At 72.0% G+C, this 230,686-nt stretch carries 180 protein-coding genes, 5 tRNA genes, 4 pseudogenes and 1 riboswitch (2 of these 190 running past the window's edge); of the genes and pseudogenes, 140 read left to right on the top strand and 49 right to left on the bottom strand.

Annotated elements, in window-relative coordinates:
- Both ACQUSR_RS08950 and ACQUSR_RS08945 read left to right on the top strand, forming a co-directional pair.
- Window positions 1-935 carry the 3' portion of an AAA family ATPase gene (locus ACQUSR_RS08950; RefSeq protein ID WP_431042020.1) on the top strand. It extends 412 nt beyond the left edge of the window, so the window shows 935 of its 1,347 coding nt (coding positions 413-1,347); the start codon falls outside the window, past its left edge; the stop codon is at window positions 933-935.
- Window positions 935-1,594 (top strand): hypothetical protein, encoded by a 660-nt coding sequence (locus ACQUSR_RS08945; protein WP_431042019.1) that lies wholly within the window; start codon window positions 935-937, stop codon window positions 1,592-1,594. The genes ACQUSR_RS08950 and ACQUSR_RS08945 overlap by 1 nt, the downstream gene beginning before the upstream one ends.
- Before the next feature lie 86 nt (window positions 1,595-1,680).
- Here the strand turns inward: ACQUSR_RS08945 and ACQUSR_RS08940 are convergent, their stop codons facing one another.
- Complete coding sequence (locus ACQUSR_RS08940) at window positions 1,681-3,228, bottom strand: PQQ-binding-like beta-propeller repeat protein (RefSeq protein WP_431042018.1); 1,548 nt, start codon at window positions 3,226-3,228, stop codon at window positions 1,681-1,683.
- A gap of 375 nt (window positions 3,229-3,603) precedes the next feature.
- Here ACQUSR_RS08940 and ACQUSR_RS08935 point away from each other — a divergent pair, with 375 nt between their 5' ends.
- The 3 genes from ACQUSR_RS08935 to ACQUSR_RS08925 all read left to right on the top strand — a co-directional run bounded on the left by ACQUSR_RS08935 (window position 3,604) and on the right by ACQUSR_RS08925 (window position 9,490).
- The gene (locus ACQUSR_RS08935) at window positions 3,604-5,715 is read left to right on the top strand and encodes a phosphocholine-specific phospholipase C (protein WP_431042017.1); all 2,112 of its coding nucleotides are present in this window, start codon (window positions 3,604-3,606) and stop codon (window positions 5,713-5,715) included.
- Between the two features lie 143 nt (window positions 5,716-5,858).
- Window positions 5,859-8,102, top strand: a complete 2,244-nt coding sequence (locus ACQUSR_RS08930) for an MMPL family transporter (RefSeq protein ID WP_431042016.1) — start codon at window positions 5,859-5,861, stop codon at window positions 8,100-8,102.
- 83 nt (window positions 8,103-8,185) lie between these two features.
- Window positions 8,186-9,490, top strand: coding sequence for a PQQ-binding-like beta-propeller repeat protein (locus ACQUSR_RS08925; protein WP_431042015.1), 1,305 nt, complete (start codon window positions 8,186-8,188; stop codon window positions 9,488-9,490).
- Here the strand turns inward: ACQUSR_RS08925 and ACQUSR_RS08920 are convergent.
- Together ACQUSR_RS08920 and ACQUSR_RS08915 are read right to left on the bottom strand one after the other, a co-directional pair.
- Window positions 9,465-9,698 carry a hypothetical protein gene (locus ACQUSR_RS08920; protein WP_431047455.1) on the bottom strand — a complete coding sequence of 78 codons (234 nt, stop codon included), beginning with the start codon at window positions 9,696-9,698 and terminating at the stop codon, window positions 9,465-9,467. The two genes, ACQUSR_RS08925 and ACQUSR_RS08920, sit on opposite strands and share 26 nt — an antisense overlap.
- Window positions 9,699-9,707: 9 nt before the next feature.
- Window positions 9,708-10,538, bottom strand: coding sequence for an SDR family NAD(P)-dependent oxidoreductase (locus tag ACQUSR_RS08915; protein WP_431042014.1), 831 nt, complete (start codon window positions 10,536-10,538; stop codon window positions 9,708-9,710).
- Window positions 10,539-10,787: 249 nt separating this feature from the next.
- Here ACQUSR_RS08915 and ACQUSR_RS08910 point away from each other — a divergent pair, with 249 nt between their 5' ends.
- Together ACQUSR_RS08910 and ACQUSR_RS08905 are read left to right on the top strand one after the other, a co-directional pair.
- A complete protein-coding gene (locus tag ACQUSR_RS08910) occupies window positions 10,788-10,958 on the top strand; it encodes a hypothetical protein (RefSeq protein ID WP_431042013.1) in 171 nt (56 codons plus the stop codon).
- 21 nt (window positions 10,959-10,979) lie between these two features.
- The gene (locus tag ACQUSR_RS08905; protein ID WP_431042012.1) at window positions 10,980-14,123 is read left to right on the top strand and encodes a helix-turn-helix transcriptional regulator; all 3,144 of its coding nucleotides are present in this window, start codon (window positions 10,980-10,982) and stop codon (window positions 14,121-14,123) included.
- Here the strand turns inward: ACQUSR_RS08905 and ACQUSR_RS08900 are convergent.
- From ACQUSR_RS08900 to ACQUSR_RS08890, 3 genes are all read right to left on the bottom strand, one after another.
- Window positions 14,101-14,286, bottom strand: a complete 186-nt coding sequence (locus ACQUSR_RS08900) for a DUF6191 domain-containing protein (protein ID WP_431042011.1) — start codon at window positions 14,284-14,286, stop codon at window positions 14,101-14,103. The two genes, ACQUSR_RS08905 and ACQUSR_RS08900, sit on opposite strands and share 23 nt — an antisense overlap.
- 54 nt (window positions 14,287-14,340) lie before the next feature.
- A complete protein-coding gene (locus tag ACQUSR_RS08895) occupies window positions 14,341-15,501 on the bottom strand; it encodes a PQQ-dependent sugar dehydrogenase (RefSeq protein WP_431042010.1) in 1,161 nt (386 codons plus the stop codon).
- 113 nt (window positions 15,502-15,614) lie between these two features.
- Window positions 15,615-16,667, bottom strand: coding sequence for an aldo/keto reductase (locus tag ACQUSR_RS08890; RefSeq protein WP_431042009.1), 1,053 nt, complete (start codon window positions 16,665-16,667; stop codon window positions 15,615-15,617).
- A gap of 75 nt (window positions 16,668-16,742) precedes the next feature.
- On the opposite strand from ACQUSR_RS08890, the gene ACQUSR_RS08885 reads away from it, so the two are divergent.
- From ACQUSR_RS08885 to ACQUSR_RS08850, 8 genes are all read left to right on the top strand, one after another.
- The gene (locus ACQUSR_RS08885; RefSeq protein WP_431042008.1) at window positions 16,743-17,711 is read left to right on the top strand and encodes a 2-hydroxyacid dehydrogenase; all 969 of its coding nucleotides are present in this window, start codon (window positions 16,743-16,745) and stop codon (window positions 17,709-17,711) included.
- Window positions 17,712-18,099: 388 nt separating this feature from the next.
- Window positions 18,100-21,099, top strand: a complete 3,000-nt coding sequence (locus tag ACQUSR_RS08880) for a putative bifunctional diguanylate cyclase/phosphodiesterase (protein ID WP_431042007.1) — start codon at window positions 18,100-18,102, stop codon at window positions 21,097-21,099.
- Between the two features lie 244 nt (window positions 21,100-21,343).
- Window positions 21,344-23,224: an acetolactate synthase large subunit gene (locus tag ACQUSR_RS08875; RefSeq protein WP_431042006.1), complete on the top strand. Its 1,881-nt coding sequence runs from the start codon at window positions 21,344-21,346 to the stop codon at window positions 23,222-23,224.
- A 29-nt stretch (window positions 23,225-23,253) separates the two neighbouring features.
- On the top strand, window positions 23,254-23,778 hold the full coding sequence (gene ilvN, locus ACQUSR_RS08870; protein WP_304464123.1) for an acetolactate synthase small subunit: 525 nt from the start codon (window positions 23,254-23,256) through the stop codon (window positions 23,776-23,778).
- A 142-nt stretch (window positions 23,779-23,920) separates the two neighbouring features.
- The gene (gene ilvC / locus ACQUSR_RS08865) at window positions 23,921-24,919 is read left to right on the top strand and encodes a ketol-acid reductoisomerase (protein ID WP_431042005.1); all 999 of its coding nucleotides are present in this window, start codon (window positions 23,921-23,923) and stop codon (window positions 24,917-24,919) included.
- 521 nt (window positions 24,920-25,440) lie between these two features.
- Entirely contained in the window at window positions 25,441-27,045 is a 1,605-nt protein-coding gene (gene serA, locus ACQUSR_RS08860; RefSeq protein WP_431042004.1) for a phosphoglycerate dehydrogenase, read from the top strand.
- A 196-nt stretch (window positions 27,046-27,241) separates the two neighbouring features.
- Entirely contained in the window at window positions 27,242-27,904 is a 663-nt protein-coding gene (locus tag ACQUSR_RS08855; protein WP_431042003.1) for a TetR/AcrR family transcriptional regulator, read from the top strand.
- 91 nt (window positions 27,905-27,995) lie between these two features.
- Window positions 27,996-29,501 carry an MFS transporter gene (locus ACQUSR_RS08850; protein WP_431042002.1) on the top strand — a complete coding sequence of 502 codons (1,506 nt, stop codon included), beginning with the start codon at window positions 27,996-27,998 and terminating at the stop codon, window positions 29,499-29,501.
- Window positions 29,502-29,558: 57 nt separating this feature from the next.
- Here the strand turns inward: ACQUSR_RS08850 and ACQUSR_RS08845 are convergent, their stop codons facing one another.
- On the bottom strand, window positions 29,559-30,770 hold the full coding sequence (locus ACQUSR_RS08845; protein ID WP_431042001.1) for a serine hydrolase domain-containing protein: 1,212 nt from the start codon (window positions 30,768-30,770) through the stop codon (window positions 29,559-29,561).
- Window positions 30,771-30,968: 198 nt separating this feature from the next.
- Between ACQUSR_RS08845 and ACQUSR_RS08840 the strand changes: the two genes are divergently transcribed.
- The gene (locus tag ACQUSR_RS08840) at window positions 30,969-31,796 is read left to right on the top strand and encodes a MerR family transcriptional regulator (protein ID WP_431042000.1); all 828 of its coding nucleotides are present in this window, start codon (window positions 30,969-30,971) and stop codon (window positions 31,794-31,796) included.
- Between the two features lie 282 nt (window positions 31,797-32,078).
- Here the strand turns inward: ACQUSR_RS08840 and ACQUSR_RS08835 are convergent, their stop codons facing one another.
- On the bottom strand, window positions 32,079-33,461 hold the full coding sequence (locus ACQUSR_RS08835; RefSeq protein WP_431041999.1) for a PucR family transcriptional regulator: 1,383 nt from the start codon (window positions 33,459-33,461) through the stop codon (window positions 32,079-32,081).
- Window positions 33,462-33,685: 224 nt separating this feature from the next.
- Between ACQUSR_RS08835 and ACQUSR_RS08830 the strand changes: the two genes are divergently transcribed.
- The 3 genes from ACQUSR_RS08830 (at window position 33,686) to ACQUSR_RS08820 (ending at window position 36,802) form a co-directional block, all read left to right on the top strand.
- Entirely contained in the window at window positions 33,686-34,612 is a 927-nt protein-coding gene (locus ACQUSR_RS08830) for a proline dehydrogenase family protein (RefSeq protein ID WP_431041998.1), read from the top strand.
- Window positions 34,613-34,745: 133 nt separating this feature from the next.
- Entirely contained in the window at window positions 34,746-36,377 is a 1,632-nt protein-coding gene (gene pruA / locus ACQUSR_RS08825; RefSeq protein WP_431041997.1) for an L-glutamate gamma-semialdehyde dehydrogenase, read from the top strand.
- A gap of 290 nt (window positions 36,378-36,667) precedes the next feature.
- Window positions 36,668-36,802, top strand: coding sequence for a hypothetical protein (locus ACQUSR_RS08820; RefSeq protein ID WP_431041996.1), 135 nt, complete (start codon window positions 36,668-36,670; stop codon window positions 36,800-36,802).
- A 9-nt stretch (window positions 36,803-36,811) separates the two neighbouring features.
- Here ACQUSR_RS08820 and ACQUSR_RS08815 read toward each other — a convergent pair whose 3' ends face one another.
- On the bottom strand, window positions 36,812-38,398 hold the full coding sequence (locus ACQUSR_RS08815) for a purple acid phosphatase family protein (RefSeq protein ID WP_431041995.1): 1,587 nt from the start codon (window positions 38,396-38,398) through the stop codon (window positions 36,812-36,814).
- Window positions 38,399-38,528: 130 nt separating this feature from the next.
- Between ACQUSR_RS08815 and ACQUSR_RS08810 the strand changes: the two genes are divergently transcribed.
- Window positions 38,529-39,572 carry a 3-isopropylmalate dehydrogenase gene (locus ACQUSR_RS08810; protein WP_431041994.1) on the top strand — a complete coding sequence of 348 codons (1,044 nt, stop codon included), beginning with the start codon at window positions 38,529-38,531 and terminating at the stop codon, window positions 39,570-39,572.
- A gap of 205 nt (window positions 39,573-39,777) precedes the next feature.
- The gene (locus ACQUSR_RS08805; protein ID WP_431041993.1) at window positions 39,778-40,863 is read left to right on the top strand and encodes a branched-chain amino acid aminotransferase; all 1,086 of its coding nucleotides are present in this window, start codon (window positions 39,778-39,780) and stop codon (window positions 40,861-40,863) included.
- Between the two features lie 80 nt (window positions 40,864-40,943).
- Here ACQUSR_RS08805 and ACQUSR_RS08800 read toward each other — a convergent pair whose 3' ends face one another.
- Complete coding sequence (locus tag ACQUSR_RS08800) at window positions 40,944-42,383, bottom strand: cytosine permease (RefSeq protein WP_431041992.1); 1,440 nt, start codon at window positions 42,381-42,383, stop codon at window positions 40,944-40,946.
- Between the two features lie 159 nt (window positions 42,384-42,542).
- Here ACQUSR_RS08800 and ureA point away from each other — a divergent pair, with 159 nt between their 5' ends.
- The 9 genes from ureA (at window position 42,543) to ACQUSR_RS08755 (ending at window position 54,790) form a co-directional block, all read left to right on the top strand.
- A complete protein-coding gene (gene ureA, locus ACQUSR_RS08795) occupies window positions 42,543-43,241 on the top strand; it encodes an urease subunit gamma (RefSeq protein WP_431041991.1) in 699 nt (232 codons plus the stop codon).
- Window positions 43,238-44,929, top strand: coding sequence for an urease subunit alpha (locus tag ACQUSR_RS08790; RefSeq protein WP_431041990.1), 1,692 nt, complete (start codon window positions 43,238-43,240; stop codon window positions 44,927-44,929). The genes ureA and ACQUSR_RS08790 overlap by 4 nt, the downstream gene beginning before the upstream one ends.
- A 41-nt stretch (window positions 44,930-44,970) precedes the next feature.
- Entirely contained in the window at window positions 44,971-46,014 is a 1,044-nt protein-coding gene (locus ACQUSR_RS08785; protein WP_431041989.1) for an agmatine deiminase family protein, read from the top strand.
- 22 nt (window positions 46,015-46,036) lie between these two features.
- Window positions 46,037-46,642, top strand: a complete 606-nt coding sequence (locus ACQUSR_RS08780; protein WP_431041988.1) for a TetR/AcrR family transcriptional regulator — start codon at window positions 46,037-46,039, stop codon at window positions 46,640-46,642.
- A 309-nt stretch (window positions 46,643-46,951) separates the two neighbouring features.
- Window positions 46,952-48,565, top strand: a complete 1,614-nt coding sequence (cimA, locus tag ACQUSR_RS08775) for a citramalate synthase (RefSeq protein ID WP_431041987.1) — start codon at window positions 46,952-46,954, stop codon at window positions 48,563-48,565.
- Between the two features lie 199 nt (window positions 48,566-48,764).
- Window positions 48,765-50,105: a hypothetical protein gene (locus ACQUSR_RS08770; protein WP_431041986.1), complete on the top strand. Its 1,341-nt coding sequence runs from the start codon at window positions 48,765-48,767 to the stop codon at window positions 50,103-50,105.
- A 259-nt stretch (window positions 50,106-50,364) separates the two neighbouring features.
- Window positions 50,365-52,749 (top strand): polysaccharide lyase 8 family protein, encoded by a 2,385-nt coding sequence (locus ACQUSR_RS08765; RefSeq protein ID WP_431041985.1) that lies wholly within the window; start codon window positions 50,365-50,367, stop codon window positions 52,747-52,749.
- Between the two features lie 209 nt (window positions 52,750-52,958).
- Window positions 52,959-54,542 carry an acyl-CoA carboxylase subunit beta gene (locus ACQUSR_RS08760; protein ID WP_431041984.1) on the top strand — a complete coding sequence of 528 codons (1,584 nt, stop codon included), beginning with the start codon at window positions 52,959-52,961 and terminating at the stop codon, window positions 54,540-54,542.
- A 26-nt stretch (window positions 54,543-54,568) separates the two neighbouring features.
- On the top strand, window positions 54,569-54,790 hold the full coding sequence (locus ACQUSR_RS08755; protein ID WP_431041983.1) for an acyl-CoA carboxylase subunit epsilon: 222 nt from the start codon (window positions 54,569-54,571) through the stop codon (window positions 54,788-54,790).
- Window positions 54,791-54,863: 73 nt separating this feature from the next.
- Here the strand turns inward: ACQUSR_RS08755 and ACQUSR_RS08750 are convergent, their stop codons facing one another.
- From ACQUSR_RS08750 to ACQUSR_RS08715, 8 genes are all read right to left on the bottom strand, one after another.
- The gene (locus tag ACQUSR_RS08750) at window positions 54,864-55,442 is read right to left on the bottom strand and encodes a GTP-binding protein (protein ID WP_197990503.1); all 579 of its coding nucleotides are present in this window, start codon (window positions 55,440-55,442) and stop codon (window positions 54,864-54,866) included.
- Complete coding sequence (locus ACQUSR_RS08745; protein WP_431041982.1) at window positions 55,423-56,004, bottom strand: DUF742 domain-containing protein; 582 nt, start codon at window positions 56,002-56,004, stop codon at window positions 55,423-55,425. Before ACQUSR_RS08745 ends, ACQUSR_RS08750 begins: the two co-directional genes overlap by 20 nt.
- 81 nt (window positions 56,005-56,085) lie before the next feature.
- Window positions 56,086-56,499, bottom strand: coding sequence for a roadblock/LC7 domain-containing protein (locus ACQUSR_RS08740; RefSeq protein WP_135337964.1), 414 nt, complete (start codon window positions 56,497-56,499; stop codon window positions 56,086-56,088).
- A gap of 10 nt (window positions 56,500-56,509) precedes the next feature.
- A complete protein-coding gene (locus ACQUSR_RS08735) occupies window positions 56,510-59,575 on the bottom strand; it encodes a nitrate- and nitrite sensing domain-containing protein (protein WP_431041981.1) in 3,066 nt (1,021 codons plus the stop codon).
- 316 nt (window positions 59,576-59,891) lie between these two features.
- Window positions 59,892-60,473, bottom strand: coding sequence for a GTP-binding protein (locus ACQUSR_RS08730; RefSeq protein ID WP_304464149.1), 582 nt, complete (start codon window positions 60,471-60,473; stop codon window positions 59,892-59,894).
- Entirely contained in the window at window positions 60,454-60,864 is a 411-nt protein-coding gene (locus ACQUSR_RS08725) for a DUF742 domain-containing protein (protein ID WP_431041980.1), read from the bottom strand. The genes ACQUSR_RS08730 and ACQUSR_RS08725 overlap by 20 nt, the downstream gene beginning before the upstream one ends.
- Window positions 60,865-60,976: 112 nt before the next feature.
- Window positions 60,977-61,390 (bottom strand): roadblock/LC7 domain-containing protein, encoded by a 414-nt coding sequence (locus tag ACQUSR_RS08720; protein ID WP_431047453.1) that lies wholly within the window; start codon window positions 61,388-61,390, stop codon window positions 60,977-60,979.
- A gap of 9 nt (window positions 61,391-61,399) precedes the next feature.
- Entirely contained in the window at window positions 61,400-65,317 is a 3,918-nt protein-coding gene (locus ACQUSR_RS08715; RefSeq protein ID WP_431041979.1) for a nitrate- and nitrite sensing domain-containing protein, read from the bottom strand.
- 566 nt (window positions 65,318-65,883) lie between these two features.
- Between ACQUSR_RS08715 and ACQUSR_RS08710 the strand changes: the two genes are divergently transcribed.
- The 8 genes from ACQUSR_RS08710 to ACQUSR_RS08675 all read left to right on the top strand — a co-directional run bounded on the left by ACQUSR_RS08710 (window position 65,884) and on the right by ACQUSR_RS08675 (window position 69,077).
- Window positions 65,884-66,063, top strand: a complete 180-nt coding sequence (locus ACQUSR_RS08710; protein WP_431041978.1) for a hypothetical protein — start codon at window positions 65,884-65,886, stop codon at window positions 66,061-66,063.
- Window positions 66,064-66,184: 121 nt separating this feature from the next.
- Entirely contained in the window at window positions 66,185-66,967 is a 783-nt protein-coding gene (locus ACQUSR_RS08705) for a fumarylacetoacetate hydrolase family protein (protein ID WP_431041977.1), read from the top strand.
- Window positions 66,960-68,468: a glutamate--tRNA ligase gene (gltX, locus tag ACQUSR_RS08700; RefSeq protein WP_431041976.1), complete on the top strand. Its 1,509-nt coding sequence runs from the start codon at window positions 66,960-66,962 to the stop codon at window positions 68,466-68,468. The genes ACQUSR_RS08705 and gltX overlap by 8 nt, the downstream gene beginning before the upstream one ends.
- A gap of 132 nt (window positions 68,469-68,600) precedes the next feature.
- Window positions 68,601-68,672: transfer RNA gene (locus tag ACQUSR_RS08695), tRNA-Gln, on the top strand.
- Between the two features lie 42 nt (window positions 68,673-68,714).
- A tRNA-Glu gene (locus ACQUSR_RS08690) sits at window positions 68,715-68,787 on the top strand.
- A gap of 35 nt (window positions 68,788-68,822) precedes the next feature.
- Window positions 68,823-68,895, top strand: a tRNA-Glu gene (locus ACQUSR_RS08685).
- Between the two features lie 16 nt (window positions 68,896-68,911).
- Window positions 68,912-68,983 (top strand) — tRNA-Gln (locus ACQUSR_RS08680).
- 21 nt (window positions 68,984-69,004) lie between these two features.
- Window positions 69,005-69,077 (top strand) — tRNA-Glu (locus ACQUSR_RS08675).
- Between the two features lie 46 nt (window positions 69,078-69,123).
- Here ACQUSR_RS08675 and ACQUSR_RS08670 read toward each other — a convergent pair.
- Window positions 69,124-69,768: a MerR family transcriptional regulator gene (locus ACQUSR_RS08670; protein ID WP_431041975.1), complete on the bottom strand. Its 645-nt coding sequence runs from the start codon at window positions 69,766-69,768 to the stop codon at window positions 69,124-69,126.
- Window positions 69,769-69,852: 84 nt separating this feature from the next.
- Here ACQUSR_RS08670 and ACQUSR_RS08665 point away from each other — a divergent pair, with 84 nt between their 5' ends.
- Window positions 69,853-70,335, top strand: a complete 483-nt coding sequence (locus tag ACQUSR_RS08665; protein WP_431041974.1) for a DUF4188 domain-containing protein — start codon at window positions 69,853-69,855, stop codon at window positions 70,333-70,335.
- 82 nt (window positions 70,336-70,417) lie between these two features.
- On the opposite strand, the gene ndgR is transcribed toward ACQUSR_RS08665, so the two are convergent.
- Complete coding sequence (gene ndgR, locus ACQUSR_RS08660; RefSeq protein WP_431041973.1) at window positions 70,418-71,134, bottom strand: IclR family transcriptional regulator NdgR; 717 nt, start codon at window positions 71,132-71,134, stop codon at window positions 70,418-70,420.
- Between the two features lie 139 nt (window positions 71,135-71,273).
- Here ndgR and leuC point away from each other — a divergent pair, with 139 nt between their 5' ends.
- From leuC to ACQUSR_RS08640, 4 genes are all read left to right on the top strand, one after another.
- Window positions 71,274-72,707 (top strand): 3-isopropylmalate dehydratase large subunit, encoded by a 1,434-nt coding sequence (gene leuC / locus ACQUSR_RS08655; protein WP_431041972.1) that lies wholly within the window; start codon window positions 71,274-71,276, stop codon window positions 72,705-72,707.
- Window positions 72,708-72,712: 5 nt separating this feature from the next.
- Window positions 72,713-73,306, top strand: a complete 594-nt coding sequence (gene leuD, locus ACQUSR_RS08650) for a 3-isopropylmalate dehydratase small subunit (protein ID WP_431041971.1) — start codon at window positions 72,713-72,715, stop codon at window positions 73,304-73,306.
- 126 nt (window positions 73,307-73,432) lie between these two features.
- Window positions 73,433-73,678 carry a hypothetical protein gene (locus ACQUSR_RS08645; RefSeq protein ID WP_431041970.1) on the top strand — a complete coding sequence of 82 codons (246 nt, stop codon included), beginning with the start codon at window positions 73,433-73,435 and terminating at the stop codon, window positions 73,676-73,678.
- 125 nt (window positions 73,679-73,803) lie between these two features.
- Window positions 73,804-74,394: an HU family DNA-binding protein gene (locus tag ACQUSR_RS08640; protein WP_431041969.1), complete on the top strand. Its 591-nt coding sequence runs from the start codon at window positions 73,804-73,806 to the stop codon at window positions 74,392-74,394.
- An 85-nt stretch (window positions 74,395-74,479) separates the two neighbouring features.
- Here the strand turns inward: ACQUSR_RS08640 and ACQUSR_RS08635 are convergent, their stop codons facing one another.
- Both ACQUSR_RS08635 and cofC read right to left on the bottom strand, forming a co-directional pair.
- Window positions 74,480-74,683 (bottom strand): hypothetical protein, encoded by a 204-nt coding sequence (locus ACQUSR_RS08635; protein ID WP_431041968.1) that lies wholly within the window; start codon window positions 74,681-74,683, stop codon window positions 74,480-74,482.
- A gap of 75 nt (window positions 74,684-74,758) precedes the next feature.
- Window positions 74,759-75,415: a 2-phospho-L-lactate guanylyltransferase gene (cofC, locus tag ACQUSR_RS08630; RefSeq protein WP_431041967.1), complete on the bottom strand. Its 657-nt coding sequence runs from the start codon at window positions 75,413-75,415 to the stop codon at window positions 74,759-74,761.
- Window positions 75,416-75,597: 182 nt separating this feature from the next.
- Between cofC and ACQUSR_RS08625 the strand changes: the two genes are divergently transcribed.
- Genes ACQUSR_RS08625 through ACQUSR_RS08615 form a run of 3 tightly spaced genes read left to right on the top strand, consistent with a single transcriptional unit; the run spans window position 75,598 to window position 78,534 of the window.
- On the top strand, window positions 75,598-76,332 hold the full coding sequence (locus ACQUSR_RS08625) for a lysophospholipid acyltransferase family protein (protein WP_431041966.1): 735 nt from the start codon (window positions 75,598-75,600) through the stop codon (window positions 76,330-76,332).
- On the top strand, window positions 76,329-77,330 hold the full coding sequence (locus ACQUSR_RS08620; protein WP_431041965.1) for an NAD(P)H-dependent glycerol-3-phosphate dehydrogenase: 1,002 nt from the start codon (window positions 76,329-76,331) through the stop codon (window positions 77,328-77,330). Before ACQUSR_RS08625 ends, ACQUSR_RS08620 begins: the two co-directional genes overlap by 4 nt.
- Before the next feature lie 58 nt (window positions 77,331-77,388).
- On the top strand, window positions 77,389-78,534 hold the full coding sequence (locus tag ACQUSR_RS08615; RefSeq protein ID WP_431041964.1) for a D-alanine--D-alanine ligase family protein: 1,146 nt from the start codon (window positions 77,389-77,391) through the stop codon (window positions 78,532-78,534).
- A gap of 77 nt (window positions 78,535-78,611) precedes the next feature.
- Here the strand turns inward: ACQUSR_RS08615 and ACQUSR_RS08610 are convergent, their stop codons facing one another.
- Together ACQUSR_RS08610 and ACQUSR_RS08605 are read right to left on the bottom strand one after the other, a co-directional pair.
- Complete coding sequence (locus tag ACQUSR_RS08610) at window positions 78,612-79,112, bottom strand: DUF3515 domain-containing protein (RefSeq protein WP_431041963.1); 501 nt, start codon at window positions 79,110-79,112, stop codon at window positions 78,612-78,614.
- A 44-nt stretch (window positions 79,113-79,156) separates the two neighbouring features.
- Window positions 79,157-79,390, bottom strand: coding sequence for an Lrp/AsnC family transcriptional regulator (locus ACQUSR_RS08605; RefSeq protein WP_304464163.1), 234 nt, complete (start codon window positions 79,388-79,390; stop codon window positions 79,157-79,159).
- Between the two features lie 134 nt (window positions 79,391-79,524).
- Here ACQUSR_RS08605 and ACQUSR_RS08600 point away from each other — a divergent pair, with 134 nt between their 5' ends.
- Window positions 79,525-80,493, top strand: coding sequence for a thiamine-phosphate kinase (locus tag ACQUSR_RS08600; RefSeq protein ID WP_431041962.1), 969 nt, complete (start codon window positions 79,525-79,527; stop codon window positions 80,491-80,493).
- A 34-nt stretch (window positions 80,494-80,527) separates the two neighbouring features.
- A complete protein-coding gene (gene thiD / locus ACQUSR_RS08595) occupies window positions 80,528-81,364 on the top strand; it encodes a bifunctional hydroxymethylpyrimidine kinase/phosphomethylpyrimidine kinase (protein ID WP_431041961.1) in 837 nt (278 codons plus the stop codon).
- 172 nt (window positions 81,365-81,536) lie between these two features.
- On the opposite strand, the pseudogene rpmB reads toward thiD, so the two are convergent.
- Window positions 81,537-81,647: pseudogene (rpmB, locus tag ACQUSR_RS08590) on the bottom strand (50S ribosomal protein L28); the annotation flags it as partial.
- 238 nt (window positions 81,648-81,885) lie between these two features.
- Between rpmB and ACQUSR_RS08585 the strand changes: the two are divergent.
- From ACQUSR_RS08585 to mutM, 9 genes are all read left to right on the top strand, one after another.
- A complete protein-coding gene (locus tag ACQUSR_RS08585; protein ID WP_431041960.1) occupies window positions 81,886-83,748 on the top strand; it encodes a DAK2 domain-containing protein in 1,863 nt (620 codons plus the stop codon).
- A 37-nt stretch (window positions 83,749-83,785) separates the two neighbouring features.
- Complete coding sequence (gene recG / locus ACQUSR_RS08580) at window positions 83,786-85,969, top strand: ATP-dependent DNA helicase RecG (RefSeq protein WP_431041959.1); 2,184 nt, start codon at window positions 83,786-83,788, stop codon at window positions 85,967-85,969.
- Window positions 85,970-86,155: 186 nt separating this feature from the next.
- The gene (rsmD, locus tag ACQUSR_RS08575; RefSeq protein WP_431041958.1) at window positions 86,156-86,740 is read left to right on the top strand and encodes a 16S rRNA (guanine(966)-N(2))-methyltransferase RsmD; all 585 of its coding nucleotides are present in this window, start codon (window positions 86,156-86,158) and stop codon (window positions 86,738-86,740) included.
- Between the two features lie 26 nt (window positions 86,741-86,766).
- Window positions 86,767-87,246, top strand: coding sequence for a pantetheine-phosphate adenylyltransferase (gene coaD, locus ACQUSR_RS08570; RefSeq protein ID WP_304464169.1), 480 nt, complete (start codon window positions 86,767-86,769; stop codon window positions 87,244-87,246).
- 99 nt (window positions 87,247-87,345) lie between these two features.
- Window positions 87,346-88,503, top strand: a complete 1,158-nt coding sequence (locus ACQUSR_RS08565; RefSeq protein ID WP_431047451.1) for an ATP synthase F0 subunit B — start codon at window positions 87,346-87,348, stop codon at window positions 88,501-88,503.
- Window positions 88,504-88,679: 176 nt separating this feature from the next.
- Window positions 88,680-89,276: a YceD family protein gene (locus ACQUSR_RS08560; RefSeq protein WP_431041957.1), complete on the top strand. Its 597-nt coding sequence runs from the start codon at window positions 88,680-88,682 to the stop codon at window positions 89,274-89,276.
- A gap of 2 nt (window positions 89,277-89,278) precedes the next feature.
- Window positions 89,279-89,452, top strand: coding sequence for a 50S ribosomal protein L32 (rpmF, locus tag ACQUSR_RS08555; RefSeq protein WP_431041956.1), 174 nt, complete (start codon window positions 89,279-89,281; stop codon window positions 89,450-89,452).
- Between the two features lie 19 nt (window positions 89,453-89,471).
- On the top strand, window positions 89,472-90,293 hold the full coding sequence (gene rnc, locus ACQUSR_RS08550) for a ribonuclease III (RefSeq protein WP_431041955.1): 822 nt from the start codon (window positions 89,472-89,474) through the stop codon (window positions 90,291-90,293).
- 153 nt (window positions 90,294-90,446) lie between these two features.
- The gene (gene mutM / locus ACQUSR_RS08545; protein WP_431041954.1) at window positions 90,447-91,403 is read left to right on the top strand and encodes a bifunctional DNA-formamidopyrimidine glycosylase/DNA-(apurinic or apyrimidinic site) lyase; all 957 of its coding nucleotides are present in this window, start codon (window positions 90,447-90,449) and stop codon (window positions 91,401-91,403) included.
- 110 nt (window positions 91,404-91,513) lie between these two features.
- Here mutM and ACQUSR_RS08540 read toward each other — a convergent pair whose 3' ends face one another.
- The gene (locus ACQUSR_RS08540; protein ID WP_431041953.1) at window positions 91,514-92,425 is read right to left on the bottom strand and encodes a CAP domain-containing protein; all 912 of its coding nucleotides are present in this window, start codon (window positions 92,423-92,425) and stop codon (window positions 91,514-91,516) included.
- A 131-nt stretch (window positions 92,426-92,556) separates the two neighbouring features.
- Here ACQUSR_RS08540 and ACQUSR_RS08535 point away from each other — a divergent pair, with 131 nt between their 5' ends.
- From ACQUSR_RS08535 to ACQUSR_RS08520, 4 genes are all read left to right on the top strand, one after another.
- Window positions 92,557-92,838 carry an acylphosphatase gene (locus ACQUSR_RS08535; protein WP_431041952.1) on the top strand — a complete coding sequence of 94 codons (282 nt, stop codon included), beginning with the start codon at window positions 92,557-92,559 and terminating at the stop codon, window positions 92,836-92,838.
- 374 nt (window positions 92,839-93,212) lie between these two features.
- Window positions 93,213-93,419: a hypothetical protein gene (locus tag ACQUSR_RS08530; RefSeq protein ID WP_431041951.1), complete on the top strand. Its 207-nt coding sequence runs from the start codon at window positions 93,213-93,215 to the stop codon at window positions 93,417-93,419.
- Between the two features lie 222 nt (window positions 93,420-93,641).
- Window positions 93,642-97,880 carry an AAA family ATPase gene (locus tag ACQUSR_RS08525; protein ID WP_431041950.1) on the top strand — a complete coding sequence of 1,413 codons (4,239 nt, stop codon included), beginning with the start codon at window positions 93,642-93,644 and terminating at the stop codon, window positions 97,878-97,880.
- A gap of 176 nt (window positions 97,881-98,056) precedes the next feature.
- Window positions 98,057-99,475: a sugar porter family MFS transporter gene (locus ACQUSR_RS08520; protein ID WP_431041949.1), complete on the top strand. Its 1,419-nt coding sequence runs from the start codon at window positions 98,057-98,059 to the stop codon at window positions 99,473-99,475.
- A 295-nt stretch (window positions 99,476-99,770) separates the two neighbouring features.
- Here the strand turns inward: ACQUSR_RS08520 and ACQUSR_RS08515 are convergent, their stop codons facing one another.
- The gene (locus tag ACQUSR_RS08515; RefSeq protein ID WP_431041948.1) at window positions 99,771-101,273 is read right to left on the bottom strand and encodes a purine-cytosine permease family protein; all 1,503 of its coding nucleotides are present in this window, start codon (window positions 101,271-101,273) and stop codon (window positions 99,771-99,773) included.
- 202 nt (window positions 101,274-101,475) lie between these two features.
- Here ACQUSR_RS08515 and ftsY point away from each other — a divergent pair, with 202 nt between their 5' ends.
- On the top strand, window positions 101,476-102,711 hold the full coding sequence (gene ftsY, locus ACQUSR_RS08510; RefSeq protein ID WP_431041947.1) for a signal recognition particle-docking protein FtsY: 1,236 nt from the start codon (window positions 101,476-101,478) through the stop codon (window positions 102,709-102,711).
- Between the two features lie 101 nt (window positions 102,712-102,812).
- Here the strand turns inward: ftsY and ACQUSR_RS08505 are convergent, their stop codons facing one another.
- Entirely contained in the window at window positions 102,813-103,484 is a 672-nt protein-coding gene (locus ACQUSR_RS08505; RefSeq protein ID WP_431041946.1) for a bifunctional DNA primase/polymerase, read from the bottom strand.
- 410 nt (window positions 103,485-103,894) lie between these two features.
- Here ACQUSR_RS08505 and nsdA point away from each other — a divergent pair, with 410 nt between their 5' ends.
- The 5 genes from nsdA (at window position 103,895) to ffh (ending at window position 111,658) form a co-directional block, all read left to right on the top strand.
- A complete protein-coding gene (nsdA, locus tag ACQUSR_RS08500; protein WP_431041945.1) occupies window positions 103,895-105,421 on the top strand; it encodes a transcriptional repressor NsdA in 1,527 nt (508 codons plus the stop codon).
- Between the two features lie 250 nt (window positions 105,422-105,671).
- Entirely contained in the window at window positions 105,672-106,964 is a 1,293-nt protein-coding gene (locus ACQUSR_RS08495; RefSeq protein ID WP_431041944.1) for an ammonium transporter, read from the top strand.
- Complete coding sequence (locus ACQUSR_RS08490; protein WP_431041943.1) at window positions 106,961-107,299, top strand: P-II family nitrogen regulator; 339 nt, start codon at window positions 106,961-106,963, stop codon at window positions 107,297-107,299. The genes ACQUSR_RS08495 and ACQUSR_RS08490 overlap by 4 nt, the downstream gene beginning before the upstream one ends.
- Before the next feature lie 46 nt (window positions 107,300-107,345).
- Window positions 107,346-109,901 (top strand): [protein-PII] uridylyltransferase, encoded by a 2,556-nt coding sequence (locus ACQUSR_RS08485; RefSeq protein WP_431041942.1) that lies wholly within the window; start codon window positions 107,346-107,348, stop codon window positions 109,899-109,901.
- 191 nt (window positions 109,902-110,092) lie between these two features.
- Complete coding sequence (gene ffh, locus ACQUSR_RS08480; RefSeq protein ID WP_431041941.1) at window positions 110,093-111,658, top strand: signal recognition particle protein; 1,566 nt, start codon at window positions 110,093-110,095, stop codon at window positions 111,656-111,658.
- Between the two features lie 133 nt (window positions 111,659-111,791).
- Here the strand turns inward: ffh and ACQUSR_RS08475 are convergent, their stop codons facing one another.
- Window positions 111,792-112,910: a methyltransferase domain-containing protein gene (locus ACQUSR_RS08475; RefSeq protein WP_431041940.1), complete on the bottom strand. Its 1,119-nt coding sequence runs from the start codon at window positions 112,908-112,910 to the stop codon at window positions 111,792-111,794.
- A 186-nt stretch (window positions 112,911-113,096) separates the two neighbouring features.
- Between ACQUSR_RS08475 and proS the strand changes: the two genes are divergently transcribed.
- From proS to ACQUSR_RS08340, 27 genes are all read left to right on the top strand, one after another.
- Window positions 113,097-114,512, top strand: coding sequence for a proline--tRNA ligase (proS, locus tag ACQUSR_RS08470; RefSeq protein WP_431041939.1), 1,416 nt, complete (start codon window positions 113,097-113,099; stop codon window positions 114,510-114,512).
- Window positions 114,513-114,673: 161 nt separating this feature from the next.
- Entirely contained in the window at window positions 114,674-115,264 is a 591-nt protein-coding gene (locus tag ACQUSR_RS08465) for a hypothetical protein (protein ID WP_431041938.1), read from the top strand.
- Between the two features lie 178 nt (window positions 115,265-115,442).
- Window positions 115,443-115,883: a 30S ribosomal protein S16 gene (rpsP, locus tag ACQUSR_RS08460; RefSeq protein WP_431041937.1), complete on the top strand. Its 441-nt coding sequence runs from the start codon at window positions 115,443-115,445 to the stop codon at window positions 115,881-115,883.
- A gap of 2 nt (window positions 115,884-115,885) precedes the next feature.
- Window positions 115,886-116,125 carry an RNA-binding protein gene (locus ACQUSR_RS08455; protein ID WP_201880709.1) on the top strand — a complete coding sequence of 80 codons (240 nt, stop codon included), beginning with the start codon at window positions 115,886-115,888 and terminating at the stop codon, window positions 116,123-116,125.
- Window positions 116,126-116,207: 82 nt separating this feature from the next.
- On the top strand, window positions 116,208-116,753 hold the full coding sequence (gene rimM / locus ACQUSR_RS08450) for a ribosome maturation factor RimM (RefSeq protein ID WP_431041936.1): 546 nt from the start codon (window positions 116,208-116,210) through the stop codon (window positions 116,751-116,753).
- Window positions 116,753-117,568, top strand: a complete 816-nt coding sequence (gene trmD / locus ACQUSR_RS08445) for a tRNA (guanosine(37)-N1)-methyltransferase TrmD (protein ID WP_431041935.1) — start codon at window positions 116,753-116,755, stop codon at window positions 117,566-117,568. The genes rimM and trmD overlap by 1 nt, the downstream gene beginning before the upstream one ends.
- Window positions 117,569-117,699: 131 nt before the next feature.
- Complete coding sequence (rplS, locus tag ACQUSR_RS08440) at window positions 117,700-118,050, top strand: 50S ribosomal protein L19 (protein ID WP_304464196.1); 351 nt, start codon at window positions 117,700-117,702, stop codon at window positions 118,048-118,050.
- 44 nt (window positions 118,051-118,094) lie between these two features.
- The gene (gene lepB, locus ACQUSR_RS08435; RefSeq protein WP_431041934.1) at window positions 118,095-118,892 is read left to right on the top strand and encodes a signal peptidase I; all 798 of its coding nucleotides are present in this window, start codon (window positions 118,095-118,097) and stop codon (window positions 118,890-118,892) included.
- Window positions 118,885-120,060 (top strand): signal peptidase I, encoded by a 1,176-nt coding sequence (lepB, locus tag ACQUSR_RS08430; protein WP_431041933.1) that lies wholly within the window; start codon window positions 118,885-118,887, stop codon window positions 120,058-120,060. Before lepB (ACQUSR_RS08435) ends, lepB (ACQUSR_RS08430) begins: the two co-directional genes overlap by 8 nt.
- Entirely contained in the window at window positions 119,987-120,913 is a 927-nt protein-coding gene (gene lepB, locus ACQUSR_RS08425; protein ID WP_431041932.1) for a signal peptidase I, read from the top strand. The genes lepB (ACQUSR_RS08430) and lepB (ACQUSR_RS08425) overlap by 74 nt, the downstream gene beginning before the upstream one ends.
- A gap of 216 nt (window positions 120,914-121,129) precedes the next feature.
- Window positions 121,130-121,879, top strand: coding sequence for a signal peptidase I (lepB, locus tag ACQUSR_RS08420; protein ID WP_431041931.1), 750 nt, complete (start codon window positions 121,130-121,132; stop codon window positions 121,877-121,879).
- On the top strand, window positions 121,872-122,372 hold the full coding sequence (locus tag ACQUSR_RS08415) for an NUDIX hydrolase (protein ID WP_431041930.1): 501 nt from the start codon (window positions 121,872-121,874) through the stop codon (window positions 122,370-122,372). The genes lepB (ACQUSR_RS08420) and ACQUSR_RS08415 overlap by 8 nt, the downstream gene beginning before the upstream one ends.
- A gap of 39 nt (window positions 122,373-122,411) precedes the next feature.
- A complete protein-coding gene (locus tag ACQUSR_RS08410) occupies window positions 122,412-122,720 on the top strand; it encodes a DUF2469 domain-containing protein (RefSeq protein ID WP_009714730.1) in 309 nt (102 codons plus the stop codon).
- Window positions 122,721-122,812: 92 nt separating this feature from the next.
- On the top strand, window positions 122,813-123,214 hold the full coding sequence (locus ACQUSR_RS08405) for a YraN family protein (protein ID WP_431041929.1): 402 nt from the start codon (window positions 122,813-122,815) through the stop codon (window positions 123,212-123,214).
- Window positions 123,214-124,836, top strand: a complete 1,623-nt coding sequence (locus tag ACQUSR_RS08400) for a YifB family Mg chelatase-like AAA ATPase (protein ID WP_431041928.1) — start codon at window positions 123,214-123,216, stop codon at window positions 124,834-124,836. The genes ACQUSR_RS08405 and ACQUSR_RS08400 overlap by 1 nt, the downstream gene beginning before the upstream one ends.
- Window positions 124,836-126,005 (top strand): DNA-processing protein DprA, encoded by a 1,170-nt coding sequence (gene dprA / locus ACQUSR_RS08395; RefSeq protein WP_431041927.1) that lies wholly within the window; start codon window positions 124,836-124,838, stop codon window positions 126,003-126,005. The genes ACQUSR_RS08400 and dprA overlap by 1 nt, the downstream gene beginning before the upstream one ends.
- Before the next feature lie 174 nt (window positions 126,006-126,179).
- Window positions 126,180-127,022 carry an RNA polymerase sigma factor WhiG gene (gene whiG / locus ACQUSR_RS08390; protein ID WP_431041926.1) on the top strand — a complete coding sequence of 281 codons (843 nt, stop codon included), beginning with the start codon at window positions 126,180-126,182 and terminating at the stop codon, window positions 127,020-127,022.
- 93 nt (window positions 127,023-127,115) lie between these two features.
- Complete coding sequence (locus ACQUSR_RS08385; protein ID WP_431047449.1) at window positions 127,116-127,655, top strand: TetR/AcrR family transcriptional regulator; 540 nt, start codon at window positions 127,116-127,118, stop codon at window positions 127,653-127,655.
- Between the two features lie 1,096 nt (window positions 127,656-128,751).
- The gene (gene rpsB, locus ACQUSR_RS08380) at window positions 128,752-129,624 is read left to right on the top strand and encodes a 30S ribosomal protein S2 (protein WP_431041925.1); all 873 of its coding nucleotides are present in this window, start codon (window positions 128,752-128,754) and stop codon (window positions 129,622-129,624) included.
- A gap of 108 nt (window positions 129,625-129,732) precedes the next feature.
- Window positions 129,733-130,569, top strand: coding sequence for a translation elongation factor Ts (gene tsf / locus ACQUSR_RS08375; protein WP_431041924.1), 837 nt, complete (start codon window positions 129,733-129,735; stop codon window positions 130,567-130,569).
- A 157-nt stretch (window positions 130,570-130,726) separates the two neighbouring features.
- Window positions 130,727-131,509 carry a UMP kinase gene (gene pyrH, locus ACQUSR_RS08370; protein WP_431041923.1) on the top strand — a complete coding sequence of 261 codons (783 nt, stop codon included), beginning with the start codon at window positions 130,727-130,729 and terminating at the stop codon, window positions 131,507-131,509.
- A gap of 123 nt (window positions 131,510-131,632) precedes the next feature.
- On the top strand, window positions 131,633-132,190 hold the full coding sequence (gene frr, locus ACQUSR_RS08365) for a ribosome recycling factor (RefSeq protein ID WP_431041922.1): 558 nt from the start codon (window positions 131,633-131,635) through the stop codon (window positions 132,188-132,190).
- On the top strand, window positions 132,190-133,323 hold the full coding sequence (locus tag ACQUSR_RS08360; RefSeq protein WP_431041921.1) for a phosphatidate cytidylyltransferase: 1,134 nt from the start codon (window positions 132,190-132,192) through the stop codon (window positions 133,321-133,323). Before frr ends, ACQUSR_RS08360 begins: the two co-directional genes overlap by 1 nt.
- Window positions 133,324-133,414: 91 nt before the next feature.
- A complete protein-coding gene (gene rlmN, locus ACQUSR_RS08355) occupies window positions 133,415-134,521 on the top strand; it encodes a 23S rRNA (adenine(2503)-C(2))-methyltransferase RlmN (RefSeq protein WP_304464209.1) in 1,107 nt (368 codons plus the stop codon).
- 65 nt (window positions 134,522-134,586) lie between these two features.
- Window positions 134,587-134,691, top strand: a riboswitch (TPP riboswitch).
- Complete coding sequence (locus ACQUSR_RS08350; protein ID WP_431041920.1) at window positions 134,688-135,770, top strand: thiamine ABC transporter substrate-binding protein; 1,083 nt, start codon at window positions 134,688-134,690, stop codon at window positions 135,768-135,770. (Overlaps the previous riboswitch by 4 nt.)
- Window positions 135,771-135,940: 170 nt before the next feature.
- Complete coding sequence (locus ACQUSR_RS08345; RefSeq protein ID WP_431047447.1) at window positions 135,941-137,554, top strand: ABC transporter permease; 1,614 nt, start codon at window positions 135,941-135,943, stop codon at window positions 137,552-137,554.
- A complete protein-coding gene (locus tag ACQUSR_RS08340) occupies window positions 137,555-138,586 on the top strand; it encodes an ABC transporter ATP-binding protein (RefSeq protein WP_431041919.1) in 1,032 nt (343 codons plus the stop codon).
- Between the two features lie 274 nt (window positions 138,587-138,860).
- On the opposite strand, the gene ACQUSR_RS08335 is transcribed toward ACQUSR_RS08340, so the two are convergent.
- The 4 genes and pseudogenes from ACQUSR_RS08335 to ACQUSR_RS08320 all read right to left on the bottom strand — a co-directional run bounded on the left by ACQUSR_RS08335 (window position 138,861) and on the right by ACQUSR_RS08320 (window position 143,050).
- Window positions 138,861-140,210: a hypothetical protein gene (locus tag ACQUSR_RS08335; RefSeq protein ID WP_431041918.1), complete on the bottom strand. Its 1,350-nt coding sequence runs from the start codon at window positions 140,208-140,210 to the stop codon at window positions 138,861-138,863.
- Window positions 140,192-140,839, bottom strand: a pseudogene (locus tag ACQUSR_RS08330) (ABC transporter ATP-binding protein); the annotation flags it as partial. The gene ACQUSR_RS08335 and the pseudogene ACQUSR_RS08330, both read right to left, overlap by 19 nt.
- Window positions 140,840-141,212: 373 nt before the next feature.
- Window positions 141,213-142,574, bottom strand: a complete 1,362-nt coding sequence (locus tag ACQUSR_RS08325) for an aspartate aminotransferase family protein (protein ID WP_431041917.1) — start codon at window positions 142,572-142,574, stop codon at window positions 141,213-141,215.
- Between the two features lie 2 nt (window positions 142,575-142,576).
- Entirely contained in the window at window positions 142,577-143,050 is a 474-nt protein-coding gene (locus ACQUSR_RS08320) for an Lrp/AsnC family transcriptional regulator (protein ID WP_304464215.1), read from the bottom strand.
- A gap of 182 nt (window positions 143,051-143,232) precedes the next feature.
- Between ACQUSR_RS08320 and ACQUSR_RS08315 the strand changes: the two genes are divergently transcribed.
- Together ACQUSR_RS08315 and ACQUSR_RS08310 are read left to right on the top strand one after the other, a co-directional pair.
- On the top strand, window positions 143,233-144,687 hold the full coding sequence (locus tag ACQUSR_RS08315; protein ID WP_431041916.1) for a gamma-aminobutyraldehyde dehydrogenase: 1,455 nt from the start codon (window positions 143,233-143,235) through the stop codon (window positions 144,685-144,687).
- A 150-nt stretch (window positions 144,688-144,837) separates the two neighbouring features.
- Window positions 144,838-145,395, top strand: a complete 558-nt coding sequence (locus ACQUSR_RS08310; protein WP_431047446.1) for a Uma2 family endonuclease — start codon at window positions 144,838-144,840, stop codon at window positions 145,393-145,395.
- Here the strand turns inward: ACQUSR_RS08310 and ACQUSR_RS08305 are convergent.
- Both ACQUSR_RS08305 and ACQUSR_RS08300 read right to left on the bottom strand, forming a co-directional pair.
- On the bottom strand, window positions 145,352-146,077 hold the full coding sequence (locus tag ACQUSR_RS08305) for a glycerophosphodiester phosphodiesterase (protein WP_431041915.1): 726 nt from the start codon (window positions 146,075-146,077) through the stop codon (window positions 145,352-145,354). The genes ACQUSR_RS08310 and ACQUSR_RS08305 overlap by 44 nt on opposite strands.
- Window positions 146,078-146,103: 26 nt before the next feature.
- Entirely contained in the window at window positions 146,104-147,126 is a 1,023-nt protein-coding gene (locus ACQUSR_RS08300) for an adenosine deaminase (protein WP_431041914.1), read from the bottom strand.
- 634 nt (window positions 147,127-147,760) lie between these two features.
- Here ACQUSR_RS08300 and ACQUSR_RS08295 point away from each other — a divergent pair.
- Window positions 147,761-148,474, top strand: a complete 714-nt coding sequence (locus ACQUSR_RS08295; RefSeq protein WP_431041913.1) for a DUF4190 domain-containing protein — start codon at window positions 147,761-147,763, stop codon at window positions 148,472-148,474.
- A gap of 5 nt (window positions 148,475-148,479) precedes the next feature.
- On the opposite strand, the pseudogene ACQUSR_RS08290 reads toward ACQUSR_RS08295, so the two are convergent.
- Window positions 148,480-149,037 (bottom strand): annotated as a pseudogene (locus ACQUSR_RS08290) (NADAR family protein); the annotation flags it as partial.
- Between the two features lie 227 nt (window positions 149,038-149,264).
- Between ACQUSR_RS08290 and ACQUSR_RS08285 the strand changes: the two are divergent.
- From ACQUSR_RS08285 to ACQUSR_RS08255, 7 genes are all read left to right on the top strand, one after another.
- Window positions 149,265-150,779, top strand: coding sequence for a gamma-aminobutyraldehyde dehydrogenase (locus ACQUSR_RS08285; RefSeq protein ID WP_431041912.1), 1,515 nt, complete (start codon window positions 149,265-149,267; stop codon window positions 150,777-150,779).
- Between the two features lie 126 nt (window positions 150,780-150,905).
- The gene (locus ACQUSR_RS08280; RefSeq protein WP_431041911.1) at window positions 150,906-152,150 is read left to right on the top strand and encodes a polyamine ABC transporter substrate-binding protein; all 1,245 of its coding nucleotides are present in this window, start codon (window positions 150,906-150,908) and stop codon (window positions 152,148-152,150) included.
- A gap of 67 nt (window positions 152,151-152,217) precedes the next feature.
- Window positions 152,218-153,399 (top strand): ABC transporter ATP-binding protein, encoded by a 1,182-nt coding sequence (locus ACQUSR_RS08275; RefSeq protein ID WP_431041910.1) that lies wholly within the window; start codon window positions 152,218-152,220, stop codon window positions 153,397-153,399.
- Complete coding sequence (locus ACQUSR_RS08270; RefSeq protein WP_431041909.1) at window positions 153,396-154,319, top strand: ABC transporter permease; 924 nt, start codon at window positions 153,396-153,398, stop codon at window positions 154,317-154,319. Before ACQUSR_RS08275 ends, ACQUSR_RS08270 begins: the two co-directional genes overlap by 4 nt.
- Window positions 154,319-155,197, top strand: coding sequence for an ABC transporter permease (locus tag ACQUSR_RS08265; protein WP_431041908.1), 879 nt, complete (start codon window positions 154,319-154,321; stop codon window positions 155,195-155,197). Before ACQUSR_RS08270 ends, ACQUSR_RS08265 begins: the two co-directional genes overlap by 1 nt.
- 5 nt (window positions 155,198-155,202) lie before the next feature.
- Window positions 155,203-156,615: an NAD(P)/FAD-dependent oxidoreductase gene (locus ACQUSR_RS08260; protein WP_431041907.1), complete on the top strand. Its 1,413-nt coding sequence runs from the start codon at window positions 155,203-155,205 to the stop codon at window positions 156,613-156,615.
- A gap of 207 nt (window positions 156,616-156,822) precedes the next feature.
- A complete protein-coding gene (locus ACQUSR_RS08255; RefSeq protein WP_431041906.1) occupies window positions 156,823-157,293 on the top strand; it encodes a hypothetical protein in 471 nt (156 codons plus the stop codon).
- Here the strand turns inward: ACQUSR_RS08255 and ACQUSR_RS08250 are convergent.
- The 3 genes and pseudogenes from ACQUSR_RS08250 to gabT all read right to left on the bottom strand — a co-directional run bounded on the left by ACQUSR_RS08250 (window position 157,226) and on the right by gabT (window position 159,991).
- Window positions 157,226-158,095, bottom strand: a complete 870-nt coding sequence (locus ACQUSR_RS08250) for a phosphatase PAP2 family protein (RefSeq protein ID WP_431041905.1) — start codon at window positions 158,093-158,095, stop codon at window positions 157,226-157,228. The two genes, ACQUSR_RS08255 and ACQUSR_RS08250, sit on opposite strands and share 68 nt — an antisense overlap.
- Window positions 158,096-158,200: 105 nt before the next feature.
- Window positions 158,201-158,428 (bottom strand): annotated as a pseudogene (locus ACQUSR_RS08245) (phosphatase PAP2 family protein); the annotation flags it as partial.
- Between the two features lie 210 nt (window positions 158,429-158,638).
- On the bottom strand, window positions 158,639-159,991 hold the full coding sequence (gene gabT / locus ACQUSR_RS08240) for a 4-aminobutyrate--2-oxoglutarate transaminase (protein WP_431041904.1): 1,353 nt from the start codon (window positions 159,989-159,991) through the stop codon (window positions 158,639-158,641).
- Between the two features lie 302 nt (window positions 159,992-160,293).
- Between gabT and ACQUSR_RS08235 the strand changes: the two genes are divergently transcribed.
- The 3 genes from ACQUSR_RS08235 to ACQUSR_RS08225 all read left to right on the top strand — a co-directional run bounded on the left by ACQUSR_RS08235 (window position 160,294) and on the right by ACQUSR_RS08225 (window position 166,712).
- A complete protein-coding gene (locus ACQUSR_RS08235; protein ID WP_431041903.1) occupies window positions 160,294-162,495 on the top strand; it encodes an ATP-binding protein in 2,202 nt (733 codons plus the stop codon).
- Between the two features lie 155 nt (window positions 162,496-162,650).
- Window positions 162,651-164,681: a PucR family transcriptional regulator gene (locus ACQUSR_RS08230; protein ID WP_431041902.1), complete on the top strand. Its 2,031-nt coding sequence runs from the start codon at window positions 162,651-162,653 to the stop codon at window positions 164,679-164,681.
- A gap of 585 nt (window positions 164,682-165,266) precedes the next feature.
- On the top strand, window positions 165,267-166,712 hold the full coding sequence (locus ACQUSR_RS08225; protein WP_431041901.1) for an aldehyde dehydrogenase family protein: 1,446 nt from the start codon (window positions 165,267-165,269) through the stop codon (window positions 166,710-166,712).
- Between the two features lie 117 nt (window positions 166,713-166,829).
- On the opposite strand, the gene ACQUSR_RS08220 is transcribed toward ACQUSR_RS08225, so the two are convergent.
- Window positions 166,830-172,625: a CHAT domain-containing protein gene (locus tag ACQUSR_RS08220; protein ID WP_431041900.1), complete on the bottom strand. Its 5,796-nt coding sequence runs from the start codon at window positions 172,623-172,625 to the stop codon at window positions 166,830-166,832.
- A 553-nt stretch (window positions 172,626-173,178) separates the two neighbouring features.
- Here ACQUSR_RS08220 and ACQUSR_RS08215 point away from each other — a divergent pair.
- From ACQUSR_RS08215 to ACQUSR_RS08185, 7 genes are all read left to right on the top strand, one after another.
- Entirely contained in the window at window positions 173,179-175,134 is a 1,956-nt protein-coding gene (locus tag ACQUSR_RS08215) for an acyl-CoA dehydrogenase family protein (RefSeq protein ID WP_431041899.1), read from the top strand.
- Between the two features lie 128 nt (window positions 175,135-175,262).
- On the top strand, window positions 175,263-176,534 hold the full coding sequence (gene dxr, locus ACQUSR_RS08210; RefSeq protein WP_431041898.1) for a 1-deoxy-D-xylulose-5-phosphate reductoisomerase: 1,272 nt from the start codon (window positions 175,263-175,265) through the stop codon (window positions 176,532-176,534).
- Window positions 176,531-177,835, top strand: a complete 1,305-nt coding sequence (locus ACQUSR_RS08205) for a M50 family metallopeptidase (protein WP_431041897.1) — start codon at window positions 176,531-176,533, stop codon at window positions 177,833-177,835. The genes dxr and ACQUSR_RS08205 overlap by 4 nt, the downstream gene beginning before the upstream one ends.
- Before the next feature lie 133 nt (window positions 177,836-177,968).
- On the top strand, window positions 177,969-179,123 hold the full coding sequence (gene ispG, locus ACQUSR_RS08200; protein WP_431041896.1) for a flavodoxin-dependent (E)-4-hydroxy-3-methylbut-2-enyl-diphosphate synthase: 1,155 nt from the start codon (window positions 177,969-177,971) through the stop codon (window positions 179,121-179,123).
- A 195-nt stretch (window positions 179,124-179,318) separates the two neighbouring features.
- Window positions 179,319-180,164, top strand: coding sequence for a GNAT family N-acetyltransferase (locus tag ACQUSR_RS08195; RefSeq protein ID WP_431041895.1), 846 nt, complete (start codon window positions 179,319-179,321; stop codon window positions 180,162-180,164).
- Between the two features lie 62 nt (window positions 180,165-180,226).
- A complete protein-coding gene (locus tag ACQUSR_RS08190; RefSeq protein ID WP_431041894.1) occupies window positions 180,227-180,763 on the top strand; it encodes a GNAT family N-acetyltransferase in 537 nt (178 codons plus the stop codon).
- A gap of 96 nt (window positions 180,764-180,859) precedes the next feature.
- Window positions 180,860-182,578: a proline--tRNA ligase gene (locus ACQUSR_RS08185; RefSeq protein ID WP_431041893.1), complete on the top strand. Its 1,719-nt coding sequence runs from the start codon at window positions 180,860-180,862 to the stop codon at window positions 182,576-182,578.
- An 806-nt stretch (window positions 182,579-183,384) separates the two neighbouring features.
- Here ACQUSR_RS08185 and ACQUSR_RS08180 read toward each other — a convergent pair.
- The 3 genes from ACQUSR_RS08180 to ACQUSR_RS08170 all read right to left on the bottom strand — a co-directional run bounded on the left by ACQUSR_RS08180 (window position 183,385) and on the right by ACQUSR_RS08170 (window position 185,556).
- Window positions 183,385-184,329, bottom strand: a complete 945-nt coding sequence (locus ACQUSR_RS08180) for an aminoglycoside phosphotransferase family protein (RefSeq protein ID WP_431041892.1) — start codon at window positions 184,327-184,329, stop codon at window positions 183,385-183,387.
- A gap of 130 nt (window positions 184,330-184,459) precedes the next feature.
- Window positions 184,460-184,975 carry a ferritin-like domain-containing protein gene (locus ACQUSR_RS08175; RefSeq protein WP_431041891.1) on the bottom strand — a complete coding sequence of 172 codons (516 nt, stop codon included), beginning with the start codon at window positions 184,973-184,975 and terminating at the stop codon, window positions 184,460-184,462.
- Window positions 184,972-185,556, bottom strand: a complete 585-nt coding sequence (locus ACQUSR_RS08170; RefSeq protein ID WP_431041890.1) for a hypothetical protein — start codon at window positions 185,554-185,556, stop codon at window positions 184,972-184,974. The genes ACQUSR_RS08175 and ACQUSR_RS08170 overlap by 4 nt, the downstream gene beginning before the upstream one ends.
- Before the next feature lie 257 nt (window positions 185,557-185,813).
- On the opposite strand from ACQUSR_RS08170, the gene rimP reads away from it, so the two are divergent.
- The 9 genes from rimP (at window position 185,814) to ACQUSR_RS08125 (ending at window position 198,982) form a co-directional block, all read left to right on the top strand.
- Window positions 185,814-186,356, top strand: a complete 543-nt coding sequence (gene rimP, locus ACQUSR_RS08165) for a ribosome maturation factor RimP (RefSeq protein WP_431041889.1) — start codon at window positions 185,814-185,816, stop codon at window positions 186,354-186,356.
- Between the two features lie 2 nt (window positions 186,357-186,358).
- Window positions 186,359-187,351: a transcription termination factor NusA gene (gene nusA, locus ACQUSR_RS08160; protein WP_431041888.1), complete on the top strand. Its 993-nt coding sequence runs from the start codon at window positions 186,359-186,361 to the stop codon at window positions 187,349-187,351.
- Between the two features lie 117 nt (window positions 187,352-187,468).
- Entirely contained in the window at window positions 187,469-187,747 is a 279-nt protein-coding gene (locus ACQUSR_RS08155) for a YlxR family protein (RefSeq protein ID WP_431041887.1), read from the top strand.
- Window positions 187,748-187,893: 146 nt separating this feature from the next.
- Complete coding sequence (infB, locus tag ACQUSR_RS08150; RefSeq protein WP_431041886.1) at window positions 187,894-191,040, top strand: translation initiation factor IF-2; 3,147 nt, start codon at window positions 187,894-187,896, stop codon at window positions 191,038-191,040.
- 144 nt (window positions 191,041-191,184) lie between these two features.
- Window positions 191,185-191,481: a DUF503 domain-containing protein gene (locus ACQUSR_RS08145; protein WP_304464245.1), complete on the top strand. Its 297-nt coding sequence runs from the start codon at window positions 191,185-191,187 to the stop codon at window positions 191,479-191,481.
- A gap of 97 nt (window positions 191,482-191,578) precedes the next feature.
- On the top strand, window positions 191,579-192,028 hold the full coding sequence (rbfA, locus tag ACQUSR_RS08140) for a 30S ribosome-binding factor RbfA (RefSeq protein ID WP_431041885.1): 450 nt from the start codon (window positions 191,579-191,581) through the stop codon (window positions 192,026-192,028).
- Complete coding sequence (gene truB / locus ACQUSR_RS08135; RefSeq protein WP_431041884.1) at window positions 192,025-192,957, top strand: tRNA pseudouridine(55) synthase TruB; 933 nt, start codon at window positions 192,025-192,027, stop codon at window positions 192,955-192,957. Before rbfA ends, truB begins: the two co-directional genes overlap by 4 nt.
- 312 nt (window positions 192,958-193,269) lie before the next feature.
- Window positions 193,270-197,781: a hypothetical protein gene (locus ACQUSR_RS08130; RefSeq protein WP_431041883.1), complete on the top strand. Its 4,512-nt coding sequence runs from the start codon at window positions 193,270-193,272 to the stop codon at window positions 197,779-197,781.
- A gap of 217 nt (window positions 197,782-197,998) precedes the next feature.
- Window positions 197,999-198,982, top strand: coding sequence for a bifunctional riboflavin kinase/FAD synthetase (locus tag ACQUSR_RS08125; RefSeq protein WP_431041882.1), 984 nt, complete (start codon window positions 197,999-198,001; stop codon window positions 198,980-198,982).
- Between the two features lie 112 nt (window positions 198,983-199,094).
- On the opposite strand, the gene ACQUSR_RS08120 is transcribed toward ACQUSR_RS08125, so the two are convergent.
- The 3 genes from ACQUSR_RS08120 to eccE all read right to left on the bottom strand — a co-directional run bounded on the left by ACQUSR_RS08120 (window position 199,095) and on the right by eccE (window position 205,312).
- Window positions 199,095-202,997, bottom strand: coding sequence for an SCO5717 family growth-regulating ATPase (locus tag ACQUSR_RS08120; RefSeq protein ID WP_431041881.1), 3,903 nt, complete (start codon window positions 202,995-202,997; stop codon window positions 199,095-199,097).
- Window positions 202,998-203,276: 279 nt separating this feature from the next.
- On the bottom strand, window positions 203,277-204,056 hold the full coding sequence (locus tag ACQUSR_RS08115) for a hypothetical protein (protein WP_431041880.1): 780 nt from the start codon (window positions 204,054-204,056) through the stop codon (window positions 203,277-203,279).
- A complete protein-coding gene (eccE, locus tag ACQUSR_RS08110; RefSeq protein WP_431041879.1) occupies window positions 204,056-205,312 on the bottom strand; it encodes a type VII secretion protein EccE in 1,257 nt (418 codons plus the stop codon). The genes ACQUSR_RS08115 and eccE overlap by 1 nt, the downstream gene beginning before the upstream one ends.
- Window positions 205,313-205,589: 277 nt before the next feature.
- Between eccE and eccB the strand changes: the two genes are divergently transcribed.
- The 6 genes from eccB to ACQUSR_RS08080 all read left to right on the top strand — a co-directional run bounded on the left by eccB (window position 205,590) and on the right by ACQUSR_RS08080 (window position 213,142).
- Window positions 205,590-207,158 carry a type VII secretion protein EccB gene (gene eccB, locus ACQUSR_RS08105; protein ID WP_431041878.1) on the top strand — a complete coding sequence of 523 codons (1,569 nt, stop codon included), beginning with the start codon at window positions 205,590-205,592 and terminating at the stop codon, window positions 207,156-207,158.
- Window positions 207,159-207,198: 40 nt separating this feature from the next.
- On the top strand, window positions 207,199-208,602 hold the full coding sequence (gene mycP / locus ACQUSR_RS08100) for a type VII secretion-associated serine protease mycosin (RefSeq protein WP_431041877.1): 1,404 nt from the start codon (window positions 207,199-207,201) through the stop codon (window positions 208,600-208,602).
- Between the two features lie 115 nt (window positions 208,603-208,717).
- Entirely contained in the window at window positions 208,718-209,212 is a 495-nt protein-coding gene (locus ACQUSR_RS08095) for a hypothetical protein (RefSeq protein ID WP_431041876.1), read from the top strand.
- A gap of 1,728 nt (window positions 209,213-210,940) precedes the next feature.
- Window positions 210,941-212,179 (top strand): S8 family serine peptidase, encoded by a 1,239-nt coding sequence (locus ACQUSR_RS08090; protein WP_431041875.1) that lies wholly within the window; start codon window positions 210,941-210,943, stop codon window positions 212,177-212,179.
- A 142-nt stretch (window positions 212,180-212,321) separates the two neighbouring features.
- Window positions 212,322-212,750 carry a WXG100 family type VII secretion target gene (locus tag ACQUSR_RS08085; RefSeq protein ID WP_431041874.1) on the top strand — a complete coding sequence of 143 codons (429 nt, stop codon included), beginning with the start codon at window positions 212,322-212,324 and terminating at the stop codon, window positions 212,748-212,750.
- A gap of 77 nt (window positions 212,751-212,827) precedes the next feature.
- The gene (locus tag ACQUSR_RS08080; protein ID WP_431041873.1) at window positions 212,828-213,142 is read left to right on the top strand and encodes a WXG100 family type VII secretion target; all 315 of its coding nucleotides are present in this window, start codon (window positions 212,828-212,830) and stop codon (window positions 213,140-213,142) included.
- Window positions 213,143-213,336: 194 nt separating this feature from the next.
- On the opposite strand, the gene eccCa is transcribed toward ACQUSR_RS08080, so the two are convergent.
- Entirely contained in the window at window positions 213,337-217,293 is a 3,957-nt protein-coding gene (gene eccCa / locus ACQUSR_RS08075; RefSeq protein ID WP_431041872.1) for a type VII secretion protein EccCa, read from the bottom strand.
- A 178-nt stretch (window positions 217,294-217,471) separates the two neighbouring features.
- On the opposite strand from eccCa, the gene eccD reads away from it, so the two are divergent.
- The 8 genes from eccD (at window position 217,472) to ACQUSR_RS08035 (ending at window position 227,007) form a co-directional block, all read left to right on the top strand.
- Window positions 217,472-218,929, top strand: a complete 1,458-nt coding sequence (gene eccD, locus ACQUSR_RS08070) for a type VII secretion integral membrane protein EccD (protein WP_431041871.1) — start codon at window positions 217,472-217,474, stop codon at window positions 218,927-218,929.
- Window positions 218,930-219,027: 98 nt separating this feature from the next.
- A complete protein-coding gene (locus tag ACQUSR_RS08065) occupies window positions 219,028-219,948 on the top strand; it encodes a hypothetical protein (protein WP_431041870.1) in 921 nt (306 codons plus the stop codon).
- Window positions 219,906-221,060 carry a PQQ-binding-like beta-propeller repeat protein gene (locus ACQUSR_RS08060; protein WP_431047444.1) on the top strand — a complete coding sequence of 385 codons (1,155 nt, stop codon included), beginning with the start codon at window positions 219,906-219,908 and terminating at the stop codon, window positions 221,058-221,060. The genes ACQUSR_RS08065 and ACQUSR_RS08060 overlap by 43 nt, the downstream gene beginning before the upstream one ends.
- 227 nt (window positions 221,061-221,287) lie before the next feature.
- On the top strand, window positions 221,288-221,575 hold the full coding sequence (gene rpsO / locus ACQUSR_RS08055; RefSeq protein ID WP_431041869.1) for a 30S ribosomal protein S15: 288 nt from the start codon (window positions 221,288-221,290) through the stop codon (window positions 221,573-221,575).
- Window positions 221,576-222,032: 457 nt separating this feature from the next.
- Complete coding sequence (locus ACQUSR_RS08050) at window positions 222,033-224,261, top strand: polyribonucleotide nucleotidyltransferase (protein ID WP_431041868.1); 2,229 nt, start codon at window positions 222,033-222,035, stop codon at window positions 224,259-224,261.
- Window positions 224,258-225,637, top strand: a complete 1,380-nt coding sequence (locus ACQUSR_RS08045) for a M16 family metallopeptidase (protein ID WP_431041867.1) — start codon at window positions 224,258-224,260, stop codon at window positions 225,635-225,637. Before ACQUSR_RS08050 ends, ACQUSR_RS08045 begins: the two co-directional genes overlap by 4 nt.
- A gap of 81 nt (window positions 225,638-225,718) precedes the next feature.
- Entirely contained in the window at window positions 225,719-226,471 is a 753-nt protein-coding gene (dapB, locus tag ACQUSR_RS08040) for a 4-hydroxy-tetrahydrodipicolinate reductase (protein ID WP_431041866.1), read from the top strand.
- Between the two features lie 5 nt (window positions 226,472-226,476).
- Complete coding sequence (locus ACQUSR_RS08035) at window positions 226,477-227,007, top strand: hypothetical protein (RefSeq protein ID WP_431041865.1); 531 nt, start codon at window positions 226,477-226,479, stop codon at window positions 227,005-227,007.
- Here ACQUSR_RS08035 and ACQUSR_RS08030 read toward each other — a convergent pair.
- A complete protein-coding gene (locus ACQUSR_RS08030; protein ID WP_431041864.1) occupies window positions 226,996-227,577 on the bottom strand; it encodes a hypothetical protein in 582 nt (193 codons plus the stop codon). The genes ACQUSR_RS08035 and ACQUSR_RS08030 overlap by 12 nt on opposite strands.
- A 66-nt stretch (window positions 227,578-227,643) precedes the next feature.
- Window positions 227,644-227,886: a hypothetical protein gene (locus ACQUSR_RS08025; protein ID WP_431041863.1), complete on the bottom strand. Its 243-nt coding sequence runs from the start codon at window positions 227,884-227,886 to the stop codon at window positions 227,644-227,646.
- Window positions 227,887-228,068: 182 nt separating this feature from the next.
- Here ACQUSR_RS08025 and thyX point away from each other — a divergent pair, with 182 nt between their 5' ends.
- From thyX to ACQUSR_RS08010, 3 genes are all read left to right on the top strand, one after another.
- Window positions 228,069-228,809: an FAD-dependent thymidylate synthase gene (gene thyX, locus ACQUSR_RS08020; protein ID WP_431041862.1), complete on the top strand. Its 741-nt coding sequence runs from the start codon at window positions 228,069-228,071 to the stop codon at window positions 228,807-228,809.
- 174 nt (window positions 228,810-228,983) lie between these two features.
- Window positions 228,984-229,883: a 4-hydroxy-tetrahydrodipicolinate synthase gene (dapA, locus tag ACQUSR_RS08015; RefSeq protein ID WP_304464276.1), complete on the top strand. Its 900-nt coding sequence runs from the start codon at window positions 228,984-228,986 to the stop codon at window positions 229,881-229,883.
- 105 nt (window positions 229,884-229,988) lie between these two features.
- A protein-coding gene (locus tag ACQUSR_RS08010) for a ribonuclease J (RefSeq protein WP_431041861.1) crosses the window boundary here: on the top strand, window positions 229,989-230,686 show its 5' end (the start). 988 nt of this gene lie beyond the right edge of the window; 698 of the gene's 1,686 nt are visible here — the first part of the coding sequence; the start codon lies at window positions 229,989-229,991; the stop codon falls past the right edge of the window.

The raw sequence follows: 230,686 nt of genomic DNA, 5'->3' as shown, positions 1-230,686 counted from the left end.
GGGACCGGCTGGGCCTCGACGAGGAGCTGCGCTTGGCGATCGGACGGGCGAGAGACGCATTCGTGGCACGCACCGGCGCGAAGCGCCTCGCCCTGCCCGATGGCGTCGTGGACTACGAGGCAGTGGATTTGGAGGCCGGGTCCGAGCCGGGAGGGGTCAATTCCGTCGAGGTGGTAGCCTTCCGTGCTTTTGCCTACGGGATCACCGGTGACTCTGAGCTGTTCCGCCTCGTCGCACGCGAGACAGCCTCCTGGCAGCCGATGCTTCTCGACCCCGAGGCCATGCGCGGCCTCGTCCCCGTCGGACCGGACGCCCCGCTGGAGCACGACGGCCGCAACCTTCCCCTCGTACTTGACCGGATCGAGAGCCGGGACCCCACCGCGTGGCGGCGGCTGGTCGCCGACCTCGCCGGGCTCGTCGAGGGCGTACGCGACATCCGCCCCCGCTACCTGGAAAACCGCCAGGAGTTCGACTATGAGGTTGAGTTCGAGCACTCCGGCTGGACGGCTCCGCCGCTGCTCTCCGACGGTACGGTCCGCATGCTCGCCCTCCTCGCCGCCTCCGCTGACCCACTGCGCCGCGGCACCCTCTGCGTGGAGGAGATCGAGAACGGCATGCACCCCACACGGGTGGCCGACCTCGTACGACGCCTGCGCCGGGGCTGTGGCGCGGACGTCGAGCCGACCGGGCCGCCGTTCAAACAGCTGATCGCCAGCACCCACTCCCCGGCCCTGCTGGCGGCTCTGCGTACGGACCTCACCGGCAGCCTGGTCTTCATGGAGCAGGCCGACCGGGTCGACCCGGAACGGCAGGCGGTGTCACGCGTCTCCCTCGCGCGCCCGCTGCGTGAGCGAGACCTGGAAGCGGAGCCGGGCGAGACGACGACACCGCAGCAGGTGGCACGGCTGCTGCGCCGACTGGGACAGGGGGCCTAGTGGGGGAGCGACCGCTTTGGCCGGGGCTGATCGCCGAGGGCAACAGTGATGAGCCGTATCTGAGCAAGCTGATCAAGAAGCAGCTGGACGCGTTGCTGTTGGAGAAGGGTCGGCAGAGCGTCGCGGTGGCGGACTGCGAGATCGCCCCCGTGCACACCACCGGATCCGGTGGAACGGCGGCTGTCATCGATGTGGCCTGGGACCTGGCCCAGGACTGTCATCTGCTGTTCGTGCACTGTGACCAGGACGAGCGCGACAAGGCGGAGAAGATCGCCGCCGAGCTGGCACAGCGTCGCCGATCAGCCAAACGCGCGGCCGTGCCCGTCCGGCTGATCCCCGTGATGATGACGGAATCCTGGATGCTGGCCGACCGGAAGGCTTTGGAAGCCGTCGTCCCCGGCATCAGGTTGACTGACTACCCCTACGCGAAGCCCGCGGGCGTGGAGAAGCAGACTGCGCTTTCCTCGGACAAGAAGACGAAGCTCGGCCCCAAGCAGGTATGGAAGGCGCTGCTTGGCGCAGACGCCCACGACACACTGATGGACGCTGCCGAGGTGCTGGTGCAGAGGACGGACCTCGAGGTGCTGACACAGGTCCCGTCGTACCGGGAGTGGGTGGAGGAGACCGAGTCCGCGCTCAGCGGCATGGGCTACATCTGAGTTGGCGGCCGACCGGAGGGGCCGGATACGCATCTCCCCCTGCCGGACAGGTCCGGCAGGGGGCTCCCAGCGGTGTGCCGGTCGCGTCAGCTCGTGCCGATGACGATGGCGAGCGAGGTCTTGGCACCCCCGTCGGAGCCGGACGCGTCGGGCTCGCTGACCAGGTGCTCGCCCAGGTACAGCCGCTTGTTCGCGTAGCGGATGTCGCCGCCTATCGTGGCGAGGTCCTCCGTATGTCCGTCCTCGGCGCGGTTCTGGAGCAGCTTGGTCTTCTTGTAGGACTTGGGGTCGATGCTCCAGATGGCGCCGCCGTCGCCCGCGAGCTCAGGGTCCTGGTACGCGATCACCGAGCCGTCCGTGTCGATCCCGAGCACCCGCACGGTGGCGCTCTCGGCACCGGGGATCCTCTTGGCCTCCTTGCCGGTCTTCAGGTCGAAGGCGACGACCTCGTTGTATGTCTCGGCGTCGACGTTCTGGGCGGTCGACAGGAAGACGGCGTCGGCGGTCTTGCTGACCGTGATCTTGTCGCAGCCGTCCACATGGGCACCGCCCCCCGAGCACGGCACGTCGTACGTCTTGCCCGGGATGCTGATCGTGCTGCGGAGTTCGCCCTGGGCCGCGCTGTCGTCGATCGCCAGGACATCCGTGATGCCGCCGCCCGGGGCCTGCTTCTTCTCGTCCTCGATGCCGATGACGAGCGGGTCGGTGGAGATCACGTGCGCGCCCTCGACACCCGCCGGCAGCTTGTAGGTCGACTTCGCCTTCCGCGTCTTCGGGTCGATGGTCTGCACGTCCATGGCCGCGGGATCGGCGTCACCGCACTCCCGCACCGCGACGAGCTTGTCGGCGCCGCCGCCGTAGCCGATGTCCTGGCACTCCTCGTCCTCCTGGAGCTGCCACAGCGGCTTGCCGTCCAGCGACCAGGCCGCGCCACCGTCGCCGACGCTCGCGCCCGCGGCGACCGTTCCGCCGCCGATGGTCACCTCGTCGAAGTTGGCCGCCGATCCGTACTCGTTCTTCGCCTGCCGCTGCCAGACGAGCTTGTGCTTCTTCAGGTCGACCAGGCCGACCTGGGTGCAGGTGGAGTTGTCCTTGGCCTCCTCGAAGAGGATCGCGGTCAGGCCGTCATCGGTGACATGCGGCGACGCGTAGCAGACCTGACCGGCGAGCGGTATCTCCCACTCGGCGGCGCCGCCGCTCAGCGGATAGCCGACGATCTTCTTGACGTCGCCCTTGACGAAGTTCTTGTCGGTCGTCCACAGGCCCGCGACCTTGACCGGATCCTTGGTGAGCCCCTTCGGCATGGGGACCTTGTTGAGGATGCGTGCCTGGGGGACCTCCTGCTCGCCGGATCCGCCCTTGTCACCGTCGTCGCCGTCCTTGGTGGCGAACCAGACTCCACCGACGAGGAGCAGCGCGACCGCGACCACGCCGCCGACGACGGGCCCTCGGCGCGAGGACCGCCGGCGACGGTCGGCGCGCCGTCCGCCGCCACCACCGGGGTGCGGACCGCCAGGCTGGGGGGCGGGCGGCGGGTAGCCGCTCGGGGCTCCTGGGCCGACACCCGGGGGACCGGCCTGCGGCGTGCCCGAGCCGGGGTACGGCTGGTGAGGCGGCGGAGGCGGTTGCGACATCGGGACAACTCCTTCTCACGGGCCGCGGGGACCGCCACCACGTGATCAGTACGTCGTCCGACGCCGACACCGTACGGGCCGATCCGGCCCGTGCCGGTTCATAAAAGCTTTGCCGTCGATCCTTCCTCCCGGGTATCGGGTTGACAACCCGATCTCCCCTGCTCCGTAGGACAGTTGAACTGATCCCGAGGCCAGGGGGGGCATGGGCCCGGGCAGCGGTACCGGCGCGGGGTCCAGCTTCCCGGAGTCCGCCCGCGTACGGAAGGGCCGCGGCCCCACGGACGTTTACCGGCGGGCCGTCGCGCGGTGTTCCCCGGGCCACCTGTCCTCACTAGCTTCCGGTCCGCGACCCCACCCGGACCAACGGAGGCTCACGTGGCAAAGGACATCTCACGACGGCGGCTGTTCGCGATCGGCGCGGGCGCGACGGGGGCGGCCGCGGCCACCTCGCTGCTGCCGCCGTCGCTGCAGGCCGCGCTCGCCGCGCAGCCCACGCCGCCCGAGGGCGGCCTCGACGCGATCGAGCACGTCGTCCTGCTGATGCAGGAGAACCGTTCCTTCGACCATTACTTCGGCATGCTGCGCGGGGTACGCGGCTTCGCCGACCCCGGTGCCGTCCGGCTGCCCGGCGGCGGCACCGTCTTCCAGCAGCCCAAGCCCGGCGGCGGCACGGTGCTGCCGTTCGCCGCCCGCGACGCCGCCGAGGCGCAGAAGAAGGACCTCCAGTACGTCGGCCAGCTCGACCACTCCTGGTCCGGCGGGGCCCGCGCGTGGAACAACGGCTGGATGGACAACTGGATCGCGGCCAAGTCGTCCGCGACCATGGTCCACTTCCAGCGCGAGGACATCCCGTTCCACTACGAGCTGGCGGACACCTTCACCATCTGCGACGCGTACCACTCGGCCATCCACAGCTCCACCAGCCCCAACCGCAACTTCTGGGTCAGCGGCACCACCGGCTACGAGGCGGACGGAAAGCGGGCCGTCGGCAACGACGCGTACGCAGAGGACACCCACCCCGGCTACTCCTGGACCAGCACCCCCGAGATCCTCCAGCGCACGGGCGTGAGCTGGAAGGTCTACCAGGAGTGGGACAACTTCCAGGACAACAACGTCGAGTTCTACAAGCCCTTCAAGGACGTCGCCCGCAAGGCGCTCGCCGACCTCGGCTTCAAGAGCACCAACACCTTCTACACGGAGGTCCTCAAGGCGTCCGGGGCCAAACGGCAGCAGCTCCTGGACGGCCTGGAGGCCGGGCTGAAGAAGCTCACCGACGCCGAGCGGCAGCTGTTCGAGCGCGGGCTGCGGAGGGTCGAGGAAGGCGGCTTCGAGGCCGCGTTCCGGGCCGACGTCGAGGCCGGGAAGCTGCCGAAGGTCTCGTACCTCGTTCCGTCGGCGCTCGACTCCGAGCACCCCGGCCCGTCCACCCCCGCCCACAGCGCCACCGTCACGTACAAGATCCTCGACGCGCTGGCGTCCCGGCCCGAGGTGTGGCGGAAGACCGCCGTCTTCATCACCTACGACGAGAACGACGGCTTCTTCGACCACGTCGTACCGCCGGCCCCGCCCACCGGCACCGCCGACGAGTGGTGGGAGGGCAAGCCGGTGGGGCTGGGCATCCGGGTGCCCATGCTGATCGTCTCCCCGTGGACCGTCGGCGGCTACGTCAGCTCCGAGATCTTCGACCACACCTCGATCAACCGTTTCATGGAGCGCTGGCTGGGCATCGAGGTGCCGAACATCTCCGCCTGGCGCAGGACCGTCTGCGGCGACCTGACCGGCGCCTTCGACTTCAGCGGCACCGCCGCCCCGCAGCCGCTGCGCCGGCCCGGCCCGATCCCGCCGGACAAGGGCCACTGGACCCCGCTGCCCCCGGCCGACCAGCGGATGCCGCGCCAGGAGTCCGGCAGCCGCCCGGCCAGGCCGCTGCCGTACCAGCCGGAGGTCTCCGGGGCGTACGAGCCGGCCGAGGGCCTGGTGCGCCTGGCACTGGCCAACAGCGGCAGCCGCAGCGCGCACGCGATCCTCTTCCCGTACGCGGGCGAGTACGTCACCCCGCAGCACCGGGACATCGCCGCGGGGAAGATCAGCACCTGGGACGTGCCGGTCAAGGACGGCCGCTACGACTTCACCGTCACCGGCCCGAACGGCTTCCGCCGTGAGTTCAAGGGCACCGCCGAAGGCGCGGCCGCCGGGGTGCGGGTGCGCGGCTCCATCGACGCCCGGCGGCTGCTGCTGACGCTCACTGTCACCAACAAGGGGAAGAAGACGCTGCGGCTCACCCTGCGGCCGCAGGACTATGTGGCGGACGCCGCCGCCCGGTCACGGACCGTGAGCGTACGCGGCGGCTCCACCCGCGCCGTGGAGTTCTCCGCCCGCGAGGGGCGCGGCTGGTACGACCTGGTGCTCACCGCCGAGGGCGACCCGGGCTTCCACCGCCGTCTGGCAGGTCACATCGAGTGCGGGAACCCCTCGGTCAGCGGCTGAGGGGCCCCGCGTCCCCATGTGGGGCTAGCCACAAAAGGGACAAAGGATCTTTTCCGGGTGTCACAGTGCTGCGGATGGGACTCGCCGCCTCCAACGGCGGAAGGCGGCGGGCCCCAGCCAACCCCGATCCCGGAAAGCAGGCTATGGCTGCTCTCGCCCGGTGGTGCCTCAGGCACCGCGTCGTCGTCATCGTGCTGTGGCTCGCCACCCTCCTGGGCACCGGCGCCGCGGCGGCCGCCGTCGGCTCCGCGTACTCCAACGACTACGACGTCCCCGGCACCGAGTCCGCCCGCGCCACCGCGCTGCTGGCGAAGACCAACCCGGCGGAGGCGGGCGACAGCGACAGCATCGTCTGGCACACCGACCAGGGCACGGTCCGCGCCGCCGCCGTCGAGCAGCGCATGACGCAGACGCTGCGCGACATCGAGCAGCTGCCCGGCGTCGCCTCCGTGACCAGCCCGTACGGCACCGAGAGCGGCCAGCGCATCAGCCAGGACGGGCACACCGCCTACGCCACCGTCGCCTTCGACAAGCCCGCGTCCGGGCTCGACAAGGCCGATGTGCGACGGGTGGTCGACACCGCCCGCGACGCCGCCGACGACCATCTCGAGGTCGCGCTCGGCGGCGCCGGGATCGCGCTGACCGAATCGACGAGCGCCGGGCACCTCAGCGAGATCATCGGGATTGCCGCGGCCGCTGTGGTGCTCTTCCTCGCCTTCGGCTCCCTCGCCGCGACGCTGCTGCCGATCGCCACCGCCGTCGTCGGCGTCGGCACCGCCTACGCGGGCATCGGGCTGCTCGGCCACGCGATGACCGTCGCCGACTTCGCGCCCATGCTCGGCATGCTCATCGGCCTGGGCGTCGGCATCGACTACGCGCTGTTCATCGTGACCCGGCACCGGCGGGGCCTGCGGCAGGGACTGCCCGTCGCGGAGGCCGCCCAGCGGGCGGTGGCCACCTCGGGCCGGGCCGTGGTGTTCGCGGGCGTCACGGTCTGCATCGCGCTGCTGGGCATGCTCGTCCTGCGGCTGAACTTCCTCAACGGCGTGGCACTCGCCGCGTCCCTCACCGTGGTGCTCACCGTGGCCGCCTCGGTCACGCTGCTGCCCGCGCTCCTCGGCGTGATCGGGGACAAGGCGCTCAGCCGCCGCGAGCGCAGGGCGCTGGCCGTGCACGGCCCGGAGCCCAGCGTCCCCACCGGCTTCGCCGCCCGCTGGTCCGCGTTCGTCGAACGCCACCCCAAGCTGCTGGGCGCCGTCGCGGCCGTGATGATGCTGGTCCTCGCGCTGCCCACGCTCGGCCTGCACCTCGGCAGCAGCGACCAGGGCAACAACGCGGCCACGAGCACCACCCGCCAGGCGTACGACATGATCGCCGAAGGTTTCGGCCCCGGCGTCAACGGTCCGCTCACCCTCGCCGCCGACATCGACAGCGCCGCCGACAAGGTCGCCTTCTCCGACCTCGCCGAGACCCTGCGCGGCACCGAGGGCGTCGCCTCCGTCAGCGCGCCGCAGGGCGGCAGCACCGGCACCGGCGTGCTCACCGTGATCCCGGAGTCCGCCCCGCAGTCCCAGGCCACCTCCGACCTGGTGGAGCGGCTGCGCGACGACGTCATCCCGCGGGCCGAGCAGGGCACCTCCCTCGACGTCTACGTAGGGGGCCTCACGGCGAGCTACGACGACTTCGCCTCCGTGATCATCGGCAAGCTGCCGCTGTTCGTCGGGGTCGTGGTCGCCCTGGGCTGCCTCCTGCTGCTGCTGGCCTTCCGCAGCATCGGCATCCCGCTCAAGGCCGCCCTGATGAACATCGCCGCCGTCGCCGCCTCCTTCGGCGTCGTCGTCGCGATCTTCCAATGGGGCTGGGGCCTCGGCACGCTGGGGCTGGGCAGCGCGGGCCCGATCGAGCCCTTCCTGCCCGTGATCATGGTCTCGGTGCTCTTCGGGCTCTCCATGGACTACCAGGTCTTCCTGGTCAGCCGGATGTACGAGGAGTGGCGCCAGACCCGCGACAACCGCGTCGCGGTACGCGTCGGCCTCGCCGAGACCAGCCGGGTGATCAACTCCGCGGCCGTCATCATGATCGCGGTCTTCTCCGCCTTCGTACTGAGCGGTGACCGGATCATCGCGATGTTCGGCATCGGCCTGGCGGCTGCGGTCGCCCTGGACGCCTTCGTCCTCCGCACGCTGCTGGTCCCCGCGCTGATGCACATGCTGGGCGGCGCGAACTGGTGGCTGCCGAAGTGGCTGGACCGGTGGCTGCCGCGGATCAGCATCGAGCCGGCGGAGGAGGACGTGCCGACGGTGCAGCCGGTCGTGGCCCTGCCGGGCCAGCGCGAGGAGCTGCGCGGCGAGCGCGACGAGGAGCTGACGTCCACGGCGACCGGGTGAGATCTGGGACCGCCCCGCCGTAACGCCCCCAACACGAGGTGATCTACGCTCCTTTCGCCGGTTGACCGACCAGAAGGGCGCGCATGAGACTCCGGGGGATCACCTGCGCCGCCGTGGCGGCGATGCTCGTCACGCTGACGGCGTGCGGGGGCGGGGGTGGCGGCGGGGTGAAGCCCAGCGGCCCCGGCAGGACGGAGCACGGCGCGTCCCCCGCCCCGCAGAGCTTCACCGCACCGACGAGGTTCTCGCTGCGACACGGCAAGCCGGTCCCTGAGTCCGCGGCAGCGGACAAGGTCAGAGTGGTCGGTGGGTTGTCGCATCCGCTGCCGGTGGCGCTGCACGACGGGGTGCTCTTCATCGCGCGGCCGGATGGACTCGACGTGGTCAGCGGCTATGGGCCGGGCGACCCGGTCACCATCACCCCGGATCGCGATCCCGCCGTGACGCTGGATCACGTGATGTCGATCAGCGGTCACAACCCCGCCGAGGCACCCCTGATCACGTCCAGTGGCGGTAGGACACTCGCCCTCAGCGCACTGGTGACCAAGGTGACCGGCTCCGGGACGACCAAGCCCCACGACGTGGTGGAGCTCATGGCCACGGACACCGTGAGCCTCACCAAGCGGTGGTTCACGGAGATCCGGCTGGCGGCGGGCGACGAGTACTCCGGCGACCGGGCCGACGCCAATGTGGTCGGCCGGGCCGGGGACATCGTCGTCGTCTTCGGACGCGGCCGGCTCTTCGGCGTGGACCTCAAGAGCCACCGGCGGGTGTGGACGGCCAAGGGGACGTACGAGAAGGGCGCGGTCGTCGCCGGGGACCGCGTCGTCGCGCTGCGCGACAAGCCGGCGGGCGACAACCAGGTCGTGGGGCTGCGCGCGGCGGACGGCAAGGACGTATGGACCTCGCCGCGCTCGGGGCTGGAACTCTCCGCCGCGGCGCCGGAAGCCGTGATGACGTACGAGTACCCGACGACGGACATCCGTGACCGGCGGCACCATCTGCTCGACGCCGCCACCGGCGGTACGCGCCGGACGCTCCCGGAGGACGCTCCGGGATCGGACTGCGCGTATGACGGCGCCGCCGTCACCGTGTGCAAGGGCCGTGACGGGTTCGATGAGACGGCGGCCGCGTACGACCCCAAGAGCGGCAAGGAGATCTGGCGGCTGCCCGACGCGGCCGGTACGCGGGTTGCGCCGGAGGTGACGCTGGTCCGCGCGGGGCTGATCTACGGAAAGGCCAACGGCAAGCCCGTCGTCCTGGACGCCGCCAGCGGGAAGGACAAGGAGACTCGACCGGGGATCGCCCCGTACGTCGCGGACGGATACGTGGGCATCTCCGAAACCGAGGACACCACTGGCCTCACCGCGTACCGGGCGGTGGGCTGACCTCGGGCGCGGGCAGCCGCCCGCCCCGGCTTTCCGCGATCCGTAGGGCGTCGCGCAGGGACTCGCGCAGGCGGTTGCCCAGAAAGCGCAGTTCGTTCCCCATGCGCAGTTGTACGGCTTCCATGTCGTCGGCCAGCCGCGAGACGTAGCCGGTGCATCGGGGCGCCACCTCGATGCCGTGGATCGCCAGAACCCGTTCTGGTGGAATTCCGTGTGATCACGACCCCGGACCCGATCCGCCGATCAGGGAGCGGGTCAGCTCCATGAGGCGACGGCGGGCCTCCGCGTCGTACGCCTGCTCGTGCGCGCGGCTGTCCGTGAAACGGTCGAAGTAGCGGCCGGTCGTGGACGCCAGCTCCGGATCGGTGATCAGCCGTACGGTCGGCCGCACGCCCTCGTCGATGCTCACCGCCGGCGTGAGGCCGTACTCGCGCACGCCGTTGGTGTCCATCAGGTGGGCCGGGTGGAGGGCGTTCACGGTGACGCCGGTGCCGTCGAGTTCGGCGGCCAGCTCGAAGGTCGCCATGATCAGCGCGAGCTTGCTCCGGCAGTAGGCGCGCAGTCCCTCATAGCCCCGGTCCAGCATGACGTCGTCGAAGTCGACGGTCTCCTGCCCGAGCGAGGCGACGTTCACCACCCGGGCGGGCGCGGACGCGGTGAGCAGCCGCAGCAGGGCACGGGTGAGGGCGTACGGGGCGAGGTGGTTCACGGCGAACCGCAGCTCGTGCCCCTGCCGGCTCAGCTCCCGCCGCAGGGGCTCGGCGCCGCCGCCGGCGACCGCGTTGTTGACCAGCACGTCGAGCCGGGGCTCCGCGGCACGCACCTCGGTGGCCATCGCGTGCACCTGGTCGAGGTCGGACAGATCCGCGAGGTAGGTGCGGACCACCGCGTGCGGGGCGGCGGCGCGGGCCTCGGCCGCGACCGCGTCGAGGCGGGCCCGGTCGCGGCCGTGGAGCAGGACGGTGTCGCCGCGTGCGGCGAGGTCGAGCGCGATGCCACGGCCCAGCCCCTGGGTCGCGCCGGTGATCAAGGTGGTGCGTCGGTTCATGGCCACGATCCTGGCGGCGCGGCGCGGCACTCGGGGAGTATGTACTGAGCCTGGTGTCGCCACCACCAGCCGGGTGTTACCACCATCAGCCGGGTTCCCCGAGGCGCCTAAGGAGTCCCGCACGGCAGGCCGTCCGCCGCCTAAGGCCCTCATGCCCGCGAAGATCGGTCACTCTCCCCATGTGCCGCACCCGCCTGGGAGACGAAGGTAGGAGCACGTCAACGACCCTTCGTCACCAGGGAGAACACGATGCTCCATCTCGAACTGCACAAGACCCGTGAGGCCGAGCTGATCCGCGAGGCCGACCGGCAGCGGCTGGTCCGCAGAGTGCGTCGGGCGGAACGCGAACACGCTGGCTTGGGGCGGGTGAGTCAACGGATCGCGCGGCAGGCCGCGGAGCGGTTCGGAACCGCCGCCTGACCGGCGGGACACGGTGCCGACATGCCGGACCCCTGTGCGATCCTCGACGGCGTGCAGACCACCTCCGTCAGCCCGGTGTTCATCGGCCGCGACGACGAACTGACCGAGCTCACCGACGCGCTCGCCCGCGCCGCGGCGGGTGAGACCACGGCGTTCCTCGTCGGCGGTGAGGCGGGCGTCGGCAAGACCCGGCTCATCGAGGAGTTCCTGTGCGCCGCGACGGCCGCCGGGGCCGTCACCGCCGTCGGCGGCTGCGTCGAGATCGGCGCCGACGGCCTGCCGTTCGCGCCGGTCTCCGCCGTGCTGCGCGCCCTGCACCGCGAGCTCGGCGGCGACGTGCTCGCGCAGGCCGCCGCGGGCCAGGAGGGCGAGTTGGCCCGGCTGCTGCCCGAACTCGGCGAGACCACCCGCGAGTCCTACGACGAGGACAGCCGGGCCCGGCTCTTCGAGCTCACCACCCGGCTGCTGGAGCGGCTGGCCGCCGACCGCACGCTCGTCGTCGCCATCGAGGACCTGCACTGGGCCGACCGCTCCACCCGCGAACTCCTTGGGTACCTGTTCCGGTCGCTGCACCCCGCCCGGTCACCGCACCGCGCCCGGCTCGTCCTCGTGGCCACCTACCGCAGTGACGACATCCACCGCCGCCACCCGCTGCGGCCCTTCCTCGCCGAGACCGACCGCGCCCGCACCGTACGCCGGATCGAACTGGCACGGTTCACCCGCGGCGAGGTCCGGGCGCAGATCGCCGGGATCAACGGCACCGAGCCCGACGAGACCCTGGTGGACAAGGTCTTCCGGCGCAGCGACGGCAACGCCTTCTTCGTCGAGGAGATCGCCCGCAGCATCAGCGAGGGCTGCTCCAGCGGGCTCAGCGAATCCCTCCGGGACCTGCTGCTCGTCCGCGTCGAGGCACTGCCCGAGGACGCCCAGCGTGTGGTGCGGATCCTCGCCGAGGGCGGCTCGACCGTCGAGTACGGGCTGCTGCGGGCCGTCGCCCGGCTCGGCGAGGACGAGCTGATCGAGGCACTGCGCACCGCCGTCGGCGCCAACATCCTGCAGCCCACCGGCGACGACGACGGATACCGCTTCCGGCACGCCCTGGTCCGCGAGGCCGTCACCGACGACCTGCTGCCCGGCGAGCGGGCACGGCTCCACCGCCGCTACGCCCAGGCGCTGGAAGCCGACCCCGGACTGGTCCGGGCCGACCAGCGGGCCGCCCGGCTGGCCAGCTACTGGTACCACGCGCACGATCCGGCCAAGGCACTGCCCGCCGTCCTCGGCGCCGCCGTCCAAGCCCGCCGCCGCTACGCCTACGCCGAGCAACTGTGGCTGCTGGAGCGCGCCATGGAGCTGTGGGAGGACGTCCCCTGCGAGATCCGCGAGGCCCAGCGCCCCTTCGACTACGCCGAGGTCTACCCCGCCCGCGGCTGTGACGACGAGGCCCTGCGCCACCTGGACCTGATGGCCGAAGTGGTGGTCGCCGCCTACATGTCGGGGCAGGGCGAGCGGGCCCTGGCCATCATCAAACGCGCGCTGCGCAAGCTGAAGTGCGGGGACGATCCGCTGCGGGCGGCGTGGTTCTGGCTCCAGCGCGCCAAGCTCATGGAGGTGCTGGGGCGCGGCGACGGCTCGGCCGAGCTGAGCCGGGCCCAGGAGCTCGTCCGCGGGCTGCCGCCGTCCGCCGTCCACGCCGAGGTCCTGGCGTACGCGGCCATCTGGGGCACCATGCACCAGCCGGGTCCCGACAGTTGCACCGCCGCCGAACGCGCCGTGGAACTGGCCCGGCTCGTCGGCGCGGAGAGCACCGAACTCAACGCCCGGGTCACCCTCGGCTGGCTGACCGTCGACGCCGGGGACGAGGCTGGCGGCCTCGCCGAGATGCGCGCCGTGTGCGAACGCGCCGTGGAGCGCGGCGACATCACCGTCCTGGGACGCGCCTACACCAACCTCACCTCCATCCTGGAGGCCCTGGGCCGGTCCGCCGAGGCCCTGGAGGTCGCCGAGGCCGGCATCCAGGTCCTGGGGCGCTTCGGTATGCCGGACGCCCAGGCGTGGGTCCGCGGCAACCAGGCCGAAGCGCTGTTGTCCCTGGGCCGCTGGGCCGAGGCGGAAGCCGCAGCCGCCGACGCCCGCCGACTGGCCGTGGGGCTCAAACCACTGGGCACCGCCGCCAGTCGCCTAGCTCACCTGGCGCTGCTCCGCGGCGACTGGGAGACCGCCGAACGCGAACGGGCGATTGCCGCCGAGCACTACGGCACGCACGACCCCCAACCGCAGTTCGTGCTCCTCCTCCTGCGGTACGCGTTGCAGCTGGCCGCCGCCCGCGGCCGGATCCTCGACGCCCGCGCGGCCCTGGACGAGGTGCTGCGCACCGGCTTCGCGCCCGGCACCCAGCGGTACGCCTGGCCGCTGCTGCTGGCCGCCGCCACGGCCGAGGCGGACGCCCGCGGCCTGCCCGCCGCCGACGACGGCCGGGAGGGCGTGCTGCGCCGGATACGCGCCACGGCGAGGGGCATCCCGCAGTCCGTTCCGGTCTGGACGGCGCACGCGCTGATGCTGGAGGCCGAAATCCTGCGCGCCGAGGGCCGCGACAGCGCCGACGCCTGGGCACGCGCGGCCGCCGCCCTCGCCCCGCTGTACCGCCCGTACCAGCTCGCACAGGTCCGTCACCGCTGGGCGGAGGCGCTGCTGGCCAGGGCCTCCGTCGGCACGGAGGCGAGGGCGGCGCGCGACCAGGCGAGCCGGCTGCTCGCCCAGGCGCACGTCGTCGCCGAGCGGCTGGGCGCGCGTCCGCTGAGTGAGGGCGTCGTCCTGCTCGCCCGCCGCGCGCGGCTCCCGCTGGACGCCGCCATGCCGGCCCCGGGCCGTGCCGGGACCAGCGCCGATGCCCCAGCCCCGGCCGCGGCCCCCGACCCGGCCGACGCGCTCGGGCTCACTCCGCGCGAACGCGACGTACTGGCGCTGGTCGCCGCGGGCCGCACCAACCGGCAGATCGCCGAGGCGCTGTTCATCTCCCCGAAGACGGCCAGCGTGCACGTGTCGAACATCCTGGCCAAGCTGGAGGTGTCGAGCCGGGGCGAGGCGGGCGCGGTGGCGCACCGCCTGCGGCTGGTGGACGGCCTGGCCGACGACCCGGCAGGGCTCAGCTCGCCTCGCGCGGTCTGATCACCACGCACCCCGAGTCCAGGTCCACCGGGCCCCGGCCCGGATCCCCGTCACCCTGGTCCTCGCGGGTGAGTTCCAGGCGGTTGCGTTCGTCGTCGGTGTGCTTGCGACCGGGTGCGAACAGTTCCTCGATGGGGTTGAACATCAGGCCCCCGTCTCCCATGCGGTTACCGGCCAGTGTAGGCACAGGGGCACGAAAAGGACCGGGGAAAAGAAGTCAGGAGATCTCGACCCGCAGGATCCGGTCGTCCTTGTCCCCGGGGTCGCCGCGCCCGTCGGTGTTGCTCGTCGTCAGCCACAGTCCGCCGTCGTCGGTGGCCACCACGGTGCGCAGCCGTCCGTACTTCCCCTCCAGGAAGGCCTGCGGCTCGGCCACCGGCTTCTTCCCGCGCAGCGGGATGCGCCACAGCCGCTCCCCGCGCAGCCCGGCCATCCAGATCGAGCCCTTGGCGTACGCGATGCCGCTGGGCGAGGCCTCGGCGGGCTTCCATTGCTCGACCGGGTCGATCAGGCCTTCCTTGCCGGCCCTGCCCTCGGCCTCGGGCCAGCCGTAATTGCCGTTCGGCTCGATCAGGTTCAGCTCGTCCCAGGTGTCCTGGCCGAACTCGCCGGCCCACAGCCGCTTGTCGCCGTCCCAGGCCAGGCCCTGGACATTGCGGTGCCCGTACGAGTAGACGACCGAGTCGGCGTCCGGGTTGCCGTGCACCGGCTCGCCGTCCGGCGTCATCCGCAGGATCTTGCCGCCGAAGGACTCCTTGTCCTGGGCCAGTCCGCGGTCGCCGCCCTCGCCGGTGCCCACGTACAGCATCTTGTCCGGGCCGAAGGCGATCCGCCCGCCGTTGTGGACCGTGCCCTTGGGGATGCCCCGGAAGATCGTGTCGGGGGCGCCCAGCTGATCGCCCGCGGGGCGGTCGGGGTCGTACAGCAGCCGCGCGACGCGGTTGTCGGACGCGGTGGTGAAGTAGGCGTAGATCATGCGGCCGGTGGCGAAGTCCGGCGGGACCGCCAGGCCCAGCAGCCCGCCCTCGCCGCCGGGGGAGACCCCCGGCACCGAGCCCACCTCGGTGGTCTTGCCGCTGTCGGCCGCGACCCGGTAGATCTTCCCGGAGTCGCGCGAGGACACCAGCAGATCGCCCTCGGGCAGCGGGGCGATCCCCCACGGCGACTCGATGCCCGTGGCGACCGTGCGGACCACCTTGGCCGACCCGCGGTCGGGCGCCGCGGACTCCGTCGGGGACGGGCGGCCCGAGGCCGAGGACGTCGCGCTGGTGGGGGATCCGCTGCGGCGCCGGTCGCCGAGGCCCTCGCCGTCGGACGAGCAGCCCGCCGCGAGCAACGCGGCAGCGGCGAGCACAGCGGTCACACCAGGACGTCGCACGATCGGATCCTCTCGGTGGCATCGGCTGCGGCCAGACTAGCCCGCGGCACCGCCCCGTCCCGGGTTATCCACAGGACCGTCCACCGAAGGGACGGGCGTGGTGGAGCCCCGGCTCAGTCCCACGAGCCCTGTGCGCGAGGCAGCGCGGCGATCTCCGTGAAGTCCTGCTCGGTCAGGCGCAGTTCCGCCGCGGCGCAGTTCTCCACCGCCCACCGCTCCCGCTTGGTGCCCGGCACCGGCACCACGTGCCGGCCCTGTGCGAGCAGCCACGCCAGCGCCACCTGAGCCGCCGTCGTACCCGGGCCGTGCCGCCGGGCGACCCGCCGCAGTCCGGCCACGATCGGCTGGTTCGCGGCCATCATCTCGGCCGTGAACCGGGGGTGCCGGGCCCGTAGGTCATCCGGCTCGAAGCCCTGACCCGGTGTCAGCGTGCCGCTGAGGAAGCCGTTGCCCAGCGGCATCGCTGCCAGGAACCCCACCCCGCGTGCCGCGCACCACGGCACCAGCGCCGCAAGCGCCTCCGGTGACCACACCGACAGCTCCGCCTGCACGCAGCTGACCGGGAACACCTGCTGCACCCGCTCCAGTTGGCGGATCGTCCCGTCGTGCATCCCGGCGCCGCGTCGGCCGGCCCCCGCCCCCGACCTGCCCTGGACGCGCTTCGCCCGCTGGTCCGCCTCGCGCTGGGCCCGCGCGCCCACCGCGCACAACCCCAGGGCCCGCACCTTCCCGGCGGCGACCAGTTCCGCCATGGCGCCCCAGGTCTCCTCGATCGGCACCTCGGGGTCGGCCCGGTGCAGCTGGTACAGGTCGATCACGTCGGTCTGCAGCCGGCGCAGCGAGGCGTCACAGGCCCGTTTGACGTAACCGGGGCGCCCGTTGGCCACGATGTGGCTCTCGCCCACCAGCAGGCCGCACTTGGTGGACACGAAGGCGTCCCCGCGCCGCTCCCTGAGCACCCGGCCCACCAGCAGCTCATTGAGGTACGGCCCGTACATGTCCGCGGTGTCGAGCAGGCTCGCCCCCTGGTCGAGCGCGGCGTGCACGGCGCGTACCGAGCCCTCACCGCTGCGCTGGGACGCGGTGTACGCCCAGCTCATGGGCATGCACCCGAGGCCGATCGCCCCCACCCCCAGCGCCGCCGCACCGATCGTCCTGCGCTCCACCTGCTCTGGCCCTCCCCGTTCCTCGGCCCCCAAACTAACGTCTGCCTCCCGCGCGCATTCGCCTAGCCTCCACGTATGAGCGCAGATCACAGCGATGCCCCCGCCTCCCGCCCCCTTGCGTGGCTGCCCATCCCACCGGACGAGATCGACGGCCTGCCCGGTGGGCTGGAGTACGCGCACTGGGACGGCGGGCCCGACTTCCCCACCGATCCGGCGCGTTGCGCCTTCTACTGCGTGCCGTACATGAAGGGCGTCGAGGTGTCGGTGCGTCCCCTGTCCGGCATGACCGGGCTGCGCGTCGTCCAGACCCTCACCGCGGGCGTCGACCACGTGGAGCCGGCGCTCCCCGCACTGCCGCCGGGGGTGCGGCTGTGCAACGCCGGTGGGGTGCACGACGCGTCCACCGCCGAACTCGCCCTCACCCTGACCCTCGCCGCCCTGCGCGACATCCCCGGCTTCGTCCGCGCCCAGGACGCCCAGGAGTGGGCCCCCGGCTTCCGCCCGGCCCTCGCCGACAAGTCCGTACTCATCGTGGGGTACGGTGCGATCGGCAGTGCGATCGAAGACCGGCTCATGCCCTTCGAGTGTGAGCGGGTGGTGCGCGTCGCGCGCTCCGGACGTGCCACTGAGCGCGGCCCCGTGCACCCGGTCGATGAAATCCCGCGGCTGCTGCCCGAGGCGGATGTGGTGATTGTGTGCACTCCGCTCACCCCGGCCACGCGTGGGCTGGTCAACGCGGGTTTCCTGGCGCGGATGAAGGACGGCGCGCTGCTGGTGAATGTCGCCCGAGGGCAGGTTGTGACCACCGAGGCTCTAGTGGCGGAGCTGCGGAGCGGTCGGCTGCGCGCCGCGCTGGACGTCACCGACCCTGAACCCCTGCCCCCCGGCCATCCGCTGTGGCACGCTCCTGGAGTGCTCATCACCCCGCATGTGGGAGGTCCCTCATCGGCCTTCCTGCCGCGCGCCAAGCGGCTGTTGCGCGCCCAGCTGCACCGGTTCGCGGCGGGCGAGCCACTGCATCACGTGGTGGCCGTGACCGGCTGAGGGTTCCCCCTCGCGCCCCCAGGGCGCAGGGGGAGAAGGCCCGTTTCGCCGCTCCACATGCCGCTGGCACCACGCACAGACACCGAGCGTATGCGTTCCGTGTCCATCTGGCTCCCTGTGCTTACGCTACGTACATGGCCTATGTCCCTGAGTGACCGTCTGGTGTATCGTCCCGAGCGGGGGCTGCGCCAGTGTCCGAACGGCGGCAGCGAAGGACCAGAACGTGAGGGGGGCGACGGGCGATGTACAGCCGATGGATCAACGACCCGACGCGACTCAGGTGTCGAGGGCGGCTATCCCACCCCCTCGCGCGACGTGCGGCACACCGGTCGCGGTGCGCCGCGCACCGACCCGGCACCCGCCGCCCGACGTGGCGGACGGCAGTCCGATGAGCACCACAGGAGCGGTCCTGGCCCGGCCGTCGGTGACCTCCCGCGGCCGTGGCGGGCTGCTGCGGCAGGTCGTGCTCGCGCTGGTGTGCGGCGGCTACGCGACCGGCGCCATGCTCGGCTGGGGATCGCCGCGCATCGCCGTCATCATGGGCGACTTCGGGTTGAGCGCCGCCGCCTTCACCGCCGCCGCGTCCTGCTTCTGGTTCGGCTGGACGCGCTCCGGCCGGTTCCGCCCCGCCTGGATACTGTTCGCCGTCTCGTCCGCCATGGCGGGGCTGGGCAACGCCGTCTGGGGATGGTACGAGGTCGTGCTCGGCATTCCCGTGCCGACCCTCTCGCTGGCGGACTTCTGCTTCCTGCTCTTCGCCCCGCCCGCCATCGTCGGACTGCTGGTGCTGGCCAAGCGCCCGGTCACCAAGGCCGGCTGGATCTGCCTCGCCCTGGACGCGTGGCTGATCGCCGGATCGCTGCTGACCCTCTCCTGGAGCCTCGCCCTCGCGCACAGCGCGCAACTGAGCGGCGAGGGCGCCAGCGTGGCGCGTGCCGCGCTCTCCCTCGCCTACCCGCTGCTGGACATCGTCCTGGTCTCCATAGTGCTGGCACTGCATCTGAAGCGATCGCCGGCCCAGCGCTCCGCGATCAACACCGCCATCGCGGCGCTCGCCCTGACCGTGCTGTGCGACGCCCTGTTCACGCTGCCCGTACTGCGCCAGCACTACCGCTCCGGGCAGATCCTGGACGCCGGTTGGTTCGCGGGCTCGATCCTGCTGGCGTACGCCCCGTGGATCACCCGCCCCGTGTCCGCCTCCGGCGCCGACCGGTCGTCCGCCCAGCCCCGCCGCGGCGCGCCGCCCACCCGGCCCATCGCCGGCTCGCTCGCCGCGCTCGCGCCGTACCTGGCCGCCGCCGTGTGCACCCTGGGCGTGCTCTACAACGTCATGGACGGCAGTCCTGTCGACGGTACAGTGATCTTCACCGCCTGCGGTGTGGTGCTCGCCCTGGTCGTCCGGCAGGCGATCATGCTGCTCGACAACATCACCCTCACCCAGGAACTGGCGCAGAAGGAGAACCACTTCCGCTCGCTGGTGCAGAGCTCCAGCGACGTGATCATGATCGCCGCCCCGACCGGCATCCTGCGCTACGTCAGCCCGGCCGCCTCCGGGGTCTACGGCCGGGACGCCGACGAACTCGTCGGCTCCGAACTGGCCTCGCTCATCCACCCGGAGGACCTCGGCGCGGTCGTCCACGAGGTCCGCAGATTCCTGGCCGCCCCGGCCGGTGAGGAGCCGACCACCCGGATCGAGTGCCGGTTCCGCTCCGGCTCCGGCGACTGGCTCAACGTCGAGTCCACCATCAACCGCCACCACGGTGGGCTGATCTTCAACAGCCGCGATGTGACCGAACGGGTCCGTCTTCAGGCGCAGCTCCAGCACAACGCCGAGCACGACCCGCTGACCGATCTGCCCAACCGGGCCCTGTTCACCAAGCGCGTCCGGCACGCGCTGGGCGGCCGCCGCCGTACCGACGCGGGCACCGCCGTGCTCTTCATCGACCTCGACGGCTTCAAGGCGGTCAACGACACCGTCGGCCACCAGGCGGGCGACGAACTGCTGGTGCAGGCCGCCCGCCGGCTGCAGGAATCGGTCCGGTCCGGCTCCGGGGACTGCGCCGCCCGGCTCGGCGGCGACGAGTTCGCCGCCCTCATCGTCGGCGACGGCGATGACGACCACGCCGCCCGCGAATGCCACATCCTGGAGATCGCCGACCGGCTGCGGCTCGCGCTCTCCCAGCCCTACCGCGTGGAGGGCGGCACCGAGGTCCGGGTCGCGGCCAGCATCGGCGTCGCCTTCGCCGAGCCCGGCATCGGTTCCGGCGCCCTGATGCGCAACGCCGACCTGGCGATGTACCGCGCCAAGTCCGCCGGCAAGAACCGCGTCGAGCTGTACGCGCCGCAGATGCAGGCCGAGGTCGCGCGCCGCGCCGAGCTCGCCACCCGGCTGCGGGCCGCCCTGCACGAAGGCGAGTTCGTGCTGCTGCACCAGCCCGTCGCCGAGCTGGGCACCGGCCGGATCACCGCCGTCGCCGCCCAGCCGCGCTGGCGTTCGGCACAGGGCATCCTCTTCACCCCGGCCGAGTTCCTCCGCGTGGCATCCGGGGGTCCAGCCCGGACTGAGTTCGGGGGAGGCCGCGGCGGCAGCGGCGCCCAGGAGGCGGCCCGCATGGCCGAGCTGGGCCGCTGGACGCTGGAGGCGGCCGTCGAGCAGGCGGCCCGGCGACGGGCCGCGGGTCATGTGACCGCGGTCTCCGTCCGGCTCCCGGCCGGGCGCCTGGTGGACCGGGCCATGCCGCCGCGCGCCGTGGAGACCCTGCTGGCCAAGCACGGCCTGCCGTCCGGCGCGCTGATCCTGGAGCTGACCGACAGCGATCCGCGGGTGCCGTTGGACGAGTTGGAGCACCGTCTCGGCGCGCTGCGGCGGCTGGGCGTGCGGATCGCGCTGGACGGCTTCGGCGGCGGGTACGCGGCCCTGCGGGCCCTGAGGCGGCTGCCCGTCGATATCCTCAAGCTGGACCGCGGCCTGGTCGAGGGCGTGGTGGAGTCGTCCCGGCTGCACAAGATCACCTCGGGCCTGCTGCGGATCGCGGGCGATCTGGGGATGCAGTCCGTCGCGGAAGGGGTGGACCTGCCCGAGCAGATCGTGGCCCTGCGGGCCATGGGCTGCACCCACGCCCAGGGCCCGGCGTTCTCCGGGCCGCTGGACGAGAGCCGGCTGCGCCGGGCGCTGACCCGCGGGGCCTACGCGGTGCCGCGTACGGACGCGCCCGTGCTGGCCGCCGCGGCGCTCCCGGTGCGGCACGGCGGGGGGCACAGCGCGGCACTGAGCGCCGGCCCGGGCGGCGTTCCGCACGGGGGAATCCCGCACGGCAGCAGGCGCCCGGAGCCGCACACCCATCCCCCGTTGCGCTCAAATAATGAGACCCCCGTCCCACCCACTTGACACTTACCAGGTGTCGGGGAGAGGGTCGGAGCCATGCGCACCCGAATTCTCGTACTTGGAAAGCGCGTCGGCTGAGCAGGGCCGCCCATGAAGCCCTGCGGACCACTCCGACGCGCTCCCCTCGCTTGCCTCACGGCACGAGGGGTTTTTTCTTGCACAAGAACCTGACATACCCCCGCAAACTCAATCGGGGGGGCGCTCCACCGGCCCCCGCACACACCCTCATCCTCGAGAAGAGAACGCGATGACCGAGCAGGCCTCCGGGTCCCACCATCCGCAGCCGCGGACCCGTAGCGGCGGGCAGCAACAGCCCGCCACCGTCGAGCACGACGTCACGGGTGCGCAGTCCCTCATCCGCTCGCTGGAGGAGGTCGGGGCCGACACCGTGTTCGGGATCCCCGGCGGCGCCATCCTGCCCGCGTACGACCCGATGATGGACTCCTCGAAGGTCCGGCACGTCCTGGTCCGCCACGAGCAGGGCGCGGGCCACGCCGCCACCGGGTACGCCCAGGCGACCGGCAAGGTCGGGGTCTGCATGGCGACCTCGGGTCCGGGAGCCACCAACCTGGTCACCCCGATCGCCGACGCCCACATGGACTCCGTCCCGATCGTCGCCATCACCGGCCAGGTCTCCTCCAAGGCGATTGGCACGGACGCCTTCCAGGAGGCGGACATCTGCGGCATCACCATGCCGATCACCAAGCACAACTTCCTGGTCACCAAGGCCGAGGACATCCCGCGCACCATCGCCGAGGCGTTCCACATCGCCGCCACCGGCCGCCCCGGCCCGGTGCTCGTCGACATCGCCAAGGACGCCCTCCAGGCCCGCACCACCTTCGTCTGGCCCCCGCAGACCGATCTGCCCGGCTACCGCCCGGTGACCAAGCCGCACGCCAAGCAGATCCGTGAGGCCGCCCGGCTGATCACCCAGGCCAAGCGCCCGGTGCTGTACGTCGGCGGCGGCGTGATGAAGGCCGGTGCCACGGCGGAGCTGAAGGTGCTGGCGGAGCTGACCGGGGCGCCCGTCACCACCACGCTGATGGCGCTCGGCTCCTTCCCCGACACCCATCCGCAGCACCTGGGCATGCCGGGCATGCACGGCACGGTCGCCGCCGTCACCGCCCTGCAGAAGGCCGATCTGCTGGTGGCGCTCGGCGCCCGGTTCGACGACCGCGTCACCGGCAAGCTCGACTCCTTCGCCCCCCACGCCAAGGTGGTGCACGCCGACATCGACCCGGCGGAGATCGGCAAGAACCGCGTCGCCGACGTGCCGATCGTCGGCGACGCCCGCGAGGTCATCGCGGACCTGGTCGTCGCCGTCCAGGCCGAGCTGGACTCCTCCGGGCAGGCGGGGGCGCCGGCGCGGGATCGGTACGCCGAGTGGTGGCAGGACCTGAACCGCTGGCGCGAGACGTACCCGCTGGGCTACGACCTGCCCGAGGACGGCAGCCTCTCGCCCCAGCAGGTCATCCAGCGGATCGGCCAGCTCGCCCCCGAGGACACCATCTACGCGGCGGGCGTCGGCCAGCACCAGATGTGGGCCGCCCACTTCATCGACTACGACAAGCCCGCCACCTGGCTGAACTCCGGCGGCGCCGGGACGATGGGCTACGCGGTCCCGGCCGCGATGGGCGCCAAGGCCGGGCAGCCGGACCGCACGGTCTGGGCGATCGACGGCGACGGCTGCTTCCAGATGACCAATCAGGAGCTGGTCACCTGCGCGCTCAACAACATCCCGATCAAGGTCGCGATCATCAACAACGGCGCGCTGGGCATGGTCCGCCAGTGGCAGACGCTCTTCTACAACCAGCGCTACTCCAACACGGTGCTGCACTCGGGACCCGAGGCAGACGGCACACAGCCCAGCGCCGGCACCCGCGTCCCGGACTTCGTGAAGCTGTCCGAGGCCATGGGCTGCGTCGCACTGCGCTGCGAGAGCCCGGCCGAGCTGGACAAGGTCATCACCGAGGCCAACGCGATCAACGACCGCCCCGTGGTCATCGACTTCATCGTCCACGAGGACGCGATGGTCTGGCCGATGGTGGCCGCGGGCACCTCCAACGACGAGATCCAGGCGGCGCGCGGCGTCCGCCCGGACTTCGGCGACTACAGCGAAGACGACTGAGCGAAGACGACCGAGGAAGACACGAGCCCATGTCAAAGCACACGCTCTCCGTCCTGGTGGAGAACACTCCCGGCATCCTCGCCCGGATCGCCGCCCTCTTCTCCCGCCGGGGCTTCAACATCGACTCCCTCGCCGTCGGCGTCACCGAGCACCCCGACATCTCCCGGATCACCATCGTGGTGAACGTCGAGGAACTGCCGCTGGAACAGGTGACCAAGCAGCTCAACAAGCTCGTCAACGTGCTGAAGATCGTCGAGCTGGAGGACAGCTCCGCGATCCAGCGCGAACTCGTTCTGGTGAAGGTGCGCGCCGACAACGAGACGCGCTCCCAGATCGTCGAGATCGTCCAGCTGTTCCGCGCCAAGACCGTGGACGTCTCGCCGGAGGCCGTGACCATCGAGGCCACCGGCGGCGCCGACAAACTCGAAGCCATGCTGAAGATGCTGGAACCGTACGGCATCAAGGAGTTGGTGCAGTCCGGCACCATCGCCATAGGGCGTGGCGCGCGCTCCATCACCGACCGGAGCCTGCGCGCGCTCGACCGGTCCGCGTAGGCCCGCGGCCGAAACGGTCCACATCCGGACCGTAGGTCGAAACGGTCCGCACCTCGGACCGGATAGCGAGACCCCGCCCCGTTTCCCCACCCGCCCGTCATACGGTGGGACGCACAACCCGAAACTTTAGGAGATACCCGAAGTGGCCGAGCTGTTCTACGACGCCGACGCCGACCTGTCCATCATCCAGGGCCGCAAGGTCGCGGTTCTCGGATACGGCAGCCAGGGCCACGCCCACGCGCTGTCGCTGCGCGACTCGGGGGTCGACGTGCGGGTCGGCCTGCACGAGGGCTCCAAGTCCAAGGCCAAGGCCGAGGAGCAGGGCCTGCGCGTGGTCACCCCGGCCGAGGCGGCCGCCGAGGCCGACGTCATCATGATCCTGGTCCCGGACCCGATCCAGGCCAAGGTCTACGAGGAGTCCGTGAAGGACAACCTCAAGGACGGCGACGCGCTGTTCTTCGGCCACGGCTTCAACATCCGCTTCGGCTTCATCAAGCCGCCGGCCGGCGTCGACGTCTGCATGGTCGCCCCCAAGGGCCCGGGCCACCTGGTCCGCCGCCAGTACGAGGAGGGCCGCGGCGTGCCGTGCATCGCGGCCGTCGAGCAGGACGCCTCCGGCAGCGCGTTCCCGCTGGCCCTGTCCTACGCCAAGGCGATCGGCGGCACCCGCGCGGGCGTCATCAAGACCACCTTCACCGAGGAGACCGAGACCGACCTGTTCGGCGAGCAGGCCGTCCTGTGCGGTGGCACGGCGGCGCTGGTCAAGGCGGGCTTCGAGACGCTGACCGAGGCCGGCTACCAGCCGGAGATCGCGTACTTCGAGTGCCTCCACGAGCTGAAGCTGATCGTCGACCTCATGTACGAGGGCGGCCTGGAGAAGATGCGCTGGTCGATCTCCGAGACCGCCGAGTGGGGCGACTACGTCACCGGCCCGCGGATCATCACGGACGCCACCAAGGCGGAGATGAAGAAGGTGCTCGGCGAGATCCAGGACGGCACCTTCGCCAAGAAGTGGATGGACGAGTACCACTCGGGTCTGCCGAAGTACAACGAGTACAAGAAGGCGGACGGCGGCCACCTGCTGGAGACCACCGGCAAGGAGCTGCGCAAGCTGATGAGCTGGGTCGACGAGGAGGCGTAACGCCTCCCGGCGAGGGGCCGTGGTTCCGGGTACGCCCGGCCGCGGCCCCTCCGCTCGCCCCCGGCACGGCTGTGGGACCGGCTCGCCCGCCCGGCGCGGGCCGCGAAACCGGTGCACCCGGACCGCGCGGCGCCCCCCGCCTGCCCGCTTGGCGGGCAGGGCGGAGTCCCGCGCGCGGGGCTAGGCCGCGGGCGTGTGCCGCGCGGCGGAGCCGCTGCGGGGCGGCGGGGGCTTGAGGGCGCCGCCCTGGAGCCCCCGCCGCCCCGGTCGGGGGCCCGGGGAACGGCTCCGCCTGGGTGCGGGGTGCGCTGTTCCCGGTGTCAGGGCGGGTGGGTGGGGAAGGCCACGACCGGGTGATACTTCCGCCACGGCGCAAGACTCCCGCCCGTCCGCCACTACACTGCACTCCACAAGCGCGTTCAGGCTCACAGCGTCGTGCGTCTTCCGCGCGGCTGCCCCCTTCACCGCCTTCGGCCGTCGGGACGGTCGTCCGCGAAGGACTAGTGAGGACTGAGGACCCCGTGAGCACTGCTTCGTCCAGCAAACCCGTTGTACTGATCGCCGAGGAGCTGTCGCCCGCCACGGTCGACGCCCTGGGGCCGGACTTCGAGATCAGGCACTGCAACGGCGCGGACCGCGCCGAGCTGATCCCCGCCGTCGCCGACGTCGACGCCATCCTGGTGCGCAGCGCGACCAAGGTCGACGCCGAGGCCATCTCCGCCGCGAAGCGGCTGAAGGTCATCGCCCGCGCGGGCGTCGGTCTGGACAACGTCGACGTCGCGGCCGCAACCAAGGCCGGCGTGATGGTCGTCAACGCGCCGACCTCCAACATCGTCACCGCCGCCGAGCTGGCCTGCGGCCTGCTGGTCGCCACCGCGCGCAACATCCCGCAGGCCAATGCCGCGCTCAAGAACGGCGAGTGGAAGCGCAGCAAGTACACCGGTGTGGAGCTGAGCGAGAAGACGCTCGGCGTCGTGGGCCTCGGCCGGATCGGCGTGCTGGTCGCCCAGCGGATGTCCGCCTTCGGAATGAAGATCGTCGCGTACGACCCGTACGTGCAGCCGGCGCGAGCCGCGCAGATGGGGGTCAAGCTGCTCTCCCTGGACGAGCTCCTGGAGACGGCCGACTTCATCACGGTGCACCTGCCCAGGACGCCCGAGACGCTCGGCCTGATCGGCGACGAGGCGCTGCACAAGGTCAAGCCCGAGGTGCGGATCGTCAACGCCGCCCGTGGCGGGATCGTGGACGAGGAGGCGCTGGCCAGTGCCCTGAAGGAGGGCCGGGTCGCGGCCGCGGGTCTGGACGTGTTCTCCAAGGAACCGTGCACCGAGTCCCCGCTGTTCGAGTTCGACAACGTGGTCGTCACCCCGCACCTGGGCGCCTCCACCGGCGAGGCCCAGGAGAAGGCGGGTATCGCCGTCGCCCGGTCCGTCCGGCTGGCGCTGGCCGGCGAGCTGGTCCCGGACGCGGTCAACGTCCAGGGCGGGGTCATCGCCGAGGACGTCAAGCCGGGGCTGCCGCTGGCGGAGAAGCTCGGCCGGATCTTCACCGCGCTGGCCGGCGAGGTCGCGGTCCGGCTCGATGTCGAGGTGTACGGCGAGATCACCCAGCACGACGTCAAGGTGCTCGAACTCTCCGCGCTCAAGGGTGTGTTCGAGGACGTCGTCGACGAGACCGTGTCCTACGTCAACGCGCCGCTGTTCGCGCAGGAGCGCGGCGTGGAGGTCCGGCTCACCACCAGCTCCGAGTCGTCCGAGCACCGCAACGTGGTGACCGTGCGCGGCACCCTGGCGGGCGGCGGCGAGATCGCGATCTCCGGCACGCTGGCCGGGCCGAAGCACGTGCAGAAGATCGTCGCGGTCGGCGACCACGACGTGGACCTCGCGCTCGCGGACCACATGGCGTTCTTCCACTACACCGACCGCCCCGGCGTGGTCGGCACCCTCGGCCGCATCCTGGGCGAGGCGGGCATCAACATCGCCGGTATGCAGGTCTCGCGGGCGACGGCGGGCGGTGCCGCGATGGTGGCGCTGACCGTGGACGACACCATCCCGGCGGCCGTCCTCGGCGAGATCGCCGAGGAGATCGGCGCCACGAGCGCACGCTCGGTCAACCTGGTCGACTGACCGGCCGGCACAACGCACCCCACGGGGCCCGGCACTCGCACCGCGCGAGGGCCGGGCCCCGTCGCGTTCCCCGCTTGCCCTCACATTTTTTTCATCACGTGTTGAATAGTGCGCGCGCCGTCGTTACGCTGGGCGCTAAGTGGAGAAAATTCATCCACCTGATGGGTTGTTTCCTACCGGCCACCGGAGGTCCGCCATGCGCGCCGACGCCCAGCGAAACCGCGAGAAGCTGCTGCGAGCCGCCCGTGAGGTCTTCGTGGACCTGGGCCCGGACGCCCCACTGGAGGAGATCGCGCAACGCGCGGGCGTCGGCATCGCCACGCTCTACCGGCGGTTCCCCGAGCGCGCCGCCCTGATCGAGGCGGTCGCCGCCGATGTGCTCACCGCGCTCGGCCGTGCCGCGTGGTCGGCGCTGTCAGAGGAGGCCGACCCCGCCGAGGGCCTGCGCCGGTACGCCCACGCCGCGCTCGATCTCAAGGTCGGTGCCGTGATGCCCGTCCTGTCCGGCCGGTTCGACCTGGACGAGGTGCTGGGCGGGGTCCACACGGACGCGGTCGACGCGGTCCAGGAGATGCTCACCCGCGCCCAGCGGGCGGGCCTGATCCGCGACGACGCGGCCTTCGGCGACTTCGCCCTGATGATCGTCCGGCTGAGCCGGCCACTGCCCGGTGGCGTCGTCCCGTACGACGACGCCCTCGCGCACCGCCAGCTGGATCTCTACCTCGACGGTCTGCGCGCGCCCGGCGCCCCCCGGCCCGAGGGCGGCCCGCCCGGGCCCGCGATCGACGCCGACGCCTTCAAGCGGCTCCGGTCCCGCATCGCCGGTGGCTCCTCGGTCGACCCGGCCTCCCCGGCGTAACCCGCCACGCCCCGCGACATCCCCACGGCCTCCCCACACCCCACGGCCTCCCACGCCTGACGACATGTTCCGCCTGACGAAAGGCAGCGTCATGAGCACGGACACCGGCACCACCTCCGCCGCCGCGGCCGCCAAACGCCGCTGGTCGGCCCTGATCTTCATCGGCCTCGCCCAGCTGATGATCGTCCTCGACATCACCATCGTGAACATCGCCCTGCCCTCCGCGCAGCGGGACCTGGGCGTCTCCGACGGCGACCGGCAGTGGGTCATCACCGCGTACACCCTGGCCTTCGGCAGTCTGCTGCTGCTCGGCGGCCGGATAGCCGACTACACCGGACGCCGCCGCGCCTTCCTCGTCGGACTGCTCGGCTTCGCCGCGGCCTCGGCGCTCGGCGGCGCCGCCCCCGGGTTCGGGGTGCTGCTCGCCGCCCGCGCGCTCCAGGGCGCGTTCGCCGCGCTGCTCGCCCCCTCGGCGCTGTCGCTGCTCGCGGTGAGCTTCACCGAACCGCGCGAACGCGCCAAGGCGTTCGGCATCTTCGGCGCCATCGCGGCCGGCGGCAGCGCGATCGGCCTGGTGCTGGGCGGCCTGCTGACCGAGTACCTCGACTGGCGCTGGTGCCTGTACGTGAACGTTCCGATCGCCGTCATCGCGGCCTTCGGCCGGTATGTGCTCCCCGCCGACTCGCCCGCCGGCGGCGGGACCCGCCTGGACGTCCCCGGCGTCCTGCTGGCCGTCTCCGGCCTGGTGGCCGTGGTGTACGGGTGCAGTGAGGCCGAATCGGAGGGCTGGGACTCCGCCGCCGTCATCGGTCTGCTCGTCCTGGGCGCGGCCCTGCTCGCCGCCTTCGTCCTCGTGGAGCGCCGGGTGGCCCAGCCGCTGCTGCCGCTGCGGGTGGTGCTGGACCGCACCCGTGGCGCCGCCTACCTCGCCGTCGGGCTGTCGGTGGTCGGGATGTTCGCGCTGTTCCTCTTCCTCACGTACTACATGCAGCTGGTCAAGGGCTACTCGGCGATGCTCACCGGCGCCGCCTTCCTGCCCATGACCGCCGCCGTACTGGCCGGTGCGGGCGGTGTCGCCGCCCGGCTCATCCCCAGGGTGCCGCCGCGGGTGCTGATCGCCCCCGGACTGCTGCTCGCCGCCGCCGGTGTGGCGCTGCTGATACCTCTGGAGCCCGACAGCTCGTACGCCGCGGGGGTACTGCCCGCCGAGCTGCTGGTCGGCTTCGGCATGGGCCTGGTGATGGCTCCCTCGATGAACTACGCGACCCACGGCGTACAGCCCGAGGACGCCGGCATCGCCTCCGCGAGCGTCAACACCGCCCAGCAGATCGGCGGTTCGATCGGCACCGCGCTGCTGAACACCCTCGCGACCAGCGCCACCACCGACTACGTGACCGACAAGCTCGCCCAGCGGCAGCCGATGACCCCGGAGCTGCGGAAGGCGGGTCTGGTCGAGGGTTTCACCCACGCGTTCGGGTACGCCTCGGCGATCCTCGTCGTGGCCGCGGCGGCGGTGGCGGTGCTGATGAACACCCCGCGCCCGAAGGGGGGTTCCGGCGCCACCGACGCCGAGCCGCTGGCCGTCCACATGGGCTGACCGCCCGCGCCGCACCCGCACCCGCGTCGCCGCCCCGCGCCGGAGGAGCCTGCCCGCTCAGGCCCCTCCGGTGGCCGCGTTCGCGACCCGCAGACTCATCTGTTCCTGGCTGCGGTCCCGCTGGGTCGGGTTGAACGACATCACCATGCACCGCCGCTGGTCCCGGGTGGCGAAGGCGAACGACGCGTAGCCGTACTGCTCACCGGTCTTGCCCCAGAAAGTGATCCCGTTGACGGTCACCGTCTGCAGCCCGGTGCTGTACCGCGCCGGGCCGCCGTCGACCATGCGCACGTCGTCGGGCGGCATCGTGAACATCACCCGCAGCACGTGCGGCGGCAGCAGCGCGCCGGAGAACAGCGCGTGCGTGAACCGCGTCAGGTCGTCGGTGGTGGAGATCATCTCGCCCTCGCCCCAGGAACCCGAGGGGTTGATCTCGGTGATGTCCCGCAGCCCGCCGTCGGACATCCGCAGATAGCCGTGCACACGCGGGCCGTGGATACGGCGCTCGTCGCCGGGCACCGAGGTGTCGCACAGGCCCAGCGGGCGCAGGATCCGGTGGGCGATCTCCTCGCCGTACGGGCGGCCGGTCAGCTCCTGGATGACCAGCGCGGCCAGGACGTAGTTGATGCCGCGGTACTCCTGCTTCGTACCGGGAGCGAACTTCAGCTCCCTGCCGCCGTCGGTCACCAGGGCCACGAGCTGTTCGGGCGTCCACTGGTCGAAGCGGTGCGCGAAGACCTTCTCCGGAGTGTCGCGTGCCGGCACGCCGCGCTCGTTCGGCAGCCCGCTGCTGTGGCTGAGCAGATGGGCCAGGGTGATGGTGCCGTATCCGGCGGGGAGCAGACCGGGCAGACAGCGCCGGACGGGTGTGTCGAGGCAGACGCGGCGTTCGGCGACCAGTTGCAGCGCGACCGTGGCGACGAACATCTTGGTGATGCTGCCGATCCGGACCTTGTCGCCGGCCCTGACGGGACGTCCGGACCTCAGGTCGGCCACCCCTGACGTGCCGTACCAGCGGCCCGCGGAGCCACTGACCTGTAACTGGGCGGCGGTGGCCGGCGGATGCTCCAGATCGCCGATCGCGGCCCGCAGCGCCGCAGGGTTCAGCGGCGGCAGGGCGGCGGGGGAGCCGGGGGCGGACGCAGGGGTGGAGGCGCCGGCCGCGGTCGCGCGCCCGGCCGGAAGGCCGACGGCGGCCAGGGCGGTACCGGCCGCGGCCGCCCCCAGCAGGGCGCGCCGCGATGCGGGGGAGTGGTGTGTCGTCGTCATGCCCCCACCCTGGCGGCCGCGCACGCCCGCGGCCATGGGGGATCTCCCCGACCAGCCCCTGAGGGGCACAGTAAGGGTGGGCGGGCGCCCTGCGTTGCCAGGTTGCCGGGGCGGCGCCCGGCCCCGATTGACCTTGCCCCAGCGTCAACCCCCATCGTGCGGGGCACCGGGCGCGGTGCCCGGGACGGAGGAAGACCTGTGGAGCATCTCAGCATCGGCGCGTTCGGCCGCGAGGCGCGGCTGTCCGCCAGGGCGTTGCGGCTGTACGACCGGCTGGGCCTGCTGGCCCCGCACCGGGTCGACGAGGACACCGGCTACCGCTGGTACCGCGCCGACCAGGTGGAGCGGGCCCGGCTGCTGGCGCTGCTGCGCCGGCTCGACATGCCGCTCGCACGGATCGCGACGGTGCTGGAGCTGCCGGGGCCCGAGGCGGCGGACGAGATCGCCGCGTACTGGGCCGAGGTCGAGGAGCGCGTCGCGGGCCGCCGGGCCCTGGCCGTCCACCTCCGTGACCGACTGTCAGGCAGGAGGCCCTACATGTACGACATCGTCACCCGCGATGTGGCGGAGCAGACCGTTCTCGCCGTCCGCAGGCATCTGCTCAACCCCGAGCTGCCCGCTTGGATCGACGCGACGCTCCACCGGCTGGAGAACGCGGCACGCGACGAGTGCGGCGGCGTCGCCGGTGACCCGTTCGTCGTCTACTACGCGGACGTGAGCGAGGACAGCGACGGGCCGGCCGAGGCGTGTGTGCCGGTGGCCGACCCGGATGCGGCGCGCGCGTACGCGGCAGCCCACCCGGCCGTCGAGGTGCGGCGGGAACCGGCTCGCCGTGAGGCGTACACCCGGCTGACCAAGGCGCAGGTCGACTACCCGCAGATCAACTCGGCCTACGAGGGGGTCGAGCGCTGGATCGCCGAACAGGGGCTGACGGCCGGCGGGCCCTGCCGCGAGGTGTACTTCGCGGACTGGGACGCCGCGGAACCCACCGACGAGGTGTGCGACGTGGCCTACCCGCTGGGCTGACCCGGCGACGTCCCGGCCCCCTCGCGCAGTCGCACGACGGCGGGAGGGGCGCCGGGTGCTCCCGCGGAAGGCGAATCGGGTTCCGGCCCGCCCCGCGCCTTCGGTGCGACGCCGACCGCACCTGGGCGCACCTCCTGGGGGCACCTCTGGGGGTACCACCCAGCGGCCGCGCTGGGGGAGGAGTCCGAAGGGAGGCAGCGCCGGGGGAGCGACGGCCCCGGCGCGCACCCGACCGGCCACGCCCGCCCCCCTCACACGCAACGGCCGCGGCGCGGAACCGGGTTACCCCAGCCGGGCCGCCTTCAGCGCCATGTGCAGCAGCAGCCGGTCCTCGCCCGCGTCGAGGTCGAGTCCGGTCAGCTGCTCCACCCGCGACAGCCGGTAGTACAGCGTCTGCCGGTGGATGCCGAGGGTCTGCGCTGCGCGCCCCGCCTGCCCGGCGCAGTCCAGGAACACCTCGGCGGTGCGCGCCAGTTCGGCGTGCGCTCGCTCCAGCAGCGGCCGGACGGCCGGGTCCGGGCCGGTGCCCGACAACCCGGTCAGCAGGCGGTACGGCCCCACCTCCGTCCACGCCGCCACCGGGCCCAGCCGTGGCTCCGCCCGCGCCGCCCGGGCGGCGGCCCGCGCCTCCCGCCACGCGGCGGGCAGCTCCTCCAGCCCGCGCCGCGGATCGCTGACGCCCGCCGCGGCGGGCCGTCCGGCCACCGTCTCGGCGGCGCCGGTCCGCAGGTCAGAGGCTCCGGCGGCCCCGGTCATCGCGGCACCCCCCGGCCCGGTCCCCGCCCCCGCGGCCCCCGGCGTCCCGGCCCCGGCCGCGGCAGCCGCCGCGGTCCCGTTGCCCGCCGCTCGCGGGGCCCGCAGCAGCTGCTCACCCGCCGTACGCGCCGGATCCAGCGCCCCGGCCGTCCGCAACCGCACCAGCGCGGCCAGGTCGCGCCCGGTGGCCTCCGGCGGTCCGCCGCCGCTCTCCCCGGCGCGACCGGCCGCCGCGGCGGACGGCACCGCGCACACCGCCGCCACCCCCGGCACGTTCGGCGCGGGCGAGGTCTCGCCGTCGCCGTCGTCCGGGCTCCACGGGGTCACCGCCACCACCGCCAGCGGACCGTCCGCCACCTGGCGCAGGGCCTCCCGCAGTCCGGCGCGCGCCGCCTCCCGGCCGCCCGGCGGGCCCGCCAGCAGGGCCCGCAGGAGTTCGCCGAGCTCCACGTCCGCCCGCGCCTCCGCCGCGAGCAGCTTGCCGATCCGGGCCGCCGTCTCCATGGCCTGCGCGAGCCGCGGGTCCGGCGGGACGCCGGGCCCGCCCAGCTCCAGATCCGACAGATGCCCGTCGTCCAGCAGCCACACATAGCCGCGCACGATGCCCCGGTGCAGCGCGGGCAGGCAGAGCCGGCCCATGAAGACGCCCGCCGCCGGGTCCGGCGGGATGCGCAGCGGAGCCTGGGCCCGCGCGATGCCGAAGCCCTCGAACCAGGCGCGCACCGCCGCCGTCGACCGCCGCTGGAGGATCGACCGGGTACGCACCGGGTCCAGCGCGAGCTCGCCGATGCCGCCCTCGCTGTCGTGCGCGCCGAACGCGATCAGCGCGAAGTCGCGGTCCTCCAGCGTCGCGGGCGCGCCGAGCGTGGCGGAGACCTCGTCCACGAGCTGCTGATAGTCGCCGCGCATCGGCCGCGCCGCCCCTTCCTGACACTCCCGGGCCGGGGGTGTCGCCCGAACGAACAGAACCCTCACTGCCATTGTCATACATCTGTATGAGATCTCGGCCACGAACGCGTGACAGCTGTCGATGGCCCGGGCCCGGAGAGATCCTTAGGTTTCACGGTGGCTCGATTTGCTCGCGCGGCCCCGTCGCCGCGGTCACCCGAAGAACACCACAACGGAGGTGCCCCGTGCTGGGTCCCGTGTTGCTCGCCGCATCGCGCAGCGACGCCATCCGCCGTATCGTCTCGGCCACGCCGGTCACCCGCCCGGTGGTGGACCGCTTCGTGGCCGGCGAGCGGCTGGACGAGTCCATGTCGGCCGTGCGGGCGCTGTCCGGCCGCGGCATGGAGGTCACCCTGGACCACCTCGGTGAGGACATCACCGACCCGGCCGAGGCGCTGCGCAACCGCGACGCGTACCTCGCGCTGACCGAGGCGCTCAAGGGCGAGGGCCTGGGCGAGCGCGCCGAGATGTCGGTGAAGCTGTCCGCCTTCGGGCAGGCGCTGCCCGGCGGCCACGACCTGGCGCTGGCCAATGTCACCCCGGTCGTGGAGGCCGCCGCGGAAGCCGGCACCACCGTCACCCTCGACATGGAGGACCACACCACGGTCGACTCCACGCTGGCGATCCTGGCCGAGCTGCGCAAGCGCTTCCCGCAGACCGGCGCCGTCGTCCAGTCCTATCTGTTCCGCACCGAGGACGACTGCCACGCGCTGGCCGGGGAAGGCTCCCGGGTGCGGCTGGTGAAGGGCGCGTACAAGGAGCCCGCGAGCGTCGCGTTCCAGGACAAGCGCGAGGTGGACAGGGCGTATGTGCGCTGCCTGAAGATCCTGATGGCGGGCGAGGGCTACCCCATGATCGGGTCGCACGACCCCCGGCTGATCGCCATCACCCAGGAACTGGCCCGCTCCTACGGGCGCAAGCTGGACGAGTACGAGTTCCAGATGCTGTACGGCATCCGCGAGGCCGAGCAGGAGCGGCTCGTAGCGGAAGGTCACCGTATGAGGGTTTACGTCCCGTATGGCACAGACTGGTATGGGTACTTCATGCGGCGGCTCGCCGAGCGCCCCGCCAACCTCACGTTCTTCCTGCGGTCGCTCGTCAGCCGCGGCTGATCTGCTGACCCGCGGCTGATCTGCGTGACCCGCGGTTGATCCGCTGACCCGCGGCCCACCCGCCGCCGATCCGCCGCCCCAGAACCTCCGTACGCCCCGTACGACCCGACGATCGAAGGAGACAACGGCCACCATGGACGCTGTGACCCAGGTCCCCGTGCCGGTGAACGAGCCGGTCCACACCTACGCCCCCGGTAGCCCCGAGCGGCAGCGGCTCGAAGCCAAGCTCAAGGAGCTGGCCGACAACCCGATCGAGCTGCCGATGACCATTGGCGGCGAGAGGCGGATGGGCGGCGGCGAGCGCTTCGACGTGGTGCAGCCGCACAACCACTCCGCCGTTCTCGGTACGTACGCCAACGCCACGCAGGCGGACGCGCAGGACGCCGTCGACGCCGCCCTGGCCGCCGCCCCGGCCTGGCGCGCGCTGAGCTTCGACGACCGCGCCGCGATCATCCTCAAGGCCGCGGACCTGCTGGCCGGCCCGTGGCGCGAGACGCTGGCCGCCTCCACCATGCTCGGCCAGTCCAAGACCGCCCAGCAGGCCGAGATCGACACGCCCTGCGAGCTGGTCGACTTCTGGCGCTTCAACGTCCACTTCGCCCGCCAGATCATGGCCGAGCAGCCGATGGCCAACGCCCCGGGCGTGTGGAACCGCAGCGACCACCGGCCGCTGGAGGGCTTCGTCTACGCGATCACGCCCTTCAACTTCACCGCCATCGCCGGCAACCTGCCGACCGCGCCCGCCCTGATGGGCAACGTGGTGGTCTGGAAGCCGTCCCCGACCCAGACCCACGCCGCCGTGCTGCTGATGCAGCTGCTGGAGGAGGCCGGTCTGCCGAAGGGCGTCATCAACCTGGTGACCGGCGACGGCAAGGACGTCTCCGAGGTGGCGCTGAACCACCCCGACCTCGCGGGCATCCACTTCACCGGCTCGACCAGGACCTTCCAGTACCTGTGGAAGACCGTCGGCACCAACATCGAGAAGTACAAGACCTACCCGCGGCTGGTCGGCGAGACCGGCGGCAAGGACTTCATCGTCGCCCACCCGTCCGCCGACCCGGCGGTGCTCAAGACGGCGATGACCCGCGGCGCCTTCGAGTTCCAGGGCCAGAAGTGCTCCGCCGCCTCCCGCGCCTACGTGCCGCGCTCCATCTGGGAGAACGGCTTCAAGGAGGAGTTCGCGGCCGAGGTCGACTCGCTCACCATGGGTGACGTCGCCGACCTGTCGAACTTCATGTCCGCGGTCATCGACGAGCGCTCGTTCGCCAAGAACAAGGCCGCCATCGACCGGGCCAAGGCCGACCCGACCATCGAGGTCGTCGCCGGCGGCACGTACGACGACAGCGAGGGCTACTTCGTCCGCCCGACGGTCCTGGTCTCCACCGACCCGGAGAACGAGATCTTCAAGGACGAGTACTTCGGCCCGATCCTGGGCGTGTACGTCTACGAGGACGCCGAGTACGACGCGATGCTCCAGCAGATGGAGTCCGCCTCCGCCTACGGTCTCACCGGCTGCGTCATCGCCCAGGACCGCGCCGCCGCCGCGGCCACCTGCGAGGCGCTGCGCTTCGCCGCGGGCAACTTCTACATCAACGACAAGCCCACCGGTGCCGTCGTCGGCCAGCAGCCGTTCGGCGGTGGCCGCGCCTCCGGCACCAACGACAAGGCGGGCGCCAAGCAGAACCTGATGCGCTGGACCTCCACGCGCTCCATCAAGGAGACCCTGGTTCCGCCGACCGACTACCGCTACCCCCACATGGGCTAACGGTCCCGCGTTCCACCGATGACGACCGCCCCCGGGCCGGCCACCGCGCCGCCCGGGGGCGGTCGTCATGTCGGCGCCCGCGGCGATGCCGTCTCAGATAGTAGGAAGTCCGAATAACTGTGCAGACAGCACGGCCCGACTGCCTTACTTTTGTGGAAGCCGAACGTCTCGCTCCATCCAGCGATGGCGGCGCGGCCCGGTGCCCGCGCAGGTGATCCCTGCCGCACCCTGGCCCCCGCCCTTTCCGGCGTCCACCTTCTCGGGTTCGACCGCAAGAGGAGACGTGACCCATGGCCGAGACCGCTGTCCGCAAGATCCGCGCCGTTCGCCGCCGTGCCACCGACGAAGCCGACCGCAAGAACGCCGCCGCGGCGCTCCAGCGCGCGCTCGACCGCCGTGACAACGGTGGTGCCACAGGGCACTGACCGCACCGGTCAGCGGCCGCGCCGCACGGTGAAGTGGTCCACCCGCTCGCCCGACTCGGCGAGCGCGGTGACCCGCAGCGCCGGCCGGCCGCCCGGCTCGGCCTCGACCGCCAGGAACGAGAAGCCCGTGTAGCGCACGCGCGACCACTCCACCGCCTCCGGCGCCTTCTCCCGGTCCTTCGTCCAGTGGTACGTGTCCACTTGGCCGAGTTCCTTCTCGTGCCCCTCGTAACTGTCGGGGACGGGGAAGGAGTAGAGCTTGGCCCCGGCGCCGCCCGCGGTGACGTACACCGTGCCGTCGCGCGTCGGATCGGTGGTCTCGCCGATGGACACCCGCCGGCCCACCGCGCCGTGCCGGATGGCGTCGGTCCGCTCGTAGATGTGGTTGTGGCCGTTGACCACCAGGTCCACCCGGTGCTTGTCGAACAACGGCACCCACGCGTCGCGTACCCCGCCGTCCGAGGCGTGCGCGGAGGTGGTGGAGAACGCGCAGTGGTGGAAGAAGACGACGATGAAGTCGATGCCGTCGTCGCCGCGCAGCCGCCCCAGCGTCCGGTCCAGCCAGCGCGTCTGACGGCCGCCGGTGCAGCCGCGGTTGGCGGGGATCTCGTGGCTGACGTCGTTGGCGTCCAGCGCGACGACGCCCACGTTGCCGTAGGTGAAGGAGTACACGCCGGGCGCCTTGCGGGGGTCGGGGCCGGACTCGGGCAGCGACCAGCGGGCGAGTTGGCCGCCGTAGCCGTCGGGGGAGTACCACGCCTCCATGTCGTGGTTGCCGGTCGTCACCATCCACGGCACCCGCGAGGCCACCGACTCGGTCTGGGCGAGGAACTGGTCCCACACGCGGGCGTCGTAGGTGTCCGCGTCCGTGCCGTGCCCGGAGGAGTCGGCGTAGCAGATGTCTCCGGCGTGCAGGTGGAACGACGGGTTCTGCCCCAGGATCAACTGGTCGTTGGCGAGCGCGTCGTAGCTGACGCCCTGGTCGCCGAAGGCCGTGAAGACGAACCTCTCCGCCTTCGCCGGCGCGGTGCGGAACGTACCCAGGGTGCCGAAGCGGCGCGGGTCCGCCGGGTCGAAGCCGTCGTGGCCGGCGCCGTAGTAGTAGGTGGTGCCCGGCCGCAGCCCGTCCAGTGCGGCGTGCAGATACAACTGGTCGACGCTCGGCAGCTTTTCGCTGAGCGGCGGGGTGTGCAGCGGGCGGACCTCCGCCTCGATCTTGCGGCTGAGCTCCCACGGCCTGAGCCCGACTCGTACGTACGGCCTGCGCACCGCGAACGGCACCTGCCAGGAGATCCGCATCTGCGTCCGCGGATCGGCGCCGAACGCCAGATGGCGGCCGAACGGCGCCACCAGCGAGCCGTCCACGCGGGTCGCCGCCGTCGAGGGCACCAGGGTGGGCGCCGGGGACGCGGACGGCGACGGGGCGTCGCACGCGGCGCCGCTCAGCAGTCCCGCGCCCGCCACGCCGCCCGCCCCCGCCGCACCGGTCCGCAGCAGCCGTCTGCGGGAGAACCGCTCGCGCAGATACGCGTGCTGCTCGGCCATCGACATACGGCTGGCGAGGTGGTCGGGGATGCCGGTCCGTGGCGTGTCCATGGATCGTGACGGTGCCAGGCCGCGGCGACAGCGCGCGGTATTCCGGGTGAACGCGGCGCGTACGGCGCCCCATGAGTCCGAATGGCGGACGTCGAGTGTCATGCAATGGGACGCGGAGTAGGGTCCCGGTATGTCTCGCAGCATTCGCCTCGCAGTGATCCCCGGTGACGGTATCGGCCGGGAAGTCGTGGCCCAGGGCCTGAAGGTGCTCTCCGCCGTCCTTCCTCAGGACGTGAAGCTGGAGACCCGGGAGTACGATCTCGGCGCCAAGCGCTGGCACGCCACCGGCGAGACCCTGCCGGACGCGGAGCTGGAGTCGCTCAAGCAGCACGACGCCATCCTGCTGGGCGCCATCGGCGACCCGTCCGTACCGTCGGGCGTCCTGGAGCGCGGGCTGCTGCTCAAACTGCGCTTCGCCTTCGACCACTACGTCAACCTGCGCCCCTCGAAGCTGTTCCCGAACACGGCCACCCCGCTGGCCGGACGCCCCGACATCGACTTCGTCGTGGTCCGTGAGGGCACCGAGGGCCCGTACACCGGCAACGGCGGGTCCTTGCGCACCGGCACCCCGGCCGAGGTCGCCACCGAGGTCAGCGTCAACACCGCCTACGGTGTGGAGCGCGTGGTGCGCGACGCCTACGAGCGGGCCCAGGCCCGCCCGCGCAAGAAGCTGACGCTGGTCCACAAGAACAACGTCCTGGTCTACGCCGGCCACATGTGGAAGAAGATCTTCGACAAGGTGGGCGAGGAGTACCCCGACGTCGCCACCGACTACCTGCACGTGGACGCGGCGACGATCTTCTTCGTCACCCAGCCCGAGCGGTTCGACGTGATCGTCACCGACAACCTCTTCGGCGACATCCTCACCGACCTGGCCGCCGCCGTGACCGGCGGCATCGGGCTCGCCGCGAGCGGCAACGTCAACCCCACCGGCGCCTTCCCGTCGATGTTCGAGCCGGTCCACGGCTCCGCGCCGGACATCGCGGGCACCGGAAAGGCCGACCCCACCGCGGCGGTCCTGTCGGTGGCCCTGCTGCTGAGGCACCTGGGGTACGAGGGCGAGGCGGACCGGATCGAGGCGGCCGTCGCGGCCGACCTCGCCGAGCGCGACCCGGCGGCGCCGCGCACCACCGACCAGATCGGCGACGCGCTCGCCACCGCCGTCACGAACTGAGTCGCTGTGGTGGGCTACCGCGCGGTTGGGTGCGACCATCGACCCATTCCGCGCGGTGGCGTTCCCATGCCGCTCCCGCGCGGGCGATAATCGAACGTGGAGCCGCGCCACTCAGGCTGGGGGGAAACTCGGACGTCCTAGTATCTTGACGGGACGTACCAGGCGAGCGCGGTTCGCGACGACGAAGGTGAAGGACACGTAACACATGACGACGACCACGATCGCGCTCAAGCCCTCCCCGCATCCGCTGTCCGACGCGGAGCGGGAGCAGATCCTGGCGAACCCCGGCTTCGGCCGGCACTTCACCGACCACATGGTCACGATCCGGTGGACGGAGGGCTTGGGCTGGCACGACGCCCAGCTCGTTCCGTACGCGCCGCTGTCGATCGACCCGGCCAACATGACCCTGCACTACGCGCAGACCATCTTCGAGGGGCTCAAGGCCTACCGCCAGCCCGACGGCGGCGTCGCGACCTTCCGCCCCGAGGAGAACGCCAGGCGCTTCCAGGACTCCGCCCGCCGGATGGCCATGCCCGAGCTGCCCGTGAAGACCTTCGTGGCGGCGTGCGACGCGCTCATCACCCAGGACAAGGCGTGGGTTCCGGGCCACGGTGAGCAGTCGCTGTACCTGCGGCCGTTCATGTTCGCCACCGAGGTCGGGCTCGGCGTCCGGCCGTCGAACGAGTACCTGTTCATCGTGATCGCCTCGCCCGCCGGGGCGTACTTCCCCGGCGGTGTGAAGCCGGTCTCGGTCTGGCTCTCCGAGGAGTACGTGCGCGCCTGCCCCGGCGGCACCGGCGCGGCCAAGGCCGGCGGCAACTACGCCGCCTCCCTCGTCGCCCAGGCGCAGGCCGCCGACCACGGCTGCGACCAGGTGGTCTGGCTCGACGCGATCGAGCGCCGCTGGATCGAGGAGATGGGCGGCATGAACCTGTACTTCGTGTACGGGGACCGCATCGTGACCCCCGAGCTCACTGGTTCGCTGCTGCCGGGCATCACCCGCGCCTCGCTGCTCCGGATCGCCGCGGACCTGGGATACGAGGTCTCCGAGGGCCGGATCTCGGTGGAGGACTGGCGGAACGGCAACGCCGACGGCTCGCTGACGGAGGTGTTCGCCTGCGGTACGGCCGCGGTGATCACGCCGGTCGGCTCGGTGAAGTCCGCCCGCGGCGACTGGACGGTCGCGGACGGGCAGCCGGGCGAGGTGACGATGAAGCTGCGCAAGGCGCTGCTGGACATCCAGACGGGCGCGGCGCCGGACACGCACGGCTGGATGCACGAGATCCGCTGATCGCGGTCGACCACGGCTGAGGCCCGTACCGATGGTGCGGGCCTCAGCCGTGCCTGGGGCTCCGTCCCGAACCCCGGTCCTCAAACCCCGGACGGATGGGAAACCGAGGACTTCGCGCGGACCGGGGCCGCCGGGTGCGGGTCACGGGCCGTCAGGGCCGCGTACGCGACCGCCGTCACCGCCGCCGACAGCAGGAAGCTGACGTCGATACCGCCGGTGTGCGCGAGCAGCGGGCCGCTGTAGAGCGGGGTGGCCACCGCCGCCAGGCCCACCGCCGCGCCCAGCGCCCAGGCCGCCGTGGCGCGCACGTGCCAGCCCGCCCTGTACCAGTAAGCCCCGCCGCGCGCCCGCCGGTTGTACACCTGGAGCGCCTCCGCGTCGTACCTGCCGCCGCAGCGGAAGTAGCCGATCACGGTGACGACCGCCCACGGCGTGCCGACGGCGGTCAGGATCAGGACGAACGACGTCATCGCGTCCTGGGCGTCCCACGCGAAGTGGCCTGCGTACACGAGCACCGTGGAGACGGCGGCCACGGCGTAGGTGGCCTGGGCGCGGGTGGCGCGGGGCACGATGGCGTCGAGGTCCAGCCCCATGCTGTAGAGCATCAGGCCGGCGTTGCCGATCGAGCCGGCCGAGGCGGCGAGCAGCAGCGGCGGCAGGTACCAGGCCGGGGAACCGGCCACCAGCGGGCCCGCGTAGTCCGTGGCCGCGCCGACCGCCAGCGCGGTGAACGTACCGAAGAGCTGCGGCACCAGCAGGCCGATCACCAGGCCCAGCGAGGCGCCCCAGAAGACCTTGCGCGAGGTGTGCCGGCGGGGCGAGACGTAGCGGGTGTAGTCGCCCAGCAGCGTGATGAAGGCGATCGGGCCGCTGAGTCCGGCGGACACGGCGGCCAGCAGCCAGGTCTGCCAGAAGCCGCCGAGGAGGTAGGCGCTCCCGGCGGGGGCGGCCGTGGTGAACTCGCCCGCGTACGCGATCAGTCCGACGGCCAGCAGCAGGCTCATGCCGACGGCCAGCAGGCGGCTGAGCCGCAGCAGCACGCGGTAGCCGTACACGGCGCCCACGACCGTGCACCCGGCGAGCAGCGCGTAGACGGCCGCGTAGGCGAGGCCGCTGTCCGGCATCCCGAACATCCGGGTCAGACAGCCGACCATCGCGTCGCCGCCGACCCACAGCGTCAGGGCGGTGTAGCCGAGCGAGAGCAGCAGGCCGATCACCGAGCCGACGAGGCGGCCGCGGACGCCGAAGTGGGCGCCGCTGGAGGTGGACAGGTTGGTCCCGGTGCGCAGGGAGACCAGCGCGAGCGGTGCGGTCAGCAGGGTGCCGACGAGCGTGCCCGCGACCAGTGAGGTAACCGAGGGCCAGAAGCCGAGCCCGAAGGAGACCGGCAGCCAGCCGAAGATGACGACGCCCAGCGCGAGGTTGGAGCCGAGCAGGATGCTGACGAGGTCGCGCGGTGAACTGGTGCGTTCCTCGTCGGGGATGGTGTCGACTCCGCGTTGTTCTCTCGCTGTCGCCATGGCGATCTCCCTGGGGGACGGGGGTGGTGAAGGGGGCGAGCCGGGACGGCGGCACTTAGAGTGGCGTTCAATGTGAAGGATGCTGTGGCTCCCGTCAACCCCTTCTCAAGATGTGTTTCTCTGTTTAGAGTGACGCTCTAAATCGAGGAGGTGTGCGGAGTGCGGCTGACCCCTACGGAGCGCGACCGGCTGCTGCTGTTCGGCGCCGCGGAGCTGGCGCGGGCGCGCCGGGCGCGGGGCCTGCGGCTCAACGTGCCGGAGGCGACCGCCCTCATCGCGGACACGGTCTGCGAGGCCGCCCGCGACGGCCGGCGGCTGGCCGAGGCGATCGACGCGGCCCGCAAGGTGCTGGGGCCCGGCGACGTCCTTCCGGGCGTCGCGGATGTGGTCACCGAGGTGCATGTGGAGGCGGTCTTCGACGACGGCTCCCGGCTCGCCGTGGTGTCCGACCCGATCGCGTCCGACTCGCCCAGGGACCAGGCCCCCGGCGCGGTCATACCCGGACCGGCGCACCCCGAGCCCGAGCCCGCCGTGCGGCTGGCCGTCACCAACACCGCGACCGTGCCGATCAGCGTCACCTCGCACTTCCACTTCTTCGAGGCCAACCCGCGGCTGGACTTCGACCGGTCGGCGGCGTACGGGACGCGGCTGGCCATCCCGGCGGGCTCGTCGTTCCGCTTCGACCCGGGCGCCGAGGCCGAGGTCGGCCTCGTCCCCATCGGCGGCGCCCGGATCGCCATCGGCTTCGCCGGGCTGGTCGACGGTCCGCTGGACGCGCCCGGCGCCCGCGAGGAGGCCCTGCGCCGCGCCGCCGCCTGCGGCTATCTGGGCGCCGACGTGCAGGAGGAGAACCCATGACCACCGTCGACCCCCGCGACTACGCGGCCGTCCACGGCCCCCGCGCCGGCGACCGCGTCGTCCTCGGCGACTCCGGCCTCGTCGTCCGCGTCGAGTCCGACTCCCAGAAGCCCGGTGACGAGTTCCTCGCCGGCTTCGGCAAGACCGCCCGCGACGGGCTGCACCTGAAGGCCGCCGCCGTCCGCGACACCTGCGACGTCGTCATCAGCAACGTCCTGGTCATCGACGCGCTGCTGGGCATCCGCAAGGTGTCCATCGGGATCCGCGAGGGCCGCATCCACGCCATCGGCCGCGCGGGCAACCCCGACACCCTCGACGGCGTGGACGTGGTCGTCGGCACCGGCACCGCCATCGTCTCCGGCGAAGGCCTGATCGCCACCGCGGGCGCCGTCGACACCCATGTCCACCTGCTGTCGCCGCGCGTGATGGAGGCGTCCCTCGCCTCCGGCGTGACGACGATCATCGGGCAGGAGTTCGGCCCGGTGTGGGGCGTGGGCGTCAACTCGCCCTGGGCGCTGCGCCACGCCTTCAACGCCTTCGACGCCTGGCCGGTCAACATCGGCTTCCTGGGCCGCGGCTCCTCCTCCGACCCGGCCCCGCTGGTCGAGGCCCTCGCCGAAGGCGGCGCCTGCGGCTTCAAGGTGCACGAGGACATGGGCGCGCACCACCGCGCCCTGGACACCGCGCTGCGCGTCGCCGAGGACCACGACGTCCAGGTCGCCCTGCACAGCGACGGCCTCAACGAGTGCCTGGCGGTCGAGGACACCCTCGCCGTCCTCGAAGGCCGCACCGTCCACGCGTTCCACATCGAGGGCTGCGGCGGCGGACACGTACCGAACGTGCTGAAGATGGCGGGCGTGCCGAACGTCATCGGCTCCTCCACCAACCCCACCCTGCCGTTCGGCCGGGACGCGGTCGCCGAGCACTACGGCATGATCGTCTCCGTCCACGACCTGAAGACCGACCTGCCGGGCGACGCGGCCATGGCCCGGGACCGGATCCGCTCCGGGACCATGGGCGCCGAGGACGTCCTGCACGACCTCGGCGCGATCGGCATCACCTCCTCCGACGCCCAGGGCATGGGACGCGCGGGTGAGACCGTGCGCCGCACCTTCGCCCTGGCCGGGAAGATGAAGGCCGAGCTGGGCCCCATGGCCGACGACGGGGCGTACGACGACAACGCGCGCGTCCTGCGCTACGTGGCCAAGCTGACCATCAACCCGGCGCTCGCCCACGGCCTCGCGCACGAGGTCGGATCGATCTCCGTCGGCAAGCTGGCCGACATCGTGCTGTGGCGGCCGGAGTTCTTCGGCGCCAAGCCGCAGCTCGTGCTCAAGGCCGGCTTCCCGGCGTACGGCGTGACCGGCGACCCCAACGCGGCCACCGACACCTGCGAACCACTGGTGCTCGGCCCGCAGTTCGGCGCGTACGGCGCCACCCCCGCCGACATCTCGGTAGCCTTCACCGCCCTGGCCGCCGTCGACCGGGAGCACGACACCATGCCCACCCGGCGGCGCCGGGTCGCCGTCCGCGGCACCCGGGGCATCGGCCCGGCCGACCTCGTCCGCAACTCCCGGCTCGGCGACGTACGGGTGGAGAGCCGCAGCGGCCTGGTCACCCTCGACGGCGACCCGCTCCGCTCCGACCCCGCCGACCAGGTCTCCCTCTCCCGCCTGTACTTCCTCTGACGCCAGCCCCGGCCTCCCCTCCGAACCCGCCAAGGACCCCCATGACCAGCACCCCGGCCGCCGACGGATTCCGCATGCCCGCCGAGTGGGCGCCGCACGACCGCACCTGGATGGCGTGGCCCGGCCCCAACTTCACCTTCGGGGAGGAGGGCGGCGAGGCGCTGGCACGGGCCCGGCACGCCTGGTCCGCCGTCGCGCGCGCGGTGCGCCGCTTCGAGCCGGTCTCCGTCGTCGCGGGCCCCGGCCAGGGCCGGCCCGCCCGCAGGTACCTCGGCCCCGGCATCGACGTCTTCGAAGCGCCGCTGAACGACGCCTGGATGCGGGACATCGGCCCGACCTTCCTCACCTCCGACGACGGCCGGCTCGCCGCGGCCGACTGGGTGTTCAACGGCTGGGGCGCGCAGGACTGGGCGGTGTGGGAACTCGACCGGGAGATCGGCGGGTTCGTCTCCCGCGAGGCCGGTGCCCGACGCTACGCCTCCGAGCTGGTCAACGAGGGCGGCGGCATCCATGTGGACGGCGAGGGCACGGTGCTGCTCACCGAGACCGTCCAGCTCGACCCGGGCCGCAACCCCGGCTGGAGCCATGAGCGGGTCGAGGCCGAACTCCACGCCCACCTCGGCACAAGCAAGGCCATCTGGCTGCCGCGCGGGCTGACCCGCGACTACGACCGGTTCGGCACCCGCGGGCACGTGGACATCGTCGCCGCCTTCGCCGCGCCCGGCGTGGTCGTGGCGCACACCCAGCCCGACCCGGACCACCCCGACCACGAGGTGTGCCAGGAGATCGTCAAGCTGCTCCGCCACTCCACCGACGCGCGCGGCCGCGCCCTGGAGGTCGTGGAGCTGCCCGCCCCGACCGTGACGGAGGTGGACGGCGAGCCGGTGGACTACTCGTACGTCAACCACTACCTCTGCAACGGCGGTGTGGTGCTGTGCGCCTTCGGCGACCCGCGGGACGAGCACGCGGCCGGGATCTTCCGGCGGCTGTTCCCCTCGCGGACGGTGACACTCGTCGACGCCCGGGAGATCTTCGCCAGCGGCGGCGGCATACACTGCATCACCCAGCAGCAGCCGCGGGTGTGACCAGGTGACACAAGGGGGACCGGTGGCCGGTACCGGCCGGACGAAGCGGCGGGCCAGCCCGCCGCGCGAGGAGGTGCTGGCCGCCGCCATGCGCACCATCGCCGCGGACGGCCTGGCCGCGCTCACCATGGCGGGCCTCGGCCGCCAGGTCGGCATGAGCAGCGGCCACCTCCTGTACCACTTCCACAGCAAGGACGCCCTGCTGCTGGAGACCCTGATGTGGAGTGAGGACCAGCTCGGCGCGGAGCGGCGGGCGGCACTGTCCCGCCCGGTGCCCGTCCGCGAGCGCCTCGACGCCTTCGTGGAGCTCTATCTCCCCGACGCCGTGCGCGACCCGCGCTGGACGCTGTGGCTGGAGGTGTGGAACCGCTCGCAGGCCGCCGACGACACCACCCGCGCCCGCCAGCTGGAACTTGAGCTGGCCTGGCACCGCGATCTGGTGGCGCTGCTGGTGGAGGGCGCCTCGCGCGGCGAGTTCCGCGCGGTGGACGCCGAGCGCTTCGCGGTCCGTACGCGGGCGATGCTCGACGGCTTCGGTACCCACCTGGTGGTCGGGCTGCCGGGCGTGGACCGGGGACTGGCGCTGGGGCACATGCGGGAGTTCCTGGACGAGGCGCTGCTGCCCTGAGCCGCGCGGCGGCTCGCATCCTGAGACGGCGCACCGCGTGAAGCAGCGCTGTGCAAGACTGCCCCCGTGCTCTCGTTCGCCATGATTATTGGCAGCAGGCGCGCCGGTCCGCAGTGACCGCCCCGTACGACCCGGTACGGCGCGGACACCGTGTCCCCAGACCCGCGCGCAGACCTCTCGCACCCGCGAGGGGTCTTTTCGTTTCCCGGCCCACCCCCGCCGGGGACGCGGAGCGCGAGGGATCATAGGAGGGCGCGGAACCGGTCCTTCCGGTAGACCGAGATCGATCCCAGATGGAGTCAGATCAGCATGACGGACGCAAGCAAAACCGTCCCGGACGACAGCTTCCACGTCTTCGACACCACCCTGCGCGACGGCGCGCAGCGCGAAGGCATCAACCTGACGGTCGCGGACAAGCTGGCGATCGCCCGGCACCTGGACGACTTCGGCGTGGGCTTCATCGAGGGCGGCTGGCCCGGCGCCAACCCGCGGGACACCGAGTTCTTCGCCCGCGCCCGCGCCGAGATCGACTTCAGGCACGCCCGGCTGGTGGCCTTCGGTGCGACCCGCAAGCCCGGCGTCCGGGCCGCCGACGACCCCCAGGTCGCCGCGCTGCTGGCGTCCGAGGCCCCGGTGATCACGCTGGTCGCCAAGTCCCATGACCGCCATGTGGAACTGGCGCTGCGCACCACCTTGGACGAGAACCTGGAGATGGTCCGCGACACCGTCGCCCACCTGGTCTCCCAGGGCCGCCGGGTCTTCGTCGACTGCGAGCACTTCTTCGACGGCTACCGCGCCAACCCCGAGTACGCCAAGTCCGTGGTGCGCGCCGCGCACGAGGCCGGCGCCGATGTGGTGATCCTGTGCGACACCAACGGCGGCATGCTCCCGGCCCAGGTGCAGGCGGTGGTCGGCACCGTCCTGGCCGACACCGGAGCCCGGCTGGGCATCCACGCCCAGGACGACACCGGCTGCGCGGTCGCCAACACCCTCGCCGCCGTGGACGCGGGCGCCACCCACGTCCAGTGCACCGCCAACGGCTACGGCGAGCGGGTCGGCAACGCCAACCTCTTCCCGGTCGTCGCGGCCCTGGAGCTGAAGTACGGCCGCCGGGTGCTGCCGCCCGGTGCGCTGGCCGAGATGACCCGGATCTCGCACGCCATCGCCGAACTGGTCAATCTCACCCCCTCCACCCACCAGCCGTACGTGGGCCTGTCCGCCTTCGCCCACAAGGCCGGGCTGCACGCCTCGGCCATCAAGGTCGACCCCGACCTCTACCAGCACATCGACCCCGAGCAGGTCGGCAACACCATGCGGATGCTCGTCTCCGACATGGCCGGGCGCGCCTCGGTGGAGCTCAAGGGCAAGGAACTCGGCGTCGACCTGGGCGGCGACCGCGAGTTGATCGGCCGGGTGGTGGAGCGCGTCAAGGAGCGCGAACTGGCCGGGTACACCTACGAGGCCGCCGACGCCTCCTTCGAACTGCTGCTCCGCGAGGAGGTCGAGGGGCGGGGGCGCCGGTATTTCCGTACCGAGTCCTGGCGTGCGATCGTCGAGGGCCGCCCCTCCGGCGACCAGGCGAGCGGCGAGGCCACGGTGAAGCTGTGGGTCAAGGGCGAGCGCATCGTCGCCACGGCCGAGGGCAACGGCGGTGTCAACGCCCTGGACAACGCCCTGCGCGTCGCCCTGGGACCCTTCTATCCGCAGCTGGCCAAGCTGGAGCTGGTCGACTACAAGGTCCGCACGCTGGAGGGCTCGCACGGCACCGCCTCCACCACCCGCGTGCTGATCACCACCACGGACGGATCCGCCGAGTGGTCCACGGTCGGCGTCGGCGACAACGTCATCGCCGCGTCGTGGCAGGCGCTGGACGACGCGTACGCGTACGGGTTGCGGCGGGCCGGGGTGGAACCGCAGGAGTAGCGCGGCGATGGCTCGCGACGCCGCCCCCCCTAGCCGGTGGGCTCGGGCCGCCCCGGGCGAATGCCGCTCCGGGCGGGTGCTGCCCCAGGCGAATGCCGCCCCAGGCGCCTGCCGCTCCGATGTGTGCCCGGTGGCGGGTCCGCGAGCCGCCACCCCGCGCGCTATGTCGCTTATTACCCCATTCAGGTAGCGTCAAGGTATGCGGACGAGGCCGTTCCTGCTTCTCGCCGGGCTGCTGCTCACGCTGTGCGCCGCCGTTCTTCTCGCGGTGGCCGCGCCCGGCGCACGGGCGCAGACGGGCCTGGACGAGGCGGCCAAGGCCCTGCGGCAAGGGCCGGTCTACGTCGACCCCGGAGCCAGGGACCAGCTGTCCGCCGCCGAGGCCGACGACTTGGCGCGGAAGATCGAGGACGCCGACCGGGCCGTCTTCGTCGCCGTACTGCCCGAGAGCGACCGGTTCCCGCCCGAGAACCTGCTGCCCGACCTGCGCGCCAGGACCGGGATCACCGGCGTCTACGCGGTCCGCCTGGGCGACGGGTTCGACGCGGGCGCCGACGCCGCCGTCATGTCCAACCAGGCGGTGCGCAACCTCACGGCCTCCGTCGAACGGTCCGGCGGCACCGACGCGGCCGCCCAGCTCGACGACTTCGTCGACGGCGCGCTGGCACAGGCCAGGGGGCAGGCCCCCGCCTCCTGGGACGGCGACCGGCAGTCCGGTTCCGGCGTCACCGGCCTGGTCGTCCTCGGCCTGCTCGCCGTCCTGATCGGCGGCACGATGTACGTCACCACGCGACGCCGCCGCAGCCGGCGGGCCGAGCGCGAGCGGCTGGCGCTGAACAAGCTGCGCGTGGTGGTCGACGAGGACATCACGGCCTTCGGCGAGGAGCTGGAGCGCCTCGACTTCCACCCCGCGGACCCGGCCGCCGACGACGCGATGCGCGGCGACTACGAACGCGCCCTCGACGCCTACGAGACCGCCAAGGCGCGCATGGCCGCCGCCACCAAGCCGGACGACGTCCGCGGGGTCACCGAGGCGCTGGGGGACGGCCGCTACGCGCTGGTGGTGCTGGCCGCGCGACGCGCGGGCGACCCGCCGCCCGAGCGCCGCCCACCGTGCTTCTTCGACCCCCGGCACGGCCCCTCGACCACCGACGCCTCCTGGACCCCGGCCGGCGGCACGCCCCGCGACGTCCCGGTCTGCGCGGCGGACGCCGCCCGGCTGGCGGACGGGCTGGACCCCATGGCCCGCACCGTCGAGACCGCCTCCGGGCCCCGCCCGTACTGGGAGGCGGGACCGCTGTACGGACCCTGGGCAGGCGGGTACTTCGGCGGCGGCCTGCTCCCCGGGCTGCTGATGGGCACCATGCTCGGCTCGCTGCTGTCCACCCCCGCCTACGCCGACACCGAGACTCTCGGCGGCTACGAGGGCGGTGACGTCTCCGGCACGGACTTCGACGGCGGTGACTTCGGCGGCGGAGGCGATTTCGGGGGCGGCGGCGGGTTCGGCGGCTTCGGCGGTGGCGACGGCGGCGGTTTCTGACCCCTACGGCGCGCGAAGGCTGGCCGAGCCTGTCCTGACTGGGCATTATCGGGGCTGTGCGTTCCGCGCCGCGGTCCAGCAGGAGGTCCCCGTGAGGCTCCGCCGGTTCCTTCCCACGTCGTTCCATAGCGGCTCCGCCGCGGGCGCCCCTTCCCGCTGCATCCGATTTGCGGCTCCGCCGCGTGGGGAGGGCAAGCCCCCGGCCCCCCAAGCGCCCTTCGGGCGAGGACAAGATCGGGAAGGGGCGGGGTGGGGAACGGTGACGCCCCCCGCCTGGTCCCGGCGCGGCTTCGTGGCCGCCACCGGCGCGCTCGGGCTCGGCCTCACCGGGCGCCCCGCGCAGGCCCACGCGCACGCGGCGGCCGAGCCCTACGACACCCTCCGCCACCGCTGGCTCACCCTCGCCCTCGGCGCCGCCTTCGACCCCGCCGCCGAGCCGTACGCAACCCGCCTCGCCCAGACCGGACAGCTGGCCACCGTGTACCGCGCGGAGATGCGGCCTGCCGCCGGTTCGCTCTGGCCCGACCTGCCCTACGACCCGCCCAGCGGGATCACCCGCGCCTACGGCCGCCTCGCCACCATGGCGGAGGCGTACGCCCAGCCCGGCACCGGCCACACCGGCGATGCCGCGCTCGCCGCCGACGTCGCGCTCGGCCTGGACCACCTCGACCGCACCGTTTACCACCCCGGCACCACCCGCTACGGCAACTGGTGGGAATGGCAGATAGGCAGCCCGCGGCTGCTGCTGGACACCCTCGCGGCTCTGTACGACCTGCTCGACCCCCGGCTGCTCGCCCGCGCCCTCGCCGCAGTCGACCACTTCGTACCCGACAGCATGCTCGGCGACTACACCGGCACCTCCACCGGCGCCAATCGCGTCGACCTGTGCCGCGTCGTCGCCCTGCGCGGCATACTCGGCGCGTCCCCCGCCAAGATCGCGCTCGCCCGCGACGCGCTCTCACCCGTCTTCCCGTACGTCACCGAAGGCGACGGCCTCTACGCCGACGGGTCGTTCATCCAGCACACCTGGGTCGCCTACTCCGGCACCTACGGGTATGTGCTGCTGGACGGACTGGGGCGACTGTTCTCGCTGCTGGCCGGCTCGCCCTGGGAGATCACCGACCCCGGTCGGCGGATCATCCACGACAGCGTCGAGCGGGCCTACGCACCCCTGCTGCACGACGGGCTGATGATGGACTGCGTCTCCGGGCGCGCCATCAGCCGCGGGCTCCAGCGCGGCGACGCGCGCCGCATCGCGCAGAGCGACCACCAGCGCGGACACCAGCTCATCGCGGCCGTCGCGCTGCTCGCCGACAGCGCGAGCGAGGCCGAACGCCGACGCTGGCACGGCATGGTCAAGGGCTGGATCGCCCGCGACACCACCAGGCCCGTGCTCACCGACCCGCAGTTCGGCGTGGCCGACCTCGCCCGGCTGCACACCGTCGCCGCCGGCCCCGAGCCGCCCGCCGCCGAACCCGTCGGCCACCGGCTGTTCGCCGCCATGGACCGGGCCGTGCACCGGCGTCCCGGCTGGACCGCCGCGCTCGCCATGGCCTCGGACCGGATCGCGTACTACGAGAACGGCAACGGCGAGAACCCGCACGGCTGGCACACCGGCGCCGGAATGCTCTCCTGGTGGGCGGGCCCCGCCACCCTGGGCCAGTACACCGACGCCTACTGGCCGACCGCCGACCCCTACCGGCTGCCCGGCACCACCGTCTCCGCCATGCGCCTCGCCGACAACGCGGGCGGCGGCTGGGGCGAGCCGAAGCCCGCCGTGCGCTGGGTCGGCGGGACGACGGACGGCGAGTTCGCCGCCTTGGGGCAGCACCTCAAGGGACTCGACAGCACCCTTGAGGCGAGGAAGTCGTGGTTCTTCCTGGCCGACGCCGTCGTCTGCCTGGGCGCCGGGATCACCGCCCGGGACGGCGGCCCCGTGGAGACCGTCGTCGACCACCGCGGCCTCGGCGCGGACGGCACCCACACCCTGACCGTCGACGGCGCCGTCCAGCCCTCCGACCTCGGCTGGAGCCGCGGCTTCCGCCGGGCGCGCTGGGCCCATCTGGAGGGGCACGGGGGCTACGTCTTCCCCAGCGGCGCCCCGCTGCGCGCGCTGCGCGAAGCCCGTACCGGAGCATGGCGGGACATCAACACCGGCGGTTCCGCCGACCCCCTCACCCGCCGCTACCTGACCCTGTGGCACGACCACGGCACCGACCCGGACGGTGCCGCCTACGCCTACCTGCTGATGCCCGGCGCGAGCCGGGCGCTGGTGGCCGCCCGCGCCGCCGACCACGGCTGGCTGCGGATCCTCGCCAACACCGCCGACCAGCAGGGCGTACGGATCGCCGCACTCGGCTGCACGGCGGTGAACTTCTGGCGCGCGGGCACCGTGGGCACGCTCACCGCCGACGGCCCGGTGAGCGTGCTGGTGCGCCGCGGCGGCCGGACCGCCTCCCTCTGCGTCGCCGACCCGGCCCGTACCGGCAGACCGCTGGAGCTGACCTGGAACCACCCGGTGCGCGCGGCGACCGCCGTCGACCCCGCCGTGGAGGTGCTGGGCACCGGGCGGGCCCTGCGACTGCGGATCACCGCGGGCACGGCCGGGGCCACCCACCGCTGCGCCATCACCCTGGGGCACTAGGCTGGGCCACCCGTTCGGGTGGTCTGGTGGGGCATATGACGGGGGGCGGTAGGGGCTTTGTGGGGTGCCGACAGAGCTCGAACCCCCTCGGCCCGCCGGTTCCCGGGGAACTCACTGTTCGGTTCTGTTCCGCCTGCCCACGAAAAGCGCCCCGACGTTGTATGGAATCGACATGAGGTTCCCGGCCCCCCGCCACGTACCGTCAATGCATGACCAATCTCGAAGGTGCGCCCGAAGAGGCGAGTGACGTCCGCGGGCGCGTCGCCGAGCTGCACGCCATCCGCGAGCAGGTACGGCGTGGTCCCAGCGAGCGGGCTACCGAGGCTCAGAAGGCCAAGGGCAAGCTGACGGCTCGGGAGCGGATCGATCTGCTGCTTGACGAGGGATCCTTCAACGAGGTGGAGCCGCTCCGACGGCACCGGGCCACCGGGTTCGGGCTGGAGGAGAAGCGGCCGTACACCGACGGTGTGATCACCGGCTGGGGGACGGTGCACGGACGGACCGTGTTCGTGTACGCACACGACTTCCGGATCTTCGGCGGCGCGCTGGGCGAGGCCCACGCCACCAAGATCCACAAGATCATGGACATGGCCATCGCGGCCGGGGCGCCGCTGGTCTCGCTGAACGACGGTGCGGGCGCCCGGATCCAGGAGGGCGTCTCCGCGCTCGCCGGATACGGCGGCATCTTCCAGCGCAACACCAGGGCCTCGGGTGTCATCCCGCAGATCTCGGTGATGCTGGGCCCGTGCGCGGGCGGCGCGGCCTACTCCCCGGCGCTCACGGACTTCGTCTTCATGGTCCGTGAGACCTCGCAGATGTTCATCACCGGACCCGACGTGGTCCAGGCCGTCACGGGTGAGAAGGTCACCCAGAACGGCCTCGGCGGCGCCGACGTGCACGCCGAGACCTCCGGCGTCTGCCACTTCGCGTACGACGACGAGGAGTCGTGCCTGGAAGAGGTGCGCTACCTGCTGTCGATGCTGCCGCAGAACAACCGGGAGAACCCCCCGGTGGTGGAGTCCGAGGACCCGGCGGACCGCAGGGGCGAGGCCCTGCTGGACCTGGTCCCGGCCGACGGCAACCGCCCGTACGACATGCGCAAGGTCATCGAGGAGATCGTCGACGACGGCGACTACCTGGAGATCCACGAGCGCTGGGCGACCAACATCATCTGCGCTCTGGCCCGGCTCGACGGCCAGGTCGTCGGCGTGATCGCCAACCAGCCCCAGTCGCTGGCCGGGGTGCTGGACATCGAGGCGTCGGAGAAGTCCGCCCGCTTCATCCAGATGTGCGACGCCTTCAACATCCCGCTGATCACCTTGCTGGACGTGCCCGGCTTCCTGCCCGGCGTGGACCAGGAGCACGGCGGGATCATCCGGCACGGCGCCAAGATGCTGTACGCGTACTGCAACGCCACCGTGCCCCGGATCTCCGTCATCCTCCGCAAGGCCTACGGCGGCGCGTACATCGTCATGGACTCCCAGTCCATCGGCGCCGACCTGACCTACGCCTGGCCGACCAACGAGATCGCGGTGATGGGTGCCGAGGGCGCCGCCAACGTCATCTTCCGCCGCCAGATCGCCGGTGCGGACGACCCGGAGGCCATGCGCGCCCGCATGGTCAAGGAGTACAAGTCCGAGCTGATGCACCCGTACTACGCGGCCGAGCGCGGCCTCGTCGACGACGTCATCGACCCCGTCGAGACCCGCACGGTCCTCATCCGATCCCTGGCGATGCTGCGCACGAAGCACGCCGACCTTCCGTCGCGCAAGCACGGCAACCCGCCGCAGTGACGCGAGCATTGGAGACGAACACCACCGTGAGCACTCTCAGCGATCCCGCCACAGGCACCCTCGTCCGCGTCGAGAAGGGCCACGCCGACGCGGAGGAACTCGCCGCCGTCACCGCGGTCCTCCTCGCCCGTGCCGCCAGTGCGCGCCACGGCGCGCATGGTACGCGTCCGGTGGGCCGGAACACCGCCGGCTGGCGGCGCCTGGAGCGCCAGTCGGGCTTCCGCGCCCCGCACAGCTGGCAGGGCTGAACGAAGCAGAAGGCCCGCTCTCCTTTCGGAGAGCGGGCCTTCTGCTGTATCGGGGGCGGGCCCCGGAGACCACCTAGCGCAGGCGCGCCATCAGCGCGTGCTCGACGAGCGTGATCAGGGCGCTCTTGGCTTCGCTGCGGTGCCGGGCGTCGGTGGTGATGATCGGCGCGTCGGGGCCGATCTGGAGCGCCTCGCGGACCTCTTCGGGGGTGTACGGCTGGTGGCCGTCGAAACCGTTGAGCGCGATGACGAAGGGCAGCCCGCTGTTCTCGAAGTAGTCCACGGCGGGGAAGCAGTCGGCCAGGCGGCGGGTGTCGACCAGGACGACCGCGCCGATGGCACCGCGGACCAGGTCGTCCCACATGAACCAGAACCGGTCCTGGCCCGGCGTACCGAACAGGTACAGGATCAGATCCTGGTCGAGCGTGATGCGGCCGAAGTCCATCGCCACGGTCGTCGTGGTCTTGTCGGGCGCGTGCGTCAGGTCGTCGATTCCCGCCGAGGCCGAGGTCATCACGGCTTCGGTGCGCAGCGGATTGATCTCCGAGACCGCGCCGACGAACGTGGTCTTGCCCACGCCGAAGCCGCCCGCCACCACGATCTTCGCGGAGGTGGTGGAGCGAGCTGCATCGCTAGAGCTTGCGAAGTCCACTGAGCACCCTTTCGAGCAGTGTCACGTCAGGCTGGCCGCCGGCGGACTCGTCGCCGCCGGGCTGATGGATGGCGACGAGTCCGGCCTCCGCCAAGTCGGCGACGAGGATCCGGGCGACGCCCAGGGGAATCGCCAAGAGCGCGGAGATCTCGGCGACCGACTTGATCTCCCGGCACAGCTGGCAGATCCGCTGGTGCTCGGGCAACTGGCCCTGCAACCGGGAGGGATCGGCCGTGGTGTGCACCAGTGCCTCGATGGCGAGCTGGTAGCGGGGCCGGGTCCGGCCCCCCGTCATGGCGTACGGACGCACCAGCGGATTGTTGGCGCCGGTGGGGGCCGGCTCGGGGTTCTGCCTCCGGGGCTGCACCGGCTGGATGCGCGGCGCCCGCGGAGGCTGGTACTGCGGGTCGTAGCCGGGCTGCGGCCGCCCCTGGGGCGGTGTCTGCTGCGGCTGCCGCTGGCTTGGTGTGGAGGGGAAGTTGAACCGCTTCAGCGGAGCGTCGTGCTGCGGCTCGGGCCGCGGCCCGCGCTCGTACGGGTAACCGCCATGGGGCGTTTCCACGGTTCCTCCTCCAACTCGCCTGTTTGCCTGTCGCGCCATCGCACCCTATGGCGCGATGGCGCGAATTGCATCGTTTCTCTGCTAGTTGAGAAGGCTGCCTTGCAGTTCCGCGCGCAGGTCGGGGGTGAGGACTCCGCCTGCGCGGTCGACGAGGAGGGCCATCTCGTAGCCGACGAGGCCGATGTCGCACTCGGGGTGAGCGAGGACGGCGAGGGAGGATCCGTCGGAGATGGACATGATGAAGAGGAAGCCTCGTTCCATCTCCACGACGGTCTGGTTGACCGATCCGCCTTCGAAGATGCGGGAGGCTCCGGCGGTCAGCGAGGTCAGGCCGGAGGCGACGGCCGCCAGCTGATCGGCGCGGTCGCGGGGGAAGCCTTCGGACATCGCGAGGAGGAGTCCGTCGGCGGAGACCACGACCGTGTGGGACACCCCGGGGGTGTTGTCCACGAAGTTCGTGATCAACCAGTTCAGGTTCTGCGCCGCCTGGCTCATCGGGCTCACACTAACGCTCCTGATCGTAGGTGCTGCCGGGGCCGAAGCCCTGTTGGTCATGCTGGTCTTGCGAGGTGCTGCTGTCGGTCCCCGTGTTCCGCGCCTGCTGGAGGCCGCGGCGCAGGTTGCTCAACCTGCCGCGGACATCCTCCGGAGCCCGGGAGACCTGCGGGCCGCCCTGCGGGGACTGTGCGGCCGAACCCTCCACGAGGTTGGCCTTGGGCACCCGTCGGGGCAGACCGGAGGAGGTGACCCCGCCGGCCTTCGGCTCACGGAGCTGCTCGGCACGCTGCCAGCGCTCGTCGTTCGCCGAGACCCAGCCGGGACCGTCCTCGCGTGCAGTCCGCGGGCCCGGCGAAGCCTGCGGCCGGGGCTGCTGCTCCGGCGCCTGCTCCGGGACCGCGCCCGCCGCGTCCGGCGTCCCCTCCTCCGGCGACCACTGCTTGGCACGCCGCGGCAGACCCGCGTCGGTCACCGAGGCAGCGCTGCTCGGAGTGGGGCCCGGACGGTGGAACTCTACGCGCTCCGAAGCGACTTCGGGAACGCTGGGCGAGGATTCCGCTTCCGTTCCGTACGAGGCCTCATACGGGGCCTGGTACGAACCGGACTCATCCCACCCACCCTGCTCCATGGGGGAGTTGTAGTCGGCGTACGGCTGCGCCTGGTGCTGCTGCGGCTCCTGGTACTCCGCTTCCGGATAGCCCGTCTGGCGGTACGTCTGGGCCTCCAGGGCGGCACGCCGCCCGCCACGTGCCAGCGACCGCTGCACCGGGTCCATACCGCCCGTGCGGCCGGCGTCCTGGGCGGGCGCCTGCCCGGACGGCTCGCCGTACCCGGAGTCGCCGTAGGGGGACCCGTCGAAGGGCGATTCCTCGAAGCCCAGCTCGGCGGCGGTCCGCAGACCGGGACCGGCCTGCGCGACCTGATGCTGTTCCGGAACGATCCGGGAGACCGTGAAGTCGTCCTCGGGCAGCTCGTCACCGCCACCACCGTGGGTGATCGCGTCCGGCAGCATGACCAGCGACGTGGTGCCCGCCTGCTCGCCCGACGGGCGCAGCTGGACCCGGATGCCGTGTCTGTCGGCCAGCCGGCCGACCACGAACAGGCCCATGCGCTGGGAGACCGCGGCGTCCACGGTCGGCGGATTGGCCAGCTTGTGGTTGATGTCCGCGAAGTCCTCGGCGGTCAGGCCGATGCCCTTGTCGTGGATCTCGACCATCACGCGGCCGTCGGGCAGCCGGGTCGCGGCGACCCGCACCTTGGTCTGCGGCGAGGAGAACGTGGTGGCGTTCTCCAGCAGCTCGGAGAGCAGGTGCACGAGGTCGGTGACGGCCCGGCCGTGGATCTCGCTCTCCGGGACCCCGGTCATCTCGATGCGCTCGTAGTTCTCCACCTCGGAGGAGGCGGCGCGCAGCACGTCGACCAGCGGCACCGGCTGGTTCCAGCGGCGGCCCGGCTCCTCGCCCGCGAGAATCAGCAGGTTCTCGCCGTTGCGCCGCATACGGGTCGCCAGGTGGTCCAGCCTGAAGAGGTTCTCCAGCTGGTCCGGGTCGGCCTCGTTGTTCTCCAGGTGCGTGATGAGCTCCAGCTGGCGCTCGATGAGTCCCTGGTTGCGGCTGGAGAGGTTGGTGAAGATCGCGTTGACGTTGCCCCGGAGCAGCGCCTGCTCGGCGGCCAGCCGGATCGCCTCGCGGTGCACCTGGTCGAAGGCGCGGGCCACCTCGCCGATCTCGTCCCGAGTGGTGATCGGGATCGGCTGGACCCGGGTGTCGATCCGGCCCGGGTCGGTCCGCGACAGCTGGTCGACCAGGGTCGGCAGCCGCTGCTCGGCCACCTCGAAGGCGGCGGTGCGCAGCTGCCGCATGCTGCGGCTCATGGAGCGGGCCATCATGCCCGCGATGATGAACGCCGTGAGCAGCGCGACCAGCACGATCGCGGAGTTGACGATGGCGTCCCGCTTGGCGTCGGCGGAGATCTGCGCGGCCTCGGCCACGGCCTTGTCCGTCATCTCCTGCTCTACCTGGCGGTAGGCGTCGAACTTGGCCGACGCCGCGTCGAACCAGGTGTCGGGCGTGATGCCCTTGGCCTTGAGCTGGCTCGGCGTCTGGCCGGAGGCGATCTCCTGGAGCATCCGCTCCATGGACGGCGGGGTGGTGAACTTCTTGCCCTGGCCCTCGACCACCCGCTTGCGCTCGCCGACCAGTCGCGCGCCCTCCTTCTTGGCGTCGGCCACGGCGTCGTCCAGCCGGGCGACGTCCTGCGGCAGACCGCCGGAGGTGAACTCGTCCAGCGCGATGCGCTCCAGGTACGCGTACGAGGCGAGGGCGGTCAGCTGCGCCCTGCGGTCCAGGGCGGACGGGCCGGGCTTCACCAGTAGGTGGGTGCCGATGGAGCGCTGAAGCGATTCAGCGGCCTTGGCCAGCGAGATCGCGTACACCGTCCGGCCATAGGAGGTGATGTTGCCGGTGCCCAGACCGAGCTCGTTGGCGAACTCCATCAGCGGGTGCTGGATCGCGACGTAGCTCTCTTCCGTCTTCACACCGGTCAGACGGGGGGTGTACGCGTTCCGGCGCAGCGCGTCCAGCTGCGGCTCGGCCGCCTGGAACGCCTTGAGGCGGCGCTTGAGGCCGTCGCTGTCCGGCATGTCGGCGACGCGCTTGTCGAACTCCTCGGCGGCGGCGTCGGTGGCGGCCCGCGCCTTCTTCACCTCGGCGTCGTCACCGCCGGACAGCAGCGGCTGGGCGGACAGGTCACGCTCGTTGACCAGCGCCAGACCGTAGGCGCCCGCGGCCCGCACCAGCCGGGCGGTGCGCTCGGCGTCCTGGGCCTCGCTCCACGTGGTGATGGAGGACTCGACCCGGAAGCCGCCGAAGACGAGGGCGACGAGTACCGGGATGAGCAGAATCGCGTTCAGCCGCGTGGGCACCCGCCAGTTGCGGGGCGAGAGCCTGCCAGGGCTCCCGGCGGGAGCGGCGGGCGTCTCGGGGACATCGGCAGGCGCCTCCGCCGCACGCGGCGGCGGGGTGAAGTTCCCCCGCGCCTGCTGCTGCGCGGAGTCGGGTTTGCTTCGCCTCACTCGACCAACAACCTCTCGGCGTCGGCACCTGGTGTCGTGCCGTTCTCAACTGAGCCCTTACTGCCCAGTTCACGAATTGCAGCACGTCAGGCGGGCGCATTCCAAACACTGCGCAAAGTGTGACAACGACTGCGGGGCGCACAGAAAAAGGGGACATTAAGAGCGAGCCGCAGCAAATGCAAGACCCCAAAAACGCGCACCGAAGTCGAATGTGCGCGCAGCGTGTCCGGCGCGGGAATTTTCTCTGTCGAAACGTTATGAACCCCCGGGCGGGCAAGTGTCCGATGACACAGCCCGCCCGGGAGCGCGTCGACGGCTACTTCAAGCGGGCCATGAGCGCGTGCTCGACCAGGGTGATCAGAGCGCTCTTGGCTTCGCTGCGGGCCCGGGCGTCCGTGGTGATGATCGGGGTGTCCGGACCGATCTGGAGCGCCTCACGGACCTCTTCGGGGGTGTACGGCTGGTGCCCCTCGAAACCGTTGAGCGCGATGACGAAGGGCAGCCCGCTGTTCTCGAAGTAGTCCACGGCCGGGAAGCAGTCGGCCAGGCGGCGGGTGTCGACGAGAACGACGGCGCCGATGGCACCGCGGACCAGGTCGTCCCACATGAACCAGAACCGGTCCTGGCCCGGCGTACCGAACAGGTACAGGATCAGGTCGTCGTCCAGCGTGATGCGGCCGAAGTCCATCGCCACGGTCGTCGTGGTCTTGTCCTGGACGTGGCTGAGATCGTCGATCCCTGCCGACGCCGAGGTCATCACGGCTTCGGTGCGCAGCGGATTGATCTCCGAGACCGCGCCGACGAACGTGGTCTTGCCGACGCCGAAGCCGCCCGCCACCACGATCTTCGCGGAGGTGGTGGAGCGGGCCGTTGCGCCGTTAGAGCTTGCGAAGTCCACTGAGCACCCTTTCCAGCAGTGTCACGTCCGGAGTGCCGCCCGCTTCCGAGCTGCCACCGGGCTGATGGATCGCCACCATGCCGGCCTCCGCGAGGTCGGCCACCAGGATCCGCGCCACACCGAGCGGAATGCTCAGCAGCGCGGAGACCTCCGCGACCGACTTGACCTCCCGGCACAGATGGCAGATGCGCTGGTGCTCGGGAAGCAGCCCCTGCAGGTGGACGGGGTCGGCCGTGGTGCTCACCAGCGCCTCGATGGCGAGCTGGTACCGCGGCCGGGTCCGGCCTCCGGTCATGGCGTACGGACGTACCAGGGGCTGGTCGCCTTCGCCCCCGTACGGCGAGTGGTGATGGCCGCCGTACGGGCCGGGCGAGGCGGGGGGCGGGGTCATGGATCCTCCGGTCGGGACAGCAGATGACGGTGGTGCCGTCGGTCGGTGCCGGTGGGGGGCATCCGGCCGGATGGCCGGACGCGACGGACAGGGCAGATTTCGGATCGGGCGGTCAGCCGAGAAGGCTGCCTTGCAGTTCCGCGCGCAGGTCGGGGGTGAGGACTCCGCCTGCGCGGTCGACGAGGAGGGCCATCTCGTAGCCGACGAGGCCGATGTCGCACTCGGGGTGGGAGAGGACGGCGAGGGAGGATCCGTCGGAGATGGACATGATGAAGAGGAAGCCTCGTTCCATCTCCACGACGGTCTGGTTGACCGATCCGCCTTCGAAGATGCGGGAGGCTCCGGCGGTCAGCGAGGTCAGGCCGGAGGCGACGGCCGCCAGCTGATCGGCGCGGTCGCGGGGGAAGCCTTCGGACATCGCGAGGAGGAGTCCGTCGGCGGAGACCACGACCGTGTGGGACACCCCGGGGGTGTTGTCCACGAAGTTCGTGATCAACCAGTTCAGATTCTGCGCCGCCTGGCTCATCGGGCTCAACTAACGCTCCTGCTGGTAAGTCGGGCCAATGCCGCGATCGTGGTTGCCGTCGGGACCATTACCGGGACCGGTGGCCTGACGGCCCTGCTGGATGCCCCGGCGCAGGTTGGTCAGGCGACCGCGCACCTCGTCGGGCGCGCGCGACACCTGGGGACCGGACTGCTGGGGCTGCTGCTGGGCGGTGCCCTCCACGAGATTCGCGCGGGGGACACGGCGGGGCAAGCCGGATGACGTCACGCCGCCGGCGGCGGGCTCGCGCACCTGCTCGGCACGGCGCCACCGCTCGTCGTTCGGCGACGTACGCCAAGAGGGCGCGGCACCTGCGGAGCCGTTGCCGCCGGGCCCCTGGGGCGCCGGCCGCGGCGCGCGGCCCTGGGCCGGCGGCACGCTCGGGGCGGACGGCCCGGACGCGGTGTCCCGGCGGCCCTGACCCCCGGCTCCGCCGCTCTGCGGGCCGCTGAACCAGTTGGACTCGATGGTGTCGAAGATCGGCGTACGGCCGTCACCCGGACCTGCCGGGGGCAGCGAGGACGGATCGTCGGCGGGCAGGCCGTTCGGCACGGCGGACGGCCGCGGGAACTCGCCGGTGTCACCGGGACCGCGCCCGGCACCACCCTGCGGCCCGCCGACGCCCACACCCGGACCACCCTGCGGAAGGTACCCGCCGGAGCCCGCGCCGGGACGCGGACCGCCGCGGTGCGGCTGCGGGAACTGCCCGGTGTCACCGGGGCCCTGGCCGAGCTCGGGGCGGGCGAACTGCCCGGTGTCACCCGGGCCCTGACCGAGCTGCGGCTGGGGGAACTGCCCCGTGTCGGAGGGCCCTGCCGGCATGCGGTGGTTGCCGGTGGTCTCACTCTCACCGAACCGGGGCTGCGGGAACTGTCCGGTGTCGCCGGGACCCCGGCCGAGCTGCGGCTGCGGGAACTGCCCGGTGTCACCGGGGCCCTGGCCGAGCTCCGGGCGGGCGAACTGCCCGGTGTCGCTGGGACCGCCCTGCCGGGAGTCGCCGAACTGGGGCTGCGGGAACTGTCCGGTGTCACCGGGGCCCTGGCCGAGGTCGGGGCGGGCGAACTGGCCCGTGTCGCCCGGGCCCTGGCCGAGCTCGGAGCGGTTGAACTGGCCGGTGCTGTTCAGGTCGCGGTCGCGACCGGTCTCCGGCCGGGAGAACGGGGACGGGGCGTCGGCCTCGTCGTGGCCGCGCGGCGAGTCCGCCGCGTCACGCTGCGGCGTGGGCCAGTCGTCCTCGCCCGCCGCGGCGCGCCTCGCGCCCCAGCTGGTGCCGGGCTGCTGCGTACCGGGCTGCTGCGTGCCCGGCAGTTCCGGCGCGGGACCGCGCTGCGGAAGCTGCGGACGGCCGGTCCGGTCGGCAGGCGGCTCCGTACGGGCCGGGGTACCGGTCGGCGGGGCCACGGGCGCGGCATCGCCGCCACGGACGGGGAGCGCGGGGCGGCCACCGGCGGCACCGGCGCCCCTCGGGGCGCCCGGGGCGTCACCGGGGGGTCGGCCCGACTCGAACAGGCTCGCACCGGTCGACGTACCGGTCCGGCCGCCGTTCGGCGCACCCGATCCGCCGCCCACCGGGCGCTGGGGGAGTCCGCTGCCGGGCAGCGCGGGCCGCGCCCCGGAACCCGGGACCTGGCGCCGCGACGGGGCGGAGCCGAGCAGTCCGGCGCCGCCGCCCGTACCGCCCGCGACGGGCGCGCCGGGGCCCGAGGGCGCCCCGGACTTGCCGCCCGCGGCGGCACCCGGCTTCTTGCCGCCCTGGGCGACGTCCACCGGGAGCATGACCAGGGCCGTGGTGCCGCCCGAGTCGGACGGCCGCAGCTGGATCCGGATGCCGTGGCGCAGGGACAGGCGGCCGACCACGAACAGACCCATGCGGCGGGACACCGAGACGTCCACGGTGGGCGGGCTGGCCAGCCGCTCGTTGATCGCGGCCAGGTCCTCGGGGGACAGGCCGATACCCGTGTCGTGGATCTCCACCAGCACGCGGCCGTCGGGCAGCGCGTGGCCGGTGACCTTGACCTTGGTCTGCGGGGAGGAGAACGAGGTGGCGTTCTCCAGCAGCTCGGCGAGCAGGTGCACGAGGTCGTTGACCACGCGGCCGGCGACCTCGGTGGACGGGACCGCGCTGAGTTCGATGCGCTCGTACTGCTCCACCTCGGACGCGGCGGCACGCAGCACGTCGACCAGCGGCACCGGTCGCGTCCAGCGGCGCCCCGGCTCCTCACCCGCGAGAACCAGCAGGTTCTCGCCGTTCCGGCGCATACGGGTCGCCAGGTGGTCCAGCTTGAACAGCGACGAGAGCTGGTCGGGGTCCGCCTCGCGGGACTCCAGTTCGGAGATCAGCGACAGCTGGCGCTGGATGAGGCCCTGGCTGCGGCGCGAGAGGTTGGTGAACATCGCGTTGACGTTGCCCCGCAGCAGCGCCTGCTCGGCGGCCAGCCGGACCGCCTCGCGGTGGACGTCGTCGAAGGCCGCGGCCACCTTTCCGATCTCGTCCCGGCTGTGCACACCGACGGACTCCACGGAGGTGTCGACGTCCTGCGGGTCGGACTCGGACAGCTGCTTGACCAGCTCGGGCAGCCGCTTCTGGGCGACCTCCTGCGCGGTGTCCTGCAGTCGGCGCAGCGAGCGCACCATGGAGCGGGCCACGACGAACGCGCCGACCAGCGAGACGCCGAGCACCAGCAGGATCAGCGCACCGTTGAGCCACGCCTCCTGCTCCGCCTCGTCGCGCAGCTCACGCGCCTTCTGCTCCATCTCCGTGAGCAGCGTCCGCTCGATCTTCGACATCTCCGCGAGCTTGATCGAGTCCTGGTCGTACCAGTCCATGTAGCTGCGGTCTTCGGAGGTGATGCCGTTGGGGTCGCGCATCACGCGCTCGGCGTACTTGTTCGCGGCGGTGATGTCGGGCCGGCCGCCGTCCAGCGGAGCCAGCAGGGTGGAGGCGGACTCCGGGCCGCGGATCTGGGTGAACCGCCCCAGCGCGTCGTCCTCCTTCTCCAGCGCGGACTTGCCGAACCGGAGGTCGTTGGAGGACAGTCGCGGGCCCTTGGGGTTGGCGAGCCCGGCGCTGATGATCGCGCGCTGCATGGACGCGTACTCCTTGGCGGAGGAGAACGTGGCCAGCGCACGCGTCTTCTGGATCATGTCGCGGTTGCTGGTGGCCTGCGCCATGTCCTGGGAGAGCGCCAGCAGCGAGGTGATGAGTTCGTTGTAGCTCTGGACGGTCTGGGCGACGTACTCACGGTCGCCGTACGCGTCGTCCCGGAGCGTACGGATCTTGTCCAGCTGCTGGTTGATGTCGACCAGCGTGGACTGCACGCCGATCATCGTGGAGTCGCTCTGGTCGACGTCCTCGATGGCGCGCTTGAACGCCGAGATGGCGCGGGTGGTCTTCTCCCGCGTGGAGACGACGCGGTCGTCCTTCTCCTTGCCGGTCCCGGCCAGCGGGCCCGCCGACTTGTCGCGCTCCTCCTGGAGCGCGTCGGCGAGCTGGGTGGCCTGCTGCGTCATCTCGGTGAGCAGCTTCATGTGGTCCAGCTGCTCGATGTTGTCCAGCGAGGAGTCGATACGCAGCGCACCCAGGGTCGTCGCGGCGACCACCGGGAGTGCGAGCAGCGAGACGAGCCGGGTGCTGATGCGCCAGTTGCGCAGGGCTATTCGGCGGCCGGGCCCGGTGGGACCCTTCGGCCGCGGACGGTCGGTGCCGTCGGCGCCGCCCGAGACGCTCGGCTGGGAGCCGGAGCCGAGCTCGGAACCATGGTCGCCCGGCGTCTGACCGGAGCTCTGGACGCGCTGGGGCGAGGAGCCGCGGTCAGTCACCCCGCGCGGCTCCGGTTCCGCCGAAGCTTCCCCTATGCCCCGGGGGGCCTGGGGAGACCCCTTGTCATCCCTCTTGAAACGTCCCTGCACTAGCGTCGCAACCTCTGGACCAGGCGTCCCGCCGGTGGTTCGGCGGAACGGTGTCGTCGATGGGAACCGCGGCCCCCCGTAGCGGTCGTGAGTGACCGGCGCGCACACCTTTCGTGTCGAGAGGAGCCCCCGCCGCGTGGCACCTCGTCGTGCTGCGCCCCCTGCGCGCCGGCTGATTCTTACGGCGGTTCGAGGAATTCCAGCACAGGGCCGGAGGCTCCAACAAGGGCGTCGTGTCACGTAGTGAGACGGTTAACCCTGCGTGGGGGTTGCATTACGGGACGTAGAAAGCCGCATCGGTGATAACGGACTTATGCAGGCGAAATCCGTGTGGGCACCCGGTGTCCCGGTAGTCATGGTCGAGAGCGGAACGTCGGGTTCCGTTACGTAATGTCCGTTTCGGATGCGAGGGTTGAGTTTCCCTTTTGAGGCATTTGACCGTGTGCTCGTGAGCAAAATCACATGGTGATCGCGACTTCTTGCCCCGATTGGTGGGCATGGGCGCGTCTAGCCTGGCGCTTGACAGAAGCAGCCGAAATGACAAGACGCACCGGGAGTCGACGCACGTGAAGACGACGATGATGTTCCGCACCATAGCCAACCCGCGGCGCACCACGCTGGCGCACCTGAAGGACGCCGACGAACTGCAGGTGGCCGTGTCCGAGCAGCCGGAGCACCCCGTCGACCTCCCCACCGCGACCGCCAACCCCAGGCGCACGGTCCTGATGACGGCGCCCACCGCCTGACACCGCCCCTGCGAGTGCCGCGGGGGGCACGCCCATCCACAGGCGGGCGCGCGCTGTCAAGGGGAGCGATAGCCTTCAGGCATCAGTCTCCTGTCAGCTCAGTGAAGGGCGCGAGCTTCCCGTGCGCATCGCCAGATTCTCCCTGGACGGCACCGTCGGCTACGGCGTCGTCGAAGGGGACGCCGACACCCAAGGCGGCCCCGTCATCGACATCATCAAGGGCATTCCCTACGGCGATTTCGAACGCTCGGGCACGAAGATCCCGCTGGACAAGGTCCGGCTGCTCTCGCCGGTCCTGCCCAACAAGATCGTCGCGATCGGCCGGAACTACGCCGAGCACGCCGCCGAGCTGGGCAACGACGTCCCCGACGTCCCCGTCGCCTTCTTCAAGCCGGCCACCTCGGTGATCGGCCCCGGCGACCCCATCGCGTACCCCTCGTTCTCCCAAGAGGTGCACCACGAGGCCGAGCTGGCCGTGGTCATCGGCCGGATGTGCCGGGAAGTGCCGCGCGAGCGCGTCAAGGACGTGATCCTCGGCTACACCTGCGCCAACGACGTCACCGCTCGCGACGTGCAGCGCCGCGAGCAGCAGTGGGCCCGGGCCAAGGGCTTCGACACCTCCTGCCCGCTGGGCCCCTGGGTGGAGACCGACCTCGACCCGCACAACCTCGGCATCATGTGCACCGTCAACGGCCAGCAGCGCCAGCTGGGCCGTACGAGCGACATGGTGCGCTCGGTCGAGGACCTGATCGTGCACATCACCGAGGCGATGACGCTGCTTCCCGGCGACGTCGTCCTCACCGGCACCCCGGCGGGCGTCGGACCCCTGGTCGTCGGCGACGAGGTCGCCGTCACCATCGAAGGCATCGGCACTCTCACCAACAAGGTGATCAAGCGTGGCTAACGGACCCTCCCCCAAGCTCTCGGCTTCGGGGGTACCCCCTCGCGTACGTTTCTGTCCCTCACCGACCGGCAACCCGCACGTGGGTCTGGTCCGCACCGCCCTGTTCAACTGGGCGTACGCCCGCCACACCGGCGGCACCCTGGTCTTCCGCATCGAGGACACCGACGCGGCCCGCGACTCCGAGGAGTCCTACAACCAGCTCCTGGACTCGTTCCGCTGGCTGGGCTTCGACTGGGACGAGGGCCCGGAGGTCGGGGGCCCGCACGCCCCGTACCGCCAGTCGCAGCGCATGGACATCTACAAGGACATCGCGGCCAGGCTCCTGGACGGCGGTTACGCCTACCGCTGCTACTGCACCTCCGAGGAGCTCGACGCCCGCCGCGAGGCCGCCCGCGCCGCCGGGAAGCCCTCGGGGTACGACGGCCAGTGCCGCACCCTGAGCGCCGAGCAGGCGGCCGTGTACGAGGCCGAGGGCCGGCCCGCGATCGTCCGCTTCCGGATGCCCGACGAGGCGATCACCTTCACGGACCTGGTCCGCGGCGAGGTGACCGTCACGCCGGAGAACGTCTCGGACTACGGCATCATCCGCGCCAGCGGCGCGCCGCTCTACACGCTCGTCAACCCGATCGACGACGCCCTGATGGAGATCACCCATGTCCTGCGCGGCGAGGACCTGCTCTCCTCGACCCCGCGCCAGATCGCGCTCTACCGGGCGCTGATCGAGCTGGGCGTGGCGAAGCGGGTCCCGGAGTTCGGCCACCTCCCGTACGTGATGGGCGAGGGCAACAAGAAGCTCTCCAAGCGCGACCCGCAGGCCTCGCTCAACCTCTACCGCGAGCGCGGGTTCCTCCCCGAGGGCCTGCTCAACTACCTGTCGCTGCTCGGCTGGTCGTTCTCCGCGGACCGGGACATCTTCACGGTCGCCGAGCTGGTCGAGAAGTTCGACATCGCGGACGTGAACGCCAACCCGGCCCGCTTCGACCTGAAGAAGGCCGAGGCGATCAACGCCGACCACATCCGCATGCTGGATGTGAAGGCGTTCATCGAGGCCTGCGAGCCCTGGCTGCGGGCCCCGCACGCCAACTGGGCCCCGGAGGACTTCGACCAGGCCGCGTGGGAGGCCATCGCCCCGCACGCCCAGACCCGCCTGACCGTCCTCTCGGACATCACGGCCAACGTCGACTTCCTGTTCCGCAAGGAGCCGGTCGAGGACGAGGCGTCGTGGAACAAGGCCATGAAGGGCGACCCGGCCGCTCTGCTGACCACCGCCCGCGCCAAGCTGGAGGCGGCGGACTGGTCGAGCGCGGAGTCCCTCAAGGAGGCCGTCCTGGCCGCCGGAGAGGAGCACGGCCTCAAGCTCGGCAAGGCACAGGCCCCGGTCCGTGTCGCCGTCACCGGCCGCACGGTGGGCCTGCCGCTGTTCGAGTCCCTGGAGGTCCTCGGCCGCGAGCGCACGCTGGCCCGGATCGACGCGGCGCTGGCCAAGCTGGCCGGCTCCTGACGCGGCCAGCGGTTACCCGTTTTGGTGGCCCGTCCACCATCGGGTAATGTTCTTCCTGCGCCGCCCGGGCGGGCCGAAAGGCCGGAACGGGAAGCGCAGCCAAACAAAACCCCACAGGGGGTTGCGTTTTGGTGGGGTATGGTGTAATTGGCAGCACGAGTGATTCTGGTTCACTTAGTCTAGGTTCGAGTCCTGGTACCCCAGCAGGAAATCTTCTTCGCAAGATTTCCTGCCCAGCAGGACCAAGCCCCCGTTGTGTAGCGGCCTAGCACGCTGCCCTCTCAAGGCAGTAGCGCCGGTTCGAATCCGGTCGGGGGTACGGATCTCGGAACGTATGTATACGAGATCGCTAGGGCCCCCGTTGTGTAGCGGCCTAGCACGCCGCCCTCTCAAGGCGGTAGCGCCGGTTCGAATCCGGTCGGGGGTACTGGTCTAAACCACCATGGGCTATGGTGTAATTGGCAGCACGAGTGATTCTGGTTCATTTAGTCTAGGTTCGAGTCCTGGTAGCCCAGCTGGATCACTTCCTGATCCACGCCCCCGTTGTGTAGCGGCCTAGCACGCCGCCCTCTCAAGGCGGTAGCGCCGGTTCGAATCCGGTCGGGGGTACGCATAAGGAAAGGCCCTCCACTTCGCGTGGAGGGCCTTTCCCGTTTCATTCCCGGCCGTAGCGCCGGTTCGACTCCTCCGTCTGCGCCAGCCGCCGCAGGCTCTGGAAGACCGGTTCGTACAGCACGGTCAGCGCCACCGCCGCCTCGATCCGCTCCGAAGGCGTCTCGTACGTCTCCACCAGGTCCAGGTCCGCGACCGACAGTTCGGACGCGAGGCGGGCGTGCAGCAGCAGGTGGTCGGTCTCGTGCGGGTAGCCGAGCCGGGCCAGCGAGGCCACGGCGGCGATCAGCATCCCGTAGGCCGGGGACGTGGCGCCGTACCGGCGGCAGTGGTGCCACTCCAGGCGCTCCAGCAGCGCGTCGACCTGGCGCCGGGCCGCCGCGGTCGCCGGATCGTCCTCGTCCGGCTCCGGGCCGTGCGGCAGGGCCCACACGGCGGCCCCCAGCCGGGTGTTCTGGTCCAGCGTCTCGTCGTCCGTCGCGGCGAGCACCTCGCGGGCCGTGGCGACCGGCATCCGGCCCACCTGGATCAGCGCCCGCACCAGCCGCAGCCGGCGCAGATGCTCCTCGCCGTACTCGGACTGGGTCGCGGTGACCCGGGTGCCCGGCGGTAGCAGCCGCTCCCGCAGGTAGTACTTGATCGTCGCGGTGGGTACGCCGCTGCGCTCACTCAACTCCGCCAGCCGCATCTCTCTTGCGCCTTTCATTGGACAGTGGCACTATCCAAGCATGGATAGCAGCACTATCCAACCTACCCACGAAAGGTGCGGATCATGGGCAGCACTGTGCTCGAAGGCCGGAACACCGCCGCGGCCGAGGGCGACGTCACCGTCTTCACCGTCGGCATGCGCATCAACAACTTCCGCGCGCTGCGCAGCTGGTGGCCGGTGTTCACCGCGATGCCGCGGATGCTCAAGGAGCTCTCACAGGACAAGGAGAGCGGCCTGCTGGGCTATCAGATGCTGCTGGGGCTGCCGCGGGTGATCTACGTCGTCCAGTACTGGGAGTCCCCCGAGAAGCTGCTGGCGTACGCGTCCGACCAGGACGGGCAGCACCGGCCCGCCTGGGCGGCGTTCAACCGCCGGCTGCGGGCCGGGAGGGGCAAGGTCGGCTTCTGGCACGAGACGTACGTGGTCCCGGCCGGGGGGCACGAGTCGGTCTACCTCAACATGCCGGAATTCGGGCTCGGCAAGGCCACGGGCGTCGTCCCGGTCGGCCGCCGCGGCGAGCGCGCCGCCGAGCGCCTTTCCCGCTAGCCCGCACCGGACGGGCCGTACGGGGGCGCGGGGCGCGCTCGCGGCGTCCCTCGCGTCACCTCGGCCGATCCGGGGTCAAGGGTCACCCGGTGCGGCGCAGCGCCTCGCTCAGGCGGCCGGCCGCGTCGATGACCGCCTGGGCGTGCATCCGGCCCGGGTGGCGGGTCAGCCGCTCGATCGGCCCGGAGACCGAGACCGCGGCGACCACGCGGTTGGACGGGCCGCGTACGGGCGCGGAGACCGATGCCACGCCCGGCTCCCGCTCGCCGATCGACTGGGCCCAGCCCCGCCGCCGTACGCCCGACAGGGCCGTGGCCGTGAAACGGGCGCCCTGCAGGCCGCGGTGCAGCCGCTCCGGCTCCTCCCAGGCCATGAGCACCTGCGCCGCCGAGCCGGCCTTCATCGGCAGCGTGGAGCCGACGGGCACGGTGTCCCGCAGTCCGGACAGCCGCTCGGCCGCCGCCACGCAGATGCGCATGTCGCCCTGGCGCCGGTAGAGCTGGGCGCTCTCCCCGGTCACGTCGCGCAGGTGTGTGAGTACGGGGCCGGCCGTGGCGAGCAGCCGGTCCTCGCCGGCCGCCGCGGCCAGTTCCGCCAGCCGCGGGCCGAGTATGAAGCGGCCCTGCATGTCGCGCGCCACCATCCGGTGGTGTTCGAGCGCGACCGCGAGCCGGTGCGCCGTGGGGCGCGCGAGTCCGGTGGCCCCGACCAGCCCCGCGAGGGTGGCCGGACCGGACTCCAGAGCGCTCAGCACCAGTGCTGCCTTGTCGAGAACGCCGACGCCGCTAGAGTTGTCCATGCAACGATACTTGCGTCTCACACTGTGAAACGCAAGTTCAATTTTCCGGTGGAACCGCCACTCTGTAATTGCGGCCCGGGACCAGGGCGCGCAGTCCACACGAGTTGGGCCGGCGACGTTGCCGGCCGGAGGGAAAGCGATGGGACGGACACTCGCGGAGAAGGTCTGGGACGACCATGTCGTCCGGCGCGCCGAAGGCGAGCCCGACCTGCTCTTCATCGATCTGCACCTGCTGCACGAGGTGACCAGCCCGCAGGCTTTCGACGGCCTCCGCAAGGCCGGGCGGCCGGTGCGGCGCACCGACCTCACCATCGCGACCGAGGACCACAACACCCCGACCCTCGACATCGACAAGCCCATCGCGGACCCCGTCTCGCGGGCCCAGTTGGAGACGCTGCGCAGGAACTGCGCTGAGTTCGGTGTCCGTCTGCATCCGCTCGGTGACGTAGAGCAGGGTGTCGTCCACGTGGTGGGGCCGCAGCTGGGCCTGACCCAGCCGGGCACCACCGTGGTCTGCGGCGACAGCCACACCTCCACGCACGGCGCCTTCGGCGCGCTGGCGTTCGGCATCGGCACCAGCCAGGTCGAGCACGTGCTGGCCACCCAGACGCTCCCGCTGGCGCCGTTCAGGACCATGGCGATCACCGTCGAGGGCGAGCTGCCCGAGGGCGTCACGGCCAAGGACCTGATCCTGGCGATCATCGCGAAGATCGGCACCGGCGGCGGCCAGGGCTACGTCATCGAGTACCGCGGGTCCGCCATCGAGAAGCTGTCGATGGAAGCCCGGATGACCGTGTGCAACATGTCCATCGAGGCGGGCGCGCGGGCGGGCATGATCGCCCCCGACGAGACCACCTTCGCCTATCTCAAGGGCCGCCCGCACGCCCCCGAAGGCGCCGACTGGGACGCGGCCGTCGAGTACTGGCGCACCCTGCGCACCGACGACGACGCCGTCTTCGACCACGAGGTCGTCATCGACGCCGCCGCGCTGTCGCCGTTCGTCACCTGGGGCACCAACCCCGGGCAGGGCGCCCCGCTGTCGGCGTCGGTCCCCGACCCCGACTCGTACGCTGACCCCAGTGAGCGGCACGCCGCCGAGAAGGCCCTGGAATACATGGGCCTGACGGCGGGTCAACCGCTGCGGGAGATCGGTGTGGACACGGTCTTCGTGGGCTCGTGCACCAATGGCCGGATCGAGGACCTGCGCTCCGCCGCCGAGGTGCTGCGGGGCCGTTCCGTCGCCGACGGGGTGCGGATGCTGGTCGTACCCGGCTCGGTACGGGTCGCGCTCCAGGCCGTCGAGGAGGGGCTGGACAAGGTGTTCACCGCGGCCGGCGCCGAGTGGCGGCACGCGGGCTGCTCGATGTGCCTGGGCATGAACCCCGACCAGCTGGCGCCCGGCGAGCGGTCGGCGTCCACCTCCAACCGCAACTTCGAAGGCCGGCAGGGCAAGGGCGGCCGGACCCATCTGGTCTCGCCGCAGGTCGCCGCCGCCACCGCGGTCCTCGGCCACCTGGCCTCGCCCGCCGATCTGCCCAACCCCTCTGCCGTCCCCACGCCCGCCGGAGTCTGAACACGATGGAAGCTTTCACCACGCACACCGGCCGGGCCGTACCGCTGCGGCGCAGCAACGTCGACACCGACCAGATCATCCCCGCGCACTGGCTCAAGAAGGTCACCCGCGACGGCTTCGAGGACGGTCTGTTCGAGGCGTGGCGCAAGAACCCGGACTTCGTGCTGAACCAGAGCGCGCACCAGGGCGCGACCGTCCTGGTCGCCGGGCCCGACTTCGGCACCGGCTCCTCGCGCGAGCACGCGGTGTGGGCGCTGCAGAACTACGGCTTCAAGGCCGTCATCTCCGCGCGCTTCGCCGATATCTTCCGGGGGAACTCGCTCAAGAACGGTCTGCTGACCGTCGTGCTGCCGCAGGAGACCGTGGACCGGCTGTGGGAGCTGGTCGAGGCCGACCCGACCGCCGAGGTCACCGTCGACCTCGTCGACCGCCAGGTTCGAGCCGAGGGGATCACGGCTGATTTCGACCTTGACGAGAACGCCCGATGGAGGCTGCTGGAAGGGTTGGACGACATCAGCCTGACCCTCAGGCAGGAGGCCGACATCGCCGCCTACGAGGCCCGCCGACCCGCCTTCAAGCCCAGCACGGTTGGGGTCTGAGCACCCCCGGTTCTCCCTGCGCAGAGCGCGTTTGACACGATGCGTCGCCGGTCCACCGACCGGCGGCGCATCGGCGTGTTGAGGCCCCATGAGGCGACAACTCGCCGCAGATGGCACAATCAGCGCATGGAACGCGACGCCCAACTCAAGCTCTACGGGGTCGTCGCCGACCGGCTGAAGGAAGCGCACGCAAGGGTGCGCGCACTGCAAGTCCCGGAGGGCGTACGGATGGCGCTGTCCCGGAAGCTGCTGGTCATCACGGCTGCGGCGAAGCACGATCTCGCGGACGCGGCGCGGCGTCTGGACCGGTTGATGGATGACCTCGACGCGGGTCGTCTCCCCGAAGACCCCGACAGCGACGGAAGTCCGTGACGGTCGAGTTCGTTGCGGCACAAGGGTGATTAGCCCGTTTCGTGTTTGATTTGCGGTATATATCTGCCTAACGTGCGAAAAAGCTTGAACACATTCGTTCCGGCTATGTCTCCGAAGGGGAAGACGTGAACAAGGCGCAGCTCGTAGAAGCGATTGCCGACAAGCTCGGCGGTCGGCAGAACGCCGCCGAAGCAGTCGACGCGGTCCTGGACGCCATCGTCCGCGCGGTCGTCGCGGGGGATCGGGTTTCGGTCACCGGTTTCGGCTCGTTCGAGAAGGTCGACCGTCCGGCTCGTTACGCCCGCAACCCGCAGACGGGTGAGCGGGTCCGGGTCAAGAAGACCTCGGTGCCCCGCTTCCGCGCCGGGCAGGGCTTCAAGGACCTGGTGAGCGGCTCGAAGAAGCTGCCCAAGGGTGGCGAGGTCGCCGTGAAGAAGGCGCCCAAGGGCAGCCTCCAGGCCGCCGCGAAGAAGGCCGCGGCCAAGAAGGCGGTCGCGAAGAAGGCGGCGCCCGCGAAGAAGGCGGCGGTGAAGAAGGCGGTCGCGAAGAAGGCGGCGCCCGCGAAGGCCGCGGCGAAGAAGGCGGCGCCGGCGAAGAAGGCGGCGGTCGCGAAGAAGGCGGCGACCGCCAAGAAGGCCGTGGCGAAGAAGGCCCCGGCGAAGAAGGCCACCACCCGCAAGACCACCGCCAAGAAGGCCACGGCCCGGAAGAAGTAACCGCGGTCGACGGCACCTCACGCGCCGGGCCGGACTCCCTCGGGAGTCCGGCCCGCGGTGTGTTCGGTGGCCTTCCGGGGGCCGCTCAGAACGTCTGCAGGGTGATGAAGACGACCCGGCGGTCCGCCTCCTCGCCCGCGACCTCGATCCGCACCCGCTGCCCGGGGCGCAGCATGCGCAGGCCGCCCGCGTCGAACGCCGCCGCGTCGAAGGGGAGCGGGGTGCCGTCGTCCAGCAGCACGCTGCCGGCGCGGGTCTCGGGGTCGTACGTGAACGCGGTTGCCTGCATGTCCAGCAGCGTAGCCCGCACCGCGTGGGCCGCCCGTAGGGGTGCCCCTCGCGCCCCGCGGGCCGTACCCGGACGTCAGCCGGGGGCGACGTACGCCGGTGGAGGCGGGCAGCCGGGCGCCTCCACCAGGAGGGCCGTCGTGTGCGGGCCCACGCCCAGGCACAGCGCCGCCCGCAGATCCTCGCCCGTGTCCACGTCCTGCCGCACGCTGGCCACGTCCGGCAGTTCGATCTCCCACGCCCCCGAGGCCCGGTGCCGGGCGCGGGACGGGCCCCCGAACGCCGGGGCCAGCTCCACTCCGGCCGCGGCCGCCAGCAGCGTGGTGCCGATGCCCGCCGCGTCGGCGAGGAAGGCCCGCGGCCCGGCGGCCGCGGCGTCCAGCACCCGGCCCAGCTCCTCGGTCCGCAGCGCGGGCAGATCGGCGTTGAGCGCCGCCACGGCCGCCCCCGGCAGCTGCGTACGGACCATGCGCGCCCCGTGGGCCAGGGCCGCGTTCAAGCCCGGTGCGTCCGGCACCACGTGCGCGCCCAGGACGCGCAGCGCACGCCCGGCGCACGGATCATCCGTGACGACCACCACACCCCGTACGCTCTCGCATGCCAGCGCCGCGGCCACCGTGTCCTGCGCGAATGCGAGTGCGAGCGCCGGGCGCCGCGCGTCCGGCACGGTGGCGGCGAGCCTGCTCTTCGCCCGTGACAAGGGCTTCAGCGGCACCACCACGGTCCATGCCACACGCGTTCCCTTTCGTCCCACGACGCACATTCTCACCCGCCGCCGCACCCGCCCGGCACTTACGCCCGCAACCCGCGGGGTTACGGTGTCCTCGACAGACCGGGTACCTGGGGCGACACTTGTGCGGCTGCCCGGACGGCAGCAAGGCAGCAGGTCAGCAGGGTCCGAGAGAGGTGTTCCGAGTGTCCGGCCGCAGAATCGGCATCTGGTACCGCACGGCGGCGGTCCTGGTAAAACCACCGCTGGTGGTTCTGTTCAAGCGGGACTGGCGCGGAATGGAGCACATTCCGGCTGAGGGCGGATTTATCACCGCGATCAATCACAACTCGTATCTCGACCCGCTCTCGTACGCGCACTATCAGTACAACACCGGGCGGGTCCCGCGCTTCCTCGCCAAAGCGGGGCTCTTCAAGGGCAGCTTTGTCGGAACCTTCCTGCGCGGTCTGAAGCAGATCCCGGTCTACCGTGAGTCCACCGACGCGGCCAACGCCTTCCGGGCCGCCGTCGACGCCATCAACAACGGCGAGTGCGTGGCGTTCTACCCCGAGGGAACCCTCACCCGCGACCCGGACATGTGGCCGATGCGCGGCAAGACCGGCGCGGCGCGCGTCGCGCTGCTCACCAAGGCCCCGGTGATCCCGGTCGCCCAGTGGGGCGCCAACGAGGCGATGCCGCCGTACGCCAAGCACAAGAAGCTGCGGCTCTTCCCGCGCAAGACCCTGCGGGTGCAGGCCGGACCGCCGGTGGACCTGTCCGAGTTCTACGGGCAGGAGCCGACCGCCGAGGTGCTGCGAGCCGCCACCGACACCATCATGGCCGCGATCACCGAACAGCTCGCCGAACTGCGCGGCGAACCCGCGCCCGCGCGGCCGTACGACCACAAGAAGGCCCGCGGGGCCGAGGAGGCAGGCAAGTGACCCGCTGCGCGGTCTACGGCACCGGATCCTGGGGCACCGCCTTCGCGATGGTGCTCGCCGACGCCGGCTGCGAGGTGACGATGTGGGGCCGCCGCGCCGGCCTCGTCGAGGCGATCAACACCGGACGCACCAACCCCGACTACTTTCCGGGCGTGGAGCTGCCCCGGTCGGTGCGGGCCACCACCGACCCCGCCGAGGCGGCGGACGGTGCCGAGTTCGCCGTCCTCGCCATCCCCTCCCAGACGCTCCGCGAGAACCTCGCCGCGTGGGCGCCGCTGCTGCCCGCCGACACCGTGCTCGTCTCCCTGATGAAGGGCATCGAACTCGGCACCGCCAAGCGCATGAGCGAGGTCGTCGAGGAGGTCGCCAAGGTCTCCCCGGACCGGGTCGCGGTGCTGACCGGCCCCAACCTCGCCAAGGAGATCGTCGCGCGGCAGCCCGCGGCCGCCGTCGTCGCCTGCCGTGACGAGGGCGTGGCCCGGCGTCTCCAGGCCGCATGCCACACCCCGTACTTCCGCCCGTACACCAACACCGACGTGGTGGGCTGCGAGCTCGGCGGCGCGGTCAAGAACGTCATCGCACTGGCCGTCGGGATCGCCGACGGCATGGGGCTCGGCGACAACGCCAAGGCGTCCCTGATCACCCGGGGCCTGGCCGAGACCACCCGGCTCGGGCTGGCGATGGGCGCCGACGCGCGCACCTTCGCGGGCCTGGCGGGCATGGGCGACCTGGTCGCCACCTGCTCCTCGCCGCTCTCCCGCAACCACACCTTCGGCACCAACCTCGGCCGCGGCATGACGCTGGAGGAGACCATCGCGGTCACCCGGCAGACCGCCGAGGGCGTCAAGTCCTGCCAGTCCGTGCTGGATCTGGCCCGGCGCCACGACGTCGACATGCCGATCACCGAGACCGTGGTGGAGATCGTCCACGAGGGCAAGCCGCCGCTGGTCGCGCTCAAGGAACTGATGTCGCGCAGCGCCAAGTCCGAGCGTCACTGACGCCCCAGCCCCAGCGTCACTGACGCCGAAGCGACCGCAAGGTAACCTCAATCGCGATATGAGCAGCGAGACCTCCACCCCCAGCACTGGCAAGCCGCGTGTCGCCGTCGTCTTCGGCGGCCGCAGCTCCGAGCACGCCATCTCCGTGGTCACCGCGGGTGCCGTGCTGCGCGCCATCGACCGGACCAAGTACGACGTGCTGCCGATCGGCATCACCGCCGACGGCCGGTGGGCGCTGACCTCCGCCGACCCCGAGCGGATGGCCATCGCCGACCGCAGGCTGCCGAGCGTCGAAGATCTCGCGGAGTCGGCCGACGGCTCCGTCCTGCTGCCGGTCGACCCGGGCAGCCGTGAGGTCGTCTACACCGAGCCGGGGAACGTGCCCAAGGCGCTGGGCGACGTGGACGTCGTCTTCCCGATGCTGCACGGCCCGTACGGCGAGGACGGCACCCTCCAGGGCCTGCTGGAGCTCTCCGGCGTGCCCTACGTCGGCTCCGGTGTGCTGGCGTCCGCCGTCGGCATGGACAAGGAGTACATGAAGCGGGTGTTCACCTCCTTCGGGCTGCCGGTCGGCCCGTACGAGGTGATCCGGCCGCACGAGTGGGACCGCGACCCGGCCGCCGCCCGCAAGAAGATCGTGGACTTCGCCGCCGACCACGGCTGGCCGGTCTTCGTCAAGCCCGCCCGCGCCGGTTCCTCCTTCGGCATCACCAAGGTCGACGACCTGGCCGGTCTTGACGAGGCCGTCGAGGAGGCCCGGAGCCACGACCCGAAGATCATCGTGGAGTCGCTGCTGCGCGGCCGCGAGATCGAGTGCGGGGTGCTGGAGTTCGAGGACGGGCCGCGTGCCAGCGTCCCGGCCGAGATCCCGCCGGTCACCGCCCACGACTTCTACGACTTCGAGGCGAAGTACATCGACTCGGCCAGCGGGATGGTGCCCGCGCCGCTCACCGAGGAGCAGACCGCGCGCGTCCAGGAGCTCGCGGTGCGGGCCTTCGAGGCGGTGTCCTGCGAGGGGCTGGTGCGCGCGGACTTCTTCCTGCTCGACAGCGGCGAGTTCGTGATCAACGAGATCAACACGATGCCCGGCTTCACGCCCATCTCCATGTACCCGCGGATGTGGCAGGAGAGCGGCGTCAGCTACCCGGAGCTGGTGGACCGCCTGCTCCAGGCCGCGCTGCGCCGCTCCACCGGACTGCGCTGAACGACCGGCGGGCCCCGCCAGGGGCGACCGGCCGCCGGGCGGCGGCCGGTCCCGGCCGTCCGCCCGGGCTCCCGGGCTCAGATGCCGAACGGGATCGTCTTCTTGATGGCGTCCGCGAGGTCGATGAGCACGTTGAGCTCGGGGGCGTACTTCCCCGGCACGCGCACCTCGACATACGCCTTGCGCAGGGCGGTCGTGAAGCGGTAGCCGTCGTCCTGCTTCTCAAACACCCACTCGACGCCGTTGAGCTCGGCGGAGTCGGGGTGCGGGTTGTAGTCTGGGTCGCCGGGCGTGAGCACGTCAGGTGCGGGCACTCCGCAGCGCAGCTGCACGGCGGGATCGCCCCACGCCGCCGTGAAGTCGGACGCCGGGGCGACGGCACGTCGCTCAAGGCCTTCCACGCGGCGCGGCAGCTCCTTGTGCAATGACCGGCACATGCCGACCGCGGGCCCGGACGGCGTGGGAACCGGGGGTGCCGCGGCACTGTCGGACTCGCCGCCCGACGCGCAGCCGCCGACCGCTGCCAGCAGCAGCACGGTGGTGGACAGGAGGATCGATCGGCGGGGTGCGCACTTCACCGGGCGAGCATACGAGGAGCCGGAGACGGACGGCCGGGCGGGAGCTAGAGATGGACGACCGGGCAGGTCAGGGTGCGGGTGATGCCGTCCACCTGCTGGACCTTGGCGACCACCATGCGACCGAGCTCATCGACCGTCTCGGCCTGGGCGCGCACGATGACGTCGTACGGTCCGGTGACGTCCTCGGCCTGGATGACCCCCGGGATCTCCGCGATGACTTCGGCCACGGTCGACGCCTTGCCGACCTCGGTCTGGATCAGGATGTACGCCTGTACCACGGAACCTCCAGGGCGGCTACGAGGATCATGTGGGGAGAAGAGACGCCACGGTACCGCGTCACCGCGCGGTGCGGGGAGACCCTCGCGGCATGCGTGGCGAGGCCGCGGATATCGACAGCATAAGGAGAAGCGCAGTGAAAGGTACCGTGGGGGAACTCGGGGAGTTCGGGCTCATCAGGGAACTCACATCCCGGCTCACCACGACCCCGGCGGTACGGCTGGGGCCGGGGGACGACGCCGCGGTGGTCGCCGCGCCGGACCGGCGCGTCGTGGCCAGCACCGACGTCCTGCTGGAGGGACGGCACTTCCGCCGCGACTGGTCCACCGCGTACGACGTGGGCCGCAAGGCCGCCGCACAGAACCTGGCCGACATCGCCGCGATGGGCGCGGTGCCCACCGCCCTGCTGCTCGGCCTCGTGGTCCCCGCGGACCTGCCGGTGACCTGGGCCAGCGAGCTGATGGACGGGCTGCGGGACGAGTGCCAGGTCGCCGGGGCCGCCGTCGTCGGCGGTGACGTGGTGCGCGGCGACACGATCACGGTCGCGATCACCGCACTGGGCGACCTGCGCAACAGCGACCCGGTCACCCGATCCGGTGCTCAGCCGGGCGACGTCGTCGCGGTCACCGGCTGGCTGGGCTGGTCGGCAGCCGGGCACGCGGTGCTCTCCCGCGGCTTCCGCTCGCCGCGCGCCTTCGTCGAGGCCCACCGGCGGCCCGAGCCCCCGTACCACGCGGGGCCGGCGGCGGCCGGGCTCGGCGCCACCGCGATGACGGACGTCAGCGACGGGCTCGTGGCCGATCTGGGCCACATCGCGGAGGCCAGCAAGGTCCGCATCGACCTGCGCTCGGGCGACATCGACATCCCGACGCAGATGTCCGACATCGGGCAGGCGGTCGGCGTGGACCCGCTCCAGTGGGTGCTCAACGGGGGAGAGGACCACGCGATCGTCGCGACCTTCCCGCCCGACGTGAAGCTCCCGGCCCGCTGGAAGGTCATCGGCGAGGTGCTCAACCCGTCGGCACTGCCCCAGGTGACCGTGGACGGGGCGCCGTGGGCGCACGCGGGCTGGGACCACTTCGGGGACGAGGCCGACGCCGAGTAGCTGGGCACGGGCATACGCCGAGTAGATTCGGCGTATGCCGCACATACCCGCGCCCGAGCCCGCCCCGCGCGGTGAGCTCCCGCCGCACCCGCCCTGCGTGCTCACCGTCGCCGGATCCGACTCCGGCGGCGGTGCGGGCATCCAGGCCGACCTGAAGACGATGCTGGCGCTGGGCGTGCACGGCATGAGCGTCCTCACGGCGGTGACCGCCCAGAACTCCCGGGGTGTACAGGGGGCCTGGGAACTGCCCGCGGACGCCGTGCGCGCCCAGTTCCGTGCCGTCGTCGACGACATCGGCGTCGATGCGGTGAAGACCGGCATGCTGGCCTCCACCGAACTGGTCGAGACGGTCGCCGCGCTGCTCGGCGGCGTCACGGCGCCGGTGGTGGTGGATCCGGTCGGCGTCTCCAAGCACGGCGATCCGCTGCTGGCCGCCGAAGCCCTCGGCGCGGTCCGCGCCAGGCTGCTGCCCACCGCCACCGTCGCGACCCCCAATCTGGACGAGGTCGCCCAGCTCACGGGCGTACGGGTCGAGAGTGAGGCCGACATGCGGCGGGCGGCGGACGCCGTGCTGGAATTCGGCCCCCGGTGGGCTCTGATCAAGGGCGGGCACCTGGCCGGCGCCGCCACCGACCTGCTGACCGACGGCACCGAGCTGCACTGGCTGCGCGCCCCCCGGCACGACAACCGGCACACCCACGGCACCGGCTGCACGCTGGCCAGCGCCATCGCCTCGTACCTGGCCCGGGGGCTGGAGGTCCCGGAGGCGGTCGCGGCGGCCAAGACGTACGTCACCGGCGCCATCGCGGCGGGCTTCGCGCTGGGGGAGGGCATCGGGCCGGTCGACCACGGGTGGCGCCTGCGCCGCTAGCGGTTTATGGGCCCGCTGGCGGTCTGTGGGGCCGAACGCCAAAAAACCGGCCCACCACGAGGTGGACCGGCTCCGGCAACCGGCGAGGCTCGCTACGTCAGCGCGAGACCTTGCCGGCCTTGATGCACGAGGTGCAGACATTCATGCGCTTCGGGGTCCGACCGACCACAGCGCGCACCGTCTGGATGTTGGGGTTCCAACGACGGCGGGTGCGGCGGTGCGAGTGCGAGATGTTGTTGCCGAAGCCCGGCCCCTTGCCGCAGACGTCGCAGTTGGCAGCCACGGGTTACTCCAAAGACGGGTCAACCCCGCGTACGCGAGGAGACAGACACTTACGGTGAGCCCCGGCGAGAGTGCCAGGGGAAAGCCCGATTCACATCGGGCAACCGGAGCAGCATACAACGACCGCTCCCGACATACGAAAACTACCATGGCCGCCCCGGCCCCCGCCGGTCCGGGCCCCCTGACCGGACCCGCGGCGCGACTACCCTGCCAGGAGCCCCACCCGAGGAGGACGCAAGGTGCCGCACACTCCCCCAGACTCCGTCCGGGGGTACCCCCTTGACGCCGATGCGGTACGCACCTGGTGCCGGCTGGCGCTGGACGCGCTCGGCCGGGCCCGCGAGGACATCGACGCCATCAACGTCTACCCGGTGGCCGACGGGGACACCGGCACCAACCTGTACCTGACCGCCGAGTCCGCTGCCCGGGCCGTCGACGCGGCCTTCGACGGCCACGCCGCCTCCGGCGCCCCGTCGCGTCCCACCAGGGCGGACGCGATGCGGGCCATGGCGCACGGCGCGCTCATCGGGGCACGGGGCAACTCCGGCACCATCCTGGCCCAGCTGCTGCGCGGGATGGCCGACGTGCTCGCCGCCGAAGACGCGGGGCCCGCCCATACAGGGGCCGGGGACGCGAGGCCCGGCGGCGTGGCGTCCGGGGACGCCGGCGCCCTCAAACAGGCGCTGCGGCACGCCGCCGAGTCCGCCTACCAGGCCGTCGCCCACCCGGTGGAGGGCACGGTGCTGACCGTCGCCGCGGCGGCGGCCGACGCCGCGGAACAGGTGGCCGACGCCGCCGCGGAGCGCGCCGGTGACGACATCGCACGGGTCGCGCGCGCCGCGTACGAGGGGGCACGCACCGCCCTCGCGGCGACCCCCGGCCAGCTCGACGTCCTCGGCCGCGCCGGAGTGGTGGACGCGGGCGGCTACGGCCTGGTCGCGGTGCTCGGAGCGCTCTCCCAGGCGCTGTCCGGCGAGGCCCCGGCCCAGCCGCCCGCGGCCGACCACGGCCGCCGACCCCGCCCGGCCGCGCCGGCCGGCGGAACCTCCGCCGTACCGGCCACCCCACCGGCGATGGCACCCTCCGCGTCCGCCGGAGCGGGCGGCTGCGCCCCCGGCGGGGCCGGACCGCACAGCGAGGGGCCCGCCTTCGAGGTCATCTATCTGCTGGAGGCGGACGACGCGGCCGTCGGCCGGCTGCGCGCCCGGCTCGACGCGCTCGGCGACTCCCTCGTCGTGGTCGGCGGGGAGGGCCTGTGGAACGTCCACGTCCACGTGGACGACGCGGGCGCGGCGGTGGAGGCCGGCATCCAGGCGGGACGCCCGTACCGCATCCGCATCACGCACTTCGCCGCCGCCGGGCTACCGCGCGGCCCTTACGAGGACCCGTGCGACGCGCCGCGGGACCGGCCCGAGCGCCAGGACGCGGGCCGGGAGCGGGCACCGCGCGCCGTCGTCGCGGTCGTCCCCGGCGACGGCCTCGCCGCCCTCTACGCGGAAGCCGGCGCCGCGGTGGTGGCCGCACGCCCCGGAGAGCCGCCCGCAAGCGGCGAGCTGGTCGAGGCCGTCCGCCGCGCCCACGCCCGCGAGGTCGTGCTGCTGCCCAACGACGCCGAGCTGCGGCACACCGCCGCGGCCGCCGCCGAGCAGGCCCGTACCGCAGGGGTGCGCGTCGCCCTCATCCCGACCCGCTCCGCGGTCCAGGGCATCGCCGCGCTCGCCGTACACGAGCCCGGCCGCCGCTTCGACGAGGACGTCGTGGCCATGACCGCGGCCGCCGGCGCCACCCGCTGCGCGGAACTCGTCGTCGCCGAGCACCAGTCGTGGACCATGGCCGGGATCTGCCAGGCCGGGGACGTGCTGGGCCTGATAGACGGCGACGTGGCGGTCATCGGCCCGGACCTCGCCGGCGCGGCGGAGACGGTCCTGGACCGGATGCTCGCCGCCGGCGGCGAGATGGTCACCCTCGTCCTCGGCGCGGGCGTCCCCGAGGGCGTCGCCGAGCGCCTGGAACGGCACGTACAGCAGGGGCATCTGGCCGTCGACACGGTCGTCTACGACGGCGGGCAGCAGACCGTTCCGCTGATCATCGGCGTCGAATGAACCCGCCTGGCCCCGCTTGTCACACCCGTGGTGTGCAATGGACAACGTGCCCGCGCTCGACGAACCCCTGAAGAAGACCCTCGGCGGCACCACCGCGAAGGTGCTGGCCGACCACCTCGACCTGCACACGGTCGGCGACCTGCTGCACCACTACCCCAGGCGGTACGCCGAGCGGGGCGAGCTGACCCGGCTGTCCGACCTGCCGCTGGACGAGCACGTCACGGTCGTCGCCCAGGTCGCCGACGCCCGCGTCCTGAAGTTCAACGCGGGCCGCGGCCAGCGGCTGGAGGTCACCCTCACCGACGGCAGCGGACGGCTCCAGCTGGTCTTCTTCGGCAAGGGCATCCACAAGCCGCACAAGGACCTGCCGCCCGGCCGCCGGGCGATGTTCGCGGGCAAGGTCTCCGTCTTCAACCGCAAGCTCCAGCTCGCCCACCCCGAGTACCAGCTGCTGGACGCCGACAGCGGCGAGGAAGCCGTCGACGCCTTCGCGGGCCGGCTCATGCCGATCTACCCGGCCTGCCAGCAGATGGCGTCCTGGAAGATCGCCAAGGCGGTCGACGCGGTGCTGCCCAGCGCCCGGGAGGCCGTGGATCCGCTGCCGCCGGCGCTGCGCCTCGGGCGCGGGCTGAGCACGCTGCCGGAAGCCCTGCTCAAGATCCACCGGCCGGGTACGAAAGCGGACATCGCCGACGCCCGCGACCGGCTGAAGTGGGACGAGGCGTTCGTCCTCCAGGTGGCCCTCGCCCGGCGCCGGTTCGCCGACGCCCAGCTGCCCGCCGTACCGCGCCGCCACGCACCGGGCGGCCTGCTGGACGCCTTCGACGCCAAGCTGCCCTTCGAGCTCACCGAAGGCCAGCGGAAGGTCAGCCAGGAGGTCTTCGACGACCTGGCCACCGAACACCCCATGCACCGGCTCCTGCAAGGCGAGGTCGGCTCGGGCAAGACCATGGTGGCGCTGCGCGCCATGCTCCGCGTCGTGGACGCCGGCGGCCAGACCGCGATGCTCGCGCCGACCGAGGTCCTCGCCCAGCAGCACCACCGCTCCATCGTGGAGATGATGGGCGAGTTGGCCGAGGCCGGGATGCTGGGCGGGTCCGACCTGGGCACCAAGGTCGTGCTGCTCACCGGCTCGATGGGCGCCGCCGCCCGGCGGCAGGCGCTGCTGGACCTGGTCACCGGAGAGGCCGGGATCGTGATCGGCACCCACGCGCTGATCGAGGACAAGGTGAAGTTCCATGATCTTGGCCTGGTCGTGGTCGACGAGCAGCACCGCTTCGGCGTCGAGCAGCGCGACGCCCTGCGCGGCAAGGGGAAGCAGCCGCCGCACCTGCTGGTGATGACCGCCACCCCGATCCCGCGGACCGTCGCCATGACCGTCTTCGGCGACCTGGAGACCTCCGTTCTCGACCAGCTGCCCGCGGGCCGGTCCCCGATCGCCAGCCATGTGGTGCCGGTTCAGGACAAGCCGCACTTCCTGGCCCGCGCCTGGGAGCGGGTTCGGGAGGAGGTGGCCGCCGGCCACCAGGCGTACGTGGTCTGCCCGCGCATCGGCGACGACGAGGACGAGCCGAAGAAGAAGTCCGCCGAGGACCAGGCGGAGAAGCGCCCGCCACTGGCCGTTCTGGACATCGCGGAACAGCTCGCGGCGGGTCCGCTGCAGGGCCTGCGCGTCGCGGTGCTGCACGGGCGGATGCAGCCCGATGCCAAGGACCAGGTGATGCGGCGCTTCGCGGCGGGCGAGGTGGACGTGCTCGTCGCCACCACCGTCATCGAGGTCGGGGTCAATGTCCCCAACGCCACCGCCATGGTCATCATGGACGCGGACCGGTTCGGCGTCTCCCAGCTGCACCAGCTGCGCGGCCGCGTCGGGCGCGGCTCCGCTCCCGGCCTGTGCCTGCTGGTCAGCGAGATGCCGCAGGCCAGCCCCGCGCGCGCCCGGCTGGACGCGGTGGCCGGCACCCTCGACGGCTTCGAGCTGTCCCGGATCGACCTGGAGCAGCGGCGCGAGGGCGACGTGCTCGGGCAGGCCCAGTCAGGCGTCCGCTCGTCCTTGCGGATGCTCGCCGTCATCGACGACGAGGAGGTCATCGCCGCGGCCCGCGAAGAGGCGACCGCGACCGTCTCCGCCGACCCCGACCTCACGGCACACCCCGAGCTGCGCACCGCGCTCGACGCCCTCGTCGACGCGGAGCGCGAAAGCTACCTCGACAAGGGCTGAGCCAAGGGCTGGGCTCAAGGACTTGGCCCAAGGGCTGGGCAAGGCCGCCGGGGCCGCACGGCGGCCGCCGCCGGACGGGGCCTCGCCGCCCGCCGCGGGACCTGACCTCGTCGCCCGCCCCCGGGGAGGCGAATAATGGACCCGCAGCGAGCGCAGAGCGAAACGACCCGAAGGGCGGCCCCTCACATGACCCGCGTTATCGCCGGTGCGGCAGGAGGACGCCGCCTGGCCGTGCCGCCCGGCACCGGCACCCGCCCGACCTCGGACCGGGCGCGAGAGGGCCTGTTCTCCACCTGGGAGTCGCTCCTCGGCTCACTGCACGGCATCCGCGTCCTGGATCTGTACGGCGGGTCGGGCGCGGTCGGCCTCGAGGCGCTGTCCCGCGGCGCCGAGCACGTGCTGCTGGTGGAGGCCGACGCCCGGGCCGCGCGGGTCATCCGCGAGAACATCAGGACCATCGGACTGCCCGGCGCCGAGATCCGGACCGCCAAGGCCGAGCAGATCACCGTGCGGCCCGCCCCCGAGCGGCCGTACGACGTGGCCTTCCTCGACCCCCCGTACGCCGTCAGCGACGATGATCTCCGCGAGATCCTGCTCACACTCGGCCGTAACGGCTGGCTCGCGCCGGACGCACTGGTCACCGTGGAGCGCAGCACCAGAGGCGGAGAATTCGGCTGGCCGCCCGGCTTCGACGGGCTGCGGGCCCGCCGCTACGGCGAGGGCACGCTTTGGTACGGTCGCGCCGCTTCGACGTGCGACAGCACGTCATGACCGGACTTGAGAGCGAGGAACCACTGTTGCGCCGCGCAGTCTGTCCGGGGTCCTTCGACCCCGTCACCAACGGACACCTCGACATCATCGCCCGAGCGTCCAAGCTCTACGACGTCGTGCACGTCGCCGTGATGATCAACAAGTCCAAGCAGGGCCTGTTCACCGTGGAGGAGCGGATCGATCTCCTCCGCCAGGTCACCGCGGAGTACGGCAACGTCGAGGTGGAGGCCTTCCATGGCCTGCTCGTCGACTTCTGCAAGCAGCGCGACATCCCCGCCATCGTCAAGGGACTGCGCGCCGTCAGCGACTTCGACTACGAGCTCCAGATGGCCCAGATGAACAACGGCCTGTCCGGGGTGGAGACCCTGTTCGTCCCCACCAACCCGACCTACAGCTTCCTCTCCTCCAGCCTGGTCAAGGAGGTCGCGGCCTGGGGCGGCGACGTCTCCCATCTGGTGCCCCCGGTGGTGCTGGAGGCGCTGCGGGAGCGGCTGCCGAAACGATGAGCCGCTGACGGGACGTCATCGGCTGTCGGGCGGGGGCCCACTGGCCGTACAGTCGTGCCCGTTCGTTCCCATCGGTCATAGAGAGTGGCGAGCACCCAGGTGGACGTATCGAAGAAGCTCGACGAGATCGTCGACGCCGTCGGCAGCGCCCGGTCCATGCCCATGTCGGCCTCCTGCGTGGTCAACCGCGCCGAGCTGCTCGCCAGGCTCGAAGAGCTGCGGGCCGCGCTGCCCGGTTCCCTCGCCCAGGCCCAGGAGGTGCTCGGCGGGCGCGAGCAGGTCGTCGAGGACGCCCGCCGGGAGGCCGAGCGGATCATCGAGTCCGCCCACGCCGAGCGCGGTTCGCTGATCTCCGGCACCGAGATCGCCCGGCAGTCGCAGGAGGAGGCCGACCGCATCCTGGCCGAGGCCCGCCGCGAGGCCGAGGAGATCCGCGCCGAGGCCGACGACTACGTCGACAGCAAGCTCGCCAACTTCGAGGTCGTCCTCACCAAGACCATCGGCGCCGTCGACCGCGGCCGCGACAAGCTGCTGGGCCGCGCGCCCGCCGCCGCGCCCGGCGCGGACGGACTGGCGGACGAGGGGCCGGAGCGCAGCGCCGACCCCGCGACCCTGCGGCAGCGCGCCGACGAGTACGTGGACACCAAGCTGGGCGCCGTGGCCGCCGTCCTCGCCAAGACCCTGGAGGCGGTCGGCCGCGGGCGGCAGAAGCTGCTCGGGGCGCGCCCGACCGACGAGCTGGGCGCGCACATGGCGGCCCAGGACGCCCAGGAGGGCGGCTACGCGCACGGCACGAGCGACGCCGAGTACCTGGCGGACCTCGCCCAGGTCCACACGCCGCCGCACGGCGTGCCTGCCCCGCCCGCCCAGCAGCCCGTGCAGGCCCAGCAGGCCGTGCCCGCTCCGCCTACCGAGGCACCCCGCGTCCCGGAGCAGCAGGCGTACTACGCCGACGGCTACCAGCAGCAGGACCCATACGGGTACGGGCAGCAGCAGTACGAGCAGCCCGCGGCCGACCCGTACGCCACCGCGCAGGCGGCCGGCTACCCGCAGCAGGACGGCGGCTACGGCTGGCAGCAGCAGGGCTACGACACCTACGGCGGCCAGGACGGCTACGCGCCGCACGAGGCCCACGCCGGGTATCCGCAGCAGCCGCCGCAGACCGCCCAGCAGGGGGCGGCGCTGGACGAGACCAGCTTCTTCGACACCAGCGTGATCAACCTGGACCAGCTGCGCCAGTACGAGCAGGGCCGCTGACCGTCCGGTCGCGACGGTGCCGATTGGGTCTACGGCAAGGTCTCAAGTATCCTGGCTGTTCGGTCGCGCTACGTCCGCGATCCGGGCTGCCCGTTTCGCATCCGCGTGGGGCCGCCCATCCGCAGCGTAGAAAGCAGGAAGCTCTGAACGCCCGCCTTGACCACCGTGCCCCGCTCGTGTTCGACACACGCGAGCTGGGTCGGCGTCCCGGTGCGCTCAAGCGCCTCTCCCGCTCGATCGCCGCGCCCAAGGACCTCGGTATCGAGGTCATCGGTGTGCGCGAGGGCGCGACCGTGGAGCTCGACCTCCGCCTGGAGTCGGTCATGGAGGGTGTGCTGGTCACCGGCACCGCCCGTGCGCCGCTCACAGGGGAGTGCGTAAGGTGTCTGGAGCCGCTCGAGCGAGAGCTCGAAGTGGACTACCAGGAGATGTACTCCTACCCCGACGCCGACGCCTGGGGCCGCACCGCGGACTCGGACGACGACGCCGAGGAGGAGGACACGCTCTTCCTCGAGGACGACTTGCTCGACCTCGAACCCGTGCTGCGGGACGCGGTGGTGCTGGCACTGCCGCTGCAGCCGGTGTGCCGGGAGGACTGTCTCGGCCTGTGCCCCGACTGCGGGGTACGGCTGACGGACAACCCGGACCACCACCATGACGCCGTCGACATCCGTTGGGCGGCACTGCAGGGACTCGCCGAGACCATCCAGGGCGGCGAGAAGGACGATATGGGCGGCGCCGATGCGGGCGTCGACAAGAAGCAGGAGAAGTAGCCGTGGCTGTTCCGAAGCGGAAGATGTCGCGCAGCAACACGCGCCACCGCCGGTCGCAGTGGAAGGCTGCGGTCCCCACCCTGGTGGCTTGCAGCAGCTGCCAGGAGCCGAAGCAGCAGCACATCGCGTGCCCGAGCTGCGGCACCTACAACAAGCGTCAGGTCCTCGCGGTCTGATCGGCGGGTGACAGGCTCTATGTCAGACGGCAACTCGTCGAAGAAGGCGCCGGCGGACACAGCCTCGTCCCACACGATTCTGGAAGGGCGGCTCGGGTATCAGCTTGAGTCCGCCCTTCTGGTACGTGCGCTGACCCACCGCTCCTTCGCGTACGAGAACGGCGGGCTGCCCACCAACGAGCGTCTGGAATTCCTCGGGGATTCGGTGCTCGGCCTGGTGGTCACCGACACGCTGTACCGCATCCACCCGGATCTGCCAGAAGGCCAGCTGGCCAAGCTGCGGGCCGCGGTGGTCAACTCGCGCGCGCTGGCGGAGGTGGGCCGCGGCCTCGACCTCGGCGCCTTCATCCGGCTCGGCCGGGGCGAAGAGGGCACCGGGGGCAGGGACAAGGCGTCCATCCTGGCCGACACCCTGGAGGCGGTGATCGGCGCGGTCTATCTGGACCAGGGCCTCGACGCCGCCGCCGAACTGGTGCACCGGCTCTTCGACCCGCTCATCGAGAAGTCCTCCAACCTCGGCGCCGGCCTGGACTGGAAGACCAGTCTCCAGGAGCTGACCGCCACCGAGGGTCTTGGCGTTCCGGAGTACCTGGTCTCGGAAGAGGGTCCCGACCACGAGAAGACCTTCACGGCTGCTGCCCGCGTCGGTGGTGTCGCGTACGGCACCGGCACCGGCCGCAGCAAGAAGGAAGCGGAGCAGCAGGCGGCGGAGTCCGCCTGGCGCGCGATCCGCACGGCCGCCGACGAGGCGAAGGCGGCTGCCGCCGCCTCGGACGGCCAGAACCCGGACGGCGCCGCGCCGTCCGACAGCACCGACGCGTCCGAGAGCGCCGCACGCTGAACCCCTGAGAGGGCGGCGGGCCATGTGCCCGCCGCCCTCTCACGCGTTCACCGGTCCGGAGGGCCATGGGTTCCCGGCCTGGGCGCGCGGCGCCGCGAGGGCTCGCGTGGGGGCACACTCGTACCTGTCACCGGCACCCCCGAGGAGTCCACCTTGCCCGAGTTGCCCGAGGTCGAAGTGGTCAGGCGCGGACTGGAGCGCTGGGTCAGCGGCCGCACGGTCGAGGCCGTCGACGTCCTGCACCCCCGCGCGACGCGCCGCCATGTCGCGGGTGCCGAGGACTTCGCCCTGCGGCTCAAGGGGCGTCGCATCGGCCCGGCCCGTCGCCGCGGCAAGTACCTGTGGCTGCCGCTCGACGGCGCGCCCGAGGCCGTCCTCGCCCACCTCGGGATGAGCGGCCAGTTGCTCGTACAGCCCGCCGACGCGCCCGACGAGAAGCACCTCCGCATCCGGCTGCGCTTCACGGAGTCTGACAGCGGCTCCGCCGCGGGTTCGACGGATACCGAGCTGCGCTTCGTCGACCAGCGCACCTTCGGCGGGCTGTCCCTGCACGGTGTGGCGCCCGGCGCGGCCGACGGGCTGCCGGACGTCATCGCCCACATCGCCCTCGACCCGCTCGACCCGGCGTTCGACGCGGAACTCTTCCACACCGCGCTGCGTCGGCGCCGTACCACCATCAAGCGGGCGCTGCTCGACCAGTCGCTGATCAGCGGCGTCGGCAACATCTACGCGGACGAGGCGCTGTGGCGGTCCCGGCTGCACTACGACCGGCCGACGGCCACCCTCACCCGGCCGCGCACCACCGAACTGCTCGGCCACATCCGCGACGTCATGAACGACGCACTGGCGGCCGGCGGCACCAGCTTCGACAGCCTCTACGTCAACGTCAACGGCGAGTCCGGCTACTTCTCCCGGTCCCTGGACGCGTACGGGCGCGAGGAGGAGCCGTGCCGCCGCTGCGGCGCTCCGATCCGCCGCAGGCCGTGGATGAACCGGTCCAGCTACTTCTGCCCGCGCTGCCAGCGCCCGCCCGTCACCCGCCGCGCCGCTGGTCGTAGCGCTCCCGCGCGTCCAGCACCCGCGGCATCTGATCCTCGACGAAGTGGATGAGGCCCAGCGGCGGCCCCGCAGCCCTCAGTCGAAGGCTGCGGGGCCGATGCGCATGGCGTCCGTCCCCGTGCGGCGTCCGTTCCTCCGCGGCGGCTGAGCCGCCGTACGGCTCAGTAACCGAACTCCTGCGTCCACCACGGGCCACCGTCGCCGTGGTGCGCGCCCACGCCCAGGGTCTTGAACTCGCAGTTGAGGATGTTCGCGCGGTGGCCGGGGCTGTTCATCCACGAATCCATGACCGCCCGCGCGTCCGCCTGGCCGCGGGCTATGTTCTCGCCGCCCAGGTTGCTGACCCCGGCCTGCTTCGCCCGGTCCCAGGGCGTGTCGCCGTCGGGGTCGGTGTGGTCGAAGAAGTTCCGCGCGTCCATGTCCTCGCTGAAGGCCCCGGCGAGCTCGGCGAGTTCCGGGTCGGCGGCCAGCGGGGAGCAGCCGGCCTGCGCCCGCTCCTGGTTGACCAGGGCCAGCACCTCCCGCTCGGACGCCGAATGCGGTCCCCCGGTGGTGGGCGTCGCGGTCCGCGTCGGGGTGGCGGGGGCGGTGGTACGGGTCGGGCTCGGGCGCCCGTCGCCGGTGCCGTCCCCGCCCTGGCCGCCGGGCTTCGCCGACCGCGAGGGCGACGGCTTCTTCGACGGGCTCGCGGACGGCTTGGCCGACGCCTTCTTCGAAGGGGAGGCGGACGGCGCCTGAGAACGGCCGTCGCCGCGGCTCGCCGGCGTCGTGCCGCGCTCCGGGGTCGGCGCCGAGGAGGAGCCCTGCGCGCCGAGCTCTTCGTCCGGGAGGTGGTCGGCGCGCACCGTCGCGCCGGAGTCCTCGCCCGAGCCGGGCGAGAATCCCGGCACCAGGCCGGAGGCCACCGCCACCGCGCCCAGCGCGACGGCGGCGGACGCGCCCAGCAGTCCGGTGCGCACCGGTACCCGGCCCTTGCGGCGCGCTCCCCGGTGGCGGGTGGCGTCCGGGGCGGTCCCGGTGGAGGAGGGGGGTGCTGCCGTGGGTACGGGGGCAGATCGTCGATGGCGACCCATCCGCTGCCTTCCTTACGTGCTCGGCGTCAACGTCGTTCACCCATATGGGTGAAGCTATTGAGCCGGGACTGTACGCCATAAGGGGTGGGGCGGATGTGTCCAGGGGGGAAATGGCCGGTTAGCTTGCACGCATGAACGAGAACGTCCGCCTCACCGTCTGGGTCCGTGGCCGCGTCCAGGGCGTGGGTTTCCGCTGGTACACGCGGGCCAACGCGCTGCGGATCGGCGGCCTCGTCGGTTTCGCGTCGAATCTGGCCGACGGCCGGGTCCAAGTGGTGGCCGAGGGGCCGCGCGACGAGTGCGAGCAGTTGCTCGACTGGCTGCGGGCCGGCGACACGCCCGGCCGCGTCGACGGCGTCACTGAGATCTGGGACACCCCGCGAGGCGGCTACGACACCTTCGAGACCCGCTGACCCGGTCCGCCCCGAACGTCCTCGGGGGCCGCTCCCGCCGGGTGTCGGCAATGGCCGGCAGGAGCGAGAATGGGCTGGTGGTTGCCAATCGCGCGACTCCATGGAAGGCTGCGGACCAAGGATGATCGCTGCGCTCCTGCGGGGACCTCGCAGAGGCGGTGCCGCCAGAGTTTGCGGCCTTTCCGCCCTAGGCCCGACAGGCGATGTGGGCTGTGATCGTGTTGACCGTCAAACTTTTTGGTGAGACGCTGGAAGCCCCGCGCACCTTCATTGTTTGGCATTGAGCACGTCGGTGATGGCAGACATCGCGGGTGCGAATCCCTCACGACCCACCATCGCTTCGGTCGGTCACTCAGTGTGGAGGACCATCCATCATGGCAAAGGCGCTTCTCGGATACGTCGGCGGCTCCGACCCCCGAGTCCTCGCCGAGATGCGACGGCTTCAGCAGCGCGTCCAGGACCTCGAATCCGAGATCATCCGGATCCAGGCCGAAAACGACGCCCTCTCGGCTGCCGCACATCGTAGCGACTCGCTGCTCGACAGCATCGACGTACCCCAGGCGGAGCCTGCGCTCGCCTGACCCCAGCCTCCGGGCCGGTCAGGACGCAATCGTCAGCCGCTTGAGAATCTGCAAGGGACGCCTTGGCGTCCCTTCGTCGTGTCCTCTGCCCCCCGTGCTCATCAGCCGCGTTCGTCGCCGTTCGTCCCGGCGCCGCTCCAGCGTCCCCTGAGTTTTCCTTAACCCTGATGTGCCCGGCGCCTTCCCCGGCGAAACCGAACACGAACGGTAGAGTCCCACGGCGTGCACCTGAAGAGCCTGACCCTGAGAGGCTTCAAGTCCTTCGCCTCGGCCACGACGCTGCGCTTCGAACCCGGCATCACCTGCGTCGTCGGTCCCAACGGGTCGGGCAAGTCCAATGTGGTGGACGCACTCTCCTGGGTCATGGGTGAGCAGGGAGCCAAGTCCCTGCGCGGCGGGAAGATGGAGGACGTCATCTTCGCCGGGACCACCGGCCGCCCCCCGCTGGGCCGTGCCGAGGTCTCCCTCACCATCGACAACTCCGACGGCGCGCTGCCCATCGAGTACGCCGAAGTCACCATCACGCGGATCATGTTCCGCAACGGCGGCAGCGAATACCAGATCAACGGCGACACCTGCCGGCTGCTGGACATCCAGGAACTGCTCTCCGACTCCGGCATCGGCCGCGAGATGCACGTCATCGTCGGCCAGGGCCAACTCGACTCCGTACTGCACGCCGATCCGATGGGCCGCCGCGCCTTCATCGAGGAGGCGGCCGGCGTCCTCAAGCACCGCAAGCGCAAGGAGAAGGCGCTGCGCAAACTGGACGCCATGCAGGCCAACCTGGCCCGCGTCCAGGACCTCACCGACGAGCTGCGCCGCCAGCTCAAACCGCTGGGCCGGCAGGCCGCAGTGGCACGGCGCGCCGCCGTCATCCAGGCCGATCTCCGGGACGTGCGGCTGCGGCTGCTCGCCGACGACCTGGTCACCCTGCGCGAGGCGCTGAGCTCCGAGATCGCCGACGAGGCGGCGCTCAAGGAGCGCAAGGAGGAGGCCGAGGGCCGGCTCAAGGCCGCGCTCCAGCGTGAGGCCGCGCTGGAGGAGCAGGTGCGCGTGCTGGCGCCGCGGCTCCAGCGCGCCCAGCAGACCTGGCACGAGCTCTCGCAGCTCGCCGAGCGGGTCCGCGGCACCGTCAGCCTCGCGGACGCGCGGGTCAAGAGCGCCACCTCCGCCCCCGCCGAGGAGCGGCGCGGCCGCGACCCGGAGGACATGGAACGCGAGGCGGCCCGGATCCGCGAGCAGGAGGCGGAGCTGGAGGCCGCGCTGGAGGCCGCGAGCCGCGCGCTGGAGGACACCATCGCCCACCGGGCCGAGCTGGAGCGCCGGTTGGCCGAGGAGGAACGCCGGCTCAAGGACGCGGCCCGGGCCATCGCCGACCGCCGTGAGGGACTCGCCCGGCTGCACGGCCAGGTGACCGCCGCGCGCGGCCGGGCCGGCTCCGCCCAGGCCGAGATCGACCGGCTGGCGACGGCCCGGGACGAGGCGCACCGCCGGGCGGCCACCGCCCAGGAGGAGTACGAGCAACTGCGCGAGGAGGTCGACGGGCTCGACGCGGACGACGTGGAGTTGGCCGAACGGCACGAGACGGCCAAGCGCGAGCTGGCCGAGGCCGAGGCCGCGCTGGGCGCGGCGCGCGAGGCCGCCACCGCCGCCGAGCGCCAACGCGCGGCCACCGCCGCCCGGCACGACGCCCTCGCCCTGGGCCTGCGCAGAAAGGACGGCACGGGCGCCCTGCTCGCCGCCGCCGACCAGCTGAGCGGACTGCTCGGCCCCGCCGCGGAACTGCTGACGGTCACCCCCGGCTACGAGGTCCCGCTGGCGGCCGCACTGGGCGCCGCGGCCGACGCGATCGCGGTCAGCGACCCGGCCACGGCCGCAGACGCGCTGCGCCTGCTGCGCAAACAGGACGCGGGCCGGGCGGCGCTGCTGCTGGGCGTGCCTGCGGCCCGCACCCCTGCTTCACCGGGCACCGCCCCGTATCCCCAGGACCCGCCAGGCTCGGGTCCCGCCCCGTACCCTCAGGGCTCCGCCCTGTCCGCGCCCGCGTCGGCCGACCCGGACGCGGGCCCGGCCGTACCCGCCGCCCGTCCCGGGGGCGCGTCGAGAGACGGTGCGCCCGTGCCCGCGGCCGCCGGTGACGCGTCGCCGCCGGACCAGGCCGCCCCGGGCCCAGCCCCGGCGATGCCGCATCCCCCCACCTCGGCAGCGCCGGGCGCGGGCAGCGGCCACGCCCCGGGCGCCGGAAACTCCGGCGGTGCGTCGACGGACGGGGCGCCCGCGCCCGCGGCGGACGGTCACGCGGCGGTTCCGGATCAGCCGGTCCCCTCGGACGGAGGGTCGGCCGAGGCTCCGCTCGTACACCCCGGCCCTTCCTCGTCGGACCCGGACGCGGGCCGGGCCGTCCCGGCCGCCCGTACCGGCGGCGCGCCGCAGGGCGGCACCGAGCAGATCCCCGCCCCCGGCGCGGCGCCCTTCGCCACCGGCGGCGGGACGCGCGAGCCGCATGCTCGCGCCGGGGTCGGCGGCGGCACGGTGCGCCCGTCCGGTCCGGACGGCACGGTGTCCGCCCCCGGTGACGAGGCCGGACGGGCGGCGGGGGAACCGGCGGCGACAGGCGCGCGGGACGCGTCCGGCCCGGCCGCCCGGTACGGCGGGCCGGTGGACGCCACCGGCTGTCCGCGCGCCGCGGACCTGGTGCGCGGGCCCGCCGAGCTGCTCCCCGCCGTGCGCCGGCTGCTGGACCGGGTGGTCGTGGTCGGCACCTTGGAGGAGGCCGAGGAACTCGTCGCCGCCCGCCCGGAGCTGATCGCCGTGACCGCCGAAGGCGATCTGCTCGGCACGCACTTCGCGCACGGCGGCTCCGCCGGGGCGCCCAGTCTGCTGGAGGTGCAGGCGTCGGTCGACGAGGCCGCGGCGGAGCTGGCGGAGCTCGCCGTACGGTGCGCGGAACTGGCCGAGACACAGCGCCTGGCGGGGGAGCGGCGTACCGCGTGCGCCGCCCTCGTCGAGGAGCTGGCCGGGCGGCGCAGCGCCGCCGACCGGGAGAAGTCGCAGGTCGCGCAGGCGCTGGGGCGGCTCGCCGGGCAGGCCCGGGCGGCCGCCGGAGAGGCCGAGCGGATGGCCGCGGCCGCCGACAAGGCCCAGGAGGCGCTGGAGCGGGCTACGGAGGAGGCCGAGGTACTGGCCGAGCGGCTGGCCGTGGCGCAGGAGGCGCCAGGCGACGAGGAGCCGGACACCTCGGTACGGGACCGGCTCGCCGCCGACGGGGCCAACGCCCGCCAGACGGAGATGGAGGCCCGGCTCCAGGTCCGTACCCACGAGGAGCGCGTCAAGGGGCTCGCGGGGCGCGCCGACTCCCTCGACCGCGCCGCGCGCGCGGAGCGCGAGGCGCGGACCCGCACCGAGCAGCGGCGCGCCCGGCTGCGGCATGAGGCGGAGGTGGCGGCCGCGGTGGCCTCCGGAGCCCGGCAGCTGCTCGCCCACGTGGAGGTGTCGCTGGTCAGGGCCGAGGCCGAGCGGGACACCGCGGAGCGGGCCAGGGCCGAGCGGGAGCAGGAGCTGATCGCCGAGCGCAACCAGGGCCGGGAGCTGAAGGACGAGCTGGACAAGCTGACGAACTCGGTGCACCGCGGTGAGGTGCTGGGCGCGGAGAAGCGGCTGCGTATCGAGCAGCTGGAGACCAAGGCGCTGGAGGAGCTGGGCGTCGAACCGGCCGGGCTGATCGCGGAGTACGGTCCCGACCAGCTCGTACCGGCGTCGCCGTCTGCCGAGGGCGAGGAGCCGCCCGACGCCGCGGGGCGGCCGCGGCCCTTCGTACGGGCCGAGCAGGAGAAGCGGCTCAAGGCCGCCGAGCGTGCCTACCAGCAGCTCGGCAAGGTCAATCCGCTGGCGCTGGAGGAGTTCGCGGCCTTGGAGGAACGGCACAAGTTCCTCACTGAGCAGCTCGAGGACCTGAAGAAGACCCGGGCCGACCTGCTCCAGGTGGTCAAGGAGGTCGACGAGCGGGTCGAGCAGGTCTTCACGGAGGCGTACCACGACACGGCGCGGGAGTTCGAGGGGGTCTTCTCCCGGCTCTTCCCCGGCGGCGAGGGCCGGCTGGTCCTGACCGACCCCGAGAACATGCTGGCCACCGGCGTGGAGGTGGAGGCACGGCCGCCGGGCAAGAAGGTCAAGCGGCTGTCGCTGCTGTCGGGCGGCGAGCGGTCGCTGACCGCCGTGGCACTGCTGGTGTCGATCTTCAAGGCCCGGCCGAGCCCGTTCTATGTGATGGACGAGGTCGAGGCGGCGCTGGACGACACCAACCTCCAGCGGCTGATCCGGATCATGGAGGAGCTCCAGGAGAGCTCGCAGCTGATCGTGATCACTCACCAGAAGCGGACCATGGAGGTCGCCGACGCGCTGTACGGCGTCTCCATGCAGGGCGACGGGGTCTCGAAGGTCATCAGCCAGCGGCTGCGCTGACCTCCCTCGCGTCACTCCCGGGGCTTACCCCTTCACCTTTTGAAGTCAAGTCGACGGGCCCTGCGGCGTAACTTCTTAGCCACATCCTATTGACTTCGAAACTTGAAGACATAGTCTCGGCAGCGTCGTTTTTACTTTCAAGGTTCGGCGACGGTGCCGGGCCAGAGGAGTACACGTTGACCACCACCGCGACGGCGCAGGCGTCCACGGGCCGCAAGGCCCCGACGGAACACCTCGGCCATGTCATCTTCATCACCGCCGCCGCCGCGATGGGCGGCTTCCTCTTCGGATACGACAGTGCCGTGATCAACGGCGCGGTCGAGGCCATCCGTGGCAAGTACGAGATCGGGTCGGCCGCCCTCGCCCAGGTCATCGCCGTCGCGCTGATCGGCTGCGCGGCCGGCGCGGCCACCGCGGGCCGGCTCGCCGACCGCATCGGCCGGATCCGAGTCATGCAGATCGCCGCCGTGCTCTTCACCGTCAGCGCGGTCGGCTCGGCGCTGCCGTTCTCGCTGTGGGACCTGGCCATGTGGCGCGTGCTCGGCGGCATCGGCATCGGCATGGCCTCCGTGATCGGCCCCGCCTACATCGCCGAGGTCGCCCCGCCCGCGTACCGCGGCCGGCTCGCCTCCTTCCAGCAGGCCGCGATCGTCATCGGCATCGCGATCTCCCAGCTGGTCAACTGGGGCATCCTCAACCTCGCCGACGGCGACCAGCGCGGTGAGATCGCCGGGATCGAGGCCTGGCAGTGGATGCTCGGCGTCATGGTCGTCCCCGCGGCGCTCTACGGACTGCTGTCCTTCGCCATCCCCGAGTCGCCCCGCTTCCTGATCTCCGTCGGCCGCACCGACAAGGCCAAGGAGGTCCTCGCCGAGGTCGAGGGCGCCGGCACCGACCTCGACGCCCGGGTGGCCGAGATCGAGCAGGCCATGGACAGCGAGCACAAGTCGACCTTCCGCGACCTGATGGGCGGCCGCTCCGGACTGCTGCCGATCGTCTGGATCGGTATCGGCCTCTCGGTCTTCCAGCAGCTCGTCGGCATCAACGTCGCCTTCTACTACTCCTCGACGCTGTGGCAGTCGGTCGGCGTCGACCCGAGCGGCTCGTTCTTCTACTCCTTCACCACGTCGATCATCAACATCCTCGGCACCATCATCGCGATGATCTTCGTCGACAGGGTCGGCCGCAAGCCGCTCGCGCTGATCGGCTCGGTGGGCATGGCGGTCTCGCTGGGCCTGCTGGCCTGGGCCTTCTCGGCAGACCTCGTCGGCGGCAAGCTCCCGCACACCCAGGGCGTCCTGGCCCTGATCGCGGCCCACGCCTTCGTGCTCTTCTTCGCCCTCTCGTGGGGTGTGGTGGTCTGGGTCCTGCTCGGCGAGATGTTCCCCAACCGCATCCGCGCCGCCGCGCTGGGCGTCGCCGCCTCCGCGCAGTGGATCGCCAACTGGGCCATCACCGCCAGCTTCCCGAGCCTGTCGGACTGGAACCTGTCGGCCACGTACGTCATGTACACCGCCTTCGCCGCGCTCTCGGTCCCGTTCATCCTCAAGTGGGTGCCGGAGACCAAGGGCAAGGCGTTGGAGGAGATGGGCTAACCCCCCGCCAGCTTCATCTCCTCATACGAAACCGCCCCGGCTCACACGGAGAGCCGGGGCGGTTTCGCGTACGCGGGGGATTCCTACGCGGGGGATTCGCGTACGCGGGGGACCGGGGCCCCTTGAGGGCTCCGATCTCCCGCCGCGTGGGGCAGCCGCCCCGTTCCCGGAGACTTGGGGGCGGAGCCTCCTAGGGACACCTCCGAGGGCACAGACTCGGACGTCCCCCGCACCCTGGCCAGGGTGCGGGGACGTCCGAGTCAGCGGGGCAGGGCGCGCACGCGCGCACTGCGCGTCAGGCGGGGGAGACCGGCTCCCGGTCGGCGGCGGAACCCGCAGACCCCTGGCGCGCGTTCTCGCGCGGCTGCGGCAGCGCCGCGAAGACCGCCGCGGCGATCACGATCGTCACCGCCCAGCCCAGGCCGTTGCGCCCCAGCCAGGTGTCGGCCAGCGGACCGGCGAACCATTCGACCTTCGTGAAGCACAGCCCGGTGGCCAGTGCCACCAGCCACGCGGTCATCGCCTGCCAGCAGAAGCCGCCCACGTACCAGTAGCGGCCGCCGCGCCCGGTGTCGGTCAGGGCGTCCGCGTCGTACTTCACCGCGCGTCCGCGCCGCCGCGCCATGTCAATCAGGAAGACGCCGATCCAGGCCGAGAAGGAGACCGCGAGCAGCGTGAGGAAGGTGATGAAGGAGGACAGGAAGCTCTCGGCGACGAGCATCAGGATCAGTCCGCCGACGAGGCTGATGATCGCGTTGATGCTGACCGCCATCGCGCGCGGCAGCTTCACGCCCATCGTCTGGGCGGTGAAACCGGCCGAGTACATCGACAGGCTGTTGATCAGCAGCATGCCGACCAGCGCGGTGATCAGGTACGGCACGGCCAGCCAGGTCGGCAGGACGTCGCCGAGGAAGGAGACCGGGTCCGGCGCCGACGCCAGGTCCGGGGTGACCGCGGCCATCACCGCGCCCATCAGCACCATCGGGACCACCACGACCGCCGCGCCCGAGACCGTCGTACCGACGATGGCGCGGCTGCTGGTGCGGCCGGGCAGGTAGCGGGTGAAGTCCGGGCCCGACGGGATCCAGCTGATGCCGCCCGCCGCGATCGTGCCGATGCCCGCGATCAGCATCGACGTGCTGCCGGACGGGCGGGAGAAGACCTTGTCCCAGTCGACGTTGGCGATCAGGTAGCCGAGCACCAGCACGCTGAACGCGCCGAACAGATACGTCGACCACTTGTTGCACACGGCGAGCACCTTGCGGCCCATGCCGCTGACCAGGAAGGTGCAGGCGACGAAGGCAAAGAGGGTGACGACGATCAGCGGCGTGCTGCTCTGGATGCCGAAGAGCAGATCCAGCACGGTCAGCATGGCGTACGCGCCGGTGACCGCGTTGATCGTCTCCCAGCCGAACCGGGCGATCCACAGGATCATGCCGGGGAAGTAGTTGCCGCGGACGCCGAAGGTCGCGCGCGACAGCATCAGACCGGGCGCGCCACCCCACTTTCCGGCCAACGACACCACGCCGACCATGCCGTACGAGACGGCGGAGGCGCAGACGCCGACCAGCAGGATCTGCCACAGGCTCAGCCCGTTGAACACCACGAGGCCGGCACCCATGGTGAGCAGCAGCACACTGATGTTGGCGGCGACCCAGGTGGGGAAGAGCTCGCGGGCTCTGCCGTGTCGCTCGTGCTCCGGAACCGGCTCGATGCCTCTGGTCTCGATGGCGCCTTCGTCGGAGGGAGAGGCGGTTGCGGTGGCGTCCGCGGAGGCGGGAGCGGTGGCGTGATCCATGAAGGCAGGCTCCGTGCGTGGGCATGCTGGGGCGCAAGGCCGGGGTACAGGGGAACGCGAGGGACTCTACGCGCGTCGCATGGTGGCACACCATCGTACTTTGCTCCAACTTTGGCCCATTGGAGGCTTTGGTCCTGGGTACCAAAGGTGGGATCGAAGGCGGGATCGCCTTTCCGGACGAGTGGCTGATACTGAGAGGGTTATGGAATTCGTCATCCTTGCCGCAGTCATCGCTGTGGTCGCGCTCGCCGCGATCAGCGGGCTCGTGGTCAGCAGCCGCAAGAAGAAGCAGCTGCCCACGGCCCCGCCGAGCAGCCCGTCCGTCACCGCGCCGCCCGCCGAGCCGCACGTCGGCGAGGAGGCCGAAACCCCGCGTGAGGAGCCACGCCGGACCATCGAGGAGGTGGACCTCCCGGCGACCGAGGCACCGGAGGCTCCGCCCGTAGCCGTCGTCGAAGAGCCCGAGGCGCCGGCGATCGAGGTGCCCGAGCCGACGGCCGGCCGGCTGGTCCGGCTCCGCGCCCGGCTCTCCCGCTCCCAGAACTCCCTCGGCAAGGGCCTCCTCACGCTGCTGTCCCGTGAGCACCTGGACGAGGAGACCTGGGAGGAGATCGAGGACACCCTGCTCACCGCCGACGTCGGCGTCGCGCCGACCCAGGAGCTGGTCGAGCGGTTGCGCGAGCGGGTCAAGGTGCTGGGCACCCGTACTCCCGAGGACCTGCGCGGCCTGCTGCGCGAGGAGCTGCTCCACCTCATCGGCACCGACGCCGACCGCCTGGTCCACACCGAGCCCGGCGTGGGGACGAACGGCGAGGAGAAGCCGGGCGTCGTCATGGTCGTCGGGGTCAACGGCACCGGTAAGACCACCACTACGGGCAAGCTCGCCCGGGTGCTGGTCGCCGACGGCAAGTCCGTCGTCCTGGGCGCGGCCGACACCTTCCGGGCCGCCGCCACCGACCAGCTCCAGACCTGGGGCGAGCGGGTCGGCGCCCGCACCGTCCGGGGCCCCGAGAACGGTGACCCCGCCTCCGTCGCGTTCGACGCGGTGAAGGAGGGCATCGCGGAGGGCGCGGATGTCGTCCTCATCGACACCGCCGGCCGGCTGCACACCAAGACCGGCCTGATGGACGAGCTGGGCAAGGTCAAGCGCGTCGTGGAGAAGCACGGCGCGGTCGACGAGGTGCTGCTGGTCCTCGACGCCACGACCGGCCAGAACGGCCTGGTGCAGGCGAGGGTGTTCGCCGAGGTGGTCGACATCACCGGCATCGTCCTCACCAAGCTCGACGGCACGGCCAAGGGCGGCATCGTGGTCGCGGTCCAGCGTGATCTGGGCGTACCGGTGAAGCTGGTCGGCCTGGGGGAGGGCGCGGACGACCTCGCGCCGTTCGAGCCGGAGGCGTTCGTCGACGCCCTCATCGGCAACGGAAACGGAAGCTGATTCTCCTGGGGCTCCGCCCCAGACCTCCGGTCCTCAGGCGCCGGAGTCCCCAATCGCCGGACAGGCTCTCAGCCTGTCCGGCGATTGAGGTATGGCGTGGCTCAGCCGCAGAATCCCCGGCAGACATACGCCAACGTGCCCAGCAGCAGCCGGGCCTGCGGCGGCCGCCCCGCCGTGTCCAGCGTCGGCGGGCGCAGCCAGCGCACCGGCCCCAGGCCGCCCAGGTCGGACGGCGGGGCCGTGAGATGGTCGCCGGGGCCCAGGCAGCGCAGGTCCAGATCGGCGTCGTCCCAGCCCATGCGGTACAGCAGCTGGGGCAGCTCGGCGGCGGCTCCGGGGGCGACGAAGAACTGCGCCCGCCCCCGCGGGGTCACGGTCACCGGGCCCAGCGGCAGGCCCATGCGCTCCAGCCGTAGCAGGGCCCGCCGTCCCGCCCGCTCGGCCACCTCCAGTACGTCGAAGAAGCGGCCCACCGGCAGCAGCACGGCCGCGCCGGGGACCTCGGCCCAGGCGGCGACGGCATCGTCGAGCGTGGCCCCGGCGGGGACCGGCGAAGCGAAGGCCAGCGGATGCGCTCCCGGTGCGGAACACCGCACGTCACCACATGAGCATTCGTTTCTGCCCGAGCCCAGGCCGCGCGCGGCCCGGGCTCCCGGCATCACGTCCCAGCCCCACAGCCCGGTGTACTCCGCCACCGTCGTGCAGTCGGACGGACGGCCGCGGCGCCGCGGGCCGGACCGCTTGTCCCGGATGCCGCCGATCGTGAAGCCCATGCCCCCTCCAACGGGTCCCGCTTGCCGATGGTTACGACCTGGAGTGCCACGCTCACGAGGTGTCGTCATCGTGTCGCCCTCGAATGGCGGCGGCGCGTTGCGGCGTAGCGGGTGGTGAAGTGCGGCCCGTGCGCCCCCGTACGCGCCGCCGCAACCGGTTCCTGATCGCCCAGCGCCCAGTGAATCGCGGGAAGCGGGACAGTAGTTCCTCCGCAGGGGTGGCGAATGGTGGCGTTTAAGGGAAGCCCCTCACGGTGGCCGTGATCGTAAGATTACTTTCGGTGCACGAACCTGGGGTGTCATCCTCCGTCTACGGGTATGCCGGAGGCACGGCCTTGAGGCCCAGGGGGTCGTCCGGTGGCGCGAAGCGGCTCTCCGGAACGACAAGTGGCCGAGCCACAGGCATTCTGATGGCGATTCAGATCGAGATACGCGGGAATGGGGGCCTTCCAGTGGGCGGCAACGGCGGAAGTGCTGACAAGCGCCCCAATGAGCAATTGGGTTCGTGGTTCGTGCGCAGCGGCTGGTCCAAGGGCGAGCTGGCGCGCCAGGTCAACCGCCGAGCCCGGCAATTGGGTGCCCACCACGTCAGCACCGACACCTCCCGGGTGCGTCGCTGGCTGGACGGCGAGCAGCCGCGCGAGCCCATTCCGCGCATCCTCTCCGAGCTGTTCTCGGAGCGCTTCGGATGCGTCGTCGGCGTCGAGGACCTCGGTCTGCGCCCCGCCCACCCCTCGCCCTCCACGTCCGGCGTGGACCTGCCCTGGGCCGGTCCCCAGACGGTCTCGCTGCTGAGCGAGTTCTCCCGCAGCGACCTGATGCTCGCCCGGCGCGGCTTCCTCGGCACCTCGCTCGCGCTCGCCGCGGGCCCCGCCCTGGTCGAGCCGATGCAGCGCTGGCTGGCCCCCGCGCCCACCGGCCAGGTGCCGCTGCCCCAGCAGGCCGATGGCGAGCGTTTACGCCGCGGGTCCCGGCTCTCCAAGCCGGAACTGGAGCTGCTGGAGGCCACCGCCGTGATGTTCCGGCAGTGGGACGCCCAGTGCGGCGGCGGGCTCCGCCGCAAGGCGGTTGTCGGCCAGCTTCACGAAGTCACCGACCTGCTCCAGGAGGCACAGGGCGGCCCCGCCGCCAAGCGGCTGTTCACCGTCGCCGCCGAGCTCGCCGAGCTCGCCGGGTGGATGAGCTACGACATCGGCATGCAGCCCACCGCCCAGAAGTACTTCGTGCTCGCCCTGCACGCCGCGAAGGAGGCCGGCGACCGCCCCCTGGGCTCGTACATCCTCTCCAGCATGAGCCGCCAGATGATCCACCTGGGGCGGCCGGACGACGCGCTGGAGCTGATCCACCTCGCCCAGTACGGCAGCCGGGAGAGCTCCACCGCCCGTACGCAGGCGATGCTGCATGCGATGGAGGCGCGCGCCTACGCCAACATGGGCCAGCCCAACAAGTGCCACCGAGCGGTGCGGATGGCCGAGGACGCCTTCGGCGACTGCGACGCGCACGACGGGGATCCGGACTGGATCCGGTTCTTCTCCGAGGCCGAGCTGAACGCCGAGAACGCCCACTCCTTCCGCGACCTGGCCTACGTGGCCGGGCGCAGCCCCACGTACGCCAACCTCGCCACCCCGTACATGGAGCGGGCCGTCGAGCTGTTCCGCGTAGAGTCCCAGCACCAGGACGGCCACCACCGATCGTATGCGCTCAACCTGATCGGCATGGCCACCGTCCACCTGCTCCACAAGGAGCCGGAAGCGTGCGCGGCCGTCGCCCACGAGGCGCTGCCGCTGGCCAAGCGGGTCCGCTCCGAGCGGGTCAACAACCGGTTGCGCAAGACCGTGGACACCGCCGTACGGGACTACGGCGACGTGCCCGCCGTCGCCCACCTCGGCGAGGCGCTCGCCGAGCAGATGCCCGACTGCGTCCCGGAAGCCGTCTGACCGTCGCCCCGGCCCGGCCGAACCGCCCGCGCCCCGGGCCTCGGCCGGGGTGTCCGGCACGATACGGGACGCGTCCGCGCGTACCCCGGCGGTTCATCCGCGCGTAACACGGCACCGTCCTTCGTCACTGCGGTGAAACACCGAGGGGCGTCGACTGAAACCGCCCTGCGCCAGTCTCATGGCGAAAACCGGCCCACACCCCCCGCACCCCCTTCCCGCACGGGCCGAAGGTTTCGAGGAGACGTCGACATTGAATGGCGCAGATACCGCTTTCGTACTGATCAGTGCCGCGCTCGTGATGCTCATGACACCGGGCCTGGCCTTCTTCTACGGCGGCATGGTGCGGGTCAAGAGCGCCCTCAACATGCTCATGATGTCCTTCATCTCGCTCGGCATCGTCAGCGTGCTGTGGGTGCTGTACGGCTACTCGCTCACGTTCGGTGACGACATCGGCGGCGGACTGCTGGGCAACTTCGACCACATCGGCTTCAAGGGCATCGACGCCGAGACCCTGACCGGGGGCAAGGAAGGCATCCCCGTCCTGGCCTTCGCGCTCTTCCAGCTGATGTTCGCGATCATCACCCCGGCGCTGATGAGCGGCGCCCTGGCGGACCGGGTGAAGTTCAGCGCCTGGGCCCTGTTCATCACCCTGTGGGTCAGCCTCGTCTACTTCCCCGTCGCGCACTGGGTGTGGCAGGCCGACGGCTGGCTGTTCAAGCTCGAGGTCATCGACTTCGCGGGCGGTACGGCGGTCCACATCAACGCCGGTATCGGCGCCCTCGCCGCGGTCCTGGTCGTCGGCAAGCGGATCGGCTTCAAGAAGGACCCCATGCGCCCGCACAGCCTGCCGCTGGTGATGCTCGGCGCCGGGCTGCTGTGGTTCGGCTGGTTCGGCTTCAACGCCGGCTCCGCTCTCGCCGCCAACGGCGTCGCCGCCAACATGGCCTTCAACACCCAGGTGGCCACCGGCGCCGCGATGCTCGGCTGGCTCGCCTACGAGCGCATCCGGCACGGCGCGTTCACCACCCTGGGCGCCGCCTCCGGCGCCGTCGCCGGGCTCGTCGCCATCACCCCCGCCGGTGCCGCCGTGAACGCCTTTGGCGCCATCGCCATCGGCCTGGTCGCGGGCGTCGCCTGCTCCTGGGCCGTCAGCCTCAAGTACAAGCTGGGCTACGACGACTCCCTCGACGTCGTCGGCGTCCACCTCGTCGGCGGCGTCATCGGCACCCTCCTCGTCGGCCTCCTCGCCGTCGACGGTGTCGGCGGCCTGGACCAGCTCGGCAAGCAGGCCGTCGGCGCCTTCTCGGTGATGGCCTTCTCCTTCGTCGTCTCCTGGATCCTGGCCAAGCTCGTCGACGCCACCATCGGCTTCCGGGCCGACGAGGACGACGAGATCAGCGGTATCGACCAGGCGTTCCACGCGGAAACCGCCTACGACTTCAGCGCGGTGGGCGGCGCGCCGACCGGACGCAGTACCGTGCCCGCCCACAGCCAGGACCAGATCGCCGCGGCCGCGCCGCGGAGCAAGAAGGTGGACGCATGAAGCTCATCACCGCGGTCGTGAAGCCGCACCGGCTCGACGAGATCAAGGAAGCGCTGCAGGCGTTCGGGGTGCAGGGCCTGACCGTCAGCGAGGCCAGCGGCTACGGGCGGCAGCGCGGCCACACCGAGGTCTACCGGGGCGCGGAGTACACCGTCGACCTCGTGCCCAAGGTCCGCATCGAGGTGCTGGTCGAGGACGAGGACGCCGACGACCTGGTCGAGGTCGTGGTCAAGGCGGCCCGCACCGGCAAGATCGGCGACGGCAAGGTGTGGACCGTACCCGTGGACACGGCGGTCAGGGTCCGGACCGGAGAGCGCGGCCCCGACGCCCTCTGAGGCCGCAGGACGCGCACCGACACCGAACGACACAGGGAGACCCGAGTTGACGGAGAGCGTCACCACGACCCAGACCCCCGACTCGGGACCCGGCGGCTACGCGGCGGCCCGGCTGCGGCTCCTCCACGAGGAGTCGCGGCCCGGGCCGCCGCGCCGCGCCGCCCTCGCCCGCCTCACCGACGACTGGCTCGCCCAGCTGCTCGGGGACGCCCCAGGCGTCGCGCTCGTCGCCGTCGGTGGATACGGGCGCGGCGAACTCTCCCCCCGCAGCGACCTCGACGTCCTGCTGCTGCACGACGGCTCGGCGGAACCCGGCGCGCTCGCCGCCCTCGCCGACCGCGTCTGGTACCCCGTCTGGGACCTCGGCCTGGCCCTCGACCACTCCGTACGCACCCCCCAAGAGGCCCGCAAGACCGCGGGGGAGGACCTCAAGGCCCACCTCGGCCTGCTGGACGCCCGGCACATCGCGGGCGACGCCGCGCTCACCGCCGGGCTGCGCACCGCGATCCTCGCCGACTGGCGCGCCCAGGCGCCCACACGCCTGCCGCAGCTGCGCGAACTGTGCCAGGAACGCGCCCAGCGGCACGGCGAACTCCCCTTCCTCCTCGAACCGGACCTGAAGGAGGCGCGCGGCGGGCTGCGCGATGCCACCGCGCTGCGCGCCGTCGCCGCGTCCTGGCTGGCCGACGCCCCCCGCGAAGGACTCGAGGACGCACGCGGCCGCCTGCTGGACACCCGGGACGTGCTGCACCTGACCACTGGACGCGCCACCGACCGGCTCGCGCTCCAAGAACAGGACCAGGTGGCCGCCGGACTCGGCCTGCTGGACGCCGACACCCTGCTGCGGCAGGTGTACGAGTCCGCGCGGACCGTCGCGTACGCGGGCGAGGTCACCTGGCGCGAGGTCGGCCGGGTGCTGCGCGCCCGCTCCGCCCGACCGCGCGTACGAGGCATGCTGGGCACCGCCAGGACGCGCGCAGGCAGAGGGCACCGAAGTCCGGGGGAGGCCGTCGCGGAGGCGGGGGAGCGCAGCCCGCTCGCCGACGGCGTGGTCGAGCACGATGGCGAGGCGGTGCTGGCCCGCACCGCGCGCCCCGAACGCGACCCCGTGCTCCCGCTGCGCGCCGCCGCGGCCGCCGCCCAGGCCGGGCTGCCGCTGTCCCGGGCGGCCGTCCGGCAGTTCGCGCAGGCCACCGCCGTACGCCCGCTGCCCGTCCCGTGGCCGTCCGAGGCCCGCGAAGAGCTGGTGACCCTCCTCGGCGCGGGCGAGTCGACCGTGGAGGTGTGGGAGGCGCTGGAAGCCGAAGGACTGATCACCCGGCTGCTCCCGGACTGGGAACGCGTCCGCTGCCGCCCGCAGCGCAACCCCGTGCACCGCTGGACCGTCGACCGGCACCTGGTGGAGACCGCCGTCAGGGCCGCGTCGCTGACCCGCCGCGTCGGCCGCCCCGACCTGCTTCTCGTCGCGGCCCTGCTGCACGACATCGGCAAAGGCTGGCCCGGCGACCACTCGGTCGTCGGCGAGACCATCGCCCGCGACATCGCCACCCGGATCGGCTTCGACCGCGCGGACGTGGCCGTACTGGCCACCCTCGTCCGGCACCATCTGCTGCTCATCGAGACCGCGACCCGCCGCGACCTGGACGACCCGGCCACCGTACGGTCCGTCGCCACCGCCGTCGGCAGCACCAGCACCCTCGAACTCCTCCACGCGCTCACCGAGGCCGACGCGCTCGCCACCGGGCCCGCCGCCTGGAGCACCTGGCGCGGCGCGCTCGTCGCGGACCTGGTCGAACGCGTCGCCGCCCAGCTCACCGGCGAACCGGAAGGGGACCCCACCACGCCCCGGCGGCCCACGGCGGAGCAGGAACGGCTGGCGATCGAGGCCTGGCGCACCGGCGGGCCCGTCCTGGCACTGCACACGCAGCCGGGACCATCCGCGCGGACGGGCGCGGCCGAGGAGCAGCCCGAAGGCCCCGGGAGCGACGGGCCCGAGCCCATCGGCGTCGAACTGCTCATCGCGGTCCCCGACCAGCCCGGCATCCTGCCCGCCGCGGCCGGGGTGCTCGCACTGCACCGGCTGACCGTACGGGCCGCCGATCTGCGCGCCGTCGACCTGCCGGAGGAACTGGCGGGGCCCGGCGGCGCCCCGGCGCCCGGCACCGGCGTCCTGCTGCTGGACTGGCGCGTCGCCGCCGAGTACGGCTCCCTGCCGCAGGCCGCCCGGCTCCGCAGGGACCTGCTGCGGGCGCTGGACGGGTCCCTGGACATCGCCGCCCGGCTCGCCGAGCGTGAGGCCGCCTACGCGAAGTATCCGCGCCGCCGCGGCCTGCACGCGCCTCCGCCGCGCGTCACCGTCGCGCCCGGCAGCTCGCTGCTCGCCACGGTCGTCGAGGTGCGCGCACAGGACGCCCCCGGCCTGCTGCACCGCATCGGCCGCGCCCTGGAAGCGGCCGGGGTGGCGGTCCGCAGCGCCCGGATCAGCACGTTGGGTGCGAACGCCGTGGACGCCTTCTACGTCACCGACACGGCCGGGGCACCGCTGCGCGCCGAGCGGGCGGCGGAGGTGGCGGCCGAGGTGGAGCGGGCGCTGGGCGGCTGAGCGGCCGCTCGTGAGCGGCGTGACGTACTACCGCGCCCTCTGAGCCGCTCCCGGCGGGCACGGAGTACGTGCCCGGCAGGCATAGGGGACATACTGCGGTGGGCACAGGGGGCAGACCCTTTCCCGGGCGTGCGGATACCCTTGGAGGCCGACCGCCGATCCGACCGCCGACCAGAAGGATTCGCCACCCCGTGTTCGATACCCTCTCCGACCGCCTCGCAGCGACGTTCAAGAACCTCCGGGGCAAGGGTCGCCTGTCCGAGGCGGACATCGACGCCACGGCGCGCGAGATCCGGATCGCCCTCCTTGAGGCGGACGTCGCGCTGCCCGTCGTCCGGGCCTTCATCAAGCAGGTCAAGGAACGGGCCATGGGCGTCGAGGTCTCCCAGGCCCTGAACCCGGCCCAGCAGGTCATCAAGATCGTCAACGAGGAGCTGATCGGCATCCTCGGTGGCGAGACCCGCCGCCTCCGCTTCGCCAAGCAGCCGCCGACCGTGATCATGCTCGCCGGTCTGCAGGGTGCCGGTAAGACCACGCTCGCCGGAAAGCTCGGCCGCTGGCTCAAGGGCCAGGGGCACTCTCCGCTGCTGGTCGCCTGTGACCTCCAGCGCCCCAACGCGGTCAACCAGCTCGCGGTCGTCGCCGAGCGCGCGGGCGTCGGCATCTACGCGCCGCAGCCCGGCAACGGCGTCGGCGACCCGGTGCAGGTGGCCAAGGACTCCATCGAGTACGCGAAGACCAAGGTCCACGACATCGTCATCGTCGACACCGCGGGCCGCCTCGGTATCGACCAGGAGATGATGCAGCAGGCCGCGGACATCCGCGACGCCATCTCCCCGGACGAGATCCTCTTCATCGTCGACGCGATGATCGGCCAGGACGCGGTCAACACCGCCGAGGCGTTCCGCGACGGCGTCGGCTTCGACGGCGTGGTGCTCTCCAAGCTCGACGGCGACGCGCGCGGCGGTGCCGCGCTGTCCATCGCGCACATCACCGGCAAGCAGATCATGTTCGCCTCCAACGGCGAGAAGCTGGACGACTTCGACGCGTTCCACCCGGACCGCATGGCGTCCCGCATCCTCGGCATGGGCGACATGCTCAGCCTGATCGAGAAGGCCGAGCAGACCTTCAGCCAGGCCGAGGCCGAGAAGATGGCGGCCAAGCTGGCGAAGGGCCCCAAGGAGTTCACCCTCGATGACTTCCTGGCGCAGATGGAGCAGGTCAGGAAGATGGGCTCCATCTCCAAGCTGCTCGGCATGCTGCCCGGCATGGGGCAGATCAAGGAGCAGATCAACAACCTCGACGAGCGGGATGTGGACCGCACCGCCGCGATCATCAAGTCGATGACCCCGGCCGAGCGCCAAGACCCGACGATCATCAACGGCTCGCGGCGGGCCCGTATCGCACGCGGCTCCGGTGTCGACGTCAGCGCGGTGAAGAACCTGGTGGAGCGGTTCTTCGAGGCGCGCAAGATGATGTCGCGGATGGCCCAGGGCGGCGGGATGCCGGGCATGCCCGGGATGCCGGGCATGGGCGGCGGCGCGGGCCGGCAGAAGAAGAAGCAGAAGCAGGCCAAGGGCAAGCAGCGCAGCGGCAACCCGATGAAGCGCAAGGCCGAGGAGGAGGCCGCCGCACAGCGCAAGGCGGCGGGCGCCGGTGCCCAGCCGGGTGGCGCGTTCGGGCTGCCCGGCGCGGGTCAGGACGCGGCGGACTTCGAGCTGCCCAAGGAGTTCAAGGACCTGCTGCCGCCGAAGTAGGCACGGCCCTCAACCTCGACAGCGGACGGGTCGGCACAGCCGGCCCGTCCGGTGTTTCGCGGTCCATGGGCCCGCGTTTCGCGGTCCATGGGCCCGGGGCCGCCCGGCGGCCCGCCGGGCGGCGCCGGAGCGGCTACGTCCGGGCGATGACGTAGCGGAACACGTTCGGCATCCACACCGTGCCGTCCGGGCGCCGGTACGGATGCAGCGCCTCGGTGATCTCCTTGCGTACCTGTGTGCCGTCCGTCGCCCGCTCCGCCGTGTCGAACACCCCCGTCGACAGCAGACCACGCACCGCGCTGCCCACGTCCGCGTACCCGAAGGGGCACGCGACCCGGCCGGAGCCGTCCGGCCGCAGCCCCGCCCGCCGCGCGATCAGCTCCAGGTCGTCTCTCCCCCATAGCCCTTCGGGCATGGGAGGTACCCCCATCGACAGCCGCCCGCCGGTGGGCGGCCCGGCGCCCTCCGTACCGCCCGGGGAGCCGAGGGGCGGGCGGTCCGCCAGTCGCGCCGCCACCCGCAGCACCGAAGCCGTGGCGCACCGCTCCGGCGGCCCCCAGCCCGCCAGGACGATCGCGCTGCCCCGCTCGGCGAGGGCGGCGGCCTGGCGGAGCATGCTCGCGGTGTCCCGGGTCGGCTCGTCCTCCCCGCTGGCCGCTTCCGCGGCCGTGCCCGGTTCTTCCTTCCTCCCCTCGCCGGCGCCGTGGCTCGCGGTCACGGCCAGGTCGAAAGCCGTCACCAAGGTGAACGGCGGGGCGGCGGGGTCCTGTTCCGCGCACCGGCCGGGACCGCCGGGGATCAGGCGCACGCCCGCGGTGTGCGCGCCGTCCCCGCGCGCTCTGGTCCTGTGCGCACCACCCGCGCTGTGCACACCACCCGTGCCGTACGCGACGGGCGTGCGGCCCGCGCGGGCGAGCCGCTCACGCGCCAGCGCGAGGCGGTGCGGGTCCGCGTCCGTCCCGCACACCGTCGCGCCGCGGGCCGCCGCCATCAGCAGGGCGAGCCCGGAGCCGCATCCGAGCCCCAGCAGCCGGGTCCCCGCCCCGATGTCCAGCCGCGCGTAGACCGCCTCGTACAGCGGCACCAGCATCCGCTCCTGGATCTCCGCCCAGTCGACGGCGCGGGCGCGGGAGCGCGGTCCGGCCGGGTCAGGCCGGACCGGATCCGAGGGGGGAGCGGGCAGCCGCGGATCCGGGCGCGGATGTCCCGCGGCGCTGTCCGGGTGGTGCCGCTGGACGAGTGTGGGTGTCATGGCATGCGCCCCAATCCGCTGAAAGCAGTGCCGAATTGCCTTCCCTCCCCCGCGCGGCGCCCTGTCGACCGGGCCCCTCATGCCAGAAAACTGCGCTTCCGCGCCGGCGTCCAGGGGGCGTACCGGCCCGGGATCCGATACGGCCCGATTCACGGTTCCGTGCGGGGCGGCCGTACGATCGTCGCCATGGCAAAGGCTCCCGTACTCACTCCCCGGGCGGACGACTTCCCGCGCTGGTACCAGGATCTGATCAACAAGGCCGAGCTGGCCGACAACGGCCCGGTGCGCGGCACCATGGTCATCCGGCCGTACGGTTACGGCCTCTGGGAGCGGATGCAGCAGGAGATGGACGCGCGGATCAAGGCCGCAGGCGCCTCGAACGCGTACTTCCCGCTCTTCATCCCGCAGTCGTACCTGACGAAGGAAGCCGAGCACGTCGAGGGCTTCGCCCCGGAGCTCGCGGTCGTCACCCACGGCGGCGGCAAGGAGCTGGAGGAGCCGGTCGTCGTCCGGCCGACCTCCGAGACGATCATCAACGAGTACTTCTCGAAGTGGGTGCAGAGCTACCGCGACCTGCCGCTGCTGATCAACCAGTGGGCGAACGTGGTCCGCTGGGAGATGCGCCCCCGGGTCTTCCTGCGCACGAGCGAGTTCCTCTGGCAGGAGGGGCACACCGCGCACGCCTCCTACGAGGACGCGCGCGACTACGCCGCCCGCATCCACCGGGACGTCTACGCCGACTTCATGGTGAACGTCCTGGGCATCGACGTGGTCCTCGGCCGCAAGACGGCCAAGGAGCGCTTCGCGGGCGCCATCAACACCCTCACGCTCGAAGGCATGATGGGCGACGGGAAGGCCCTCCAGATGGGCACCAGCCACGAGCTGGGCCAGAACTTCGCCAAGGCATTCAACACCCAGTACCTGTCCAAGGACGGCAAGCAGGAGCTCGTCTGGCAGACGTCCTGGGGCGTCTCGACCCGCATGGTCGGCGGACTGATCATGTCCCACGGGGACGACAGCGGACTGCGTGTGCCGCCGCGGCTGGCGCCGGTCCAGGTCGTCGTCCTGGCCATCAAGGGCGACGACGCGGTGATCGCCAAGGTCCGCGAGATCGGCGACACGCTGCGGGCCGCGGGCCTGCGCGTCCAGGTCGACGACCGTACGGACACGCCGTTCGGCCGTCGCGCCGTCGACTGGGAGCTCAAGGGCGTCCCGGTGCGGATCGAGGTCGGCCCGCGCGACCTGGAAGGCGGCACCGCGATGGTCGCCCGCCGGATCCCCGGGGGCAAGGAGCCGGTGGCGATCGAGGCGCTGGCCGGGCTGCTGCCCGCGATCCTGGAGGAGGACCAGGCGCTGCTGCTGCGGCAGTCGCGGGAGCGCCGGGAGGCGCGCACGTCCGATGTGAAGACCGTGGAGGAGGCCGGCGAGGTCGCGTCCGCGGGCGGCTGGGCGCGTATCCCGTGGGCCGAGCTGGGCCCGGAGGGCGAAGCCAAGCTCGCGGAGCAGGCCGTGTCGGTGCGCTGCCTGGTGGCCGAGGACGGTTCGGTGCCGGACGCCGATGACGCGCCCGGGAACGTCGCGATCGTCGCCCGTGCGTACTGACGCTTCGTACCGGTAGTGTTGACGCTCCGTATGGCGCCGCTGGCGTCCATACGGAGCGTCTGCTGCTATAAGGCCGCATCGCGTGAACTGACTGGTACGTGCAAAATATTTGAGATGCCCCGGAATCGGAACACCGAGCGGTGCCGAGTCGTTATCACGACGTGAGCACGACACCACCTGTTCTCGCCGCGGAACTGGCACAAGCGTGGGCCGACATTCAACGTCACCACCCCGAGCTGCCGGATCTCGCCGCGCCCGAATCCCTGATCGGAGAGTCGTCGTCCGCTTGCGGGGCCGAGCTCTCCTTCGAACGGCTGCTGCACGAGGCAGTCCACGGCATCGCGGCCGCTCGCGGTGTCCGGGACACCTCCCGTGCCGGCCGCTACCACAACCGCCGGTTCCTGGCGATCGCCGAGGAGCTGGGCCTGGACCATACGGAGGAACCACACCCTAGTAGCGGCTTCTCCCTGGTCACCCTCAGCACCGAGGCCAGAAAGCGGTACCGGCCGACGATCGAGCGGCTTCAGCGCGCCCTCAAGGCGCACACCGTCGCCACCACCGCCGACACCTCCCGTACGTTCCGCGGGCCCGCCGCGAGACATGGCTCCTCCGGCGGCGGCGTGCGGGTGAAGGCGGTCTGCGAGTGCGGGCGCAACGTCCGCGTCGTCCCGTCGGTGCTCGCCCAGGCGCCGATCATGTGCGGTGGATGCGGAAAGCCTTTCCGTATCCCGGAAACCGCGGCCGTCGCCTGACCGGGTGCCCGGCGTACGGGGGCGCGGTCGCCGTGTGGCAGAATGGTCAGCTGTACTCGACAGCCGCATAGGACCCCTCTCTCCTCCGGCTGACGCGTCCATCGGGCACTCGGGTACCGCAACCCCACGTGGCATCTCGTTGTGCCCAACCACGTCAAGACCAGGAGACACCACTCCCGTGGCAGTCAAGATCAAGCTGAAGCGTCTGGGCAAGATCCGTTCGCCTCACTACCGCATCGTCGTCGCCGACTCCCGTACCCGCCGTGACGGCCGGGCCATCGAGGAGATCGGTCTGTACCACCCGGTGCAGAACCCGTCGCGTATCGAGGTCGACTCGGAGCGCGCGCAGTACTGGCTGGGTGTCGGCGCGCAGCCGACCGAGCCGGTTCTCGCCATCCTGAAGCTCACCGGTGACTGGCAGAAGTTCAAGGGTCTGCCCGCCCCGGCGCCGCTGAAGGTCGCCGAGCCGAAGGCCGACAAGCGCGCCCTGTTCGAGGCCGCGGCCAAGGACGCCGGTGACGAGCCGAAGGGTGAGGCCATCACCCCGAAGGCGAAGAAGGCCGACAAGAAGGACGAGGCCGCCGAGGCTGCCTCCTCCTCCGAGTCCACCGAGGCCTGAGGATGCTCGAAGAGGCGCTCGAGCACCTCGTGAAGGGCATCGTCGACAACCCCGACGACGTGCAGGTCGCCTCGCGCAACCTGCGCCGAGGGCAGGTGCTGGAGGTCCGGGTGCACCCCGACGACCTCGGTAAGGTGATCGGCCGCAACGGCCGCACCGCACGCGCCCTGCGCACCGTCGTGGGCGCTATCGGCGGCCGTGGCATCCGCGTCGACCTCGTCGACGTGGACCAGATCCGCTGAGCAGCGAGAGATAGAGCACCGGCACGGGCCGGGGAGGGCTTGCGGCCCTTCCCGGCCCGTGTGCGTGAAAGGACTGATCACAGTGCAGCTGGTAGTCGCGCGAATCGGCCGCGCCCACGGCATCAAGGGCGAGGTCACGGTCGAGGTGCGCACCGACGAGCCGGAGCTGCGGCTCGCGCCGGGCGCCCGGCTCGCCACCGAACCGGCCTCCGCCGGACCGCTGACGATCGAGACCGGCCGGGTGCACAGCGGCCGCCTGCTGCTGCGCTTCGAGGGCGTCAAGGACCGTACCGCGGCGGAGGGACTGCGGAACGTCCTGCTGATCGCCGAGGTCGACCCCGACGAGGTCCCGGAGGACCCCGAGGAGTTCTACGACCACCAGCTGATCGACCTCGACGTGGTCACCGTCGACGGCGCGGAGATCGGCCGGATCGCCGAGATCTCCCACCTGCCGTACCAGGACCTGCTGATCGTCAAGCGGCCCGACGGCCAAGAGATCATGGTCCCGTTCGTCAGCGAGATCGTGCCCGAGATCGACCTGGAGGCGCAGCGGGCCGTCATCGACCCGCCGCCCGGCCTGCTCGACGAGGCCCAGGCGGAGGTCGCCAGCAGCAGGGACGAGTCCTGATGCGCCTCGACGTCGTCACGATCTTCCCCGAGTACCTCGAGCCGCTGAACGTCTCGCTGGTCGGCAAGGCGCGCGCCCGCGGACAGCTGGACGTACGGGTACACGACCTGCGGGAGTGGACGCACGACCGGCACAACACGGTGGACGACACCCCGTACGGCGGCGGACCCGGCATGGTCATGAAGCCCGAGCCGTGGGGCGAGGCGCTGGACGCGATCATCGCCTCCGGCGAGGTGGAGCCCAAGCCGACGCTCGTCGTCCCCACCCCCAGCGGCCGCCCGTTCACCCAGGCGCTCGCCGTCGAGCTGTCGGAGCGGCCGTGGCTGATCTTCACGCCCGCCCGCTACGAGGGCATCGACCGCAGGGTCATCGAGGAGTACGGCGAGCAGTACGAGGTCCACGAGGTCTCCATAGGCGACTACGTCCTCGCGGGCGGCGAGGCCGCCGTGCTGGTGATCACCGAGGCGGTGGCCCGGCTGCTGCCCGGTGTGCTGGGCAACGCCGCCTCCCACCAGGACGACTCCTTCGCCTCCGGCGCCATGGAGAACCTTCTGGAGGGCCCCGTCTACACCAAGCCGCCGCAGTGGCGAGGCCGGGGCATTCCGGAGGTCCTGGTCAGCGGGCACCACGGCAAGATCGCCCGCTGGCGCCGGGACGAGGCGTTCCGGCGGACGAGCCGCAACCGCCCCGACCTGATCGAGCGCTGCGACCCCGCCACCTTGGACAAACACGACCGCAAGCTGCTGGACGAGCTGGGCTGGCAGGAGCAACCGGACGGCCGATTTGGGCCGTCGGCCGAGGCCGTGGAAGAATAGGGCGCTGCTGTACGTCCGGCCGGCGCCCCTGCCACAGGGGGACACGACGCCGGTCCGATCGGACGGCACTTCAATCCTCATCCCGACATACCGCCGATGACCTGTGGCATTGGCGAGGAAAGCAGACACTCATGTCTCACCTGCTCGACAACGTCGACGCCGCGTCGCTGCGCAGCGACATCCCGACCTTCCGCCCCGGCGACACGGTCAACGTCCACGTCCGTGTCATCGAGGGCAACCGCTCCCGTGTGCAGCAGTTCAAGGGCGTCGTCATCCGCCGCCAGGGCTCGGGCGTGCGCGAGACCTTCACGGTCCGCAAGGTCAGCTTCAGCGTCGGCGTCGAGCGCACCTTCCCGGTGCACACCCCGATCGTGGAGAAGATCGAGGTCGTCACCCGCGGTGACGTGCGCCGTGCGAAGCTGTACTACCTCCGTGACCTGCGCGGCAAGGCCGCGAAGATCAAGGAGAAGCGCGACAACTGAAGCGGTGTCGGGCGTCCCGGGCAGGGCGGATAGGCTCTGGCCCGATGGACACCGACGCAACCGTCTCCGAGCGCGACCGCTCCTCCGCACCCGATGAGAGTGCGAAGGAGCGGTCGCGCTCGTCGCGTTGGCGCACGCCGGGTTCATCGCGCTCTCGTACGCCGGACTCTTCGCGTTGGCGTGGCTGGCGGCCGTACGCGCTGATCGCGGCGGTCTGCTGCACCGTGGTGCTCCTGGTGAGCACCTTCGTCGTCCAGCCGTTCCTGATCCCCAGTGGATCGATGGAGAACACCTTGCGTCCCGGAGACCGGGTACTGGTGAACAAGCTGGCGTACCGTTTCGGTGATGAGCCGCGCCGCGGCGATGTGGTGGTCTTCGACGGCACCGGCTCCTTCGTGCAGGGGGAGCCGTCCGGGAACCCGGTGACGGGGCTGCTGCGCGAGGTGGGCGCGGCCCTCGGGGTGGCCGAGCCGGCCGAGACCGACTACGTCAAGCGCGTGGTGGGCGTCGGCGGTGACCGGGTCACCTGCTGCGACCGGCGGGGGAGGATCAAGGTGAACGGGCATCCGGTGGACGAGCCGTACCTGTACCCGGGCGATGCCCCCTCGCTGGTGCGCTTCGACGTCGTCGTACCCGAGGGCAGGCTGTGGGTGATGGGGGACCACCGCAGTGACTCCCGGGACTCCCGTGACCACCTGGGCGCGCCGGGCGGGGGCACCGTCCCGGTCGACAAGGTGATCGGGCGGGCCGACTGGATCGGCTGGCCGTTCGGCCGCTGGAGCTCGCTGGACCGTCCCACGGCGTTCGACCGGGTCCCGGAGCCGGGCGGTGCCCATGGGTAGCCGCGGACGGCCGCGGCACGGGCAGCGCCGGGCGGGCGGCGGCGCCCACAGCGCCGGCGCCGAGCGGCCGGGGGAGCGGGTACCGGGCGGACGGGCCGAGCGGCGCAAGGCGCTGCGCCGGATCAAGCGCCGGCGGCGCCGCTCCGCTGTGAAGGAGATCCCGATCCTCATAGGCGTGGCGCTGCTGATCGCGCTGGTGCTCAAGACGTTCCTCGTGCAGGCGTTCGTGATCCCGTCGGGCTCCATGGAGCAGACGATCAGGATCGGCGACCGGGTGCTCGTGGACAAGCTCACCCCCTGGTTCGGGTCCAAGCCGGAGCGCGGGGACGTCGTGGTCTTCAAGGACCCTGGCGACTGGCTGAAGGAGGAGCGCAAGCCGCCGGCGGATGATCCGGTGGTGATCAAGCAGGCGAAGCAGTTCCTCACCTTCATCGGCCTGCTGCCCTCCGACGACGAGCAGGACCTGATCAAGCGGGTGGTCGCGGTCGGCGGCGACACGGTGCAGTGCTGCGACAAGGATGGCCGGGTCACCGTCAACGGCACCCCGCTGAACGAGCCGTACCTGCATCCGGGCAACGAGCCGTCGAAGATCAGGTTCAAGGTCAAGGTGCCCAAGGGCCGACTCTTCATGATGGGCGACCATCGCGCGGACTCGGCGGACTCCCGCTTCCACCTGGACGAGGAGGGGCACGGCACGGTCTCGGAGGACCTCGTGGTCGGCCGGGCGATCGTGATCGCATGGCCGTTCGGGCACTGGCGCCGGCTGGAAGAGCCATCGACATATGCTTCGGTGAAGGACGCGCCGAGTGGCGAGCAGCAGGCGGACGGCTCGGCGCATAGGCTTGCCCCCACGGATCAGCATGGAATGGTCCAGCTCCCGACCCCTGCGGAACTCCCGCTCGTTATGGGAGTGGTGGGCCTGCGTCGAACCTGGCGCAGGCGGCAGCGCGGCGTGAGGAGTAGATGTGGGGGATGTGGCGGTCGGCGCACGGTCCGGCCACGACGAGCCCGACAAGCAGTCCGAGACGACCGGGGAACCGCCCGCCGACGAGGCGGTCGACTCCGGCGGGACGCCCACGGGTCCTGCCGAGGCGGTGGCCGAGCGGGCAGGGACGCCGGAGGCAGGCACCCAGCCCGGGGACTCCGAGACCGCCGCCGGCACCGCTGACGGCGAGGGAGACGGCAAGCCGAAGAAGAAGCAGCGCTCCTTCTGGAAGGAACTGCCGATCCTGATCGGTATCGCGCTGCTGCTGGCGCTGCTGATCAAGACGTTCCTGGTGCAGGCGTTCTCGATCCCCTCGGACTCGATGCAGAACACCTTGCAGCGTGGCGACCGGGTGCTGGTGGACAAGCTGACTCCCTGGTTCGGCTCGGAGCCCGAGCGCGGCGAGGTCGTCGTCTTCCACGACCCGGGCGGCTGGCTGGACGAGGCCCCGCAGACCGACTCCGGTCCGGTGGCCGAGGGGATCCAGAAGGTCCTCAGCTTCGTCGGCCTGATGCCTTCCGCCGAGGAGAAGGACCTGATCAAGCGGGTCATCGCGGTCGGCGGCGACACGGTGGAGTGCAAGGCGGGCGGGCCGGTCAAGGTCAACGGCAAGGCCCTCGACGAGCCGTACCTCTTCCCCGGGAACACTCCCTGTGACAACCGTCCGTTCGGGCCGGTCAAGGTGCCCGACGGTCGGCTGTGGGTGATGGGCGACCACCGCAAGGACTCGCGGGACTCGCGCTACCACCCGGAGCTGCACGACGGCACGATCTCGGTGGACGACGTCGTCGGGCGCGCTTTCGTCGTCGCCTGGCCGATCGACCGCTGGGCCACGCTTCCGGTGCCGGACACCTTCGGCCAGCCGGGGCTCAGCACCGCCATGGCGGCGGCTCCGTCGGCACTCGGGCTGGCGGGCGCCGTGCCGATCGTCCTGTGGCGCCGCCGCAGGCTGATCCGCAAGGCCGAGGTCGGCGCGGGCGCGCGGCCTGGCACGTCGCCGGGCGACCGGGCCGACGCCACCCGCGAGGACGGCTGACGGCCGCACCGCTCGCGGCGTGCCGCTCACGCGAGGGCAGGCCGCGACGGGACCGCACATGACGGACTGCTCACGACGGGACCGCTCAGGGCCGGACTGCTGACGCGCGTCCGAACCGCCGGGTAAGGTGCGATTCCATGCCACACGGCATACGGAACCGGATCTTCAACGCGGGGTCTGCCACCAGGACCCCCAGCACGGGGCGGGAGCACGGGGATGAGTGGAGCACGGCGAACGGGTGACGGCCGCGGCGGGCCGGGCAGAGTGCTGTCCGGGCTGGCCGTGGCCGTCGGCTGCGTGCTGTTCCTCGGCGGATTCATCTGGGGCGCCGTGCTCTACCAGCCGTACACCGTCCCGACGGACTCCATGGCCCCGACCATCGCCCAGGGCTCCCGGGTCCTGGCGGAGCGCATCGACGGCGACGAGGTGCGCCGCGGCGACGTCGTGGTCTTCAAGGACAAGGCCTGGGGCGACCAGCCGATGGTCAAGCGCGTCGTCGGCGTCGGCGGCGACAGGGTGGAGTGCTGCGACAAGCAGGGTCGGCTGACGGTCGACGGCGAGCCGATCGAAGAACCGTATCTGCCCGAGGGGCCGGCCTCGCCCACGACGTTCAGTGCCACCGTGCCCAAGGACAAGCTCTTCCTCCTCGGTGATCACCGCAACGACTCGCTGGACTCGCGCAAGCACCTCACCGACAGCGCCCGCGGCGCCGTGGCGCGCGACGCCGTGAGCGCCCGGGTGGACGCCACCGCCTGGCCGATGGACAACTTCGGCATGCTCGAAAAGCCCACCGGATTCACGGAGCTGCCCGGCGGCATCTCCGAGCCGGGCCCGCTGCGCCCGCTCACGATCGCCGTCCTCGCCGGAGCCGTCCTGATCCTCGGTGGCGCGGCGTACGGGCCCATCGCCCGCGTCGCGGCGCGCGGCCGGAAACCCCGGCGGACCCCGGAGGCGGTCAGTGGCTGACAGCGGCGGCGGGCAACTGCGGAAGGTGGCCCGCGTGGTCCTGCTGGACCCGCGGGACCGGATCCTGCTGCTGCACGGCTACGAACCCGACGACCCGACGTCGACCTGGTGGTTCACCCCTGGCGGCGGGCTGGAGGGCGACGAGACGCGGGAAGAGGCGGCGCGTCGGGAGCTGGTTGAGGAGACCGGTATCACCGAGGTGGAGCTGGGGCCCGTGCTGTGGCGGCGAATCTGCTCCTTCCCGTTCGCCGGGCGCCGCTGGGACCAGGATGAGTGGTACTACTTGGGGCGTACGGCGCAGACCGGCGCTCAGCTGGGCGACATCACCGAGCTGGAACAGCGCAGCGTGACCGGGTTGCGCTGGTGGACATGCGAGGAACTGGCCGCCACCCGTGAGACCGTGTACCCCACCAAGCTCGCCGCGTTGCTGCGTACGCTGCTCGACGACGGCCCCCCGGCCGCGCCCGTGGTCCTGGAGACTGAGCGTGTCTGACGCACAATGGGGGGACGCACGGCTGAAGGGGAACATGCCATGAGCGCCGAGGACCTCGAAAAGTACGAGACCGAGATGGAGCTGAAGCTCTACCGGGAGTACCGCGATGTCGTCGGACTGTTCAAATACGTGATCGAGACCGAGCGGCGCTTCTACCTCACCAACGACTACGAGATGCAGGTGCACTCGGTTCAGGGCGAGGTCTTCTTCGAGGTCTCGATGGCTGACGCCTGGGTCTGGGACATGTACCGGCCGGCCCGCTTCGTCAAGCAGGTGCGCGTGCTCACGTTCAAGGACGTGAACATCGAGGAGCTGAACAAGAGCGACCTCGACCTTCCGGGTGGCTGAGTTATCCACAAGCCGCGGCTTGTCCACCGAAAACCAGCAAGATCCCATGGGTCGGCACCGGAGCCGCAGAGTCGGTACCGGAGGTGGTGCCGATGCCACAGTCACCCGAGGGACGACCCCTCGCACCCACGACGTCACGGGCCCGAACCGCCCTCGGCCGCTACGGCGAGGACATCGCCGCACGTCGCCTGACCGGCGCCGGAATGACCGTCCTGGCCCGGAACTGGCGATGCCGCGCGGGTGAGATCGATATCGTCGCCCGCGACGGCGACGCGCTGGTCATCTGCGAGGTCAAGACCCGCAGGGCCGGGGTGTTCGAACACCCCATGGCGGCCGTCACGCCGCGCAAGGCGGAGCGGCTGCGCCGGCTCGCGGAGCGCTGGCTGGAGCAGCACGGCGGGCCGCCCCCGGGCGGTGCGCGCATCGATGTGATCGCCGTGCTGGTGCCCGGTCGCGGCGCGCCCGTCATCGAGCACGTGCGGGGGGCCGCCTGATGGGTTTCGCCCGCACCTGCTCGGTGGCCCTCGTCGGTGTCGAAGGCGTGGTCGTGGAGGTCCAGGCCGACCTCGAACCGGGCGTGGCCGCGTTCACCCTGGTCGGCCTGCCCGACAAGAGCCTGATCGAAAGCCGCGACAGGGTCCGCGCGGCCGTGCTCAACTCGGGGGCCGAGTGGCCGCAGAAGAAGCTCACGGTCGGCCTCAGCCCCGCCTCCGTTCCCAAGGGCGGCAGCGGCTTCGACCTGGCGGTGGCCTGCGCGGTACTGGGCGCGGCGGAGCGTCTCGATCCGCGCGAGCTGGCCGATCTGATGATGATCGGGGAGCTGGGCCTCGACGGCCGGGTCCGGCCCGTGCGCGGAGTCCTGCCCGCGGTGCTGGCCGCGGCCGACGCGGGGTACCGGCACGTCGTCGTGCCCGAGCAGACCGCCGCCGAAGCGGCCCTGGTGCCAGGCGTCTCCGTGCTCGGGGTACGGAGTCTGCGCCAGCTCATCGCGATCCTCACGGACGAACCGGTACCCGAGGAGGAGCGGCCGCCGGACGACGGGCGGCCCGACGCCATGCTGGCCGGACTCATGGTCCCCGGAGCCGGAGCGGGCACCGGCGTCCTCGCCGGCTCGCCCGTCGCGACCCGCCAGCCGGACATGGCCGAGGTCGCCGGCCAGCTCGCCGCCCGCAAGGCCCTGGAGGTCGCCGCGGCCGGAGGACACCACCTGCTGCTCATGGGGCCGCCGGGCGCGGGGAAGACGATGCTCGCTGAACGCCTCCCCGGCCTTCTGCCGCCCCTCACGCAGAAGGAAGCCCTGGAGGTCACCGCCGTTCACTCCGTCGCCGGAGTGCTCCCACCCGGCAAGCCGCTCGTCGACGCCCCGCCCTACTGCTCACCGCACCACTCCGCGACCATGGCCGCCCTCGTCGGCGGCGGCAACGGACTGCCCCGCCCCGGAGCGGTTTCCCTGGCGCATCGAGGAGTGCTCTTCCTCGACGAAGCGCCCGAGTTCAGCGGCAAGGCTCTGGACGCCCTGCGCCAGCCTCTGGAGTCAGGGCACGTCGTCGTCGCCCGCTCCGCGGGAATGATGCGCATGCCCGCCCGGTTCCTGCTCCTCCTCGCCGCGAATCCCTGTCCCTGCGGCCGCCACACCCAGTGGGGCGACGGCTGCGACTGCACCCCCATGGCGATCCGCCGGTACCAGGGCAGGCTCTCCGGCCCCCTGCTGGACCGGATCGACCTGCGCGTCCACGTCTCGCCCGTGTCCCGAGCCGAACTGGCCGCACCACCCGGTGGCGCGGAGAACACCGCCTCCGTCGCCGCCCGCGTGCTGGAGGCTCGTGCCCGCGCCCTCGCCCGCTACACGGAGACGCCCTGGACCACCAACAGCGACGTACCCGGCCATGAGCTGCGCACCCGCTGGTACCCCGCACCGGGTGCGCTGCGAGAGGCCGAGACAGACCTGGAGCACGGCCTGCTCACCGCGCGCGGGCTGGACCGGGTGCTGCGCGTCGCCTGGACCGTCGCGGACCTCGCCGGGCATGACAGACCCACAGCCGAGGACGTGGCCCAGGCCCTGCACCTGCGCACGGGGGTCGGGCGCAGCGTGCCGGTCGGATCGGGGGAGCGGTGATGGCGCAACAGCAGGGCCGCGGCGTCAGCGACGAGGAGCGGCTCGCACGCGCGGCGCTCACCCGGCTCGTGGAACCCGGGGACCCGGCAGTGGGGCGCTGGCTGCGCGGGCTCGGGGCCGTGGAACTGCTCCAGGCGCTCACCGGCCGGGCGGCCCCGCCGCCCGACGCGGGCCGGCGGCGGCTGGCCGGCTGCGCGCTGCGGGCCGCCGACCTCGACCCGGCGGCCGACCTCGCGACCGTCGCCCGGCTCGGCGGTACCTTCATCTGCCCCGGCGACCTGGAGTGGCCCACGCAGCTCGACGATCTGGGGGACGCCCGCCCCGTGGGGCTGTGGGCCCGGGGAACCGCCTCGCTGCGGCTGTGGGCCCTGCGCTCCGTCGCCGTCGTAGGAGCCCGAGCCTGTTCGGACTACGGGGCATATGTCGCCTCCACGCTCGGATCCGGCCTCGCCGAGCGCGGGTGGGTGGTGGTCTCAGGCGCTGCCCACGGGGTGGACGCCGCCGCGCACCGCGGGACGCTCGCGGCAGGCGGCGCGACCATCGCGGTACTGGCCTCCGGCGTCAACGTGCCCTACCCGCGCGGCCACACCGAACTCATCGAACACATCACGGAACAGGGGCTGGTGATCGCCGAGTTACCCCCCGGCGGACACCCCACCCGCGGCCGCTTCGTGTTGCGCAACCGTGTCATCGCCGCCCTCACCCGCGGCACCGTGGTCGTCGAAGCCCAGTACCGCAGCGGATCCTTGGTCACCGCCCGCCGCGCGCTCGACCTCGGGCGCGCCACCATGGGCGTGCCCGGACCGGTCACCAGCGGGCTGTCCGCGGGGGTGAACGAACTCCTGCGGGGCGAAGCCCATGTGGTGACCGACGCAGCCGATGTGGTCGAGCTGATCGGGGACATCGGCGACCTCGCGCCGGTGCGCCGAGGACCTCTCGTCGCACGCGACACGCTGCACACCGTGACGGCACGCGTCCTGGACGCGTTGTCGGCACAGGGTGGCAGCGAAACGCTCGAAGTGGCCCGGGACTCCGGGACCGGCCGCGAAGAGGCGCTGTACCGGCTTCAGGAGCTGCTCGCCCTCGGTTTCGTCGAACGGTCTGGCGACCGCTGGACGTTGGTACGGCCGGTCGGCGGCAACGGCGCCGCCCGGCGAGGCGGTCCTTAGATTTGGGGCAATCGGGTGAAAGGGTTGAGGCGATGACCGTATCCGCGCACCACCGAACCGCCATCCGCCGCTTACCGCGGCGACCGCGTGACGCTTCACGCATGGAGTCTCCGGCGGGAGCGCACCCTCACCTCCACCGCCCCTCTCTCACGGCAGAACGGCTCAAGGCGACGAATGCCCCAGCACATCTCCGGGTCTGACCGCACGGCGGCGCCGACCGCCGGTTCCGGCGGCGCCGTGCCGCACCCTGCCGCTCCCTCCCCGCTCGACGAGCTGTGGCGCTCGTACAAGGCGACCGGCGACGAACGGCTGCGGGAGCAGCTGATCCTGCACTACTCGCCGCTGGTCAAATACGTGGCGGGCCGGGTCAGCGTCGGGCTGCCGTCCAATGTCGAGCAGGCGGACTTCGTCTCCTCCGGAGTCTTCGGACTCATCGACGCCATCGAGAAGTTCGAGCCCGAGCGGGCCATCAAGTTCGAGACGTACGCGATCACCCGGATCCGGGGTGCCATGATCGACGAACTGCGGGCTCTGGACTGGATCCCGCGCTCGGTGCGGCAGAAGGCCCGCGAGGTGGAGCGTGCCTACGCGACCCTGGAGGCGGCCCTGCGCCGCACTCCCACCGAAGCCGAGGTCGCCGCGGAGATGAACATCGGCCTCGACGAACTGCACGGCGTCTTCAGCCAGTTGTCGCTCGCCAACGTGGTGGCGCTCGAGGAGCTGCTCCACGTGGGCGGCGAGGGCGGTGACCGGCTCAGCCTCATGGACACCCTGGAGGACACCGCCGCCGACAACCCCGTCGAGGTGGCCGAGGACCGGGAGCTGCGCCGACTGCTCGCCCGCGCGATCAACACCCTCCCGGACCGGGAGAAGACTGTCGTGACCCTCTACTACTACGAGGGGCTCACCCTGGCCGAAATCGGCCAGGTCCTCGGCGTCACCGAGAGCCGGGTCAGCCAGATCCACACGAAATCGGTACTCCAGCTGCGCGCGAAACTGGCCGACGTCGGACGCTGAATCGTCCCTCCAGGATCGCCCTTCGCGGGACGCCTTTCGTACAGTGGTCACGTGCCCAGGATTCGAGCGGCCTCAGTGGCCGAGCACCGGACGATGCAGCGCGGCGCCCTGCTGGACGCCGCCCGATCCCTGCTGTCCGAGGGCGGTACGGAGGCCCTGACCTTCCCCGCTCTCGCCGAGCGTACCGGCCTCGCGCGGTCCTCCGTCTACGAGTACTTCCGCTCCCGGGCGGCGGTCGTCGAGGAACTGTGCGCCGTCGACTTCCCGGTCTGGGCCGCCGAGGTCGAGGCCGCGATGGAACGCGCCGACACACCCGAGGCGAAGATCGAGGCATATGTGCGACAGCAGCTCGCGCTCGTCGGCGACCGGCGCCACCGGGCCGTCGTGGCGATCTCGGCGGGGGAGCTGGATGCCGGAGCCCGCGAGAAGATCCGCGCCGCGCACGGCGGGCTGATCGCCATGGTCGTCGAAGCGCTCAGCGGCCTCGGCCACGAGCAGCCGCGGCTGGCCGCGATGCTGCTCCAGGGGGTCGTGGACGCCGCCGTCCGTCGTATCGAGCTGGGCGCGGCGGAAGACCCGGAGCACATCACGGAGGCGGCCGTCGCCATGGCGCTCCGCGGCGTCCGCGGCTGACCCCGCCGCCCACCTGCCCGTTCCGTCCCCGCCTATGTGCCTTCGGGCGCGGTGCCCGGCGGACAGCCGCAGCCGGGCCCAGCACGAGGCGGCCGCGAGCGTGGCTACCGGGACGAGGTCCAGCCACCCGGCCGGCCGGGCGCCGGACCGGTCCCGCACAGGCGTCGAAGGCTCCGCGACGGCTTGATCCGGATGTTCCGGCTGCTCCGGCACGCCGAAGACCGGGAGCAGCCGGGAGGGGCCGCGGCGCAGCATCGACGGGGGCAGCAGTGACAGTGGATCGAGGTAGCGGTCGCCGCGTCTGAGCCCCCAATGGAGGCAGCCGGTGGAGCAGTGGAAGGGGCCCGCGGCCAGTACGCCCACCGGTTGGCCCGCGGTGACCTGCTCACCCTTCCGGACGCCGGGACGGATCGGTTCATACGTGATCCGCAGCCGCGGCCGCCCGGCTGGGGGCGCCTCCCGGCCGCCGGGCCCCGGGAAGCCGAGCACGATGGAGACCACCCCGCGCCCGGCCACCCTTCCGGCGAAGGCGACCGTTCCGGGAGCCGCGGCCCGCACGGTCTCGCCCGGGGCGGCCGCCAGATCCACGCCCCGGTGGCCGGGACCGTAGTCCGAGGCGGGAGGCTCCCAGCCCCGTAACACCGCGGGTCGCACACCGACGGGCCAGGCGCGGTCCGGGCGATCGTCGGCGACGGCCGGAGCGGCCCCGCCGAGAAGGACGAGGGACAAGATCGCCAGCACGGCCGGGATGATCGGGACGGTGGGCGCGAGGGCGCTGTGTGATCGCATGGGGGTACCGTCCCGCGCCTCGGCGGTGCGCGGGGATCTTGCCTTGGTTCTGTGGACAACGCCCCGGTTGTGGATAGCGCCGTCACCCGGCACCGCACCGGTCCCGTACACTTCTTATGGCGATCCGGGTCACCGGGTCGACTTCGCACGCCCCGCCACCGGTCCTCCGCCTTCTCGGGCAGCCCGGCGGCCGCGTCCCTCGGTCCTCGGAAGGTCCCGCCAGACCTCTCCGTGGCAGGCGCGCCGGGGCGTCAGGCGCGGCGGCCGCCCGGTCACCGCGGAACCGAGTACCTCAAGGAGTACGGCCATGGCCGTCGTCACGATGCGGGAGCTGCTGGAGAGCGGCGTCCACTTCGGGCACCAGACCCGCCGTTGGAACCCGAAGATGAAGCGCTTCATCTTCACCGAGCGCAACGGCATCTACATCATCGACCTGCTCCAGTCGCTGTCGTACATCGACCGCGCCTACGAGTTCGTCAAGGAGACCGTCGCGCACGGCGGCTCCATCATGTTCGTCGGCACCAAGAAGCAGGCGCAGGAGGCGATCGCCGAGCAGGCGACCCGCGTCGGCATGCCCTACGTCAACCAGCGCTGGCTGGGCGGCATGCTCACCAACTTCTCGACCGTCTACAAGCGCCTGCAGCGCCTGAAGGAGCTCGAGCAGATCGACTTCGAGGATGTGGCCGCCTCCGGCCTCACCAAGAAGGAGCTCCTGGTCCTCTCCCGCGAGAAGGCCAAGCTGGAGAAGACCCTCGGCGGTATCCGCGAGATGCAGAAGGTGCCGAGCGCCGTCTGGATCGTCGACACCAAGAAGGAGCACATCGCCGTCGGTGAGGCGCGCAAGCTCCGCATCCCGGTCGTCGCGATCCTCGACACCAACTGCGACCCGGACGAGGTCGACTACAAGATCCCGGGCAACGACGACGCGATCCGCTCCGTCACCCTGCTCACCCGTGTGATCGCCGACGCCGTCGCCGAGGGCCTCATCGCCCGCTCCGGCGCTGCCGAGGGCAAGGGTGAGAAGGCCGCCGGCGAGCCGCTGGCCGAGTGGGAGCGCGACCTGCTCGAGGGCGACAAGAAGGCCGACGAGGCCGAGAAGCCGGCCGAGGCCGCCGCTGAGGCCCCGGCCGCCGAGGCTCCGGCTGCCGAGGCTCCGGCCGCCGACGCCGAGCAGGCCTGACGCCCCTCACGGTCGTTGACGGCGGGGGCCCCGCGCCCCCGCCGTCCACCCGTAGGGCATCGACTTCCGATCGAGACTTCGAGACTTTCGAGAAGAGAAAAACAGACCATGGCGAACTTCACCGCCGCTGACGTCAAGAAGCTCCGTGAGCTCACCGGCGCCGGCATGATGGACTGCAAGAAGGCGCTGGACGAGGCCGAGGGCAACGTCGAGAAGGCCGTCGAGCTGCTGCGCATCAAGGGCCAGAAGGGTGTGGCCAAGCGTGAGAGCCGCACCGCCGAGAACGGTGCCGTCGTCTCCCTGATCGCCGACGACAACACCTCCGGCGTCCTGCTGGAGCTGAAGTGCGAGACCGACTTCGTCGCCAAGGGCGACAAGTTCGTGGCCGTCGCCGAGGCTCTGGCCGCCCACGCCGCCAAGACCACCCCGGCCGACCTGGAGGCCCTGCTCGCCTCCGAGATCGAGGCCGGCAAGACCGTCCAGGCGTTCGTCGACGAGGCCAACGCCACGCTGGGCGAGAAGATCGTCCTGGACCGCTTCGCGCAGTTCACCGACGGCTACGTCTCCGCGTACATGCACCGCACCAGCCCGGACCTGCCGCCGCAGGTCGGCGTCCTGGTCGAGCTGGACAAGGAGAACGCCGAGGTCGCCAAGGACATCGCGCAGCACATCGCCGCCTTCGCGCCGAAGTTCCTCTCCCGTGAGGACGTCCCGGCCGAGGTCGTCGAGAAGGAGCGCCAGGTCGCCGAGGCCACCGCGAAGGAGGAGGGCAAGCCCGAGGCTGCCCTGCCGAAGATCGTCGAGGGTCGCGTCAACGGCTTCTTCAAGGAGAACACGCTGCTCGCGCAGCCGTTCGCCAAGGACAACAAGAAGACCGTCGAGAAGGTCCTGGCCGAGGCCGGTGTCACGCTGAAGCGCTTTGCGCGCATCCGCGTCGGCGCCTGAGCCCGACAAGGGCAGCGAATGACGTGCGGCCCCGCTAGGGTCGTACGCAGCCAGCCGTCAACCGGCCGGCCGCAGATGTGACGAGGAGGCCATTGCCGCAGAGGTCGAAGACCCATCCGGCAGTGGCCTTCTTCGTATGTGCACGAGGAGATCTCCAATGAATCAGGGCGATGACGCCACACAGGCCGCCGGCGACAAGCAAGCTCATGGCGGCAGCAAACCGCGCCGGTTCCTGCTGAAGCTGTCCGGCGAGGCATTCGCCGGCGGCGGGGCGCTCGGCGTCGACCCCGACGTCGTGCACACCATGGCCCGGGAGATCGCCGCGGTCGTCCGGGACGGCGCCGAGATCGCCGTCGTCATCGGCGGTGGCAACTTCTTCCGCGGCGCCGAGCTGCAGCAGCGGGGCATGGACCGGGCGCGCTCGGACTACATGGGCATGCTCGGAACCGTCATGAACTGCCTCGCCCTCCAGGACTTCCTGGAGAAGGAGGGCATCGACTCCCGCGTCCAGACCGCCATCACCATGGGGCAGGTCGCGGAACCGTACATCCCGCTCCGTGCGGTACGGCACCTGGAGAAGGGCCGCGTCGTGATCTTCGGCGCGGGTATGGGCATGCCGTACTTCTCCACCGACACCACCGCCGCCCAGCGTGCCCTGGAGATCCACGCCGAGGCGCTCCTGATGGGGAAGAACGGCGTGGACGGGGTCTACGACTCCGACCCCAAGGCCAACCCCGACGCGGTGAAGTTCGACGCCCTGGAGTACGGCGAGGTGATCGCCCGCGACCTCAAGGTCGCCGACGCCACCGCCATCACCCTCTGCCGCGACAACAAGCTGCCGATCCTCGTCTTCGAGCTCCTCACCGAGGGCAATATCGCGCGCGCGGTGAAGGGTGAGAAGATCGGCACGCTCGTGAGCGACGAGGGCACCCGGGCCTGACAGCCTGACGCCGGCTACACAGCCCTTTACGGGGATGGACAACGGCCTGCCGGTCGGACACCGTGCAGGAGAAGACGCACGCAGGGGCGAGGCTCTGCTTACTGATAACACCAGGAGCAAGTGGTGATCGAAGAGATCCTCCTCGAGGCCGAGGAGAAGATGGAGAAGGCCGTTGTGGTCGCCAAGGAGGACTTCGCCGCGATCCGCACCGGGCGTGCGCACCCGGCGATGTTCAACAAGATCGTGGCGGACTACTACGGTGCGATGACGCCGATCAACCAGCTGGCGTCCTTCTCGGTGCCGGAACCGCGCATGGCCGTGGTGACCCCGTTCGACAAGAGCGCGCTGCGCAACATCGAGCAGGCGATCCGTGACTCGGACCTCGGCGTCAACCCGAGCAACGACGGCAGCATCATCCGCGTGGTGTTCCCGGAGCTCACCGAGCAGCGCCGCAAGGAGTTCATCAAGGTCGCCAAGGGCAAGGGCGAGGACGCGAAGATCTCGATCCGCAGCGTCCGCCGCAAGGCCAAGGAGTCCCTCGACAAGCTCGTCAAGGACAAGGAGACCGGCGAGGACGAGGTGCGCCGCGCCGAGAAGGAGCTCGACGACACCACCGCGAAGTACGTGGCCCAGGTCGACGAGCTGCTCAAGCACAAGGAAGCCGAGTTGCTTGAGGTCTGATGAACGACTCTGCCTGGGGGGCCCCGCCACGCGCCGGATACTGGGGCCCGACAGACCAAGGACTGGCCATGTCGGCGGGTCCCGCGCACAAGGTGGGCGAAGCGGCGCAGACTCGGCCCATGCCCACCGTGCCCGACGCAGGCGGAAACCAGGACGACCGTGACCAGGGGGCCGCTCGGCCGAGCGGCCCCCTGTTCCGCGACGAGCCGGAACCTGCGGGCCGGACGCACGAGCCAGCCCGGCCACCCGCCCCTGCCGCTCACCGCGACAGTGCCGCCCCGGCCCACGACCCGGTACCCGCGCCCGCGCCCGCCAAGAAGAGCGCGGGCCGCGATCTGCGGGCCGCGATAGGGGTCGGCGTCGGCCTGGGCGCGGTCATCATCGCGTCGCTGTTCATCTACAAGCCGGTCTTCCTCGGTGTGATAGCACTCGCCGTGGTCGTCGGCCTGTGGGAGCTCACCTCACGGCTCGCCGAACGCAAGGAGATCCGCGCCCCGCTGATCCCGCTGGCCGTCGGCGGCGTCGCCATGGTCATCGCCGGATACGCGCGCGGTGCCGAGGGCGCGTGGGTCGCCGTGGCGCTCACCGCGCTCGCGGTGCTCGTCTGGCGGATGACCGAGCCGCCGGAGAACTACCTGCGCGATGTGACCGCCGGCGTCTTCACGGCGTTCTACGTCCCGTTCCTCGCCACCTTCGTGGCGCTCATGCTGGCCGCCGACGACGGGCCGAAGCGGGTGGTCACCTTCCTGCTGCTGACCGTGGTCAGCGACACCGGCGCGTACGCCGTCGGCTGGCGCTTCGGCAAGCACAGGCTCGCGCCGCGCATCAGCCCCGGCAAGACGCGGGAGGGGCTGCTGGGCGCGATCGTCTTCGCCATGGCGGCGGGCGCGCTGTGCATGCAGTACCTGATCGACGACGGTGTCTGGTGGCAGGGCATGCTGCTCGGGCTCGCCGTCGCGATCAGCGCGACCCTCGGCGACCTCGGCGAGTCCATGATCAAGCGGGATCTCGGGATCAAGGACATGGGCAACCTGCTCCCCGGCCACGGCGGCATCATGGACCGGCTGGACTCGCTGCTGCCGACGGCGCCGGTGGTGTGGCTGCTGCTGGTGATCTTCGTCGGGCAGGGGTAGAACGCCGCTGAGCTGCGCGAACGTGACGGAGGGTCCCGTTATCCACAGGATGGCGGGGCCCTTCGCTCGCGTCTGCGACACTGGTACGACCATGCCGAAGCCCGGAGAACTCACTTTCGTCGCCCCGCGCGGAGCCAAGAAGCCGCCGCGGCATCTCGCCGACCTCTCGCCCGCCGAGCGCAGGGAGGCCGTCGCCGCCATCGGCGAGAAGCCGTTCCGCGCCAAGCAGCTGTCGCAGCACTACTTCGCCCGGTACGCCCACGACCCGGCGCAGTGGACCGACATCCCGGCGGCGGCCCGCGAGAAGCTGGCCAGTGAGTTGCTGCCCGACCTCATGAGCGTCGTACGGCACATCTCCTGCGACGACGACACCACGCGCAAGACCCTGTGGCGGCTCTTCGACGGCACGCTCGTCGAGTCGGTCCTGATGCGGTACCCGGACCGGGTCACCATGTGCATCAGTTCGCAGGCGGGGTGCGGCATGAACTGCCCGTTCTGCGCCACCGGCCAGGCCGGACTGGACCGGAACCTGTCCACGGCCGAGATCGTGCACCAGATCGTCGACGGGATGCGGGCCCTGCGCGACGGGGAGATCCCCGGTGGACCGGCGCGGCTGTCGAACATCGTCTTCATGGGGATGGGCGAGCCGCTGGCCAACTACAACCGCGTCGTCGGCGCCATCCGGCGGCTCACCGACCCCGAGCCGGACGGGCTGGGACTGTCGCAGCGCGGCATCACCGTCTCCACGGTCGGCCTGGTCCCGGCGATGCTGCGGTTCGCGGACGAGGGCTTCAAGTGCCGCCTCGCCGTATCGCTGCACGCGCCCGACGACGAGCTGCGCGACACCCTCGTCCCCGTGAACACCCGCTGGAAGGTCCGCGAGGTCCTCGACGCCGCCTGGGAGTACGCCGAGAAGTCCGGTCGCCGGATCTCCATCGAGTACGCGCTGATCAAGGACATCAACGACCAGGCGTGGCGGGCAGACCTGCTCGGCCGGCTCCTCAAGGGCCACCGGGTGCATGTGAACCTCATCCCGCTGAACCCGACCCCCGGGTCGAAGTGGACGGCCTCCCGTCCCGAGGACGAGAAGGCCTTCGTCGCCGCGCTGGAGGCCCATGGCGTGCCCGTGACCGTCCGGGACACCCGGGGCCAGGAGATCGACGGCGCCTGCGGGCAGCTCGCGGCCGCCGAGCGCTGAACCGAGGCCGGAACGGCCCGGCTGAGCACGGCACGACGGCTGATACTGTGCCTTCGCACAAATGAACAATCCGACAGGGGAGCGCGCACAGCGCTGAGAGTGCGGCACGGCCGCAGACCCTCGGACCTGATCCGGGTCATACCGGCGTAGGGAGTCAGCACAACCGATGAACACCAGCCTTCGGCGCGCCCTCGGGGCCGCCCTCCTCGGCGCGCTCGCCACCACCACCCTCGCCGCCTGCGGCGGCTCCGACGACAAGGGCGACGGCGGCTCCAAGTCCGTCACCCTGGTCACCCATGACTCCTTCGGCATCTCCCCTGAGGTGCAGAAGGAGTTCGAGCGGAAGAGCGGCTATCAGCTGAAGATCCTCAAGAGCGAGGACGCCGGGGTCGCCGTCAACAAGGCGGTGCTGTCCAAGGGCCACCCGGAGGGCGACGTCTTCTTCGGCGTCGACAACACGCTGCTCTCCCGCGCGCTGGACAACGACCTGTTCACCCCGTACGAGGCCAAGGGGCTGGACCGGATCCCGGCCGCGGTCCAGTTCGACCGGGACAAGCACCGCGTGACGCCGATCGACACCGGCGAGGTCTGCGTCAACTACGACAAGAAGTACTTCGCCGACAAGAAGCTGGCGCCGCCGCGGACCTTCGACGATCTCATCAAGCCCCAGTACAAGAACCTGCTGGTCACCGAGAACGCCGCCACGTCCTCGCCCGGCCTGGCCTTCCTCCTGGCCACCGCCGCCCGGTATGGGGACGACGGCTGGCGGGACTACTGGAAGAAGCTCAAGGACAACGGCGTCGAGGTGGTCGACGGCTGGAACCAGGCCTACAACGACCGGTTCTCCGGTTCCGCCGGGGGCAAGAAGGCCGGGGGCGACCGGCCGCTGGTCGTCTCCTACGCCGGCAGCCCGCCGGCCGAGGTGTACTTCGCCAAGCCGCAGCCCAAGAAGGCGCCGACCGGCGTCGCGACCGGTACCTGCTTCCGGCAGACCGAGTTCGCGGGCCTGCTCAAGGGCGCCCGGAACGAGGAGGGCGGCAAGGCCCTGCTGGACTTCCTGGTCAGCAAGCGGTTCCAGGAGGGCATCCCGCTGACCATGTTCGTCAACCCGGTCCTCAAGGGGGCCGAGCTGCCGAAGCTGTACACCGACTTCGGCGCGAAGGTGGACCACCCCGAGACCATGGCTCCCGAGAAGATCGCCGAGAACCGTGAGCCGTGGGTCAAGTCATGGTCTTCCCTGGTCCTGTAGAGACCCCTGGCGGCGGTCCCGCGAAGACCCCCGGTCATCGCGGCGCCGCGACGACCGCCGTCGACGGTCCTGAAGAGGCCGTCGCCAGCGGATCCGGGAAGGCCACGGCCCGCCGCGCCGCCCCGCCGCGCCGCCGCGACCCGCGTGGCGCGGCGGTCCGGCTCGGCCTGATGGCCCTGCCGCTGGCATTCTTCGCGGTCTTCTTCGCGTATCCGGTGGCGGCCATCGTCACCCGCGGGCTCAAGGCCGAAGGCCGGTGGCGGTTCGACCGCGTCGGCGAGGTGCTCGGCGATGACGGCATCCGCGACGTCCTGTGGTTCACCACCTGGCAGGCCGCCGCCTCCACCGCCCTGACCCTGGCCCTCGCCCTCCCCGGCGCGTACGTCTTCGCACGCCTGGACTTCCCCGGCAGGCGACTGCTGCGCGCCGTGGTCACCGTGCCGTTCGTGCTGCCTACCGTCGTCGTGGGCACCGCGTTCCTGGCCCTGCTCGGCCGCGGCGGACTCCTGGACGACCTGTGGGGCGTACGTCTGGACACCACCGTCTGGGCGATCCTGCTGGCCCATGTGTTCTTCAACTACGCGGTCGTCGTACGGACCGTCGGCGGGCTGTGGGCGCAGCTCGACCCGCGCCAGGAGGAGGCGGCGCGGGTCCTCGGAGCGGGCCGCCTGGCGGCCTGGCGGCGCGTCACCCTGCCCGCGCTCGCGCCCGCGGTGGCCGCCGCCGCACTCATGGTCTTCCTGTTCACCTTCACCTCCTTCGGCGTCGTGCAGATCCTCGGCGGCCCCCACTACGCCACCCTGGAAGTGGAGATCTACCGGCAGACCGCTCAGCTGCTGGACCTGCCCACGGCCGCCGTCCTCAGCCTGGTGCAGTTCGCGGCGGTCGCCGCGCTGCTCGCGGTGCACGCCTGGACCGTGCGGCGCCGGGAGAGCACCCTGCGGCTGGTCGACCCGGCGCTCACCGCCCGACGCCCGCGCGGCGCCGGCCAGCGGACGCTGCTCGGCGTGGTGCTGGCCCAGATCGCGCTGCTGATCCTGCTGCCGCTCGGGGTCCTGGTGGAGCGGTCCTTCGACACCCCCGACGGCTACGGCCTGGCGTACTACCGCGCACTGGGGTCGGTCGCCGACAGTGGCGGGATGTTCCTGGTGGCGCCGGTCGAAGCCGTGTGGAACTCCCTCGAGTACGCGGCCGTCGCCACCCTCATCGCCCTGATCGTCGGCGGGCTCGCCGCCGCGGCCCTCACCCGGCGCGCGGGACGCCTCGTACGGGGCTTCGACGCGCTGCTGATGCTGCCGCTCGGCACCTCCGCCGTGACCGTCGGCTTCGGCTTCCTCATCGCCCTCGACGAGCCGCCGCTGGACCTGCGCGCCTCCTGGATCCTGGTGCCGCTGGCACAGGCTCTGGTCGGCGTGCCGTTCGTGATCCGCACCATGCTGCCGGTCCTGCGGGCGGTGGACCATCGGCTGCGCGAGGCGGCCGCTGTGCTGGGCGCCTCCCCGCTGCGGGCCTGGCGCGAGGTGGACCTGCCGCTGGTCGGCCGCGCCGTGGGGCTGGCGGCGGGCTTCGCGTTCGCCGTCTCGCTCGGCGAGTTCGGCGCCACCGTCTTCATCGCCCGGCCCGACAACCCCACGCTGCCGGTGGCCGTGTCCCGCTTCCTGGGCCGCGCGGGCGACCTGAACTACGGGCAGGCGATGGCGCTGAGCACCGTTCTCATGCTCGTGTGCGCCTGCTCCCTGGTGGTGCTGGAGCGCGTCAGGGCCGACCGTACAGGGGAGTTCTAGATGGCCATGCTGCGGCTGGAACAGCTGACCGTCCACTTCGGGGCGCGCAGGGCGCTGGACACCGTGGACCTGGAGGTCGCCGAGCACGAGACGGTGTGCGTCCTGGGCCCCAGCGGCAGCGGCAAGTCCACCCTGCTGCGGGTCGTCGCCGGGTTGCAGCGCGCGGACGCCGGACGGGTGCTGCTGGAAGGCCGCGACCAGTCGGGCGTGCCGACGCACCGGCGCGGCGTGGGCCTGATGTTCCAGGACCACCAGCTCTTCCCCCAGCGCGACGTCGGCGGCAACGTCGGCTTCGGGCTGCGGATGCGCGGCACCGGCCGCGCCGAACGGGAGCGCCGCGTCGCCGAACTGCTGGACCTGGTGGGGCTGCCCGGCGCCGCCCGGCGGGCCGTCGCCGCGCTGTCCGGCGGCGAACAGCAGCGCGTGGCCCTCGCCCGGGCCCTGGCCCCCAGCCCCCGCCTGCTGATGCTCGACGAACCGCTGGGCCAGCTCGACCGGGCCCTGCGCGAACGCCTGGTGGTCGAACTGCGCCAGCTCTTCGACCGATTGGGTACGACCGTGCTGGCCGTCACCCATGACCAGGGCGAGGCGTTCGCGCTCGCCGACCGGGTGGTGGTCATGGACGGCGGCCGGATCGCGCAGGTCGGTACCCCGCTGGAGGTGTGGCGGCGCCCCGCCTCCGAGTTCGTCGCCCGCTTCCTCGGCTTCGACAACGTGGTTCCGGCCACCGTGCACGGGGCCGCCGCGGACACCCCCTGGGGCAAGGTCCCGGTCCCGGCCGAGGCCCGGCCCGGCACCTGCCGCCTGCTGATCCGCCCGGCAGGGGTGCGGCTGGTCCCCGTGACCGAAGGGTTGCCATGCACGGTCACCGGCCGCACCTTCCGCGGCGACCACGTCGCGCTGCTCCTCCAGCCGGAGAACGCGCCCCGGCTGGAGGCCGCGTGCGCGCTCCGGGACGCGCCGGAGCCCGGGGCGCGGGTCGGTGTCGCGTTCGACGCGGGTGACGTCGTGCTGCTCAGCTCCGGCGACTGATCCGCCGCCCCGCCCCGACTCCGCGGCCGGGCCGTCAGCGCGGTCAGGGCCCCACCCAGGGGTCGCCGCCAGCGCGGTGGATGCCGCCTATCGGTGCATGGGGAGGCAGCGCGCTCGCGGCGGGTCGTCTCCGGATGGCGCGAGGGCGGCGTCCGTACGGCTCTGCGGCGTGTCCGGCGGACACCGCGCGGACGGAATCGGGGTTGAGGCGGACGGAACCCGGGCTGGCGGACGGAACCGGGCTGAGGGAGAGACGCGGCGGGGCCGCAGCGGTTCACTGCGTCAGCGGGATCGTCACGAGCTCGGCGATCGTCCATGTCAGCACGGCCAGAACGGCCAGCAGGGCCGCAGTGCGCACAGCGGCGGCGGCACGCAGCAGGCGGGCCGGGGCGCCGATGCGCGCCAGCGTCTCCCTCGTCGCCGCCCTGCCCGCCCGGACCTCCAGCGCGGCGGTGAGCGCCGTCCCGGTGACGCACCCCATGACCAGTGCCGCGCCCAGCCCGGCGACGGGGCCGCACTCGCCGAGCTCCCCGCCATACAGCTCCACCACCCCGTATGCGCCCGAGGCCACGGCGCACAGCACGCCCAGAGGACGCCCCAGGCGCGGCGCGTCCTCCTGCAGCGCCCGGCCCGCCAGCAGGCGCACCGGCCCCGGTCGGCCGGCGGCCAGCAGCCCGCCGCACAGGAACGCCAGCCCCGGCCCCGCCAGCATCAGTCCGACTGCCGTCAGCACCCAGCCGACGATCACGCCCGGCGGACTCGCGACGGTGTGGCCGGGCAGCGGCAGCACTTCGGCGGCGGCGTCGCCCGCGCCACGGCTGGTGTACGACACGAGGGCCAGCCCCGCGCCGATCAGCGCCGCGCCCCAGGGCAGGCCCACGTACCCGGCGACGTCGTAACCGGGCGGAGGCTGCGCGCCCCGCGCCGGTTCCGACGGGGTCCGCGCCGCTGCCGGCAGACCCGTCGCGGGAGCGGGCGTCTGACTCGCGATCCGCGCGGCCACGGCCTGGCCGATCGTGGTGGGCCGCCCCGCCTGCGGCCGCGCCGCCGCACGCCGCCCGGGGCGGGCTTCCGTCCGCTCACCGCGCGGCGACGGCCAGTACGACCACAGGTCCTCGCGCGGCCACAGGCAGACCGCGCTGGCCAGGGCCGCCAGCAGCGGCACCAGGGCCAGCAGGATGAACACCGCGCCGAGCGGCAGTCGCGCCCCCCGCCCGAGCTGGTCGCCCAGCCCGCCGGTCGACGCCGGACCGCCGAGGTTCCCGCGTACGTACAAGAACACCGCTAGGGCCAGCGCGCTGCCCAGCGTGCAGAACAGCGCGGTCGAGGCCGCCGCGAGCCGCGCCCGCCGGGTCGGCCCCAGCCCGGCGGAGTCCAGTCCCAGACCGGCCCGCGCACTGGGATCCGCGCGGGCGACGGCGACCGCGAACTGCACCGTGGCCGCCAGCGGTACGACGCACCACAGCAGCCGGGCGGCCGAGCCGTCGGACCGCGTCGGATGGGCCATCGCGTACCCCAGCGTGCACAGCAGCAGAAAGCCGGCGGCCGCGGACGCCGCGGTGACCAGCAGCCGCCGCAGAAGAACGAGGGGGTGCGCGCCGCGGGCTAGGCGGAGACTGAGCACGCGCCGAGCTCCTCCGTTTCGGGGGCTGGGACGGCGGTGCCGGCCCGGCGTCCGTCCTGGAGGGCGAGGGTCTGGTCGGCGAGTGGGGCCGCCTCGCTGTCGTGGGTGGCGAGGACGACGGTGATGCCGTGTGAGCGGGCCGCGGCGGCCAGCGTACGCAGCATCTGGCCGCGGTCGACCTGGTGCAGCGGGGCGGTGGGCTCGTCGGCGAACAGCACGTCGGGTCCGGCGGCGAGCGCCCGGGCGATGGCCACCCGCTGGCGCTGCGACTGCAGCAGCGCGGCCGGGCGGCGCCGCTCCTGGTCGCCGACGTCGAGCCGGTCGAGCCACTCCCTGGCGGTGTGCCGGGCGGCGCGCCGCCCGACGCCGCGCAGCATCAGCGGCAGCGCCACGTTCTCCCAGATGGTGAGCTCGGGGACCAGCTGCGGCTCGGTGCCGATCCAGCCGAAGTGCTCACGGCGCAGCCGCTCCCGGGCCGCCGGCGCGAGGGTGTGCATCGGCATGCTCTGGAACCACACCTCGCCTTCGTCCGGCGGCAGCTGACCGGACAGGCATCTGAGCAAGGTGGACTTCCCCGAGCCGCGTGGGCCGGAGACGGCAAGGATGCCGCCCTGCCGGACGCCGACGGAGACGCCGACGAGCGCGGGTGAGCCGTTGTACGCGTACGCGACGCCGCGCGCCCAGAGCACGTCGTCGTCCGGCGAAGCAACCATGCCAAGCACCTCGGCTTACCTACGAATGTCCGTTCCCCCATATGGGCGAACGAGCGCAAGGTCAATCGGTCACTGGCACGGTAAGGACTCGTGTGGGCCGATCCGGTCCAGGCTCGGCGCGGGGCGGTCCCGATTCCTCCGATCAGCCGACCGGATCGCCGCTGCGGCCCCCGCGTCGGGGGCGACGAGGGGGCCGCAGCGGCGGGAGCCGCCCGGGGGAAGGGGTTCGGACCCGGGCGGAGGCCGCTATCAGGGGCTCGAGGACGGGGGCAGAGGATCGAGGACGGGATCAGAGCTTTGTCCACGCCTCCGCGAGGGTCGCGCGGAGCACCTGCTCGATCTCGTCGAACGTCGACTGGTCCGCGATCAGCGGCGGCGCCAGCTGGACGACCGGGTCGCCGCGGTCGTCGGCGCGGCAGTACAGGCCGTTGTCGTACAGCGCCTTGGAGAGGAAGCCGTACAGGACGCGCTCGGTCTCCTCGTCGTTGAAGGACTCCTTGGTGGCCTTGTCCTTGACCAGCTCGATGCCGTAGAAGTAGCCGTTCCCGCGCACGTCGCCGACGATCGGCAGGTCGTGCAGCTTCTGGAGGGTCTTCAGGAACGCGCCCTCGTTGTCCAGTACGCGCTGGTTGAGGCCCTCGCGCTCGAAGATGTCGAAGTTCGCCAGCGCCACGGCCGAGGAGACCGGGTGGCCGCCGAAGGTGTAGCCGTGCAGGAAGGTGTTGTCGCCCTTGTAGAACGGCTCGGCCAGGCGGTCGGAGATGATGCAGGCGCCGATCGGGGAGTAGCCCGAGGTCATGCCCTTGGCGCAGGTGATCATGTCCGGGACGTAGCCGAACTTGTCGCACGCGAACATCGTGCCCAGGCGGCCGAAGGCGCAGATGACCTCGTCGGAGACGAGCAGCACGTCGTACTGGTCGCATATCTCGCGCACCCGCTGGAAGTAGCCGGGCGGCGGCGGGAAGCAGCCGCCGGCGTTCTGCACGGGCTCCAGGAAGACGGCCGCGACCGTGTCCGGGCCCTCGAAGAGGATCTGCTGCTCGATCTGGTCGGCGGCCCAGCGGCCGAACGCCTCCGGGTCGTCACCGTGGATCGGCGCCCGGTAGAAGTTGGTGTTCGGGACCTTGTGGGCGCCGGGGACCAGCGGCTCGAACGGGGCCTTCAGGGCCGGCAGGCCGGTGATGGACAGGGCGCCCTGAGGAGTGCCGTGGTACGCGACCGCTCGCGAGATGACCTTGTACTTGGTGTGCTTGCCCTTGAGCTTGAAGTACTGCTTGGCCAGCTTCCACGCGGTCTCGACGGCCTCGCCGCCGCCGGTGGTGAAGAAGACCTTGTTCAGGTCGCCGGGGGCGTAGTGCGCCAACCGCTCGGCCAGCTCGACCGCCTTGGGGTGGGCGTAGCTCCACACCGGGAAGAAGGCCAGCTCACTGGCCTGCCGGGCCGCGGTCTCGGCGAGCTCGACGCGGCCGTGGCCGGCGTTGACCACGAACAGGCCCGCGAGGCCGTCGATGTACCGCTTGCCCTTGTCGTCGTAGATGTACGTGCCCTCGCCGCGCACGATGGTCGGCACGGGGGCGTTCTCGTACGACGACATGCGGGTGAAGTGCATCCACAGGTGGTCGTAGGCCGTCTGTGACAGGTCGGCGCTCATGGCTATCTCGTTCCCCAGGTGTAGGTCTGCTTCCGGAGCTTGAGGTAGACGAAGCTCTCGGTGGAGCGCACGCCGGGCAGCGTGCGGATCCGCTTGTTGATCATTTGGAGGAGATGGTCGTCGTCCTCGCAGACGATCTCGATGATGAGATCGAACGAGCCGGCGGTCATCACCACGTACTCGACCTCTTCCATGGCGGTCAGCGCGTCGGCCACCGGATCGAGGTCGCCCTCGACGTTGATGCCGACCATCGCCTGGCGCCGCAGCCCCACGGTGAGGGGGTCGGTGACGGCGACGATCTGCATCACGCCCTGGTCGAGCAGTTTCTGTACGCGCTGCCGTACCGCCGCCTCGGACAGGCCGACGGCCTTGCCGATCGCGGCGTACGGCCGCCGGCCGTCCTCCTGGAGCTGCTCGATGATCGCCAGGGAGACGGAGTCGATCGACGGCGCGCCGTTCTTGTCAGATGTGGCCACGGACACCACTGTGCATGAGGACTCGACAGTCACGCAACCCCAGAATGATGAAATTCGTTGTTCACGCGATCGAATATCACGGATTCCGTAGTTCTAGTGGGGCGGGTATGTTGAAAACGTCGCCTGGGCGACTAGGGTGGGTGTCTCACCCATCGGACACCTCATACGGGAGGCGTGGCCACGTGACCACCGAACTGCGTCGTTTGCGCAACTACATCGACGGGGAGTTCCGGGACGCCGCGGACGGGCGGACCACTGAGGTGGTCAACCCCGCCACGGGCGAGCCGTACGCCACCGCGCCGCTGTCCGGCGCGGCGGACGTCGACGCGGCCATGGCCGCCGCCGCCAAGGCCTTCCCGGCCTGGCGCGACCTGGTACCCGGCGAGCGCCAGAAGGCACTGCTCAAGATCGCCGACGCCTTCGAGGCGCGGGCGGAGGAGCTGGTCGCCGCCGAGTCGGAGAACACCGGGAAGCCGCTCGGCCTCACGCGGGACGAGGAGGTCCCGCCGATGATCGACCAGATCCGGTTCTTCGCCGGCGCGGCCCGGATGCTGGAGGGCCGCTCCGCGGGCGAGTACATGGAGGGAATGACCTCCATCATCCGGCGCGAGCCCATCGGCGTCTGCGCGCAGGTCGCGCCGTGGAACTACCCGATGATGATGGCGGTGTGGAAGTTCGCCCCGGCGCTCGCCGCCGGCAACACCGTCGTCCTCAAGCCCTCCGACACCACCCCTGCCTCCACCGTGCTCATGGCCGAGATCATCGGCGGCGTGCTGGAGGAGCTCGGCCACCCCAAGGGCGTCTTCAACGTCATCTGCGGTGACCGCGAGAGCGGCCGCCTGATGGTCGAGCACGACGTGCCCGCCATGGCCTCCATCACCGGTTCGGTACGGGCCGGCATGCAGGTCGCCGAGAGCGCCTCCAAGGACCTCAAGCGGGTCCACCTGGAGCTTGGCGGCAAGGCGCCGGTCGTCGTCTTCGAGGACACCGACATCGCCAAGGCCGTCGAGGACATCTCGGTCGCCGGCTTCTTCAACGCGGGCCAGGACTGTACGGCCGCCACCCGCGTGCTCGTCCACGAGTCCATCCACGACGAGTTCGTGACGGCGCTGGCGAAGGCCGCCGCCGACACCAAGACCGGCGCCCCGGACGACGAGGACGTGCTGTACGGCCCGCTCAACAACGCCAACCAGCTCGCCCAGGTCAGCGGCTTCATCGACCGGCTCCCGGCGCACGCCAAGGTCGAGGCGGGCGGCCACCGGGTCGGCGACAAGGGCTACTTCTACGCCCCGACCGTCGTCTCCGGCCTCAAGCAGGACGACGAGATCGTCCAGAAGGAGGTCTTCGGCCCGGTCATCACCGTCCAGTCCTTCACGGACGAGGCCCAGGCCGTGGAGTACGCCAACGGCGTGGAGTACGCGCTCGCGTCGTCGGTGTGGACCAAGGACCACGCCCGCGCCATGCGGCTGTCCAAGGCGCTGGACTTCGGCTGTGTGTGGATCAACACCCACATCCCGCTGGTCGCGGAGATGCCGCATGGCGGCTTCAAGAAGTCCGGTTACGGGAAGGACCTGTCGGCGTACGGGTTCGAGGACTACACGCGGATCAAGCACGTGATGACGTCGCTGGGCGGCTGACGGCTGACGGCTGACGCCGCGACGCGGCCGAAAGAGCCCCGGGACACGGTCGTGTCCCGGGGCTCCGCTTATCGTTTAACCGTGCGGCTGCGTGGAGAGCGCAGTGGGGAGGAGCGCACGGTGACCGTCGTACTGACCGACAGGACCGCCATGAGCGAACGCGGCGAGCTGAGCTTGGACCAGCTGTTCGAGGTGCTGGAGCGCATCACCCCCGAGGGCTTCAGGGCCGAGATCGTCGAGGGGGCCTTCTTCATGACACCGCAGCGCACGACGCACTGGGAGGTCATCCGAAGGGTGCTGCGGCAGCTGGAGGACCGCTTCGGTGAGGACACCAAGATTCTTTCGGATGTGCGCATCGATTTCCCGGGATACAAGAACGCGTTCTGCCCCGATCTGGCGAAGCTGGCCGACGAAGCGGTGCCGAACGAGAAGGGGCGATGGTCGTGCCAGGACGTCGAGTTCGTCCTGGAGGTCATCTCCCGGGGCACGGACGCCAACGACTACGGTAAGAAGAAGGACGCGTACGCCGCTGCCGGTGTGCCCGTCTACCTGATCGTTGATCCCTATGCCCAGCAGTGCCACGTGTTCACAGAGCCGAAGGACGACGAGTATCGCAACAAGCGCACGCGTGACTTCGGCGAACCGATCGACCTCACCGACACGGTCATCGACGTGACGCTTTCCACCAAGCGCTTCCCCCGCGACTGAGCACCAGCCTTCGCAGCGCATCGATCCGGTTGGTCGTGATCGAGTCCACGCCCGCCCGCATCAGCCGCGACATCGACCACCGCGTATCCGCCGTCCACGCCGACACCAGCAAGCCGTCCGCGTGGGCGCGGTCGACCAGCCCCCGCGAGACCAGCCCCCACCGGTAGTTGAGCCAGCGGGGGCGCAGTTCGCCGAGCAGGGCGGGGCTCGGCGGGACCGTCGTGGTCCAGGTCAGCGCGATCTCGGCGGTCGGGTCCGCGCGCCGGACCGCCCGCAGCGCCGCCAGAGCCCCGCAGTAGTACGCCTGATCGGCCGCCCCGGAGGCGCGGATCTCGTCCAGCGCGGCGGGCACCGCCGAGGCTTCCGGCAGGTCGACCATGACGCGACAGCTGTCGGTCTCGGCCAGCGCCGCGCGCAGCGTCGGCACCCCGCCCCGGGTCAGCTCAGACACCTCCGCCGCCGTAAGCCGCTCCAGCGGCCGGTCGTGCTCCCATAGCCGCTTGAGCGTGGCGTCGTGGAGGACGACCGGGACCCCGTCTCGGGTGAGCCGGACGTCGATCTCCACCGCGTCCGCGCCCGCCCGCACCGCCGAACGGATCGAGGGGAGCGTGTTCTCGCGGTACGCGAACGGGTCGCCGCGATGTGCGACGGCGGTGAACGCGCTTTCCGTGGCCCGGGCCATGGCTGGCTCCCCGTCTCGTCGGTTCGTCAGTGGCCCGCCGCTGCCGTGTACGCGTCGATCTCGGCGGTCAGCCGGGCCTTGCCCGCCGCGTCCATGAAGGACGCCTCGACGGCGTTCTTCGCCAGCGCCGCCACGCCCGCCGCGTCCAGGTCGAGCAGCCGGGCGGCCACCGCGTACTCGGAGTTCAGGTCCGTGCCGAACATCGGCGGGTCGTCGCTGTTGATGGTGACCAGCACGCCCGCCGCGACCATTTCCTTGATCGGGTGCTCGTCGAGGGTGGCGACCGCCCGGGTGGCGATGTTGGAGGTCGGGCAGACCTCCAGCGGGATGCGGTGCTCGGCGAGGTGCGCCAGCAGCTTCGGGTCCTGGGTGCTGCTGGTGCCGTGCCCGATGCGTTCGGCGCGCAGCTCGGTGAGGGCGTCCCAGACCGTCTGCGGGCCGGTGGTCTCGCCCGCGTGCGGCACGCTGTGCAGCCCGGCGGCGATCGCGCGGTCGAAGTACGGCTTGAACTGCGGGCGCGGCACCCCGATCTCCGGGCCGCCGAGGCCGAAGCTGACCAGGCCCTCCGGCTGCAGCTCGGTGGCGATCCGGGCGGTCTCCTCGGCGGACGCGAGACCGGCCTCGCCAGGGATGTCGAAGCACCAGCGCAGCACCACGTCCAGCTCGGACTCGGCCGCCTTGCGGGCGTCCTCGATCGCCTCCACGAACGCCGCGTCCGGGATGCCGCGCCGGGTGGAGCTGTACGGGGTGACGGTCAGTTCGGCGTACCGGATGTTCTGCCGCGCCATGTCCCGGGCCACCTCGTAGGTGAGCAGCCGGACGTCCTCGGCGTCGCGGATCAGATCCACCACCGAGAGATAGAGCTCGATGAAGTGCGCGAAGTCCCGGAAGACGAAGTAGTCGGCGAGGGCCTCGGGGTCGGTGGGGACCGGCGAGTCGGGGTGGCGGGCGGCGAGTTGGGCGACGATGCGCGGGGACGCGGATCCGACGTGGTGGACGTGCAGCTCGGCCTTCGGCAGGCCGGCGATGAAGGTGCTGAGATCGGTCATCGGATCCTCCTGGTGGCGGGCCGCCGTTGCTGGGCTGATCGCCATCGTAGATGTGCGGGGGCGCCGCCCGGCCGCAGGCCGTAGCATGACCGGTCGACGCAGCGTGTGGGGGAGGGCCATGGGCGACCAGTCCGAGCAGCAGTCCGGTCAGCCGAGCCGGGAACCGGAGCGTGCGGGGGAGCGTGAGCCGGATCCCTGGGCGCCGCCCGAGGACCGGGTGTCGCTGGGCAAGCCGCCGGTGAGCGACCCGCCGCCCACTCCGCCTGCCCCGGGTACTCCGCCCGTCTCGACGTCTCCGTCTGTCCCGGGTGCTCCGCCCGTCTCGACGTCTCCGTCTGTCCCGGGTGCTCCGCCCGTCTCGACGTCTCCGTCTGTCCCGGGTGCTCCGCCCGTCTCGACGTCTCCGTCTGTCCCGGGTGCTCCGCCCGTCTCGGCGACTCCGCCCGGCCTGGGTGCTCCGTCTGTCTCGGGCGTTCAGTCCGGCTCGGGCACTCCGCCGGTCCCGGCAACCTCACCTGTCCCGGGCACTCAGTCCGTTCCCGGTGGTCCGCCGGTGCCGAGCGCGCCGCCCGGCTCGGGCGCTCCCGGTGGCACCGGTACTCCGCCAGGACCGGTCGGGGCCGACGTGCCGAGCATGCCGACTCTGCCCGGCGTCCCGCTGGCGCCCCCGCCGGCCTGCCCACCTGGTGCCGCCCTTCCCGGAGCCGTGCCGCCCGGTGCGGTGCCGCCGCCTCCGCTCGCCCCCACCGGCCCCGGCACCCCCAGCGCCTACCTGGGCGCCCCGCCCGGCCAGACCGGGTACGGGCAGGGCGGCTACGGCCAGCCCGGGTACGGATTCCCCGGTGGCGGCCAGCCCGGCTACCCGCCCGGTCCGTACGCGCCCTACGGCGGCCCCGCGCCCTACGGCTGGACCCGCCCGTACCTCCCCGACAACGGCGCGGGCACCGCCGCCCTGGTGCTCGGCATCATCGGGCTGGTGCTCTTCTGGACCCTGGTCTTCGGCATCATCCTGGGCATTCTCGCGATCGTCTTCGGCTCGGTGGGCCGCTCCAAGGTGATCAGCGGCGTGGCCGACAACAACGGGTCGGCCGTCTCCGGACTCGTCTGCGGCGTGGTGGCCGTCGTCGCGAGCGTCATCATGATCTTCGCGTTGATCGCCGACGAGGACGATCACGACGTCGACCGCGACCCCTACCGCGAGCTGGCCGCCGTGCTGGTGGTCTCACCGGACGGTGCGGCGTCGGGCGGTGCGGTGCCCGTCGGTGCGGCGCCGGACGGTGCGGTGCCCGACGGTGCGGCGCCGGACGGTGCGGTGCCCGTCGGTTCGGCGCCACGCGGCGCGGCGTAGGCCGCCGCGCCGGACGCCAGCCGCTGACGCGCCTCCATCAGGGCGAACCCCAGCAGATTGAGCCCGCGCCAGCGGGCCGGATCCTGGGCCCGCTCGTCGTCGGCCGCCAAGCCGATGCCCCAGACCCGGTCGACCGGGCTCGCTTCCACCAGCACCCGCGCACCGGTGCCCAGCAGGTAGTCGCGCAACCGCGGGTGCTGCCCGAACTTGTGCACGCTGCCGCGCACCACCAGCTCGAAGCGGTGCGCCCGCCACATGGGCTCGTCAAACCCGCGCACCGAGCGGCCCACGGCCTTCGCCTCGTGGGGATGCGACGCCGCTATCGCCCGCCGCTCGGCGTCCTCGTCGCCGAAGAGCCGGGCCTTGCCCGCCATCATCCAGTGCTCGGCGGTCGCGTACTCGACGCCGTCCACGGTGAACGGCGCGACCCACCACTGGCTGAAGCAGCCCCGCCCCACGCCGCCGCCCCTCGGCGGCTGGTGCCCCCAGAACCACACGTACTTGAACCGCTCGCCGCGCGCCGTCCGCTCGACCAGCTCCGCCGCAGACCTCACCTCATCCATGCCCGAATTCTGGCAGCGGCCACTGACAGCGCGCCGGAGCGGCCCGCGACGGCCCAGTGGCGACCTGCGACGGCCAGTGGCGACCTGCGACGGTCCACACCGCCCCGATCACCGAATCCGTCGCGAAACCAAAAAGCAACAACGGAATCACTTGTTGATGCGTATCTCCTCTGTCAGGATCAGCCATCAATTCCGGTTGGAGCTACGCCTACCCAGGAGAACGCGCGATGGATCAGCGGTTCGATGCGACGGGGCGGTTCACCGAGGGCGCGCAGTACATCGCGGGCACGCTGCGGCCCGGCACCTCGGGACGTACCCAGGCGGTGACCGACCCGGCCACCGGGCGGGAGGTGCTCCGCTACGAGCTCGCCGGGGCGGCCGACGTCGACGCCGCGGTGGCCGCCGCCCAGGCCGCGTTCCCCGGCTGGGCCGGGGCCACGCCCGGGGCGCGGTCCGACGCCCTGCACCGGTTCGCGGCCGTCCTCGCCGACCAGGCCGCGGACCTCGCCCGCGCCGAGTCCCTCCAGTGCGGCAAGCCCCTCAAGCTCACCACCGAGTTCGACGTACCCGGCACGGTCGACAACACCGTCTTCTTCGCCGGGGCCGCGCGCCACCTGGAGGGGAAGTCCGCCGCCGAGTACAGCGGCGACCACACCTCGTACGTCCGCCGCGAGCCCATCGGGGTCATCGGCTCCATCGCCCCCTGGAACTACCCTCTCCAGATGGCGGCGTGGAAGATCCTCCCGGCCGTCGCCGCGGGCAACACCATCGTCCTCAAGCCCGCCGAACTCACCCCGCTCACCTCGCTGATGTTCGCCCGGGCCGCCACCGAGGCGGGCCTCCCGGACGGCGTGATCAACATCGTCTCCGGCGCGGGCCCGGAAGCGGGCGAGCACCTGGTCGGCCACCCCGCCGTCGCCATGACCTCCTTCACCGGGTCGACGGCGGTCGGCAAGCGGGTCGCCGCCGTCGCCACCGGCACCGTCAAGCGCCTGCACCTCGAACTCGGCGGCAAGGCCCCCTTCGTCGTCTTCGACGACGCCGACCTGACCGCCGCCGTACACGGGGCGGTCGCGGCGGCGCTCATCAACACCGGGCAGGACTGCACCGCCGCCACCCGCGCCTATGTCCAGCGCCCGCTGTACGACGCCTTCGTCGCCCAGGTCGCCGAGCTGATGGCGACCGTACGCCTCGGCGACCCCTTCGACCCGGCCACCGACCTGGGCCCGCTGGTCTCCCACGCCCAGCGCGACCGCGTCGCCGGATTCGTGGACCGGGCCCGGTCGTACGCCACCGTCGTGACCGGCGGCCAGGCCCCGCGGGGCGAGTTGGCCGACGGCGCCTACTACCAGCCCACGCTGATCACCGGAGCCCCCCAGGACAGCGAGATCGTCCAGGCCGAGATCTTCGGCCCGGTCCTGGTCGTGCTGCCCTTCGACAGCGACGACGAAGGGCTGGCCCTGGCAAACGACACCCCGTACGGACTCGCCGCCTCCGCCTGGACCCGCGACGTCTACCGGGCCGGCCGCGCCACCCGCGAGCTGAAGTCCGGCTGCGTGTGGATCAACGACCACATCCCGATCATCAGCGAGATGCCGCACGGCGGCGCCAAGGCGTCGGGCTATGGAAAGGACATGTCGGCGTACTCGTTCGATGAGTACACGCAGGTCAAGCACGTGATGTACGACAATACGGCGGTGCCCCGGAAGGACTGGCACCGCACGGTCTTCGGAGATCGCTGACCCCTCCTCGGGCCCGCCGCGCCCTGAGGGGCCGCGCTGATTTCTCAGACCCGCTGACCACTCTTCGGGGGACCGCTGCCCACCCTCACCGGCCGACCACCGGACCGACGCAAGGAAGGCCACAGCATGGCGCACCACCAGCCCGAGAGCCTGTCCCCGCCGCAGCTCGCCGCCATCCGGCGCAGCCTCACCAGCGGCCGGGCGGCACTCACCCGCCGGTCACTGCTGCGCGCGGGCGGCGCCGGGGCGCTGGCCACCGGCGGGCTCGGGGCGCTCACGGCCTGCGGCATCCCGCCCGCCACCCGCGGCGAAAGCGGCCCGTCCGACGACCACTCGGACGAGGAGAAGAGCCTGACCTTCTCCAACTGGACCGAGTACATGGACGTCACCGACGACGGCAAGCACCGGCCGACGCTGGAGGCGTTCCAGCGCCGCACCGGCATCAAGGTCAAGTACACCGAGGACATCAACGACAACGTCGAGTTCTTCGGCAAGGTCAAGCCGCAGCTCGCGGCGGGCAAGGGCATCGACCGCGACCTGATCTGCGTCACCGACTGGATGGCCGGCCGGATGATCCGGCTCGGCTGGATGCAGAAGCTGGACCCCGCCAACCTGCCGCACGCCTACGCCAACCTGTCCGCCCCGTTCCGCAGCCCCGACTGGGATCCCGGCCGCGCGCACTCCTACACCTGGACCGGCATCCCCGCCGTCATCGCGTACAACAAGAAAGCCACCGGCGGCCGCAAGGTCGACTCCATCAGCCAGCTGCTGGAGGACCCCGAGCTCAAGGGCCGGGTCGGGATGCTCACCGAGATGCGCGACACCGTCGGCCTCACCCTCCTCGATATGGGCAAGCGCCCCGAGGCCTGCACCGCCGACGACTACGACGCCGCCATCGCCCGGATCCAGAAGGCCGTCGACAAGGGGCAGATCCGCCGCTTCACCGGCAACGACTACACCAACGACCTCGACAAGGGCGACCTCGCCGCCTGCGTCGCCTGGGCCGGAGACCTCATGCAGCTCCAGGCCGACAACCCGGCGATCGACTTCGCCATCCCCGACGCCGGCTACATGATCTCCACCGACAACCTGCTGGTACCGGCCGGGGCCCGGCACAAGAAGAACGCCGAACGGCTCATCGACTACTACTACGAGCCCAAGGTCGCCGCCCAGCTGGCGGCCTGGATCAACTACGTCTGCCCGGTCGACGGAGTCCGCAAGGAGCTCGCGAAGATCGACAAGAGTCTGGCCGAGAACCCGCTGATCCTCCCGGACGAGGAGACGGCCGCCAAGTCGCACGCCTTCCGCTCGCTGTCCAGCGAGGAAGAGACCGCGTTCGAGGACAAGTTCGCCACCCTCATCGGCGCCTGACCCCCGGCCCAGCCGCACCTCCGGCCGAGCCGCACCCCCGGCCCAGACATACGGAAGAGAAGCACCCATGACCGCTTCCCCCGCGCCCTCCGGCGACACCCCCCACGCCGCCTCCGGCGGCGACGTACGCCTCACCGGTCTCAGCAAGACCTACGGCTCCTTCACCGCCGTCCACCCCCTGGACCTGACCATCCCCGCAGGCTCCTTCTTCGCCCTCCTCGGCGCGTCCGGCTGCGGCAAGACCACCACCCTGCGCATGATCGCGGGGCTGGAGGACCCCACCACCGGCACGGTCGAACTCGCCGGGAAGGACGTCACCGCCCTGCCGCCGTACAAGCGCCCCGTCAACACCGTCTTCCAGAGCTACGCCCTCTTCCCGCACCTGGACATCTACGAGAACGTCGCCTTCGGGCTGCGCCGCCGCGGCATCAAGTCCGTGAAGAAGCAGGTCGGCGAGATGCTCGACCTCGTCCAGCTCGGCGATCTGGCCCGCCGCAAGCCGCAGCAGCTCTCCGGCGGCCAACAGCAGCGCGTGGCCGTCGCCCGCGCCCTGATCAACCACCCGCAGGTGCTGCTGCTGGATGAGCCGCTCGGCGCGCTCGACCTCAAGCTCCGCCGCCAGATGCAGCTCGAACTCAAGCGCATCCAGACCGAGGTCGGCATCACCTTCGTCCACGTCACCCACGACCAGGAGGAGGCCATGACCATGGCCGACACGGTCGCGGTGATGAACGGCGGCCGGGTCGAGCAGCTGGGCGCCCCCGCCGACCTGTACGAGAACCCGCGCACCACCTTCGTCGCCAACTTCCTGGGCACCTCCAACCTCATCACCGCCGAGGTCGTCAGCGTCGGCGGCGACGCACTGACGCTGCGCGCCGGGGACTCCAAGCTCGCCCTGCCCACCGCACGATGTACCGCCACCGTCCGCACCGGTGGAACGGTGCTGGTCGGCGTACGCCCCGAGAAGATCACCCTCACCCACGCCGACGACGCCGACACCGTCCCCGGCGGACGCAACCGCCTCCTCGGCCGGATCGCCGACTCCAGCTTCATCGGCGTCTCCACCCAGTACGTCATCGACAGCCCGGCCGGCGCCGCGCTCGCCGTCTACGAGCAGAACATCGAGCGCGACCCGCGGCTGGTGCCGGGTGCCGAGGTCGTCCTGCACTGGAACCCCGCGCACACCTTCGGACTCGACGCCGACCAGGACGCCCAGGCGGGCACCGAGCTGGACGAGGAGGCCTCGTGACGGCGACCAAGGCGCCTCCGGCGCCCGAACCAGCCCTGGAACTCCGCAAGCCGTCCACCCGCAAGCGGCTCGTACCGTACTGGCTGCTGCTCCCCGGCATCGTGTGGCTGCTGGTGTTCTTCGCCGCCCCGCTGGTCTACCAGGCGTCCACCTCCCTGCAGACCGGCTCTCTCGAAGAGGGCTTCGAGGTCACCTGGCACGTCCAGACGTACGCGGACGCGCTGACCGAGTACTACCCGCAGTTCCTGCGCTCGGTGGCCTACGCGGGCACCGCCACCGCCCTGTGCCTGCTGCTCGGCTACCCGCTGGCCTACCTCATCGCCTTCAAGGCAGGCCGCTGGCGCAACGTGCTGATGATCCTGGTCATCGCGCCGTTCTTCACCAGCTTCCTGATCCGCACCCTCGCCTGGAAGACGATCCTGTCCGACGGCGGCACGGTCGTCTCCGTTCTGAACTCCCTGCACATACTGGACGTCACCAGCTGGCTGGGCGTCACCGAGGGGGAGCGGGTGCTGGCCACCCCGCTGGCCGTCGTCTGCGGACTGACGTACAACTTCCTGCCCTTCATGATCCTGCCGCTCTACACCTCCCTGGAGCGCATCGACGGCAGGCTGCACGAGGCGGCCGGCGACCTGTACGCGCGCCCCTTCACCACCTTCCGCAAGGTGACCTTCCCGCTGTCGATGCCGGGCGTCGTGGCGGGCACCCTGCTCACCTTCATCCCCGCCACCGGCGACTACATCAACGCCGAACTGCTCGGCGCCGCCAACCAGAAGATGGTCGGCAACGTCATCCAGTCGCAGTTCCTGCGGGTGCTGGACTACCCGACGGCGGCCGCGCTGTCGTTCATCCTCATGGCGGCGATCCTCGCCATGGTCACCGTCTACATCCGCAAGTCAGGGACGGAGGACCTGGTCTGATGCCCGCACCGAGCACTCCGAGCACACCCAGAGCAGCGAACACACCGAGAGCAGCGAGCACACGGAGAGCACCGAGCCCCCTGACCGCGCTGACGCGCTGGCTGCGCAGGAACCTGGTGGTGCTGGCGGGGCTCGCCACCCTCGCCTACCTGATCCTGCCCAACGTCGTGGTCCTGGTCTTCTCGTTCAACAAGCCCAACGGCCGCTTCAACTACACCTGGCAGCGGTTCTCCACCGACGCCTGGACCGACCCGTGCGGCGTCGCCGACCTGTGCGGTTCCCTCTCGCTCAGCCTGCGGATCGCGATATGGGCCACCGTCGGGGCGACCGTCCTCGGCACGATGATCGCCTTCGCGCTCGCCCGCTACCGCTTCCGCGCCCGCGGCGCGGTCAACAGCCTGATCTTCATGCCGATGGCGATGCCCGAGGTCGTCATGGCCGCCTCACTGGCCACCCTCTTCCTCAACATGGGCGTGGACTTCGGCTTCTGGACGATCCTCATCGCGCACATCATGTTCTGCCTGAGCTTCGTCGTCACCGCCGTCAAGGCGCGCGTGATGAGCATGGACCCACGGCTGGAACAGGCCGCCCAGGACCTCTACGCCTCCCCGGCCCAGACCTTCCTGCGCGTCACCCTGCCGATCGCCGCGCCCGGCATCGCCGCCGGCGCGCTGCTGTCCTTCGCGCTCTCCTTCGACGACTTCATCATCACCAACTTCAACGCCGGATCGACCGTGACCTTCCCCATGTTCGTCTGGGGATCGGCACAGCGCGGCACGCCCGTCCAGATCAACGTGATCGGGACCGCGATGTTCGCCCTCGCCGTGCTGTGCGTACTCGTCGGCCAACTGGCCGGCACTCGCCGCAAAAGGAGCTGAGAATCATGGCCTCAGCAGCCATGAACCCTGTACGAAGCCTTTCCGACACCCACCTCACGCCCTACTGGCTGGACGACCCCGCCCGGCCGGAGGCCCGCCCCGCCCTCGTCGGCGACGAACAGTGCGATCTGCTCGTCGTCGGCGGCGGCTACACCGGACTGTGGACCGCGCTGCGCGCCAAGGAACGCGACCCGCACCGGGACGTCGTCCTGGTGGAGGCCCAGGAGATCGGCTGGGCGGCCTCCGGCCGCAACGGCGGCTTCTGCGCCGCCTCCCTCACCCACGGCCTCGGCAACGGGCTGGCCCGCTGGCCCGAGGAACTGCCCACCCTCGAACGCCTCGGGCAGCGCAACCTCGACGAGATCGAAGCCACCGTCGCCCGCTACGGCATCGACTGCGACTTCGAACGCACCGGCGAGATCGACGTGGCCACCGCCCCCCACCAGATCGCGGAGCTCCGCGAGACCGCCCGCGACGCCGAACGGCTGGGCCTGGCCGCACCGGAGTTCCTCGACCGCGACGCGGTACGCGCCGAGGTCGACTCACCCACCTTCCTGGCCGGGCTCTGGAACCGCACTGGCGTGGCCATGCTGCACCCGGCCAAGCTCGCCTGGGGCCTGAAGAGCGCCTGCCTGCGCCTCGGCGTGCGGATCTACGAGCACACCCCCGCCCAGCGGCCGGTCACCAGCGGCGGCTCGCTGACCGTCGCCACCCCCTACGGCCGGGTCCGCGCGCGACGGATGGCGCTGGGCACCAACGCCTTCCCGTCCCCGGTGCGGCGGATCCGCCCGTACGTCGTACCCGTCTACGACCACGCGCTGATGACGGAACCGCTGGGACCCGACCAACTCGCCGCCGTCGGTTGGCAGGGCCGCCAGGGACTCAGCGACAGCGCCAACCACTTCCACTACTTCCGGATCACCGCCGACCAGCGCATCCTGTGGGGCGGACACGACATCGTCTACCGCTTCGGGCAGCGCGTCCGCGCCGAGCACGACCACCGCCCCACCACCTACCGCACCCTCGCCGAGCACTTCTTCCGCTGCTTCCCGCAGCTGGAGGGCGTACGGTTCAGCCACGCCTGGGGCGGCGCGATCGACACCTGCTCGCGGTTCTCGGCCTTCTTCGGCACCGCGCACGGCGGGCGGGTCGGCTACGCCCTGGGCTACACCGGCCTCGGCGTCGGCGCCACCCGCTTCGGCGCCGACGTGATGCTGGACCTCCTGGACGGCCGGGACACCGAACGCACCCGGCTGCGCATGGTCCGCAGCAAGCCGCTGCCCTTCCCGCCGGAGCCGCTGCGCTGGGCCGGAATCGGCATTACCCAGTGGTCGATGACCCGCGCGGACCGGCGGGGCGGGCGGCGGAACCTGTGGCTGAAGGCCATGGACAAGGCGGGCCTCGGGTTCGACAGCTGACGCCGCGCGCGCCGGCCTTCGACGGTTGAAGGCGTGCGATGTGCCGGCGTACGACTGCTGAATCCGTGCGACGTGGTCGGTGTTCGACGGCCGCAGCCGTTGGGATGTGCCGGTGTTCGACGGCCGGAGCCGTGTAAGGATCCGTGCCGCCGCCCTTCTCCTCCCGTGAGCGCGTCACCAGGCGCGCACGAGGAGCGGAGGCTTGGCATGGCGGGCACGGGCGGTACGGGCAACGCGGGGCGGGGCGCCCTGGAATGGCTGGTCTCGGCGGCCCCCGATCCCGGCGCCTGCCGGTGGGAGTGGGAGCGCAGCCCCTCGGGGGCGGCACTGCTGCCCGCCGGCAGGCTCTGGGACGTCCTGGTCCTGCCCGGCGAGCTGGGCACGGCGACGCTGGAGGTGCTGTGCCGCCGCGCCGACCACCGGCCGGGCCCGGTCGTCGCGGCCTTCGGCGGCGCCCAGGTGGGCTACTTCGTCCCGGCGGGAACCGCCGACCGCTGGATCGGCACGGGCGTACGGGGGGTCTCCACCGGAGCCTGGGTCGCGGTGCCGCACCCGGGGCGGGTGAGCGGAGGGATGCGCTGGCTCGTCGCGCCGGACGGCTCGGGACGCCTCACCGATCCGGTGGTGCTGGAGCTGGCGATGCATGAGGCCGCCGCCCGGCTGATGTGCGGCGGCTGACGCGGTGCGGCGGCTCGAGCCGGTTCCGTACGACCGTGGCGGCCGTCTGCAGTACGCCGGACAGCAGTACGCCGGACAGGCACCAGCCGCCGATGACGTCGAGCGGCCAGTGGTAGCCGCGCAGCACCAGGCCCGTGCCCACGCAGAGGTTCAGCAGCGCGACCGCCGCGGCCACCGCGACCGCGACGCGGCGGCGCGGGCCGCGGGTGTCGCGGTGTCGCGCGTCTTCGCGGCGTCGCGCGGCCTCGTGATGCCGCGCGTCCTCGCGGTGGCGGCCGTCTTCGCGGAGTCCCCCGTCCTCGCGCCGCTCGGTGCCGTGGCAGAGCAGGACCAGCAGCGCTGCCCCGCCGTACGCGACCGTGGCCGTCGCCGTATGACCCGACGGGTAGAACCCCTCCGTACCGGCCAGCGGGCCGGGTGGCGCCGGACGGTCGACCAGTGCCTTCAGCGGCGCGACGATCAACGGCACCGCCGCCATGGCTGCCGCGGCGGCGAGCGGCGGCGGCCACCAGCGGACCCCGGCCCGGCGCAGCCGCAGGCCCGTATAGACCAGCGCCGCGCCCAGCACGGGCAGCGCCACGGCCATGTTGCCGAGGTCGGCGAAGAACTCCGCGAGCCGGCCGGGCAGCAGTCGGCCGCGTGCGGCGCGCCCGATCCGCTCGTCGAGGGAGCGCAGTGGTCCGCGTGCGGCGACCTGCCAGGTGACGGCGGCGAAGATCAGCGCGCAACAGGCGGCGAGGACTCGCGCGGCCCCTCCGGGCAGCGGGATACGCGGCGGACGGGGCGCACGGGCTGGATGCATCGCACGGAGCATACGTGTCCGAAGGGCGCGGAGGGCATCAAGGGAGGCGGAAGGACGCGGAGGGCGTCAAGGAAGGCGGAGGGGCGCGGAGGAAGGCGGAAGGGCGCTGAGGAAGGGCGACGGCCCCGGAACAGGGGGGGTAGTTCCGGGGCCGCCGCGGCGACCGGTGGACCGCGCGCCCCGGGGGGTTTGGGGCGGGCGGCCGTCCGATCGGTGAGGAGATCCGGAGCCGGAGGCTCCATTGGTGTGCGCGAGGGCACAGCCGGGTCGGAACCGGGGAAGCGCCGACACGGCGCCGCTCGCAGTCCCCTGCGAGCGGGGTGTTTCTCTCATCTGCAGAAACCGTACGGCAGCTCGGCCGGGCCGGACAGGCGGATCACCCGTCCGACATGGCCCCCGCACATCTTCTTCACGCCGCCCCCGCCGTGCACCCCGCCGAGGATGACGGGCCGTCACCTCGGGTGGGGCGCACGGTGCCGGGCGCGACGCGTGCAGCCGACTCGCGGGCGACCCCGACGGCCCCCGGCGGCGGGGATGCGCTGGTCAGAGCTGCGCGAACGCGCCCTCAAGGATGTCGAGGCCCTCGTTGAGCAGGTCCTCGCCGATCACCAGCGGGGGCAGGAAGCGCAGCACGTTGCCGTACGTACCGCAGGTCAGGACCAGCAGCCCCTCGGCGTGGCAGGCCTTGGCGAGGGCGCCGGTGGCCTCCGGGTTCGGCTCCTTGGTGGCCGGGTCCTTCACCAGCTCGATCGCGATCATCGCGCCGCGGCCGCGGATGTCGCCGATGACGCCGTACTTCTCCTGCATCGCGGTGAGGCGGCCCTTCATGACCTCCTCGATGCGCTTGGCCTTGGCGTTGAGGTCCAGCTCCCGCATGGTCTCGATGGCGCCGAGCGCGGCGGCGCAGGCCACCGGGTTGCCGCCGTAGGTGCCGCCGAGGCCGCCCGCGTGCGCGGCGTCCATGATCTCGGCGCGGCCGGTCACGGCGGCGAGCGGCAGACCGCCCGCGATGCCCTTGGCGGTGGTGATCAGGTCCGGGACGACGCCCTCGTCCTCGCAGGCGAACCACTGGCCGGTACGGCAGAATCCGGACTGGATCTCGTCCGCGACGAAGACGATGCCGTTGTCGTTGGCGAACTTCACGATCGCGGGCAGGAAGCCCTTGGCGGGCTCGATGAAGCCGCCCTCGCCGAGCACCGGCTCGATGATGATCGCGGCGACGTTCTCGGCGCCGATCTGCTTGGTGATCTGGTCGATGGCCTGGGCCGCCGCCTCCGGACCGCAGTTCTCAGGGCCGGTCGGCCAGCGGTAGCCGTAGGCGACCGGGACGCGGTAGACCTCGGGCGCGAACGGGCCGAAGCCGTGCTTGTACGGCATGTTCTTGGCGGTGAGCGCCATGGTGAGGTTGGTGCGGCCGTGGTAGCCGTGGTCGAAGACCACGACCGCCTGGCGCTTGGTGTGGGCGCGCGCGATCTTGACGGCGTTCTCGACGGCCTCGGCGCCGGAGTTGAACAGCGCGGACTTCTTGGCGTGGTCGCCCGGGGTGAGCCGCGCGAGCTCCTCGCACACCTCTACGTAGCCCTCGTACGGGGTCACCATGAAACAGGTGTGGGTGAAGTCGGCGAGCTGCGCGGAGGCGCGGCGCACCACGGCCTCAGCGCTGGAGCCGACCGAGGTCACGGCGATACCGGAGCCGAAGTCGATCAGCGAGTTGCCGTCCACGTCCTCGATGACGCCGCCGCCGGCGCGCACCGTGAACACCGGCAGCACGGATCCGACGCCCCCCGCGACCGCGGCGCTGCGGCGCGCCTGCAGCTCCTGGGACTTCGGGCCGGGGATCGCGGTGACGACGCGGCGCTCCTGAGGAAGGGACGGGCCTCCGGACAGTTCGGTCATGAGGTGCTCCAGGGGAAAGATCAGGGGTTTTAGTCGCAGGCTAGGGGCGCGGGAGCGGATGGGGCATGTTCCGTTCGGGAGCAGTGGGCGTGTTGCGTTGTCCGCGACGGACATAGCGGGGTGGTGGCGGGGGCCGCCGGAAGGGCGGGCAGTGGGGGCGGGGGCGGTTTGCACGGCCGGTAGTGGCGCGCCGGCGGTAGGGGGACAGTGGCGCCCGGAGTAGGTCGGGGCGGTGAACTACCCGGCCGGGGCCACTAGATTGGACGGATTGCAATGGCTGGGCAGGGGGCAAGGGGCGGCGCATGGACACCGAGGGCACGTACGACTCGCGCGGGACACGGGGGGACGCGGTCCCCCGCCCGGCCGAACCACCGATCCCACCTGTGCCCGGGGGCGCGGCCCCACTGCCTCCGCCGCCGGTGATGCCGCCGGTGCCGCCACCGCCGGCGATGCCGACCGCCCCGTCAACGCCCCCGCCGCCCCCGCCCGCCTCCGCGCCCACCGGGGCGCAGCCCGCGTTCATCGCGTGGCTGCGCATGCCGCGGCCTGCGGCGGGGCCGGGGGTGTGGGTGTACGGGCACAAGCCGAAGCCGCCGGAGGATCCGGATCGGGTGCCGGCGCGAAGGCTGCTCGGCGGAGCGCTACTCGCTCTTCTCATCGGCTGGCTGGTGGGAGAAGTGGTGTGGGAGCTTTACTTCGACGAATACTGGCTCGTCTTCGTACTGACGCCTGATTCGTGGAAGGATGCTGGAAGTCATGTGGCCTTCGGACTAGCGCAGCGCTTCTACATCGTCCTCTACGTCGCACTCCTAGTTGCGATCTTTGGACGAGCAGGTAACTGGCCGGAGGTCTTCCGCCGCTATGGCGCTCCCCTTTTCCGCGCCGCACAGACACATCGCGACGGCACGGCCCCCCAAGACCCCCAAACAGACCCAGCCCAGTGGCCCGAGCTCCGGGCCGGTGGGGCCCACGGTGCCGCTGATCGGCTCGCCGCCGAGGCGCGTGGGGGGCGGATGAACGATGTGGATCACGCGCGCATCGACCGTGCCTGGCAGACCGTCCGCGCCCAGCCCACCCGGCTCGCCGCCTTTACCGACACCGTGCTGCGGCACGGCGCCGCCGCCTGTGCGCATCCGTCCGGGGTGCGCGACCTCCCCGTGAGGACTGCGCAGCACGACCTCGTCGCCCACCAGGTCCGCATCGGCACCGCCCTCGACGACCTCCGCAACCCCTACGAGCACCGCGGGGTCAGCCTCGCCCTCGATCCGGCCGTGCTCGGCACCTCGCTGCTGGCCGTCGGGCCGCCCGGCGCCGGGAAGACCGGGCGGCTGGTGCGGCCCGTCGTGGAGTCGCTGTGTCTGCAGGCCCTCGCCGGGCAGGCGGCCGTCGTGGCCGTGGGCGCGGCCGACGCGGGGATCGGGCCGGACGACGCGTTCGACGTCGTCGTGAAGATCGGCCGACCCGACTCCGCCTACGACCTCGACCTCTACGGCGGCACCACCGACCCCGACGAGGCGGCCGGGGTGCTCGCCGAAGCGCTCATCGGCGACATGGCGCACGCCCTGCCCGGCGGCGACAGCCGTCGGGCCGCCACCGCGCTCGCCCAGCTCCTCGGCCCGTTCCGCGCCGCCCACGGGCGCTTCCCCTCCGTGCCGGAGCTCCGCGAGCTGCTCGACGGATCGAAGGCCGCCATCGGCGCGCTGCGTGCCGCACTGGACGCCGCGGGCGAGTCCGCGCAGGCCCGCGAGCTGGACGCGCGCGTCCGCCAGTCGGCCGCCGCGGGGGACGCGGGCGTGCTGCTCGCCGACCGCATCGCGCTGCTGGACCGGCCCGCCTTCGCGGACTTCTTCAACACCCGGGGGGACCGGCGGCCCTTCTCCCTGCGCGCGCTGGAGCACCCGCTGCGGGTCCGCATCGACCTGCCGGAACGCGGCCACGCCGAGGCCTCCCGGATGCTGGCGCGCCTCGTCCTCGCGCAGTTCACCGAATGCGCGGCGGGCCGCGCCGACCGGTCGCTCTTCGCCTGCCTGGTGCTCGACGACGCCTCCCACACCATCACCCCCGAGGCGCTGCGCGGCATCCAGCGGCTGCGCGCCGCCAACGCCGGAGCCGTCCTGACCCTTCGTACGCTCGACGACGTGCCCGAGGCGCTGCGCAGCGCGCTGCTCGGCGCGGTCGGCTGCCGAATGGCGTACGCCGGGGTCACCACCTGGGACGGCGCGCGGTTCGCCGAGGTGTGGGGTACGGCGTGGGTGGAGACGCGGGACGTCACCGACCGCCAGATCATCTCCGACGAGCCGATGACGAAGGTGCTGCACTTCATCCGCAAGGTGGTGACCGGCAAGGCCGCGACCATTCAGTCCGTCACCGTGCGGAAGGTGGAGCGCGAGCGCTGGTCGGCCTCCGAGCTGGCGCACTCCGTGCCGCCGGGGCACGCGGTCCTCTCCGTCACCTCCGTACGGGGCGACAGCGCCCCTCCGGTGCTGGTCGACCTGCGGGGCTGAGCGGTACGACGCCGAATCCGCCATTGAGGCAGAATTGAGCCCAGTCGTTCATACAGGGCGGCGTACATGCGGCGCATGTAGGGGGCGGTGGATGCGTGATCACCGGCCCCTGCCCCTGCCCCCGCACCCGCCGCCGACGCAGTATCGAAGGTGCCATGCCTCCCACGCTCGCCTCCCTTGTCCACCACTCCGCGCTGAAACTGGCCGTGCTCGCGGGTGAGGACCGGCTGGAGACCCCCGTGCGCTGGGCCCACGTCAGCGAACTGGCCGACCCCGTGCCGTATCTGGACGGCGGCGAACTGCTGCTCATCACCGCGATGAAGCTGGACGCCGAGAACGCCGACGCGATGCGCCGCTACGTACGCAGGCTCGTCGACGCCGGCGTGGTGGGCATCGGGTTCGCGGTCGGCGTCAACTACGACGCGGTGCCGCACGCCCTGGTCGAGGCGGCCACGGAAGCGGACCTCCCGCTGCTCGAAGTGCCCCGCAGAACACCGTTCATCGCCATCAGCAAGGCGGTCTCCGCGGCCATCGCCGCGGAGCAGTACCGGGCCGTGACCGCCGGCTTCGAGGCCCAGCGCGAGCTGACGCGCGCCGCGATCGGCGCAGAGGGCCCGGCCGCGCTGCTCGCCCGGCTCGCCGCCCACATCGACGGCTGGGCCGCGCTGTACGACGCCGCCGGCGCGGTCGTCGCCGCCGCGCCCGAGTGGGCGGCCCGGCGCGCCGCCCGGCTCACCGCCGATGTGGAGCGGCTGCGGTCCCGCCCCGCACCCGCCAGCGCCGTCGTCGGCGGAGGCGGAGGCGGAATCGACGGCGGAGCCGCAAGCCGAATCGGCGGCGGGGGCGGAGACGGAAGCGGGGGAGAGGAGGACGCGGGCGACGACATCACCGCCGACCGGGTCGAGCTGCAGTCACTCGGCACCGGCCGCCGGGCGCGCGGCGTTCTTGCCGTGGGCACCGGCGCGCCCCTGGGCACCGCCGAGCGCTATGCCGTGAACTCCGCCGTGGCGCTGCTGACGCTGACCACCGAGCGTTCCCGCGCCCTCCAGGCGGCCGAGCAGCGGCTCGGCGCGGCGGTGCTGCGCATGCTGCTGGCGGGCGAACCCGATCACGCGCGGGCGGTGGCCGGGCAGTTGTACGGCGGGCTGCTCGACGCGCCCTTCCGGATGCTGGTCGCCGACGCGCTGCCGGGCGGCGGGGCCCAACCCACCCACGGGACCGCCCCCGACGCGTCGGCGGACGTGGCCAGGGCGGCTGCGGCGGGCCCGGCCAGGGCGGCAGGTGCGGACGCCAGGGGAGCGGCGGGCTCGGCCAGAGGGGCGGGTTCGGACGCGGCCAGGGGAGCGATGGCCTCAGCCAGGGCGGCGGCCTCAGCCAGATCGGCGGGGGCGGACGCGGCCAAGGGGGCGGCGGGCCCGGTCAGAGGGGCGGCAGCGGACGCGGCGGTCAGGGGTGTCGGCGGCCCGCCGTCCCAGCCTCCCGCCCAGAGCCACGCGCGGCCCCGGGCAGCGGGTGCGGAGGTCGTGCCCGACCCCCTCGGCGCACTGGCCGACGCGATGGAGACCGCCGCGGCCCGCACCGGCGAGGCCGTGCTCGTGGTTCCGGACGGCGAACGGCTCATCGTGCTCGCTCCGGACGGCGGCGCGGCCGTCGCCGCCTGCGCGGAGTACGCGGCGACCGTGGAGGCCCTGCGCGGTACCGCCACCCGCCCGCGTGACCGCGCGGCCGCCGCATCGGGGCCGGACCTCGTGATCGGGCTGTCCGCACCCGCCGGACCGATCGCGGCCGCCGGCGCATACCGGCAGGCCGAGCAGGCGCTGTCGGTGGCGCGGCGGCGCGGCCGGGTGCTCGTCGAACACGAGGAGGTCGCCGCCGGGTCCGTACTGCCGCTGCTGGCCGACGACGCCGTGCGGGCCTTCGCGGACGGCATGCTGCGGGCCCTGCGCGAACACGACGCGACCGGCCGCGGGGACCTGGTGGCCTCGCTGCGGGCCTGGCTGTCCCGGCACGGCCAGTGGGACGCGGCGGCCGCCGACCTCGGCGTGCACCGGCACACCCTGCGCTACCGGATGCGGCGCGTGGAGGAGATCCTCGGGCGGTCGCTGGACGATCCGGACGTACGGATGGAGCTGTGGCTGGCCCTCAAGGCGGTGTCGCCTCCCGGCGAGGGCCCGTCGAACGCGTAACCCGGCGGCGCGCCGGGCTCGCGCGGCGTCCGCGACCCGGTGCCCGCGCGGCGCGAGCGTGCGCCGGGTTCGGGGGCGTCACCGGGTTCCCCCATCGGCCTCTGGGAGGTGCGCCCCCACTCGGTCGGCGAATCTACTGGTCGTACGTGGGCTTCCGGCGGTCGTTCGCCACGCTGCGGGGCACCCACCGTGGGTCAGCCGCCGGACGGCGGGAGGGGACGTGGCGGGTGCCCCCGCAGCGCGGCGAACACCTCCGCAGCACCCCTCGGTCTGCCAGTAGGTTCGCCGACCGAGTGGGGGCACCTCCCAGCGGCCGCGCTGGGGGAACCCGGCGGCGGCCCCGACCCACCCACCGGGCACAGGCGCTCCACCCACGGGCTGAGAGCACTGAACGGCGCTGGCCCCCCACCCCACCCCACGCCCTCCCGGCTCCGCCGAAAAGCCGCCCCGCACGCCAAAGCGGTGCGCCGCGCGCCGCGACTGCTACGGCTCGGACAAACGACCCGTGGCCGCCCCGCCCCTACCGTGGTCCCAGAGAACCCACCGCACCACCAACCCACCACTTCGGAAGGGCCGGGATCCGCTGTGACCACCACCCACGCGTTCTGGCTCGCCGGCCGTAAGGCGACCGGCGAGGACACCTTCGACGTCACGTCCCCCTGGGACGGCCGTCACGTCGGCACCGTGAGCGTCCCCACCGAGGCCCAGGTCGAGGAGGCCGTGGCCGCCGCCCACGCCGTGCGGGACGAGTTCGCCGCGACCCCCGCGCACGTGCGGGCGGCCGCCCTGGACCACGTCTCGAAGCGGCTCGCGGAGCGTACCGAGGAGATCGCCCAGCTGATCTCCGCCGAGAACGGCAAGCCCGTCAAGTGGGCTCGCGGCGAGGTCGGCCGCGCCGTCTCCGTGTTCCGCTTCGCGGCCGAGGAGGCCCGCAGGTTCAACGGCGGTGAGGCGCAGCGGCTGGACACCGACGCCGGCGGCGCCGGGCGGCTGGCGCTCACCCGCCGCTTCCCGCGCGGCACCGTGCTGGGCATCGCGCCGTTCAACTTCCCGCTGAACCTGTGCGCCCACAAGATCGCCCCGGCCATCGCCGTCGGCGCGCCGATCATCCTCAAGCCCGCGCCCGCCACCCCGCTGTCCGGGCTCCTCCTCGGCGAGCTGCTCGCCGAGACCGAGCTGCCCGCGGGCTCGTGGAGCGTGCTGCCGGTGCCGAACGACCGGATGCCCGCCCTCGTCCAGGACGAGCGGCTGCCGGTGATCTCCTTCACCGGTTCCGACAAGGTCGGCTACGCGATCATGGACTCGGTGCCGCGCAAGCACTGCACCCTGGAGCTGGGCGGCAACGGCGCGGCGGTCGTCCTGACGGACTTCTCCTCCGAGGAGGACCTGGACTGGGCGGCGACCCGCATCGCCACCTTCTCCAACTACCAGGGCGGCCAGTCCTGCATCAGCGTGCAGCGCGTCATCGCCGACGCCGCCGTGTACGACCGGCTCGTGCCGAAGATCGTGGCCGCGGTCGAGGCCCAGGTGACGGGCGACCCGTCCGACGCCGCCACCGACGTCGGCCCGCTGGTCAGCGAGGACGCCGCCCGGCGCGTCGAGTCCTGGGTCGACGAGGCCGTCGAGGCCGGCGCCCGGCTGCTCACCGGTGGCAAGCGCGACGGCGCGTCGTACGCGCCGACCGTGCTGGAGGGCGTCCCCGCCGACACCACGATCGCCTGCGAAGAGGTCTTCGGCCCGGTGCTCACCGTGACCAAGGTGGACGGCGAGGCCGCCGCGTTCGCCGCCGTCAACGACTCCAAGTACGGCCTCCAGGCGGGCGTGTTCACCCACGACGTGCAGACCGCCTTCCGCGCCCACCGCGTGCTGGAGGTCGGCGGCGTGATCATCGGTGACGTGCCGTCCTACCGTGCCGACCAGATGCCGTACGGCGGTGCCAAGCAGTCCGGCGTCGGCCGCGAGGGCGTGGCCTACGCCATGGAGGACTACACGTACGAGCGCGTCCTGGTGCTCACCGGACTCGCCCTGTAGCACCTCAGCACCTCCTGCAGAACGCGACGCACCTGGCCGGTCCGGATCGGACCGGCCAGGCGTCGTCCGGTCCGGCCAGGTGCCCGTCAGGTGCCGTCCGGTCCGGTCACGTGCCCGTCAGGCGCCCACATGGAGGTGCGCGGCCCACAGCGCGGGCGCCATCGGGTACGCCTCACGCATGCCCCGCACGGCCCGGTGCAGGGCGTGCGCCGCGTCACGGGCCGACGGCGAGGACCTGCCGCCCTCGGCCGCGGAGGTCAGCGCGCCGTAGAAGTCCTCGGCGATCCGTGCCGCCGTCCCGTCGTCCACGGGCCACAGGGTGCCGATCACATGCGCGTACCCGGCCAGATGGAACGCCCCCGTGACGTGCACCGGCTCGACGGCCGCCGCTCGCGGCCCACGCGCTGTCGTACACGCCGGCAGATACGCCAACTCCACGTCGTCGAGCCCCAGTCGGGCGACATCCGCGACCGTGAACGGCCGGAGCCCCCGGTCGTGGAGCAGCACCCGGCTCGCCGGCAGGTCATCCAGCGCGCTCACGGTACGGCAGGCGAAGTGCACCCAGCGGTGCCGGGCCAGTATGTCCAGGACCACGTCCCGGCGGGCCCGTTCACCCGTCAGCACCCTGCTGCCGGGCACCCTGCCGGTCAGTGCGGACGTCTCCCGCGCCGGCTCCCGCGCCCCCGGATCCACCACCAGCGGCTCCACCCGGCCGCCCGGCTCGTGTCCGGTGCGGGCGCGGGCGCGCACCAGGGCGCGGACGGTCGGGGCGTACGAGGACACCACCCGGTCCGGAACGCCGCCGGTGACGACCCCGGCGGAGGAGAGCGGTCCGGCGGCGTGCAGCGGCAGCGCGGTCAGCGGGCCCGTCGGTACCCACCACAGGCGCGGCAGCTGGCGGTCGCGGCGCTGCCTGGCGCGCCTGCCCAACCTGCCCTGCCTGCCCTGTCGGCCCGTCAGCCGCAGTGCTTTGAGCACGGGTTCCGCCACGGTGTCCCACAACCACCCGAGCAGCTCGGCCACTTCCGCCTGGGCCGCGAGCCGCCCGGCCGGGGAGACGGCGGGGTCGTGCGCGGCCCGGACGGCCGCGAGGAACGCCGACGTACGGCGCTGCGACTCCTCGTAGCCGAGCGCGGGCAGCGGCACGGTCCGCAGCGTTCCCTCGGCCAGCAGCAGCGCGTCGCAGCGCAGCCGGCTGACGTTGACGACCACCACGGGGCCGTCATCCGCGGCCGTGAGCAGCTCCGCCATCCCGGGCGGACGCAGGAAGTCCGCGAACCCCGGCTGGCGGCGGATACGGTCCGTCAGCCGGCCCCACTCCTCGGCCAGCGCGTGCCGGTCCTCCCCGTGCAGCGCGGCCGTCGTCGTGTCGCCCGCCACCGCCCGCCTGACGGCACCGGGAAGGTGGGGGGCACTGGTGGGGCCGGAGAGCCCCGCGGTACCGGTGGCGGAGAAGACGTCGGGCTCCGGCCGGTCAAGAGCCTCCCGCAGCTGTGCGAACCGGTCCGCCATCCCCGGATGCCGCTTCCGCAGGTCCGCCAGTTCGGTACGGGTCTCCAACGCCTGCGACAGCAGCACGCCGCGGCCCTGCTCCAGCAGCCGCAGCGCGCGTGCCGGGTCCCCGGCCTCGATGGCACAGGCCGCCGCGTACGAGGGCAGCCCGGCGAAGCGCTGCAACAACCTTTCGCGCCCGGCGCGGTCCGGACCCTGACCAGCCCCGGCCCTGTCGCCGGTTACGGCATTGGGCACGGCCTTGGCGTCGGCAGCGGCATAGGTGCTTGCTCCGGCTCCGGCAGTGGGTACCGCGCCGGCGTAGGCACCGGCACTGGCACCGGCCTGGGCGCTGGCTCCGGCAGTGGCTACAGCGCTGGAACCGACAAGGGGCTGGGCGCTTGCTTCGGCTCCGGCAGTGGCCACGGTGCTGGCACCGGCAGCGGCCACGGAACCGGTACCGGCACGGGCATGGGCGTCGGCACCGGCAGCGGCTACGGCACGGGCGTCGGCACCGGTGCTCGTGCCGGGATCGGTGCCCGATCCGCGGAGCGCCATTCGCTGGAGCAGCCCCACCGCCAGCGTGGCGGCGTCCAGAGCACGCGCCGCCCCGCCGCTCTCGTGCGCGCTCAGCGCCCACCGCCGGGCGGCCCGTACCCGTTCGCTGACGGCGGCCGTCGGGTCCTCGGCGACCTGCCGGTACCCCGCCTCCGACGCCGACCAGTCCGCCGCGTCGTCCTCCGCGGCACCTCGCAGCCCCAGCGCCCACGCGTGCGCGGTCAGCGCCTGAGCGCGCAGCGCATGCCCCGGGGGCACCGCGTCCGCCGTGTCCCGGGCGACCTGGATCAGCGCGTCGAGGGAGGCGCCGGTGCCCAGCACCCCGTGTTCCAGGCGGGCGATCTCGGTCAGCACCCGCAGCCGTTCGGGCCGGTCGGGATGGCCCGCCGGGGTCCCGGCCACCGCACGCCTGCCCGCTGCCGCCGCAGCCGCCAGGTCGCCGGGGTCGCCGCCGGCCACATAGCGATGCAGTAGGCACAGGCTCAGGCCGGCCTGAAGGCGGGGGTGCAGCGGCCGGCCGGCCGGGGTGGCCGCCAGGGCGGCGTGTGCCAGCCCGACCGCCTCGTCGAGCGCCGCACGGGCGCCCGGCCCGAACGGTCCGCTCGTCGCGGACGGCTCGCCGGGCGCGTCCGGGCCGGCGGGCAAGTCCAGGCTGGTAGGCATGTCCAGGCCGGTAGGCATGTCCCGGCCGGTGGGCGCGGCCGGACCGCCGAACACGAACGGGCCGCCCGACGCGGCCACCTGGCTGAGCCCGCCCCAACGGCTGGACTCGCCGGTACGGCTGCACCCGCCCGTATCGCCGGACCCGTTCCGGCTCGCGTGCTCACGTCCGCCCCAGCCCACCCCGTCCCGCAGTGCGTCGCTGAGGTGGGCCCGAGCCAGGGCCTGTTCCGGGCTGCCCTCCGGGGCGGCCGCCACCGCCTCCCGTATGAACGCGATCGCCTCGGTCAGCGCGGCGGCGTCGCCGAAGTGCGCGAACGCCGCCCGCAGGCAGCCGCCCATGCCGAGCAGCCGCGCGCAGCGGCGCGGATCGTGCGGCTCGGTGGCGGCCACCACCCCGCGCATCAACTCGACGGCGACGGTGAGGTCGCCGCCGTCGCGCATGCGCAGCCACCGCAGCCGCAGCGTCTCGGCGAGGTTCGCCCGGACGGCGGTCCGGTCCGGGCCGCCGTCCGCCCGCGGCGCCAGTTCTCCCGGACTCCGTCCGGGGGCGCCCCCGGCGGTGCTCCCAGGAGGTGCCCCCGCGAGGTGCCCCCAGCCGGTGGTCAGGCAGTCGTGGAACAGGCCGATCGCCTGGTCCAGATCCCGCCGGTCGCCGCCGTGCTCGTAGCGCGACCACAGGGCGACGCCGAGCCCGTTCGCGGCCGTCCCGCGCACCTCGGTGTCGACCGCGCCCCGCACGGCGGCCGCGAACCCGCTGATCGCCCGCTCCAGGTCGGGCAGGCCGCCGTCGCGCTCGTACGCGGCGTGGTGAGCGGAGGCCCGCCGTACCTCTTCGTCCCACGACACCTTGGCCGAGCGCGCGGTGACGTGCGGCACGCGACGGTCGCGGGCCGTCTGGATCGCCCGCCGGGAATGCAGGCATGTGTCCAGCTCGGTACGGATCCGGCCACGCTCCGGATCATCGGTGGGAGCGGCCCGCAGGGCGCGTTCGTAGACGTCGACGGCCTCGTCCAGGGCGGCGAAGTCGGAGTGGCTCAGCGCGTACTGGAGCAGGGCCGCACCCAGTTCGCGCAGCCGTCCGACGTACCGCGGATGTCCGGCGTGCGTGCCCCGCACCGCCGCCCTGCCCAGCACGACCGCCTCCTTCAGCAGCTCCGGGCCGCCCGGCTCGTACCGGGCCCGCTGCACCAGTGCGCGGGCCAGGTCGGACTGGAGCCCGGGGCGGGCGCGGTGGAGGGGCGGCAGGACGGCGAGGCCGCGCCGGTACAGCGCGATGGACTCGTCCAGCACCGCCGGGTCGTAGGTCCGGGCGAACACGTCGTGCAGCGAGGCGGCCAGTGCGGACAGGTGGCGGCTGTACGCGGGGTCCTCGGGCGCCGCCGCGGCGACCGCCGCCCGGCCTGCCTCGACCGCCTCGCCGAGCGTGCCGGGCGACTTGTCGCGTTCGTAGCGGAGCCGCAGCAGCATCCCGAGCGTGGACAGGCTGAGCACGTGGTGCGGATCGCCCGCCGGACGGTGCGCGTAGCCGCCGACGGCGATCCGGCACAGCTCCAGGGCGAGGGCCAGCGTCCGGGGATCACCGGTGCGGGCATACGCCAGGCGCGCCCGCTCGGCGGAGCGGAGGGGTTCGGCGGGGTCGACGGTGACCGGCGGCGGCCCACCGCCCTCCGACGGGTCCGCGTACCCGGCCCCTCCACCTGGGATCGGCGGGCGCACGGGCTCGGGACGCCCGGGCTCCGGCCGCCACGTGTCGGGATGGCCGGTGCCCGGGGGCCGGGTTTCCGGATGCCCGGCGTCCACAGGGCGGGTTCCCGCGGTCCCGGTGTCCAGGGGCCGGGTCTCCGGGGGCCGGGGCGCGAGCCGCTCGTACGCGAGGTGTTCGTGCGCGGAGCCGCCGCCGCGTTCGGAAGGGGCATACGCGGGACTGCCCGGCGCCGGGGCGGTGTGCTCCGGGTGCCCTGGTGCCGGACCTTCCCACAGCGGGGCAACGGACACGGAGCATGCGGCGCCCGCAGCGCCGCCGGGCTCCGGGGCGGCGGCCGCCGGACGCCCGGACCTGGCGGCGGAACCCGCACGACGCGCTCCCGGGCCCACACGCGTGGCGCGCGCGAGGCGCACCGGTGCCGGGCCGCCCGGCCCGGGTGCCGCAGGGTCTGGCCGCAGTGCCCCGGTGCTCGGCTTCGGCGCCGCAGGGTCTGGCTTCTCCCTGGTGCCCGGCCTCGGCGCCCCAGGGGCCGGCTTCGGCGCCCCGGTGCCTGCTCCCGGCGCCGCAGGATCTGGCCTCGGCTCCTTAGGGCCCTGCCTCGGCGCCGTGGTGCCCGGCCTCGGCCCCCCCGTGCCCTGCCCCGATGCCCCGGTGCCCGGCCTTGCCTCCCCACGACCCGGCCGCGGCGCGGGTTCCGGCGCACGTCCTGACGTGGCGGGTGCCGGGCACGCCGTGGCGCGACCGCTCGGCCCTGGGACGGCCGACGCCGCGGCCATGGGCTCCGGGGCGCGTGGGTCCCGCGGCGCGGGCGCCGGGGACTCCCGCCTCGGGGCTCCCGCCTCGCACGTGGCGGGCGTCGTGTGTTCCTGCGCCGGGACGGCCGAGGTGCTGCCCATGGCGGGTTCCACCGGGACAGCCCACACGCTGCCCGTGGCGGGTTCCGCCGGGGCGGCCGACGCGCCGCCCGGGGGGGTGGCCGGCGGCGTGCACGGGGAGCCGCCCAGTGTGGCGGCCAGGGTCGCCGCCAGCGCGTCGCCCGCCGCACCCGCTCGGTGTAACAGCTCGCAGGCCTCCCGCTCGCGGCCGTCGGAGACCAGCAGCAGCGCCAGGTTCCCCATGGCGTCCGCGCAGCCCGCCTCCGCGCCGCGGCGGAACCAGCCGATCGCCTCCCGTATCTCGCCGCGTCCGCGCAGCACCCGCCCCAGGTGGTTGGCCGCCTCGCCGTCGCCGTTCAGGGCGGCCTGGCCCAGCCAGCGTTCGGCTTCCGCCATCCGGCCCTGGCGTACGAGGACGAGCCCGAGGCTGCCCATCGCCTCCGTCGAGCCGCGATGGGCCGCACGCCGGTAGAGGCCCACCGCCGTGTCCGTGTCGCCCAGCATGCGGGCGTGGATGTCGGCGGCGGCGCACAGGATCTCCGGGTCCTCGCACTGTTCGGCGCGTCGCAGCCACACCCGCGCCCCCGACTCGTCGTCGAACACGGCTTGGTGCAGCGCCATGCCGATCGCGCCCGGCGGATCACCGGGGCGGGCATCGCGCGGGCCCGACCGCGTGCCCGTGCCCGCCGCCCCCGCACCCCCACCCGCTCCCGCAGTCGCACCCGCGCGCGCACCTACGCCCGCACTCGCACTCGCGCCCCACGCCGCGCAGCTCTCCGCGCCCATGCCTGTACCCGCCCCCGTGCCGGTCCTGTCATCGCACCCACCCCGCCTGCGGCGTGACGATCGGAAAGGCCACCGTCCGGCCATGCGAGCACCCCCCAGCGCGGCGCAGATCCCGCGCGCCGAGTGTGTCAGGAGATGACCGGCGGGGTGCCGGAAACCGAACTTCTCCGTTACGTGCAGTAGCGTTTCGGACAAGACGTGGTCAATGAAGGACACGCCTTTCGGACAAGGCGCGGCAATTGCCAGGCTCCCCGCCCGTGGGCCGACGGGGCGACGGCCCCGCGCAGCCTGGTACACATCGCCCGCATCGGGTACATACGCAGCACAGCACCGGTCCTCTGGGCGGACCGGGACGACTCTCCCGACACCGCGGCGAGGTGAGCCCCTCATGCGTGCTCGTACCGTCCCCGAACACACTCCCGCGCGTTCCGTCTCCGAGCGCGAGGCGCGGCAGGTCGCCGAGGCCGCCCGGGAACAGCGGTGGCGCAAGCCCAGCTTTGCCAAGGAGCTGTTCCTCGGCCGCTTCCGGCTCGACCTGATCCACCCTCACCCCGCGCCCGCCCCGGACGACGTACGGCGAGGCGAGGCGTTCCTCGGCAAACTGCGGAACTTCTGCGAGACCGGCATCGACGCGGCCCGGATCGAGCGCGAGGCCCGTATCCCCGACGAGACCGTCCGCGGCCTCAAGGAGCTCGGCGCCTTCGGCATGAAGATCGACACCGCGTACGGCGGCCTCGGGCTCACCCAGCTGTACTACAACAAGGCTCTCGCCCTGGTCGGCTCGGTTAGCCCCGCCATCGGCGCGCTGCTCTCCGCCCACCAGTCCATCGGGGTGCCACAGCCGATCAAGCAGTTCGGGACGCAGGCCCAGAAGGACGCCTATCTGCCGCGCTGCGCCCGCGGCGACATCTCGGCCTTCCTGCTCACCGAGCCCGACGTGGGTTCCGACCCGGCCCGGCTCGCGACGACCGCCGTCCCCGACGGCGACGACGCCTACGTCCTCGACGGCGTGAAGCTGTGGACCACCAACGGAGTCGTCGCCGACCTGCTCATCGTGATGGCCCGCGTGCCCGTCTCCGAGGGCCACCAGGGCGGCATCACCGCCTTCATCGTCGAGGCCGACGCGGAGGGCGTCACCGTCGAACACCGCAACGCCTTCATGGGGCTGCGCGGCATCGAGAACGGCGTCACCCGCTTCCACCGGGTCCGGGTCCCCGCCATCAACCGTGTCGGCCCCGAGGGCGCCGGGCTGAAGATCGCGCTGACCACCCTCAACACGGGTCGGCTGTCGCTGCCCGCCATCTGTGCGGGCTCCGGCAAGTGGTGTCTGAAGATCGCCCGCGAGTGGTCCTCGGCCCGGGAGCAGTGGGGCAAGCCCATCGCCCGGCACGAGGCCGTCGGCGCCAAGATCTCGTTCATCGCCGCCACCACCTTCGCCCTGGAGGCGGTCATCGACCTCGCCTCCCAGATGGCCGACGAGAACCGCAACGACATCCGCATCGAAGCGGCGCTGGCCAAGCTCTACGGCAGTGAGATGGCCTGCCGGATGGCCGACGAACTGGTGCAGATCCGCGGCGGCCGCGGCTTCGAGACGGCCGACTCCCTCGCCGCCCGCGGCGAGCGCGCCGTCCCCGCCGAGCAGCTCCTCCGCGACCTGCGCATCAACCGCATCTTCGAAGGCTCCACCGAGATCATGCACCTGCTCATCGCCCGCGAGGCGGTCGACGCGCACCTGTCCGTGGCGGGCGATCTCATCAACCCCGAGTCGTCGCTGTCCGACAAGGGCAGGGCCGCCGCTCGCGCCGGCGGCTTCTACGCCCGCTGGCTGCCCGGCCTGGTCACCGGCCCCGGACACCTGCCGCGCTCCTACGGCGAGTTCCACCCGCCCGGCCACCGCGACCTGTCCGGCCACCTGCGCTACGTCGAACGCTCGGCCCGCAGGCTGGCCCGGTCCACGTTCTACGGCATGTCCCGCTGGCAGGGCCGGATGGAGACCAAACAGGGCTTCCTGGGGCGCGTCGTGGACATCGGCGCGGAGCTGTTCGCGATGAGCGCGTCCTGCGTACGGGCCGAGATGATGCGCGCGGCCGGCGACCACGGCACGGAGGCGTACCAGCTCGCCGACGCGTTCTGCCGGCAGGCCAGGATCCGCGCCGACGAGCTCTTCGGCCGGCTGTGGAGCAACACCGACACCCTCGACCGCGCCGTCGTCTCGGAGGTCCTGAACGGTTCGTACGGCTGGCTGGAGGACGGCGTGATCGACGCCAGCGGCGACGGGCCGTGGATCGCCGAGTCCGCCCCGGGCCCGTCCACGAAGCCCAGTGCCCGCCGTCCCTTCGGCTGACCGGGGCCCCACGAAGCCCAGTGCCCGCCGCCCCTTCGGCCGACCGGGGTCCGCACCCGCTCCCGCTCCCCGACCCGGTACCGGGCCCGCCGCCGTCCCAGTGGGCGGGACTCGGCCACAATGGGGGGATGACGGAAACCCTGGCTGACCCGCACCTACGCTTCGAGGCGGCCACCGCCGCCTCCGGGACCCCGCGCGACATCGTGATCCTCGGCTCCACCGGATCGATCGGCACCCAGGCCATCGACGTGGTGCTGCGCAACCCCGACCGCTTCCGGGTGACCGGCCTGTCCGCCGCCGGCGGGCGCGTCGGCCTCCTCGCCGAACAGGCCCACACCCTGCGGGTGCGCACCGTCGCCGTGGCCCAGGCGGACAAGGTCCCCGCCCTGCGTGAGGCGCTCGCGGCGCGGTACGGGCAGGGTGAGCCGCTGCCGGAGATCCTGGCCGGGCCCGACGCCGCCACCGAGCTGGCCGCCTCCGAGTGCCACTCCGTACTCAACGGCATCACCGGCTCGATCGGCCTCGCGCCGACCCTCGCCGCGCTGAAGGCGGGCCGGGTGCTGGTGCTCGCCAACAAGGAGTCGCTGATCGTCGGTGGGCCGCTGGTGCGGGAGGTGGCCGCCCCCGGCCAGATCGTGCCGGTCGACTCCGAGCACTCCGCGCTCTTCCAGGCGCTGCTGGGCGGGGCCCGGCGGGAGGTCAGGAAGCTGGTCGTCACCGCCTCCGGAGGGCCGTTCCGGGGACGTACCCGCCAGGAGCTGACCGACGTCACGCCCGAGCAGGCGCTCGCCCACCCCACCTGGGACATGGGGCCCGTCGTCACCATCAACTCCGCCACCCTGGTCAACAAGGGGCTGGAGGTCATCGAGGCGCACCTGCTGTTCGACATCCCCTTCGAGCGGATCGACGTCGTCGTCCACCCCCAGTCCTACATTCACTCGATGGTGGAGTTCACCGACGGGTCCACGCTCGCCCAGGCGAGCCCGCCCGACATGCGGATGCCGATCTCGCTGGGGCTCGGCTGGCCGGAGCGGGTCCCCGACGCCGCCCCCGGCTGCGACTGGACGAAGGCGGCGACCTGGGAGTTCCTGCCGCTCGACGACGAGGCGTTCCCCTCGGTCGGGCTGGCCCGGCACGTCGGCGGCCTCGGCGGGACCGCCCCGGCGGTCTTCAACGCGGCCAACGAGGAGTGCGTCGCCGCCTTCCTTCAGCGGAAGCTGCCCTTCAACGGGATTGTCGATACGGTCGCCGACGTGGTGGCGGAACACGGCACCCCCGCCAGGGGAACCCGGCTGACGGTCGCGGACGTCCTGGAGGCGGAGGCGTGGGCCCGCTCCCGTGCCCGTGAACTCGCCGCCCGCGCGGCGCACGCGACAGCGATCCCGGAGGCTCGCGTATGACAGCCCTGATGACGGTCCTCGGGATAGTCGTCTTCGTGCTCGGACTGCTCTTCTCGATCGCCTGGCACGAGCTCGGCCACCTCTCCACGGCCAAGCTCTTCGGGATCCGGGTGCCGCAGTACATGGTCGGCTTCGGGCCGACGATCTTCTCCCGCAAGAAGGGGGAGACGGAGTACGGCGTCAAGGCGATCCCCCTCGGCGGCTACATCCGCATGATCGGGATGTTCCCGCCCGGCGACGACGGGAAGATCACCGCCCGTTCCACCTCGCCGTGGCGAGGGATGATCGAGGACGCCAGGTCGGCGGCGTACGAGGAGCTCCAGCCCGGCGACGAGAAGCGGCTGTTCTACACCCGCAAGCCGTGGAAGCGCGTCATCGTCATGTTCGCCGGGCCGTTCATGAACCTGGTGCTGGCCGTGGTGATCTTCCTCGGGGTGATGATGACCTTCGGGCTCAACACCGAGACCACCACCGTCGGCAGCGTCCAGAAGTGCGTCGTCCCGGCCTCCGCCAAGGACACCGACAAGTGCCCCAAGGACGCCGAGGAGACCCCGGCCAACAAGGCGGGGCTGCGGGCGCGTGACAAGATCGTCGCTCTGGGCGGCGTGCCCACACCGGACTGGCCCACCCTTCAGAAGAACATCCGCAAGACCACCGGCGCGACCACCGTCACGGTCGAGCGGGACGGCAAGCGCCTGGACCTCCACGCGGTCCTCATCAGGAACGAGGTCGCCAAGACCGACGGGCACGGCGGCTATGTGGAGGGCGAGACCGTCAAGGCCGGCTTCCTCGGCTTCGCCCCGGCCCACGGCGTCGTCAAGCAGTCCTTCGGCCAGTCCGTGGACCGCATGGGCGACATGGTCGAGCAGGGCGTCGACTCGCTGATCGCGCTGCCGTCCAAGGTCCCCGACCTGTGGGACGCGGCCTTCGGTGACGGTGAGCGCAAGGCGGACTCCCCGATGGGAGTGGTCGGCGCAGCCCGCGTCGGCGGCGAGATCACCACGCTCGACATCCCGGCGTCGCAGCAGGTCGCGACCATGCTCTTCCTGGTCGCGGGCTTCAACCTGTCGCTGTTCCTGTTCAACATGCTGCCGCTGCTGCCGCTGGACGGCGGGCACATCGCGGGCGCGGTGTGGGAATCGGTGCGCCGCCACATGGCACGGCTGTTCCGCCGCCCCGACCCCGGCCCGTTCGACGTGGCCAAGCTCATGCCGGTCGCCTACGTGGTCGCGGGGATCTTCATCTGCTTCACCCTGCTGGTGCTCATCGCCGACCTGGTCAATCCCGTACGGATTACCTGATCGGGCTCGTTGGGGTGACCCGTGGGGAGTGATGTGCTGGCCGAGGCCCCGGTGCCGTAACCTCGAAGCCCTGAGAGCCCGCCGATCCCGGGCGGGACGGGACCATGATCCAAACCTTGGGGTTGCTCGCCAGATGACTGCCATCTCGCTCGGAATGCCGTCCGTACCGACCAAGCTCGCCGACCGCCGGGTCAGCCGCAAGATCCAGGTCGGGTCGGTCGCAGTCGGTGGCGACGCTCCTGTCTCGGTGCAGTCGATGACGACGACGGTGACGGCGGACATCGGTGCGACGTTGCAGCAGATCGCGGAGTTGACGGCGTCGGGGTGCCAGATCGTGCGGGTGGCGTGTCCGTCGCAGGATGACGCGGACGCGCTGCCGGTGATCGCGAGGAAGTCGCAGATCCCGGTGATCGCGGACATCCACTTTCAGCCGAAGTACGTGTTCGCGGCGATTGACGCGGGGTGTGCGGCGGTGCGGGTGAATCCGGGGAACATCCGGCAGTTCGACGACAAGGTGAAGGAGATCGCGAAGGCGGCCTCGGATGCCGGGGTGCCGATTCGTATCGGGGTCAACGCGGGGTCGTTGGACAAGCGGTTGCTGGCGAAGTACGGGAAGGCGACGCCGGAGGCGCTGGTGGAGTCGGCGTTGTGGGAGTGTTCGCTGTTCGAGGAGCACGGGTTCCGTGACATCAAGATCTCGGTGAAGCACAACGACCCGGTGGTCATGGTCAACGCGTACCGGCAGCTCGCCGCGCAGTGTGACTACCCGCTGCACCTGGGTGTGACGGAGGCGGGTCCGGCGTTCCAGGGGACGATCAAGTCGGCGGTCGCGTTCGGGGCGCTGTTGAGCGAGGGGATCGGCGACACCATCCGGGTGTCGCTGTCCGCGCCGCCGGCGGAGGAGGTCAAGGTCGGCATCCAGATCCTGGAGTCGCTGAATCTGCGGCAGCGCCGACTGGAGATCGTCTCGTGTCCGTCGTGTGGTCGGGCGCAGGTGGATGTGTACAAGCTGGCGGATCAGGTCACGGCGGGTCTGGACGGTCTTGAGGTGCCGCTGCGGGTCGCGGTCATGGGCTGTGTGGTCAACGGTCCGGGTGAGGCGCGTGAGGCCGACCTCGGTGTGGCGTCGGGCAATGGCAAGGGGCAGATCTTCGTCAAGGGCGAGGTGATCAAGACCGTGCCGGAGTCGAAGATCGTGGAGACCCTGATCGAAGAGGCCATGAAGATCGCCGAACAGATGGAGAAGGACGGCATCGCCTCCGGCGAGCCCGAGGTCAGCGTCGGCTGATCGCGCCGCGGGCGCGTACGGCAGACCGACGCGACGCGGGCCGTGCGGCGCCCCAACCGGCCGGGCACGGCCTCCGCGCGGTCGCACTGCGGACCGCACATCCCGGCGGGAGGTCACCCGCCGGGGTGGCGATGTACAGTGCGGGAATCGAGTCCCCCTGGCCCGCAGGCCCGCAACGGTGAGGCAGACCGACACGTGCTCACGACCACCACCACCAGGGTTCTTGAGCCCGCCGAGCTCGACGCGGCGCTTGCGGTCCTCGACCGCGACCCGGTCTCCAACGCCTTCGTCACCGCCCGCGTCCAGGCCGCGGGCCTCGACCCCTGGCGGCTCGGCGGCGAGATGTGGGGCTGGTACAGCGGCGGACGGCTCGAATCGCTCTGCTACGCCGGGGCCAACCTCGTCCCCGTATGCGCCACCCCCGAGGCCGTCCGCGGCTTCGCCGAACGCGCCCGCCGCTCCGGCCGCCGCTGCTCCTCCATCGTCGGCCCCGCCGAGGCCACCGCCGAACTGTGGTCCCTGCTCGAACCCAGTTGGGGCCCGGCCCGCGAGGTGCGGCCCCGCCAGCCCCTGATGGTCACCACCTCGATGCCCGCCGACGTCGCGCCCGACCCGCTCGTGCGCCGCGTTCGCAAGAGCGAGATGGAGGTGATCATGCCCGCCTGCGTGGCGATGTTCACCGAAGAGGTCGGCGTCTCGCCGCTCGCGGGCGACGGCGGCCTGCTCTACCAGGCCCGCGTCGCCGAACTGGTCGGCACCGGCCGCTCCTTCGCCCGGATCGAGGATGGCCGGGTCGTCTTCAAGGCCGAGATCGGCGCGGCCACCCGGCACGCCTGCCAGATCCAGGGCGTGTGGGTCGCGCCCGAACACCGCGGCCGCGGCCTGTCGGAGACCGGGATGGCGGCCGTCCTCGACTACGCGCTGCGCGAGGTCGCCCCCGTCGTCAGCCTCTACGTCAACGACTACAACGCCGCCGCCCGTGCCGCCTACCGCCGCGTCGGCTTCCAGGAGGTCGGCGCGTTCATGAGCGTGCTGTTCTGAAGCGCGCTGCTCCGGCGCCGCCCGGCCACCCGTTCCGCTCCGCCGCCCAGTAGGGTGCCGCCATGGATGACGTCGTCGTCGGACCGCTCGACCTCGCCGCGCGCGTGGACGACGCCCTGGCCGTACAGGCACTCGCGTTCGGTCTCACGGACGAGGAGATCGGCGTACGGCGCCATATCGTGCTCCGCCATCTCACCAACCCCGGCGCCCGCGCGTTCGGTGCCACCACCGGAACCGGCCGGCTCGTCGGCTTCGCCTACGGCATGCCCAACGACCGTACGCAGTGGTGGTCCACGATCGTCGAACCGTATCTGCGCGCCACCCGCAGCGACGACTGGCTGGACGACTCCTTCGTCGTCACCGAGCTGCACGTCCACCCCGCCTACCAGAACCGCGGCATCGGCCGGTCCCTGATCACCACCCTCACCGACGGCGCCGAACAGCCGCGCAGCATCCTCTCCGCCATCGACACCGAGAGCCCCGCGCGGTGCCTCTACCGCGCCCTGGGTTACCGCGACCTCGCCCGCCGCGTGCTGTTCCCGAGCGCCCCCCGCCCGTACGCCGTGATGGGTGCCCCCCTGCCCCTGCGCCGCCGCTGACCGGACGCGGCCCCACGCCGGGGGCAATAGGTTTCCCGGTTCCCCACCTGGACGGCTAACCTCCTGCCATTCCCTCTCGTACGCAGGAGAAACCCCATGGCTCACGCCGTCCACGCCCAGCGCATGTCCAAGATGATGCTGAAGACGCTGCGCGACGACCCGGCCGACGCCGAGACCGCGAGCCACAAGCTGCTGGTCCGCGCCGGCTACGTCCGCCGCTCCTCCGCCGGGGTGTGGACCTGGCTGCCGCTCGGCAAGAAGGTCCTGGACAACGTCTCCCGGGTGGTGCGCGAGGAGATGGACGCCATCGGCGCCCAGGAGGTCCTGCTGCCCGCCCTGCTGCCGCGCGAGGCGTACGAGGCCAGCGGCCGCTGGGACGAGTACGGCGACCTGCTGTTCCGGCTCAAGGACCGCAAGGGCGCGGACTACCTCCTCGGCCCCACCCACGAGGAGATCTTCACCCAGACGGTCAAGGACCAGTGCACGTCCTACAAGGACCTGCCGGTGATCCTCTACCAGATCCAGACCAAGTACCGGGACGAGGCGCGGCCCCGCTCCGGCGTGCTGCGCGGCCGCGAGTTCCAGATGAAGGACTCGTACTCCTTCGACACCACCGACGAGGGGCTGGCCGAGTCCTACCGGCTGCACCGCGAGGCGTACCGGCGGATCTTCGCCCGCCTCGGCCTGGACTACCGCATCGTCTCGGCCGTCTCGGGCGCGATGGGCGGCTCCGCGTCGGAGGAGTTCCTGGCCCCGGCCGCCGCCGGTGAGGACACCTTCGTCGACTGCCCCAACTGCGACTACGCGGCCAACACCGAGGCGGTCACGGTCACCGTGCCGCCGGTCGAGGGCGTCGCGCACGGCCCGGTCGAGGAACTGGACACCCCCGACACCCCGACCATCGAGACCCTGGCCGAGCACCTGGGCGTCACCGCCTCCGCCACTCTGAAGAACCTCCTGGTCAAGGTCGACGGCGAGATCACGGCCGTGGGCGTGCCCGGCGACCGGGAGGTCGACCTCGGCAAGCTGGCCGAGCATCTGGCGCCCGCGATCGTGGAGTTGGTGACGGCGGAGGACTTCGCCGACCGGCCCGACCTCGTCCGCGGCTACGTCGGCCCGCAGGGCCTGGCCGGCACGGCGTTCCGCTACCTCGCCGACCCGCGCGTGGCCCCCGGCACCGCGTGGGTGACCGGCGCCAACAAGCCCGACACGCACGCGAAGAACGTGGTCTGCGGCCGGGACTTCGAGGTCGACCAGTACCTCGACGTGGTCGTCGTCGAACCGGGCGACCCGTGCCCCGAGTGCGGCGCCGGCATCGAACTGGACCGGGCCATCGAGATCGGCCACATCTTCCAGCTCGGCCGCAAGTACGCCGACACCTTCCAGTTGGACGTGCTCGGCCAGGAGGGCAAGCCGGTCCGCGTCACTATGGGCTCGTACGGCATCGGCGTCTCCCGCGCCGTCGCCGCGCTCGCCGAGCAGACCCACGACGAGTCCGGCCTGTGCTGGCCACGCGAGATCGCCCCGGCCGACGTCCACGTCGTGGCGGCGGGCAAGGCGCTGCAGACCGAACTCGCCCTGGAAATCGGCGAGAAGCTGGCCGCGTCGGGCGTACGCACGCTGGTGGACGACCGGGCGGGCGTCTCGCCGGGGGTGAAGTTCACCGACGCCGAGCTGATCGGCGTGCCCACGATCCTGGTGGTGGGCCGCGGCGCCAAGGACGGCCGCGTCGAGGTGAAGGACCGCCGGACGGGCGAACGCGAGGACCTGACGGTGGACGAGGCGGTGGACCGGCTGGTGGCGTCCGTGGCGTAACGGCCTCCCGGCGGTGCGCCTCCCGGCGAGGGGCCGTGGGCGATGCTGTGCGGCGCCGTACGGGTGCGTCTGCCCGGTGGCTGGGGGCGCCCGCGCCGGTGCCCGGCTCGGGGCCGCCGCCGGATACCTGGGGTGCCCCCGCTGCCCCGCTAGCCGGCGCCGCGCGTGCGCGGTGCGCGCTGGTCGTGGCTGGGTCGGGGCCGCCGCCGGGTACCTCCTCGGTCGGCGAACCTGCTGCCGTACCGCGGGGTACGGGGCGAGATGTTCGCCGCGCTGCGGGGGCACCCGCCACGTCCCCTTCCGCCGGACGCGCGACTGCCCGCCGGTAGCCCTGCGCGTCACCAGTCGCGTGCCGCCACCGCCAGTGCTGCGACGGTCTCGGAGGACTGGCGAGGCGCGGTGCCAGTCCGCCGCTCGCGTCACCGGTCGCCGCCGCTGCGACCGTCGGTGGCGTCCCCGGACATCGGTCCGGCGTCCGGCCGGAGCACGCGTGGAGAAGCGGTCCCGAAGCCGGTTGGTACGGGGGCCAGCCCCCACCGGCGGTCAGCCGCCCGACGGGCGGGAGGGGGCGCGTCGGGGTGCCCCCGCAGCGCGGCGAACATCTTGCCGGTGACCTTGCGGATGGGCAGTAGGTTCGCCGACCGAGGAGGTACCCCAGAGCGACCCCGACCCCGCCACGAGGCGCCCGCGCCGGGGCAACCACGGCACCATGCACACGGCGCCGGGGGCAACCACGGCACCGCGCACACCGTGCAGGGGCAACCACGGCACCCCGCACACACCCCACGGCCCCTCGCCGGGAGGCGTCACAGCCAGCCCGCGAACTCCAGTAGCAGTTCGCCGCGCCTGCGGTTTCCGACCGCGGCATGCCGCAGCCCCGAGTCCACCGCCCGGAACAGCGTCCAGCCGCGCAGCCGGTCACGGTCCACGTCCAGGGAGTCCGCCAGCTTGGCGACCCGGCGGCGGACGGCGCCGCTCGGCCCGGGACCTGCCGCCACGTCCTCGAACCGGTCGAGCACCAGCCCCGCCAGGTCGTACGCGTGCTCGCCGACCACCGGCGCCGGGCCGACCGCGAGCCACGGCGCGCGCTCCCCGGCCAGCACCTTGGCCTGCCGGAAGTCGCCGTGCAGCAGCACCTGTTCGGGCGGGCTCGCCACCAGCTCCGTACGCAGCGTCAGGGCCTCCTCCAGCAGCGGGCGCGCGTCCACCGCCCAGCCGCCCGCGCCCAACACCCGCAGCGTCTCGGTACTGCCGTCCGTCAGCTCCGCGACCGTGGGGAACGCGTGTCCGGAGGGCGGTGCCACCCACAGCTTGCGGACCGTGCCCGCCGCCTCCAGCAGCGCCTTGGCCTCCGGGAGCGACCGCAGCGACACCGCGCTGTGCAGCCGCTCCAGCAGCAGTGCGCCGGTCCCCGGATCGGCGCGCAGCAGACGCACCGCACCCCAGCCGTCCCAGACACCAAGGGCCTCCCGCTCGTGTCCGGCCGCGGGGCCGGGCACCGGGAACTTCAGCGCCGCCGGGGTGCCGTCCGCCTGCCGTACGAGGACGACGAGGCTGCCGAGGCCCCCCGGGGTCTGGACCCGTTCCGGCGTCAGCTCCCAGTCGGCCAGCTGCTGCCGGGCGGTCGCGGGCAGGTTCGCGAGCCAGGCCATCGCCGGGCTGTCGGGGTCCTTGCTCAGCGCGTTCAGCAGCCGCTGCGGCGGATCGATACGGACGGTGTCCCGGCCGCCGGGCTGCGGTCCTGCTGCCATTCCTGAGCTGTCCCCTCACCACTCGTCATTTCACGTTCTGTCTTGGTTCCCGCCGGGCTTCGTCCCGCCCGGCGGCTCATGGCGCGCGCAACGCGTCACGGCACGTCGTCACGCGTCATGTCGTCGCGCGTCACAGCGCGCCCGCGGCGCCACTGGGGGACGCGGACGGGCCGGTCGGCGCGGTGCGTTCGGCGAGCCCAGGGAAGGCTACGCCGCTGCCGCGCCACCGCACCGCCCGGACCGCCGCCTCGCGCAGGGCGGCGGCCGCCTCGCGCCGCAGGGTCCCGTCGGCGGACCGGACGAGGTCGGCGTAGACGGCGGCCACCCGGTGCTCCAGCTCGGCGGCCAGCCGTACGGCGGCGGCCGCGTCCGGCACCGGGAACGGCAGGGCGTACGCGGCGGCCGCGGCGACCGGGGTGCCGCCCAGGTCCCGCACGGTCCGCTGGAGCGCGTCGCGGCGGGCGCGGTGTGCGGCGTAGCAGTCACGCGCCTGCCGCAGCCGGTCGTCGCCGATCCGGCCGCCGACGACACCGTAGCCGTAGACCGCCGCGTGTTCGGCCGCCAGCGCGGCCTGAGCGGCCTTCAGCACGTCCGCCTCCGCCGCGTCCCGCCGCCGTCGGTTCCCCTGCCCCCTGACCGCGCTCATGAGACGCCTTCCGTGAGCAGATACGCGTGGGCCGCCCCGCAGGCCGCGACCGACGCCAGCAGCCGGGCGAGTTCACCGGGGGCGGAGGCCAGGGCGGCGGTGCGCGCGTCGGCGGTGAGCCGCTCGGCCTGCGCGAGGACGGCGAGGGCCTGCTCCGGCGTCCCGGGCACGCCCGGCGGCCGGGGTGCGGATGTGTCACCGCCCGGGGAGACGCCGGCGCTTGGCGAGGCGGCGCGGCCCGGAGGCGAGGCGGCGGCGGGGGAGCCGGACCGCGCGCCGCCGGAGCCCGCGAACGCCTGCGCGTGCCGCGCGGTCTCCGCGCGCAGCGGCCGCAGCCGGTCGGCCAGCACCGGATGGGCCGCCGAGGTCGCGTCGTACCGTGCCAGCAGCACCAGGCTGTCCCGCTCGGCGCGCGCCCGCAGCCGGTCGGCGGCCGCGGTCCGGCCGGCCCGGTCGGACCCCGCGTCGGCGGCGCCCGAGCATCCGGCCAGCAGGACGGCGGCACCGGCCGCCCCACCGGCCAGCAGCAGGTCTCGTCTGTGCGGGCGGTCGGTGTCCCGCTGATGGGTGGTGGGCGGCACGGTCCTCTTTCCTGACGTCCTGGCGGGCGGTCCTGGTACGGCGCCGGGGTCGCCGGGCGTCGAACGGGAGCGTCCGGGGCGGAACGATCACCGCAGGCGAGCGTACCCATGACGGCCGCGCCCGCCGTGGCGGCCCCGCCGCAACCGCCCACGAGCCGACGCGGGCAGCCGAATCGTCAGCCGCCCACCGGAGCGGATAGGCTTTGACCGACACGCGACCTTCCCACAACAGCACACGCGGCCGAGGAGTCACCCGGATGAGCACCACCCAGAGCGAAAGGCTGCGCGGACTGCTGGAACCGCTGGTCAGCGCCCGAGACCTGGATCTGGAAGAGGTCGAGCTGACCCCCGCTGGGAAGCGGCGCGTGCTGCGGATCGTGGTGGACTCCGACGACGGCGTGCAGCTGGACGCGTGTGCGGAGCTGAGCCGGGCGGTCTCCGAGGCACTCGACGCCTCGGACGCCATGGGAGCCACCCCGTACGTGCTGGAGGTCACCTCGCCCGGCGCGGACCGTCCCCTGACCGAGCAGCGGCACTACCGCCGCGCCGTCGGCCGGCTCATCAAGGCCCAGCTCGCCGAGGGCGGCGAGCTGGTGGCACGGGTGGTCGCCGTGGACGACGAGGCCGTGGACCTGGAGGTCCCGGGCCTGAAGGGCCGTAAGCCCACCGCCCGCCGACTGGCCTTCACCGAGATCTCCAAGGCCCGGGTGGAGATCGAGTTCAGCCGCAAGGCCGAGAAGAGCGACGCCGCCGAGCACGGCGACGAGAGCAAGAACGACGAGAGCAAGGAGGAGGCGTAGCCGTGGACATCGACATGAGTGCCCTGCGGGGTCTGGTTCGGGAGAAGGAGATCTCGTTCGACCTGCTGGTCGAGGCGATCGAGTCGGCCCTCCTCATCGCCTACCACCGCACCGAGGGAAGCCGCCGGCGGGCCCGCGTGGAGCTGGACCGGAACACCGGCCATGTCACGGTGTGGGCGAAGGAGAACCCGGAGGACCTCACGGACCTGCCGGAGGGCGAGGAGCCGCGCGAGTTCGACGACACCCCGTCCGGTTTCGGCCGGATCGCGGCGATGACCGCGAAGCAGGTCATTCTGCAGCGGCTGCGCGACGCCGAGGAGGAGATCACCTTCGGCGAGTACGCGGGACGTGAGGGCGATGTCGTCTCGGGCATCGTCCAGCAGGGCAAGGACCCCAAGAACGTCCTCGTCGACATCGGCAAGCTGGAAGCGATCCTGCCGGTGCAGGAGCAGGTGCCGGGCGAGGACTACAGCCATGGCACGCGTCTGCGGTGTTACGTCGTTCGGGTGGTCAAGGGCGTGCGCGGCCCGTCGGTGACCCTCTCGCGCACCCACCCCAATCTCGTGAAGAAGCTCTTCGCGATGGAGGTCCCGGAGATCGTGGACGGGTCGGTGGAGATCGCCGCGATCGCCCGTGAGGCCGGCCACCGCACCAAGATCGCCGTGCGGTCCACGCGTTCGGGCCTGAACGCCAAGGGTGCCTGCATCGGCCCGATGGGCGGCCGGGTGCGTGCCGTCATGGCCGAGCTGCACGGCGAGAAGATCGACATCGTGGACTGGTCGGACGACCCGGCCGATCTGGTGGGGCACGCGCTGTCCCCCGCTCGGGTGAGCAAGGTCGAGATCGTGGACCTGGCGGCCCGCTCCGCGCGGGTCACCGTGCCCGACTACCAGCTGTCGCTCGCCATCGGCAAGGAAGGGCAGAACGCCCGGCTCGCCGCCCGGCTCACCGGGTGGCGGATCGACATCCGCCCCGACACCGAGCAGCCCGCATAAGTGCCCGGCGCCGGTCACCGGGCGCGCTGCCCGGTGACCGGCGGACGGTAACCGAAGAACAACCGTGCGTCGAATAACCCGTAGGGGTGAGCTTGGCGCGGGGAGGTAGACTTACCAGTGTCTGGCCGGACGAACGTCCCAGCATGCCCGGAGCGCACCTGCATCGGCTGCCGGGAGCGGGCGGCCAAACAGGATCTGCTGCGTATGGCGGTGGTCGGGGACGACGTGGTCCCCGACGATCGCGGTACGCTGCCCGGTCGGGGTGCGTATGTGCACCGCGACCCCGCCTGTATCGACCTGGCGGTACGTCGCCGGGCGTTCTCCCGGGCCTTTCGAGGCAGGGGAGCGCCCGATGCCGCGGCCTTGCGCCGGTACGTCGAGCAGGCAGCACCGTAAGAAGAGAACGGCACGGGACACCGTGCGGTCAGGTACCTCGCGAGTCGGAAGTAGGTCGAGATTGCGATGAGCACTCGATGAGTACGCGATGAGTACGCCCATGAAGTAGCGACGGTCCGGCGGAACCCGGACCTAAAAGGAGCGAAGTGGCTAAGGTCCGGGTATACGAACTCGCCAAGGAGTTCGGAGTGGAGAGCAAGGTCGTCATGGCCAAGCTCCAAGAACTCGGTGAATTTGTACGTTCGGCGTCCTCGACGATCGAGGCGCCGGTTGTTCGCAAGTTGACTGACGCTTTCCAGCAGGGCAGTGGTTCCGGCCGCGCCGCTGGCAAGCCCGCGGCGCCGCGCAAGGCGTCGCCCGCAAAGCCTTCCGCCGCGCCGTCCCCGGCGCAGGCTGGGGGCACCTCCCCTGCCGCCAAGGCAGTGGGGGACCGTCCCGCCGCCCCCAAGCCTCCGACGCCCGGCCCCAAGCCGGCCGCCGCCGAGGCCCCTCAGGGTGGCACTCCCGCCGCGGCGCCCGCCCCGGGCCCGCGTCCGACGCCCGGCCCCAAGGCGCCGATGCCCGGCCCGAAGCCGGCTCCGGCCGCCCCGGCGCCGGCCCAGCCCGAGTTCACCGCCCCGCCGGCGGCGCCCTCGGCTCCCAAGCCCGCCGCGGCCCGGCCCGGTGCCGGCCCCGCCAAGCCCGGTGCCCCCGGCCCGCGCCCCGGCGCCCGTCCCGGTGGTGCCCCCGGCGGCCGTGACCAGGACCGTCCCGGCGGTCGTGGTGAGCGCGCTCCGCGTCCCGGCGGCCAGGGTGCTCCGCGCCCCGGCGCTCGCCCGGCCGGTCCGCGCCCCGGTAACAACCCCTTCACCTCCGGCGGCTCCACCGGCATGGCGCGCCCGCAGGCGCCCCGTCCCGGCGGTGCTCCGCGCCCCGGCGGCCAGGCCGGCCCCGGCGGTCCTCGCCCCGGTGGCGAGCGCCAGGGCGGTCCGCGTCCGCAGGGTCCGGGCGGCGCCCGTCCCACCCCGGGCGGTATGCCGCGGCCGCAGGGCGGTGCCGGCGGTCCCCGTCCCGGTGGCGGTCCCGGCGGCGCGCGTCCGAACCCGGGCATGATGCCGCAGCGTCCCGCTGCCGGCCCGCGCCCCGGCCCCGGTGGCGGTGGCCGCGGTCCCGGCGGTGCCGGTCGTCCCGGTGGCGGCGGTCGTCCGGGCGGCGGCGGCTTCGCCGGCCGTCCGGCAGGTCCCGGCGGCGGCGGTCGTCCCGGTGGCGGCGGCGGCTTCGCCGGTCGTCCCGGTGGCGGTGGCCCCGGTGGCGGCGGTGGCGGCGGCGGCTTCGGCGGTCGTCCCGGCTTCGGCGGTCGTCCGGGTGGTCCCGGTGGCCGCGGTGGCACGCAGGGTGCGTTCGGCCGTCCCGGCGGTCCGGCGCGTCGTGGCCGCAAGTCGAAGCGGCAGCGGCGCCAGGAGTACGAGGCCATGCAGGCCCCGTCCATCGGCGGCGTGATGCTGCCGCGCGGCAAGGGCGAGACCGTCCGGCTGTCGCGTGGTGCGTCTCTCACCGACTTCGCGGAGAAGATCAACGCCAACCCGGCGTCGCTGGTCCAGGTGATGTTCAACCTGGGCGAGATGGTCACCGCGACCCAGTCCGTCTCCGACGAGACGCTGCAGCTGCTCGCCGACGAGATGAACTACAACATCGAGATCGTCAGCCCGGAGGAGGAGGACCGCGAGCTTCTCGAGTCCTTCGACATCGAGTTCGGCGAGAACGAGGGCGGCGAGGAGATGCTCGTCGCGCGTCCGCCGGTGGTGACCGTCATGGGTCACGTCGACCACGGTAAGACGCGACTGCTGGACGCGATCCGCAAGACGAACGTCATCGCGGGCGAGGCCGGCGGCATCACCCAGCACATCGGTGCCTACCAGGTCTCGACCGAGGTCAACGACGAAGAGCGCAAGATCACCTTCATCGACACCCCGGGTCACGAGGCGTTCACCGCCATGCGTGCCCGCGGTGCCAAGTCGACCGACATCGCGATCCTCGTGGTGGCGGCCAACGACGGTGTGATGCCCCAGACGATCGAGGCGCTGAACCACGCCAAGGCGGCCGACGTGCCGATCGTGGTCGCGGTCAACAAGATCGACGTCGAGGGCGCTGACCCGACGAAGGTGCGCGGCCAGCTCACCGAGTTCGGTCTGGTGGCCGAGGAGTACGGCGGCGACACCATGTTCGTCGACATCTCCGCCAAGCAGGGGCTGCACATCGACGAGCTGCTGGAGGCCGTCGTCCTCACCGCCGACGCCTCGCTCGACCTGCGGGCCAACGCCGAGCAGGACGCGCAGGGCATCGCGATCGAGGCCCACCTCGACCGCGGCCGCGGCGCCGTGGCCACCGTGCTCGTCCAGCGCGGCACCCTGCGGGTCGGTGACACCATGGTCGCCGGCGACGCGTACGGCCGTGTCCGGGCGATGCTCGACGACAACGGCAACCACCTCGAAGAGGCGGGTCCGTCGACGCCGGTCCTGGTGCTCGGTCTGACCAACGTGCCGGGCGCGGGCGACAACTTCCTCGTCGTCGACGAGGACCGCACCGCCCGCCAGATCGCCGAGAAGCGCGCCGCGCGCGAGCGCAACGCCGCGTTCGCCAAGCGCACCCGCCGGGTGTCGCTGGAGGACCTGGACAAGGTGCTCAAGGCCGGCGAGGTGCAGCAGCTCAACCTCATCATCAAGGGCGACGCGTCCGGTTCGGTCGAGGCCCTGGAGTCCTCGCTGCTCCAGCTCGACGTCGGCGACGAGGTCGACCTGCGCGTCCTGCACCGCGGTGTGGGTGCGGTCACCGAGACCGACATCGACCTGGCGACCGGCTCCGACGCCATCGTCATCGGCTTCAACGTGCGCGCCGAGGGGCGTGCCACGCAGATGGCCGAGCGCGAGGGCGTGGACGTCCGCTACTACTCGGTCATCTACCAGGTGATCGAGGAGATCGAGGCGGCCCTGAAGGGCATGCTCAAGCCGGAGTACGAAGAGGTCGAGCTCGGTACGGCGGAGATCCGCGAGGTCTTCCGCTCGTCCAAGCTGGGCAACATCGCGGGTGTTCTCATCCGCTCCGGCGAGGTCAAGCGGAACACCAAGGCGCGCCTCATCCGCGACGGCAAGGTCATCGCGGAGAACCTCAACATCGAGGGCCTGCGCCGCTTCAAGGACGACGTCACCGAGATCCGCGAAGGCTTCGAGGGCGGTATCAACCTCGGAAACTTCAACGACATCAAGGTCGACGACGTCATCGCGACCTACGAGATGCGCGAGAAGCCCCGCGGCTGATCCGTATCGCGTCAGTCGGGGCCGGTCGGTGGGACGCAAATCCCGTCGATCGGCCCCGGCCGTTGCGTGTACGGTGCTGATGTCCCTGCCAAGCGGTGGCAGCGGACGCAGACGAGGCCCCACGGGTGGCTACACCCGCTCCATATGTATGTAGGGACGCTGTCCTTCGACATCCTCCTCGGCGACGTACGGTCGCTGAAGGAGAAACGCTCCGTCGTCCGCCCGATCGTCGCCGAGCTCCAGCGCAAGTACGCGGTGAGCGTGGCGGAGGTCGGCGACCAGGACCTGTACCGCCGGACCAGGATCGGTCTGGCGGTGGTGTCCGGGGACACGGAGCACATCAGAGACGTACTGGACCGCTGCGAGCGCTTCGTCGCCGCACGGCCGGAAGTGGAGCTGCTGTCGGTTCGGCGGCGGTTCCATGGCGACCATGACGACTGACCACGGGCGTCAGGGCGCCGACTGTGCTGACCTGGGGGGGTAACCCCCAGACCCCCAGCCAGGAAAAGACAGTGGAAGACAAGAAGGAGACGGACCAGTGGCCGACAATGCGCGGGCGAAGAGGCTGGCAGACCTCATCCGGGAGGTGGTCGCCCAGAAGTTGCAGCGCGGCATCAAGGACCCGCGGCTCGGTTCGCACGTGACCATCACGGACACCCGGGTCACCGGCGACCTGCGGGAGGCGACCGTCTTCTACACGGTCTACGGCGACGACGAGGAGCGGGCCAGCGCGGCCGCCGGACTGGAGAGCGCCAAGGGCATCCTGCGCTCCGAGGTCGGCCGGGCCGCCGGGGTGAAGTTCACCCCGACGCTCACCTTCGTGGCCGACGCCCTGCCGGAGACCGCCCGGACGATCGAGGACCTGCTCGACAAGGCGCGGGCCTCGGACGCCAAGGTGCGCGAGGCGTCCTCGGGCGCCACGTTCGCCGGCGAGGCCGACCCGTACCGCAAGCCGGGCGACGAAGAGGACGGCGCAGCCGCGGAATGAAGCGCAAGCCAACCGGACCGGACGGCCTTGTCATCGTCGACAAGCCGTCCGGCTTCACTTCCCATGACGTCGTCGCCAAGATGCGCGGCATCGCCCGCACCCGCCGGGTCGGGCACGCGGGCACCCTGGACCCGATGGCGACCGGCGTGCTCGTCCTCGGCATCGAGAAGGCGACCCGGCTGCTCGGGCACCTGGCGCTCACCGAGAAGGAGTACGAGGCGACGATCCGGCTCGGTCAGACGACCGTGACGGACGACGCCGAGGGAGAGGTCACCGGGTCCGTGGACGCGGGCGCGGTGGAGCTGGGCGCCGTCCGGGACAGCATCGCCGCCCTGACCGGCGACATCCAGCAGGTGCCCTCGAAGGTCAGCGCCATCAAGATCGACGGGAAGCGGTCCTACAAGCGGGCGCGGGAGGGCGAGGACTTCGAACTGCCCGCCCGCCCGGTGACCGTCTCGGCGTTCGTGCTGCACGACCACCGTGTGGCGGAGGCGGCGGACGGCACCACCGTCCTCGACCTCGATGTGACGGTCGCGTGCTCCTCGGGGACATACATCCGGGCCCTGGCGCGTGATCTCGGGAGCGCGCTCGGGGTCGGCGGCCATCTGACCGCGCTGCGGCGGACGCGGGTGGGCCCGTACGGCCTGGACGCGGCCCGGACGCTGCCGCAGTTGCAGGAGTCGCTGCGGGTGATGCCGATCGCCGAGGCGGCGGCGGCCGCGTTCCCGCGCTGGGACGTGGACGAGGAGCAGGCCCGACTGCTGAGCAACGGCGTACGGATCCGCGTCCCGGCGGCGGTGGCCGAGGGCGGAGGCGCGGGGACGGAAGGCGGCGCCGGGCCGGTCGCGGTCTTCGCACCGGACGGCCGCTTCCTCGCGCTGATCGAGGAGCACGGCGGCAAGGCGAAGTGCCTGGCGGTGTTCGCGTAGCCGTACGTGGGCGAGGGCCTGGAAGACGTGGGCGAGAGCCTGGCAGTACGGGTTCGTGAACGTGGGGCGGGCGGCGTGGGAGCGGGAGCGCCGCCCGCCCCACGTTGCTGTCCCGCGGCGGTGTCTTTATCCCCGCATGGCGGGTGATTCACCCCATCGGCTAGGCGCTCGGAGCGAACCCCGGGAGTGCGAGGGGGCGTGTTCCCCGGGCGCTCTGTCCCAGTGATCGACTCCTGCCTACCGTCGAAGCACGGGCAACACGCACAAGGGTGCGAGTGCGAGTGCGAGCGGCGCGAGAGGCGGGTGCGGGGGATGGGGACGCGACCGGCCGGTACGGACGGGGCGCTGGTGTACGTCCGCGATCTGGCCGGGAGGCCCCGCGGCACGGGGTTCCTCGCCGACGACCGGGGCACCCTGGTCACGAGCCATGAGGCCGTGGACGGGCTGGCCCGTCTCGTGCTCGTGGCCGCCACCGGGGTGACCCGCCTGGTCGAGGCCGACGCGGTCACCGCGCTGCCGGAGGCGGACCTCGCCTTCGTACGGACCGAGGGGCTGGGTGTTCCGCCGCTCGCCGTCGCCGCGGCCGACACGCTCCCCCCGGGGACGGCCGTGCGACTGCGGGCCGGAGACTGGCGGGACGCGAGCGTGGCCGGCGGCGGCGCGGTGACGTATGCGGCCACCGACCGTTTCCACCGGATCGGCATGGCGTGGGAGCTGGCCCTCGCGGACGGGGAGCGGCTCGGGCTGGGCGGGGACGCGGCGGGTGCCCCGGTCCTCGACGCGCGGACGGGCGCGGTCGTCGCGGTCCTGGCCACCGCCGTGCACGCGGCGCAGTTCCACTTCGCTGTTCCGCCGAGCGGCAAGGCGGGCGGCTTCGCGATCCCACTGCGGACCACGGCCGCGGCCGACCCGGGCGGCCCCCTCGCGGCGCTCCTCGACCGCAATGCCGCGACCGTGCCCGCGTACGGACCCGACCTGAACCTGGCGGGCGTGCTGCGGATCACGGCGAGGTCCGTACCCGGGGAGGCGGAGCGGGGACCGGGGCACGCTGAGGCGGAGGAAGGCGGCCCCGTCGAGCGGCCGGAGATCAGTGATGAATTCGACCGCTTCACGACAGGGGCACACGCCGGGGCAGGGGCACCGGTAGCGGTAGCTGAGCCCGGGCGGGGGGCTGGGGCCGAAGCCGTGTCCCGGTCCGCGAACGCGCGCCCGGGAGACGGCGCGGGCGGGCCCGTCGGCGGGGGCGGGGCTCCGGCGGCCGTAGGGGCGCTCGCAGGCGGGCCCCGGTCTCCGGAGACCGGGCCCGGGCCGAGGGCAGGGTTCCGGACCTGGTCCGGGGACCGGCCCCCGGGTGGCGCCGGATCGGTGTTCCGCTCCGGAGATGACGGGCGCCCGGGCGGGGCCGCGGTGTGGTCGGGGGAGCCCTCCCTTGAAGCGTGCCCTCCGGGCGCGTGCGCGGAGGCCGTCGTGCTCGGCCTCGTCGGTGATCCGGGCTCCGGCCGTACGACGGAGCTGGCGGCCCTCGCCGCCCGCCGCGCACGCGGATCCGCCCCGGCGCCCACGGTGTGGCTGCGCGGCGCCGACCTGCGGGCAGACGACGGCAGCGTCCGTGACGCGGTGGAGCGCGCCCTGCGCTCGGCCGCCCGTACCGTCGCCTCGTCCGCCTCGTCCGCCTCGTCCGCCTCGTCCGCCCCGGCCAGCGCGGCGGCGGCCGTCGTCTGCGACGCGTCGCAGACGAGGCCCCAGTCGATCGCGGAGGTGGCGCGCGCCGCGGGCCGCCCCCTGCTCGTCCTCCTCGACAGCCCCGAGGAGATGCCGCTGCCGCTGGCCGACCGGCTGGCCGGGTGGGCGGCGGACACCGCCTCGTGGCTGCGCGCGGTCGGCGCCCGGCTCGTCCTCGCCTGCCGCCCAGAACACTGGGAGCGCATGGGCTCACTCTTCCCGGAAGGGACGCTCTACCGCTCCCGCCGGGCGGCCGCCGCCGGCCCGCCCGGCGCACCGGCCCGCCCGCTGCCCGACTGCCTGCGCCTAGGCGACCTCGCGCCCCGGCAGGCGGAAGTGGCCCGGGCACGGTACGGCCTCCCCACCGACGCCGTCGCCGCTCCGGACGACCGCCATCCGCTCACCCTTCGGCTCGCCGCCGAGGTGTACGCCGCGTTCCCGGAGCACGACGGCGGAGCGGGCGCGGGACCGCTGGCCGGGCGTCCGGTCCCCGGGACGGATCGTGCCGCACCGCCCGGCCGCCGGGAGGTCTTCGCCGCCTATCTCGACCTCGTATGCCTGCGCGTGGCGGAGCGCTTGGCTCCCGCCAGGTCTCAGCGGCGCGCCGCGACCGTGTGCCGCCTGGCGGCGAAGGTGTCGGGACGCGTGCACGAGGCCGCGCGCCGCTGCCTGGGTTCCGGCCTGGGGGAACTGGACCGTGAATCCTTCGAGGAGCTCTTTCCGCGGTGTACGGGTTGGGCGTCCGCCGTGCTGGACGAAGGGCTGATGCTGCCCGCGGGCGACGGATACCGCTTCGTGTACGAGGAGTTCGGGGACTGGCTCCAAGGCGGGCACGTCGACGTGGACGCGGCGCTGCGGGTGCTGGTCCACCGCTGGCGTACCCCGGCGTACGACCCGGGCGCGGCGCGCGAGAACCCCTGCGGTGCCGGCGGGGTGGTGCGGGCGCGGCCCCCCTTACCGGACCTTGGCGCGCGCCCGCTGCCGACGCCCCGCCACCGCATCGGTCCCTTACTTCACGCCCTGCTCCTGCTCGACCGGCGCCGCGAACACGCCGAACTGGCCGATCGGCTCCGGCATTTGCTGGATGCCCTGGACTCCTTCGCCGACGCGTCCGCGTCCTTCGCCGCCGCCTCCTCCGCCTCCGATGCCGATGTCCCACCCCCGGATGCCGCCGACGGGGAGTGGTGGGCGGCACGCCTGCTGAGCGAGGTGCTGCTGCGGGTGCCGGACGCCGGTCCGTACCTGGACGTGCTGAAGGCGCTCGCCGAGCGGATCGTGCTGCGTACGGTGTTGAGGGCCGGGTCCGGACGGGACCCGGGGTACGACGGCCTCCGCGCCGCCGGAACCGGGACTCCCGCCGATCCGTTCCGCGGCCCCGGATCGGCCGAGCGCCCGGCCTCGGTGCGGGCCACTGCCTGGGTGGCGCGCCCGCGTACGGCCGCCGGCGCGGCGGCACTCCCGGCGGCGGCCACCGCCTGTGCGGCGAGTGCGGCGGGCGCCGACCGTGCGGCCGGTGCCGCACACGAAGCCCGTACCGCCCGTGCAGCCGGTCCCGCCAGTGCCGACCTCAGTGCCGTTGGCGCCCGTGCGCCCCGTGCCGACCGGGGAATCGGCGCCTTCGGGGAGTTCGGGCCCTGGTTCTGGTCGCGGCTGCCGCTGGGCGCCGCCGAACGCCTCGACCTGTTGCGCCGCCTCATCCCCGCCGACGGGCCGGCCGCCGCCCCCGCTGCCGCCCGGGCGACGCCCGACCGCTTCCTGACCGCCGCCGCGTCGCTGCTCGCCGCCGAGCCCCGCGCCGTACAGCCGCTGCTGTGCCACTGGTTCACCGACGAACGGCCCCTGGCCGTGTCCGTACCCCTGAGCCCGGGAGATCCGCGGCCCACCGTCGCCGCGGCCGCGCAGGCCCTGCTGCACACCCATCGCCGCCGGGCCGTCGACGATCTGGTGGAAGTGCTCGCCGACACCGCCCACCCCCGCGCGCACGAACTGCTCGTCGCCCTGGCCGAGGACGAGCCGTCCGCGGTCTGCCGGGCCGTCGACCGGTGGGCGCGCGACGAGCGGACGGAGCGCCATGCGGCGGCAGCGGCGTATGGACCGCTCGTCGCGACCTGGGCGCGCACGGAGGCCGACCGGCTGCTGCTGCGCCAGGCCGCGCTCGCGCTCCTGGGCCGGCCGGGCGACCGCACCCCGCGCGGTGCGGCGCTCGCGCTCCTGGTGCGCGATCCCGCGACGCGATCCCGATATCTGCCGCAGGCGGTCGCACGCTTCTCCCACGGCGATCCGCATCTGCCGCCGCACGCGCTCGCGGTGGCCCTGGAGACCCACCCGGAACTGGTGTTCGCGGCATTCCGGGAACGGCTCAACGAGCCAGTCGAGGCACGCGAGCCGGGCGAGGCACGCGAGCCGGGCCGGGTGGTGCGCGACGTACTCCGTACGCTCGCCGGCTTCACCGCCCCGGCGCTCGCCGGCCGCGCCGCCGTACTGGTGCGGGAACTGGCCCGGCACCGTCCGGAGAGCGCACGATACGTGGCCGCGTTCGTCGACCGCCGGCTGGAACAGGGCCCCTGCGCCCGGGCGGTCCTCTTTCCGCTCGTCGTGGACCTGTTGCGGGGCGACGCGGCACAGGTGCGGCACGCGCTGGTGCCCGTGCTGGCGGCGCGGGGGAGCCGAGCCTCGCGCCCGCTGCGGGAGGAACTGCTGGAAGAGCTGCTCCAGGTGCTGCTGGAACGCGAACGCTTCGGACCGCGCGGGATCGGCGAACCGCCCGCGTCCGGGCCGCCGGGGCTCGGGGAACCCGGGTTTTGGCCGTCCGCCGTCGGCTGCGGCAACGCCGCGGTGCTGGACGCGTTGCTGTGCGCGGTCGCCGAGGGCACGGCGTGGCGCGGGGAGGCCCGCTCACGGGATCTCGTGCACCGTACGGGCATGCTGCTGATCCGTACGCCGGAAGGCGCGGCGCGCTTCGACCGGCTGGTGGCGCGGCTCGCGCGCGAGGTGCCGGGCTTCGCGCGCCTGGTGCGCGGCTGGCTGGAGTCGGCTCCCGAGCACTGGCTGGCGGTCGTGGGGCCGAGCGCGCGCCGGGTGTGCGAGGCGCTCGGGGAGTGATACGTGCCACAGGAGTGGCCGGAGAGGCCGGGCACGGCCGGAGCAGAGGCGCGGGAGACCCGAGAGAAGCCCGGGAGAAGCCCGAGGGACGCCCGCGCGATGCCGTCGGCAGGGGCGGGGCATGGCTGGCCGATGCGGGTCCCGGAGCGAGGGCATGGCAGTCTTAGACCTGCGAAGTCGACAGACAAAGGTTCGGTTCGGGCGAGGAGCGGGCACAGTGCAGCGCTGGCGTGGCTTGGAGGACATCCCCGAGGACTGGGGACGCAGCGTCGTCACCATCGGCTCCTACGACGGGGTGCACCGCGGGCACCAGCTGATCATCGGCCGTGCGGTGGCGCGGGCGCGTGAGCTCGGCGTACCGGCGGTGGTGGTCACCTTCGATCCGCACCCGAGCGAAGTCGTACGGCCCGGCAGCCACCCGCCGCTGCTCGCCCCGCACCACCGCCGCGCGGAACTGATGGCGGAACTGGGCGTGGACGCGGTCCTCATCCTGCCGTTCACCACCGAGTTCTCGCAGCTCACACCGGCTGACTTCGTGGTGAAGGTGCTCGTCGACAAGTTGCACGCGCGGCTTGTCGTCGAAGGCCCGAACTTCCGCTTCGGCCACCGGGCCGCCGGAAACGTCGCCCTCCTCGAAGAACTGGGCCGTACCTACGACTACGAGGTCGAGGTCATCGACCTGTACGAGCGCGGTACGGCGGGCGGCGGCGAGCCGTTCTCCTCCACGCTGACCCGCAGGCTGGTCGCGGCGGGCGACGTCGCGGGGGCGATGGAGGTCCTGGGGCGGCCGCACCGCGTCGAGGGCGTGGTGGTGCGCGGCGCGCAGCGCGGGCGGGAGCTGGGCTATCCGACCGCCAACGTGGAGACGCTGCCGCACACCGCGATCCCGGCCGACGGCGTGTACGCCGGGTGGCTGACCGCGGACGGCGAGAAGATGCCCGCGGCGATCTCGGTCGGTACGAACCCCCAGTTCGACGGCACCGAGCGGACCGTCGAGGCGTACGCCATCGACCGGGTGGGGCTCGATCTGTACGGGCTGCACGTCGCGGTCGACTTCCTCGCCTATCTGCGCGGGCAGGAGAAGTTCGACTCGATCGAGGCCCTGCTGGAGCGGATGGCGATCGACGTGCAGCGAGCCCGCGAGCTGGTCGAGGAGTACACGACCGGGAACGAGCGGAACGGCGACGCGCTGCGGGCCTGAGAGCTGAGGGTTGAGGGCCCGAGGAACTCAAGAGACCTACGGAACGTACGGGGAGAGGCCCCGGGCACCATGCCCGGGGCCTCTCCCCGTACGTGCTTCCCGCGTTCCGCGGTTACTGCTGCGGCGGGGCGGGCTGCTGACCGCCGTCGGGGCCCGGCGCCCCCGGCTGACCGGGCTGCGGCTGCTGGCCGGGCGGGAAGGGCTGGCTGGCCTGGCCCGGTGCGACCTGCTGGCCCGGCTGGGGCTGCTGCGGCCATGCCTGCCCCGGCTGGGGCGCGTACGGCTGCCCCGGGGCGGCCACGCCCGGCTGGGCCTGCTGCGGCCAGGCGGCGTGCGGGGCGCCGGGCTGCGGCTGGGCCTGCGGGACGTACCCCTGCTGCGGAGGCTGCTGACCGGGGTAACCGGGCTGTCCGGGCTGCATCGGCTGGCCGGGCTGGCCCGGTTGCCCCGCCGGGAACTGCTGGGCTCCATGCGGTGCGTACGGACCAGGCTGCCCCGGCTGCGGATACTGTCCGGGCTGTCCGGGCTGTGCCGGCTGACCTGGCTGTCCGGGCTGGACGTACGCACCGGGCTGCGCCTGCGGACCCGGCTGCCCCTGCTGCGGCACGTACGCGCCCGGCTGCTGCTGACCCGGCATCGGCGGGGCCAGGTGCGGCGGCGGTTGGGAGCTGCCGTCCCCCGTCCACAGCCCCTGCGCCTGCTGGGCGCGGGTGAAGTCCTCGGCGACCATGGCGGAGAGGTTGAAGTACGCCTCGCGCGTCTTCGGCCGCATCATGTCCAGGTCCACTTCCGCGCCCGCCGACAGGTGCTCGTCGAACGGCACGACGACGACGCCGCGGCAGCGGGTCTCGAAGTGGGACACGATATCCTCGACCTTGATCATCTTGCCGGTCTCGCGGACTCCGGAGATCACCGTGATGCTGCGCGAGACGAGGTCGGCGTAGCCGTGCGCGGAGAGCCAGTCGAGCGTGGTGCTCGCGCTGCTCGCACCGTCCACCGAAGGCGTGGAGATGATGATGAGCTGGTCGGCGAGGTCGAGGACGCCGCGCATGGCGCTGTAGAGCAGGCCCGTACCCGAGTCGGTGAGGATGATCGGGTACTGCTTGCCGAGTACGTCGATGACGCGGCGGTAGTCCTCGTCGTTGAAGGTCGTGGAGACCGCGGGGTCCACGTCGTTGGCGAGGATCTCCAGACCGGACGGCGCCTGCGAGGTGAACCGCCGGATGTCCATGTAGCTGTTGAGGTACGGGATCGCCGTCACCAGGTCGCGGATGGTCGCCCCGGTCTCGCGCCGCACCCGGCGGCCGAGCGTGCCCGCGTCCGGGTTCGCGTCGATCGCGATGACCTTGTCCTGGCGCTCGGTGGCGAGGGTCGCACCGAGCGCGGTGGTCGTGGTCGTCTTGCCGACGCCGCCCTTGAGGCTGATCACGGCGATGCGGTAGCAGGACAGCACCGGCGTACGGATCAGCTCCAGCTTGCGCTGCCGCTCGGCCTCCTCCTTCTTGCCGCCGATCTTGAAGCGCGAACCGCCCGGGGCGTTGTTCTTCTTGGGCTTCGGCTTGTTGCGGAGCAGGCGGTCGGAGGACAGCTCCACGGCCGCGGTGTACCCGAGCGGGGCGCCCGCGCCGTGCCCGCGCTGCTGCCGCTGCTCGGGCGAGACGGTGGGCCAGCCGCCGGTGCGCGGGTCGGCGGGACCGGCCGCGGCTGCGCTGTACGCGTCGTCGGGCCGCGCCGCGTCGGACGGCCGCGGGTAGCCGTAGCCGTCCTGACCGGCCGACGCTCCCTGCCCGGCCGGGGCTCCGGCCACCGCCGGAGCGGGCTGGCCCGGATCCTGCGCGGCGGGGACACCGGGCTGCGCCTCGGCGGGCTGCGCCTGCGGAGCCTGGGGGGCGTGCGGGACCTGCGGAGCGTGCGCGAACTGCTGGCCCGGCATGGCCTGCTGACCGTGCGGGGGCTGCTGACCGGGAACGGCCGCGCCCGCGTCCGGCTGGGGATAGCCGTATCCGGCCTGCGGCGCTGCCCCCTGCTGGGTGCCGGGCACGACAGGGGAAGGGGCGGGGGCGGGGGCGGCCGCCTGGCCGGCGACGCCGGGTTGCGGGAAGCCGTAACCGCCCTGCGGGACGGCGGGGTTGGGGGCCACCGGGGCGGCACCGCCGCCGGGCGCGGCCGACTGGTTGTGCGCGGCCGGGGCCGGAACGGCGTCCGCGGGTTCGGGGCGCGGGTAGCCGTAACCGCCCTGGGCGTGCGGCGGAACCGCGTCCCTGGGCTCGGGCTGCGGGAAGCCGTACCCGCCGCCGGGCGGGACGGTGCCCGGACCCGTGGTGGCCGGACCCGCGACGGCCGCGGGACCCGGCGCGGGAGCCGGTGCCGGGGTCGGGGTCGGTGCCGGGGCGGGGTGGACCTGCGTACCGGGCGCCGGCGGCGGCCAGGCGGCGGCCTGCTGCTGGAACGGATCGTTCGCCCCCGGACCACTCACGGTACCGGCGGCCGTTCCGGAGGCGCTCGGAGCCGCGCCGGTCGACCATGGGCCGGCCGACGCGGGCGGTGTACCGGGCGCGGCCGACGCGTCTGACGCACTCGACGCATCCGACGCGGAGGCCGGGGCGGGCGGCGTGGCGGGCTCGAAGTCCGGCGGCAGCGGCGGCAGTCCACCCTGGGGCACCGGCGGCGGCGTCCACGGCTGGGCGGGCTTGTCGGCGGACGCGTACAGCGGCGGCGGAGTGTCCTCCGGTTCGGCGGGGGCGGCGGGGACGCCAGGCGGCGTCGAGGTCGTCGACGACCCGGCGTCGGCGACCTTGCGGCGCAGCGCGGCGCTGGAGAACTGCATCGTGCCCTCGCTGCGCAACGAGCCGTCGGTGGGCGCGGGCGCGGGCGCGGGAGTGTCCGCGGCAGGGGGCTCGGACTCCGACTCGGCGGCGGCCGCCGCCGCACGCTCCTCGATCTCGCGGCGCAGGGCCGAGGACGAGAAGCGCATGGTGGCCCTGCTGACGACGTCGCCGTCGCCGTTGCCGCTGTCGCCCTCTGCGGTGCCGAAGGAGAAGGAGTCCGCGCTCAACGGCTCGGGCTCGGACGTGTCGTCATCGTCGGTGCCGCGGTCGGCAGACGCGTGGTCATCCCCCGCCGCGCTGTCGCTGCCGCTGTCGTCGGAGGCGCTGACCGCGGCGTCGCCGTCCTGCCCGGCCGCGTCCCGTACGCCGCCGTCGTCATCGCCATCGTCGTTCGCGAGAGGCCCGCCGTCGCGCTCGCTGCCGGGCGTGCCGCCGTCATCGTCACCGCTGTCCGCGGCGGCCGCGTTCGAGGGGTGCCGCTCCTCCTCCTCGTCGCCGCTGTCGCCGTTGTTCGCACCGCGCTCGGAGGACGCGGCAGCGAGCCAGAAGTCCGCGTCACCCGCGCCGGACGCGTCACCGTCGGAGGCGTCACCGTCGGAGGCGTCGCCTCCGGACGAGGAACCGGCCCTGTCCGCAGACCGGGCCTCCGCCGTGGCCTCGTCGCCGCCGGGCGCGCTCCCGCCACCGGCCTCTTCCGTCGCGGCCCCTCCAGAGGCCTCCGATCCAGGGGCCTCGGACGCGCCCGAGGGCAGGTCGAGGTCCGCTTCGTGTCCGGCCGCACCCGCGACGACGTCGGCGCCGGACGAGTCGCTGCCGGCGGAAGGCGGTACGGAAGGCGGTACGGAGGGCGGCGACCACGTGGGCTGGAAACCGCTCGGGTCCGGGAGCCCCGTCGGGATCACCGGGCTGCCGGTGGGAGGCGGAGGCACCGTCAAACCGCCGGACGCGGCCGAACCCCCGCCCGCTCCCGCGGCACCGGCACCGGCGCCGGACCCCGCGTCCCCCGAGGCCCCCGGGAAGCCGGCGGAGCCACTCGACGACGCGGCGGACGACGCGGCGTCCTGCGCGTACCAGGAAGGCGTGCTGTAGTCGATGGTGAACTCGCCGGTGTGCTCGGGCTCCGCGTCGGACCGATCATCGCCGGGTGTGGTTCCGCCCGTGCGGATCTCGTCCCGATCGCTGCTCACAATGCCTCCTGGTGTGGTCGAGCACCTTGAATTCCTTGGCGAGGCCGACCGCTGCCGTCGTGTGTCCGACCGCTCGGCTTTCCCCTCTTTGTGACGCCGGGTACCCGTGAACAGGTTCTCCACCGCGCATGACAAGACTAATCACCCCGCACGCCGGGGCGGCAGGCCCGTCCAGTCCTCGAAGCTGTCCGATGCCTCACGCATGCCTCACACATGCGTCACCCATGCCTCGCGCAAGCCTCAGACCCGGCTCACGTATGCCTCATGCCCGCCGCCGCGTCAGTCCACCCGGCGCGGGGCGCCCAGCAACCCCGATTCCGCGTCGGTCGGCTGCGTCATGACGTACCGCCGGGACGACCGGGTGCACCACAGTGTCACACCGTCACCCAGTGTTGACAGGGCGGCCACATCCGACCCGGGCAGCCCCAAGATGCGCCCGATTTGCGTGGCCTCGTCCGGAGAGACCCGCTGGACGCCGACCAGGTCGGCGTTCTCCAGGAGCCGCGGCGCGACCGGGCTCAGATACGGCAGGAGGGTCAGCACGGACTGCCACGGCAGGGAGGAGACCCGGCCCCGGGGCGGCCGAATCCCGCAGTCCCGTACGACCAGCACGGGACTGCCCACCGACGGCCCCTGAGGCGGAACCCGCCCCACATCGAAGACGGTCATGCACTGCTGCCCGCCCCCGGCCGCCTGCACCAGATTCGCCCACATCTGGGGTCGTCCCGTCTCGACGGCGATCCGGGCCCCGGTGCCGGCGGTGCGCAGCGCCAGCGCCTGCGCCGTCCACAGCCCGCCGATCAGCACCGCGTCGAACGGCTCGGGGCGACTGAATCCCAGTACGGCCGGCTGCCCCTGCGGGTCCACGCCGATGGCCACACCGTCGTCACCGACGGGAAGCTCCATCGCGCCCAGTTGGTCCAGCGACAGCGCGTGCCGTTCGCGCCGGGGCCCGATGAGCCCGAAGCCGGGGCGCCGCCTGCGCGGCGGAGCCGCGGCAGGAGCGGCACCGTCCGCACCGGGAGGAGCAGCACTGCTGGAAGCGCTTGTCGTTGCCATCAGCGGGTGCCTCCCAGCGGAAGAGTCGCGAGAACTCCTGGCAGCTGCTCGCGGTCGAGGCGGACCAGCCCGACCTTCACGTCTCGCGCGGCCCGCTCCAACGCCTTGCGCGACTCGACCAGTTCGGTGTCGCTGCGCCCGGTGATCCGTACGTGCCCACTGACCCTCGGTGCGCTCCCCGAACCGCGCCCGTGCACCAGCGTCAGACTGAATGTGCTGGCGAGCGCCGGTACGGAGGTGAGGAGAGCGACGATCCGCGGCAGGGGCGCGCTGTCCGGCCCCAGTTGCGGCCAGCGGCCCACCCAGTAGGTGGTGTGCCAGCGGTCGTCGCAGCGCCAAGCGCGCGAGGTCTCGACCGTACGGCGCACAGGTGCGCTCGCACGCCCTGCCTGCGCGGTCGCCAGCGGATTGGCGCAGGCCGACGTCGCGACGGCCGCCGTCACTTCACTCTCCCTCAGCACCTTCGCCGTGAACCCCGCTCCCGCGAGCCGGCTCGACAACTGGTCGACCGCGCGCACCAGGCAGCGCTGTGCGCCCTCCAGGCCGCCCCCGCGCGCCTGGACGGCCTCGGGGCACAGTTCCGGATGCAGCTTGAGCGCTATCCAGGTCAGGCGGATCGCGGGGGCGCCGCTCTGCTCCTGAAGCGGTGCGTAACTGCGGGCCGCGACCGAGTGCTCGGGCAGATGCGGTGCGGGCGCGGGTTGGGTGTGCTGAACGACCTGCGCCGACTCCAGACGGATGTCGTCCACCACCAGTGCGTCCTGCAGAAGCCGCAGCGGCAGCGGCCGTTCGGCCGCCGGCGGCCGCAGCGGGCTGTCCGTGCCCTGCACCTGGAGGACGGCGGTGAGGAACGTGCCGTCGCCGACCATGCCGATCTCGCGACGGTCGCGGGTGGTGTACATACGGGTGGTCAGAGCCGGATCGCACTCGACCGCCGGCGCCAACGAAGGGTCGGTGTCAGCGGGCACGGGCTCCTTCGCGAGCTTCTGACGACGCCGCAGCGCCATCGCACTCGCCACCCACTCGGGGACCGGCTGCCGTCTGCGCTGCCAAACGGCGGCCACGAGCAGCAGGAGGGCGACGACCCCCGCCGGGACGACGAGCCATCGCGTGACGACCCAGGCGACGAGGACGAGTGCGATGGCGACCTCGAGGAGCACGAGCTGCTGCAGTCGCAGGGGCCCGAAACCCGTGGTGCGTGAGGGCTGCCGCGGTACGGCACGCCCGGGAGTGCGCGCGCCTGTGGCAGAGCTCATCAGAGAGACCACCTTGTCCTTTTCGTCCGGGGCGCCCGTCGCGTCGGGTCGGCTGATCGGGTTGTCACGGTATCGGAAGGCGGCTCATGTCCATCCGGCGCCCGGCGTGTACGGGACACCTCCTGAAGACCCGCTTGCTCTTCCCCGTCCGTTGCCGCACCCCGCACCCCGCACCGCGCGTCACTCGCGTACCGGCATAGTAGATAATCGGGCCAACGTCGGCTCGGGCAGTGGTGCCCAACTCTTGAGGCTGAGCACGGGGGAGACGCGGCTACGTATGGCATCTCGGCGAGATGAGCTCAACGCCTACACATTTGCGAAAAGGCGGACAGTCACCTCCTTCTTGCAACCCTCGCTGGGGGCCACGGGGGAGCCACTGCCCCGCCCCCTGCGCGCGGTCATGCCCAGCCTTGTCGTCGGGGCACTGATCGTCGCCGGGTTCGGCGCGTGGGGCATGTTCAGGCCCACCGCACCCAAGGGCTGGGACGAACCGGAGTCCCACGTCATCGTCGGCAGCTCGTCCACCACGCGGTACGTGGTGCTCGAAACGGACGGCAAGAAGCAGCTCCATCCCGTCCTCAACTTCGCCTCCGCCAAGCTGCTCCTCGCCCCGGAGAAGTCCAGCATCGTCAAGGTGAAGGAGTCGGTGCTGGACGACGGCCACATCCCGCGTGGCCCGACGCTGGGCATTCCGTACGCCCCGGACCGTATGCCGTCGGCCGACGAGGCGGGCAAGAAGAAGAGCTGGGCGGTCTGCGAACAGCCCGGCGGCAACAACAAAACCACCCAGAAAGCGGTCTTCCTCTTCTCTCATCGCGAGGTGAACAAGGTCGAGGGGCAGCAGCGACTGCACGGCGGCCAGGCGCTCTACGTCGAGGGGAAGGACGGGCGGCGCTATCTGGTCGATCCGCACGGCAAGAAGTACCTGATCAAGAAACCGGGCGGTGGCACGGGAGGCCAGGAGAGCGCCGAGTCCGCGGGCTACTACAACCTGCTGCTGCGCACCGTCTTCGACGACGGCGCCAAGCCCCAGAAGGTGACGGAGGACTGGCTGAACACCTTCACCACCGGCCCCGACATCGATTTCCCGGTCGTGCCCGGATCGGTGGGCGGCAACGCGGGCCTTCCCGACCTCGGAAAGGCCAACCGCGTCGGCATGGTCCTGGAGGCGTCGACGGGCACCGACTCCCAGCGCTACGTCGTGCTGCCGGGCAAGGTCGCCCGCGTCTCGGACTTCGTCGCCGATCTCCTGCTCAACAGCAAGCAGTTGAAGACCCTGGGCCAGAACGGCGTGCCGAAGCGGGTGCACGCCTCGACCTTCGTCTCGGAGGAGGAGTTCTCCGGCGGGAAGTGGCCCACCGAGGAACCGCGCCAGGCCAATGCCGTCAATCCCGAGGGCGCGGGCGCGACCAACGACACCATCTGCAGCATTCTCGAAGGGGTCAGCGGCAACGGCACGCCCCAGCTGGGCACGTGGGCGGGCCGGGACTATCCCGCGGAGATCGTGGACGGTGCCACCAGCGCGTACGTCACTCCGGGAACCGGCCTGCTCTACCGGCAGGTCCAGGGGAAGTCGACCGTTACCGGCCCCGTCTTCCTGGTCACCGACACCGGACTGCGCTACCAGGTGCAGTCCAATGGCGACAGCAGCGCCGACAAGTCGAAGATCGGTAACGGCGACAAGAAGAAGGACGAGAAGCGAGAGGCGAAGCAGGCTGACGAGGCCCGGACCCGACTCGGCTACAAGGACGTCGAGCCGGTCCCCGTCCCGGTGCACTGGTCGCAGTTCCTGCCGATCGGTCCGAAGCTGGACACCAACAGTGCCCGGCAGCCTCAGGGCGCGTAGGCGCCGGAAATTGGGACACCGCGTGACAACGGGGGAGACAGTGCCGCGTACGAAGCGGAGTGCAGCGCTGGCGGCTGCGGCCGCGCTGGTCGGGCTCACGGCGACCATCGGCCCCGTTGCCGCGCCGCCCGCGGCAGCGGAGCCACTCTCGGCGGCGAAGCCGTGGAGTCCGCGCCTGACTCTCGCCGACGACGATGACGGCGGTAACGGCGAATGCACCTATCCGATGAAGAAGCAGATCAAGGCCACCCCCTGGCATATTCAGCGGCTGGTGCTCGATCAGCTGTGGGAGCACACCAAGGGACGCAGGGTCGATAACCGCGAGCCCATCCGGGTGGCCGTCATCGACAGTGGTGTGGACAACGACAATCCCCAGCTGAAGAAGGCGGTGGACGTCGGCAGCGGCGCCGAATTCCTCCCTCCGGAAAAGGGCAAGGAGACGGCGGAACCCCCGAAGAAGGCCGAGAAGAAGCCGGGGAAGCAGTCGAAGAAGGAACCCGACAAGGAACCCGAGAAGGAGCCTGAGAAGGAGCCCGAGGAGAAGGGCCCGCCCAAGGACGGCACGAATGACGTCGTCGGTCATGGCACGAAGGTCGCGGGTATCATCGCGGCCCGTCCCTTCGAGGGCACGGGATTCGTCGGCCTGGCGCCCGACGCGGAGATCATCCCGATCAAACAGAGCGATGACAATGGCGAGGGCACCCCGGACAAGATGGCCGACGCCATCGACTGGGCGGTGAAGCAGCACGCCGATGTCATCAACATCTCGCAGGACACGGTGGGCGCACGCCCGTCGACCACCCTCGCGGAAGCGGTGAAGAGGGCCATCGACGAAGACATCGTCGTGGTCGCCGCGGCCGGAAACGACGGCGCGGACGGCAGCAAGAAGCGCACCTACCCCGCCTCCCTCCCCGACGTCCTCGCGGTGGCCGCGTCCGACCGCAACAACGAGCGCGCCTCCTTCTCGCAGAGCGGCGATTTCGTCGGCGTCGCGGCCCCTGGCGTCGAAATCGTCTCCACGGTCCCCAAGTTCGGCCAGTGCGTGGACAACGGCACCAGCTTCTCGGCCCCGTACGTAGCCGGCCTGGTGACCCTCATCCGCGCCAAGCACCCGGACTGGAAACGACACCAGGTCGTCGCCCAGATCGAACAGACCGCGGAACGCGGTGTGAAGGGCCGCGACCCGTACATCGGCTGGGGCGTCGCCGACCCCGTCCGCGCCCTCACCGAGGACGACCACCCCATCGACGCCCCCACAGCCGACAACGGCAAGTCCAAACACATCGCGGCACCGAAGGTCTCCCCGCTCGTCGCCGGAGAGACCCCGCAGGAGCGCCGGGAGCGGCTGGCGACATACGCCCTGGGCGGGGTGGCCGTCGTCGTGGCGGTGATGGTGGGGACCACGGTGGTGGTGCGGGACGGGCGGCGCCGACGGGTGGGCTGAGACTTGTTACCGACCTGTCAAAGAGACCTGATCGTATTGTCGTTGGGGTATGAAAGAGTGGGTGGGTACAGTGGCACGTGCGGTTGCGGGGGTGCCACCGAAGGGGGAGGGTTGAGTGTTCGTTCCAATTCCTAAGCCAAAGGGTTTCGGCGGCGACTTCTTCAAGGAAGCCGAAACGTTGTCGAAGTTTCACGGTCGCATCCAGAAGGTGCTGGATGACCTGGAGAAGTCTCCTGCGGCGAAGAAGAACCTCGATCATGAGACTGTTTCCAAGGCCAGTTTCGGCAGCGATGACTTCGTTGCCGCCGGTGTCCTGGCTCCGGCCGTGGAGCAGGCGCACGCGCGGATCAAGGAGCTCGCCCAGGTCTTCCAGGACCTGATCGAGGGGCTGGGGCTCGCGGCTCTGAACGTCGAGAAGGACTTCGAGGGTCTCGATGCTGAGCAGGCTGCGCGGCTGCGGGAGATCCAGGAGCGGGCCACGAAGTACAAGGAAGAGCAGCACCAGCCGGTCAGCACTCCTGACGTCCAGGTCTGTGGGCCGGACAGTGGCGGCACGTCAGAGGGCAAGAACGAGTCGGGCGGCAAATCCAAGCAAGGAAAGCAGCTCTGACGGGGGAGGGGCAATGAGCGAGTCCACGGAGCCGAAGGTATGTGTGAGCGGTCAGCCGTTCCACTCCATGAAGTATGAACAGCTTCAAGCCATGATCGCGTCCGCGTCTGAGGAAAAACTCAAGGGCACCGCAGACGCGTTGTTGAAGGCCTACCAGGACATCTTCATCATCGGCCTTGAGCTGACGATGCATGCGAGTGCGGGTAAAACCAACTGGCGTGGCGAGGCGGCTCAGTCCTTCCGTGGCTGGGTCGAGAAGATGGCAGCGGAAACCGTCAAGCTGGCCGACTACGTTGGCTCAGTCGGCTCGGCCATCGACCAAGCCGCGACAGGGCTGCAAAAAGGCAGGGGCGCCATGCGTATCGCTGCCACTGAGTCGTCAGATGCCAAAGACAAGGCGGCGGCCGAAGCCCTCACCAAGATCGAGTCGTATTACAACGTCGCGAAGGCGGATCACCTCGACAAGCTCGTAGAGCCGGATTTTCCGCCCGCACCACCCACCTTCGTGCCTCCGTCCGATGGCGGTGTGACGCCTACGGGCTCATCTTCGTCGGCGGGCACGACGTACGCGGGGACTTCAGGCTTCGCTTCCGCAGCTTCAGTGCACCGCGCGGAAAGTATCGAGGGCGGTACTTCCCACCCTGGGGGGGCCGGGATTACTCATGCAGGGACTGTGCCTGTACCGGACGTGGGTGCCCACGGCAACACGGGTGGATCTCCCCTCCCCGGTCAGGCCACGGGCACAGGCATTGACTCGACGACCTTCCCGCCAACGGCGGACCCCACAACGAGGCCGACCATCCCGAGCCTACCGGAGAGCCCGCGGCCATCCGGAGGCCCTCCTGGCCCGGTCGGCCCCATCGGACCGATGCCGGGACTGCCTGGGCCCATGAAACCCACCACTGGTCAGCCGGGACCTGTAAGGCCGTCGCAGGGACTGCCTGGTGTACCGCAGAAGGTGCCCGGTGCCCCTGGCCCCAGGGGTCCGCTCGGCGGACCCCCGACCAGCCCGATGATCCCGCCGCGTGCTGGCACGATGCCTCCCCGTGTCGGGGGCGGTGACGGAATTGTGGGTGGCAAACCTGACCACCGTGCTACCCAGTCCAACGCACCACGGCTTCCGCGGAGCGCCGTCATTGGTGAAGAGGCCGGGATGAGGCGTGGCCCCATGGGACCGATGGGTCCGATGGGCATGGGCCACGGCGGAGGCACCTCGCCAACTGCCCCCGGCGCATCCGGACGACGTCTGGCCGTGGAGTCCGGAGGCGTTGTCTCCGGTCCGCGCCGCTCCGGCCCCACCTCTGGGCAGAGTCTGCCCCGCGGGACGGTGGCGGGCACAGAGCCGGCTACCCCGGCGGCGCGTGGGCCGATCGGCGCGGGAGTGCAGCCTGCGTTGAGTGGCTCGCAGCCTTCGAGGAACAGAGACTCGGGGCGGCGCGTGGCGACGGAACCCGGCGGCACGGTCGGTGGACCGCGCACTCCTCGTGGGATGGTCGTGGGCACGGAGCCCACCGGGCCAGCCGGTGCGTCTCGGCCCCCTCGCGGTACGGTAATCGGCGCTGAGCCTGGGGCTTCGGCGGCCGATTCGGCTGCTGCCGAGCCGCCGAGCCATCGCCAGCCTTCGGCAGACGAGAAGTCGGCTTGGTCGGGCGGCAGCAGGAACAGCATTCCGCCAGTCATCAGCTAACTCGGCTGACACACGTGCGACATTCAGGAGATCGCGGCCATATGCCTCGTGAGTACCGCCCCATGTGGCGGGGTGCAAAAAGAGCCCTGGCGGTGCTGGGCGCAACGCTGGTGGTTGTGGGCGGCGTTACTCCCGAGGCTGCGGCTGATGATTTCCGATCGCATCAGTGGTATCTCGACGGCATGAAGGCCCCTGCCATGTGGAAGGTGAGCCAGGGACGGGGAGTCATTGTTGGAGTTGTGGACACCGGTATAAATGCGTCTCTCCCTGAACTTCAGGGAAGAGTCTTGCCGGGTAAGGAAGTCTCGAACGCGCCTACTGGATCAATCCGGGACGGTGATGGTCACGGCACCAACATTGCGGCACTCATCGCCGGTACAGGAGCAAAGGGAGGGATCCAGGGGCTCGTTCCTGAGGCCAAGATTCTCCCGGTGAAGGCAGTCATGAACCGGGTCGAGGATTCCGCCGACGGAATCCTCTCCCGTGCGATTCGATACGCCGCGGATCATGACGCCAAGGTGATCAACGTGTCCTTGGGGCCCGAAGGTATTCCCGAATACTATGAGAAGACCCAACAGGCAGTGAATTATGCCCTAAAGGAAGGCAGTCTGATTTTTGCTGCCGCCGGGAACGGTGGTGAAAAGGGGAATCATCCGAACTTCCCGGCTTCACTACCCGGGGTCGTTGGCGTGGCGGCGATTGACCGTTCGGCTACCGCGACGAAGTTTTCCAATCATGGCGATCAAGTCGCACTAGCCGCTCCTGGTGAAGATATTCCATGGCGTTGCCCGGAGATGACGGGCCGATGCAACTCCTGGGGAACGAGTCAGGCAAGCGCTCTCGCCTCCGCCTCAGCCGCCCTCATTTGGGCTAAACACCCAGACTGGACGAACTACCAAGTCCTCCGCGTGATGCTGCAAACCGCAGGAGCCGCAGACGGGAAGGTCCCGAGCGAGTACGTCGGCTACGGCACCATCCGTCCACGCAAAGTCCTCCTCGACGGCGAGGGCAACCCCGGCCGCCCCGACGTCAATCCGCTCCTCGCCCGCGAAGGCGCCACGGAACCAAAGCCCTCCGCAAGCGCGTCTACCTCGCCGAGTGCCAAGCCCAACTCACCCGCACCGAGCGACAAGCCGAGTGACGACAAGGCCGTCGTAGAGTCCGAATCGGACCATGACGACAGCAATAACACCGTGTGGATCGGGGCCGGTGCGGTCGTCGCCGTGCTTGCCGCAGTGGGGGTCGCGGTCGTCGTGCGGAGGCGTGGAAAAGGGGCCTGAGAACGGGTGTTAAAGTCGCGGGCCTTGCGCGTCACCCTAGCTAGGTTCAGAAGCGCGAATCCACTACGATTCGCAGACATCGATGAGTCGGGGGCCGCCATCTCGGCCCGGCTCTTCAGTAATTCATGGGGGAAGGTGGAACATGTCGGACTTCCAGAAGATCAGTGATCCCGCATTCATCAAGTTCAAGAATGCTCTAACGGAGTCAAGCACCGCACTGTCGTCGAACTTGAAGGCGCTCGCGAACGTGATCGCCACGACGCAGGCGGCCTGGACCGGTGAAGGCGCCAACGCCTTCACCAAGGCGCAGCAGGCACTCAATGAGGACCACGACGCTCTGCTTCGGCTGGTCAACGGCATTCGCGAGGCCGTTGAGCTGACTCAGAAGTCCAGCCGCGCCAACGACAGTGAGATCTACAGTCAGTTCGGGAAGATTGACGTCAATGGTGCTGCCGCGGGTGGTGGGCTCAGCACCAGCACCATCGGGTACGGGACTGACGGCAATCCCAACAACAACCTTGGTGCCGGAATTTCGACCGGCAGCAAGATTGACAACTACGGCTTCAACTAGCTGAGCCACTTCCCTGGAGCCTTCGGGGCGGGGAAGACGCGGCAGTCATCGGCGTACTTACGGAAAGTGGGGGACAAGTGTCCGCAGACTACGGCGACCTTAAGGTCACATACAGCTCGGTGGCGCAGACCGCCGACGAAATCACGAAGGCGGCGGGAGTCGTTCAGAAGCAGCTCGACGACATCTGGGCTGCTGTCAAGTCCGTCACCGATGGGTGGGAGGGTGAGGCTCACCAGGGCATGATGGCGGCCAAGGCCCAGTTCGACGCCCGAGCCACCCACATCAACCAGATCCTGACGCAGATCGCGGCAACGATCCGGCAGGGAAGCGCGGACTACCAGCACACGGACCGCAAGGCCTCCACGTACTTCACCACCAGCCTCAACAGCTGAGCCACGTCGGGGGTCATCCTCGTTGGGGGTGGGCGATCCTTTCAGGGGACGCCCACCCCACGTGAGTTGTTGAGTTAAGCGGATGGGCCCCTGTCGGGGCCCATCCGCTTTTTTATGCGTGCGGAAACCGTCAGGGAGGTGCGCCTCAGCGCACCTCCCTGACGGACGAAGACAAAGCAGTGACGACCTGGCGCTTACTGCTCCGGCAGCCAACCCAGCTGCACCAGCGGCGTCCCCCTCTTGCGGGAGACGAAGAATCCGCGCCCCGGGGGCATCGGCCGGGGCCGTACGCCGCCGAGGAGATCGCCCTCGCTGGGGTCGCCTGCCAGCACCACGCCCTGCGCGCCGAGTTCCTTGATGCGCTGCATGAAGGACTCGAACATCGAGCGGGAAGCCCCGGCGGAATTACGGGCGATGATGAAGTGGACACCGACGTCGCGCGCGAAGGGGAGGTTCTCCGTCAGCACGGCGAGCGGATTGCCGCTGCTGGTGGAGACCAGGTCGTAGTCGTCGACGATGATGAAGAAGCGCGGGCCGGACCACCAACTCCGGTCGCGGAGCTGCTGCGGTGTGATGTCGGGCTGCGGCGCGCGGCGCAGCATGAGGGAGTTGAGGGCGTCCGTGTGGAGAGCCAGGGACTGGGCGATCGGCGCGTACTCCAGCAGGTGGGAATCAGGAATGACGCCCAGCAGCGAGCGGCGGTAGTCGCCGACGACGATCTTCGCCTCCTCCGGTCCGTACCGCTCGGTGATCTGCTTGACGATCAGCCGGATGAGCGCTGTCTTACCGGATTCGCTCTCACCGAAGATGAGGAAGAAGGGGTCGGTTTCGAAGTCGATGAAGACCGGCTCGAGATTGTTCTCGTCAATACCGATGGCGAGTCCGTGCTGACGGTACTCGGAGCCCTTCGGAAGGTCGTCGCTGCGCAGTTTCCTCGGCAGCAGCCGGACCCGCGGCGCCGGGGGACCGGCCCATGCCTCGCTGACCGCGCGGACCATCTCCGTGGTGGCATCCGTCATCGTGTCGGCGTCGCTGGTGGCATCGATGCGCGGCTGCGCGCCCATGAAGTGCAGCTTCTCGGGGAGCTGGCCGCGGCCGGGGATACCGGCCGGGACGTTCGCGGCGACCTTGCGGTCGAACTCCGAGTCGAACGGATCGGAGAGCCGGAGTTCGAGCCGGTTCAGCAGCTGGTCCTTCAGCGCCGGCCGGATCTCCATGTTGCGGGAGGCGGTGACGATGACGTGGACGCCGTAGCCGAGACCACGTCCGGCGATGTCGGTGACGACGCCTTCCAGAATGTCGTAGTCCTGCCGGAAGTTTCCCCAACCGTCGACGATCAGGAAGACGTCGCCCCATGCCTGGTCGCGGTGGTTCCCCGCTGCCCGCTGGCGTCGGTACGTGTCGATGGAGTCGATGTTGTTCGCGCGGAAGAACTCCTCGCGACGCGCCAGGATGCCGGCGACCTCCGCCACTGTGCGGCGTACCCGCTCGGGATCGAGGCGTGACGCGACGCCGCCCACGTGCGGCAGGTCGGCGATGGCGCTCATGGCCCCACCACCGAAGTCGAGCCCGTAGAACTGGACTTCGGCGGGCGTGTGGGTGAGTGCGAAGGAGCTGACGAGTGTGCGGATCAGGGTGGACTTGCCGGAGCGGGGGCCACCGACGATCAGCATGTGGCCGGCCGCACCGGCGAAGTCGCGGTAGAGAATGTCGCGGCGTTGCTCGAACGGCTTGTCGACGATGCCGAGCGGAACGACCAGGCCGCCACTGCGGGCGTAGCCCCCCACATGCAGCCCGCGCTCCGAAGAGACGGTCAGGGGAGACAGGATCTGGTCCAGGGACGGCGCTTCGTCCAGTGGCGGGAGCCACACCTGGTGCGCCGGCTGGCCCTGACCTTCGAGCCGGCGCACGATGACGTCCAGCACGGTGTCGGCCAGGGCATCGTCCTCGTTGCGGACCGGGCCCCGCACGGCCTCCGGGTCCGGCGCGGTGTACGTGACCGGCACCGGAGCCGCCGTGAACAGCACCGGGCGGCGTTCGATCGGCAGCGGTCCGCTCCCGAGCCCGGCCGTCGCGTTCGTACGGTAGGGCCCCGAGACGTAGGCCGCCTTGAAGCGGTGCATTTCGTCCGTGCCGAACTTCAGGTAGCCGGAACCGGGGACGGACGGCAGATGGTACGCGTCGGGTACACCCAGGGCGGTGCGTGACTCGGCGGCGGAGAAGGTGCGCAGGCCGATGCGGTACGAGAGATAGGTCTCCAGGCCGCGGAGCCGCCCTTCTTCGAGACGCTGCGAGGCCAGCAGCAGGTGTACGCCCAGAGACCGGCCGATGCGGCCGATCTGGATGAACATGTCGATGAAGTCCGGCTTGGCCGTCAGCAGCTCACTGAACTCGTCGATCACGAGCACCAGTGACGCGATCGGCTCCAGCGGCGCACCGGCGGCACGCGCCTTCTCGTAGTCGTGGATGTTGGCGTAGTTGCCCGCCGACTTCAGCAGCTCCTGCCGCCGCTGGAGTTCACCGGTGATCGAATCCCGCATGCGGTCGACGAGCGTCAGGTCGTCGGCGAGGTTCGTGATCACTGCCGCCACGTGCGGCAGGCTCGACATGCCCGCGAACGTGGCGCCACCCTTGAAGTCCGCCAGCACGAAGTTCAGCGTCTCGGACGAGTGCGTGACCGCCAGACCCAGCACCAGCGTCCGCAGCAACTCGGACTTTCCGGAACCCGTCGCACCAACGCAGAGGCCGTGCGGGCCCATGCCGTCCTGTGCCGCCTCCTTGAGGTCCAGCATCACGGGCGTGCCGTCCTCGCCGACACCGATCGGCACCCGAAGCCGCTCCGCCTGGGACCGGGGGCGCCAGGTCCGCGCGACGTCCACCGAGTCCGCGTCGCCGAGCCCGAGCAGATCCGTGAACTCCAGGTTGGCGAGCAGCGGCTCGTCATCGTCGCCGCCGCCCGCCAGGCGCAGCGGCGCGAGCCGCCGCGCGAGCGCCTCGGCGGCCTCCTCGGACAGCGAGTCGGGTACTCCGTCGTAGCCCGCCACCTGTGACAGGAGCTGCAGTCTGCCCGGCTCCACGACGACGGAAAGGCCGCCGCGCAGCTCATCGAGCTCGCCGGGCACCATTTCGACGATGGTGACGCCCTGCAGCCCTTCGGGAGCAGCGAACACCGAGTCCGGGGGCACCAGCGCGCCGTCCAGCACCACGACCACATGCGGCTGGTCGAGGACCGGCTGGGCGTCGCGACTGAAACGGGTACGCCCATCGAGTCGCGTCCTGAGCAGGTCCTCGACCTCGACCAGGTCGTCACTGATCAGCCGCCGTGACCCGGCACCGTCGAAGGCGTCGGGCGCCTGCGCGTGCGGCAGCCACTTCGCCCACTCCCAGGACGAGGCCATGCCACGCCCCGAGACCACCGCGATCAGCAGATCCTCCGGCGAGTGCAACGTCGCGAGCTGCGCGAGGAGGGCGCGGGCCGACCCGCGCACCGCCTCCGGCTCGCCCGACAGCGTCACGTGGTAGAAGGCGCGCAGCGAGATCGCCACCGGCAGCCGGTCCAGCTGCCCGTGCGTCTCCAGGAAACGCTGCATCGCGCCCGCCGACAGCGGCTCCAGCTCATCGACGGGCGCCGTGTCGGGCGCCACCAGAGGGGCCGCGAGCTGCTGAGCGCCGAGGCCCACCCGGGCCTGGCCGAAGTCGTCGTCGGTCGCCCGCCGCTCCCACACACGGCTGCCGTCGGCGACGATCGCCCACAGCTGTCCCGGGTCGGGGTGGAGGTAGAACTGCGCGTCGCGCTGGAGTCGAGCGGTGCGGCGTACCTTCCTCCGGGTCTGTGTGAGGTATCTGAGGTAGTCGCGCCGGATGTCCGCCATCTGGCCCTGTGTGCCCTGGCGGTGCCGGATGAACATCGCGACGGTCATGCCCACCGTCGAGAACATCATCATGACGCCCATGATCTTCATCATCGGGGCGGCGCCGGGCATGAAGAAGTAGACCATCGACGACCCCATGCCCAGCGTGGGCAGGAGCTGCATCAGGACGCTCTCCTGCCGCCCTCGCGGCAGTTCGGGAGGCGGCTCGAGGCGGAGTTCCTCGCTGGGCACCTCCGGCGGGAGGGCCCGCGGTTGGCGCTTGACGACGATCTGGCTCAACGGATGCCTCAACCCCTCCACACGTGAGGGACGATTCCGCTCCGACGCCCCCGTGGCGACGGCCTCCCCTCCGTGAGACGGCGATCCTATCTACGTATGGTGTCCGCGCCCTGGATAGGGTGGCCGCCGTACGCATGAGTGAGTGTGAGCAGTACAGCGAACCAGGGGGCCCCTGAAGGTGAGTACGTCCGCTACGACCGGCTTCTGCAGGGTCACGATCGTCGCGCCCGACAGCCGTATCGACGTGGCTCTACCGGAAGACATCGCCGTCGCCGACGTGTACCCGGAAATCCTGCGCCTCACCGGACAGACACAACCTGTCGGCGCCCCCACCGGCTACCACCTGGTCCGCCTCGACGGCACCGTCCTCGACGGCACCCGGTCCCTCGTCGCCCAACGGATCCACGACGGCGAACTGCTTTCGCTGCGCCCCTTCTCCGAATCGCTTCCCCCCGCCGTCTTCGACGACGTCTCCGACGCGATCGCCTCCGCCGTGACCCGCGACCGCACACTCTGGAACGACCGGTTCCTTCGCGCCTGCGGCCTCGTCGGCGGCGCGTTCCTCCTGGTTCTCATGGGGTTCGTGCTCTGGTTCGCCGATCCGGTGAAGCACGACATGCACGGCCTGCCCGGCATCATCGCCGCCGCGGTGGGCGCGCTGCTGGCGGCTCTCGCCGGTGCACGGGCGCGGGTGTACCAGGACCGCGCTTCCGCCGTCGCTCTCGGCCTCGCCGCACTCCCGCATGTGATGATCGCGGGCTCCGGAGCCCTCCCACTGGATGACGGACAGGGCATCGGGCGGCTTCAGTTCATGCTCGGCTGCGTGGCCGTGCTCGTCGTCTCCGTCGGGCTCATCGCCGTCATGCCGAGCGGCGATGCCCCGTTCGTCGCCGCCGCCTTCGCCTCCGCCATCGGCGTCGTCGCCATGTACTGCGCGATCCTGGCCGATGCCCGGCCCTCCGACACCGCGGCCGTCTGCGCCGTCGTCGCGATCGGCACCATCGCCTTCCTGCCGGGTTTGTCCGCCCGCGTCGCCCGCCTCCCCATCGGCTACGCAGCGCCGCAGTCCACAACGGACCTCGACGCCGAGCCGGAGGCCCGTACCGGCGAGCCGGTCGACGCCGAGCGCATCGCCATCCAGGCGCGCCGCGGCCACGAGTTGCTGCTCGGCTTGCTGGGCGGCTGCTCCGTGGTCGTCGTGGGATCGGCGGCCGTACTCGGTTTCTCCACGTCCATGTGGGCGCAGCTCCTCGCACTCGCAAGCGGCTTGGCCATGCTGCTGCGCGCCCGCCTCTTCCGCTACACCTCGCAGGTCTCCTGCGTGCTGGTCGCCGGTATCGCCGCGCTCGCGCTCCTCGTCCTCGGCCTCTCCCTCAATCCGCCGGTCGCCAAGGTCCTGGAACTGCTGCGCGGCCATGACGCCGAGATGAACATCCGCACCGTGTGGCTGGCCGCCGCTGTCGCCGCCGGAGCCGCGCTCATCACGGCCATCGCCCTGATCGTCCCGAACAAGGGCCTCACACCTTTCTGGGGCCGCGCCTCGGACCTGGCCGAAGGGGCTCTCCTGCTCTCCCTCGTGCCGTTGTGCCTTGCCGTCCTGGACATTTACTCGTCGGTGCGCAGCATGACCGGCTAGTGGCCACAACCGGTCGGCAGGTTCGCCGCCGGGCGTGTGCGGCGCGGCGCTTAGCATGATCAGCTGATCCGCGGCGCGAGGCCGACCGGGGGGACGAGATGGAACCGCTGAGCCGGGACGACCCGCGCTCCTTGGGCCCGTACCACGTCATCGGGCGCCTGGACCCGGTGGCCGGGACGGTTCCGGGCACGGCCCGCCGCTTCATCGGCCGCGCGGCCGGCGGCGAGCGGACCGTGCTGCTGGCCGTGTCTCTCGCGGAGCGCGCGGAGGATCCGGGATACCTGGCGCGGTTCCGGGCGGAGGCGCAGGCCGCGTGGCGACTCACCGGGGACCCGGCCCGCCCCTGGCAGCTCGGCCGGCTGGCGCCGGTCGCCGAGGTCGCGGATCAGGCGCAGGGGCCCGCATGGAGCGCCGGACCGTATCTGCCCGTGCTGCCGTTGCCCGTCGCGTTGGAGGTGTACGGCGGGCCGCTGCCGGAGGGCGCGGTACGGGCACTGGGCGCGGCGCTCGCCGAGACGCTCGTCGCCCTGCACGTGGCGGGCCACGCGCACGCCGGGATCTCGCCGGACGCGGTGCTGATCGCTGAGGACGGGCCGCGGCTCGCCGGTTTCGGCGCGGTCCGGGCCCGGCCGCGGACGGTGAACCGCGGGCCGGGCTGCCGGGCGTCGCGGCGGACTTCCTGCCACCGGAACAGGCCGCGGGCGGGCGCCCGCGACCGCTGGGCGACGTGTTCGCGCTGGGAGCTGTGCTTGCGTACGCGGCCACCGGGCTGCCGCGGCCGGGGCCGGAGGACCTGCCCGTGGGGCTCCGGGAGACGTTGGGCCGCGCCGTCGCTGAGGACCCGGCGCAGCGCCCCGCCCTCGACGACATCGCCCGCCTGCTGGCGCCGCCCCGCCGCGCGCCGCGCGCATGGACGAAGGGCCCGCTGGCTCAGGACATCGCCCGCCGCGAGGCGGACGCCGCCCGGTTCGCCGCGGTGCCCGGGACCGCGGGCCGCGGCCCGTCCCGGCGGCAGTTGATCGGCTCGTTCGCCGTGGGCGGCGGACTGCTCGCGGCGGGCGGCGGGGCCGCGTGGTGGCTGCTCCGCGGGCAGGACGGTCCCGCGGACCGGTCCTGGGCGGCCGAGCCGCTGGCGGAATACGAGGCGGAGACGGTCCCGCGGCCGCTGTGGGGGCCGCTGGAGGTCGCGGACCCGGACGCCCCCGCTCCGCTCCTCGTACGCGATCTCGTGGTCGTCACCGGCAAGGGCGGCGGGCTGCGCGCAATGGACGTCCGCGACGGGCGGCGGCGCTGGACCGCGCCCGGGAGCGCGGTCGCCGCCTCGGCCGTGGCTCCCACCGAGGACATCGTCTGCACCGCCGACCGGCAGGGAGCGCTGCTGGCCCTGGCCGCCGAGGACGGGCAGCCGCGCTGGTCGGCGGCGGACGCGGACGCCGCCGTACGGCTGGCGGCCGACGCCGACGCCGTCTATCTGCTCACTCGCACGGGTGAACTGCGCGCCATCAGTCTCACCTCCCGTCGGCCCGTGTGGACGGTGCCCGCACCCGTGGACACCGCCCGGCAGCCCCCGGCGGTGGCAGTGGCCGACGGGCGTCTGGTGGTGTTCGGCGGCGACGGCAGGGTCGCGGCGCTCGACACGGCGAGCGGGGACGTCCGCTGGGGCCCGCGGAAGCAGGGGAGGCGCGCCCTCCGCCCCGCCATCGCCGACGGCACCGTCTATCTCGGCGGCGACTCCCTGACCGCACTGGAGCTGGCCGGCGGCGAACCGAAATGGGCGCACCCCAGCGGCGACGGCACGACCGGCTGGGGCCCGCCGACCGTACACGGGAAACTGCTCTACGCCGTCGACGGAGAACTGTGCGCCCGGGAGCTGGGTGACGGCTCGGACGCCTGGACCGTGCCCGTGGGCTCGGCGAAGCCGCCCCGGGATGCCCCGGTCGTCCAGCGGAACAGTGTCTGGGTGGTCCAGGAGGACCGCGGCACCAGCTCCGTACGCACCGTCGACACCCGTACCGGGGCCGGTGCCTGGACGCACACCACGAGCGACGACGTCCGCTGGCTGGTGGCGGCCGCCGACAACCGCGTCTTCCTCCAGCATCAGGGCACCCTCATCGCCATGCCCGTCTTCTGAGCCTTCTCTCCGGGGCTGAGCCTTCTCTCCGGGACGGCCCCCACCCCAGGGCCCCCGCGCGACCCTGGTACGCTGTGTGACGGCCGTTTGTGTACGCGCCCCCGGAGCCCTTTCGAAGGCTCTGGAGACAGCGCCCAGCGAGCCCCGCCTCCCGAGTAACGGAAGCTCCCCTGAGACCAAGACCAGGGGCACTCGGTGGCTGAAACGAAGCACCCAAGGAGTATCGCGTGTCGCTCGACGCCGCCACGAAGAAGCAGATCATGGCCGAGTTCGCCACCAAGGAGGGCGACACCGGTTCCCCCGAGGTCCAGGTCGCGCTGCTCACCCGCCGCATCTCGGACCTGACCGAGCACCTGAAGACCCACAAGCACGACCACCACTCCCGCCGTGGTCTCCTGCTGCTCGTCGGCCAGCGCCGCCGCCTGCTGCAGTACCTGGCCAAGAAGGACATCACGCGCTTCCGTACGCTGGTGGAGCGCCTGGGCATCCGCCGCGGTGCGGCGGGCGCCAAGTAAGACGCCGTGAAGGGAGCGGTTCCCGCGCCAGGGGGCCGCTCCCTTTGCCGTACGTACGGACGCATTGCCGTACGTACGACGCATCCGTCCACGCGGACGGTGACGTGCGGGCGGCGGCACCCGGGCAGAGAGTCCGTTCGCCGTCCGTACGACAGTGCGTACGGGCGGTGCCCAACGTGCCCCGTACGCATCGATCAGACGCTTCAGCCGTCGTGAGGTCGGCCGAACCTTTGTAGTCTGGTCCCAACAACAACGCCATAACGAACGAGGAGGAGCGCCTCATTCCCGCCGCATCGGCGCCGCAGGCGCCGGTCCTCGGTAGTGGCTCCCGGAACTGGCAATTCCGGTGGCTTCGATCGAAGACCGGCCCGGTCGTCGGCCACCCGGCCAGGGGCGCTGCTCCACCACCGTCCTCCCGTCACACGGACGAGGGGACGCAGACGAGGAGAATTCCCTGGTGGAGAACGAGACCCACTACGCCGAGGCCGTGATCGACAACGGCGCCTTCGGCACCCGCACCATCCGTTTCGAGACGGGCCGCCTGGCCCGTCAGGCCGCCGGCTCCGCCGTGGCCTACCTGGACGACGACACCATGGTGCTGTCGGCCACCACCGCTTCGAAGAACCCCAAGGACCAGCTCGACTTCTTCCCGCTCACGGTGGACGTCGAGGAGCGGATGTACGCCGCCGGGCGGATCCCCGGCTCGTTCTTCCGCCGTGAGGGCCGTCCCTCCGAGGACGCCATCCTCACCTGCCGTCTGATCGACCGCCCGCTGCGCCCGTCCTTCAAGAAGGGCCTGCGCAACGAGATCCAGGTCGTCGCGACGATCATGGCGCTCAACCCCGACCACCTCTACGACGTGGTCGCGATCAACGCCGCCTCAGCCTCCACCCAGCTGGCGGGCCTGCCCTTCTCCGGCCCGATCGGCGGCGTCCGCGTCGCGCTGATCAAGGGCCAGTGGGTGGCCTTCCCGACTCACACCGAGCTCGAGGACGCCGTCTTCGACATGGTCGTGGCCGGCCGCGTGCTCGCCGACGGCGACGTCGCGATCATGATGGTCGAGGCCGAGGCCACCGAGAAGACGATCCAGCTGGTCAAGGACGGTGCCGAGGCGCCGACCGAGGAGATCGTCGCCGCGGGCCTGGAGGCTGCGAAGCCCTTCATCAAGGTGCTGTGCAAGGCGCAGTCCGACCTCGCCGCGAAGGCCGCCAAGCCGACCGGCGAGTTCCCGATCTTCCTCGACTACCAGGACGACGTCCTGGAGGCGCTGACCGCCGCCGTCCGTGACGAGCTGGCCCAGGCGCTGACCATCGCGGGCAAGCAGGAGCGCGAGGGCGAGCTGGACCGGATCAAGGGCGTCGCCGCCGAGAAGCTGCTGCCGCAGTTCGAGGGCCGCGAGAAGGAGATCTCCGCCGCCTACCGTTCGCTGACCAAGGCCCTGGTCCGCGAGCGCGTCATCAAGGACAAGGTCCGCATCGACGGCCGCGGCGTCACGGACATCCGTACGCTGGCCGCCGAGGTCGAGGCGATCCCGCGGGTGCACGGCTCGGCGCTGTTCGAGCGCGGCGAGACCCAGATCCTGGGTGTCACCACGCTGAACATGCTCCGTATGGAGCAGCAGCTGGACACGCTGGCGCCCGAGACGCGCAAGCGCTACATGCACAACTACAACTTCCCGCCGTACTCCGTCGGTGAGACCGGTCGGGTCGGCTCGCCCAAGCGCCGCGAGATCGGCCACGGCGCGCTGGCCGAGCGGGCGATCCTGCCCGTGCTGCCGACCCGCGAGGAGTTCCCGTACGCCATCCGCCAGGTCTCCGAGGCGCTCGGCTCCAACGGCTCCACCTCCATGGGCTCGGTCTGCGCCTCGACCATGTCGCTGATGAACGCCGGTGTGCCGCTGAAGGCCCCGGTCGCAGGCATCGCCATGGGCCTGATCTCCCAGGAGATCAACGGTGAGACGCACTACGTCGCGCTGACCGACATCCTCGGTGCGGAGGACGCGTTCGGCGACATGGACTTCAAGGTCGCCGGTACGAAGACGTTCGTGACCGCCCTCCAGCTGGACACCAAGCTGGACGGCATCCCGGCCTCCGTGCTGGCCGCGGCCCTCAAGCAGGCCCGCGACGCCCGTCTGCACATCCTCGACGTGATGAACGAGGCCATCGACGTCCCGGACGAGATGTCCCCGAACGCCCCGCGGATCATCACCGTCAAGATCCCGGTGGACAAGATCGGTGAGGTCATCGGCCCCAAGGGCAAGATGATCAACCAGATCCAGGAGGACACCGGCGCCGACATCACCATCGAGGACGACGGCACCATCTACATCGGTGCCGCCGACGGCCCGGCCGCCGAGGCCGCCCGCGCCACCATCAACGGCATCGCCAACCCGACGATGCCCGAGGTCGGCGAGCGCTACCTGGGCACGGTCGTGAAGACCACCACCTTCGGTGCCTTCGTCTCGCTGCTGCCCGGCAAGGACGGTCTGCTGCACATCTCGCAGATCCGCAAGCTGGCCGGCGGCAAGCGCGTGGAGAACGTCGAGGACGTGCTCGCGGTCGGCGCCAAGGTCCAGGTCGAGATCGCCGAGATCGACCAGCGCGGCAAGCTGTCCCTGATCCCCGTGATCGAGGGAGACTCCGAGAACGCTGCCGCTGAGGGCGAGAAGGACGAAGCCGCCAAGTGACGTCCCGTACGCACCAGGCGACGGCCCGCACCTCCTCGGAGGGGCGGGCCGTCGCCCGTACCCAAACGCTTCTCAAGGGCGAGAACGGCATCGGCACGGTCCGCAAGACCACGCTCCCCGGGGGCCTCCGCGTGGTCACCGAGACCCTGCCGTCGGTACGCTCCGCCACCTTCGGCATCTGGGCGCACGTCGGCTCCCGCGACGAGACCCCGTCGCTGGGCGGTGCCACCCACTACCTGGAGCACCTGCTCTTCAAGGGCACGGCACGGCGCAGCGCGCTCGACATCTCCTCCGCCATCGACGCGGTCGGCGGCGAGATGAACGCGTTCACGGCCAAGGAGTACACCTGCTACTACGCGCGGGTCCTCGACACCGATCTGCCGCTGGCCATCGACGTCGTCTGCGACATGCTGACCGGCTCGCTGATCACGGCGGAGGACGTGGACGCCGAGCGCGGCGTGATCCTCGAAGAGATCGCCATGACGGAGGACGACCCGGGCGACTGCGTGCACGACCTGTTCGCGCACACCATGCTCGGTGACACCCCGCTGGGCCGCCCGGTCCTCGGCACCGTCGACACGGTCAACGCCCTGACCGCCGACCGTGTCCGCCGCTTCTACCGCAAGCACTACGACCCGACGCACCTGGTCGTCGCGGCCGCGGGCAACGTCGACCACGCCAAGGTCGTCCGGCTGGTGCGCAGGGCATTCGAGCGGGCGGGCGCGCTGGACCGGACCGACGCCGTCCCCGTGGCCCCGCGCGACGGCTCCCGTACGATCCGCACCGCAGGCCGCGTCGAGCTGCTGGGCCGCAAGACCGAGCAGGCCCATGTGGTCCTCGGCATGCCCGGTATCGCCCGCACCGACGACCGGCGCTGGGCGCTGGGCGTGCTCAACACGGCGCTCGGCGGCGGCATGAGCTCCCGGCTCTTCCAGGAGGTGCGGGAGAAGCGCGGGCTCGCCTACAGCGTCTACTCCTACACCTCGTCGTTCGCCGACTGCGGGCTCTTCGGCGTCTACGCCGGCTGCCGCCCCAGCCAGGTCCACGACGTGCTCAGGATCTGCCGTGACGAGCTCGACAAGGTCGCGGAGCACGGCCTGTCGGACGAGGAACTGCGGCGCGCCATCGGCCAGCTGTCCGGCTCCACGGTGCTCGGCCTGGAGGACACCGGCGCGCTGATGAACCGCATCGGCAAGAGCGAGCTGTGCTGGGGCGAGCAGATGTCGGTGGACGACATGCTCGCCAGGATGGCCGCGGTCACCCCCGACGAGGTGCGCGAGGTGGCCCGCGATCTACTGGGACGGCGTCCCTCGCTGTCCGTCATCGGCCCGCTGAAGGACAAGCAGGCGGCCCGCCTGCACGAAGCGGTCGCCTGACCCGGGCCGGTCCGGGCCGACCTGACCCGGACCGGGCCGACCGCCGACCCCGCCGACCCGCCGAACCCGAAGGAACGAGCAATGAGCAAGCTGCGTGTGGCCGTCATCGGTGCCAAGGGCCGTATCGGCTCCGAGGCCGTACGAGCGGTGGAAGCCGCCGAGGACATGGAGCTGGTCGCCGCCCTGGGCCGGGGCGACAAGCTGGAGACCCTGGTCGAGGCGGGTGCCCAGGTCGCGGTGGAGCTGACCGACCCCGGCGCGGTCATGGGCAACCTCGACTTCCTCGTACGCCATGGCATCCACGGCGTCATCGGCACCACCGGTTGGACTGATGACCGCCTCGCGCAGCTGCGCGCCTGGCTGGCGGCGGCCCCCGAGGTGGGCGTGCTGATCGCGCCGAACTTCTCCATCGGGGCCGTGCTGACCATGCGGTTCGCCCAGCAGGCCGCGCGCTTCTTCGAGTCCGTCGAGGTCATCGAGCTGCACCACCCGGACAAGGCGGACGCCCCGTCGGGCACCGCCACCCGCACCGCGCAGCTGATCGCGGCGGCGCGGGCGGAGGCGGGCTGCGCCCCTCAGCCGGACGCGACGGTCACCGCGCTCGACGGCGCGCGCGGCGCGGACGTCGACGGGGTGCCGGTGCACTCGGTTCGGCTGCGGGGACTCCTGGCGCACCAGGAGGTGCTGCTCGGCGACCCCGGCGAGACGCTCACCATCCGGCACGACTCGACGCACCACAGCTGCTTCATGCCGGGCATCCTGCTCGGCGTGCGCCGCGTGGTGTCCACTCCCGGCCTGACCTTCGGGCTGGAACACTTCCTGGATCTGGACTGACCGCCGTGCGCGCAAAGATCACGTACTTCGGACTCGCGGCCGTCCTGGTCGTCTATTTCGTCCTCGTCGGCAGCCGCGGTGTCCTGCTCATCAAGCAGGGCACCGTGGTGACGGTCGCCTTCGGTCTCGCGGTGCTGGTGCTGCCGTTCATCGGCGGCTGGTTCCTGTGGCAGACCACGAAGTTCGCCCGGGCCGCCAACCGGCTGGCCCGCGAGCTGGAGGCCGAGGGGGGACTGCCGGTCGACGAGCTGGTCCGCACTCCCGGCGGCCGGATCGACCGGGACTCGGCGGACGCGGTCTTCGCCAAGCGGCGGGCGGAGACGGAGGAGTCGCCCGGCGACTGGCGCACGTGGTTCCGGCTGGCCGTGGCGTACCACGACGCGCGGGACACCCCGCGCGCCCGCAAGGCGATGCAGCGCGCCATCGCGCTGCACGACGGCAAGGCCGAGGGGCCGGGCGGCAAGGTCGGGGAGACGGGCGGCGAGACCGAGGGATCGGGTGGCAAGACCGGGGAGACGAGCGCCTCAGGCGTCTGAGGGGACGCCGGCGGCACGCTCCCGCCGGTGCGCGTGCGCCCAGTCCTCGATGGCGTCGCACGCCATGTCGAACGCCTCGGGGCGGCCGAGGAAGTCGGCGTTGTGGTCGGTGACCAGCGGGCGGAGCGGTTCGCCGCCCGCCGGCCCGACGAGGAGCGCCTGCCCCTGCACGGCGCGCGGCAGTCCCAGCCACTTCACCGGCTGCTGGGTGGTGCGCACCGTGCCCACCCGGCTCCACTCCACGGTCGTGGTGGTGAACAACGCGATCTGGCGCAGCCCGTACCCGCTCACCCACACGCCGGCCCGGACCAGCCGTACCGCCAGGACGATGACGAGCGTGGCGATGGCGACGCACACCCCGGCGCCGGGCAGCGCGCCCGCCATCGCGATGATCAGCGACGAGAACAGGATGTACGAGGCGAGGAGCAACAGGAGCGCCGCTCCGCCGACGCGCCACGGGCCCGGGCGGTACGGGCGGCGCCAGCGGTCCCGGTCCTCGTAGGGCAGCGGGGCGGCGTCGTCCGCGAGATCGTCGGCGTCGCGATCGGCGGTCAGGAACGGCAGGGGCACGACTGGTCCTCACTCCCACGCACGGCTCGACTTGGCTGCTGGTGGGTGAGGCTATCCCAGCCGCTCTCAGCGGCTGTCGGACACCTCCGAGTGCTGCACCTGATGGGTGGTGCGCGGACCGGACTCCATCGCGGGCAGTCCGAGCAGCAACGAGCCGACGAACCCGGCGACGATCGTCAGCCCGATCAGCGTGCGGCCGGCGATCTCCGACCGGCTGGCCCGGGGCCGGGGCGGCGGGGTGACATTGCTGCGGAACTGGTCGGCCTCGGCGAGGAAGGCGAAGGGTACGGGCTCTCGCCGGCTGAACATGGGGCCACTCCTTGGGGGCGCGGGCGGGGGCTGTCATAGGGGGAGACGGAGAAATGCCCTCCGGGGTGCCGATTCTTCGGAAATTCGGCCGTACTGCACCAATAGGGGGAGGCTTGGATGGAGATCAACAGCAGAACGTAAGCTGGGCGCCGCCAAGCGATGCGACCGGAAGGACCCTGTCAGTGACTGAGCTCACCCCCGAGAGCGCGAAAGCCAGCTTCCGCAGTGATGTGACTGTCGAGCTGGTGAAGCACACTGCGGCCGACACCGATGTGCTGTGGGCCGCCCGTGTGTCCACTGCGGGGGAGCAGTCCTTGGAGGAGCTCCAGAAGGACCCCGAGCGCTCCAAGGGGCTGATCAACTTCCTGATGCGGGACCGGCACGGCAGCCCGTTCGAGCACAACTCGATGACCTTCTTCATCAGCGCCCCGATCTTCGTCTTCCGCGAGTTCATGCGACACCGGGTGGGCTGGTCGTACAACGAGGAGTCCGGCCGCTACCGCGAGCTGCAGCCGGTCTTCTACGTGCCGGGCCAGGAGCGCAAGCTCGTCCAGCAGGGCCGCCCCGGCAAGTACGAGTTCGTCGAGGGCACGCCCGAGCACCACCAGGTCGTGGAAGAGCAGATGCAGGCCGCGTACACCCGCGCCTATGACGCGTACCAGGAGATGCTGGCCGCCGGCGTCGCCCGCGAGGTGGCGCGCGCGGTGCTCCCGGTCGGCCTGTTCTCCTCGATGTACGCCACGTGCAACGCCCGCTCGCTGATGCACTTCCTGGGCCTGCGCACCCAGCATGAGCAGGCGAAGGTGCCCTCCTTCCCGCAGCGGGAGATCGAGATGGTCGCGGAGAAGATGGAAGCCGAGTGGGCCAAGCTCATGCCGCTCACCTACGCCGCGTTCAACGACAACGGCCGCGTCGCGCCGTGACCCCGGACGTACGGACCAGTAGCAAGAAGTGTCCGTATTGCGGCATTTCGTGATGTTCATCTAGGCTGACCACAAGGGTCCGGCACTGCTTGAACCCCCGAGCAGGCAGTGCCGGGCTCCATGTCACCGCCCCGAGGGAGCACCCCGGGGCACGCTACGAGTAGCGTTGGACCCATGGCTCCGACATCCACTCCGCAGACGCCCTTCGGGCGGGTGCTGACCGCCATGGTCACGCCTTTCACCGCTGACGGCGCACTCGACCTCGACGGTGCCCAGCGACTCGCCGCCCACCTGGTGGACGCCGGCAACGACGGCCTGATCGTCAACGGCACCACCGGCGAGTCCCCTACCACCACCGACGCGGAGAAAGCCCAGCTCGTGCGGGCCGTCGTCGAGGCCGTCGGAGACCGCGCCCACGTGGTGGCAGGAGCCAGCACCAACGACACCCGGCACAGCCTGGAACTCGCCCGCGCCGCGCAGCAGGCGGGCGCGCACGGCCTGCTCGCCGTCACCCCGTACTACAGCAAGCCCCCGCAGGAGGGGCTCTTCCGGCACTTCACGGCGATCGCCGACGCCACCGACCTGCCGGTCATGCTCTACGACATCCCCGGCCGCAGCGGCGTCCCGATCAGCACCGAGACCATCGTCCGGCTCGCCGAGCACCCCCGGATCGTCGCCAACAAGGACGCCAAGGGCGACCTCGGCCGCGCCAGCTGGGCCATCGCCCGCTCGCGCCTGGCCTGGTACTCCGGCGACGACATGCTGAACCTGCCGCTGCTGTCCGTTGGCGCCGTCGGCTTCGTCTCCGTGGTCGGCCACCTGGTCAGCCCCGAGCTGCGCGCGCTCCTCGAGGCCCACCTGGCGGGCGACGTCGCCAAGGCGACCGAGATCCACCAGAAGCTGCTCCCGGTCTTCACCGGCATGTTCCGCACCCAGGGCGTGATCACCACCAAGGCCGCGCTCGCCCTCCAGGGCCTGCCCGCCGGCCCGCTCCGGCTGCCGCTCGTGGAGCTCACCCCCGAGGAGACCGAGCAGCTCAAGCGCGACCTCGCCGCCGGTGGGGTACAGCTGTAACCAAAGACTTCACAACTGAATACAGACACATCTGCAAGTGCACGAAAGTCACGCGCGCCATGTGCTCCCACGGGGGCATGTGGCGTGTGTGGTGAGGAGAGTCTTTTGAGTCATCCGCATCCTGAGCTCGGCCCGCCGCCGAAGCTGCCCGAGCGCGGCCTGCGCGTCACCCCGCTCGGCGGCCTGGGCGAGATCGGCCGCAACATGACGGTCTTCGAATACGGCGGCCGGCTTCTGATCGTCGACTGCGGAGTGCTTTTCCCCGAGGAGGAGCAGCCCGGAGTCGACCTGATCCTGCCGGACTTCAGTTCCATCCGGGACCGCCTCGACGACATCGACGGCATAGTGCTCACCCACGGGCACGAGGACCACATCGGCGGCGTCCCCTTCCTGCTCCGCGAGAAGGCGGACATCCCGCTGATCGGCTCCAAGCTGACCCTGGCGCTGATCGAGGCGAAGCTCCAGGAACACCGCATCCGCCCCTACACCCTTGAGGTGCAGGAGGGCAACCGCGAGCGCATCGGCCCGTTCGACTGCGAGTTCATCGCGGTCAACCACTCCATCCCGGACGCCCTCGCCGTGGCCATCCGCACCCCGGCCGGCATGGCGGTGCACACCGGCGACTTCAAGATGGACCAGCTGCCGCTGGACCGCCGCCTCACCGATCTCCCCACCTTCGCCAAGCTCGGGGAGGAGGGCATCGACCTGCTGCTGTCGGACTCCACCAACGCCGAGGTCCCCGGCTTCGTACCGCCCGAGCGCGACATCTCTAACGTCCTGCGCCAGGTCTTCGCCGGCGCGCA

The sequence above is a fragment of the Streptomyces sp. P1-3 genome (assembly GCF_050613155.1).
Classification (GTDB): domain Bacteria; phylum Actinomycetota; class Actinomycetes; order Streptomycetales; family Streptomycetaceae; genus Streptomyces.
Note: the sequence above shows the minus strand (reverse complement) of the source record. Positions and strands in the feature narration are given on the sequence as shown.

Coding starts and splice junctions, on each gene's coding strand:
- rpsB (WP_431041925.1), top strand. CDS start 128,752: ATGGCCGTCGTCACGATGCGGGAGCTGCTGGAGAGCGGCGTCCACTTC.
- ACQUSR_RS08130 (WP_431041883.1), top strand. CDS start 193,270: ATGGGGACGCGACCGGCCGGTACGGACGGGGCGCTGGTGTACGTCCGC.
- ACQUSR_RS08385 (WP_431047449.1), top strand. CDS start 127,116: ATGCAGCGCGGCGCCCTGCTGGACGCCGCCCGATCCCTGCTGTCCGAG.
- ACQUSR_RS08410 (WP_009714730.1), top strand. CDS start 122,412: ATGAGCGCCGAGGACCTCGAAAAGTACGAGACCGAGATGGAGCTGAAG.
- ACQUSR_RS08280 (WP_431041911.1), top strand. CDS start 150,906: ATGGCGCACCACCAGCCCGAGAGCCTGTCCCCGCCGCAGCTCGCCGCC.
- dapB (WP_431041866.1), top strand. CDS start 225,719: ATGAGCAAGCTGCGTGTGGCCGTCATCGGTGCCAAGGGCCGTATCGGC.
- ACQUSR_RS08785 (WP_431041989.1), top strand. CDS start 44,971: ATGACCAGCACCCCGGCCGCCGACGGATTCCGCATGCCCGCCGAGTGG.
- thiD (WP_431041961.1), top strand. CDS start 80,528: ATGCCGCACATACCCGCGCCCGAGCCCGCCCCGCGCGGTGAGCTCCCG.
- ACQUSR_RS08815 (WP_431041995.1), bottom strand. CDS start 38,398: ATGGACACGCCACGGACCGGCATCCCCGACCACCTCGCCAGCCGTATG.
- eccB (WP_431041878.1), top strand. CDS start 205,590: ATGGCATCTCGGCGAGATGAGCTCAACGCCTACACATTTGCGAAAAGG.
- ACQUSR_RS08215 (WP_431041899.1), top strand. CDS start 173,179: ATGCGTGCTCGTACCGTCCCCGAACACACTCCCGCGCGTTCCGTCTCC.
- ACQUSR_RS08855 (WP_431042003.1), top strand. CDS start 27,242: ATGCGCGCCGACGCCCAGCGAAACCGCGAGAAGCTGCTGCGAGCCGCC.
- ACQUSR_RS08345 (WP_431047447.1), top strand. CDS start 135,941: ATGGCCCTGCCGCTGGCATTCTTCGCGGTCTTCTTCGCGTATCCGGTG.
- ACQUSR_RS08845 (WP_431042001.1), bottom strand. CDS start 30,770: ATGACGACGACACACCACTCCCCCGCATCGCGGCGCGCCCTGCTGGGG.
- cimA (WP_431041987.1), top strand. CDS start 46,952: ATGACGGACGCAAGCAAAACCGTCCCGGACGACAGCTTCCACGTCTTC.
- leuD (WP_431041971.1), top strand. CDS start 72,713: ATGGAAGCTTTCACCACGCACACCGGCCGGGCCGTACCGCTGCGGCGC.
- gabT (WP_431041904.1), bottom strand. CDS start 159,991: ATGACCGAACTGTCCGGAGGCCCGTCCCTTCCTCAGGAGCGCCGCGTC.
- ACQUSR_RS08615 (WP_431041964.1), top strand. CDS start 77,389: ATGAGCAGCGAGACCTCCACCCCCAGCACTGGCAAGCCGCGTGTCGCC.
- ACQUSR_RS08340 (WP_431041919.1), top strand. CDS start 137,555: ATGGCCATGCTGCGGCTGGAACAGCTGACCGTCCACTTCGGGGCGCGC.
- ACQUSR_RS08285 (WP_431041912.1), top strand. CDS start 149,265: ATGGATCAGCGGTTCGATGCGACGGGGCGGTTCACCGAGGGCGCGCAG.
- truB (WP_431041884.1), top strand. CDS start 192,025: ATGAAGCGCAAGCCAACCGGACCGGACGGCCTTGTCATCGTCGACAAG.
- ndgR (WP_431041973.1), bottom strand. CDS start 71,134: ATGGACAACTCTAGCGGCGTCGGCGTTCTCGACAAGGCAGCACTGGTG.
- ACQUSR_RS08930 (WP_431042016.1), top strand. CDS start 5,859: ATGGCTGCTCTCGCCCGGTGGTGCCTCAGGCACCGCGTCGTCGTCATC.
- ACQUSR_RS08940 (WP_431042018.1), bottom strand. CDS start 3,228: ATGTCGCAACCGCCTCCGCCGCCTCACCAGCCGTACCCCGGCTCGGGC.
- ACQUSR_RS08805 (WP_431041993.1), top strand. CDS start 39,778: ATGACGACGACCACGATCGCGCTCAAGCCCTCCCCGCATCCGCTGTCC.
- rnc (WP_431041955.1), top strand. CDS start 89,472: ATGTCAGACGGCAACTCGTCGAAGAAGGCGCCGGCGGACACAGCCTCG.
- ACQUSR_RS08915 (WP_431042014.1), bottom strand. CDS start 10,538: ATGAACCGACGCACCACCTTGATCACCGGCGCGACCCAGGGGCTGGGC.
- ACQUSR_RS08305 (WP_431041915.1), bottom strand. CDS start 146,077: ATGGCCCGGGCCACGGAAAGCGCGTTCACCGCCGTCGCACATCGCGGC.
- ACQUSR_RS08665 (WP_431041974.1), top strand. CDS start 69,853: ATGGGCAGCACTGTGCTCGAAGGCCGGAACACCGCCGCGGCCGAGGGC.
- ACQUSR_RS08310 (WP_431047446.1), top strand. CDS start 144,838: ATGAGCGAACGCGGCGAGCTGAGCTTGGACCAGCTGTTCGAGGTGCTG.
- ACQUSR_RS08885 (WP_431042008.1), top strand. CDS start 16,743: ATGAGCGCAGATCACAGCGATGCCCCCGCCTCCCGCCCCCTTGCGTGG.
- ftsY (WP_431041947.1), top strand. CDS start 101,476: ATGGAATTCGTCATCCTTGCCGCAGTCATCGCTGTGGTCGCGCTCGCC.
- ACQUSR_RS08325 (WP_431041917.1), bottom strand. CDS start 142,574: ATGAGCGCCGACCTGTCACAGACGGCCTACGACCACCTGTGGATGCAC.
- rplS (WP_304464196.1), top strand. CDS start 117,700: ATGTCTCACCTGCTCGACAACGTCGACGCCGCGTCGCTGCGCAGCGAC.
- lepB (WP_431041933.1), top strand. CDS start 118,885: ATGGGTAGCCGCGGACGGCCGCGGCACGGGCAGCGCCGGGCGGGCGGC.
- whiG (WP_431041926.1), top strand. CDS start 126,180: ATGCCCCAGCACATCTCCGGGTCTGACCGCACGGCGGCGCCGACCGCC.
- eccE (WP_431041879.1), bottom strand. CDS start 205,312: ATGAGCTCTGCCACAGGCGCGCGCACTCCCGGGCGTGCCGTACCGCGG.
- ACQUSR_RS08880 (WP_431042007.1), top strand. CDS start 18,100: ATGAGCACCACAGGAGCGGTCCTGGCCCGGCCGTCGGTGACCTCCCGC.
- tsf (WP_431041924.1), top strand. CDS start 129,733: ATGGCGAACTTCACCGCCGCTGACGTCAAGAAGCTCCGTGAGCTCACC.
- pruA (WP_431041997.1), top strand. CDS start 34,746: ATGGACGCTGTGACCCAGGTCCCCGTGCCGGTGAACGAGCCGGTCCAC.
- ACQUSR_RS08760 (WP_431041984.1), top strand. CDS start 52,959: ATGACCAATCTCGAAGGTGCGCCCGAAGAGGCGAGTGACGTCCGCGGG.
- ACQUSR_RS08360 (WP_431041921.1), top strand. CDS start 132,190: ATGAACGACTCTGCCTGGGGGGCCCCGCCACGCGCCGGATACTGGGGC.
- ACQUSR_RS08850 (WP_431042002.1), top strand. CDS start 27,996: ATGAGCACGGACACCGGCACCACCTCCGCCGCCGCGGCCGCCAAACGC.
- ACQUSR_RS08065 (WP_431041870.1), top strand. CDS start 219,028: ATGGAACCGCTGAGCCGGGACGACCCGCGCTCCTTGGGCCCGTACCAC.
- ACQUSR_RS08085 (WP_431041874.1), top strand. CDS start 212,322: ATGTCGGACTTCCAGAAGATCAGTGATCCCGCATTCATCAAGTTCAAG.
- ACQUSR_RS08925 (WP_431042015.1), top strand. CDS start 8,186: ATGAGACTCCGGGGGATCACCTGCGCCGCCGTGGCGGCGATGCTCGTC.
- lepB (WP_431041934.1), top strand. CDS start 118,095: ATGGACACCGACGCAACCGTCTCCGAGCGCGACCGCTCCTCCGCACCC.
- ACQUSR_RS08175 (WP_431041891.1), bottom strand. CDS start 184,975: ATGAGCGCGGTCAGGGGGCAGGGGAACCGACGGCGGCGGGACGCGGCG.
- ACQUSR_RS08505 (WP_431041946.1), bottom strand. CDS start 103,484: ATGGGCTTCACGATCGGCGGCATCCGGGACAAGCGGTCCGGCCCGCGG.
- leuC (WP_431041972.1), top strand. CDS start 71,274: ATGGGACGGACACTCGCGGAGAAGGTCTGGGACGACCATGTCGTCCGG.
- ACQUSR_RS08255 (WP_431041906.1), top strand. CDS start 156,823: ATGGCGGGCACGGGCGGTACGGGCAACGCGGGGCGGGGCGCCCTGGAA.
- ACQUSR_RS08115 (WP_431041880.1), bottom strand. CDS start 204,056: ATGGCAACGACAAGCGCTTCCAGCAGTGCTGCTCCTCCCGGTGCGGAC.
- ACQUSR_RS08230 (WP_431041902.1), top strand. CDS start 162,651: ATGCCTCCCACGCTCGCCTCCCTTGTCCACCACTCCGCGCTGAAACTG.
- ACQUSR_RS08490 (WP_431041943.1), top strand. CDS start 106,961: ATGAAGCTCATCACCGCGGTCGTGAAGCCGCACCGGCTCGACGAGATC.
- lepB (WP_431041931.1), top strand. CDS start 121,130: ATGAGTGGAGCACGGCGAACGGGTGACGGCCGCGGCGGGCCGGGCAGA.
- ACQUSR_RS08205 (WP_431041897.1), top strand. CDS start 176,531: ATGACAGCCCTGATGACGGTCCTCGGGATAGTCGTCTTCGTGCTCGGA.
- dprA (WP_431041927.1), top strand. CDS start 124,836: ATGGCGCAACAGCAGGGCCGCGGCGTCAGCGACGAGGAGCGGCTCGCA.
- ACQUSR_RS08900 (WP_431042011.1), bottom strand. CDS start 14,286: ATGGGAGACGGGGGCCTGATGTTCAACCCCATCGAGGAACTGTTCGCA.
- rlmN (WP_304464209.1), top strand. CDS start 133,415: ATGCCGAAGCCCGGAGAACTCACTTTCGTCGCCCCGCGCGGAGCCAAG.
- ACQUSR_RS08405 (WP_431041929.1), top strand. CDS start 122,813: ATGCCACAGTCACCCGAGGGACGACCCCTCGCACCCACGACGTCACGG.
- ACQUSR_RS08725 (WP_431041980.1), bottom strand. CDS start 60,864: ATGACCCCGCCCCCCGCCTCGCCCGGCCCGTACGGCGGCCATCACCAC.
- ACQUSR_RS08835 (WP_431041999.1), bottom strand. CDS start 33,461: ATGCGCGGCGACTATCAGCAGCTCGTGGACGAGGTCTCCGCCACGCTC.
- ACQUSR_RS08670 (WP_431041975.1), bottom strand. CDS start 69,768: ATGCGGCTGGCGGAGTTGAGTGAGCGCAGCGGCGTACCCACCGCGACG.
- nsdA (WP_431041945.1), top strand. CDS start 103,895: ATGGCGATTCAGATCGAGATACGCGGGAATGGGGGCCTTCCAGTGGGC.
- ACQUSR_RS08455 (WP_201880709.1), top strand. CDS start 115,886: ATGCTCGAAGAGGCGCTCGAGCACCTCGTGAAGGGCATCGTCGACAAC.
- ispG (WP_431041896.1), top strand. CDS start 177,969: ATGACTGCCATCTCGCTCGGAATGCCGTCCGTACCGACCAAGCTCGCC.
- recG (WP_431041959.1), top strand. CDS start 83,786: ATGGACAACGTGCCCGCGCTCGACGAACCCCTGAAGAAGACCCTCGGC.
- dxr (WP_431041898.1), top strand. CDS start 175,263: ATGACGGAAACCCTGGCTGACCCGCACCTACGCTTCGAGGCGGCCACC.
- ACQUSR_RS08820 (WP_431041996.1), top strand. CDS start 36,668: ATGGCCGAGACCGCTGTCCGCAAGATCCGCGCCGTTCGCCGCCGTGCC.
- ACQUSR_RS08180 (WP_431041892.1), bottom strand. CDS start 184,329: ATGGCAGCAGGACCGCAGCCCGGCGGCCGGGACACCGTCCGTATCGAT.
- ACQUSR_RS08265 (WP_431041908.1), top strand. CDS start 154,319: ATGCCCGCACCGAGCACTCCGAGCACACCCAGAGCAGCGAACACACCG.
- ACQUSR_RS08025 (WP_431041863.1), bottom strand. CDS start 227,886: ATGTTCAGCCGGCGAGAGCCCGTACCCTTCGCCTTCCTCGCCGAGGCC.
- ACQUSR_RS08475 (WP_431041940.1), bottom strand. CDS start 112,910: ATGACACCCACACTCGTCCAGCGGCACCACCCGGACAGCGCCGCGGGA.
- ACQUSR_RS08910 (WP_431042013.1), top strand. CDS start 10,788: ATGCTCCATCTCGAACTGCACAAGACCCGTGAGGCCGAGCTGATCCGC.
- ACQUSR_RS08250 (WP_431041905.1), bottom strand. CDS start 158,095: ATGCATCCAGCCCGTGCGCCCCGTCCGCCGCGTATCCCGCTGCCCGGA.
- ACQUSR_RS08400 (WP_431041928.1), top strand. CDS start 123,214: ATGGGTTTCGCCCGCACCTGCTCGGTGGCCCTCGTCGGTGTCGAAGGC.
- ACQUSR_RS08905 (WP_431042012.1), top strand. CDS start 10,980: ATGCCGGACCCCTGTGCGATCCTCGACGGCGTGCAGACCACCTCCGTC.
- ACQUSR_RS08875 (WP_431042006.1), top strand. CDS start 21,344: ATGACCGAGCAGGCCTCCGGGTCCCACCATCCGCAGCCGCGGACCCGT.
- ilvN (WP_304464123.1), top strand. CDS start 23,254: ATGTCAAAGCACACGCTCTCCGTCCTGGTGGAGAACACTCCCGGCATC.
- ACQUSR_RS08145 (WP_304464245.1), top strand. CDS start 191,185: ATGTATGTAGGGACGCTGTCCTTCGACATCCTCCTCGGCGACGTACGG.
- ACQUSR_RS08295 (WP_431041913.1), top strand. CDS start 147,761: ATGCCGACTCTGCCCGGCGTCCCGCTGGCGCCCCCGCCGGCCTGCCCA.
- ACQUSR_RS08235 (WP_431041903.1), top strand. CDS start 160,294: ATGGACACCGAGGGCACGTACGACTCGCGCGGGACACGGGGGGACGCG.
- ACQUSR_RS08535 (WP_431041952.1), top strand. CDS start 92,557: ATGAACGAGAACGTCCGCCTCACCGTCTGGGTCCGTGGCCGCGTCCAG.
- dapA (WP_304464276.1), top strand. CDS start 228,984: ATGGCTCCGACATCCACTCCGCAGACGCCCTTCGGGCGGGTGCTGACC.
- ACQUSR_RS08635 (WP_431041968.1), bottom strand. CDS start 74,683: ATGCAGGCAACCGCGTTCACGTACGACCCCGAGACCCGCGCCGGCAGC.
- ACQUSR_RS08220 (WP_431041900.1), bottom strand. CDS start 172,625: ATGGCGCTGCACCAAGCCGTGTTCGACGACGAGTCGGGGGCGCGGGTG.
- ACQUSR_RS08540 (WP_431041953.1), bottom strand. CDS start 92,425: ATGGGTCGCCATCGACGATCTGCCCCCGTACCCACGGCAGCACCCCCC.
- ACQUSR_RS08185 (WP_431041893.1), top strand. CDS start 180,860: ATGGCTCACGCCGTCCACGCCCAGCGCATGTCCAAGATGATGCTGAAG.
- ACQUSR_RS08720 (WP_431047453.1), bottom strand. CDS start 61,390: ATGAGCCAGGCGGCGCAGAATCTGAACTGGTTGATCACGAACTTCGTG.
- ACQUSR_RS08800 (WP_431041992.1), bottom strand. CDS start 42,383: ATGGCGACAGCGAGAGAACAACGCGGAGTCGACACCATCCCCGACGAG.
- ACQUSR_RS08300 (WP_431041914.1), bottom strand. CDS start 147,126: ATGACCGATCTCAGCACCTTCATCGCCGGCCTGCCGAAGGCCGAGCTG.
- trmD (WP_431041935.1), top strand. CDS start 116,753: ATGCGCCTCGACGTCGTCACGATCTTCCCCGAGTACCTCGAGCCGCTG.
- ACQUSR_RS08740 (WP_135337964.1), bottom strand. CDS start 56,499: ATGAGCCAGGCGGCGCAGAACCTGAACTGGTTGATCACGAACTTCGTG.
- ACQUSR_RS08515 (WP_431041948.1), bottom strand. CDS start 101,273: ATGGATCACGCCACCGCTCCCGCCTCCGCGGACGCCACCGCAACCGCC.
- ACQUSR_RS08090 (WP_431041875.1), top strand. CDS start 210,941: ATGCCTCGTGAGTACCGCCCCATGTGGCGGGGTGCAAAAAGAGCCCTG.
- ACQUSR_RS08275 (WP_431041910.1), top strand. CDS start 152,218: ATGACCGCTTCCCCCGCGCCCTCCGGCGACACCCCCCACGCCGCCTCC.
- pyrH (WP_431041923.1), top strand. CDS start 130,727: ATGAATCAGGGCGATGACGCCACACAGGCCGCCGGCGACAAGCAAGCT.
- ACQUSR_RS08810 (WP_431041994.1), top strand. CDS start 38,529: ATGTCTCGCAGCATTCGCCTCGCAGTGATCCCCGGTGACGGTATCGGC.
- ACQUSR_RS08790 (WP_431041990.1), top strand. CDS start 43,238: ATGACCACCGTCGACCCCCGCGACTACGCGGCCGTCCACGGCCCCCGC.
- rsmD (WP_431041958.1), top strand. CDS start 86,156: ATGACCCGCGTTATCGCCGGTGCGGCAGGAGGACGCCGCCTGGCCGTG.
- ACQUSR_RS08770 (WP_431041986.1), top strand. CDS start 48,765: ATGCGGACGAGGCCGTTCCTGCTTCTCGCCGGGCTGCTGCTCACGCTG.
- ACQUSR_RS08645 (WP_431041970.1), top strand. CDS start 73,433: ATGGAACGCGACGCCCAACTCAAGCTCTACGGGGTCGTCGCCGACCGG.
- ACQUSR_RS08530 (WP_431041951.1), top strand. CDS start 93,213: ATGGCAAAGGCGCTTCTCGGATACGTCGGCGGCTCCGACCCCCGAGTC.
- proS (WP_431041939.1), top strand. CDS start 113,097: ATGGCAAAGGCTCCCGTACTCACTCCCCGGGCGGACGACTTCCCGCGC.
- ACQUSR_RS08190 (WP_431041894.1), top strand. CDS start 180,227: ATGGATGACGTCGTCGTCGGACCGCTCGACCTCGCCGCGCGCGTGGAC.
- ACQUSR_RS08260 (WP_431041907.1), top strand. CDS start 155,203: ATGGCCTCAGCAGCCATGAACCCTGTACGAAGCCTTTCCGACACCCAC.
- ACQUSR_RS08350 (WP_431041920.1), top strand. CDS start 134,688: ATGAACACCAGCCTTCGGCGCGCCCTCGGGGCCGCCCTCCTCGGCGCG.
- rimP (WP_431041889.1), top strand. CDS start 185,814: ATGAGCACCACCCAGAGCGAAAGGCTGCGCGGACTGCTGGAACCGCTG.